The sequence below is a fragment of the Erythrobacter litoralis genome, from assembly GCF_029760855.1.
Lineage (GTDB): Bacteria > Pseudomonadota > Alphaproteobacteria > Sphingomonadales > Sphingomonadaceae > Qipengyuania > Qipengyuania litoralis_A.
The window spans coordinates 1-230,686 of record NZ_SOSI01000001.1 but is presented as its reverse complement, the minus strand read 5'-3'; the positions used below and the strand labels follow the sequence as shown (position 1 = coordinate 230,686).

The following is a 230,686-nucleotide window of genomic DNA, read 5'->3' as shown; positions in this document are numbered from 1 at the left end:
TCCGTCCTGCTCAAGGCCGAAGGACCGGAGGAGGACCAGACGATCGCGGCCGCGGTCGATGCGGCCTACGCCAACGATGCGAGCCTGCGTCGTTTGCGCCACTTTAAGGAATTGCTGTCCGGCAGCCGCCGCCCCCAACCGGGCGATCTGGCGGACCGACTCTCGGCCTGGATCGGGGAAGGCGAGAACGCCTGGCTGTTCGATAACGCGAAGGACGAACTCGATCTGTCGGCCCGCGTCCTCGGGTTCGACATGACCGCGCTGCTCGAGAACCCGAAGCTGCGCACGCCGACCATGATGTATCTCTTCCACCGCATCGAAGAGCGTCTGGACGGCAAGCCGACCATGATCCTGATCGACGAGGGCTGGAAAGCGCTCGACGACGAGATTTTCGCCGCACGCATCCGCGACTGGCTTAAGACCTTGCGCAAACGCAACGCGCTGGTCGGTTTCGCCACCCAGAGCGCGCGCGATGCGCTGGAAAGCCGGATCTCCACTGCGCTTGTCGAGCAGACGGCGACCATGGTGTTCATGCCCAACAGCCGCGCCCGGCCCGAGGATTACTGCGATGGCTTCGGCCTGACCGAACACGAGCTGGCGCTGATCCGCACGCTGCCTGCGCATAGCCGCTGCTTCCTCGTGCGGCAGCCCGATGCGAGCGTCGTCGTACGGCTCGACCTGTCCGGTGCGCCCGAAGTGCTAACGCTGCTCTCCGGCCGCGAGAGCACCGTGCGGCGCCTCGATGTCCTGCGCGAGGCGCTGGGCGATTCGCCGGCCGACTGGTTCCCGACGCTGACGGGCCATGCCTGGCCCGGCGGGGCGAACGACCAGTCGCCCGACGATTACGAATTCGGAATGGCCGCGGAATGAGTGCAACCTGTCAACAGGCCGCCGAGCAGGTCGGTAACGGCGTTGCCGCCGCCCTTCGCGGGGTGGACTGCATCGCAGGCGAAGCGTCCGCCGCCGCATTCGGACGGCTGTTCGCGCCCGGCGGTTCGCTCGGCACGGTTCTGACGCTCGTTCTCACGCTTTATATCGCCATCTTCGGATTCCTGCTGCTGACCGGTCGCACGAATATCGGCGTGCGGGCGCTCGTACCGCGCATGATGACGTTGGGACTCGTGCTGACCTTCGCGACAAGCTGGGTCGCCTATCAGAGCGTGGTGTGGAACCTGGCCGTCGGTACGCCGGACTACCTCGCAGGCGTCCTTACGGGAACGCGCGGCTCGGCAACCGATGTGTTCGCGCAGAAGATCGATGTGGTGTTCACCGCGATCCAGGAAGCGAGCGGCGAGGGGCAGGAGGACATCTCCGCATTCTCCCCCAAGGGGATGATGTGGCTCGGTGCGATGCTATTTATGCTCGGCACGATCGGGCTGTTGGTGACGACGAAGATCGCGCTCGGTGTGCTGATCGCGCTCGGCCCGATCTTCGTGGTGATGGCGCTGTTCAACGGTACGCGCGGCCTTTTCGGTGGCTGGGTCAAGGGCGTCACGATGTGCGCGCTGGCGCCGCTTTTCGCCGTGCTTGGCGGGAGTGTCATGTTGGAACTTGCCGTACCGATCCTGTCGGCTCTCACCGCACAACCGGGCATCGTTCCGGCGCAGGCGGGGATGGCGTTCTTCATGATCGGCGCGGTCCATGTCGCGCTGATGATCCTTGTGCTCAAGGTGGCGGGCACGATGGTGGCGGGCTGGACCGTCTTCGGCCTTGCGCCGTCGAAAGAAGAGAAAGCCGCCGCGGCGATCGCCGCCGCTGCAGGCCAGGCCCCCGCGCCTCCACCGTCGCCCCAGTTGACGCAGGCGCAGGCGGCCACGCAGGCCAGCGCCAATGCCCGGCGGATCGACGTATCGGCCATGCCTGTGGCAATGGCGGCAAACGATGGCGGCATGGATGGATCGGGCGGCGGTTCCGGGTCGCGCACCACCAAGGTATACGCCACCGCTTCAGGCGGCGGTCAGGTCTCGCCGCTTAACGGAACGCCCAGCCGGACGCAGGGGATCGGCAGCCGCTTCAAGGCCGCCCCGCCGCGTTCGCTCAAGAATTCGACGGAGAAAACGGCATGATCCGCGTGTCTGCATCCCTTCTCGCCATAACGCTGGCCGGCATGGCGGCGGCACCGGCCCACGCCGATGCGCGCCTCTCCCAAGTCATGTACGACGAGGCGAAGGTGTTCCGCCTCGATGGCAAGCTCAACGTTCAGGCAAGCATCGTTTTCGGCGACGACGAGGTGATCGAGAACGTCGCCATCGGCAATTCGCAGACTTGGCAGGTCACGCCGAACAAGCGCGCCAATATTCTGTTCGTGAAACCACTCGAAGCGCGGGCAACCACGAATCTCACCGTGGTTACCAGCAAGCGTACCTATCTGTTCGATCTTGTCGCCGGCCCATCGGCCAAACCGCTTTACGTGCTGCGCTTCGACTATCCGCCGGAACCCGAAAAGCCTGCGGACGCACAATTGGCGAGTGCCGATGGCACGGAAGCTGCCGCGCCTAATGCGCCTGCCGATCCGATCGAGACCGTCGATCCCAGCGATCTCAACTTCGCCTGGTCGGCAGAGGGCGATGCGAACCTCTTGCCGCAGCAGACCTTCGATGATGGAAATGCGACCTTCCTGACCTGGTCCGAAGGCACTGCGGTCCCCGCGATCCTCGTCACCAATTCCGAAGGCACCGAAGGTCCGGTGAACTTCACCGTGCGGGACGATGTCATCGTTATCGACGGCGTGCCGCGCATCATCGTCCTGCGTGCTGGCGAAGATAGCGCCACGCTGACCAATACCGGGCCCGTACGCGCGTCCGCATCCTCCCAATCGGGCGCGCCTGCCGCGCTCGCTTCCAGAAAGGCCGACTGATGCGTCTAGCCAACAAGTTTCCGGAAAAGACGCCTTTAAAAGGCCCCGCGAACGACGTCGATCCGCGCGAGGAGACCGATGCCGAGATCATCGATCTTGCGCAGCGCAATGCCTTCCCGGCCGTTGCCCGGCCCGGCGGCGGGAAGTCCGACGCGCTCGGTATGGTGGCCGGTCTCGCGATCATAGCGGGCCTGGGTGCGGTGACCTTGTGGAGCATGAACTCCGCCCGCCTCGATCCTCAGCCCGAAGGCGTGGGAAGCGATCAGGTGGCGCCGCCGCAACAGGCGCAAAACGCGCCCACGCCGGCGCCGTTCGAAGGTGAGCCGGACTATTCCGCCGTTGAGTCGCAGGGGTTCGAGACCTATCCCGATCCCGCGCCCGCCCCGATCATGTCGAACGATCCGATGGCGCAGACCGAACCACGCGCAGAACGCTACAACAGCCCGACGGTTGTGTTCGATGCGGGCACGGCGCGGGACCTCGCCGGAGCGCCGGGCGTGGAAGGTGCAGGAGACGCCGCACAGAACGCGCCGGCTGGACGCGGCGAAGCATCGGACTTCGCCAGTCGCGTCGGCGGGGTGGGCGGGGCGCCCGCTCGCGCAACCGCGATGACCAACCCCTCGACCACGGTTACGCAAGGCACGCTTATACCCGCGATCCTCGAAACCGCGATCGATACCAATGTGCCCGGCTTCGTGCGCGCCGTAGTCAGCCAGGATGTCCGCAGCTTCGATGGAAAGCGCACCTTGGTCCCGCGTTCGAGCCGCCTGATCGGACAATACCAGTCCGGCATGCAGAACGGGCAGCGCCGGGCCTATGTCATCTGGACCCGGCTGATCCGGCCCGACGGTGCCTCGGTCAACCTCGCATCGCCCGCGATCGGGTTCGACGGAACTACTGGTCTGGCTGGCAAGGTTTCCGGCAATGGCTTCTTCAAGCGCTTCGGTTCGGCGATGTTGCTGTCCGTCGTTGGTGGCCTTGGCCAGCTGGCGACTGGCGGTGCGGGCGTGATCCTCGGCGGGGCGGGCAATTCGGCCGCTGCCACCGCGGCGGAACAGGACGGCCAACGTGGACCGACCGTACGGGTGCGGCAGGGCGAACCGATCCGCATCTTCACCGCACGCGATCTCGATTTCTCGACCGTAAGCTGAGCGAGGCGGCCGCTGGAATGAGCGCCGACGTGGCATCTCTCGTCCAGGGCGATATCGACGATGCGCCGCGCGTCGATTTGCCTGGCGAGCGGAGCGTCTATCTCGACGCCTATCTTGAGCCGTTCCGCGAATGGCTCGATCGCGACACGGTGACGGAAATCCTCGTCAACGGTCCGGGCGAGGTCTGGATCGAAGATGCGAGCGCCGGTGGCGGGATGCAGCGCGTGTCGCGACCCGACATTGACGACCGGCTGATCCAGCGATTGGCCGAACAGGTCGCGCGGGTCAGCCATCAGGGCATCAATCGCGAGCATCCGCTGCTCGGCGCGACTTTGCCCGACGGCGCGCGTGTTCAATTCTGCGGCCCGCCTGCCGCGCGCAAGCACTGGGCGATGGCGATCCGCCGCCACCGCCGGCTCGACCTGCCGCTCGATGCCTACGACACCGGTCCGCTCGCCCCGCCGGTGGAAGGGGCGATGCCCGATCCGCAGGCCAATCCGGTCGCGTTCTTGCGCGAGGCGATCAAGCAGCGCCGCACCATCCTCGTTTCCGGCGGCACCAGCACCGGCAAGACGACGTTCCTCAACGCCATGCTCGGCGAAATTCCCAAACAGGAACGGGTCGTGCTGGTCGAGGATACGCCTGAACTGAAGTTCCCGGGTGCGAACGGCGTCGGTCTCGTCGCCGTAAAGGGCGAGCTCGGCGAGGCGAAGGTCACGGCCAACGAGCTGCTTCAGGCTGCTCTTCGCCTCCGCCCCGATCGGATCGTGCTGGGCGAATTGCGCGGTGCGGAAAGTGTCAGCTTCCTGCGCGCAATCAACACCGGCCACCCCGGCAGCTTTTCCACCATCCATGCCAACAGCCTGCGCGGCGCGCTGGAGCAGCTTTCGCTGATGGTTATGCAGACCGGCATCGGGCTGACCCGCTCCGACACCATCGCTTATGCCGCCAGCGTGATCGACGTCATCGTGCAGCTTGCTCGCGATCCGAACGGCAAGCGCGGCATCGCACATATCGCGAAGAGTGCCGACCTGCTCGACCTGTGACGGAAAAGTGTTGTCTCACGGCAACGCAATCAGTCTTAGAATTGCGTTAAATGCGCGAAACGTTGTTGCGCAGCGTCGCTCGCTTGCCACGTTTTAATTTCCTGATACCCTGATCGCGACGGGAGCGCCCTGTAAGAGGCGCCCCTCGATACGAGGAGAGGTTGATGAAGATCAGGGCATTCCTGATGGCGGGCGCGTGCGCCGGAGCCATCGCAACACCGGCATTCGCGCAAGACGTTACCGGCGACAGCAGCGAATCCGGGATTGCGGAAGAAACGACGACGCAGAATTCCATGCCGGTCATCATCGTGACCGCACAGCGCCAGGCGCAAAGCCTGCAGGAAGTGCCGATCGCAGTCAGCGCCTTCGATACCGAAGCCTTGGAGGCGCAGCAGATCGAAAATTCGAGCGATCTTCAGCTGACCCTGCCCAACGTCTCCTTCACCAAGTCGAATTTCACGTCCTCGAGCTTCACCATTCGCGGCGTCGGCGATCTGTGCGTCGGCGTCACCTGCGACAGTGCGACTGGCATTCACGTCAACGGTTCGCCCCTGTTCGGCACGCGCCTGTTCGAAACCGAATTTTTCGACCTCGAACGGATCGAAGTCCTGCGCGGTCCGCAGGGTACACTGTTCGGCCGGAACGCCACTTCGGGAGTGGTCAACGTCGTGACCGCGAAGCCGGACCTCTCCGGCTTCGGCGCGCGTGCGGATTTCGAATACGGCAATTACAATAGCATCCGCGCGAAGGGCATGGTCAACGTACCGGTCGGTGATGCCATCGGCGTGCGGCTTGCCGGGTTCTACCTCAACCGGGACGGGTACACGACCAACCTGTTCGACGATTCCGATATCGACGGCCGCGACATGTATGCCATTCGCGGCTCCGTCCGCTTCGAGCCGACGGACAGCACTGTCATCGACGTAATGGGCTATTACTTCCGCGAGGACGACGATCGTCTGCGCATCCAGAAGCAGCTTTGCCAGCGCGACCCCACGGGCGTGCTGGGATGCCTGAACAATCGGCTCGATTTCGACAGCACCAATGCCAACTCGACCCTCGCAGCCGTGCTTCCGAGCGTCGAATTGTTCCGCATCCAAGGCATCCCCGAAAGCCTCGCACTGGGCAGCGTGTATGGCCAGGACGGATACGCGAACTTCGACGAGCCGAACGACGTTCGCACCGTCAACACCGCGTTCACGCCCGAATACTTCGCCGACGAATTGCAGGTTCAGGCGCATCTCGACCAGAGCTTCGGCGCGATGAACCTGTCCGTCACCGGCATCTATCAGGAAAACAGCGTCGACAGCCGACAGGATTACAATCTCGGCATCCTCGACCGGACAGGCTTTGCGCAAGGTCTGAACACACTTGCGTTCCTTGCAGCGAACGGCATTCCGATCAACGATCCGACCACCGGTGCGGTCGTCGGCTTCGTACCGGGATCGAACGCGTATTTCGCGCCGATCGCTCAGGCCCTGATCCCCAATGGGCCGAACGGCGTGCTTTGTACGTCCGACAATGACGACGGTAATCGTGGCGCATTCGAAGGTAATTCGATCTGCTCCGATGTTCCGCTCGCGTTCGATCGTTCGAACCAGGACCAGAACGCCTGGTCTGCCGAAGCCATCCTTTCGAGCGATTTCGATGGGCCGTTCAATTTCCTGGTGGGCGGCATCTATGCCGAGACCGAAATCATCGACAACAACTACTATGTGAACTCGTTCGGTCTGGATTACGCGGCCGGTATACTCGGCACGTTCTCGGCTTTCGCGAATACGGATGATGACGGCGCACCGGCTCCTTTGCCGCCGTCCTATCTTGCAACCTCGATGTATCGAAATAATTCGGCGAACTACAAGCTGGAGAGCTATGGGCTCTTCGGCGAAGTCTATTTCGACATCAGCGACCGGTTGCAGCTCACCGGCGGCCTACGGTACAATAACGATAGCAAAACGGTGACTGCGCGTACGACCTTCGCCAATTTCCTCAATCCGTTCTCGAACGACGGCGCACCATTCGACTCGCCCTTTGCAGGAACGTTCGATGCGGATCAGAGCACGCCGGGCAACCAACCATTCCAGGTTCGGGATGCCTCGTTCGACGAGTTCACCGGACGCGCGGTGATCGACTTCAGCATCACGCCGGACAACACCATTTATGCGTCCTATTCGCGCGGTTACAAATCGGGTGGCATCAATCCGCCCGTGCCGCCGGAATTCCAGGTTCAGGAGTTCTTCGATTCCGAGATCGTGGATGCATTCGAGATCGGTTCGAAAAACACGTTCGCCAATGGCGCCGCGCAGATCAACCTGACCGGCTTCTATTACAAGTACAACGACCTGCAACTCAGCCGGATCGTCTCGCGAACATCTGTTAACGATACGATCGATGCGAACATCTGGGGGCTCGAACTCGAAACGATCTTGGCACCCAGCCGCAACTGGTTGGTCAATCTCAATGTGAGCTATCTCAACGCGGAGGTTGCCGGCGACCAGTTCTTCTCCAACCCGCGCGATCCCGGCGGTGGCGATCCCAATGCGGTGATCATCAAGGATATCTCCAACGGATCGTTCTGTGCCGTTACCGGTGCGAATGCGAATGGATACGTCGCTGCGATAAACCAGAACCTCGGCCTGCGCGCACCGACGGCCTTCCCGTCCGACAGCGGTATCGCATCGACCGGGGCGTTCAGCATCTGTAGCGCGCTGAATGATTCGACGGCGCTTCCTGTCGATGCCGTAAACTTGCCCGGCGTCACCCTAGGTCAGGCATTCGGCGGCATCGCGGTTCTGAGCCCGGGTGTCGAAGTGAACCTGAAGGGCAACAAGCTGCCCCAGGCTCCGGAATACAAGGCATCCGCCGGCGTCCAGTATACCGCCGATTTCGCCAACGGCATGACCCTCGTGCCTCGCTTCGACGTCGCCTTCACGGGCGAGCAGTTCGGCAATGTGTTCAACGGCCGGGTGAACCGGATCGAGCCGTTCGTGCAGGCGAATGCGCAGATCCAGCTCAATAGTCCGGATGAGCGTTTCTATGTGCGCGGCTTCATTCAGAACATCTTCGATGCGAACTCGATCACCGGCCTTTACGTGACCGACGCCACTTCGGGGAACTTCACGAATATCTTCACGCTCGAACCCCGTCGCTACGGCATCGGCGTTGGCGCTAAGTTTTAAGCTGGTATCTCGGATCGACAGGGAAGGGCGGCCTCGCGGTCGCCCTTTTCCTTTTCAGGACCCCGCTTTGGCGAAGGGGGAGAAATCGGTGTCGGTATCGAAGACGTCCACCCCTTCCGCGCGTTTCAGGCGGTTGACGACGAGATACGTGACCGGCGTCAGAAGAGCTTCCCATGCCGTCTTGATCGCCCATTGCGACAGGACGACCTGCCAGATCAATTCGACCGGCCAGCCCGCCAGGCCCCAGAACGCCAGAGGATAGAAGATGAGGCTGTCGAGCCCTTGTCCGACCACGGTGGATCCGATGGTCCGCGTCCACAGGTGCTTGCCCGCTGTCCATACCTTCATCTTCGCCATAACGAAGCTGTTCGCAAACTCCCCGGCCCAGAACGCCACGATCGACGCCAACACGATTCGCCACGAATTGCCGAAGACGAACTCGTAGGCCTCCTGCCCCGGCCACCCATCCGCAGGCGGAAGCGCAACCACCACCCATGCCATGAACGCCATGAACAGCAGCGCTGCGAACCCGGTCCAGATGACGCGCCGTGTGCGGGCATAGCCGTATACTTCGGTGAGAACGTCGCCGACGATGTAACTGACGGGAAAGAACAGCACCCCCGCGCCAAACGACCAATCGCCGACGAAGGGAAGCGTGACGGCGGCAGGCTTCGCCGCACCGATCAGGTTGCTCAGCAACAGGATGGTGACGAAGGCCGCCATCACCAGATCGTAGAAGCGGAAGCTTTGCGGGGCGGCGGCCTTTTCCATATGCTCCGATTATCCGCGATTGGCGCGGCGGGAAAGCGGCGTTATGGCATTCCCGGCGCGCGCCCGTAGCTCATCTGGATAGAGCGCGAGACTTCTAATCTTGAGGCAGCAGGTTCGAGTCCTGCCGGGCGCGCCATTATCCCTTAACGAATAGGCGTTACTTCCGCACCCACACAATTGCCGAGATAACTGCCAGATAGATTGCTTCGAAAATTTGCAAGGCAGGGTTGCATCCGTGGTTACGGGATGCTCAATGAATGCGGGATCTGATGGCTGCTGGGCGGCCCTCAATTTAGAAACGGGAACTATGCGCCGCTACTTTTGTCTTACCCTCGCTTTGGGGTTGCTTGCATGTGGGGGTGACGAAAGTAATGTCACACCACCTGTCGGAAATGTTGGGAACCCTAATCCGGCACCAGCTCCCTCACCAACGTCCGAGCCTTTGCCGATAGCTGACGGTCCGAATATCGTCTTTATCATCGTCGATGATTTGAACGATTACGTGGAGGGCTTCGGCGGTCACCCACAGGCGTATACGCCGAATATTAAACGCCTTATGCAACGCGGGGTCTCGTTTACGAACGCGCACGCGAATGCCCCACTTTGCTCGCCTTCCCGCGCGAGTTTGCTTTCAGGTTATTTGCCGTCAACCACGGGTAAATATCATAGCACTTTAGATTTCAGACAACATGAGCTGCTTAGTAACGCGAAATTAATGCCGGAGGTATTTCGCGATGCCGGCTACGCAGTATACCTTGGTGGCAAGGTATTTCATGGCACCGAAAACGACCACAGGTTATTTGGAACTAATCAGCGATCGACGCAGCCCAAGTCCCGAGAAGGAGTGGAGGGAGGATATATTGGTCCTCGATCGAGTTTTGGTCCGATACCGTGGGATGGCCAGACGACGTATTACGGTTTTCCCTCGCATTACATTCCTAAAGGTGACCTCGGCAAGCATTGGGAATATGTAGACGACCGCCAAAGAGTTGACCTTCTCCCCGACGGAGAATGGAATTCAAATCCCGACCTTCCCAACGCTATTCAATCTTGGGTTTTCGGCTATGGGAGAATCTCGCAGGCCCCGATATTTCGAGCCGGAATGAATAGCAGTTATCCTGTTGGATATAATTACGCCGGATTTGCCGAATACTTAGGGCAGGGTGAATTTTCTTATCGCAATTCCGAAAATCGCTCACTTATGAGTGACGAGAAGGTCGCAATCTGGGCGAGTGATTTGTTGCGCGGACGTGTTGCGCGTTATGGTCGAGGTCCTTCGACCGCGCCTCTCACCGATCGTTCATTCTTGATGATGCTGGGATTGGTTAAAACGCATGCGCCCTTGTACGTTCCAGACTCCTATTTTGACGAAGTCATTACGGCAAATGGCATCAAGACTATAGACGACGTTTCTTTGCCGCCTTTGTACGAAGGTCAGCTTAAAAACGCGGACATCAAAGATATACCATTATCGGCCCGCTTCGGTGAGGGGTTTCCTCGTTTCAAAACAATAATGGATGGGGGGGCAGAGAATGGGACTATCCCAGACCTGATCAATCCCGGAAGCTTCATTGCAAATAGTCAAGATAGATTGCTAAAGAGTATGATCTTGTCGTATCTTGCGGCGGTTAATCAAGTAGATAGCCAGGTCGGTGTAATTTTGGACGCATTAGATGCTAACCCTGACCTACGGTCAAATACTATCATTGTTTTGACGTCCGACAACGGATGGAGTGCCGGTGAGAAGAATTATTGGGGGAAGAATAATCTATGGAACGAGGCGACCAGAATACCATTAGTCATCGTCCATCCCGATACAGCCTATAATACCTCCCGCGGTTCTTTAAGCGAAGTTCCAGCTTCGCTTGTTGATCTCTATCCCACCCTTTTAGGTATGGCGATCGCTGAATTCGATGAAATGGTGAGCGGCCAAGCGCCGTTCGATGGGCAAAGTTTGATTCCAGCTTTAGTCGATCCTGTGAAGCCGGAGATGATGAGGTGGCCCCTAGCGATCAGCAGCTTATTTTCCAGGGTTGCTGATAAACCCGAACCAGGGAATCCCTCATCTCGCAACCACAGCGTTCGCTCCGCTTCTTGGCGCTATACGCTAACGAGTGAGGGCGAGGAAGAACTTTACAACCAAGACCAAGATCCCAACGAATGGTACAATATCGCGAACGATGTGCGGTATGACGAACGTAAAGCCACCCTTCGCCGCGAACTCGAAAAGCGAGTTCGCATTGCTGACGAATAATCAGCCCCTTCTCACGACCGTGAATTCTTCCTCTGTCACCGGATAACCCAGGTCGTCGGGAATGCGCAGAACCTGAACTCCGGCGACCTCAACGATTTCCGGCGTAATCGTGCGTTGCGGGTGGGCGTCCGCGTGGGCCTTCGCGTCCGCGAAGGAAGCGAACTGCGCCAGTCGTTCAAGATTGCGACGGGTTGGGAAAATCAATTTAATGTCGCCACGATCCGCCCGGTCGAGAGCGTCTTGCGCGGTGATCCAGAAGAGGTTCGTATTTTCCGTTCGATCGACCGCGATCTCGACGTTGCCGGTCCCTAGATCGGCGAGATAGAAGCGGGTGTCGAAAATTCTGTCATGTGCGAGGCCGAGGGGCAGCCAACGTGCGAACGGCGTAAGCGTGTCTGTTTTAAGGGTAAGATCGAACGCTTCGAGGACCGGCTCGAGCGCGCCTTTTTCGAGAAGGAGGCGGCGGGCTTCAGCTGCTGTGTCTGCATCGAGATCGCCAGCTAGCCCGATAGCTAGCCCTGTCTCTTCCAGGGTCTCGCGGATCGCCGCGATGCGATGCGCTTCCTCGTCTGTATCGCCGCCCTCCGCCAACTTACGTGCAAGCGCGTAATCCTCGGGATCGACGCGCCCACCGGGAAAGACGGCCATCCCACCCGCAAAGACCAGTTCGCGCGAACGGGTGACCATGAGGATTTCGGGCGGCCCGTCTGCCGCGCCGGTCCGGAATATGACGACCGTAGCGGCTGGGATAGGCTCGGGTGCATCGCTCATGCCGGCGAACACCCTTCGGCCGCCCCTCTGTCGGAATGTTTTACAAACCCGCGAGATATGGTTTGCGGATTAACCATCGAAACCCGTGCAGAGCCAGTGCGCTGGTGGAATTGGCACGGGTTTCGCATAATATCTCGCGTCCCTGAAGTCTTCGCGATCGCTGCAGCCGTTCCCATCGCAGCGCCGCAAGCAAAAAGGCCCGCCCGGTCGTCCCCCGGGCGGGCCTTTCCTGTTATGAAGAGGGACGCCACTCAGCTATCCGCTTTGGCGACCTGCTTTTCGTCCATCAGCTCTTTCAATTCGCCGGCCTCGAACATCTCCATCATGATGTCGCTACCACCAACGAATTCGCCCTTCACGTAAAGCTGTGGAATGGTCGGCCAGTCGGAATAGCTCTTGATGCCCTGGCGGATTTCCATGTCCTGCAAAACATCGACGCTGTCATACGCGACGCCGCAATGATCGAGGATCGCTACGGCGCGGCTCGAAAAGCCGCATTGCGGGAACAGCGGTGTGCCCTTCATGAAGAGGACGACGTCGCTCTTGCCCACGATGTCGGAGATGCGGTCGTTAACTTCGGCCATGTGTAGCCTGCCTTCCGTGAGAACTGAATTACGGGAAGTCAGTTGGGTGCTTCGGTGGTGAGTTGCAAGGCGTGGAGCTCGCCGCCCATCCGTCCGCCAAGCGCATCGTAAACGAGTTTATGCTGCGCGACGCGTGTCTTGCCTTTGAATTGCGGGGCAACAACCTTCGCCGCGTAATGATCGCCATCGCCCGCGAGATCGCGAATTTCGATCTCGGCGCCGGGCAGCCCTTCGGCGATCAGTCGTTCGATCTCTTCCGCCTTCATCGCCATCGGATCAGCCTTGGTCCGACATGAACTGGCGACGCGCCTCGACCGCGCATTCGTCTAGCTTGGCACGGATGTCGGCTTCGCTGACATCGCAGTCCGCTGCCGTCAGGTCACCGAGAAGCTTGCGGATCACGTCTTCGTCGCCCGCTTCCTCGAAATCCGCCTGTACGACGGCTTTCTTGTACGCGTCGGTTTCCTCGTCGGTGAGGTTCATCAGACCGGCGGCCCACTCGCCCAGCAGGCGATTGCGGCGGGCCGCGATCTTGAACTCGTTCTCGCCGTCGAAAACGAACTTGGCTTCCTCGCCCCGTTCGCGATCCTTGAAGTCCATCGTGGTGTCCTCGCTGAATTGGTTATCGGCGTTCAGCGATAGGGGCGCGCCGCAACGCCCGCAAGCCGCTACATCGTAACGACGAGCTTACCGACGGCCTCGCGATTTTCCAGCTTGGCGATGGCTTCGTGGGCTCGGTCGATCGGATAGGTTTCGCTGATCAGCGGGTTGATCTTGCCCGCCTTCCACAGATCGAACAGCTCCGCGATGTTATCCGCATTGCGCTTGGGTTCGCGCGCGACGAACGCACCCCAGAAAACGCCGCGAATGTCGCAACTCTTGAGCAGCGTGAGATTGAGCGGCATTTTCGGGATGCCGGCGGGAAAACCGATTACGAGGAAGCGGCCTTCCCAGCCGATGGAGCGGAGCGCCGGTTCGGAATATTGGCCGCCCACGATGTCGTAGACGATGTCCGCGCCGTTCGGGCCGACCGCATCCTTGAACTTCTGCGCAAGGTCCTTCGACGCTGCTTTGTCCATATCTTCGCGCGGGTAGATCACCACCTCGTCGGCCCCGGCATCGCGGGCGACTTGTGCCTTTTCCTCGCTGGAGACAGCGGCGACCACGCGGGCGCCATAGGCCTTCGCAAGCTCGACGCAGGACAGGCCGACGCCGCCGGCCGCGCCGAGGATCAGCACGGTCTCGCCGTCCTTGATATCGCCACGATCCTTCAAGCCGTGGATCGTCGTGCCGTAAGTCATCAAAAGGGCGCTTGCCTGTACGAGGTCGATGCCCTCCGGGACTTTGAACATCCGGTTTGCCGCGACCGCGACCTTTTCGCGCAACCCCCCATTGCCTGCGCTGGCAAGGATACGGTCGCCGACCTGCCAGCCCTCGACCCCTTCGCCGATCGCGCTGATCGTGCCGGAAAACTCGCCGCCGGGCGAATAGGGGCGTTCCGGCTTGAACTGGTAAAGATCACGGATCATCAGCGTGTCGGGATAATTGATCGCGCAGGCCGCGACATCGACCACGACTTCGCCATTGCCCGGCGTGGGTTCGGCAACATCTTCGACGACCAGCGTTTCCGGTCCGCCGACTTCCTTGGTCAGCACTGCTTTCACGCTCTCTCTCCTTGCTCGGTGTCAGGTTTACGGGATCAACCAAGGCTTCTGCCGGGCCATCCGCGTTTCGAAATCCGAAATCGCGGTATCGCGCGCCAATGTCAAACCCACTTCGTCCAGACCTTCCAGAAGACAGTGTTTCCGGAAGGCGTCGATTTCGAATACGAAGCGGTCCTGGAACGGGGTGGTCACGGTCTGTGATTCGAGATCGATGGCGATCGGATCGGTCCGCGCAACTTCCAGCAGGCGATCGACCTGCTCCTGCGGCAGTTCCACCGCGAGAATGCCGTTCTTGAATGCATTGCCAGAGAAAATGTCGGAAAAGCTCGGTGCGATCACCGCGCGCAAACCCATGTCGAGCATGGCCCATGCGGCGTGTTCGCGGCTCGATCCGCAGCCGAAATTGTCGCCCGCGATGAGGATTGGCGCGTCGGCGAAATCCTCGACGTCGAACGGATTGCCGGGGGCAGCGCGAATAGTTTCGAAAGCTCCTTTGCCAAGCCCTTCACGCCTGACCGTCTTGAGCCAATGTGCCGGGATAATGACGTCGGTATCGACATTCTTGAGGCCGAGCGGGATGGCCCGACCTTCGATCGTCGATACCTTGTCCATCAATCGGTCTCCGGCTTTTCTTTCGTGTCGTCGAAATGGGGCGCCGTCGAAGCGCGCGGCGGATGCGTATCGTCGGCGTCCCTGTTGCGGCGTTTATTCACATAGAGGAGGGCGGCGGCAATGGCTGCCGAGCCGACCGCGCCGGCAATGGCGGCTGCGGTGCTGGTCTTGTCTTTCATGGTCTCATCCTTCCCGAATTGGCGTTTGGCCAATCAAGCGCTGTCATTCGCCGAGGTTCCGAACATCGGTGAGGTGCCCAACGACTGCGGCCGCCGCGGCCATGGCGGGGCTGACGAGATGGGTGCGGGCGCCGGGGCCTTGGCGCCCGACGAAGTTGCGATTGCTGGTCGAGGCGCATCGTTCGCCCGGCGGCACCTTGTCGGGGTTCATGGCGAGGCAGGCGGAGCAGCCAGGCTCACGCCATTCGAAGCCGGCTTCGGTGAAGATGCGGTCCAGCCCCTCGGCCTCGGCCTGCCGCTTCACTAGGCCGGATCCCGGCACGACGATCGCCCAGCGGACCCCGACCGCCTTTCGGCGACCCTTCAGCACTGCGGCAGCGGAGCGAAGATCCTCGATCCGGCTGTTTGTACAACTGCCGATGAAGACATTCTCGATCGCGACGTCTTGCAGCGCGGTGCCGGGTTCGAGGCCCATGTAGTCAAGGCTCTTGCGGACGGCCTCCTGCTTCGAGGGGTCGGCGAAGCTTTCGGGCAAGGGGACTGCGCCGGTGATCGGCGCGACGTCTTCCGGGCTAGTGCCCCAACTGACCGTGGGCGCAATGTCGGCCGCGTTAATGGTGACCGACTTGTCGAACACAGCCCCTTCGTCGGAATTGAGGGTGCGCCAATATTCGACCGCCGCGTCCCACTCCGCCCCCTTGGGACTCATCGGGCGACCTTTGAGATAGTCGAACACGATATCGTCCGGCGCGATCAGACCTGCGCGCGCGCCGCCCTCTATGCTCATATTGCAGACGGTAAGGCGACCTTCGACGCTCATGCGCTCGAACACCTGCCCACGATACTCGATGACATGGCCGGTGCCGCCTCCGGTGCCGATGACGCCGATGATGTGGAGGATCAAGTCCTTCGGCGTGACGCCGGGCCCCAGTTTGCCCTCGACCCGGACCTCCATCGTCTTCGAAGGGCGCAATTGCAGCGTCTGCGTGGCGAGCACATGCTCGACCTCGCTGGTGCCGATCCCGAAGGCGAGCGCGCCGACGCCGCCATGCGCGGCGGTGTGGCTGTCGCCGCAGACGATGGTGGTGCCGGGAAGCGAGAAGCCCTGTTCCGGGCCGACGACGTGGACGATGCCCTGCTCTGGCGCGACCGCGTCGATATAGCGGATGCCGGCGGCGGGTGCGTTGGCTTCCAGCGCGGCGAGCTGCGCGGCGCTCTGCGGATCGGCGATGGGCACGCGGCTGCCGTCGGGCGCGGTGCGGGCGGTGGTCGGCAGATTGTGATCGGGGACGGCCAGCGTCAGGTCCGGGCGACGGACCTTGCGGCCCGCCAGTCGCAGCGCCTCGAACGCTTGCGGGCTGGTGACCTCGTGGACGAGATGTCGGTCGATATAAAGGAGGCAGGTACCGTCCTCCCGCCGCTCGACCACATGGGCGTCCCAGATCTTTTCGTAGAGTGTGCGCGGTTTGCTGGCCATCGCCAACGGGTGTGCGACAAGGCGGCACGGGATGCAAAAAGGCAAATGCAGAGTCTTGGAAACTTAACCTATTCCGCCTAACTGACACTTATGTCAGCAAATCCTTTCGCCTTCCCGATCAAAGTCGTACCCGGCGATATCGATTTCATGGGCCATGTGAACAATGCGCGCTACCTGAACTGGGTTCAGGATGCCGTGCTCGCCCATTGGAACAAGATCGCCCCGGCCGAAGAAGTGGCGAGCAAGGCTTGGGTCGCCCTCAAGCACGAGATTACCTATCGCAAACCGGCGTTTCTCGATGACGAGGTGATTGCCCGCACCGTTCTGGAAAAGGTGCAAGGCGCACGGGCGTTCTACTCCACCGTCATCAAGCGGGGCGAGGAAGTGCTTGCCGAGGTGCAGAGCGCATGGTGCTGCATCGACGCGGAAACCCTTCGTCCGGCGCGGTTGCGCGAGGAGGTGACGCGGTTCTTCTTTCCCGAATGACCGACCAGCCACGGGACTTGCCCGGATAGGCCAGAGCGCTGTATGATGAGGGCCATGCCCGCAGATCGAACCTCGTTACGCCGCGATGGCGGCACGCTGCGGCAATCGATCGTCGGACTTGGCCTTGCGGCGGCGGTGTTCGCCGGATGGCTCGCAATTCATGTTTACGCGATGTTCGCCTTCGATCTGACATGGCGCAGTTTGCCCATCGCTTTGGTGATGGCCGTGCTCCAATGCTGGCTTTCGGTCGGCCTTTTCATCGTAAGCCACGATGCCATGCACGGATCGCTGGTTCCGCGCGGAGATGCAATCAACGGCGCGGTAGGCGGGGCGCTCCTGTTTCTTTACGCCGGTTTCGGCTGGCACCGGATGAAGCGTGCGCATTTCGCGCACCATAAAGCACCCGGTACGCGCGACGATCCCGATTTCAGCGCCGATCATCCGACTCGTTTCTGGCCATGGTACAAGACGTTTCTCATGCGCTATTTCGGATGGCGCTCGGCTCTGTTCGTCTGCACCGTGGTTGCCGTGTACTGGTTCGCGCTGGGTGTGCCGGTCGAGAAGATCGTCCTGCTATACGGCATGCCGGCCATCGCTTCGTCGATGCAGCTTTTCTATTTCGGGACTTATCGACCGCACCGGCACGATGATGCCGGGTTCGCCGATCGCCACAATGCACGCAGCGAGCGGTTCGGTAGTGTTGTATCGCTCGCCACCTGTTTCCATTTCGGCTATCATTGCGAGCATCATCGCGCACCGAACGTTCCCTGGTGGGGGCTGCCTGAGGCGCGGCGCAAGACCTTACAGACCGAGCATAAAGCATGAGCCTGCCCGCCATCCTCCTGACTGTATTCCTGTCCATCCTGGGCATGGAGCTGTTCGCATGGTGGGCGCACAAATACGTGATGCACGGCTGGGGCTGGGCATGGCACCGCGACCATCACGAACCGCACGATAATGCGCTGGAGAAGAACGACCTCTATGCGGTGACGTTCGGCTCGATCGTGTTCCTCATGTTCGCGGCGGGATATCTTTGGTCCGAACTCCTGTGGTGGGTGGCCTTCGGCATCACGTGCTACGGAGTGATCTACGCCATTATCCATGACGGTCTGGTGCATCAGCGCCTGTTTCGCTGGGTCCCGAAAAAGGGCTACGCCAAGCGGCTGGTGCAGGCGCACAAGCTCCACCATGCGACCGTCGGCAAGGAAGGCGGGGTGAGCTTCGGTTTCGTTTTCGCACGCAGTCCTGCGGCACTGAAAGCCGAGTTGCGCCGCCAGCGCGATGCGGGCGAGGCGGTGGTGCGGGAAAGCGCCGGAGCCTGAGACGTCAGACGCTTAGACGGACTTTTCAGCCAGCCGCTTATATGTAACGGCCGAGATGGCGACGACGGCAATACCTCCCATCTCCAGCAGCGAACCGAACTTCACCAGTTCGAGCCCGCCGCGCAAAAGCTGATCGGTATGATGGAACGACGCGGCGCGCAGCACCACGTAGATTGCGATCGCGACGAAGCCGATCATCGCCAGCCGGACCGGCCAGAGGGCGTTACGCAATTTCCACAAGACCAGCGCCGCGCCCAAAAGGGCGGCAATGCTGAAGATCACCATGAACCATAGCTGGAAGCTGCGTCTTTCGCGGTACCAGCCCTGTTCGCGCGCCAGCGACCGTCCCGTTGCCGTCAGCACGGTCTGAAGGTCGAGCAATTCGTTCAGGCCGAGGAATAGAAGCGCCATGGTCGCTGCGGCCCAGAAGCTGCGTTCCGCTTTCCTGTTCGGATCCGTAGCGCTGTGGAAAGCGCGCCGGCAAAGGAGGGCTGCGATCAGACAGGCGAATATCGCCGACCAATCGCCTGCGCCGAGTTCGGCCCATTGTTTCGAAAGGTAGTCCAACCGGTGCGCGCTATTCGTTGCGCGTCGCGATCCAGCCGCCGGCGACGATCAGGATAGCGATGGAAATATAGTAATACGGCGCTCCGAGCGTGTACCACGTGAACACCGCACCCACCGCCATGGCGAGGATGGCGATTGTCTTCGATTTGCGGCTGATCGCCCGCCGTTCGCGCCAGTCGCGCACTTGCGGCCCCCAGGTCGGGTGGTCGAGGATACGCTGCTCCCATTCGGGATTGCTCCGAGCGAAGAAATATACCGCCAGCAGCAGGAAAGGCACGGTCGGCATGATCGGCAGCACTGCGCCGATCGCGCCCAGCGCCACACACAGCAGGCCGAGGACGCGGTAGAGCGCCCGGGTCATCTCATCCCGCCGCGATCCGCGCCGCGTGTTCTTGCACCAGCGCGATCATATTGGGCACGCCCTGCGTACGGTTGCTGGATAGCTGGTTTTCGAGATCGAAGGGGGCAAGGCGCGCCCTCACATCCATCGCCGCGACTTCGGGTGCCGGTTTGTCCTGCACCGCCGCAATAACGAGGGCGACGATGCCCTTGGTGATCGCGGCGTTGCTGTCGGCGACGAAATGCAGCTTGTCCGCTTCGCCGGTGGGATAGACCCAGACCTGCGCCGAACAACCGCGAACCTGGGTTGCATCGGTCTTGAGGGCAGGGGGCATCGGATCGAGTTCTCGGCCTAGTTCGATCAGCAGGCGGTAGCGTTCGTCGCCTTCGAGAAACTCGTATTCTTCGGCTATGTCATCGAGCGATCTCAAGAAATTCTCCGTTCACCCTGAGCGTAGGGAAGGGGTGCCGCTAACGGGAAAAGCGTGTTGCGGGCAAGCTCATGACGAATGGAGCGCAGAATGGTTCACAAATCCACCCCGCTCGCGATGGCTTCGAGCTTGCGGATGCGCTCCTTCAGGTCGGCGATCTCTATCCGCGCGGCGCCGAGCGGGCTGCCCTCGCGCTGGTGACCGGTCGCGGCATCCATTCGGCCGCGCTGCAATTCGAGCCAGCCCTGCCAGATCCGCAGCAGCGTGACGGCGACGATAACCAGACCGACCAGTGCGGCGGCGGCGATTACGAATGTCGGTTCGAACATATCCTCATGTGCTCCTTGAACCCGGGTTTCAATGGGCGCGCGGTTCGCGCAGGTCTTCGATTTCGGAGGCGAGATCGGCGCCCCGGGACGTGGCGATGCGTTCCAGCACGCGGACCCGGTCTTCCAGTTGCTCGGCTTTCGTTGCGTAGTGGCTGGCCTGCTCCGCTGCCTTGTCGGCCATCAATTCCATCTGCTTTTCGCGATGCTTCAGCACACGGCTCAACATTTCGTTGCCGACGCCCATGACGATGGCGACCAAAGCAACGACGAAGATGAATATCGGTAGATAGTCCCAGTACATCAGCCTTGCTCCTTGTCGGGCCCGGTTTCGTTGCGCAAAGCCTCGATTTCGGCGGCGATGCGGCGGGTCTCGCGGGCGTCGGGCGTGTTGCCGTCGGTCGCGATGCGCTCAAGCACCCTGATGCGTTCGCGCAGTTCCTCTATTTCACGTTGGGCTTCGGCATCGTGCAGATCGCGTGCGGAACGTTCGTCCTGCCAATCGCGCAGGTCTCGATCGTTCCCGCTTCGGTTGCGGCCCATCTGGACGATGCCCCAGACCACGATGGCGACGATCGCTACGAATGCCCAGCTGGTCATGCCCGCTCCTTCTCTCCATCGCGCAGGCGGTCGAATTCGCTGTTCAGATGGTAGCCGCTATCGGTCACGATCCGTTCCACCGTGGCGATACGATCCTTCATCCGGGACAGGTCGGCGCGAAGCTGCGCGTTCTCGTCGCTCAGCCGTTCGAGTTGCTGGCTGTTTTCCTTCGGAAGGGGATGGGCCGGATTGCCCCAGGCGTCGCTGAGCGGATAGCCGTTCTTGATGCGCAGCCATGTCGTGGCGATCCAGCCGATCGTCAGCGCAATTACGACCACGATGATGATCGGCGCGAGTTGGTCGAGATACATCAACCAGTCGGGTCCGCTATCCATATAGGCGACCATATCGTGGTCCATCGGTTCAGGGCCGATCATCGCGCCGTTTCCTTGCGTTCGAAGCTCATGGGCGTTCCATTATCACCACGGGTGACCTCTTTCGCGTCACGCAGGGCTTCGATCTGTGTGGCGACGTCGTATCCTCGATCCGTCACGATACGCTCCAGCACTTCGATCCGGCCTTCCAATTCGGCGATCCGGGTCGCATGGCGTGCGGCTTCTTCCGCACTGTGCGAGGCGGTGGCATTCAGCCGCTTTTCTTCCAGCTTGCGCTGGCTTGCGATCCATACGATCGCCACGACCATAATGAACGGTGCCAGCGGGATCATCAGTGCCAATATGCCTTCCATATCGTATCTCCAGTCCTGATAGTTTACCGTAGCCGTTCGATCTCGGCATTGAGGCGCGGATTGCTGCTGACGTAATAGGTCTCGACGTCGGCCAGGCGGCGGTCGATGTCCTTCATCTTGCTGCGGATTTCACGGGCCGTGCGCTTCGGGTTCTGGCGCACGCCCTGCCAGTATCTCTGCTCTGCGGGCTCGCTGTAGAGATAGGGCGGCTTCTTATTGAGAAGCAGGCCGGCGAGAAAGTAGAACGGGATCACCGCGCCGCCGGTCATGAAGAGGGTCATCAGGAAAGCGAGCCGGATCCAGAGGGCGTCGACCCCTGTATAGTCCGCGATGCCGGAGCACACGCCCATCAGCTTCGCATTTTCCTTGTCGCGATAGAGAGTGGTGCGGGGGCTGTTCATCGTGCGGTTCCTTTCTTCTCCGCGATAAGCTGTTCGAGCTCGCGGAGCTGCTGATTGTCCTGTTCGCTGTCGTGGACGAGGCGGGCGGGTTTGAAATCGGGGTTGTCGGAAGCGACCAAGCGCTCGACCGTGTCCATGCGCTCGTCCAGCCGCTTCGCGAGGTTGTAGAGTTCCTCGAGCAAAACCTCGTCATCGGTGGTGATAGAGGCGGATGTCTTCCACTTCGTGATGTAGTGTAGGATGATCCAGGGAAGCGCGATGAAGATCGCAGCTATGGCAAAAAACTCTTCCATCGATCAGTCCTCCGTCTTGTCGCCGCTCTGGCCGAGCGCGCGTTTCATTTCCGCCAGTTCGTCGTCGATCGCATCGGCGCCTTCCAGCGCGGCGATTTCATCGGAGAGGCTGGGCTTGTTGCCGTCAGAGATGCTGAGCGCATCGGCGCGGCCCTCGGCATAGTCGACCCGGCGTTCGAGCTGGTCGAACCGGGTGAGTGCATCGTCGACCCGCTCTTCGGTCATCAGGCTGCGTAGCTTCACGCGGTTCTCCGCGCTTTCCAGCCTTGCAGCGATTGCGGTCTGTCGGCTGCGGGCTTCGCGCAGGCGGTTCTGCAACTTGTTGATGTCCTGCTCGTAGGCGCGCAGCGCATCGTCGAGCACACCGATCTCTTCCTTCAGCTGTTCGGACATGTCCGCCGCCTTCTTCTTTTCGACCAAGGCGGCGCGGGCGAGGTCTTCGCGATCCTTCGACAGCGCGAGCTGCGCCTTGTCCGCCCAATCGGCCTGCAGCTTGTCAAGCTTGACCGTGTGGCGATGCATCTCCTTCTGGTCGGCGATGGTGCGCGCAGCGCTGGCACGAACCTCGACCAGCGTTTCCTCCATTTCGAGAATGATCATGCGGATCATCTTTTGAGGATCGTCCGCCTTGTCGAGCATGTCGTTGAAATTGGCTGCAATGATGTCGCGGGTGCGGCTGAATATGCCCATGAAGGGTGCTCCGGTTGAAAGAAAATCGTTGATCTTGGCGCTGACCTTTTCGCCGTCGAGCCAATCGGCGGCGCCCGTATCTTCGCGGCGGCGCGGCGACTGGGTCGGCGTCGGCGAGCGGCGGAGGCGTTCGACCTCGTCGTCGATGCGGGTAAGTCTCACGCTCGGTTTGGGTTTGTCGGGCTTGCTCATGCGATTTCCGTAATCTGCAAGGTCGCCAGGCTGGCCGACGGTGCGGTCACCGTAATGTGCGAACTCAGCGCCGCGAAGACGGACATGGCGAAGACGCTGGCCAGCGCGGCCCGGCCGAGCTTGGTTTTGAAAAAGCGTTGATCGTACATGGTTGGCTCCGTTGGTTCGTTCGTAGCATACACTGCAACGGGCGTGCCAAACGACGAAAAGGCCTGCAACTGGGGGATTTTTCGCGCGGCCCGGCGGGCAGCCATCGGTGAACGTTGCCAAGGTATGGTGTAATTCCCTATAGGTTGGGAATGGAGCGGGAAAATCAATTCATCGGTCAATCGGGCGCATTCCTCGACTCGGTCGAGCGTGCCAGTCGGGCGGCCCCCATGCGTCGTCCAGTGCTGGTGATCGGGGAGCGGGGTACCGGCAAGGAATTGATCGCCGAACGTCTCCATCGATTGTCCCCACGCTGGGGCGAACCGCTCGTTACGATGAACTGTGCCGCGTTGCCTGAAACACTGATCGAAGCCGAATTGTTTGGACACGAGGCGGGCGCGTTCACCGGCGCGACCAAAGCGCGAGCCGGCCGGTTCGAGGAAGCCGACAAGGGCACGCTGTTCCTGGACGAACTGGGCACTTTGTCGATGGGGGCGCAGGAGCGGCTGTTGCGGGCGGTCGAATATGGCGAGGTCACCCGTATCGGTTCGAGCCGGCCGATGAAGGTCGATGTCCGCATCGTTGCTGCGACCAACGAGGATCTGCCGCACAAGGCCGAACGTGGCGAATTTCGATCCGACCTGCTCGATCGCCTCAGCTTCGAGGTCATCACCCTGCCGCCCCTGAGGGTGCGCGAAGGGGACATTGCGGTGCTGGCCGATTATTTCGGCCGTCGCATGGGCGCGGAACTCGGCTGGGAGGCGTGGCCGGGCTTCGCCGATCACGTGCACCAGCAACTCGAGGACCACCCGTGGCCCGGAAACGTACGCGAATTGCGCAATGCGGTGGAGCGTGCCGTCTATCGGTGGGACGATTGGGACACGCCGATCGGGCATATCGTCTTCGACCCGTTCGACAGCCCATGGAAGCCCACGCCGCCGCCGTCTAGATCGAAAGGCACGCCGGACGCGAAGGCCGAACCGCAATCTGCCGCCCCGGACTTCGACAGTGTCGACGATCTGCGCGCCGCGGTCGATGCACATGAGCGCTCCATCGTCGAACACGCGCTCGGCAGGAACCGCTGGAACCAGCGACAGACCGCCAAGGCGCTGGGCCTCAGCTACGACCAGCTACGCCATTGCATCAAGAAGCACGGCCTGACCGACGATGATTGAGCCTCTTGCTTTTCGCAGGACTTGCGTTTATCTCGCCATCCATCCCGACATTGTCGTGACTTTGTAGGGCTGGCGCCGCGAGGGGCCGGCACGAAACCTCGTTGTCGCATTCGCGGTGTATACTGGAGAACCAATGGCCGATCTGGCGCGTCTTACCGAAATGATCGAACCCGAAGCGCGCGCGCTTGGTTTCGAGCTGGTGCGCGTAAAGATGATGCCGTCCGAAGCGGGCGATGGCGGGCAGGCGCTGCAGATCATGGCGGAGGACCCGGCAACAGGGCAGCTGGTGATCGAGCAATGCGCAGCGCTCAGCCGCCGCGTGTCGGACCGGATTGACACGCTGGAAGAGCAGGGCGAAACCCTGATCGACGGGGCGTACCACCTCGAAGTGTCCAGCCCCGGTATCGATCGTCCGCTCACCCGCGACAAGGACTTTGCCGACTGGGCGGGTCATGAAGCCAAGATCAGCATGGACAAGGCTTTCCACGGGCAGCGCAACTACAAGGGCGAATTGCTCGGTCTCGAGGGTGGGCAGGTCGTTATCAAGGACGCCAAGGCGGGCGAGGTTTCGCTTCCCCGCGAACACATGCATTCGGCGAAGCTCGTCCTGACCGATGCGCTGATTGCCGCCACCCAGCCGCTCGATACGAGCGGTGCGGATGATGTGCTGGAGGACGACGATAACGATTAGTGTCCGTTCGCACGAACGGATTTATAGGTAGGTTCCTGCATCCATTCGCGATGCTTTAAGAAGAAGGTAGTCAATCGATGGCCAGTGCCATTTCCGCCAACAAGGCCGAACTTCTCGCGATCGCCAATTCGGTCGCATCGGAAAAGATGATCGACAAAGCCATCGTGATCGAAGCGATGGAAGAAGCGATCCAAAAAGCCGCGCGCGCCCGCTACGGTGCCGAGAACGACATTCGCGCCAAGCTCGATCCGCAAAGCGGCGATCTTCGCCTGTGGCGCGTGGTCGAAGTGGTCGAAGAGGTGGAAGACTACTTCAAGCAGGTCGACCTCAAGGCCGCGCAGAAACTGCAGGACGGCGCGAGCGTCGGCGATTTCATCGTCGATCCGCTGCCCCCGGTCGATCTCGGCCGTATCGACGCGCAGAGCGCCAAGCAGGTGATCTTCCAGAAGGTCCGCGATGCTGAGCGCGAGCGGCAATACGAAGAATTCAAGGACCGTGCCGGCGAAGTCATTACCGGCGTCATCAAGTCGGTCGAGTTCGGGCATATTATCGTCAATCTTGGCAGGGCCGAAGGCGTCATCCGCCGCGACCAGCAGATCCCGCGTGAAGCGGCGCGCGTCGGCGAACGCATCCGCGCGCTTATCACCAAGGTGGAGCGCAACAATCGTGGTCAGCAGATTTTCCTTAGCCGCGCCGCGCCCGATTTTATGCGCAAGCTGTTCGCGCAGGAAGTGCCCGAAATCTACGACGGCATCATCGAGATCAAAGCCGCCGCCCGCGATCCGGGCAGCCGTGCCAAGATCGGCGTGATCAGCCACGATTCCAGCATCGACCCGGTCGGCGCCTGCGTCGGCATGAAGGGTAGTCGTGTGCAGGCGGTCGTACAGGAATTGCAGGGCGAGAAGATCGACATCATCCCTTGGAGCGACGACGGGGCAACCTTCATCGTCAACGCGCTCCAGCCCGCCACCGTCAGCCGCGTAGTGCTGGACGAGGATGCGGAGCGGATCGAGGTCGTCGTGCCCGATGATCAGCTGAGCCTCGCGATCGGCCGCCGCGGCCAGAACGTGCGTCTGGCCAGCCAGCTGACCGGCAACCAGATCGACATCATGACCGAGGAAGAGGCGAGCGAGAAGCGCAGCAAGGAATTCGCCGAACGCTCCAAGATGTTCGAGGAAGAGCTCGACGTCGACGAAACGCTCAGCCAGCTGCTGGTCGCCGAGGGTTTTGCCGAGCTGGAAGAAGTCGCTTATGTCGAGCTGGACGAGTTGGCCGGCATCGAAGGGTTCGACGAGGAGCTGGCCGAAGAACTCCAGAGCCGTGCGCAAGAAGCGATCGAGCGCCAGGAAACCGCACACCGCGAGGCCCGCCGCGAACTCGGCGTGGACGACGCGCTCGCCGAAATTCCGCATCTCACCGAAGCCATGCTGGTGACCCTGGGCAAGGCGGGCATCAAGGATCTCGACGATCTCGCCGATCTCGCGACCGACGAACTCATCGCCAAGAAGCGCGAGGCACCGCGTCGCCGGAATACCAATCCCGACGGCCCGCCGATGCGCAGCGATCGCCCGCAGCGCGAAGCCGACAAGGGCGGCGTGCTCGGCGAATACGGCTTGAGCGAAGAGCAGGGCAACGAGATCATCATGGCTGCGCGCGCCCACTGGTTCGAAGACGAAGAGCCGCAGGGCGCTGCGGACGAAGGCACTGCGGTAGAGAACGCCGAGACGGCCGCCGAAGCCGAAGACCAATCGCAGGAGGCCGCCGATGCGGACTCCACCCAATGAGCGTCTGACGTCCGACATCGCTGAAGATGGCAAGGCCCGGAAAGCTTCCGGGCCTGCCAAGTCGCGTCCGGAGCGTAAATGCGTGCTCACCGGGGAGACGCATCCGCGCGGCGCCCTGCTGAGGCTGGTGGCGTCCCCCTCCGGTCTCGTCCTGCCCGACATGCAGGAAAAGGCGCCCGGCCGCGGTGCCTGGGTGTGCTCTTCGCGGGCAGCATTCGAAGAGGCTCGGGCGAACGGCAAGCTGAAGGCGGGGCTTGCCCGCGCGTTCAAGACCGGCGATCTCGAAATTCCCGAAAACCTGCCCGAACGGATCGAGGATGCTCTGACACGCGTCTTTCTCGACCGGTTGGGACTCGAAATGCGCGTCGGTCGTCTTATCTTGGGGACCCAGCGCATTGCCGAGCAGGCGCGCGCCGGGGCGGCGGCGCTGCTGTGTCATGCGAGCGACGCGAGCGAGGACGGACGCAAGAAGCTCGACCAGGCATGGCGCGTGGGGCGCGATGCGGAAGGTTCGGGCGAGCGGGGTATCACGCTTCCACTGGACCGGCACGCCCTGTCTGTGGCATTGGGCCGCGACAATGTCGTCCATCTGGCGCTGGCCGATGATGCTGCGGCCGGGCGGGTGATGAAGCCGCTGGTGCGCCTCATGCATTATACCGGGCACGACCTGCCCGCCGAATATTCCGAAGCGCCCGCCGCGGCGTTTCAGGACGACGAACGATTGAGTGAAAGAGAAACGAGCTAGATGAGCGACGACACGAAGAAACCCACCCGCAAACCGCTCGGCCTCAAGCGGTCGGTCGATAGCGGCGAGGTCAAGCAGACCTTCAGCCACGGCCGTACCAACAAGGTGGCGGTCGAGGTGAAGCGGCGTCGCAAGCTCGTGAAGCCGGGCGAAGCGCCTGCTCCGACACCCGCTCCCGCTCCCGCTCCCGCTCCGGAAGCGGCACCGGCTCCTGCGCCGAAGCCCGCACCTACGCCAACCCCGGTAGCCAAGGCGCCCGCGCCGAAGAAACCCGCGGCCAGCGACGAGACGCCGCAGGAGCGCGTCGCTCGCCTTCAGCGCGAAGCCGAGGAAGAGCGGCTGCGCCTTGCGGAAGAAGCGCGCAAGCGCGACGACCAGGCCGCCAGGCAGGCAGTCGAGGACGAGAAGAAGCGCGCCGAGGAAAACCGCAAGGCCGAAGAGGCTGCGGAAAAGCAGGCCGAGGAAGACAAGCAGCGCGTTGCCGAAGAGGCGGCCGCCCCTCCTGCTACTGAGGAAACATCCGAACCCGCTGCCGACGAACTTGCCGCTGCCGAAGCAGCCGAGACAGCGAGCGAGGCCGCCGCGCCCGCACCACGCCGCTTCACGCCCGTCGCGCGTCCCGAGCCGAAGAAGCCGGAACGCAAGAAAAAGGAAGAGAAGCCCGTCAAGACTGCCGAGAAGCCGGACAAGCGGCGCTCGGGCAAGCTCAGCGTCAACAAGGCGCTCAACGAGGACGAAGGCCGCCGTGCGCGCAGCCTCGCCGCGCTCAAGCGTGCGCGCGAGAAAGAGCGCCGGATGCAGGGCGGCGGTTCGAACAAGCCGCGCGAGAAGCAGGTGCGCGATGTGATCGTGCCCGAAGCGATCACCGTGCAGGAACTTGCCAACCGCATGGCTGAAAAGGGCGCGGACCTGGTGAAGGAGCTGTTCAATCTCGGCATGATGGTCACCGTCAACCAGACGATCGACCAGGATACGGCGGAGCTTCTGGTCGATCAGTTCGGCCACAATATCCAGCGCGTCTCCGAAGCCGATGTCGACATCAGCGCCGAAGAGGACGTTGATCCCGAAGAAACGCTGAAGCCGCGTCCCCCGGTCGTCACGATCATGGGCCATGTCGATCACGGCAAGACCAGCCTGCTCGATGCGCTTCGCGGTGCCAATGTCGTCAAGGGCGAAGCCGGCGGCATCACCCAGCATATCGGCAGCTATCAGGTGAAGACGAAGGGCGGCGACAAGATCACCTTCCTCGATACGCCGGGCCACGCCGCATTTACCGAAATGCGCCAGCGCGGTGCGAACGTCACCGATATCGTCGTGCTGGTCGTGGCGGCCGATGACGGCATCATGCCGCAGACGATCGAGGCCATCAATCACACCAAGGCGGCCGGAGTTCCGATGATCGTCGCCATCAACAAGATGGACAAGGAAGAGGCCAAGCCGGACAATATCCGCAACCGCCTGCTCGAACATGAAGTCATCGTCGAGAAAATGTCGGGCGATGTTCAGGACGTCGAGATCTCTGCCAAAACCAAGGCTGGGCTCGATGAGTTGCTCGAAGCGATTTCGCTTCAGGCCGAGCTGCTCGAACTGAAAGCCAATCCGGACCGGATGGCGGAAGCGACCGTGATCGAAGCGCAGCTCGACAAGGGCCGTGGGCCCGTGGCGACCGTGCTGGTCACGCGCGGCACGCTGAAGCGCGGCGACACCTTCGTGGTCGGCACGCAGAGCGGCCGTGTGCGCGCCGTGGTCGATGACAGCGGCAAGCAAATTAAGGCGGCAGGGCCCTCAATGCCGGTCGAAGTTCTCGGCCTCGGCGGCGTGCCGGGTGCGGGTGATCGCCTGACGGTGGTGGAGAACGAGCAGCGCGCTCGCGAAGTCGCCGAATATCGTCAGGAGAAGGCGACCGAAAAGCGCACCGCGCTTGCGCCGACCAGCTTCGATACGATGTTCAACAACCTCTCGTCCGATCTCGTCGAGTTCCCCGTGCTGGTGAAGGCCGATGTGCAGGGCAGCGTGGAAGCGATCACGACCGCGCTGCACAATCTCGGCAACGATCTCATCAAGGTTCGCGTGCTGCATGCAGGCGTGGGTGCGATCACCGAGAGCGATGTCACGCTGGCGGCGGCATCGAAAGCACCGATCATCGGCTTCAATGTGCGACCGAACGCCAAGGCTCGCGAGCTCGTCAAGCGTGACGGCGTCGAGATGAAGTATTTCGACGTCATCTATCACCTGACCGACGAGATCGCGAAGGAGATGGCGGGCGAGCTTGGTCCGGAGCGGATCGAGAACGTCGTCGGCCGTGCGGCCGTCAAGGAAGTGTTCCGCTCGGGCAAGCGCGACAAGGCGGCTGGTCTGCTGGTCGAGGAAGGCGTCATCCGCAAGGGTCTGCACGCCCGTCTCACCCGCGAGGACGTCATCGTCTCGGCGACGACCATCGCTTCGCTGCGGCGCTTCAAGGACGACGTGGACGAAGTGCGTGCCGGTCTCGAGTGCGGCGTGGTACTGGCGGACACGAACGACATTAAGGCGGGCGACCAGCTCGAAGTGTTCGAAGTGGAGGAGCGCGAGCGGACGTTATGATTATTGCGGGATCAGCAATTTCAGTCATATTCGCTGCGATTGTCCTCGCGGGGATCTACCGGGAAAATCAACGCCAGACGAGAGCGCTTGAACGTATAGTAAAGCACTTCGACGGTCAGGATCCGATCACCTAACATGCAAAAGGCTGCAATCGTTTCAGACTTTATTGGGTAAACCGATGGCGAAGCACGCCTCCACTCCCGAGCAGCAATCGGTGCGCGTCCTCAAGGTGGGCGAGCGGGTTCGGCATATCCTGTCGGAACTGCTCGCGCGCGGGGAAGCGCATGACGAGACGCTGCGGGCGACGAACATCTCGGTAACCGAGGTGCGGATGTCGCCCGATCTGCGCAATGCGAAGGCGTATGTGAAGCCGCTCCTGGGGCGTGAAGAAGCGGAGGTGCTGAAGGCGCTGCGGACCAATACGGCCTTCTTCCAGAAGGAAGTCGCTAAACGGCTCGGCCTGAAGTTCGCGCCGAAGCTGTCGTTCCAGCCGGACGAAAGTTTCGACGAGGCGGAGCGCATCGAAAGCCTGCTTAAAAACCCCAAGGTTGCCCGAGACCTCGGCGACGAGGGCTGATGGCCAAGCTCTATTTCTACTATGCCAGCATGAATGCGGGCAAGAGTTCGAACCTGCTGCAAGCCGCCTTCAATTACGGTGAGCGAGGGATGGATGTCTCTCTCTGGACCGCCGCGATCGACGACCGCCCCGGCTTCGGTGCGATCTCAAGCCGCATCGGCCTGTCGAGCGACGCCCACCGGTTCGATGCGGAGACGGATATCGCCGCGCGGGTTCTGGCCGACCATGCCGGATCCCCGCTCGCTTGCGTCCTCATCGACGAGGCGCAATTCCTCACGCGCAGCCAGGTCTGGCAATTGGCGAAACTGGCCGACGACGATGGTATTCCGGTCCTCTGCTACGGTTTGCGTACCGATTTTCGCGGCGACCTGTTCGAAGGTTCCGCCGCCCTTCTTGGCATCGCGGATGAACTCATCGAACTGAAGGCCGTCTGCGATTGCGGACGCAAGGCAACGATGAACATGCGGATTGACGAGACGGGCAAGGCGGTGCGCGAAGGCGCACAGACCGAAATCGGCGGTAACGATCGCTACGTCGCCATGTGTCGCCGGCATTTCGTCGAGGCGGTAGGCGGCGTGTGATGCATCACACGCGCGCACTCCCTATCTTCGATAGATGATCGAAACCCTCACCCTCGCGGCGATCCTGATCCCGTGCTTGATCGTCGCCATCGTGCTGCACGAGGTGGCGCATGGCTGGATGGCGCTGGCGCTCGGTGATACGACTGCGCGCGATCTCGGACGGCTGACGCTCAATCCGATCAAACATGTCGATCCGGTTGGCACGCTGCTGGTGCCGGGCGCGCTGGCGCTGTTCGGAGGTCCGATCTTCGGCTGGGCCAAGCCGGTACCGGTCAATGCCCAGCGGCTCGATAATCCGCGTTACGGCATGATGGCAGTCGCGGCGGCTGGGCCGGGAACAAACATCCTTCTGGCTTTGGTCGGCGCCGTGTTTATCGGGCTCGCCTTCGGACTATCCGCCCAGACCGCCACGATGCTACCCGAATGGGTAATGACGGCGGGCGGGGCGTTCATCCTGATCAACGTCTTCCTCGCGCTGTTCAACCTGCTGCCAATCCCGCCTTTCGATGGCTCGCATATTGTCGGCGGCCTGTTGCCCCGGCGGTTCGCGAAACACTGGCAGAAGCTTCAGGCGATGGGGATGATCCTGTTCGTCGTGCTGATCGCGGCGACCTGGGCCTTCCCCAATGCCGGCTTCATCGAGAATACGGTGCTTCCGCCAGTCCTGTGGATGCAGGAGCAGTTCTTCGCCATCGCCACTTATATCGGCGATCTGGTGGCAGGATGAGCGATGCGAAGCGGCAACCGCATGGCTGGCTGATCCTCGAAAAGCCACGCGGGCTCGGCTCGACGCAGGCGGTGGGCATGGTCAAGCGCGTGCTGCGACAGGGCGGTTATCCCAAGACCAAGGTCGGCCATGGCGGGACGCTCGATCCGCTGGCTGAAGGGGTGCTGCCGATTGCGCTGGGCGAGGCCACCAAACTTGCCGGGCGGATGCTCGATGCGAGCAAGGTATACGATTTCACCATCCGTTTCGGCGAGGAAACGAGCACGCTCGATACCGAGGGCGAGGTGGTCGCGACCAGCGATGTGCGCCCGAGCGAGACGGATATTGCCCGCAGTCTAGAACTGTTCATGGGCCTGATCGAGCAGATCCCGCCGGCCTATTCCGCGATCAAGATAGATGGCAAACGCGCTTACGACCGGGCGCGGGCGGGGGAAGAGGTCGAAATGAAAACGCGAGCGGTCGAGATTTTTGATCTGGCCGTTCTCCCTCCGACGAGTTCGGACCAAACGGATGACACGACCTTGGACTCCGTCACCCTGCGCGCCCAAGTGTCGAAAGGAACCTATATCCGCTCCCTTACACGGGACATCGCACACGCGGTTGGAACGGTGGGCCACGTCACCTATCTTAAACGTATCAAGGCTGGCCCGTTCCATCAGGATCAGGCGATTTCGCTGGACAAATGCGAGGAAATCGCTAAGGGCGCGCCACTTGAACACCTACTCCTGCCGCTAGAGGCGGGGCTGGACGACATCCCGGCTCTCTCCCTCGATCCCGACAGCGCGCAGGCGGTCCGCCAGGGCCGGGTATTGTCGGATCTGCCCCAAGCAGACGGGCTTCACCTTGCATCCCTGCACGATGTGCCGGTGGCGCTAGTGAACCTGGAAGGCGGGACGGCCAAGGTCGTCCGGGGTTTCAACCTACCGGATGTCGCGGAGTAAATGAATGTCGGTCACCGCCGAACGTAAAGCTGAGATCATCAAGGACAATGCGCAGGCCGATGGCGACACCGGTTCGCCGGAAGTCCAGGTTGCCATTCTGACGGAACGCATCCGCAATCTGACGGAGCATTTCAAAAGCAACCACAAGGACAATCACTCGCGTCGCGGGCTTCTGATGATGGTCAACAAGCGCCGTAACCTGCTCGCCTATTTGAAGAAGATCGATGTCGAGCGGTACAACGCGCTGATCCAGAAGCTGGGTCTTCGCAAATAAGAGTTTCTCGAAGGGGCGGCTCCAAAGGCCGCCCCTTCGTTTATCCGGCCCGTGCGCAATCCGGCGCAACGGGTCCGACGAATGGGGTGCGAACCAGGCCCCGAACCGGACCGGGACGGTATCCCCGGCACAGTAGGCCCCGCAGGAGCAATCAGGCGTTGCGGGTCATAAGGAAAATACATGTTCGACACGAAAACCGTATCGCTGGAGTGGGGCGGAAAGACCCTCACTCTGGAAACCGGCCGCATTGCCCGTCAGGCAGACGGCGCGGTCCTCGCCACCTATGGCGAAACCGTGGTGCTGTGCGCCGTCACCGCCGCGCGCAGTGTGAAGGAAGGGCAGGACTTCTTCCCGCTTACCGTCCACTACCAGGAAAAGTTCTCCGCCGCGGGCCGTATCCCGGGCGGCTTCTTCAAGCGCGAAGGCCGCGCAACGGAGAAGGAAACGCTGACCAGCCGCTTGATCGACCGCCCGGTGCGGCCGCTCTTCCCGGAAGGCTTCTACAACGAAATCAACGTGATTGCGCAGGTCCTGAGCTATGACGGCGAGACCGAGCCCGATATCGTCGCCATGATCGCCGCCTCGGCCGCGCTCACCATCAGCGGCGTGCCCTTCATGGGCCCGATCGGCGCGGCGCGCGTCGGCTTCCGCAATGGCGAATACGAACTCAATCCGTCGCTCTCCAGCGCGCTCGACGAAGAAGGTCGTCTCGACCTTGTCGTTGCCGCGACGCAGGATGCGGTGATGATGGTCGAATCCGAAGCCAAGGAACTGACCGAAGAGGAAATGCTTGGTGCCGTCATGTTCGCGCACGAGGAAAGCCGCAAGGTCATCGGCGCGATCATCGATCTGGCCGAGCAGGCCGCCAAGGATCCGTGGGACCTGCAGCCGGTCGAAGACAAGTCGGCCACTCTGGACGAGCTGCGCGGTATCATCGGTGCCGATCTCGAAGCGGCATACAAGATCACCGACAAGGGTGAGCGTCAGGATGCAGTCAACGCGGCACGTGCCAAGGCGCGCGAGCATTACGAAGGCCTCGATAACAGCGATCCGGCCGAGTATCTCGGCAAGCTGAAGTTGGTGAAGAAGCTCGAAAGCGACATCGTTCGCGGTTCGATCCTGAAGGACGGCACCCGTATCGACGGGCGCAAGGTCGATCAGGTCCGCCCGATCGAAGCGATGGTCGGCCTGCTTCCCCGCACCCACGGTTCGGCCCTGTTCACGCGCGGCGAGACGCAGGCGATCTGCACCACCACGCTAGGCACCAAGGATGCCGAGCAGATGATCGACGGCCTCGAAGGCCTGAGCTATTCGCCCTTCATGCTGCACTATAACTTCCCGCCTTATTCGGTCGGCGAAGTTGGCCGCTTCGGCTTCACCAGCCGCCGCGAGACGGGTCACGGCAAGCTTGCGTGGCGCGCGCTGCATCCGGTGCTGCCGAACCATGAAGACTTCCCGTACACCATCCGTATCCTGTCGGACATCACGGAGAGTAATGGCTCGTCCTCGATGGCGACGGTGTGTGGCGGCTGTCTGTCGATGATGGACGCTGGCGTTCCGATCGAACGTCCGGTTTCGGGCATCGCGATGGGCCTCATCCTCGAAGGCGACGACTTCGCCGTCCTGTCCGATATCCTTGGCGATGAAGATCACCTCGGCGACATGGACTTCAAGGTCGCGGGTTCGGAAAAGGGCATCACCTCGCTTCAGATGGACATCAAGGTTGCCGGCATCACGCAGGAGATCATGAAGACCGCGCTGGAGCAGGCGAAGGCCGGCCGTTCGCACATCCTCGGCGAAATGACCAAGGCGCTCAGCACGGCGCGCTCGGGCGTCTCCAAGCATGCGCCGCGCATCGAGACGATGCAGATCGACAAGTCGAAGATCCGCGACGTAATCGGTACGGGCGGCAAGGTGATCCGCGAGATCGTTGCGGAAACCGGTGCCAAGGTCGACATCGACGACGAGGGCACGATCAAGATTTCGTCGAGCAATGCCGACGAGATCGAGGCGGCGAAGCGCTGGATCGAAGGCATCGTCGAAGAGGCGGAAGTCGGCAAGGTCTATAACGGCAAGGTCGTCAACATCGTCGACTTCGGTGCTTTCGTGAACTTCATGGGTGGCAAGGACGGTCTCGTCCACGTCAGCGAAATGAAGAACGAGCGGGTCGAAAAGCCGACCGACGTCGTGTCCGAAGGACAGGAAGTGAAGGTCAAGGTCCTCGAGATCGACAATCGCGGCAAGGTTCGCCTGTCGATGCGTGTGGTCGATCAGGAAACCGGCGAAGAACTGGAAGACACCCGCCCGCCGCGCGAACCGCGTGGTGACCGTGAAGGCGGCCGAGGTCCACGTGGCGGCGGCGGCGGCGATCGTCGCGGCGGTCGTGGTGGACGCGGCGGACCGCGCCGCGATCGCGGCGACCGGGACGGCGGCAGCCGGAACGAAGGCGAGAGCGGCTCCGGCGAGGCGCACGTGCCGGACTTCCTCAAGGACTGATCCGTTTAGCCAAGAACAGGAAAGGCCGCGGGGAGCGATCCCCGCGGCCTTTTTCATGGCCGATGCCGCGTGAGCCTACGACATTTCGAGGATCGGCTTGAATACCTTTCCGTCGTGCAAATCCTTCACGGCCTCGTTGATCTTGTCGAAGGGATAGCGCTTCACCAGACGGTCGAACGGGAAGAGGCCGCGCTGATGGAGCCGGACCAGTTCGGGAATGAACTGCTTCACCTTCGCGTCTCCTTCCACGCAGCCGACGATCTTGCGGCCGCTCATGATCTGTTCGTTGGCGTCGAACGCATATTCCGTGCCGGAAGGCGGGGCGCCGACCACGACCAGCGTGCCCCTTTTTGCCAGCGCTTCCCATGCCGCGCGTGCCGCCTTGTCGTTGCCGCTACATTCGATGGCGAAATCGACGCCTTCTTCCACGATCTGGCGCACCGCATCGGGAACATCCGTGTCCTTTCCGGCTACGATCGTGTCGGTCGCGCCAATTTCCCTGGCGAGTTCCAGCCGCTCCGCATTCGTATCGACCGCGATGATCGTGCTGCACCCGGCAACTTTCGCGCCCATCACCGCGGACATGCCCACGCTGCCCACTCCGGACACCAGCAGGGTCGACCCGGCTTTCGGCTGCGCGGTCCGCATCACGGCGCCTGCGCCCGTTTGGATTCCGCAGCCGAGCGGACCCAGTAGCGAGATGTCCACATCTGCCTCGATTTTCACGACATTGCGTTCATGCGCGATCGAGTGGGTGGCGAAGCTCGATTGCTGGAAGAATGCCGCATTCGGTCCATCTGCGAATACGGGTTTGTCGCTTCCCTGCCGCTCGTTCATGAAGTTGAGCGCTTCGAAATCGTTGCAATAGGCGGGATCGCCTTCCTGACAGGGGCGGCAGCGGCCGCATGATCCATAGGACAGAACCACCCTGTCGCCTTCGGCAAGGTCCGAAACATGATCGCCGACCTTCACGATCGTACCCGCGCCCTCATGACCCAGAACGACCGGATAGTTGGTGGGCAGATCGCCTGCCTGAACGGCGAGATCGGTGTGGCAGACGCCCGTCGCCACTAGCTTGATGAGAACCTCATGCGGGCCCGGGTCGGCGATTTCGCGATTTTCGATGGTATAATCGCCGCCGGCTTCGGGAATGACGGCGATACGGGCGTCTGTAGGCATGAATGTCTCCGTGGGTCTGCCCGCTATCAACGAACGGAGACCCTTGCGTGTCCCGGGATCCGCGATTGCGCAGTCGCGCGGGGGTGCTAGGCACTAATGATGCTACCACGCGAAACCCTAGCCACCGCCGCCATACCGGGCGGAGATACGCTCACGCTCGTCAGCCACGGGCGCGATTACATCATCATGCTCGGGCGCGACGAGTTGATGGGAACGCGCATGCAGTTCAGCGAAGAGCAACTCGCCGAATTGACGCTGGAGCGGATGAACGCCGACACGCCCCGCATCCTGATCGGCGGATACGGGATGGGCTTCACCTATCGAAAGGCGCTGGAAAAGCTGCCGGAGGGCGGACGCGTGTTTGTCGCCGAAGTGGTGCCGGAAATCCTCGAATGGGCGGAAGGTCCGCTGGCGCATCTCACAGGCGAGACGCTGGCCGATCCGCGCGGCGAGGTTGTTCTCTGCGATGTCGCTGCCTTGATCGACGACGCGATCGACGGGACTTGCGCAAAATGGCATGCGATCCTGCTCGATGTCGATAACGGGCCGGATGGTATCGTGCGCGACGGCAACGAACGGCTCTACTCGCGTACCGGGCTGGCGAAAGCGCGCGATGCACTTTGTTCAGGCGGTATCCTCGCCGTTTGGTCGGCGGCGCCCGATCACAAGTTCAGGACGCGGCTGAAGGATGCGGGCTTCGACGTCGAGGAACGCACCGTGCGTGCGCGGCCCAACAACAAGGGCCCCCGCCACACGATCTGGTTCGCCCGAAAGACCTAGCTCTGGAACATCGGGCCGGCCGGGTTGCCCATGTAATCCCGCTTGCCGAGCGGCACGCCCTTCATGCGCAGGATGCCGTAGAAGGTCGTCGCATGGAATTGCAGGTTCGGCATGTTGAAGCCCAGCAGGAACCGTTCGCCGGGAAGGGTGAAGCGCGTTTCGCCACCGAGGACGAAATCGATCGGTTTTTCGGCAAGTGCCGCAATCTCGTCCGATGTTGCCCTCGCCATTCGTTCGGCCGCCGCGCCGACCATGCTGCGCATCGCACCAAAGTCACCGGGAATGTCGGTGAAGTCCGGCGTGAATGCGCCCCCGGCCAACTGGTCGAGCGCGTAACCCGTGTGCATCCAGCACGCCCGGACATGCCAGGGAAGCGGCCACATATCCTCCGCCAGCTGCGCCTCGTACAGGGCGTCGGCGGAGCAGTTCCCGTCCTGCGCATACTGTTCGGCCTTGTCGATCACGCCCGGCATGGCCTCAAGCAACTGACGGGCGGTCGGGACGAAAGCGGCATAGAGATCGAAGGCCATCGGCAGTTCCTCGGAATGAAAAGGCCCGCCGACAAAGCGAAGGCGGGCCTTTGGAATGATCGGGTAGCGTACTCAGCGAACGCGCGGTCCGCCGAACGGGAGGGGGGGAGGGGGGCGGCGCGCACCGCGGGGCAACTGCGCCTGATAGGCCCGGCCGCAGTGTTCGACGCAATAGGGGAAGCCAGGGTTCACCGCCTCGCCGCAGAAATGAAAATCGGGTTCACCCGGGTGGCCCATCGGCCAACGGCAGACCTTCTCCGATAGATCGAGCAGGCTCGTCTTGTCGGCGATCGCCGGATCGGGCTTCGCCGGCACCAGTCGACGCGGCGGCGCTGGCGGAATGGGCGGCTGCTGATCGCCTGGTCCCTGCCGTAGAAATCCGCCCGGGCCGACCGAGACGATCTTGGGCATATCGCCTTGCTTGTTCGGCATCGGCTGGCTCGGCGAAGCATCTGCCTTGGCCGCGGGCGGTGCGGAAGGTGATGGCGCAGGAGCGGGGGGCGAAGCCGGCTTTGCGGCGACCGGCTTGGGTGCGGCAGGCTTCGGCGCGCTCTTCGGAGCTGCTGGTGCGGGCTTCGGTGCCGGCTTCGCAGCCTTCTTCTCGCCCGCCTTCACGGGCGATGGGCGCGACTTCAGCCCGAGCCGGTGCGCCTTACCGATGACGGCGTTGCGGCTCACACCGCCCAGCTCATCGGCGATCTGGCTGGCAGTAGAACCGCCCTCCCACATCTTCTTCAGCGTTGCGATCCGTTCGTCGGTCCAGCTCATCGTTCGTCCTGCAATTCCTGTATTACCCGTCACCGCGCTTGCCAGCGAGGGGTGCTTGGCCCTAGGCGCGCCGCCATGGCCGATCAAGTCCAACCCGCCGCGCCCACACCCGAACCGAGCGACGGCGCCTTCACGCGAGACGACACCGGAAGAACGCCAAGGTTCCCCCCGCAAGGGCAACCGGTCATCACCGGGATCAATCGCGTCGGGCTATGGAGTTTGTATGTAAAGGAGGTCCGCCGGTTTTTAAAGGTCCAGACGCAGACGATCTGGGCCCCTGCGGTCACGACCCTCCTGTTCCTCGTGATATTCACCGTCGCGTTGGGACGCTCCGACCGCGAAATTCTCGGGGTCAACTTCGCGACCTTCGTTGCGCCCGGCCTGATCGTGATGGGCATGATGCAGAACGCCTTCGCCAATTCGAGCTTCTCCCTGCTCGCAGGCAAGATCCAGGGGACGATCATTGATCTGCTGATGCCGCCCCTCTCGGACGGCGAATTGATGGCGGGCATTACCGCCGCGGCCGTCACGCGGGCCGTCATGGTAGGCTTCGCAGTCGCAATCGCGATGGCGTTCTATCCCGGCGTCGACCTGTCGCTCGCGCATCCGTGGGCGGTCGCCTGGTTCGGCCTGATGGGCGCGATCATGCTATCCCTGATGGGCTTGCTCGCATCGATCTGGGCGGAGAAGTTCGATCATAACGCCGCGATCACCAATTTCGTTATTGCCCCGTTGAGTCTCCTGTCTGGCACGTTCTACGTGATCGACAATCTCGCGCCTCTGTTCCAGGCGATCAGTCGGGTGAACCCGTTTTTCTACGTGATCTCGGGTTTCCGCTTCGGCTTCCTCGGCGAAAGCGACATCGGGAACACCAATCAGGCCGTTATTCACAGTGCGATCGGTTTGGGAATCGCGAATGCCGCTTTCGCCTACCTCGTTTACCGCGTGCTCAAATCAGGCTGGAAAATACGCAGTTGAGCGATCAATGCGTCAGCTTGCGGCGCATCCGGTAGCGACCATTTTCGAACACCTCGAAATAGTCATGCACATCCGGATGCGAAATCGGGCCGGCGCGCGAATCCTCGATCAGGTTCTGCTGGCTGACATAGGCCACGTAATCGTTCTCGTCGCTTTCGGCGAGAAGGTGGTAGAACGGCTGGTCGCGATCGGGCCGGATTTCCTCGGGAATGGAAGAATACCACTCTTCGCTATTGGCGAAGACAGGATCGACATCGAAGATCACGCCGCGAAAATCGAACGCCTTATGCCGTACGATATCGCCGATCGCGAAACGCGTTTCGAGATGGCGCGGGACTTCGATAGTGCGACCGGCCTGGGCGGAAAAATACGTGGTTTTGTCCATGTTCTTCATGAATATGGGATACAAGCCGCATAGCACAAGCGTTCCGTAAAGACTGTCCCCATCCTGCCTGCGCAAAAAAGGTTGGCAAGGCTCCGCGCGTAAGCTAGTCGGCGCGCTCGCTTCGACCGGGGCCCTCGGCCCGACAAGCGCACCCAACATGCGGAGAGGTGGCAGAGAGGTCGAATGCGCCGCACTCGAAATGCGGTGTACTGGCAACAGTACCGTGGGTTCGAATCCCACCCTCTCCGCCAATTGCCCTTTTCAGGGTTTCCAATTCCTTTCGAATATATACTCAAACCGTTGCAAATCTGCGGTTTGCGGCTCCTATTCACTCCAGTTCGATCTACCCCTAGCCAAAAGCATGTCGGGGTATTCTGGGGGTAACGAACCAAACCGCATGGGGGTATTGGATGCTGACGGATAAGGCCGTGCGCGCGGCTGCTTCGCGAGACAAAGCTTACAAATTGACCGACAGCCGCGGACTGCATCTTCATGTATCTGCGAGCGGCCACAAAAGCTGGCGGTACAAACATCGCTTCGAAAGCAAGGAGCGTTTGCTGACCTTGGGCGCATACCCCGAAGTGTCGCTCGCCGATGCTCGCGAGAAACGCGATGAGGCGAAGAAAATCTTGCGGGATGGCCGTGACCCCCGGCACAGCGTCAAGCGTAGTCGTCTCATAGGCCGAAGCGATGCGGTAAAATCGTTCGAGGAGGTGGCCCGCGAGTGGCATGTCCTGCAGGTCGCGCGCTGGAAGCTGGTGCATGCCGGCGATGTCATTACTAGCCTCAAGCGCGACGTCTTTCCGCATCTGGGCACGATGCCGCTGGCCGAGATCGACAAGCCGCTGCTGCTCTCGGTCCTGCGCAAGGTCGAGAAGCGCGGTGCGATCGAGACAGCGCGGCGGATTAAGCAGCGCGTGGCGACGATCTACCGCTACGCCAACGCCGAAGGCGCCGGTCTCGAAAACCCGGCCACCGACATCAACGACGCGCTCTTACCGCTGCCGCCGGCCAGGCGATATCCTGCCCTTATCAATGTCGATGCGATCCGCACGATGATGGGCGATATCGACCGTGCCGGCGCTTCGCCGGTAAACCGCTTCGCTGCGCGCCTGCTGGCGCTCACCGCACAGCGTCCGGGCCGTACTTAGTTAGCGGCAGTCTTTGTTGAGTTCGAGAAAGAGGAAGAATGAAGGCAAAATGCTGGATTTCCATCAGAACTTGGAGCTGATGTAATTTCTCGTCTCTACCGAAAAAATTAAGTCCGACAATTGTTCACGAACTTTCTTCCGATCATCGTTTGTACCTTTTCTCTCTGCGACCCTTAGCAAGCTGTCCCGGAAAGTCCTGATCGGCGACTCCTCATATGCTTCGAAAAGACTCGATCTTTGGTTGCCCAGTAGTTCTCTTTGATTGCTCGCGATCAATCCCAGAATTAAGTAGGACGATAAGAGTGGGTCAGGGCTCGGGTTCGCTAGCGCGATACTCCTAATCCTTTCGTTCCAGTAAGGTCGAAATTGCGATACAGCGTCGCAGCCGTAAGCATCGATAATTACAGATAATTCGAGGGTAGGATATGTGCGACCTCGTGAGAACGCATCAGTAGCATAAGCCGCAGCTTCGCTGCATTTGCCTGAAGCGATAAGAAGTTTTGCTGCAACAGCGTTTGCATAAGGATTCTGTGGTTCTTTACGGAGGATCGTAGAGATCGAGCGCCACGCCTCGTCCGATGGAGCTACTTTCCCCCCGCCAGACAACACCGAACGGGCGCGCGCGAACGCTTGTCGTGCCTGTAAGTAGCTTGTATAGTCGCCTTTCGGGAATTGTTCGATGCAACTTTCCAAAAAGGCCGCTCCATCATCGCCGATAAGACGATTTGCCTCGACAGAAAGAAAGCATTCGAAGCTGTTGCGAGGTTTGTCATCCAACCGTGTAAGAAGATCGTCGGCTAGGTAGCCCACCGGCGAAATCACGCTAAGTATCTGATCCTCTACTATAAGCTTAAATTCTGCAAAATCGGAAACAGGACCAATTCGCCTTTCGAATATCACTTCCTCTGTGTCGGAGATTAACATCAATTGCCCAACCAAACTATCGTTGGATGCAGTCCTCACAGTCAATGTCAGGACGTAATCTGCACTTTTTGGCGATATGGTATTCATTCTGCTAATCATAGATTTTCGGAGCAATGTCTTTACATCGTAAATCAACTCCTTCTCATACGATGCCGGAACAGAACCTTCGCCTACTCCCAGCGCAGATATCGATGCATAGATCGATGGCGGTTCCGCTCCTTTATCTCCAACAGCGTTTTGACGCTCACTCTGATTGGACCGCAGACCGAAGGCAGCCAGCGCTGCTAAAGATGCGGCGCAAAAAATGAGCAAACCGGTTTTCAGGAAGGCAGGGAATGCTTTACCTGTTATGGGTGCCTCCCCGTTAGTTTGGGTGGGTAAAGGGTACCTTCTCTGCGCATTCGTTCGCGATTGTTCGTCGACATCGACAGCTTTTGGTGGAGGGCGCCGGGTCGAAGTCGACGGGTCTTGGGGTTCACCTTTGGTCTTCGGATCGGTTCCCGCTCGAAAGGCGTTGAGGTCAGGGTAAGCCAGAGCCAACTTAGCGAAACGCAATCGATACTCGCCGCTGCGGAAATGAATGCACATCTCGGCTTGCGGCTGATGGACGAGGTAATAGTCTTTAAGTGACTTGCGTAAGCGCGACATAGCTACGCGTACGCTGCTATCTGCCGCGTCGAAATTAGCAGCATCCTTTCCCAAAAATTCCAGCGCAATATCGGTCTGAGAAGGTTCGCCCCTTTGTTTCAGTTCGAAATCGACGAGGTATCTCAGCAAGCCGCTGGAAACACGCGAACGAGAAAATTGAGGTGAATCCAAAACGGAGTTCATCTCTCTTCTAATTGCTTCGTCCCGGTTCATGCCCCGGCTTTCCCCGTTAGAAACGCCCACGAAAGCGTTTCTTTGCCGTTAAATCTCCCCATTCAAGATTGAGGGCCCTAACTAATTTGAACCGAGGATTCAAGCGGTTGCGTCTCCTGTAACGTTACAGATACTGCAAAACTCTGTCGGTGGCACAGTCTTCGTCACACAATGCACTTCATCGACGGCTCCCACCGAGTGGAGCAACTTTTCGCAGATGAGAGGGCAGCATGGATCGACACTATTCCCAGGAGAGGCGACAGCTGGATCGCCTCCATCGTATCTACAAGCCAGCATGTCTTTTGGTCGATGGCCGGGAAAAACCAGCGCTGCTGCGGGATATTTCCAGCTTTGGTGCAGGGCTTGAAACCAATCAGCGTTTTGGGATTGGAGAGGCAATCCAATATCGATGGGCTGATGAGCAATTTCGTATGGGCAAGGTCATTTGGAGCCACTGCAACCGAATTGGAATTGAGAACGTCGATGAACTAAATTCCATTTCTAGTTCGACCAAAACCTATCGATCCGTCCGTTTTAAAGGCGAAGCGCCGGTCAGCGTCTTTGCCGACGGACGGCGCTATGAGGGTGAACTTGTCAATCTCGCCCAGCGTGGTGTCTGCGTTGTTTCGACTGCTAGCCTGCGGCGCGGCGTCCTGGCGACAGTGCAGATCGGCAAGCACTCACTGGAAAGTCTGACTGCGAGATGGAGTTCGGGAAACAAGACCGGTTTCAGTCTGCCAAGATCACTGAAAATCGAAAACATGGCTGCCATTCTGGAGGGTAAGTGAAATGAGACCACTCAACTACGTAGACATACTCTCTATGTCCGCAGCCGAAATTTCGGCGATAGGTTCGGTATGTCGTTCGGACATTGCACGATGCTCCAGTTCCTCAAGAACGTCCGACCAGGCGCATCTTTTGGAATGCGAACGCATACTCGCCATGATTTAATCGACGCAGGCACCGAACAATGTTTGCCCAAATTCAACGTCCTACGCCAGGTTTGCAAGCTGATATGAGTGGCAACACCGGCGGGGATTTCCGTGTGAAAACCGAAGGTCATCGGAATGGCTCATTTTCTGAAAGAGACCTCGGGTTATTTACGTTTCAGCTGACGCCACTTCGGGGTGATACAATAGTCCTCTACCATGATGGCGAGTTTAAGAAGCTTCGAGTGGTGGGCCTCGAACATCACCCGCTCGAAAATCCGGTTGCATATCCTGAAAACGAGAATTGGCGAAAAACTTTTCGTACGACGATACGTACCGAGGAAACTGAATATTAGATTGAGGGAGGCAGTAATGCCAATCTATCCTAAAATTTTCGCTATTGGTCTATTGGTTTCATGCCATAGCATTGAGTTGCGAGCCGAAGATTTGAAACCAATTCAAGCCGCGAACAAACAGTCATCGCAGGCTCTTGCCCCGGTAAATGTGACGCGAAGCCATGAGGTAAATGGGCCGTTCGGTTCTTTTACAATCCCGGGGGCGCGTGTGGTGCATACAGTCGTAATCTCAGTGCGAGGTCCAGAGACTGTTCACGACCTTCGCATATCCAACCCTCTTCCGGCGGGCACCACGTATGTTACCGGGTCCTTAGCGCTGAACGGTGAGCAATTAAGCGATGCAGCGGATGACGATGCCGGAATGGTGGACACGAAGGATATCGAGCTTGCATTAGACAGCGCCCCCGGAGGCTCGGTAAATACTTTTACCTTTCAGGTGACGGTGGACGGCTAATTATACGAACTCGAACTCTCCCAATAGTTTCGAGGTTTAGACAAATTAAAATTTCCATCCACCTCGCACATAGAGGGTGGGTCGCGTCTTCAAATAACTATATAATTGCTCGAATAGCCTGTACCAAAGCCTTTACGAACCACTGGGCGAACGAGCGGCCCTCGGTTTCGATTTGTACAGTGCCCGGAGTGGTCTGGATCTGCCCGCCTTCGCGGCTGAGCTCGCCGCGTTCGGCTATCAGGCGCACCCGGTAATAAGCTTTGCGTGGGGTAAGCGCATCGCCGCTCCGATCAACGGCGATCGGTCCTCCGTTTACCGAGGCAAGAATGGGTTGCTCGAGCCGCTCTATTGCGGCGGATGACGTTTCTACCAGTTTGGCCCGGCGAGCAGGGCCACCTGCATCGGCCGCAACGAACGTACCTAGGGACGCGGGTTCGATCCGCCACATTTCGTCTTCCTCGATATAGGCATGAACATCGTAGTCGGCGGGCGTAACAACTTGTGCGATTACTTCTTCGCCAGAAATCCAGCGTCCGGCATGTATTTCGGGACTCAGGTCCGATACAATTCCTGCAGTCGGTGCGGTGAGAATGAGTCCGCTTGCGCGCCGTTCGAGACCGGCGAGAGCCTCCTTCTCAAGCTGCAGCTCGCGCTCTATAATACCGCGGTTTGATCGATCCCGGGTGTCGGCAGCGCTGCGGCCAAGCTGCATTTCCAGCTGCGCTATACGGACCTTGGCCGATGCGGCTTGCGCGTTCAGTTCGGGAGCCTCGAGTTCGACGATCGGCGCGCCGCGTTCCACGAACTGGCCATTGCCGGCCATCACCCTTACGACGCGGGCCGGTTCTCCCGAAACGATCGGTGATGTCCCGACCGGGGTCAAAACCGCGTAACCCGAAACGTGCCGGTCGAACGGGATGAAAGCCGCAACCAGCAGTGTGCCTCCTATCCAGAGCCATACCTTGCTTCGCTTATCGCGCAGTATCCGGTCGCGGTTTTCGAACCAGACGGACAGTTCGCTGAAGACAGGTCGGCCGATAAATACGATGAGTTCGATGCCCGCGAGAATAAGACCCAGAGGCTGGAAGAAGAGTGTGTGGACGAGAACCGCGATCGCCACGAACAGGAACAGGCGATATGTCCAAGTGGCAAACGCATAGGCGATCATGCCGCGCTGCAAACGCCGCGGAACGTCTTCTGGTGGGCGTTCTCCCAAACGGAAAAGCAGTTCGCGTAGTTTCCACCGGGCCAGTGCAAAGGCCCTCGATTGCAGGTTCGGCACATTCAGCAGGTCGGTCAGCACGTAATAGCCGTCGAACCGCATGAAGGGATTGAGGTTCACAGCAAGACTCATGATCCAGCTCGTCGTTGCCAAAATGAAGGCCACGCTGCGGAGGGTGCCATCGGGAAGGATGACCCACAAAAGTGTGGCGATAGTCGCGACAATGAGTTCGGCGGCGACGCCTGCGCAATCGATGGCAAGCCGCTTCCTGCGGGAGGTTAGTTTCCAAGCCGCGGTGGTGTCAGTGTAGAGAACGGGCATCATCACCAGAAAGCTGACCCCCATCGTCGGGACCCGGCATCCGTAGCGCGTGGCAGTATACGCATGCCCCAGCTCATGCAGGATCTTCACGAAGAACAAGCCGAGCCCGTAAGCGATCAAGCCTTGCCACGTGAAAAAATACAGGAACGATGCGACGAAGGCATCCCATTGGCGGGACACTAGGAAAAGGCCGAAAAGCCCGAGGAATGCGAAGAAGACCAGTACCCGGGGAGACCACAGCGGTGCGACAAAATCAGCTGTCCGGGACAGGAATTTGGCCGGCTTGAACAGAGGGACGCGCAGGAAGAGATAATTGTCCAGCATCCAGCGCCACGCAGCCTTCTGGCCACGCGCGCGTTGCTCCATGAAAGCCGATACGCAATCCTGCCCCGAAGGAGATACCGTCAGGCCATTGGTCGATGCGAACTCCACGACCGAATGAAACGCCTGATCGGTTTCTTCCTTGCTCAAGCCGCGGTCACGCAACGCACCGACGATGTCCGGCAGCCTTCCGGTGGCCCAGAAGGACAGGACAATATATTCGATTTTGCCCAGCTGATAATAAGTATGACGTACGGGATCGAACAGGACCCAACTTGGGGCTCCGCTTACCAGAGGCGCGCCGCGCTCAATCCGTAATTCTTGACGGAGTGCAGGAATGCGCGGCGTCTTCGCGAGCTCTGGCAATTCGATTGGGATTGCTGCAGCGGTCATATGCCCACAAATTGTCGCATGGCGGACATCGGTCGACGCAGGACGGAATAGACCAGCGGCACCCAACGGCCATATACCTTCGCCGTGCCGCGCGATCCGATGCGTGGTTCACCCGATGTAATCGTTGCGTTGAGCGCGAACGCCAGCGTGCCTGCTGGCGTTTGCCGGGCTTGGAAGCTGGCGGTCTGTAGTTCACCATCGATTGCCCAGAGGGGTTGTGAATCCAGCCACATCTTGATGCTGTCCCCCTCGTGGAGCGACATCTGTTCAGCTGCCGGGAGATCGATTCGTATCGTCGTTTGGCCGGGATCGACGACCTGCATGATCGGTTCGCCGACATTGACGGCCCGTCCTTCCCAGTCGCGCCGATCGCTGAAGAGCGCCATCCCATCCACAGGAGCTACGATGCCTGCCTGATCCGCGAGCTGCGAAGCATAGTCGAATTCGGCTTGTGCGACTTCCAGCTCGGCCTGTAAAATCGCCATGTTGGACGTTTCATCCTCGCCGCCGAACGCGGTACTGGTCGACCGTTCGAGGCGCGAGCGTGCGACTTCCAACTGTTCTCTGGCCAGTTCGAGATCGTTCGCGAGACGAACGTCGTCGAACTTGATCAGCAATTGCCCCTTCTTCACTGGCGAGTTGGGCGGAACTTCGATCGATGCAACTCGGCCGTTGAACGGAGCGGCGATAACAAAGGGGCGTTCGGCGACGATCTCGGCAGGCGCCAGGGCGCTCAACCGCACGGGGAAAAGCAGGACAACGGCAAGACCGCCGGCAATCCACCGCTTCTTCCTCGTGTCCAGCTTTGGAAGACTGCGAACGGGCTGGTTCCGTGTCAACGCAAGCCAGCTATGCGAAGCCGTCTCGGCAACGCGGACGAGACGTGCAGCCTCCGCTTCGCGCATGGGCTCTTCACGCGCGATCAAAAGGCCTCCGAAAACCACTTGGTCTCTATCGACCAACGGCTGCCAATGGAGATTCGTGAAGGGATAATCATCAAACGCCTCGTCGGAATGCAGACTTCCTGCCACGAAGCTGCGCGCCTTTTCGGGACCGTGCGCGGCGATGAGATGTTCAACGGATTGCTCCAGGGCATGAACCAGCGGCGCATTGCGGTCGACGTTCGCCATGGACGATGCGCATTCGATCCGCAGCCCTTCTGTAAAGGTCGCACGACGAAGCACGAAGATCTGTTCATAAGGAAGGATCGGGCGTAGCTCGTTTGCCAGGAAGTATTGCAGCTCGTTCACGGAAGATTGCCGCCGCAATTCGGCTTCGAACTGCAACAATGCGGCGAGCCTGGCCGCATCGCCGCCGGCCGGCAGCGGCTTGACGGCCGTGACCCGGCCGCCCTCGCTTACAAGTTCAGGCTGCGTGGTGGCCATGGCCTTACGCTTCGCTTTCCGGTTTCTCGGCGGGCGCCAGTTTCGCAGTCCTCGGTTTCCCATCGGGCTGCGCAAAGGTTGCGGTGCCACTCATTCCGGGCAAGACCATGGCATCGCCGGGATCGATATCTGCCGTGACGCGGATCGTCTTGCTTACCGGGTCGACGGAAGCACCGAGGCGTTTCGCCGTTCCTGTTATTGTTGCTCCGGTCTCGTCGATCAGGAAGTGGAACGTCGCACCAGGTTTCAGCCAGGTGAGCCAGTTGCTCGGAACGATCAGTTCGGCTTCCAGCTGTCCGCCGCTCTGTATGCGCATCAGGGGCTGCCCACTGGCGGCGACTTCGCCCGGATTGGCGACAGCCTCGACCACCGTTCCCGAGAACGGCGCATAGACCGCACAATCGTTCAATTGGGCTGCGATGGCATTGGCTTCGGCCTGTGCGCGCCCCAGATTGGCGTGCGAGACCTGAACCTCGTTCTTGCCGACCGCTTCGTAGGTGTCGAGTTCGACATTGGTTTCATAGGTCTTGCGATATGCGGTGGTCGCCGCGCGCGCGGCGGTCAGCTCGGCCCGGATGGTCGAACAGTCGAATTTCGCGAGTAGGGCGCCACGCCGGAAACTCCGGCCTTCCTCGAACGGCATGGCACTGATTCGTGCGGTGACGCGCGATGCGATGGTGGACTCGTTCGCGGCGGCGACGACCCCGCGCGCTTCCAGCGCAGCGACCGGTTCCGGTGCGTTCGCTTCGGCTACGCGGACTGGTTCGGCCGGGCTATCCACGACCCTTGCGGATTGATTGGTCGACCATTCCGGTTCTGCGGCATTCGCGAACCAGAAGGCTCCGGGAACCACGGCGAGAACGGCGACACCGCCGGCCAGCCAGTATTTGCGATTGGGTTTTGCGTTTTGCATTTCGACCTGCGCTTTCGAAGTTTCTTCGGTCATGGTTCAAGATCCTGAAAGACGGACGGCTTGTTCGCGGTCCTGCCACATTTCCTCGAGCGACGCGCGCAGCGTGCTCACGTCTTCACGTCCGGTCACGTCCGGGCTGAATTCATCGATCCCCATCGAGGCGAAGAGGTTCGCGTAGGCATTCTGGGCCTCGGCATAGGCAATGTCGTATTTGACCTCTGAGACCAGCGTGTTCATTTCCTCACGCAAGAGCGTCTGCCGGCTCATCGCTCCGGCACGGTGCCCCGAACGGATCTGGTTGAGGATCCTGTCCTGTACCTGCATCTGGCGACTAGCGGTCTGCAGTTCCGTGCTGAGGTGCCCGAAGCGTGCGCGGGCCACGTGCACCTGCGTCATTACGGCCATCGTGAGGGCAAGCTCGCGCTGCTCCAGCAAGGCGTCCTGCGCTTCGACTGCTTTTCTTTGGGCTGGCAGGCGGAAAAGGTTGAGCACGTTCCAGCTCGCGCGAGCCCCGTAATTTACCCAGTCGTTGTTGAACAGGAAGTCGTTGGAATCGACATTGACGCCGAGGATGCCCCGGAAGCTGGGGAGGGCGGACAGAAGAGCAACATCGAGTTCGCGCGAGTTTATTCTCTGCCGATAGCTCACTTCGCGAAGTTCCGGACGGTTCAGCAAGGCCGTCATCATCATGTCTTCTCCGGCGTACTTGACTTCGGGCAGTTCCTGCGCGCGATCGGGCAGGACCAGCGAAAACTGCGTGCCGGGTCGCAAGTTCATCAGTGCGGCGAGTTGCGCCTTCGCGACCACCAGTTCGCGCTGCAATTTGCGTATCTGCGACTGGATCTCCAGCAATTCGCGCTGGTAGGTCAGGGCAGTCAGCGGAGCGGACAGGCGGCGCTCGGCCAGGCGTTCCGAATTGTCTAGCGTGGTCGTGACCGAACTTTCGAGTTCCAGCAGCTTGGTCAGTAGGCGTTCGGCACTGACGGCGCGCCAATAAGCCGAGCGGACATCCTCGATAACGCGGTTCGCAACCTTGCGGCGGCGCTCCTGCGCGATCAGGACTTCGTCGGCGCCCTGCTTCGAACGTACGTAGGACAGACCAAAGTCGAGAACGTCCCAGCTCAGGGTAAGGTCCGCCGTAAAAAGGTCGCGCTCTTGCGAGGTCGAAGGCTCAAGCGACTGGCGCCGCGTAATGAGCGAGAGCGAGCTCGCGCCGGCGAAATTGTTCCGTCCGGCATAACCCGCGCTGGCGACAAGCTGCGGCAGCATGTCGTAACGCTGCACATCGAGCTCGCGGTCGCGAAGAGCGATCTCCATCATCTCGACCTTGTAATCGAGATTGTACTTCAGGGCCCGCGCCATGGCTTCGTATAGGTCGATCGGTGCCGTGACCGGCTCCTGGTCGATATCGAGGCGCGTGAAGTTACGCTCGGCCGTCGAATTCAGCTCGGTCGCGGTGAAGGGCTTCGGCACTGTGGTACAGGCCCCCAGGGCCATCGTCGAAACGGCCGCCAATGCAATTTTCCTGATCATGAGTACTCTCTTGATTGTCCCTGTTTCTACTTGAAAGCCGACAGTAGATCGGCAGCTTCGTCGTTCGCATCGCTGTTGAGCTGCGCCATCATTGCATCCAGCGTCACCGCGGTCGCTCTTGCGCTCTCGGTCGGCGTATCGAGCTGTATCTCCCCGGTCGCACCCTGAATCAGGACCGGTATTTCGAGCGCACTGCCTTCCTCATCGATTGCCCTGACGATCAGCCGCAACGTCTGCGTATCCACCGGCCGTTCGGCGATGGCGAGGCCCCTTGCATCCATGCTGATCCAGTCGGGAAGGGGCGAACCGTCGCGTGTGAGCAACTGGAATTCCTGAATGCGCGGCTCGTCTTCCGACCCGATGTCCCGCATTTCGACGTAGATGACATCGTTGCGAACGATAGATTCAATTATGACCCGGTCGCTGCCGGTATCCAGCTGCCGCACCGAGAACCCGGTCAGGGCTTCGGGCATGAAGTCGCCGAAGCGCGGATCGAGCGTGCGATCTATACCGAAGCGCAGGTCGCGGATGTCATCGAGATAGCGCACGACTTCGCCAACAGGATTGTCTCCCTGACCGAAGCTGCTGATCCCGTTGAGCGAGCGCAGGCCGTTGACCATCGACAGGAGCGGACGATCGACGTTCAGCGAAGGGGTTCCACCCAGGCTACGGAACTCGTTCACGGTGTCGAGAATGACCAGTGGTGCCGAAATGAAGCTGCCCGTCCGATCAGGAGCAAAGTCATCTCTGCCCCAATTCAAGAAGCCAACATCTCGGCCCTGTTGCAGGAGGAAGGTCACGTCGGCACCGCTTTCGGCGACCGTAACAAACACGCTCGATTGCACGGTTCCGCCATTACCATCCGAAATAACGTAGGTAATAGTCGCGACGCCATCGAAGCCAGTCGGCGCGACGTAGCGCAGAGTGCCGTCGGGGTTGATGATGACTTCACCCAGATCCGCCTGTGCGGAGATAACCGTCAGGGTATCGCCATCGGCATCGAAGGCGTTTGCGAGAACGTTGATATCAGTGATGGTGCCGCCGATAACGCCGACCGTTTCCGATTGGTCGACCGGCGTTTCGTTCGTGTCTTCGACCGTAACGGTAACCGTCGCGGTCGAAGTGCCGCCGTTCTCATCGGACACTGTATAGGTAATCGTATCGCTTCCGACGAAGTCGGGATTGGGGACATACGTGATCGTGCCGTCGCCATTGATCGTAACGGTCCCGTTCGGCGCTTCCGCTGTCACGACGCTCAGGGGGTCGCCATCCGGGTCTGCGTCGTTTGCGAGGACCGGGATGACGATTTCATTATCCTCGTCCACGACAGCGGTGTCGTTTACGGCGACCGGCAGATCGTTGACGGCATCTACGCTCACCGTGACCGATGCGGTATCGAAACCGCCCATACCGTCGCTCACCTGATAGGTGATTATGTCCGTGCCGTTGAAATTAGGCAGCGGCACATATGTGATCGTGCCGTCGGGATTGATCGTCACTGTACCGTTTGGTGCATTGGCCGATACGATCGAAAGTACGTCGCCGTCCGTATCCGTATCGTTTGCCAGCGGCGCGATGGTGACCGGCATGTCCTCATCCGTAGTCGCCGTATCGTTCGCTGCGACCGGGGGATCGTTGACCGGCCTTACCCCGACCGAAACGGTCGCAGTGGCAGTTCCCCCCTGTCCGTCGTCGATTGAATAGGTAATCGTCGTCGGACCGTTGAAATCGGCATTGGGCGTGAACGTGACGGAGCCGTCCGCATTGACGGTCACAACGCCATCGGGTGAGCTTGCCTGCGTGATCGCGAGGGGATCGCCGTCTACGTCCACATCGTTGTTCAGGACCGGGATGACCACCGATGCGTCTTCATCGACTGTCGCCGTATCCGGCGCAGCGACCGGCGCATCGTTGATCGGCAGAACGGTGACCGTGACGAAGGCCGTATCGGTTCCGCCATTACCGTCGTCGACCGTGTAGCTGATCGTATCGGTGCCGTTGAAATCGGCATTCGGCGTGTAAATCACGCTACCATCTGCAGCGATCGTTACCGTACCATTGGCGGCCGTTACGGCGGTAACTGTAAGATTATCGCCATCCGGGTCGCTATCGTTTGCGAGCAGCGGAATGGTGATCGGCGTGTCTTCGTTCGTCGTTGCCGTATCGTCGGCGGCGACCGGAAGATCGTTCACCGAATTCACTGCGACTGTGACGGAAGCGCTCGCGGTGCCGCCATTCCCATCGCTGATCGTGTAGAAGATCGTGTCGATCCCGTTGAATTCGGCATCCGGCGTATAGGTGATCGTACCGTCGGCCTCGATTACGACGGTTCCGTTTGCGGCGCTTGCCTGCGTTACCGTCAGCGGGTCGCCATCGGCATCGCTGTCGTTGCCGAGGACCGGGATATTGACCGGGGTGTCTTCGGGCGTCGCAACGCTGTCGGACGCAGCGACGGGCGCGGGATTGGTGACCGCCCACGAGAAGGTCGTGGATACCGTGCCGCCGTTCCCGTCGTCGGCGGTGACGGTAACTTCGTAGGTCCCGTCGCCATTCGGGCCGCCCTGAGATGCCGCGGGATCGATGGTGCCGGTAATAGTTCCGTCGCCGTCGATCGTCAGACCGGCGGGCAGGCCCATGGCGTTGAAGGTGAGAGTATCGCCGTCCACATCGTCGAAGGCCGCCGAGACGTCGAGGTTCACTGCTTCCGCATCCTGGCCAGCGCGCGCCGGGATCGGCGACGCCGTTGGCGCATCGTTTTGCGCCGCCACGCCGACGGTCACGATACCGGTCGAAACGCCTCCCTCGCCATCGTCGACCCTATAGGTGACGGTATCAGTGCCGTTGAAGTTGGCATCGGGCGTATAAGTGATCGTCCCGTCGGGATTAATCGTCACCGTGCCGTTCGATGCGCTGGCGGTTGTGATGGTCAGCGTATCGTTGTCTGGATCGATATCGTTACCGAGCACATCGATGACGACGGGTGTGTCTTCATCGGTCGCGGCGGCATCGTCCACCGCTGTCGGTGCCGGATTGATCACCCGCCAAGAGAAGGACGTTGAAACCGCCCCGCCCTGGCCATCGTCGGCAATGACGCTGACCTGATACGCCCCGTCGCCCACAGGACCGCCCTGCGATGCGGAAGGATCGATGGTTCCTGTCACGATACCATCGGCATTGATCGAAAGCCCGGCAGGCAGGCCGATAGCCGTGAAGGTCAGCGTATCGGCATCGACGTCGGCGAAGCCTGCTGAAAGGTCCAGCGTAACTACATCTGCGTCTTCACCGGTCTGTGCCGGGATAGGCTGGGCAGTCGGAGCGTCGTTCTCAGCAGAGACGGTGACCGCGACGTTCGCAGTCGAGGTACCGCCCTGACCGTCCGAGACTTGGTACGTAATGGTGTCGCTACCGTTGAAATCCGTATCGGGCGTATAGGTGAGGCTTCCGTCGGCCTCGATGACGACCGTGCCATTCGGCGCGGAAGCACTGATGACTGTCAGGGTATCGCCATCGGGATCGGTATCGTTGCTCAGCACCGCGATGTTAAGCGGCGTGTCTTCCAGCGTCGATGCGGCGTCGTTGACGGCCGTGGGAGCCGGATTGCCGATCGTCCAGACGAAGGTAACATCGGTGATGCCGCCATTGCCATCATCGGCCGTAATGGTGGTCTGATAGACGCCGCCGTCGATCTGTCCGGCATCGGCGGAGATCGTGCCGGAAACCACCCCGGTCGCCGGGTCTATTGAAAGGCCCGCCGGAAGGTTGCTGGCGCTGAACGTCAACGTATCGCCTTCGGGATCGCTGAACAGTGCACCTGCATCTATTGCGACCGTATCGCCTTCCAGATTGTCGCGATCGGGCAGGACAGCCGCACGCGGCGCATCGTTGACCGGAGCTATCTCGATCGTTGCGATGGCCGTCGCCGGGTCGCCATTGGCGTCCTCGATCGTGTAGGTAACCGTAGCCGTGCCGTTGAAATCGGGGTCGGGCGTAAACGTAATCGTGCCGTCGGCATTGACAATTGCTGTGCCGTTGGTCGCCTGCACATCGATGATGGTGATCGGTCGATCCGGATCGGCATCGGGGTCGATGTCGTTGTCCAGCACGTTCAGCACTTGGGGCGTGTCCTCCGTACCGGTAAAGCTGTCGTCGATAGCGGTCGGAGGCTGGTTGTTTATGGTCCACACGAATGTCGTTTCAGCGAACAGGCCGACCGGGTCGGTCGCCCGAACCGTGACCGTATAGATACCATCGCCGCCCGGGCCGCCCGAAGATGCGGTGGGATTTGTGGTCCCGGTTATCTGTCCGGTTGTGGGATCGATCGACAGTCCATCGGGAAGACCGGTTGCGGTGAAGGTAAGCGGATCGCCTTCCGCATCGCTGAAGGCCGGGGCAAGCGCGACCGAAATCGCCTCATTATTGCCATCGGTCAGATCGGGCAGGCCTGCGGTGACCGGCGCATCGTTGAGCGGATTGACGGTCACCGTAACCGATGAGGTCGCGCTGCCTCCCTCGCCATCGTCGATTGTATAGACAATGGTATCGCTGCCGTTGAAATTCGCATCGGGGGTGTAGGTGATCGTCCCGTCGTCGTTGATTTGAACGATCCCGTTGGCGGCCGACGCGTTGATGACGGTCAGCGTGTCTCCGTCGGGGTCGGCATCGTTTGCCAGGACCACGATATCGACCGGCACGTCCTCGCCGGTGCTCGCCGTATCCTGGACTGCAGCGGGTGCGGGATTGATGACGGTCCACAGGAATATCGAGCTGGCCGTGCCGCCATTACCGTCATCGGCGGTGACGGTAACGGTATAGATGCCGTTGGCCTCCGGCCCCCCTTGCGAGGCCGAAGGATCGATCGTGCCGGTGATTATGCCGGCCGCATCGATGGCGAGGCCGGCGGGAAGGCCCGTTGCGGTGTAAGACAGAATATCGCCATCAACGTCGGCGAAATTGCCCGAAACGTCGAGCGCGACCGTATCAGCGTCGTCATCAGTCCGGTTCGTCAATTGGGGATCGGCGACCGGTGCATCGTTCTGCGGATTTACCGCGACGGTTACGATAGCGGTGTCAGTGCCGCCCTGACCGTCGCTGATCTGATAGAAAATCGTGTCCGTGCCGTTGAAATTCGCATCCGGCGTATAGGTAAGGGTGCCGTTCGCTTCGATAGTTACGGAGCCGTTCGCCGCACTGGCGGACACAATGGAGAGGGCATCTCCATCGGGGTCGGCATCGTTGGCGAGGACGACAATGTTCATAGGCATGTCTTCATCGGTGGCCACATTGTCGTTCGATGCGACCGGGGCGGGGTTGGCGACCGCCCATTCGAAGGTAGACTGCACAGTGCCGCCGTTCCCGTCATCGGCCGTAATCACAACGTCGTAGATGCCGTCGCCCGCCGGGCCGCCCTGTGAAGCGGCGGGATCGATCGTTCCCGAAATTACGCCCGAAGCATCGATGGCAAGCCCCGTGGGAAGGCCGCTTGCGGTGAACGTCAATACATCCCCATCGATGTCGTCGAAATTGGCCGAGACATCGACAGCTACTGTGTCTGCATCCGCGTTCGTCTGGTCGATCAACGCTGGGTCGGCCACTGGTGCATCGTTGACTGGATCGACGGTCACGGTCACCATTGCGGTACTCGTCCCACCCTCTCCGTCACTGATTACGTAGCTGATTGTGTCGGTGCCGTTAAAATCGGCGTCGGGCGTATAGGTGATGGAGCCATCCGCCTCCACGATCACGGTTCCGTTCGCCGCCGTGGCAAAGGATACGACAAGTGCATCCCCGTCCGGATCCGTATCGTTGGCCAGCACAGGGATATTGACGGGCGTATCTTCGGACGTCGTCGCATTGTCGTTGTTCGCGACCGGGACCGTATTCTTAACCGTCCAGGCGAATGTCGTCGACGTGATGCCGCCATTGCCGTCGTCGGCGGTGATGGTGACTTGATACACGCCGTCGCCATCAGGCCCGCCCTGCGACGCATCGCTGGCGATGGTGCCCGTAATGGTTCCGGCGGCATCGATCGCAAGCCCGGCGGGCAGGCCGGTTGCGGTGAAGGTCACCGTATCGCCATCGATATCGCTGAAATTGCCCGATACGTCGAGCGCGACGGGAGTATTGTCATCGTTATTCTGCGGCGCGATCGCGCTCGCCACGGGCGCATCGTTGACTGGATCGACCGTAATGGTCGCGGTGGACGTTGCAAAGCCGCCCCGTCCGTCGCTGACGGTATAGGTAATCGTGTCGGTGCCGTTGAAATCGGGATCGGGCGTGTAAGTGACCGACCCGTCTCCATTTACCGAGATCGTGCCGTTCGGCGCAGTCGCTTCGGTAATCGTCAGCGGGTCGCCATCGACATCGGCATCGTTCGTCAGCAGGGCAACGGTGACCGGCGTATCCTCAACCGTCGTTGCAATGTCCGGATTTGCAACCGGGTCATCGTTGATCGGATTGACCGTGATATTGACGGTTGCGGTCGCAGTTCCGCCATTGCCGTCCGACACTTCATAGGTGATCGTGGTCGTTCCGGTAAAGTCGGCGTTCGCAGCGAAGCGAAGCGTGCCGTCCGGATTGATCGTGACTGTTCCATCGGGCGAGGTTGCGGCGGTGATCGTCAGAGGGTCGCCATCCACGTCGCGGTCGTTGCCGAGCACGCCGATCGTGACAGGGGTATCCTCATCTGTCGTCGCGACGTCGTCGTTGGCGACGGGCGCATCGTTGATCGGATTGACCGTCACCGTCACGGCGGCGGTCGACCGGCCGCCATTGCCGTCGCTGATCGTGTAGGTGATCGCATCCGGGCCGTTGAAATCGGCGTTCGGCGTGTAAGTAAGGGTGCCATCCGGTTGGATCGCGACCGTGCCGTTTTGTGCGGAAGCGGAAATTACCTGTAGCGGATCGCCATCCGGATCGACATCGTTCGGCAATATTGCGATGTCGACGGAGGTATCTTCGTCCGTGGTCGCGGTATCATTGGCCGCAGTCGGGGCAGGGTTCGTTATCGTCCAGAGGAAATCCTGTGATACCGTTCCGCCATTGCCGTCATCGGCCGTGAGGGTGACTGTGTAGATTCCGTTTCCGGCAGGTCCGCCTTGGCTCGCATCGCTTGCAAGTGTTCCCGAAATCAGCCCGGTCGCCGGATCAATCAGCAGCCCCGGCGGCAAGCCGATGGCATTGATTGTCAGATCATCGCCATCGATATCGGCGAAGAAGCTTTCCGTCGTCACCGAGACCGCCTGGCCGTCTTCATAACTTAGGTCGGGGATATCGACGGCAGTCGGCGCGTCGTTCTGTGGGATGACGTTGACGGTCAGCGTAGCGGTGGCCGTGCCGCCCTGACCATCCGAGATCACGTATGTGACGTTTGCTTCGCCGTTGAAATTCGCATCCGGCGTGAACGTTAGCGTTCCGTCCGGATTGACAGCAACCGTGCCGTTATCCGTGCTGGCAGATGTGATTGCGATGGGATCACCATCCGGATCGCTGTCGTTCGAAAGCACCGCGACTGTCACCGGCGTATCTTCCGGAGTGGAAACCGTATCGTCCTGCGCAACCGGCGGAACATTCTGAACCGAATAGGCGAACGTGGCACTTACTTCCGCGCCAGATGGATCCGTTGCGGTCACGGTAACGGTGAACGGGCCGCGCTGGGAACTGTCCGCTGCCAGCGTGCCGGAAATAACGCCGGTATTGGCATCGATGGAGAGTGCCGGCGGCAATCCGTCGGCTCTGAAAGTCAAATCGTCGCCGTCTATATCGGTGAATGCGGAGGCAGTCGGGATACGGACGACCTGGCTATCGCGTCCTCTCTGATCCGGAAGTCCTTCCGTTGTCGGAGCATCGTTGACCGCGGTGACCGTTATATCAACGCTGGCGGAAGACCTGCCCCCTTCGTCATCAACGACGGTATAGACGATCGTGTCTGTACCGTTGAAATTCGAATTCGGCACGTAGGTCAGCGTTCCATCCGCATTGATGGTGATCGTGCCGCTGCCGGCCGCGGCTTCGATGACCCGCAAATCGTCGCCATCGGGATCGACGTCATTGGCGAGGACGGCGTTATTGACCGGTGTATCTTCGGAAGTCGTAGCCGTGTCGTTCGCGGCGATGGGCGCCTGATTGGCGACGGCCCAGCTGAACGATTGCGTTTCCGTTCCACCCCTGCCGTCCGATACCGTGATGGTTATCAAGTATACGCCGTCGCCTGCCGGACCGCCCTGGCTTGCGCTGTTGTCGATAGTGCCGGAAATTATGCCGGACGAAGGATCGATGGTCAGCCCGACCGGCAGACCGGCCGCCGAGAAGGTCAGGGTATCTCCGTCAGGATCGCGGAATGCGTTGTCGACAGGCAGAGAAACCGTTTGACCATCAAGATTCGACTGGTCGCCGACAGTACCACTTTGCACCGGCACGTCGTTCACGTCCGCGATCGACACGGTCACGGTCGCGATTGAAGTGCCGCCATTCCCGTCGGAAATCTCGTAGGTGATCGTGTCCGTGCCGTTGAAATTGAGGTTCGGCGTGTAGGTCAGCGTTCCGTCGGCCTCGATCACCACCGTGCCGTTGGGGGCATTTGCCGAAACCACCGTCAGTGGATCGCCATCGGGATCGTTGTCGTTGGCCAGCACGTCGATATTTACCGGCGTATCTTCCTGCGTGGCGGCGTTGTCGTCCGTCGCAATGGGCGGCGGGTTGGCAATATTGAACGTGATCGTTTCGCTTGCGGCGCCGCCATTCCCGTCCGCCACTGTGATGACCGCAGTGTAGATGCCGTCGTCGGTCTGACTGGCATCGGACGCGATCGTACCGCTTATCAGACCGGTCGCAGGATCAATGACCAACCCGGGCGGGAGGCCCGTTGCGCTGTAGGACAACGCGTCGCCATCGACATCCTGGAATGCATCGGCAACTGAGACGGATACGGTCTCGCCATCCGCTACCTCTTCCGCCGGTATAGGGGCCGATGTGGGTGCATCGTTCACAGGGTTCACGGTGACGGCGACTCGCGCCGTGCTGGTGCCCCCCTCACCATCGCTGATGCTATAGGTGATCGTGGCCGTGCCGTTGAAATTGGCGGGCGGCACGTAATTGATCCGATTGCCGACCAGCGTGGCCTGACCGATCGAAGCTATCGCAGAAACGACATTCAGCGCATCGCCATCGGGATCGGTATCGTTCGGCAGCACGTCGATGAGGACGGGCGTGTCCTCGTTGGTGCTCGCGGTATCGTCGGCCGCTACGGGCGCGGGATTGGTAACGTTCCAGCTGAAGGTCTGTTCGGCCGAAAGGCCTTCGGCGTCAGTCGCAACGACTGTCACCGCATAGACGCCGCCAGTGCCGCCTTGGCTCGCCGAATTGTCGATGGTACCGGTTATCACGCCGGTGGCCGCATCGATGGACAGGCCGGCGGGCATACCGGTTGCACTGTACGACAGAGTTGCGTCGTCGCGATCGGCAAAGCCGCCTGAAACATCGACGTTGACACCAGCCGTCGCATCGGCATCGCTTTGCGAAGGCAGACTGCCAACCGCGACCGGAGCATCGTTTACGGGATCAACGGCAACCGAAACCGTGGCCGTACTCGTGCCGCCTTCACCATCGCTAACGGTATAGGTGATAGTATCGGGTCCATTGAAATCGGCATTGGGCGTATAGGTTATCGTGCCATCGGCATTGATGACCACGCTGCCATTGGCTGCACTTGCCGAAATTACGCTCAGCGTATCGACGTCGGGATCGGCATCGTTCGCAAGCACATCGATAGTGGTCGACACGTCTTCGTTCGTATTGGCGGTATCGTCGGCCGCTACCGGCGCCGGATTGGTGACCGTCCAGCTGAATGTTTGCGACGCAGAAAGCCCGCCCGCGTCTGTCGCCGTGACCGTGACCGAATAGACCCCACCGGCGCCGCCCTGGCTTGCCGAATTGTCGATCGTCCCGGTAATCGCGCCGGTCGACGGATCTATGGAGAGACCCGCGGGAAGGCTGGTTGCGCTGTAAGTCAGCGCGGTATCATCGACATCGTCGAAGCCACCGGCGGTCTGCACGCTGATATCCGCTGCGGCATCGGTATGGACCTGGTTCGGCAAGCTTTGAGTGGCGACGGGGGCGTCGTTCACCGGGGTGACCGTAATGGGAACGATCGCGCTCGAAGTTCCGCCGCGCCCGTCGCTGATTGTATAGGTGATCGTGTCGGTGCCGTTGAAATCCGCGCGCGGCGTATAATTCAGCGTTCCATCGCCGTTGATCGTCACCGTTCCGTTCGTTGCACTCGCACCGATTACGGTCAACGGGTCGCCTTCGGCATCCGTGTCGTTGCCCAGTACGGCGATATTGGCAAGCGGCGTATCTTCGCCTGTGGTCCGTTGCGGATCGTCGACGGCAACCGGCGGATCGTTGACTTCCACCACCGAAATTGTCGACGTCGCGATGTTGGACGAAAACGACGCGTTCGCAAAATTGATATCGATTGACCGATCGGTCTCGATCGGTTGTTCGCCCGCGGTAACGAACGTAATGGCGCGCAAGGCATTCTGATATTGCGCGGCGGTCGATGCGCCGGTCAGCGTCACCTCGTTCGCCGTACGGGTATAGGAAATTCCGCCAGCCAGCGTTCCGGATGCGGCGGCCGATCCCCCGACCAGCAGCGCATCACCCGCTTGTGCATTCGTCAATACAATCCGCGCCGATTGTACGTTGCCTTGCGGGTTGGTGACCGAAACGTCTGTATCGACAATCGAAACGCCCGCGCTGTTCTCTACATACGTGCCGCGATAACCCGAATCGGCAGCGGTGCTGTTGTTAGCGTCGAGATCTAGACGCGGGATCGATACGGTCGTCCCTCCGGCGCCGAGGTCGAAGTCCAGATCGCCGTCGTGCGAGAAAATGGCATTCGCCGAGACTGTCGGCACGAGATTGTAGGTGATCGTCCAACTGCTCGTGTCGAGCCAGTTGAAGCGGGCGGCAGACGGAACTTCACCATTCTCGTTGCTTGTGCCCGAGGCGGTCACCTCGCCTGGAATGGAGGTGTCGAACAAAACCCGCGAGCCATTGGAAGCCTGGAAGGACGAAAGCGTATCGGTATCGACGGTTACGAATTCACGGCTGCGCGGCAGATTACCCACACCATCGATGTCCGCGACCGTATAGCTAATGTCGATTTGCGCCGGTGCGCCCGTGGCGGTGTAGAAAACATCCCACCTGATCTGAACCGTAGCGTTTTCCGTGGCTAAGCCCCCGGCGAACAGCGCGATGGTCGGGTCGTCGCTGACTACGCCGGGCCGTTCGAATCGAATCGTATCGCCGTCGCCCAGCGATACCACCGTGGCGCTGATGCTGATGGACTGTCCGTTTACCGTTCCGACATTCGCCCAGGTCGCTACGCCGCCCGCCGGAACTTCCGGCGAGAAGCGGCCGAACGCCGCGAAGCCAGCGGACCCCTGCGCCAGGATCGCACCGTTTGCATCTCTTACAGTCAGGGAGTCTGCCGGGGCGGAAATCGCTGTGGGAGCCAACAGTCCTTCCCAGCTCTCGGCAACGAGCGAAGCTGTCTCTACCGATCCAAGGCGGTTTTCGAGCACCCAGTCCCCACCGCGCGAAATGGCGCCGGTATCGTCGATCGATGCCGCCATGTCTGCGCCGGTGATGGCAGCCAATTCGTCGAGAAGGATCTGCCCGGCATCCCCCGCGCCGGTGTCGCAGCCATATAGCAGAACGTCCCCACCATCGGTGAGCTTCGAGCCGATCCAGGCGAACGATGATGCAAGTTCTCCGGTCAGCGCGTCGGAATCGACGCGCGTGCTGCCCAGCCAGAACACACCGCGCTCGCCATGGCTGACGATATGGATCGCACCGACGTCCTCCGCTCCGGCCATTGCGGCAAGTACCTGGTCGACACCGTCCTGTGCGGCGTCGATCAGTACGATGGTGCCGCGATCCTCCCAGGTTCCGACCAGTTCCTGATAGTTTTCGATACTCGTATCGATGAAGATGAAGTCGTTTTCGCTTTGGCGTTCCGACAAGGGAGAAGGAAGGGTCTCGCCCAGCAGATCGACAACTTCGCCATCATGCCGGAAAATCTTTGGCAGTTCGTCTCCGCCGGATAGAATTCCGATGCCGGCAGCGTCCAAGGCCAATCTACTCGGACGCAGCGCCAGAGGCAGAAGGTCGGCAGTGCTAGCTGATCGATATGCGTTCCGATCATCGGCATCGGCATCGCCATTCCATGCCAGCTCGCGTAAAGGACTGTCTCCGGATACGTCTGATCGTTCTGCCAGATATGCAATCGTTTCGCCTTGCTGTTCGCCGACATTTTGCCAATCCGCGTTAGCCGATACTTCTCCGGCACTCTCGGCAATCGAAGACGAGGTGGCTTCGAAATCGAGCAGGCCCGGAGCGAAATGAAGGGGGTCATTCCCTATGAGCGAATGAGGCCCAATAACGGCGACGTCCGGAGAAAAACTCTGCGTCAGGGCCTGCGAACCACCAGCATCCGTTGCGAGCGCAGTTACCATGCCCGCCCCGTCAAACATCATGCGCGGCTCAAGGGCCATCAACTGCAACTGATAAAAGCTCTTACCCGGCATATTTTCGCGACCCCCGAAAGGTTCTGATTTCTGGGAGAGCATTGCCTCCGGCAGCGCACCCCACTTCCTTAGTTCCGGGTTAACCTTAACGGGCAGGGCATTACCAAATTGCTAATATCGGCATGAGTACAAACGCGAACATGGCGGAATTCTCACGAATTTCGTCAGTAGATGCGTCGACTATGGCAGCGGCAACAGGCGAGAAGGTCAGGCAAACATGAAATGAAAAAGAGAGTCTTCAAAGCCATATCGATAAGGAGGTGGACCCCTCGGAATCGGGAGACATGTCTAATGCGAAACGGTGACGTGCAAGACTGGGTCCGCCATCCACCAGCTGACAAAGTCGACTTTTGGGCCGATAGCGGAATGACCGCTTCAGAGCGCCTGCCTGCCCGAACCGGACAGACCCGGGCCCCCATTCTTTGTGTTAGAGTGCTGCCGGATAGCCGGCTCGATATATGCAGTTCGAGGAGCGCCAGCAGTGGTAAGGAACCACATTTAGCGCTCCCCAAAGCTCGCTACATTCCAGCGGCCGTCGGCCGGACGATCACCTCGTTGATGTCGACGCCCTCCGGCTGCTCGAGGGCATAGCGGATGGCCCGTGCTATTGCGTCGGGCGTGAGCGATTTTTCCCGCCAACCCTTCAGGGCGGTTGCTATCTGCGGGTCGGTTATGTCGCTGCCCAATTCCGTCGCCACGACACCGGGCGAGATGATCGTTGTGCGGATTTCGTCGTGCTCCTGCCGAAGTCCTTCCGTGATCGCCCACACCGCATACTTCGTTGCACAGTAGACGGCCGCGCTCGGCATCACGAAATGCGCAGCGATGGAGGCGACATTGACCACGTGCCCGGACCCCTGGTCGATGAAGCGCGGCAGGACCGCCGCAATCCCGTTCAGCACGCCGCGAATGTTTACATCGATCATCCGGGACCACTCGTCCTGTTTCAGAGCGGCAAGGGGGGAGAGCGGCATGACGCCGGCGTTGTTGACGAGCACGTCGATGCTCCCGAACCGTTCGTGCGCCGCTGCCACGAACGCCTGAAAATTATCGCCATCCGTCACATCCAGCGATTGCCAGGCCACCGCGTCACCCAATTCGTCGGCTAGAGCTTCCAACCGGTCGGTGCGGCGTGCGCCGATGAACAGCTTCGCGCCGCTTCCAACTAGTTCGCGCACCGTTGCCTCGCCGATCCCGCTGGAAGCTCCGGTGATCAGCACGGTTTTGTCGATTGTCTTTGTCATGGCAGTTCCTTTCGATCTGTCTGGTGGCAAGCCAGATAGATCCGCGCTCGGGCAAGCGTGATCTCGATCCGCTGGAATCCTTGCACGATCCTCCGAACTTTACATCCGGCGGATTGCGAAGGAGCTTCGGGAAATGGCAGGAAGGCGGGATGAGCAAGCATTCCGAACTGGCGTCACACATCGCACGGCACGTCAGCCGCACCGGGATGGTCGACACAGCAATAACGCGACTGTCTCTGTTTCGCGCCGACGAGCCGACACAGCCGCTGCCCGCGGTGTACGAAGCTTCCCTTTGCCTGATCGCCCAAGGGTCGAAGCGTGTATCGCTTGCCGATCAGAGCGTGACATACGATGCGGAGCATTACCTGCTGGTGTCGCTGGACCTGCCGCTGATCGGGCACGTGACGCAGGCGAGGCCCGATGCGCCTTACCTCTGCGCGAAAATCGATATCGACCAATCCGCGCTGGTGGACCTCATTATGGAAGAGGGCGAACGCGCGCCGATGACCGACCTGCCGGCCCTCGCCGTTTACCGAAGCGACGACGATCTGGTGGACGCCGCCTGCCGACTGGTGCGCTTGCTCGATCGACCGGCGGATATTCCTGCTCTGGTCCCGCTGATCGAGCGGGAAATCCTCTACCGCCTGCTGACGGGTCCGCATGGGCCGACCCTTCGCTACATGGCGGTGGCGGACAGCCATCTCAATCAAGTGAGCCGGGCCATACGCACGATCCGGTCCGCGTTCGATCAACGCTTGCGTATTGACGAGATCGCGGCTGCGGCGGGGATGAGCCCTTCTTCATTGCACCAGCACTTCAAGACGGTCACGCGGATGACGCCCCTGGAATACCAGAAGCAACTGCGACTTCAGGAAGCGCGTCGGCTCATGCTGACAGAGGGGTCTACCGCAGGCTCGGCGGGGGTCGCGGTCGGCTACGACAGCCCGTCCCAGTTCAGCCGCGAATACGCCCGCCTGTTTGGCGCCCCGCCGCGACAGGACCTCATGCGCTTGCAGGACAGCGGGAATTTTCTGACGCCACTTTGACATTCAACAGGATGATTGGAGATGGGCCGGTAGCGGACCTTCCGCTTTTGGCGGGGACAATACTGAAGCAGACTGTAGCAACGGGCCAGAAAGTCGCAAACCAGTCCCTTAAGGCGCAGCATCGTCGGTCCACGTGCTTTGGTTCGGAGATAGCACTTGAGGGCACCACTGGCGGGCGAGTAGCCCGCCATGCTTTTTATGCGCCGAAGGCTCCGTCGATGGTGTGCATCGCTCCGGTCACGAAGCTAGCTTCCGGTCCAGCCAACCAGGCGACCATGCCCGCAACCTCCTGAGGCTGCCCATGGCGCTTGATAGCCATAAAGCTATGCATCAGCTCTTTCATCGGCCCGTCGGCGGGGTTGGCGTCGGTATCAATTGGTCCGGGTTGCACGATGTTGATCGTAATGCCACGCGGTCCGAGATCGCGTGCCAGCCCACGAGCAAGGCCCTGTAGAGCCGACTTACTGAGGGCGTAGGACGCCATGCCGGGAAGCGGCATCCGATCACCGTTCACTGAACCGATTATAATGATCCGCCCGCCTTCCGGCATCGATCGTGCTGCTTCCACCGAGGCATGGTAAGGCGCATGAACATTGACCCGAAACAGCCGGTCTATCTCGTCGGGGTCCTGTTCCAGCGCATCACCGAAAATCGCGAACCCAGAATTGACGGCGAGGATATCGAGGGGGCCGGTGTCACGGACGCAGGCGATCACCGCGTCGCGATCTGCGCTGTCAGTTTGGATGGCTATGCTGCCGGTCTCCGCCGCCAGTGTTTCCGCCGCCTCCTGCGAGCCGGAATAGGTAAAGGTCACCTTTGCGCCGTCCCTTGCGAAGCGCCTTACAATTGCTGCCCCGATGCCACGACTACCGCCGAGTACTAGCACGGACTTTCCTTGAAAAACCGCCACGTTGTTCTCCTTGAGATATAATGTAGGGCGCACTACATAAAGTTTCAGACCCCGTCGTCAAGGAGTTATGTAAACGTGACTACAAAAATGGCTCGTCCAAGGGGTCGCCCGCGCCGCTTCGATCTCGACGAGGCAGTAAGAATTGCGCAGGAGCTTTTCCATGCTCACGGCTACGATGCGGTGAGCGTTGGCGACATCACAAAGGCTCTGGGGATCAATCCGCCCAGCTTCTACGCCGCCTTTGGCAGCAAGGCGCAGCTCTACGCCCGCGTGTTGGAACAATATGCCCGGGTGGGCGCAATTCCGCTCGATCGATTGCTGCGACCCGATCGGCCCGTTTGGCAATGCCTACTTGAAAGCCTGGAGGAAGCCGCACGCTTTTACTCTGATAACCCGGACGCGGCGGGTTGCATGGTTGTGGAAGGAACCCGCTGTGGCGATCACGATGCGCGAGAGGTCGCTATCACGTATAATCGCGCTGCTGAGGACGTGATCCGCATGTATATTGCGCAGCGGCATCCCGAAGAAGCCGAAGAGGTAACGGATTTCATCGCAACGGTTATGTTTGGTCTGTCTGCGAAGGCCCGCAATGGACACAGCTCGGACCAACTGATCTCTAGCGCACGAATAGCTGGCGCAGCTGTCAAAGCAATGTTGGAAGGCTAAAGCCTCACAGAAGTTATCTAGCAAGTGGCACTTTTTGGGCCGTAAGGCGACCGTCCCCTTGTAGTGATCGAACGGGCTAAGACAGACGGTTGCTTCGGCTATCCGACGCCGTCATGCGCCGCCTTCGGCGGGTCTGGCGATTACGTCAGCTCCCCCGAACACCATCTGGTTGCGCGCTGCCGGTTGGAAAAATCCATAAAGGAACCTGCCACCTTCACCGCTTGCGGCATCAAGAGCAGCTATCGCTTTCGAAGGTAACGACAGGCTCAGCGCCCCGATATTGTCGGTTACTTGATCGGCGCGGCTCACGCCCATCAGCGTCGACGCGACGCCGGGACGTCCGGCGACCCATGCGAGCGCCACACGCGCAGGGGTCTCGCCCATGTCCGCTGCTACTTCCCTCAGTGCGTCCACAATGCGCCAGTTGCGATCGGTGAACAGTTGGTCGCCAAAGGGATTGTCACCATCGAGGCGCTTGTCGTCATCTGGCCGGTCACCGGTATCGCCTCCGCTATTCGGCACGCCGCCGGTACGCGGGCCGGCCTCGACCGTCGCCCGATCATACTTTCCGGTGAGCAGTCCGTAGGCAAGCGGGCTCCATGGAACGAGGCCCATGCCAAATTCCCGCGCCAAGGGTACGTGCTCGTCCTCCACCCCGCGCTCGACCAAGGAATAGAAATATTGCAGCCCGATTGGGGCAGGCAGGCCATGTGCGCGCGCCAAGGTGGCAAGCTGCGCCACGAACCAGGCCGGGCTGTTCGACAAGCCCCAATAGCGAATCTTTCCCTTGGCGATGAGGCCGGTCATCGTCTGCAACAGTTCGAGGGCGGGGGTGATGCCATCCCAGATGTGGATCCAATAAAGATCGATGTAGTCGGTCTGCATCCGCTTGAGCGAGCGATCGACCGCGGCTTCGAGATGACGTCTGCCCTGACCTCCTTCGTGCGGACCGTTGCCAGTGTTGAAGCCGGACTTAGTGGCCAACACCATCCGCTCTCGCAAAACACCTTCGGCGACAAACTTGCCGACCATCTCCTCCGATGCGCCACCGGAGTAGACATCGGCCGTATCGACAAAATTACCGCCCAGTTCGACATAGCGATCGAAGACCGCTTTGCTTGCAGCCTCGTCCATGCCCCAGCGCGGTGTGCCGAAGGTCATGGTACCGAGCGCGAGGGGGCTAACGAGCAGTCCGGACGATCCGAGCGGGCGAAGGGCGGCGAGGTTCATGCGATGTCTCCAAGATTGTCTTGGGAAAGAGATGGAGCGCATAACCTAGATTGATTAGGGCTCGGAAGTAGGATGGGTTGCTGAAGGATTTTCACGAATGGACCGTGAGGTATGGTCGGGGCTGGCGGTGTTTGCAGAGATCGTTGATGCGGGAAGCTTCGCGGCGGCTGCCAAGCGATCGGGCATATCTCCTTCTGCCTTGAGCCATGCGCTGCGAAATCTCGAAACGCGTCTCGACATCCGTCTGCTCAACCGCACCACCCGTTCGCTCGCCCCGACCGAAGCTGGCCAGGTCCTGCTCACCAAGTTGCAGCCTGCGATGACTTCGGTCGAGGACATCCTCGGAGAATTGGATAGCGTCCGCAGCCGGCCGGTAGGGCGCGTGCGTGTCAATGCCCACAAGCCCGCCGCCGCCTATCTGATCCTGCCGCGACTGCCCAACTTCTCGCGTGACCATCCGGATGTGTCGATCGACCTTACCGTGGACGATGGTCTGGTCGATATTGTCGCCGAGCGCTTCGATTGCGGAGTGCGGCACGACAAGGCGCTGCAGGCCGATATGGTCTCGGTGCGGATCAGTGAGCCGCTCAAGCTCGTATTCGTCGCGTCGCCCGAATACCTCGATCTGAACGGAAACCCGATGAACCCTGAGGATCTCGGGAGCCATCGGTGCATCAGCTTTCGACACGCGACATCAGGCGCGCTGCACCGTTGGGAATTCGAACGCGATGGTGCGCGCTCGGACCGGGCAGTCCCCACCAGCTTCGTCACCAACGATATCGACATCATGCGCGATGCCGCTTTGCGAGGCCTCGGTGTCTGCTGCCTGCTCATGGCACAGGCTGCGGCGCACCTCAGATCCGGCGACCTGGTCGAGATATTGTCCGGATGGGCACCTGCGCTTCCACCATGCCACGTCTATTATCCCAGCAAGCGGCAGCCTACGGCCGCCTTCCAGGCTTTCCTTAAAGCGATGCGGGACTTCTGATCATTTTCGAAGGCCGATAAGCAAGACGATCGACTGTTGCTGGGCCGGTAGCGGACTGGCAGCTTTTAATACACTTGCATTAGCATGCAGACCTTCGACCATGACTGCCTGATATCTCCGCTCAGGTCGTTCCTCGGACCACCAGTTTGGGTTGCATGACGATGCTTTCCGTGGCCTCCCCGGCGATCCGTCTCAGCAGCAAGTCCACCATTGCGTGGGCGCCGTCCGCGATGTCCTGGCGGATCGTAGTAAGTGGTGGTGAGGTCTGGTGAGATATCGGGAGGTCATCGAACCCGATTAGCTTCACCTCGTCAGGCACCCTGCGTTTCAGCTTCTGCAGTTCGCCGAGACACGCCAGCGCAAGCAAATCCGTAGCGGCGAAAAGCCCGTCGCAGGTTCCGCCTGCATCCTGCATCAGACTTGCAATCTCGTCAGTCATGCCCGAAGTCGCCAGGTGAGCGGGAAATTCGCGCAGATCCAGGCCGAATGCATCAGCGACTTGCCTCGCACCTGCGAAGCGGGCAGCGAATTCAGGGGCATTCGTCTCACCGACAAATCCCAGTTTTTTCGCGCCCGACGCGATGAGCCGCTCCGCCGCAAGTTTCCCGCCGAGGTGATTGTCCGAGCCTACGACGCAGTGCCGCTGGCCCTCGCGATGCTGACCCCAGACGACCATTGGCCTGTAGCCGTCGGCAATCTCTTCCAGATGATCGAACTGATCGGACTGGCCCACGACGATGACGCCATCGATCATTCCTGAACCGATGAAGGGGTCCAGCCAGTCTTCATCGCTGGTTGGAACGACCCGCCGCAGCATCAGATCGTAACCCTGTTCCGTCAATTCGTCAGCCAAATGGCCAAGCAGGGTAAGGAAGAAGGTATCGGATACCTGCTGCTTCTGTTCGTGCCCTAACGGAATGATCACCCCGATCACACCAATCTTCTGCCTTCGCAGACGACTAGCCATCTGATTGGGCCTGAAACCATGCTCTCGCGCGAGCGCCTCGATCTTCTCGCGCGTCTTGGCCTTTCGGTGACGAACTGGTTCACTCGATCGGCGACGGGAATGTCGAGATTAACGGGCCGAACGTGGCCGTCAGTCCGTCATCTGCACAAGGTCTGTCGATGGCCCTGCACGAACTCAGCACCAATGCACTCAAATACGGTGCCCTGAGCATGCCGAGTGGAAAGGTGTCGATCGAATGGACCATAATTTCCGAAGGTGACGAACAGCATCTGGAACTTGACTGGGTTTAGTCCGGTGGGCCGACCGTCAAGCCGCCAACGTCCCGCGGTTTCGGCTCCTTTGTGATCGAGCGTATCCTGCGTACCCAACTGCTAGCGAAATCGGAAATACGATACGATCCCGCCGGGCTGGAGGTACATTGCCGTTTTCCCATGTCCCGCATCACCGGGTCTGACAATGTCCTCGCAAAGGCACGCAAGGACGAGTTTCCGATCTCGAAAAATTGCGTGGTGCGAAAGTTCTCGTTCTCGACGACGAATGGTTGGTCGCAGAACAGACGGCTCAGTATCTCAGCGACGCCGGGGTGGACGTTGTCGGTCCATATCATTCCCTCGGCGAAGCCAGAATGCGCGCACAGGAGGATCCTGTCGACCTCGCGGTACTTGATTACAACATCGACGGTTTACCAGTCACTCCCCTGGTCGAGGATTTGCAGAAGCGTGATGTCCCCAAAATCATCGTTTCGGGATACGGATCGCGCCTCGACTTGCCGATAGAGACCCTGGGCGTCGATTTCATGCCGAAGCCAGTGTATGGCGCATCCTTGATCGACAGGGTCGCTCAACGGTTGAGCGTGCGCAGCGAGACCATGCCCTCTGTCAGCGAACCGGCGAAGTGAGTAACCGTCGCGACATCGTCGGGATTGGGGCCAGTGCAGGGGACTGCCCGCCCTCATCGGCCTTTTGAAGAATTTCTCCCCCGCTCAACCAGCCACGCTGTTAATCGTCCTGCATCGATCCGACGAAGCAGGGCACCTTGTCGACATCCTTCGGCACAACACCTCATATCCGGTTCGCGAGCCCACCGTTGGCGAGGAATATCAGCCTGGGCATCTATACGTCGCCCCCAACGACGCGCACCTTATCCTGGGCGAGCGGCATCTGCATCTGCGCCGCGGACCACGTGAGAACAATTTCCGTCCCGCGATCGACCCCCTGTTCCGCTCTCTTGCGGTGTTCGGTGGCGGCCGCGCGACGGGGGGTGATCCTGTCCGGCTACATGGACGATGGTGCATCCGGGGCGCGCGATCGTCTCGGGCGGAGGTCGGATACTCGTGCAGGATCCGCGCCAGGCAACGTCGCCCAGCATGCCCCGCGCCCGCCATCTCGGCCGTCGGCGAACCGGAAATGATCGCCACCGCGGAAGAGCTGGGTGCGAGGTTATCCTTGTTGGTCGCCGAACCGGCCCTGCCAGACCGGCCGGTAGACGAAACGGTCCGGATTGAACTGCTCATCGCCGGAATGGAAAACGCGACCATGGCCACCGAAGAGAGACTGGGCGAACTCGTCCCGTTCAACTGCCCCGACTGCAATGGGGTGCTGTGGGAGATATCGGATGGGCCGATCCGCCGGTTTCGCTGCCACACCGGTCACGCTTACAGCCAGATGGCGCTCGACGAGAAGCAGGAGGAAATGCTCGAGCGAAGCCTGTACAACAGTCTTCGCTCACTGCGGGAAAAGGCTGCCCTGTTGAGGGACATTGCTATTCGCGACGACATCAACCGGTCACGGCTCATGAAGCGCGCGGAGGGCTACGATCAGGATTCAGCTACCGTTGAAGCGCTGATCCTGTCTCGCCGGAAGTCTGCAGCCTGAGCGATCTTCAGCCGTTTGGGTGGCAGTCGGCCATTGTCTGTCCGATCCCTTATGGCAGCTTTCGGTCAAATTTTGTGATCACCTGAATGACCGGAATTAGGGCGCTTTGCCGACCGACAGCTTTCATCAAAAGCAGCCTATCGGATTATGGGCCGATAGCGGACTGTCTCATTTCGGCGGTTTAAGTGCAGAAGGCGGACGCGTTGGTTAAGAGCTTAAGCGGTAGATGGTCTTGTGCGTCTAGCTTGTAGAGCCCAATCAATTCCCGCCAAAATAATTGCTGAGAGCGCTGTGAGAGGAAACGTCAGAGTTCCGAGAAGGATGACCAGCACGCCGACCTTGCCAGCCCGTTTGCTAGCATAAGGCGGGGTTCCTAGCTCGCCTCTTTTGCGACGCATCATCCATGACATGATCGCAGCGATCGTCAGTCCGATCAGCGTCAGGCAGGCGAAGAACATCAGCCACTGGCTGAACCGGCCGTACTCCTTGCCCATATGCAGGCTCACGCCCCATTCGATCGCCTGCGAAGCGTCGCCGTAATCGGAGAAGGAGAAATCATTGACGACTTCGCCGGAGAACTGATTGATCTGAATGACACGAATGCCGGCTGCCTTGTCGGGAATGTTCGTCGCGGCGAAGATTCCGTCGGGCGCGCCGGGAGCATCAATGCGATACCCGTCGGAAATACCTTGCAGTTCCGCTACCCGCGCCGCTTCGGCCAGCCCGATAGAAACTTGCCGAATGTTACCGGCGGATCGAGGCTCCGGCATGCCTCGCACGGTCCATGAGAGTTCCCCCGGATGCTGGTGACTGCCATCGGTCGTCTGAGCGCTCGGCTTCCCGTCGGAGGTGGGCGGCGCGTCCCATATGACCGAAGGGACCCCTTGGCCTATCGCGCGCAGGCTATTGTGTACCCAACTGCCCCAAACACCCGACCACATCAGGCCTGTAATCGCCAGGAATATGCCGAATATAGCGACGCCAGCACCCAGAACGGCGTGAAGATCTCGCCAAAAACGCCGAGACCGTAGGCTTCCGCGGATAGCGAAAAGGCCACCTGCTTCGCGTCTCTGCCACCACAGGTACAGTCCGGTGCTGCACAAAATGACTACCCATCCAGCGACCGCTTCGATCACTCCGTTTGCGATCGGGCCGAACAGCGCTAATCCATGTAGACTTCGCACGAACTGAGCGACCCGCCAATCGCCGTCGAGCATCCCCAGAACTTTACCGGTACCAGGATCGATGAACACTGATGCGCCCGCACCATCCGCACCGGCGACCAAAATTTCGGCCGATCGATCAGCGGCGGACGGCGACAGGAACGCCTTAGCGGGGTGCCCCGAATAGTTTTCTGCCGTTTCGATAAGCTGACCTGTCGGCAGGCGATCGGGTGTGGCAGGGACTTTCAATACCGGACCGTGAAGAGCGAATTCGATTTCGTCTTCGAACAGATAGATGGAACCAGTGATCGCCAACCACAGCAGGAATGGTAGGGTCAACAGACCCGCCAAGAAATGCCATCGCCAGATCGCTTGGTACAACGATCGCCGTGTTGTTCGGGATGATATCATCGCAGTCCGCGAAACCGGAAGTTAAGCTCAGAAACCAGAGGCCGTCGCGCCTACTGACATCTTCCGGACTGCGATGCCATCAGAAGCTGACGCTCAAACTCGTCTCGAACGTGCGCGGCGTCCCCAAGAAAACCTGATCGGGATAGAACGGGTCGCCGTAGGATGCATAACGCTTGTCGGTGAAATTCTTGAGCCGGAACGTCAAACGAACATCGTTCGAAGGCGAGAGCAGGCCTTCGGGCAAGTTCACGAACGCGAACAGATCACCGATCAAGTAGTCTTCCAGTGTGACCGTATCAAGATCCGTGCTGAAGCGATCGCCGACATGGGAGAAGCTCCCCCCGATCTCGATCGGTAGCGCGAGCTCACCGAAGCGGTAGGAGCCGCCCCCGTTCACGATCCAGGTCGGGATGTTCGGAGGCGTATTTCCATCATAGGAAACGCCCCCCTCGGTGACGTAATTATCATACCGTGCGTGGGTGTAAGCCGCGTTCCCCCACAGGTTGAGGCCATCAACCGGACGGAGCGAGGCCGTGAACTCTACTCCGCGGGAGTTGAGTTCGCCCGCGACGTTCAGCCGCTGATTGGCCGCCCCACCATAAACGTTGCTGCGCTGAATGTCGTAAAGTGAAAGCGTCGCCTGCCCGCGACCATTGAGGAAGGTGGCTTTCGCGCCCGCCTCGTAGCTCCGCCCGGTCGATAATTCCATTCGCTGCGTAGGACTCAAGAAGAAATAGCTTCCTACCGCGATGTCGCTGGCGGTGGCGTATTGTCCGTACAGCGTGACCTGCGGAATGATATCGTAGGTAAAGCCGATGCGCCCGGTCACGGGATCCCAGTCCATTTCCAGGGGGAACCCGGTACGAACTTCGCCGGCCGTATCGAACGCGTTCCGCTCAACGTCGAACGCGTTGTAGCGAAGGCCGCCCACGATCGCGAATTCCGGAGTGATTTCCAAACGATCTTCCAGATTGATCGCATAGCTTTCGACGCCTGCAAGCTGGCGCGAAGTGGTCAGCACGCCGTAAGTCCCGCGCTCGGGATCGACCAGTGAGACGCTGTCGCTGGGAAAGTTGGCCGCGCCTGGCCGGGTGAAATCCATATCGTAATACTCGAACGCCACGACCAAGCGATTTTCCATGCCGCCCAGCTGGGTGCGCCAGGCGAGGTCGATATTGTTGCCGATCTGCTCCTGATCGTGACGTACGAAGAAGCGTTCGCGATCGACGAGGTTGGTGTCGGAGTTGAATGAGGTAACCTCGTTGTTCTTCCATTCGCGATTGGCGTCGTAGTAGTAGAACAGGTTGCTGAGGGTTACGTCGGAGCCGAGCTCCCACTCAAAACCTGCGCGCACCCAGGTCTCGTCGAACTTCTTGTAGCCGTCTGCCACGTTGTAGTTCGTGTCAAGCGTGCGGCGGTCGATCGTGACCGCACCCAGATCGGTTCCATTAAAGGACGACACCTGCGTTCCGGAGACGATGTCGGTCGAGTTTTCACCGCTAAAGGCGACGGGCGAAAGCGGCGTGCCCCAGTAAATCTCTCCGTCGAGATCGCGATACTCAGCTGCGACGAAGACCTTGAGCGAAGGCGAAACCCGGTAGTCCAGCCCCCCGGACAGGTGAATATATTCGACCTGGCTGTCTTCGATGAAACTTTGTTCATTGTACCGGCTCAGATCGACGCGGTAGTCGAGCCCGCTATCGCCGATGCTTCCGCCCGAGCCAATCCCCGCGCGGAAAGACCCGCGTTCATCGACACCCAGAAAGACTTCGTTCTTGATCGGGCCGGGACGCGGCGCCTTGGTAACGAAATTGATTGTACCGCCAACCGAACCTTGCCCGGACGAAATAGAAGACGGCCCCTTGAGAAACTCCACTCGGTCAAGATTGAAGGTGCCCAGATTCATGCCTGTAAAATCGGTCGAACCAAGATTGATACCGTTCTGGGTGACGCTCACCTGTGCCATCTGGAATCCGCGCATGGCATACGGGGTATGCGCGCCTGTATCGGCGGAAACCACACCCGAAGCGGTGCGAACCGTATCGACAATCGTGTTGATGCCCTGCTCGCGGATGGTCTCGCTATCGATGACCTCGACGGTCGCGGGCGTTTCGCGCGCAGTCAGATCGAGTCGGCTGCCGATTTCGGCGATCGGGGCAAGGAGCCGCTCCCCGGTAACGACGATCGTCTCACCATCCTCTTCGAGCCGCGCCTCGGCCTGGGCATAGGCTGTTTGCGCGAAACCAAGTGTCGATACGACGACAGCCGTGCGTGCGGCGCACGCCAAAAGGCGAGAATGCGAAGAGAATGATATGTTGAAGGTCCCTGGAACAATGCGCCACGACGCTGGCGGTCGGCAATGGCGGACCCGATAGTCTTACCAAAAAGCATTCGTCAATGGAATAGTATAACACACCATTGACGTCTGACACCGTGCGCTCCATCGGGCGATCTCGATGGAGAATTTCATGATCTCAAATAATGCGGTAATCAGCCTTAGCGAAATGATTGTCGCTTACGACGCGCTTCCCGTGTTGGATGGGCTGACTCTGGGGGTGCCTGCAGGCAGCATCACGGCTTTGCTCGGAGGAAACGGAGCGGGCAAGTCCACGACGCTCGCCACATTACTGGGCTTCGTGCAAGCCCGATCGGGTACGGTATCGGTTTGCGGTATCGACCCCGCGATCGATCCCGATGCTGCGCGGCGCAAGATTGCTTACCTGCCCGAGAACGTTGCCCTCTACGATCATCTGACAGCGCAGGAAAATGCCGAATATCTCCTTGCGCTCTCCGATCAGAAGCCTGACGCTGACGCGATTTCAAGGGCATTTGCTTCTGCAGGACTGCAGGAGGGCGCCTGGAGGCATAGGCTGGGCGCCTTTTCCAAGGGCATGCGTCAGAAGGTCGCGATTGCAGTAGCTCTTTTGAGAGAGGTACCCGTCCTGCTGCTCGACGAACCGACATCGGGTCTCGACCCGGCTGCGACCGCCGATTTCAACGCGCTCCTGTCGCAGGTACGCGACCGTGGCACGGCGGTTTTGATGGTTACGCATGACCTCCTTTCGGCTGCCGATGTGGCGGACCGCATCGTTTTCCTGGAAAGCGGGCAAGTGACCGATGATGTCGCCGCAGATGGCCCCGACCGTTTCGACGTGCGCGCGCTTCACGCGCGATTCCAGTCCGCACGTGGCCCGGTTGCAGCATGAGCGCCGTTCGCCTTATCGCACGCGACGAACTGCGCCTGATGGCCCGCAATCGCGTAGCCGTGATCGCTTTCGTATTGCTGGTCCTTCTCACACTCGTTGCCGTTGCCAGCGCGTGGTCGCACCAGCGCAATATCGCTGAGTTGCGAGAGCGTAACGCGCACGCTGCCGAGAGTGCGTTCGACAGACAACCGGACAGACATCCGCATCGCGTCGTCCATGCTGGTCACTTCATCTTTCGGCCGCTGGGCCCCCTTGCGGCCTTCGATCCCGGCGTCGATGCATTCACCGGCAACAGCATGTTTCTGGAAGGGCACCGCCAAAACACCGCCAATTTCGGCGATGTCCGCCAAAGCTCGCTCTTGGTGCGGTTCGGCCTGCTGACCCCGGCCTTCGTGCTTCAGGTCGTCGCCCCGTTGCTCCTTATCTTTCTGGGCTATGGCGTGCTCGCGCGGGAGAGGGAGCGCGGGACGCTGCGGGTGCTCCTGTTGCAAGGGGCCGGTCGCGGAGAGGTGGTTGGTGGTAAGCTGCTGGCTGTCGGAACGGTGGCAATGCTCGCCGGGCTGCCAGCAATGATCGGTTTCGCGCTAATTGCGGGACAGCCGGGTGCACTTGTTCTGCCGATGCTGACCATCGCGGGGGGATACCTGCTGTATCTTGCCCTGTGGGTGTTGCTGATCGTGCTTGTTTCGGCGCTTGTCCGCCGAAGCCTTGACGCCCTCCTCGCACTTTTGGCCCTGTGGGTCGTGACCGTCGTGTTGCTTCCACGTCTCGCGCCGGACGTTGCTGGCGCGGCGGTACCGCTCGACAACCGCCTGCAAACCGATGTGGCAATCGCACGCGACCTTAGGGCGATGGGCGACAGCCACGATCCAGATGATCCCTATTTCGACGAATTCAAACAGTCCGTTCTCGAACGCTATGACGTGGGGACGGTCGAGGAACTGCCGGTCAATTACCAGGGCTTGCTCGCCATGGAGGGCGAACAGATGACGTCCAAGTTGTTCGACCAATACGCCGACAAAAGCTACAACGCGCAAGAACGACAAAACTGGATGGTCGAGTGGCTCGGCGTCTTGAGCCCGGCAATATCCGTACGGTCCGTCTCGATGGCGGCTGCAGGGACGGATTTTGCAGGCCATCGCCGTTTTCTCGATCAGGCCGAGGCTTACCGTTACGAACTGGTGCAGCAGCTGAACCGGCTCCAGGCCGAAGCGGTAAGCTACGCTGACGATATCGCGGAAGACCCGGGAGCCGATGACCGACGCCGCGTTGCAGCGGCAAACTGGGCAAAGATGCCCGATTTCGGCTTCCGCCCGGCCACAAGCGCCGAACTGGCACGTGCGGCGGTGCCAGGCTTGCTGATGCTGGTTGGCTGGCTCGTTCTGGCGGGGCTAGCTCTTGCCTCGGCGACCCGAAGGCTGGGATGGGCGAAATGAACCTGCTGAAGCACGAATTACGCCTGCTGTTCCGGCAGCGTCTGACGAGTCTGTCGCTCATGCTACTGGCATTGCTGACCGTCACGTCCATCCTTGCCGGAATTGCCGAAGTCGATCGGCAGAGGGCTGATATCGCAGCCATTCCGGCAGCACAGAACGAAGACATTTCCGCAATCGCATCGTGGATCGACGAGGACAAAGATCCTGGCAGTGCCGCCTATTACAGCTTCCACCCCACTTGGGACGAGCCATCTCCGCTTGCCTTCGCGGCGATCGGAATGCGCGATGTCTCACCCTACATCCTGCGGGTCCGCGCGCTCAGCCTCGAAGCGCAGATCTACGATGGCGACACGTTCAATCCGGAACTGGCGCTTCCGGGCCAGTTCGACTTCGCCTTCGTGCTGGTGTTCCTCGCGCCGCTGTTCGTCATCGTTCTGTTCCATGATCTGGTGTCCGGGGAGCGAGAAGCACGCCGCGCGCGTACTTTAGAGGCGTTGCCACGCGGTGGCCGCGCCTTATGGCGGCGGCGTTCCGCGCTGCGCTTCGGGCTGCTGTGGCTCGTTCTGGCGGCGCCGTTCACCACTACCGCGATCATCGAAAACGTGGGCGCCGCGCCGATAGCTCTCATTCTCGTTACCATCGCAGCCTATCTGTTCTTCTGGGTAGGACTGGCCGCGCTTATCGACCGCCTCCGCTGGAGCTCGGTCGCCAATGCCGCGACGCTGTCGGCCGCATGGCTCGTCCTTGTACTCATCGTGCCGACGCTCGCCAATGTGGCGATCAATCGGGCGATTCCGGTCAACCAGGGAACCGAGATCGCGATGGCCAATCAGGAGGTCGTGCACGGCGCGTGGGAAATTCCGCGCGAAGACACGATGGAACGGTTCTACGCCAACCATCCCCGATGGTCTGATTCCGAACCGCTCGGGCCGGATTTCCATTATAAATGGTACTTCGCGTTCCACCAGAACGGTGACGAAGCCGTGGCACCGCAAGCGCGCGCCTATCGTCAAGGGCTGGAAGGCCGTGACGCCCACGCTCGCGCCTTGGGATGGGTTCTGCCCTCCGTCGGCGTACAGGCGCTACTGACCCGTATTGCGGGGACCGATCTGACCGCTCAACTGGCATACCAGGATCGCATCCGCGCCTTTCACGAGCGCCTTCGCAATTTCTATTACGAGTATCTGTTCTACGACCGGCCCTTCGGGAAGGACGACTTCGACCGCGCTCCGCGTTTCGGTTCGTCCTGACGAGAAACGGAAGTTGTGGACCGTCGTCGGCTATTGTTGATCGGCCGTCTCATCCCGGACGAGAGAAGATACGCGGAATGGGGGCGTTTGATCGAAGAGGTCTTCAGATGGGCAATTCCACGCGAGGAGGAAAGGCGAGCGACTGTTTGCCAGTCAGAAAACGAGGTTTTCCGTAAGGCCAAACGCGGTCTTCGACGGTTTCAGCTTACAATCCTTCCCCCTTCGTCCATTCAATATCCGCTAGCTTGTCCATCTTTGCGCATTTCGGTGGCTCCCACGTACGTGCCCGTTGAGGGATCGCGAACGATTGCCTGATAACCGCCGAACGGTATGCCGGTCGTCTCGACTTCGACGCGATGTCCCATTGCGCGCAGCGCCTCGACTGTGATTTCCGGAATACCCGGTTCGACATAGAGGACACCCAGATCGTCGATCTGAGACACATCTGTCTCGCTTCCGGCGAAGGCATCGGTAGGCTGGCGACCGCCATCGTGCATCAACCTTGCCGCGTCGCCCGCTTCCTGCAGATTCATGCCATAGTCGACGAGATTAATCAGGATTTGCACATGGCCCTGCGGCTGCATGCCTCCGCCCATCAGGCCGAAACTAGCGAACGGCTTGCCGTCCTTGCGAATAAAAGCCGGAATAATGGTGTGGAAGGGGCGCTTTCTCGGAGCATAGACATTGGGGTGCACAGGATCGAGGCTGTATAATTCGCCGCGATCTTGGAACATGAAGCCCAGCCCGTCCGCCACAAGGCCGCTGCCCATACCGCGGTAATTGGACTGGATAAGGCTTACCATCATACCGGTTCGATCCGCCACGGTAAGGTACGTCGTGTCGCCCGGCCCTTCCAGTTTCGGAGCACGCAGCGCTCCGGCGCGAAAGGCAGGTGTCGCCTTTTCGGGATCGATCTCGGCAAACCTGGCGCGCCCGTAAGCGTCGCTCAGCAGCCCTTCCGGTGCGGCGGAGAATGCGGGATCGGCGTAAAATCGGGCGACGTCTTCGAATGCGAGGCGTTTGGCTTCGGTAATGTAGTGAATGACTTCGGGGCTGCCTCGCTCCCACTGCGCTAAATCAACGTTTTTAAGGATGTTGATCATTTGCAAGGCGGCAAAGCCTTGGGAATTCGGCGGCAGTTCACACAACTCATAGCCATTACGGTAGGTCACACACGATACGTCGACCCATTCACTTTCATGGGCAGCGAAGTCCTGGATAGTGAACGCACTGCCTTGCCGGCGCAGATAGTCCACCATGATACGTGCCGTTTCTCCTTCGTAGAACTCGTCACGACCGGTTTGGGCAATGCGCTCGAGCGTAGATGCCAGATCCGGATTTCGAAACACTGCTCCGGGCTCCGGTGCGCCGTCCGCGAAATACGTCGCACGAGCATTGCCGAACTCGAACTCGCTGTTTTCGAGGCGCGCCTCGAAAGAACGTAGACTGCGATCGAGATACATTGCGATGACGGGCGCCACCGGATGCCCTTCGCGCGCGTAGCGAATGGTAGGAGCGAGATTGTCTGCCATCGATAATTTACCGAAGCGTTCGTGCATGGCGAACCAGGCATCGACCGTACCGGGGACGGTAATCGGCAAAGGCCCGACTGGGGGTATCGAAGCGGAATTCGGGTGCAGTTTTTCGATCAACTGCTCGAGTGTTTGCCCGGCGGGCGACCGCCCCGAACCGTTCAATCCATAGAGCTTGTCGGTTGCGGGATCGTAGATAATGGCGAACAGATCGCCGCCGATCCCGTTTCCGGTAGGCTCCATCAGTCCGAGTGCGGCGTTCGCTGCGATAGCCGCATCGACAGCGCTACCCCCTGCCTTGAGGATATCGAGCGCAACCTGTGTTGCCAGAGGCTGCGCTGTCGCTGCCATGCCGTGCGGCGCGAGCACGGGGCTACGGCTCCAGCGCGCGCCCACCGGCCGGGCGCCGCCCCCTATCCCCTGTGTAGCTTCGGCACTCGTATCCGCGACGTTCATCGTGGTGTCGTCGGCGAGTGCCGGTCCTACCAGAAGCGCGCCGACCGCTATTGAAACCAATGCCTTCCGCATCTCATTCTTCCCTTCGCCTTATGCCTGAGCAACCTGCTTTGTGATGCATGCATCGATTTTTCCGAGAGGGCAAAAATAAGACGTTGCAATATATGAACAGATGTTTATACATCAACATGTGTTCACGTGTTGGATCGTATCATGACCCCTGACCAAGCTTCCGAATTGGCCGAGACATTTCGCCTGCTGGGCGAGCCTAATCGGTTGCTTCTCGTCACTGAATGTCTCGATGGACCGCGCTCCGTCACGGAGCTGACCGAAGCAATCGGAGCAAGTCAGTCACTGGTTTCGCATCATTTACGGCTTCTGCGAGCGGCCCGATTGCTGCGACAGAGGCGAGATGGGAAGAATGTGTTCTACGACCTGCCCGATTGTCATGTCGCCACGATGCTGACGAACATGATGGAACATATTGATGAATCCGATAATGAAACAGAAGGACTTATAAAATGACAATGACTATTGAGATGGTGAAATGTGCGTGTGCCGACTGCGTCTGTATTGTTGGTACCGATGCGGCAATTCAGGCTGAAGGTCGGATGTTCTGCAGCGACAGTTGCGCCAACCATCACGAAGATTCCGCCGGCTGCGAGCATGGGGGTTGCCCCTGCCACGGCTAATCATTGAGACGGCAGGTGACTTGTCCGCCTGCCGTTTCAAAAATTCATTTCGTTCTTCAGGCGACGCAATAATCACCTTCGCCTTTTTGCCCTGGGCAGCGTCACGAAATTATACTTTAAGTTCTGTTTTAGGATTAGGAAACCGGCGGCTTCATTCTCCACTTTCGGCGACTAACTCCAAGATAAATGGCGGCCGGATCGCCGAAAAGATCGGAAATGATCCTCTAGCTTTTGCTGAGCAACATAAGCCTAAGCCGTTGGCCAAGCGTTCTCGCTTTCAATTCGCTATACAATCTGGACCGCAAAATCGTCACGCGTTGTCTCGAGCCTGTCACGCATATTGGCAAAGCTCGGTTTCCGATTACGGCGATGTAGTCGGCTCGAGGAGATACGATGTGACCATCCGCATAACCCGGCGGGCTGTCTTGGGCGCTAGTGCCGCGTTCGCCGCTACGCCGGCGGTTTTGCGCGCGCAGCAGATATTCAAGGATTATCCGTTCCGCCTCGGCGTCGCCTCAGGCGACCCTTCGCCGGACGGGTTCGTCATTTGGACCCGCCTCGCGCCCGACCCCCTGGATCAGCACGGCGGGATGCCGATGGCACCGATCGAGGTAGAATGGGAAGTCGCGCGCGACGAAAATTTGCGCGACATCGCAGCGAGCGGAACCGCCCTTGCGCGCCCCGAACTGGCGCACAGCGTCCATGTCGAGGTCGCGGGACTCGAACCGGGGCGACCCTATTGGTATCGCTTCAACATTGGTCGCGAACGATCGACGCGGGGCAAGGCACGAACGCTTCCGAGGGTTGGCGCTTCGATCGACCGGGTGCGGTTCGCCGTTGCCGGGTGCCAGCATTACGAGGATGGCTATTTTACGGCCTTCCGCCACCTCGCCGAAGAAGATCCGGAATTCGTCTTCCATTACGGCGATTACATCTACGAATATCGCAGCTCGCCGCTGCGCATCGGATGGGACGGGCGACCACGCACCTTCGTGCGCGCACATGAGGGGCAAGCGCTCTACGATCTCGGTGATTACCGCCAGCGCTACGCGCAGTACAAGATGGACCCGGACCTGCAGATGGCGCATGCTGCCGCGCCCTGGTTCGCCAGTTTCGACGATCACGAGGTGGAGAACAACTGGGTCGGCCTGCAGGATCAGCAGGACACCCCGCCCGAACTCTTCGCGCTGCGCCGCGCCATGGCGCTGCAGGCTTGGTATGAGCATATGCCGGTTCGGCGCAGTTCCCTGCCGGGGCAGAACGGCATCGCCGACTATCGGCGCGCGCGCTTCGGCGGGCTGCTCGACCTGCACGTGCTCGACACGCGCAGCTTTCGCAGCGACCAGCCCTGCGATGATGGGTTCAAGACCGTGTGCGACGGGGTGCGCGATCCGCAGGCCTCCGTGCTGGGCGAGGCGCAGGAGCGCTGGCTGTTCGACAATCTGCAGAATGGCGGCGCGCGCTGGAACGCGATCGCGCAGCAGGTCATGGTCATGCCGCTCGACCGGCGCACGGGCGACGAGCCCGAGGAAATCCGTAACATGGACAGCTGGGGCGCCTACGATGTCCCCCGCGAGCGCCTGTTGCAGCAATTGCGCGGCAAGAACGCGGTCGTCCTGACCGGCGACGAGCACCAGACCTTCGCAGGTGAATTGCGGACCGATGCGGGCGAGGGCGAGGCGGTCGCGGTCGAATTCGTGACCAGCTCGATTTCGTCGGGCGGAGACGGGGCGGATGTGCGGAACGGCGCGGACCGGATCGCGGCGCGCAACCCCTTCCTTAAATTCACAGGCGACCGACGCGGCTACACGCTGTGCGAGGTGACGCCCGAAAATTGGCAAAGCGCGTTCAGGATCGTGCGATCCGTTACGACACCAGATGCACCGATCGATACGCTGGCCACGGCAACCGTGCCCGCTGGCGAGTCTGCTCTTATTGTCGGATAGGATCGGATACGAGGCCTCCTGTCTGGAGGATGACCGAGAAGCGCCAGAGTGTTTGTTAGCGAGCGAAGCGCCGACGCTTCCCTGCGCTTATGAATTTCGCAAAATACATAAAAACCGGTCGAGACGACATCGCGGGTTGTTCATGATATAAAATATCCTTAACGAGTGTCCGATCGTTTTGCTGTGAGCACTAAGCCGCAATTCGAACGCGGCGGCGGTCATCTCGCGCACGAAAAACCTGAGGCTTCACATGTTCAATACCGCCATCCAGACGCTCGACCCTGAAAACGGAGCTGCGACCTTGGGCGACGTCGGGGTGTACCGTCCTTGGGAGGATATCCGATCACATGATTATTATCTTGTGGTCGAAGCGCGGGATCCCGAACCGTTGGCCACCGCCACTGATCTTCTGCTCGATCGGGCACCTTTTTCATGGATCGGCAAGGGCTCGGCTGATGAAGCGCTTGCAGAGCTTCGAAGTCTGCCACCGGCCATCGCGCAGGACATTCGCAGCCTCGCTTCGCGCTTCGCGGACTTGACCGGGTCCGCGTCCATACGCATCCGCCTGGAGCAGATCGTCACGAACTCCTGCCGCAAGGTTCACGTCGATTATACCGATCTACGCCTTATCACAACATATGCTGGACCAGGTACACAGGTCGCAATTGGAAACGATCCGAAGGCGCAATCCTTGTATGATATTCCGACCGGTCACGTCGGACTTTTCAAAGGACGTCGCTACGCAGAGGGGCACGAACCGTGCTATCATCGATCGCCCCCCGTGGGCGATACGGGGGAGAAGCGACTCGTCCTCGTAATCGATACGGCTGTTTTCGCTACCGACGAGAAGTGCATGTAATGAGGGCTCGTAGAGCGTCCTCTTGGCTCGATGGGATCGGAATCGGCATTTCCAGTCTATGTGTCGTGCATTGCCTGCTTCTGCCGCTTGTCATCGCACTATCTCCGGCATGGTCAGCTTGGCTGAATTTGCCTGAAAGCATTCACCTCTGGATATTGATCGTCGCGCTTCCGTTCAGTGGCACGGTCCTCTGGCGAAGCGCCCAGAACTCGGCACGCGGACGCGCGTCCTTCGGCATCGGTATGATGGGACTGATGCTGATGGGCGCTGGCCTTTTTGCCGAACGCGAAATTGTGGAGGTGGCCATTACCATTTCAGGTGCGTCACTTGTTGCAATGGCGCATCTGCGAAATTGGCGCTGTCCCGGACGACGCAATGGTTGAAAGCCCCGTGCGGAAAAACCCGCCACCGCTCGAACTCAATGACGTGACATTCTCCTACGGCAACCGCCCAGTGCTCGATTGCTTGGATCTGGTCGCGGAAAATGGCGAACATCAGTTACTGATCGGGCCATCCGGTTCCGGCAAATCTACCCTCATCAACCTTATTTGCGGCTTTCTGACACCCGATCGCGGCACCATCCGCATTGCCGGCGAACCGATCTCCGAGGGAAGTGAGACCGAGCGCGACGCCATCCGGCGCGCGCATATCAGTGTGGTATTCCAGTCGCTTCGTCTGGTGTCCGCGCTTTCGATAGCGGACAATCTCGCTTTGGCCGCGCGACTTGCCCGGAAGCCTGTCGCCCGGGCCGACATTCATGCGCTTCTCGACGAGCTCGATATCGGCTCGCTCGGAGCGATGAAGCCAAGCGAATTAAGTCAGGGCGAGGCGCAACGTGCCGCCATTGCGCGCGCGCTTATTGTCCGCCCGAATTTGCTGATCGCCGATGAGCCTACGTCGGCTCTGGATGATAAAAACGCCGAGATCGTCGCCAGTTTGTTATTGGATCAGGCCGACCGTCACGGCACGACGCTTCTGCTTGCTACTCACGACGCACGGCTCCGTTCGGCTTTTGATACCGTGGTCGACCTCAACAGCCTGCCCCGTACGGTAACAGCGTGATACGTCTCGTTTTCGCCTATCTCAACGAGCGACGCCTGACGACGGCACTGAATGTCCTGCTGCTCGCGATCGCCGTGGCTATGCTGGTGATGCTCCTGCAATTCGCCCGGCAATCGGAGGCGCGCTTTCTCGACGGTGCGGAGGGGATCGACCTTGTGGTCGGGGCGAAGGGCTCGCCGCTGCAGCTCGTGATGTCGAGCGTCTATCATCTTGATCAACCGACGGGCAACATTCCGCAGGATGCTTTGAACGACCTTCGCGGCAACCCCATGGTTGCGTCGGCCACTCCGCTCGCGCTTGGCGACCAGTTTCGCGGTTTCCGGATCGTCGGCAGCGACTACGGCCTGTTCTCGATCTACCGAGCCGAGCTCGCTGCCGGAAGACGGTTCGATGCGCCGCTAGAGGTCGTGCTTGGCGCAGGTGTAGCCCGTGAGACAGGGGCAACACTGGGGCAGCGGTTCGTGGGCAGTCATGGCCTTTCTGCCGAGGAAGGTGGACAGGGCCATGAGGCCACGCCGTTCACCGTTACAGGGATTCTGGCACCGACTGGAAAGCCGATCGACAGGCTCATCGTGACGAGCATCGAAAGCGTATGGGACGTACACGGTATTTCACACGAGGATGACGCCCGGCTTTCCGTCGAACACGAACACTCCGATCACGACGAGGACCTCCATGGCGAGCACGAGCCGGAAATCACCTCGATCCTCGTAAGTTATCGGAACCCGGCCGCAGCCGTCCGTCTGCCCCCGGCCGTCAATCGTAACACCGCGATGCAAGCCGCATCACCTGCGCGCGAAAGTGTCCGGCTTCTTCAGTTATTCGAACCGGCCATAGAGGCAGTTGGCTTTTTCGCCGCGCTGCTCGCTGCAACAGCGGCATTGGCGATCTTTATCGCTCTGTGGAACGCAATACGTGCGCGGGAGGGCGATCTGGCACTTCTTCGGGTTATGGGGGCAAGCCGCGCGCAGATATTCATGACGGTTCTTCTGGAAGGCACGGTCACAGCCCTGCTTGCGGGTGGACTGGGCGTCGTTCTGGCGCATGGGGCGCTCTCATTGGCAACTCGATCCTTTGCCAGTCTATCGGAAGCCGGGATTGAAGCCTGGCGACTGGGTCTGGATGAGGCTATCATCGTTATCGTAGCCCTATTCCTCGGCGCGGTAGCAGCCGCAATTCCAGCCTTTACGGTCACTCGCAAGAAACTCGCACCAACGCTTAGCCGCAACCGTTAGGTCGAAGGAGCTTCATCGATGAAACGCTGTATCGCTTGCATCGCAATCGCCGCAATGGCCTTGCCAATTGGTCCCGTTTGGTCCGCACAAGCGCAAAAACAGGATGTCTGGCAGCCTGCTGCCACCCCCAAAGGTGGCGTGTCCTGGCGCGTCCTCGAAGCCACAGGCGAAAATGCCAGAACGGGGAGCGATGGCTATATTCGTTCGAAACCTGTCTTTACGCCGCAGGTTCGCGCGCTCGAAGGGAAGCGGATCACTGTCGCCGGCTGGATGGACGCTTTCGAACCCGGACGGCGCCAGACCCATTTTCTGTTAATGGCGTACCCTCCCGGCTGCCCGTTTCATTTCCATGCTGCTCCCAATCAATACATCGAGGTCAAGGCTTCGAGCGCCTTCCCGCTGAATACCAATCGGGTCATAGCCGTTACCGGAACGTTGCGCCTCACCGGCCAGGACGAAAGCGGGATCTTTTATGTTCTGGAGAATGCCCGCCCCAGCTGAAACAAACTCTATCAAGCCGCAGATCGCGGATTGGATAGGATACTCAGGCAACCAATACGCGGCTTCTTTCAGGCCGCTCCTCAACGTATTAAATCACGATTACAAAGACGGATGTGAAAGCCCGGGGGCACGGAAGCGAGCCTCAAAACTCAGACCCAGCGGAAGGCGGATTTATGAAGCGAATGGCCAGTATTGTGAGTTTGGGCGCACTTGCCTTGTCATCCGTAAGCCTTGCTGCGCAGGAACCGCAACCGACGATACAGGCTCCAAAACCACAAGCTGCTTCCGCCGCCGGGACCGTACGCGAGGGTCCCGAAAGGCGCTTCACGGGCGCGGATCTGTTCGATCTTGCAATAGCCTCCGATCCGCAGATCAGCCCCGACGGTTCACAGATCGCCTATGTGCGCCGTTCGAACGACGTGATAAGCGACAGCACGCGCAGCGCGATCTGGCTGGTCGATGCGCGTACGGGCGAAGAGACGCCGCTCGCCGGACAGGATGGAGATGCCTTTTCGCCCCGCTGGTCGCCCTCGGGCGATCGCTTAGCTTATGTCTCGACGAGCGGAGGAAACGCACAGCTCTGGGTGCGTTTCATGGATGCGGGCGAGGCGGTGCGGCTGACCGGGCTGCCGAACAGCCCCTCGAGCATGGCATGGTCGCCCGACGGCCGCTCGATCGCCTACACGATGCTGGTAGAAGACGATGCGCCCAAGCTCGGCTCCGCGCCCGCCAACCGGCCCGAGGGCGCGGAGTGGGCCGACCCGCTCGAAGTCTACGACTTGCTGACCTATCGTGCGGACGGCGCGGGCTATCTGAAGCCGGGCTTCGAAAAGATTTTCGTCATTCCGGCAACCGGCGGGGCGCCGCGCCAGCTCACCTTCGGGCCGAACCATGACGGGGGTCCGCTATCCTGGTCGCCCGATGGCCGAACGATCTATTTCGGCGCGAACCGCAACGAGGATTGGCAGACCGACCCAGTGGAAGGCGAAATTCACGCGCTCGACATTGCGACAGGCAGAATAAGTCAGCTCACCAGTCGGGACGGGCCGGATCACAGTCCGCGCGTTTCACCCGATGGCAGGACAATCGCCTATCTCGGCTTCGACGATGCGCTGCGAGCTTACGAGAACGACGATCTCTATGTCATGGATGCCGATGGCTCGAACCGTCGCCTACTGACCGGAGACTGGGACTTCAGCCCCACGGGCATCGAATGGGATGCCGATGGTCGCGCGATCTATGCTCAATACGATGTCGCAGGCGAAACCCGCGTGGCGCGCATCGCGCTCGATGGATCGGTGCGCGACGTAGTCGCGGGGCTATCCGGCGGCGGTCTCGACCGGCCCTATACCGGCGGCAGTTTCTCCGTATCGCAGGACGATGCGATCGCCTCGACCGGCGGCCCGCCCACACGCCCTGCCGAATTGCGGGTCACCCGCAGCGGCGACACACGCATTCTAACCGATCTGAACCGATCCCTTCGCGAAGTGAAGACGATGGGCGAGGTACGCAAAATCACGACCGCGTCCAGCCATGATGGTATGACGATCGAAGGCTGGCTGACATTGCCGCCGGGCTATGTCGAAGGGCAGCGGGTACCGTTGATCCTCGAAATTCATGGCGGCCCCTTCGCCGCTTACGGTCCGCATTTCGCAACTGACAATCAGCTTTATGCAGCGGCAGGCTATGCCGTGCTTTCGCCCAATCCGCGCGGCTCGACGAGCTATGGCGAAGCTTTCGCGAACGAGATCGATAAAGCCTATCCAGGCAATGATTATATCGATCTCATGAGCATCGTCGACGAAGCGATCGCGCAAGGCATTGCCGATCCAAACGCATTATTCGTCACCGGCGGATCCGGCGGCGGCGCGCTGACCAGCTGGATCGTCGGCAAGACCGATCGTTTCGAGGCGGCCGCTACCCAAAAGCCGGTCATCAATTGGGCAACCCAAGTGCTGACCGCCGACGGCGCGGCATTTTTCGGCACTTATTGGCTGGGCGCGCAGCCTTGGGAGAACCCCGAGCTCTATTGGTCCCGCTCGCCGCTCTCGCTGGTCGGCAACGTCGAAACGCCCACGCTGGTTGTCGTCGGGAGCGAGGATTATCGCACCCCGGTGAGCGAATCCGAGCAGTACTATACCGCATTGCGCCTGCGCGGCGTGCCCACCGCGCTGGTCAAGGTTCCCGGTGCAAGCCACGGCAGCATCGCGGCGCGCCCCTCGCATAGCGCAGCCAAGGCTGCGGCGATCATCGCGTGGTTCGAACGGTACAAGCAGGGATGGCGACGCAGCGACTAGCGTTTAACGGCTAGTACGACGGTTCCTGTCGCCTCATCAATCGTAGACAAAGTTGACGCGACCGATAATTATGCTGATCTGACCGTAGAACGCGCAGCGAAACCATCGAGGCGGAACAGCAGCGACTGGAAGCACGCCCCGACAATTTCGATAGTCGCGCCGACCAGCTCGAGCGAGAGCTAGAACGCGTCGGCCTTTGATCGAGTAAAGCCAGCCCGCGTACTGCAGACCCGGCCGCGCTTATTATCCTTCGACCAGCCCTGCTTTTTGCAAACGGTAAAAGCTCGCATGAAGGCAGAATGATCTTTACCGTCGAATTCTACGGCCTCTACGTCCGCGTAACTGGCTCATCCGTCGCAGCATTCGCATGCTTATACGTATCAATCTCTACGATCCAACCGGAGTGGATACATGAACGAGCGGCAGGTTCTGGAAAATACTGTAAGCACCTCGAATAACGAAAATTGGGTCGCCTAGCCGCCGCCCTTCCAATCATCCTGAACGAACGGCAGCTTTCGGGTCGCAGCGCACGGACCTTGAATGGCCGAGATTAGGGCGCAAAGCTGCTATCGAGCGATGGTGTCTATTGTACGTCAAGCTAATTCGTAGGTAATTGGAATTACCTCCCTGAAGGCGGGGTACTTGTAAGGGTATGGAATACTGATGACCGAAGATCATCAATTAAAATTTAAGAGGTTATGTTCTTAGGTGGATTCCCACCCTCTCCGCCACCCGGTTCATGGGTTTTGCTCTCTTTCTAAGGAGTTTTTTCGGTAGCGGTGCGGAACTCTAGCATCTGGCTTGGCCTACCGTGCTGGAGTATTAGTCGGACCGGATTAGGACCGTAAAAGGTGGACTTTCCAAATAACCAAGTCCTGTAGTCTTGGCGTCACACGTTCTTCTTGCTTTCATTCCAGCAAACTCGGCAAGCGCCTGTGACTAGACCCCAAGCTTAAAGTGCTGCGAACTCCGCCCTTCAATTCCTTATTTCGTAACTCATATCGCCGTTTCCCTTCAGTATCGGAAGGCGATGGAAAGGATTGCTTGGCGTCCTTGGCCGGGCACTCCAAAATGCGGATTGCGAAGCTTGGCGATGTAGCGCTCGTCCCCGATGTTCTTCACATTGAGGCGCAGTCCGACATTTTCGTTGAAGGCATAGGCGGCAAAGGCATCGAACCGGATATAACCATCGGCGCGGATTTTATTGCCTGATACGGCGCGGGTTATCGGATCCCTCGTGATACCGTCGGCGAACCTTTCCGATTGGGCATAGGCTCCGCCGCCAAAGCTGAAGCGATCATCGACATTGACCGATGCGGTCAGCGAAAGATTGTGTTCGGGCGTGTTGGGAAGGGAAAAGTCGGTCTCGGCAATATCGCTATCCAGATAGGTATAGCCGCCGAAGAGTGAGACCGGACCTGCGGTCCCCGTTACACCGACCTCGAACCCGCGAATTCGGGCGTAATCGATGATGGGGCCCGTCAGTTCGCCAAGCGGGTCCGTATCGATGATGTTTCCGCGATCCACCTGGAAAGCGGCCGCCGAAACCTGCATCGCGCCCCCAAAGAGTTCCGCTTTGCCGCCGATTTCGTAATTCTCGGTTTCTTGCGGTGCGTAGGTATCATTGCTGATCGCGATGTTGCCCGATCCGGCGCCGACATCGGTCCCGGGGGGATTTTTCGCATTGGCGTAGGAGGCGTAAAGACTGATCGAAGGAGCGGGCTTAAAAATGAGCCCGGCCTGATAGGTTACGAAGTCGGTTTCGAGTTCTCCACTGAATGGCGTACCGCGCGACGAACCCGAGCCGCTCGCCCGGTAATCGGTATACCGCACACCGGCATTGACGATCAGCTCCGGTATCAATGTGATAGAGTCGAACAGATAGATGCTCAGATCCTCGGCTCGAGCGAGACCGGGAATGCTCGCAGCCGTTATCGCACCCGTCCAGGAATCGGTCGGATCGGGGTTCATTAGGTCGGTACAATTGAACGAGGCGAGTGCCTCGGCCGGACAGTTGCGGTCCCCCGTGTCTACGTTGTAATTGAGATTGTAGGTATCGGCCCAACTGTATTGGACACCGGCGGACAGGCTGTGAAGCACCGAGCCGGTCGCGAACTTGCCGGAGATATTCGCGTTCGCCGCCAAGGTTTCGGTGTTCGAATTACGGCTTTTCGTCGCACGCCAGACCCGTCCGTCTTGCACGTTTCCTGCGCTGTCGTCAGGATTGGTGACGATATAGTTCATATCGGAATCGGAATACCGAAGCAGCGCCGATGCGCTCCACCCGTTCCCCATGTGATGATCGAATTGGAAGGTCGTCGCATCGATGCGCGTATCCTGAAAATCGCGGGCCAGCAGGCCATAGAAATTGTCGTAATCTACATCCGCCGGCCTGCGCTTCCCGTCAGGAAGCTGATCGCGCGAGGTTACCGGGATGCCGTAATCGGGGAGTTGGTCGCTTTCGAAATGGTAGTGCGTCAGGCTCGCCACGGTCGGGCCGCCGACCCCGAGCGCGATGGAGGGCGATACGCCCCAGCGATCGTCGTAGACCGCATCGCGGCCGGGCGTCTCGGAGTCGTGGAACAGACCCACCAAGCGCACGGCCACCGTATCGCCGACCTCCTGGTTCACATCCGCGGTCACACGATACAGGTCCGATGTGCCGATCGTGCCGGTCGCGGAAACGAAGTTGCCCGCGCGCGCCGTCTTGCTGACGATATTGATGCCGCCAGCCGCCGCGCCGCGACCCCCGAAGGCGCCGCTCGGCCCCTTGAAGATCTCGATCCGCTCCACCGCGAAAGTCTCGCGCGTCTGCACCGCGATATCGCGTGCGCCGTCCACGAACACGTCGCCGGTCGCATCGACGCCGCGGATCAGCGGGATGTCGGAGGCCGACGTGCCACCCTCTCCGGCTCCCAGCGTGATGCCGGGCACGGTACGCAGGGCCTCTTCGAACGAATACGACGCAGTTTGCTCCAGCGTTTCCTCGGTGACGACATTTACGATGCGAGGCGTGTCGAGGATCGGCGCGGTGCTTTGTTCGAGCTCCAGTTCGTCCGCGCGCTTCCCGGTCACGATAATGTCCGTCGGTTGCGACGCTGCCGCCCCATCCGTCGCATCTTCCGCAAAAGCGGGGGCGCTGGCGATGAACCCGACGCAGCCGATAGCGAGATACGTGGCCGAGCGCTTCGTCGGGATGGTGGGGGCGGTCGTCATTGCTGGTGTTCCCTGTCCGTTATGTCCGGCGCCTATGGAAAAGCTGGGAAAGGGAGTCAATGAGAATGATAACTATTCTCATTTGCAGTGTAAGGTGGGTGATAGCGCGCCGCGTATCGGGTTAGGCGTCGGCCCAATTACGCATCAGATTATGATAGAGATTGGTCAGTTCGATCACGGCCTCGTCGTGCGGTCCGCGGTCGACCGACAGGATCCGCACGGTTCGGTCTAGTCGATAAAGCTGTTCGCGATGCATCGGATCGCGGACCATGCTCTGCAGCCAGAAAAAGCTCGCGACGCGGGTGCCCCGCGTGACGGGTTCGACCCGGTGAACACTGGAAGCGGGATAGAGCACGAGGTCGCCTGCAGGCAGCTTTACCCGGTGTTCGCCGAACAGGTCTTTCACCACCAGTTCCCCGCCATCATACGTGTCGGGGTCTGTCAGAAACAGCGTTGCGGATAGATCGCTGCGGATGCGGAAATCCGTGCCTTCGATGCGCCGGATGGAATTGTCGACATGATCGCCGAATGCCTCTCCGCCTTCGTAGCGGTTGAAGAGCGGCGGGAAAACCTTGAGCGGTAGCGCCCCTGCGATGAATTCAGGCGCTAGCCCCAGAGCGTCCAGCACCAAGCGGCCCGCTCGATGGGCAACTTCGCTGCCGTGGCGCAACTGGCGGTTGCGCTTGGCCGTTCGGGATTGATGCCCCGATGTCTCGTTCCCGTCGACCCATTCGCCCGCGTCGATCAGGGTGCGCAACTCTGAGACGCTATCCGGCGACAGCACGTTTTCGACCCTGAGCATCATGGACGGTCTCTCATCCTTTCCAAGCCCGCCATGCCGCGCTTTCGGCGGCGCCATCGGGACCGGCGATGCGGGCGGGCAGCTTGTGACGATCCGCGAAGTGGATACCTTCATCCATGCCCATGACGATGAGCGCGGTCGCCAGCGCATCCGCTTGCATGCAGCCGGGATGCAGCACCGTGGAACTGAGCGCATCGTTGGTCGGCGAACCGGTGGCCGGGTCAAGCGTGTGCGACCACGAACGACCCTTCGCTTGGCGCCGCCGCTCCCAATGGCCGGATGTCGCCACGGCCCAACCGGTCAGGCCGATCCGTGTGGCAGGCGCCGCGGAACCTGGCGGCACGGCGAGATCGACCCACCATGGTAGTCCATCGGCGCGCAAACCGATCGCCTTCAATTCCCCGCCGATATCGAGCAAAGCATGTTCAATACCGAGCGCATCGAGGCTTGCGATGGCAAGATCCACGGCAAAGCCCTTGGCGATACCCGACAGATCGAGTTGTAAGCCGCCCGGCTGTAGGATCGATCCCGTTTCGTCGATCACTGTGCGCCTGCGATTGCGACCGACTGTTGACGATTGTGGAAACTGATTCTCAGCGGCGTCGGGACCGAAGCCCCAAGCCTCACTTGCCAATCCCAGCGCAGGATCGAACGCACCGCCACTCGCTTGCTCTATGTCGAACGCGCATTCGAGAACCTGCCGAAATTGCGCACCGATCCGATGCCTGCTTCCCGCCGCGCCCTTGTTGAACCGGGTGATCTGCGAATTGCTCTGCCACTGGCTCATCTGGTCGATCACGCACGCAAAGCACTGCGCAAGCACGGCTTCGACCCGATCCGGTGAGATGGTCCGAGGCGCGACCGCTTCGAGCGTCCAGCCTGTCCCCATCGTCCGCCCCGACAGGGCTATAGGCTGCGCGCCCGCGGGAGCCGGCGCGCGAAATCGCGCATCCGGCGGCAGCAGCAGATCGAACGGATCGTCTGCCTCTTTAAAGGCAACTGCCGCGCTCAAAGCGGCATGAATTCGAGAACGGCCGTGTAGGACAGACGCCGGTTCGGCGGCCCATCCTCATATTCGCCCCGGCCTGCGGATGCCTCGAGATAATAGAGACCCGGTTCCCCCGCATCCAGCGTAATCATGCCGTCTGCATCGGTGGTAAGCGTCTGTATGCCCGGCTCATCGCGATAGCGCGTGCCGCCAGCCACGAATTCGATTTCGATACCCGCGGCAGGTGCGCCGTCCATGAGGAACCGCATTTGCGCCGTCTCACCGGCAATGAGATCGTTGGGATGGGTCACGGGGATCATCTCGAGCCCCACATTGGTCGGGGCGAGGGCGGTTTCGTTCGGCGCGCCCAAGGTCACGAAGGTCTCGGTCCGCGCTACGTTCTCGCTGACCGAGACATTAATTGCGCCTGCGGGTATGCCGCTGGCCATATCCTCGCGGCTGCCGCGCCACCGGCGCCGCTCGCCGTCGAGCTCGTACGATCCGATCATGCCATTGCTGGCAATGGCGATCCGGTAGGTTCCCTGCCGCTCCAGCTTGAGATCGAATACGCTGCGATAGGAACCGGTGCCGATCACATCCGGCTCCACGACCTGCCCGTCCGGCCCGGTCACGACAAGATCGTCGAGGCCGAGGGGGCGATGCTCGAATATGAACAGGCCGTTGGAAGCGGCGGCGTCGACGGTGATCGTCTCTTCCTCGCCCGCCATCACGGTACTGGAAGGGAGCAGCCAGCGGCGATGGGCTTCGGCGGCGGTCGGCAGGAAAGCGGAGAAGCCGAGCGCGAGGCTGGCAGCGAATAGCGAGGGCTTGGCGAACATAAGTCAGTCGATCCTTGCGAGGAAAAAGTCAGGGTTTGATGGAAAGGCGGACGGTGCCGAGTTCTTTCGATCCCCATTTCAATCCCGTCATCGGCTTTGCCGGTGGCCATTGGAACGGGATGCTGATCAATTCACGCCCGCCGACCTCGCGGGCCGCTTCCACCTGAAGAACGTAGGATCCGGCTGCGAGCCGGGGGAGCGGTTGACTGCCTTCGCTGAAGCGCAGCGAATACCGGCCGGGCGGCTGGGTCGGCCCGCTGATACCGTTAGCCGGCATCGTACTGCTACGCCCGGCACGTCGCCACCAGGTCCGCATATCGGGCAACCATTTGCGCGGATCGTCGCCGCGCAGATCGACATCGTACCACACGTCGAGATTTGCGACCGCCTTGCCGTTCGCGTCTTCGAGCCAGACGGCAACGTAAGGATTATGGTATTCGGCCACGCGGAGGCGCGGGATTTCGAGCTGGACCTGCAATTCTCCCGCGGCGGCTGGCGCAGCGATTGCGGCAGCGGTCAGGGGAAGGGTCATTCGGGCGGTAATGCGCATGGACGTTCCTCGTTCGCGGGATCAGTGCATCAGGAAAAGGATGAGAAAGAGCGGGATAACCAACCCGGCACCGACGATCGGCCAGGTCGAGCGCCGCTTGCGGGCGTGGATCTGCAACAGCAGCAAACCGGTGATGCAGAAGACGACGCAGGCGAGGGCGAAGATATCGATGAACCAGGACCATGCGGGGCCTGTATCGCGGCCTTTGTGCAGGTCGTTCAGAAACGCGATCGGTCCTCTATCGATATCCTCGTACAGCGTTTCACCGGTCGTCAGGTCGACAGCGATCCAGCCATCGCCGCCGGCACGCGGCAGGGGCACGTAAAGCTCGGCGTCGGACCATTCCGGTCGCCTGCCGTCTAGTTCGATGTCGAACTCGTTCTCGAGCCATGTTTTGGGGGCATTCTGCAGATCGCTATGCGGCGCGCCGCGCAATTCGCTCAGCAGGGCGGCAGGCAGGGTGGCTTCGCGGGTTTGGGTGTCGGGATCCGCTTCGATGGCACCCGCATGATTGAGCGTGATGCCGGTGATTGCGAAGAGGACCATCCCGACCAGACAGATCGCGCTGCTCATCCAGTGCCACGTATGGAACTGCCGCTTCCAGAAAGGCGATACGGATGCGCGCGTTTTCGTGCCAGTTTGTTTGGGGGACGGAACCACCGAATGCATTAAGAGACCGATCAAAATTACCGGCTTCGGTTAGATGCAAATGAGAATGCGTGTCAATAACAGATCGCCTGAAATCTGGAATCGCACTAAGCCGGTCGCTTCAAATGGCTTAAGAAGGTACAGTCGGTCCCGAACATGGTTCGACTGTAGTGCGATACCGATAGGAAGGACCTTACCTCGGGCTCGACAGGACAATCGAAAGGGCTGGAAAACACTTATGCGCATCACACCCGAAACCTCGACAAGCCAGCGCGTATGGGCAGCTAATCATTTGAATGGGTTGATGAACCTGTTTCTGCCGACGTTTGTCCCCGGGGGAAAGGAATTGGATGAACAGGCGATCCGTGCCGACGTCCAGCATGCGATAGCGCATGGATTTTCCGGAACGATGCCGATGATCAATTGGACGCTGCCCGGTGATCCGAAGTGGAAGGAGTTCTATTGCGTCGTGCTCGACGAAGCGCGGGGGGCCCTGCCAGTCCACGGCATCGTCGCTAGCGGCAGCCTCGAACATGACCTGCGCCAGCTAACCGATCTGGAGGAAATGGGGGTGGACCTCGTCCTTCTCGCTTCGACCTATCCGCGCGACATCGATGCAGCAGGCCTTTACGATCTGATGGCCAAGCGTATCACGGCGACCGAACTGCCGGTCATGCTTTACGCCGCGACCGGACGCAGGGCCTTTCCCCATCTGGGGCCTGCGGGGCAGCCGCTGGACGTGTATGACCGCGTGGCCGATCTGCCCAACGTAGTCGCGATGAAAATCTCGCAGCCCGTTTCGCTAACCTCGACGATGCAACTTGCCCAAAAATTGGGCGATCGCATTTCCATCGGGCCGGTAAACCTCGACTTTCTCCCGGCGCTCGCTCGCCAATTCGCTATTACCTGGAGCGGACAATGGAACTGCGAAGCGGTACAGACGCCCGGTCGCCAACTGGGAAATGAAATGCTCGCAGTATCGGCCACAGGCGATTTCGAAAGGCTCGATGCATTGGCGGTCCAGATCGAACCGGTCCTCTCGCACTTCTTCGCGGTACAGGCGCCCGTAATTCGCAAGGGAGCGCACCCTTGGCAGCACAACCGGTACTATCAATGGTTGGGCGGCGGGAATGGTGGTTTGTTGCCGGCAGATCCTCACGCGCGTGAAGGTGCGATCCCGGTTCTTGACAAAGAAGCACGCGCCGCGATGCGCAACGCGTTCGAAAGAGCCGGACTAAGTCCGACCGACGCCGAAGATGACCAATTCGTAGTCGGACGCGCGGCGTGGGAACGCGGCGTGCGGCCCTGCGATATTGGCGCTACCCCTTATTACTCAATAAATTGACGTTTCAGCCACGCGACTTGCGGGTTCCGTTGATCGAGGGACGTTAGTTCTCGATTGCAACAGCAGCGCATCGGTAGCGAAGTCGGTTGGTTTCGCGCAGTTACATCATAGCGCGAGCGAAACGGCGCCGATGATGCGCGGGGATTTATCGTCGGTGTCGTAACGCGGTCCCGTCAGGGGCAGGGCAATCTCCACATCGAAACCAAGGTCCCGTGTGATTGCCGTGCGTAGGCCTGCTCCGCCGGATGCAAGCGAACCGCCGCCGCGTCCGCCTTCCAGATTGCCGACGGCGCCGGCATCCGCGAAAGCATAGAGCTGAGTGCGCCGTAGCACATCGAACGGCGCGTCCCAGTCGTAGCGTAGCTCTATGGAGCCCATCGCACCGTAATCGCCGGTCCGTTCGCTGAAGTTGTAGCCGCGCAGGAAGCTGTTGCCGCCAAGGCCAATATCCTCGGTAATCAGAAGCGGCGTAGTCGATGCCTGACCGCGCCCGGCAAGGGCGAGACTGAAAGACTGGCTCAGCCCGCGCTCCCACGCGAACCAGCCGGACAGGGTCGTGAAATCCGGCGAGGCATCGTCGCGCGATGCCAGCGGATCGCCCGTTTGCGTCGCATCGAGAATATCGAGACCCTGCGCGAGCGTCAGCCCGCCGCGAAGCGATCCATCGAACATCAAAGCCTGGCTATAGAGCCCCAGGCGCACGGCGGGAATACGGTCGTGACGAGCGCGGACATCGAAGCGATCCTGTCGCAGATCGCGCAGTTCGAATTCTCCATGGGTCCACAACGAAAACGCGCGGGACCGCTTCAGGGGGTGCCGGATCTTTGCCGAAACCCTCATTGATTCTCCGAAAATATCGCGATCCTCGAGATAGGCGCCCGGCCGTGTTTCGGAATAGGAGCCGGACACGGACAGTTCGGTTCCGCCCGGCGATACGACGATCCCGTACCGACCGGCTGCAAAGAGCAATTCCGAGGGTTCCGTCGGCACGGTCGAGAATGTCAGATCGACCTCGTCGAATGGCGATATCAAACCGTTTGCGTCGAGGTCGAGCCTTGCGCGAACGGGTCCAATGGGTTTTGAGCCGTCATTCGTCAGTTCGGCGCGCCCTGAAAAATCGCTGCGGCGCGCTTCGACGATAAGAATGCCGTTGTCGCCTTCCCGCTCGTAGCGCGGGGAGCGCAAGCGCACGCCGGACAAATCGTCGGCGATGAGGATTTGCCGCTCGAGCCTGCTGAGTGTCACAGGATGGCCGTCTTTTAAGGGCGCGAGCTGCGCCACGATCGCGCGGTCCGCATCGCCGGTCACCCGTATCTCGTCGATCACGCCTTCGTCGACCCGGACCCGGAGGTATCCCCCCGAAAGGGATTGCGGCGCGACCGCGGCGCTGGCGAAGATGTATCCGCGCTCGCGGGCGCGGCGGGCGATGCTATCGGTAAGGGCAACAAGATCCATCGCAGTGAGCGAACGGGCGGAATAGTCTTCGATGATATCCGCGAAATCGGCCGGCGTAAGAGCGATGAGGCCATCCAGCACGATGGCGCCGATATCGTACCGCCCCTCATCGACAACGTTTGCCGACTTTTCGACCCGAACGTCGTCGACATAAACTGATTCTTCCAGTTCCTCCGGCGGTGTCTCCGGATCTTCGGCTTGCGTGGGATCGGTCCGGTCGAGCGCGTCCTGCGCTGCCACCGAATAGGGTGCCGCGAGGGCCATTAGGAAAATGCTATTCATTACATGCGACCGCATGACCATACTCCGTCAGTTCGACGCGAGCCTTGAACGACAAACTCTTTATTTTTCATCAATTTCAGTCGGCGTTTACCAACTTTCTGAACCAGTTTGACGCCCGTCCTTCGGTAACACAGTGTTCGAAGGAGAAATTCCGTGCGTTCAACCATTGCCAAACTGACCACGCTTGCAGCCCTGTTCTGCAGCACAAGTGCCCTGGCTCAGAGCGGCCCCTGGCAAGTCAGCGAATTGCAGGGACAGGTGACGATCCAGAACGGGTCCGAACCGGTCGCGGCGCGGCAAGGATACCAGGTTCCGGCAGGGGCGGTGGTGCGGACCGGAAGCAACGGCAGCGCGGTTCTCGTCAGGGGGCGCGAATTCGTTACTATCCGTCGAAACTCGCAAATCCGGATCCCGGCGGCGAACACCGAACGATCAATCATCCAGATCGTCCAGGATTTCGGAAGTGCGCTCTTTAATATCGGCAAACAGCCGGACCCGCATTTCGGCGTAAAGACCGAATACCTCGCCGCCGTCGTGAAGGGCACGACGTTCACCATCACCGTCGCGCCTGAGGGCGCGTCGATGCAGGTGCTCGAAGGTGCGGTCGAGGTTTCGACCGATGACGAAGGCGCGCGCGACCTGGTCTTGCCGGGCTCGGTCGCGATGGTTGCGGCCGATGACCGCTACCGTCTCGTCGTGGAGGGATCGGAGCGCAAGGTACTCGACTCTCCCGCTCGGCCAGCAGACGGGAAGGCTCCGGCCGCCACGGCGCCTTCGGCAGGAAGCACGCCGGTGTCGACGCCGCAGGCCGCAGCGATACCAGGATCGTATGGCACCGAAGCGCAGCCTGCGCAGTTCATCAACGCGGCGTTCGGAAGCTCCGCCGCCGATCTTTCCGAGCTGTCCGGGGGGTTGATTGACGGGGAAACCTTCGAATTCGCCGCGCAGATCGTCGCCGAAACCGCTGCTTTGGCCGGGCGGGGGGGGCAGGACGCTCTCGAAACTGTTCCCGATATCGTCGATGTACCGGAAGATCTTGGCACCGTGCCGCCGGAACAGGAACCTGACCCGCAGCCCGAGCCGGAGGATCCCGATCCTCAGCCGGAGCCGGAAGACCCTGATCCTCAGCCGGAACCGGAGCCCGAACCTGAGCCGGAGCCCGAACCGGAGCCAGAGCCAGAGCCTGAGCCTGAGCCGGAGCCAGAACCTGAGCCCGAACCGGAGCCCGAGCCCGAGCCCGAAGTCGGGGGTGGAATGGACGACGAGGCGGGCGACGACGGGATGGACGACGGAGCCGGCGACGAAGACTTCGACGAAGACGAAGTCGATGAGGGCCGTGACTGCTTCATCGAAATCCTGGGCTACTGCATTGGTGACGGATTTGGCGGCGGCGATGATCGCGACGACGATGATGATCGTGACGACGACGACGAGGACGACGACGATCGGCGCGGCCCCGGAAAAAAGGGGCGCGATGACGATGGTCGCGACGATGACGATGATCGCGATGATGACGACGATGATCGCGATGACGATGACGATGATGACGACGACCGGGGCGGGCGTGGCAAAAAGGGGCGCGGCGATGATGATTGAAGCGCTCGCCGTCTGACTCCGAAACCGTAATGCCGGGCATCCCCTATCGAATGGGTCTTCGGGGCCGCTCGGCGTCGTCCGTCATGCGTTTCGCGGTCGCACTCGCGATCGTCGCGGCTGCTGGCGTTCTCGCGGCCCTCGGGGCGTTTCGTCCGATCGAAAACGGGTTGGAAGAGCTCGGTTTCGCGCTTCGTTCGAAAGAAGCGAGCGGCCAGGTCCATGTGGTCGAGATGGACGCGGCGAGCCTCGCCGCGATCCAGCGGTGGCCGTGGGATCGCTCTTACTATGCGCGCGTGGTCGAACGCCTGGACCGCGCCGGGGCGCGCACGATCGCGTTCGACGTCGATTTTTCCGCCTCGTCCGATCCGGTCGAGGATGCGCGCTTCGCCCGATCGCTCGCAAATGCATCGGCGGATATCGTGCTCCCCGTGTTCGGTCAGCAGGCGAGCGCGGACGATCAGCGTCAACTGGACGCCTTGCCGATCCCCGAACTTCGCGAACATGTCCTTCTGGGTTCGGTCTCGGTCGATCCCGATCCTTCCGGCGTCGTGCGCGATATGCTGATCGGTACGTTCAACTCGAATGCGCCCCGACCGTCACTATCGGCGCAACTGGCGCATCGCTCCGGGTCTGCCGATCAGTCCTTTCCGGTGGATTTTGCGATCGATCCCACCAGCCTTCCGCGTCACAGCTTCATTGCGGTGGAGCGGGGCGAGTTCGACCCCAAAGCATTCGCCGGCAAGGACGTGATCATAGGCGCGACGGCAATCGAAATGGGCGATCGCTACGCCGTGCCGCGATACGGGGTCATACCCGGTGTGATCGTACAGGCACTTGCGGCCGAGACGTTGCGGGGCGGCGTCCCGAACCGGGTCGCATGGCCCGTTCTCCTCTTCCTTGCTTCCGGCCTCGTCTGGTGGGTCCTGGCAGCGCGAAAAGGGATGCAAATCCTTCTTCGTGCAGGCATGTCGTTCGCCCTGCTGACAGGCATCCTGCATTTCGGCACAGTGTTCGCAAATCAGGTCTTCGCGGCCGCGCCTGCAATGATGGCGGTGCTTTTCTCTGCCACCGCACGCTGGATCAAGCTCGTCCATTCGGAATTCGAGAAAACCCGCTTGGTCGACCCGGAAACGGGAATGCCCAATCGCCGCGCTTTCGAGAAAGAAGCTTTGAGCGAACCGAACACCCGCGTCGTCGCCGCCATGATCGACGGATTCGATGCAATCCGCATGGTGGTCGGCGGAGGCGAGATCGGCAACGTCTTCGGCCGCATCGAAGATCGCCTGAGAGTATCGGGATGCAATGCGCAGATCTACCGCGTCGATGATCGCGTGATCGCCTGGACCACGACGCTAGAGCCGTTCGAGGTCGAGGGCCAGCTTCAGGCGCTGGCGGCCATCATGCGGCATCCTCTGGAAGTTGCCGGGCGCCGCATCGACGCGAAGCTCGCTTTCGGGATCGCGGATGCGCTGGCCTTGAGCGATGCGGTCCACGCCGCCAGCCGGGCTTTGCGCAGCGGGGCCTGCTTCACCTACCACGAGCAGGCGCAGAAGGTGGCTCTGAACCAGCAGCTCTCTCTGATGGGCGAACTGGACGAAGGCATCGCGCGCGGCGAGCTCGAAGTGGTCTACCAGCCCAAACTAGACCTGCGAACCGACCGGATCGGCAGCGCCGAGGCACTGATTCGCTGGAACCATCCCACGCATGGCTATCTACGGCCGGATACCTTCATTCCCATGGCGGAACAGGCCAATCGCATCGACGATCTGACGGCCTTCGTGCTGCGGCGGGCGATCCACGATATTGTCGTCTGGCAGGAAGCCGGTCACGCTTTGAAGGTCGCGGTGAACGTTTCGGCAGCCCTGATTTCGTCCCAGACCTTCATAACGCGGCTATCGGACATTCTTCGCGAAGAAGGGGTGCCGCGCGAGCGCCTGACTCTGGAAATTACCGAATCCGCAGAGATCGCGGATTTCAAGACCGCCCGGGCCGGACTGGAAGCCATTCGCGATCTCGGCGTCTCGATCTCGATGGACGATTACGGAACCGGGCAATCGACCCTTTCCTACCTGAAAAGCCTGCCTTTGAGCGAACTCAAGATCGACCGCAGCTTCGTCCAGTACGCCCATCGGGACCATGGCGACGCCCTGCTCGTCAGCTCGACCGTCGAACTGGCGCATCAACTCGGCCTGGAAGTCGTGGCCGAAGGGATCGAAGACGCCGAATGTCTCGAGTTCCTGCGCTCGGTGAACTGCGACTACGCGCAAGGCTATTACATCGCCAAACCGCTAAGTGCGGTCAGCCTGCTGGATATGGTTCGGAATATGAGGCCGAGGGTTTTGGACGAAGCGGCTTAGGCGACGGCATTTGGCCGAATGAGGCGCAGCGATATATCACGTAACGACCGTTCTATGGGGTAAGAAGCGGACGGCGGATGCTTCACTAATTAAATAGAGGAAGCAGTAGCGGTCAGTTCGGTTCTGGTTCGCAAATCGTACACAGCAGGTGTATTGAAGACAGTCACCTAAGCCGAGCAACTCGACCTATTTGCTCTGGCATCCCTTTCATTAAATCATAGAGGTGAATGCCAGAGCCGAGGTGCACCTTAGGATGTCTTCGCTTGGTCGTCCCAGCCGCTTACAATGTGACCACCATGGACCATTCGGCGGGTGTCGCGCGAAGTCAGTGACGCGCTGAACCCCGGCGTCGGCGCGCTTGCCTCGTCAAGCCGCGCAAGCTGATCCCGGCTAAGTTCGAACTCGCTGGCAGCTACGTTGCTTTCGATCTGCGAGATCTTGCTTGCGCCAATCAGCGTAGAGGTGACGCCCGCCTGTGCCAAAGTCCAAGCAAGAGCGACCTGTGCAACCGGACGTTCAACTTCACTGGCGATATTCTGGGCGGTATCGAGAATATCCCAATTACGATCCGTAAACTTGCTGTCACCGAATGGGTTGGCCCCGCTTAGCCTTCCGGTGTTGGACGTATCGTCGCGCTCGTACTTGCCTGTCAGGAAGCCGCCCGCCAGCGGGCTCCAGGGCATGATCCCCATACCCGCGTCACGCGCCGCCGGAAAATGTTCGGCTTCGACATCGCGGGCAACCAAGGAATATTCCAATTGCATCGCTTTTGGGCCGGGAACGCCTCGCTCGGCGGCAATTGCTGCGGCCTTGGCACCGACCCAAGCAGGCATATCGGAGAGACCATAGTACCGAATCTTGCCGGAGCGGACGAGGTCGCCGAGCGTCTGGACGATCTCCTCGACCGGGGTGACGCCGTCCCAGATATGCATCCAGTAGAGGTCGATGTAATCCGTGCCGAGGCGCTTCAGCGACCCTTCCAGCGCACGGTGGATGTTCTTCGCACCGGCCCCGCCCGCGTTCGGATTGCCCGCGCCCGACCGGTTCGCGGCGAGCGGGCTGGCCGATCCGTTGAAGCCGAATTTTGTCGCCAGCACGATCTCGTCGCGCGAGCCTGTGTCCTTGATGAACTTGCCGACCATTTCCTCGCTTTGGCCGCCGGAATAGATGTCTGCCGTGTCGATGAAATTGCCGCCTGCATCGCGATAGGCGTCGAAGATGGCGCGAGACGATGCTTCGTCCGCGCCCCATTCCCCGGTCCCGAAAGTCATGGTGCCGAGAGCGAGCGGGCTGACGACGAGGCCGGAACGGCCGAGCGTGCGAAAATTGGTGAGAGACATGTTTATACCTTTATAATGATCGTTACAGAACTACATGGGTATGGCATGATCACAGTCAACCGAATTTTGTAACGATAATTATGGAACCCATGACCGAAACCAGTGAAGTCAATCGTCGCAAAAGCGGCCGACCCTTATCGTTCGACCGCGACGCCGTTCTCAATAAGGCCATGCTGGCTTTCTGGCGGCACGGTTACGAAACAACCTCGATCAGCGATTTGATCCGGGAAATGGGCATAAAAGCCCCGAGCCTTTATGCAGCGTTCGGCGACAAGAAGAACCTGTTCTTCGAAGCGGTGCGGCTTTACGCTGGCGAGCCGAGCGCGGTTCGGCAGGCTATCGAGGCCGCGCCCAGTTCTTACGATGCAGCACGATCGGTTCTGGCGAACTCTATCGAAACCTTCACAGGCGTAGATACGCCGCCCGGCTGCCTCCTTGCGAGCTCGACGGCCAGCGGTTCCGCAGCGTCAGAAGATGTACGCGCCACCGTTGCGGTCTATCGCCGCGAACTGCGCGATAGCCTTCAGGCCCGGATAGAGCGTGATATCCAAGAGGGTCTCGTGGCGGGCGATGTCGACGCTGTCGCACTGGCGAACCTAGTGGTCGCCTTGCTTCAAGGGCTTTCGGTTATGGCTCGCGACGGTGAGGATCGTGCTTCGCTTACGGATGTCGCCGAAGCCGCTATGAAAGCCTGGCCGGACAACATGAAAGCCATCGGTCATGGAAACTCAGTCCGGACTTAAGATGAAATGGTGGGTTGGGTCAAATGACCGTCCTAAGTCGTGACTGTACAGAACGATTTCGGTATAACGCGCGATAAAGGCGGTGCCAGTCGGAAACGTTCTTCGAAGAAAAGACCTGGTTGGCATGCTCGAGCTGGAGTCTCGTGCCCAAGGCTGCGGTCGCGCGCTTCGTTTCGGAATTGACCAGGGATTTGGCCAATGGGCGGTGGGACGAAAAATACGGTCATTTGCGGACACAGCCATTCTTCGACGGGCCTTTGCGCCTCGTGATAGGGACGACTGATTGAGGCCGGCCGGCTTTCTCTTTCCTACGACTTCACAATCCATCTATGCCGCAACAATGCAGCAAGACACCTCTCCTCTTTTCGATCTGGGGCGCTCCTAATAGCAAGCAAGGGCCTAACCCTTTTCCTTGCATAGATCCTGTTCCATGTGTTCCATCGGGCAGGGCTTACAGGAGGGAAATCCAATTTATGTCCTACACGCAGATCACGCTTGATATTGCCGACGGCATCGCCACGCTGACCCTCAACCGGCCGGAGAAGATGAACGCCTTCACCTCGACCATGATGGCCGAGATGATCGACGCGATCGACGCCACCGATGCGGATGACACCGTCCGGGCCGTTATCATTACCGGTCACGGGGAACGGGCGTTTTGCGCGGGCGCTGACCTGACGCCGGACGGAGAAAGCGGCAATGTATTCGCACGGCACAAGCCGGTGAACGATCTGTCGGACGAGCGGGTGCGCGATGGCGGCGGGCGGCTGGTGCTCCGGCTGTTCAATTCGCAGAAGCCGCTGATCGGCGCGTGCAACGGCGTTGCGGTGGGCGTGGGGGCGACCATGCAGTTGCCGTTCGACATCCGCCTCGCCAGCGACACGGCGCGCTTCGGTTTCGTGTTCGCGCGGCGGGGGATCACGCCCGAGGCCTGCTCCAGCTGGTTCCTGCCGCGCCTCGTCGGTATGCAAACCGCGCTGGAATGGTGCATGACGGGGCGGGTGTTCGGCGCCGAGGAGGCGCGGGACCGGGGGCTGGTGCGCTCGCTTCATCCGCAGGGCGAGCTGATGGATGCGGCGATGGAGCTGGCGCGCGAGATCGCCGAGAACACCTCCGCGGTATCCGTTGCCATAACCCGCGCGATGCTGTGGCGGCTTTCGGCCACCGAGCATCCGATGATGGCGCACAGGGTGGACAGCCGCTCGATCTACCGGCTCGGCAAGAGCGAGGACAGCAAGGAAGGCGTGCGCAGCTTCCTCGAAAAGCGCCCCCCGAACTATCCCGATACGGTGAGCGCGGACATGCCCGATATCTATCCATGGTGGGATGAGCCCGCCTATAAGTAGGTGGTTGCAAACGTAACGGCCTTGCGCGGCGGCGGGGAGCGGGTAAGATCGGGGTATGGCCACTCGCAAACCTTTCGAACGTCTGGCGGACTTCCTGCCGTATCAGCTCTCGATCGCCTCCAATGCGGTCTCGACGCGGATCGCGGACCAGTATCGCAAGCGGTTCGCGCTGAAGACGACCGAATGGCGGGTGATGGCGGTGCTGGGCGACAGCGGACCGATGACCCAGCGCGACCTTTCGCAGGCGACGCTGATGGACAAGGTGCCGGTCAACCGGGCGTGCAGTTCGTTGGAGGATCGGGGGCTGATCGCGCGTAGCCCGAACGAGAAGGATGGCCGCTCGCACCTGCTCGACCTGACGGCGGAGGGCAGGGCGGTCCATGCCGGGATCATGCCGCTGGCGCTGAAGATCGAGGCGGAAATGTTTTCGGTGCTGAGCGCGGAAGAGCGTGCGGCGCTACGCGATATGCTGGCCCGGGTGCGCGAGAATGCGGGCGAGTTCGACGCGGAAAGCCTGGCGGGCGGCTAGGCCGCGCCAGGCTTTCGCGCTTCGGGATAGTCCCAGTGCGGCTCGTCAGCCGATCCCGCCGCTGAAGGCGTCGGAAATCGAACAGGCCGCCGGGCCGAGGATGACGATGAACAGCACCGGCAGGATGAAAAGGATCAGCGGCACCGTCATGATGGCCGGAAGGCGCGCCGCCTTCTCTTCCGCACGCATCATGCGCTCGTTGCGGAATTCGGCGGACAGGACCCGCAGGGCCGAGGCGAGCGGCGTACCGTATCGCTCCGTCTGCACCATGGTGGTGACGACGCCCTTCACCGCTTCGAGATTCACGCGGTAGGCGAGATTGTCGAACGCCTTCTTGCGCTCATTGAGAAAGGACAGCTCGATCGCGGTCAGGGCGAACTCGTCGCCGAGTTCGGGATAGGCGCGGCCCAGTTCCTTGGCGACACGGTTGAAGGCGGCATCGACGGTGAGGCCGGCTTCCGCGCAGATGACGAGGAGGTCGAGGGCATCGGGCAGGCCTTTCCGGATAGCATCGGTCCGCTTGGTCGCCTTGTTCTTGAGCGCGATTTCCGGGCCTTTGTAGCCGATGAACATCATGGCGGCGAGGGCGGCAACGCGCTTCATCTGCCAATCGGGATAGATCTCGACGACCCAAAAAAGGATGAAAGCAAGCAGGCCTAGGACGACCGGCGCAGCCATGCGCACGCCGAGCAGGATGACCGCAACTTCCTTGTTGCGATAACCCGCCCAGGCGAGCTTCTGCTGCATCATCTCGACCTGGCTCTGCTGCAACACCTTCATGTTGCCGAGCGTGTCGCGAACCTTGTCGGCGGTGTCGTTCTTGCGCACCAGGCTTTGACGTTTTTTCGCGCTGGCGGTGACGAGCCCCATCTTGAGCTCCTCGCGCCGCCCTTCGAGCGCTTTCACGCGCTTCGCCATCGGGTCCTTGATGGTGACGGCGGAGTAAATCGCGACGAAGACCGCAAGGGCGGCAATGCCGGCGAGGATCGAGCCGATGAAGATGACGTCGAAGCCGAGCAGGGTCGGACCGGTGGCACTTTCCATGGTGGTATTCCTTCCCCGCCGCTCAGATTTCGAAGCTGACCATCTTGGCCATGATGAAGACGCCGACACCCATCCAGGTGAGCCCGCCGAGGCCCGTCACGATGAGACGGTCGTCTTCGAAAAAACCGCCGACATAGCCCGGATTGATCCACCAGATCATGACGAAGACGATAAAGGGCAAAGCACCGACGATATAGGCCGAGGCTTTCGATTCCGAACTCATCGCCTTGATCTTGAGCTTCATCTGAGCACGCTTGCGCAGCACTTCTGCAAGGTTGGACAATGTTTCGGCCAGATTGCCGCCCGTTTCCCGCTGGATCGCGAGCGTGATGCAGAAAAAATTGAACTCGGCGATGCCCAACCGGTCGGCGGTGACCTGAAGCGACTCTTCCATTGTCCGGCCGATCTTGATCCGCTCGACGATCATCTTGAACTCCTGGCCCACGGGTCCAGGAACTTCCTGCGCGACGACACCGAGGGTCTCGGTCACCGGAAGACCGGAGCGCAAACCGCGAACGAGCAGTTCGATCGCATCGGGAAATTTCGTATTGAACTGATTGGTGCGTTTCTTGATTGCGCGGTTGACGACCAGATGCGGAAGACCCGCACCGACAAAGACGCCAACCGCAAGGGAAAGGGGAAGCGAACCTGTCTTGAGGAACAGAAGCAGAGCGATGACCAGCCCGAGCCCGAGCGACGTGTAGGCATACTGCGAAAGGGTCCAGCCCTTGCCGGTCCGATCCAAGCGAATGGCGAGGGCATCGATCTTGGATCCCGAGCCGGCTGTTACCTGAAGCTTCGGCTTCCGCGCGGCAATGGCCTTCTTGAGCTGCGATTCCACTTTTGCATCAGTGCTCTCGGAGTGACGATAGCGGAGTTGCTGCAGACGGCGCTGGCCTGCCTTCGAAGCGCTGCCGGCAAACACTAGGACATAGCCGATCCCGGCAAGCACGAAGAGCCCCACGGCTAGCAGCATCATCTGGATCATCGGCATGGTTTTACTCCATCATGTCCCGAGGGATTTCGGGCGGCGAACACCCCCTGTCCGCCGCCCTGCGCGTGTCAGTGCGCCTGCTGGGAAGCGGGCGTTTTGTCCTTCTTCGCCAGCAGCGATTTCAGATCGAAAGAACCGAGCAGCGATTTCTTGTCCGAAGACGATTTCGTACCGTCCTCGTCGTTCTCGCTTCCGGCACCGACGATTTGGGCCGCCAATTCCTTGATGCCTGCGGTCGCCTTGCTTCCACCGTTGGCGGCCGCAAAGGTCTGGCCGAGTTTCGCTGCATTCGTGGCAGCCTTCTGATCGTAGGCGATCGTGATATCGATCGAGCGCTCGATCGAAGCCTCGAAATCCGCCTTGCTGATTTCCGAAGCGCCGGGCTGGACCTTGTTGGCTACAACAATCGGTACGGCATGCGCCGCGTTCGTTTTCAGCCACGATAGCGCCCGGATGGTATCGCGCGCCGAGGCGAGCGTCATTTCGGTCACCAGCGTCACGACGTTCACATCCGAAAGAACGTGAGGGAAATTGATCAGCATATTTCGCGGCATGTCGATCAAGGTCATCTCGAATGCGTGGCGGAATTCTTCCTGCAATTGCACGAAGGCGGCACCGTCCGTCATCAATGGCGAATTGATCGGCGCTTCTGCAGAAAGGATGGCCAGATTGTCGTTCGCGCGGATCATCGCCCGTTCGATAAACAGGCCGTCGATGCGGCTGGGATTGTCGATTGCATCGATCAGGCCGCGGCCCGGTTCGAGATCTAGCGTGAGCGCACCCGTGCCGAAATGGACGTCCAGATCGAGCAGCGCAGTCGGCATCTTCTTGTCGTGGCTGAACATCCACGCAAGCGATGTCGCCAATGTCGATGCCCCGACGCCGCCACGCATTCCGACGATAGCGGTTGAGATATGGTGGCGCTGTTGATCGGCTTCACCGGCCCTCGGGGCCATGAACACGGCCTGCGCCTGGTTGAGGGAATCGCGCAGAACGCCGGCCGAAAGCGGCTTGAGCAGGTAATCGTGAATGCCACTCGCAAGAAGATCGCGATACAGGCGGACATCGTTCACCTGACCGATCGCGATAACGACTGTTCCAGGCTCGCAGACCTCGGCCAGAGCGTTGATGTCGTTCAGCGGATCGCCGCTTTCCGAAAGGTCGACCATCAGGATGTTCGGACTGGCCGATACCGATAGCGATTGGACCGCGTTACGCAGGCCGCCCTTATTGCACTTCTCAGGCTGCCAGCCGAGCTCGATGACAACGGGCCGGAGAACATCCAGCGCCGTTTCATCGCAGATATAGGCTGCGAACTGATCGCGATTTCCGGGAATTGCCGATTTAAGAGACGCGCTCATGGCTCAGTTGCCTCCTGTTTGCGTGCTGGTTTCGGGAAGGCCGCCCGCACCGGTCGGCGCTTGGCTGCGATAGGACCGGATCGCCTTCGTCGACGTGGTCACGATCGTCTCGCCGGTGCCCTTCTGCCCTTCGACGAGATCTTCCGGGTTCGCGACCATTGCAGCGAGGTTGCTGTTGTTCGCGCAACCGTAGTTCGGGTTCGTGCCGTTCAGATGGTTGGCTTCCGCAGTATGCGACCAATCGGGACAGTTCGGCACCGATGCAGTCGAACGGGTAAGGACGATGCGAGCCTGTCCGGGCCCTACGAACCCTTCGGTCACTGGGGCTCCTTCAGCCATAAGTATTCCGTAGCGACCAGCCAATGCGGCTACATCTTCCTGAACGGCCGGGTTCTCCACGGCGCTTTCGACGGAAAGGCGGTCGCCATATCTCAGGTCCATGCCTTCGAACCATCCGGTCAGCCGCTGCTGCTCGGCGAAGGGCAGGCCTTCGGACGATGTGGCGACATCGATGGTATAATTCGAGCGTTCGACAACCGGCTGCTTCACGCTGTAGAGCGAGCGGTTTTCCATGTTCATCTTACCGCACGCGCCGAGGGCAAGAGCGAATGTCACAGCGAGCGTTCCTGCGCGCTTACAATTCATGTTCACAAGCATCTCCATGTCCCCTTATTCGAAGCTGAAGCCGGGTGTGGCAGCGGCGGTCTTCTCGTTGCGTCGCGCCTCATCCGGCATTGCGAGACTTCCGGATTGCGGTTCGGAACGGCTCAGATCGGGCGTGGCGCTGCCGCTTTCTTTTACGGTCGGGCCGGGGCGTTTGCCTCCACTTACGCCGTCGGACTCTTGATAGCCGAGAATTCGAGTGCCCTCGGTCGGCTTCAAGTAACCGTCGGTCGGCAGCCGTATCTCGCTAGCGTCCACCGGTTTCACGAGATACGGCGTGACAACGATGACGAGTTCGGTTTCGCCCTTTCGCCAAGTCGTGGACCGGAAAAGGTTGCCGAGGATCGGAATATTTCCGAGACCGGGAGCTTTCTCGATCTGGTTCTGCGCATTGTTCGAAAGTAAGCCGGCGATCATGAAACTCTGGCCGGAACCAAGTTCCACGGTTGTCTCGGCACGGCGGGTTGTCAGTGCGGGTATCTGAAAGCCATCGAAGGTGATGGCACCCTGCGACGATAGTTCTGAAACTTCTGGCCGCACACGGATCGAGATCCGACCGTTCGAAAGGACGATTGGCGAATAAGCCAGGCTGATGCCGAACTTTTTATACTCGATTGTGGTCGTTCCGAGACCCTGGCTTATCGGAATTGGGAATTCGCCGCCGGCTAGAAACTCTGCTGTTTCTCCTGACAGAGCCGTGAGGTTCGGATTTGCAAGCGTCGTCACCAAGCCTTGGGTTTCCGCAAGATCAAGTGCGGCTGCGACATCGAGACCGAGTAGCCGGCCAGCAAAACCAAGGGTTGACCCGATATCCGCGCCATTGATGTTCGTGCCCGGTATCTCTTCGATTTCTCCCGTAATCGGATTGAGGACCCGATCGATCACCTGGCGATCTCCCGACCCTCCCACGCCGAATGTGCGCCCGGGAGTAAAAGTGGTAGGGCCGCGTCCCTGGCCTACACCGAACTTGAAACCGTTGCTCTGATCAAGCGAAGTCAGGTTCACCCCGATCGCCTTGACGACGCTCCGGCTGACTTCGGCGATGCGAACCTGCAGATTGACCTGCAGCGGCGTCGCCATCTTGAGGCGGCTGATGACATTCGTCTCTTCGCCGACGAATGCTTCGACCAAAGTCTGCGCTTCGGCAGCATCTTCCGGCGCGGCGACCGTACCGGTCAGGAGGACCGTATTGGCACCCATCGTCGCGACGTTGATCTTCGCTTCCGGCATTGCGAGATTGAGCATCTGGTCGATGCTGCCGATGTTCGATCCGACCCGTACGTTCGTCGACCAGATGATGTCACCGCGGGCATTGCTGGCATAGACCGTCGTCTCTCCGCCAGCCTTGCCGAACAGGTAGAGCTGGCGCTGCGACTTGATCTGCACGTCGGCGATCTCGTCGTTGGCGATGAAGACGTCGGCCATCGTGCCCGGCACGTTGACGAGTTCGCCGCGGCCGATCGAAAGGACGATCTCCTGGCTTGGGCTGACGGTCGACTGGGCCGTTGCGGGCGCGGTCGCCATGCTGGTCAGCGGCGCCATGGCCAGGCTGGCAAGCAGCAGTTTTGTGTGTACGCGACGGTTCATGGAAATGCCCCCTGAATGGCTTCCTGTGTTTCTGACGATCAGCGAGCGCTGACTGCGACGTTTTCGGTGTCTTTGCCGCGCGTCACCCGGACGCTCGGACCGCTATGGACCGGAGCGGAATTCTGCCGCGGTTCCGCGGGTCCTGAGGCCGGCATCACAGCAGCGGCCGCAGGCTGGGCATTGCCCATCGAGGGCATCGAACTGCGCTGGAAGCGCGAGACATCGCCGCCCGTCACATAGCTGCCGCGGCTGTCGTCCGGGCGGGCCATTGCTTCGCGCAGCAGGCGCTCTTCCTCTTGCGGTGTGGCGTTATCCGGGATGCTGACCGAGCCGGATGCGATGGCGCGTTCAAGCTCGCTGTGGCTATCCGAAATGGCGCGGAGGGTGAGGCTAAGCGTCCCGATTGTCTGGGCGACGGTGATCTTTTCGACGATCGTTGGGGTTGCTTCGAGCGTTACGGTGCTGAACGCCTTGACCTGGGTCACACCCTCTACGGTTTCCTGCTCGGTCGACTGGTCGGTAGCGAGGACGCGCAGATTGCGAATGAAGGTTTCGGACGCCTTGAGATCGGTTCCGTCGTTGCCGGAAACGGTTTGCGTCAGAACGAGGTCTACCCGGTCGCCGGGAAAGACGAAGCCTGCCACGCCGCTTTTCGCGTCGACGGGTACGGTAATCGCACGCATTCCGGGTGTTAGGGCAGCGGCTAGAAATCCGCGATCTCCGGGGCTGACGAGCGAACCTTGGGTCACCGGTTCACCGGCTGTCACCGGGTGACGGACCACCGTTCCGATCAGCTTGCTGATGTCCGCTTCGCCATCGAGGAAGTAGGCATCCTTGACCAGCTCTTCCGGCCAGCGCTGATAACCGATCGCATCTGCCGTGATGATCGTACCCACCGGCAAGGCGCGCTGGGCGACAAGGACTTTCGGGCCCTGCGGTTCTACCTGTGCGGCTGCGGCTTGCGGAGTGGCTGCCCCGGCGAACATGCTCCGGGCGAGCAGGGCCGTTCCGATCGCGACGATCGCGGCACCTACCAGCAGAACCAGCTTCTTCCTGTCCATGGCTATTCTAGCCCCCTTTGATGACCCGCGAGATTCGGATGCGGGTTGCTATGGTTTCACTCGTGTAGAGCGCGATTGGTTAAGATCGGGTATTCAGCCTGCGATGGTGTTGCTCGGCAGGTTAAAAATCGTGCTACCGACGATGATCGAAAGGCCGGCGATCGAGATCGCGAGCCCGTAAGGCACCCGCAACTGCTGTTCGTGGCGCTTGATGATGCGGATCGATGCGAGCGTTACACCGGCTAGGAGCAGGATCGGGGCCATCGCCGCGACGAAAAGCATGCCGATGTCGTCGCCCAGCCCGCCGACAAGGCTCGACGGCAAGGTCAAACGCGGTCCGCCAACTACGCCGCTGGCGAAATTCGCCGCGACGAGCGTAAACGCAATGAGCATTCCCGTGTCACGGATCGGACGAGCGCCGACGACCTTCGAGTTCGCCACTGCCCATGCGCCCATGATCAGTGTGAGGACCCAGCCCAGCATTGCGGTGATGACGACGACGCTGAGAAAATTGCTCGGCGGCATCCACAAGGCGAGGGCGGTGAGAAGCTTGACGTCGCCTCCGCCCATTTGTCGAAGCGCGAAGAATACGCAGCACACCGCGAAGGTGGCGGCGGCTACGGCCAACTGGATCGCGACACCCGGCCAGAGGGACATCTCGCTCGCCCACCAGAACAACGGAGCGCCCGCCGCGATGGCGAGATTGAGTTTGTTGCCGATGGTCCGGCTCTTCAGGTCGGTGGCCGCAGCGACGACCAGCGCGATTGCCAATGCGCCGAGCAGAACGTAGGTGAAAACTTCGTGGTACATGGCATCCCCGCAAGGTCCGAGATCGGCATCCTGCTAGAGAAATATGCTTACCAAACGGTAACCCCGGAACGGCGGCGCACGATAGAGGAGGCGCGTATCCCATCGCAGACGTTCGATGCGCAATCGCAGCCTGACCCGATCGACCGCCGCGCCATACCGGCAGATGCCCGCGAATCCCTCTGGCGCGCGTCCGACGGGCACGAGATCCGACGGATCGATTGGCCGGGGCGGCACGCGTCGCCGCGCGGATCGATCCTGTTCCTTCCGGGACGGGGAGATTTCTATGAGAAATATCTTGAAACTCTGGAGGATTGGCACCGCGCGGGCTGGCGCGTCACGGCGGCGGACTGGCGCGGGCAGGGCGGCTCGGGGCGGCTGGGCGGTCATCCGCATACCGGGCATGTCGAGGATTTTGCTGACTGGGTCGCGGACCTCCAAGTTTTGTGGTCGGTATGGACATCCGGGACGCCAGGCCCCCACGTCCTGCTCGGCCACTCGATGGGTGGGCATCTGGTCATGCGCGCTTTGACCGAAGGCGCAGCTTCCCCCGATGCAGCGGTGCTGGTTGCCCCGATGCTCGGCATGGCGGGGCCGCCACTGCCATTGCCTATCCTGCATGCCGTCGCGAAATTGATGACCCGGATCGGCGATCCGCGTCGGCAGGCGTGGAAATGGAGCGAGAAGCCGGGCGAGGACCTTGCCGGACGGCAGGACCTCCTGACCCACGATATCAACCGCTACCAGGACGAGCTTTGGTGGCGTATTCACCGCCCCGAGGTTCTTATGGGCCCCGCGAGCTGGCGCTGGGTCGAACGCGCCTACGCCTCTACCCGCATCTTGGAAGCAGAAGGTGCGCTGGAACGGGTGACGATTCCTGTCCTGATGATTTCGACCGCGAACGACAAGCTCGTGCGGCACGACGCTGTCTTACGCGCGGTACAACGCTTACCGAATGGAGAACTGCTCGAATTCGACAAAGACGCGCATCACGAACTCCTGCGTGAAGTCGATTCGGTCCGTCACGGCGCGATGGAAGGCATCGCGCATTTCCTCGACTTGCATGCGCCTGCCGAACGATGATCTACGACTTCGCCATCACCGGTGCCGGCATAGCCGGGGCGAGCATCGCCGCAGAACTGGCGGAAGGGGGGGCGCGCGTCGTCGTCCTGGAAGCGGAAGACGCGCCCGGATACCATGCAACGGGCCGCTCGGCCGCGTTTTGGGAGGAATGCTATGGCGGGCCAGAACTCGTTCCGCTCACGCTCGCTTCGGGGCCTTACCTGCGCGATCATGGGTTCCTGACCCAACGCGGTGCCCTGTATATAGGACGGGATGCGGACGAGCCGAAGCTCCATGGGTTTCTGAACCGCTTCGCAGAGACCGGCGCTACGATCGAGAGATTGGAGCGCGGCCCGCTTGAAGCCAAGCTGCCCGGCTTACGCGAAGAATGGACAGGGGCGATCTGGGAACCGGCGTGTGCGGACATTGACGTCGCCGGGTTGCACCAGCACTATCTGTCGCGCGCCAGAAAGGCCGGTGCCAAGATAGTATGCCGGGCACGGTTGCGGCAGGCAAAGCGGCGGGAAGCCGTTTGGAACCTGAGGACAGTAGGTCTCTCATTCGATGCCGCCACGCTCGTCAATTCGGCCGGCGCATGGGCGGATGGCGTCGCGAAGCTGGTTGGGGCCGAACCCTTGAGCATTGCGCCGCTGCGCAGAACGGTCGTCCAATTGCGGCTCGCCGCCCCGCCGCCGCCCGACCTTCCGCTGACGCTCGATATTTCGGGGCGGTTCTATTTCAAGCCGGAGGCGGGAAGGCTTTGGCTCAGTCCGCACGACGAAGAGCCGAGCCAGCCCTGCGATGCTGCGCCCGAAGAACTGGCAGTGGCCGAAGCGATCGCGCGGCTGGAGGAGGTCGTCGATTGGCAGGTCGAGGCGGTCGAACGTAAGTGGGCAGGCCTGCGCAGTTTCGCCCCCGACCGGCTGCCCGTGTACGGCTACGATCCGCAAGTCGAGGGCTTCGCGTGGTTTGCCGGACAAGGCGGGTTCGGCATCCAGACATCGCCTGCCGCCGCGCGGCTTGCCGGTCAATTGCTGTTGAACAATGTCCGCGATGCCATGACCGAGGGCCTCGATGCCTCCCTCTACGCGCCGGACCGCTTTTCCTGATCAGGTCAACGCTTCGGCCGCATCGCTGGCGAGCTTGTCCACCCGTTCGTTTTCCGCATGTCCTGAATGGCCTTTCACCCAGTGCCATTCGATCTCGTGCCGTGAGCTCGCATCGATCAGTTCGTGCCACAATTCGGCGTTGCGCACCGGCTTCTTGCTGGCGTTGATCCAGCCGCGTTTTTTCCAGCCGTGAACCCACTTGGTAATCCCGTCGATCACGTATTTGCTGTCTGTGTAGAGATCGACCCGGCAGGGTTCGATCAGGGCACAGAGGCCGCGGATTGCGGCGGTCAGTTCCATGCGGTTGTTGGTGGTGTCGGGATCGCTTCCCGACATTTCCTTCTCGTGCGGCCCCATGCGCAAGAGGACGCCCCAGCCGCCCGGGCCTGGATTGCCCTTGCAGGCACCGTCGGTAAAAATCTCGACCTGTTTCATGCGAACAGCGCGTTGCCCTGTTTTTCGTAGAAGCGCCAGCGGCGGACGAAATCCATCGGGTCCTTGCGTGTCACCAACGCGCCGGCCGGTGTGTCGAGCCAATCTTCGACACGGCTGGCGACGAAGCGCAGGCAAGCACCTTGAGCCAGAATGCGCATGGCGCTGCGTTCGTCTGCAGAAAGCGTCCGCACGCTTTCGTACCCTTCGATCAGGGCCGCGCCCACGTCCTCATGGTAGGTTTGGCCTGCCTTTCCGAACGACCACGCTGCGTGGGTTACGGCCAGATCGTAGGCCATGAAATCGGTGCAGGAGAAATAGAAGTCGATCAGCCCGCTCACGTCGTTGCCGAGCATCAGGACATTGTCGGGAAACAAGTCCGAATGGATGATCGAGCGCGGTAAATCTTGCGGCCATTGGTTTGCCAGACTTACCGCATTATCGGCGACCTGGGGCAGGTCGGGATCGATCAAGGCCAGCGCGCCACCATCGAAGCTTTGCATCAGCGCGGCGCAGTGGGGCGGTGAAAGATCATTCGGGCGCTCGCTCGCGTAATTGCGGGTTGTCTGGTGAAGCCGGGCGAGGACGCTGCCGGTCGCATAAGCTTGCGCGGACGAGGGTGAGCCCGGCGAGACACCGGGAAGGAATTCGATCAGGGCGACCGCCTTGCCGTCCACCATCCGGAACGCCGCGCTGTCACGGTCGTGAATTGTCCGAGGAACGGGAAGCTTCGCGGCGGAGAGATCGTCGAGCAAACCAAGAAAGAAGGGCAAGTCCGAAAGATCGATCCGGCGCTCGTACATGGTGAGGATGAAGCGCGAACCGTGCGTGCTGCCGCTCGTTTCGATCAACCAATTACTGTTCGAAACGCCCTCCGCGATGCCTTTTGCCGAAACCAGCGTGCCGACATCCCATGCGCCGATCAGCCGAGCGAGGTCTTCGGCACTCAAATCGGTATAGACGGCCACCCTAGTCGGCGAGTTCGCGCGGCAGCTTGAAGACCATTTTCTCTTCGGCGGCGGTAATCGTCCGCTCGCGCACGTCGCGCCATTCGCCCAGCTTGGCGACGACCTCGCGAACCAGCATTTCCGGGGCCGAAGCTCCGGCAGTCAGACCGAGCGTCCCAACACCTTCCAGCCATGCCGGATCGATCTCGCTGGCGCGCTGAATAAGTCGAGCTTCCGTCCCCAGCCGTTCCGCCACTTCGACGAGGCGCAGGGAGTTCGACGAATTGGGCGCACCGATGACCAGCAGGAAGTCCGCACCGCCGGCGATCTGTTTGACCGCTGCCTGCCGGTTGCTGGTGGCATAGCAGATATCTTCCGCCTTCGGGCCGACGATCTGCGGATAGCGCGTCTCCAGCGCCTCCACGATGGCGCGGGTGTCGTCCACCGAGAGCGTGGTCTGCGAGAGATAGGAAAGGTCGTCTTCCTTAGTGAAGGGCAGTTCGGCGACGTCATCCAAGGTCTCGACCAGTGTGATCCGGCCTTCCGGCACCTGGCCCATCGTACCGATCACTTCGGGATGGCCGGCATGACCGATGAACAGGATATGCTGACCCTTCTCGATCTGCCGTTCCGCCTGCCGGTGGACCTTGCTGACCAGCGGGCATGTCGCATCGACATAGACCATGTTCCGCCGTTCGGCCTCTGCCGGAACCGTCTTCGGCACCCCGTGCGCGCTGAATACGACGGGCGCATCTTCGGGAACTTCGTCTAGTTCCTCGACGAAGATCGCCCCCTTCTGCTTCAGGCTGTCCACGACGAACTTATTGTGGACAATTTCATGCCGGACATAGACCGGTGCGCCGTATTTCTCGAGTGCGCGCTCCACGATTTCGATTGCCCGATCGACCCCGGCGCAGAAGCCGCGAGGGGCGGCAATCAGCACTTCAAGCGGAAGGAGCGGTTTGGCGGCGGCGTCTTGAGCGGGAAAGGGGGCGTTCATGCATGCCCCCCTAGCGCTTTGCGGCGCGCCAAGCTAGGGCACGCGCGCCCTTGCCAGGGCCACGCATACGAACTTTCAAGGATAGCCGCCGACATGACCATGCGCTTTCGCCTCCTGACGACCTTGGGAATTGGTCTCGCGCTGGCTGGATGCAGCAGGGAAGGCGAACTGGTGGTGAACCAGGGCGTCGGCATCACGGCGGTACGCACGGCGTGCCCGGCCGTCGGCATTCCGGACTATACCGGCGACATTACGCTGTTCACTTCGCCCACATCGAAGACCCTGGCCGATTTCGACATGACCGCGGCAATCACCAATCTGCGTTCCACCTGCAACGAAAGCGGCGAACGGGTCTATTCCGAAGCGACGTTCGACGTCCTCGCCCGTCGGGCGAACACCAGCGGTGCGCGGACCGTGGAATTGCCGTTCTTCTCGACCGTGCTGCGCGGCGGCGGTTCGGTGGTTACCAAGCGGGTCGGCACGGTCACGGTGAATTTTGCCGACGGGCAGGAGCGCGCGCAGGCGAGCGGCAAGGCCGGTGCGTTCGTGAACCGCGCGGATGCGACGCTGCCGCAGGAAATTCGCCAGCAGATTACCCGCAAGCGCGATCCGGGCGATCCCGATGCCGCGCTCGATCCGTTGGCCGATCCGGAAGTGCGCGCCGCGATCAACCGGGCTACCTTCGAATTGCTGGTCGGTTTCCAGCTTACCGAGGACCAGTTGCGCTACAACGCGACGCGCTGACCTCGGTTAACGCCATCTTGCGATTTCGCGCCATTCGTCTAGGCGCGCCGCGATGGCCGATACACAGACATTGCACGCAGGCTTCGCCGCCAAGATCGATGCCGTTCTCAATGCGCTCGAGATGGAAGGCGACCTGCCGAAGGACACCAACCGTTCCGGCGTGACGGTCGAGCCGCCGCGTGATCCGTCGCATGGCGATCTGGCAACGAACGCTGCGATGGTTTTGGCGAAGCAGGCGAAGACCAATCCGCGAAGTCTCGCGGAAAAGATCGTCGAACACCTAAAGCGCGAGCCCGACATCGTCGAAGCCGGTATTGCGGGCCCGGGCTTCATCAATCTTCGCCTGGCCGACGAAGCATGGCTGCGCGAACTCGATGCGATAGCTTCATTGGGAATGGAATACGGTCGCTCGCAGATGGGTGTGGGCACGACCGTCAATATCGAATACGTTTCCGCCAACCCGACCGGGCCGATGCATATGGGCCATTGCCGCGGCGCGGTGGTCGGCGACGCGCTGGCGGGACTGCTCGAGTTCGTCGGGCACGAGGTCGTGCGCGAATACTACGTCAACGATGCTGGCGGGCAGGTCGATGTCCTCGCGCGTTCCGTACATCATCGCTATCGCGAAGCGCTTGGCGAAGATGTTGGCGACTTGGCCGAAGGCCTCTATCCCGGCGAATACCTCGTGCCGGTCGGCAGGTATTTGGCCCAGGAATATGGTGACCGTTACGCCGCCGCGCCCGAGAGCGAATGGTTGCCCTTGTTCCGCAAACGCGCCGTCGCCGCGATGATGGACATGATCCGCACTGATCTCGCATTACTCGGGATCGAGCACGACGTGTTCGCCTCCGAAGCGGAATTGCAGGCTGCCGGAAAGCCGGAAGAAGCCGAGAAATGGCTGCGCCAGCACGGCTTCGTCTATGACGGGGTGCTGGAAGCACCCAAGGGCAAGGCGCCGCCGGAAGACTGGGAGCCGGTCGAACTACCTCTGTTCCGCTCCACACAGTTCGGCGACGATCAGGATCGTCCGATCAAGAAGTCGAACGGAGCATGGACCTATTTTGGCGCCGATCTCGCCTATCATATGCAGAAGGCGGAGAAGGCCGATGCGTTGATCGATATCTGGGGCGCGGACCATGCCGGCACGGTCAAGCGGATCAAGGCCGCCGTCGCCGCATTGTCGGAAGGGCAGGGCGCGGCGATCCCGTTCGACGTCAAGCTGGTGCAGATGGTCAACTTGCTGCGCGACGGCGAGCCGGTGAAGATGTCCAAGCGCTCCGGCACTTTCGTTACGCTGGCCGAGGTTGTGGAGGAAGTGGGCAAGGACGTGGTTCGCTTCACCATGCTGACTCGCAAGCCCGAAGCGCACATGGAATTTGACTTCGCCAAGGTGGTCGAGGCGAGCCGCGACAATCCGGTTTTCTACCTGCAATACGCCCATGCCCGCATCTGTTCGACGATGCGGAAGGCGGGCGACGTCGCGCCCTCCGCCGAGCATCTCGATCGGCTCGGGGCTGACGAACTTGCGCTGGTGCGGGAAGCGGCGCAATTTCCGCGCGTGGTCGAAGGTGCCGCGAAGGCACGCGAACCGCACCGCATCGCGTTCTTCCTTGGCGATCTTGCCGCTGCCTTCCACAGTTTCTGGAATGCGGGTAACGACGATCCGGCAAAACGGATCATTCAGGATGGCGATGCCGACCTTACCTCGGCGCGCCTGTTCGTAGCGGCGCAAGTCGCGCAGGTGATCCGCAACGGGCTCGGCATCCTGGGTGTCGAAGCAGTGGAGGAGATGTAACGATGGCACGCAGCCCCTATGCCGACGATGCGACGTGGGACGCCCGCGGCGACGGAGACCTGCTCGGCGAGGAGCGTTTGCCTTGGCTCGAATCGGACGACGATCTCGATTACGAACCGGGTTTGCCGACCGGCAGGCTGATCGTCTTAGGCCTGATCGCCCTGGCGGCGCTGGCCATCCTTATTGGCGGCATCTGGTGGCTGTTCGGTCGCAATGCGGGCGAACCGCCGGCGGACGGCAGCATCATTGCCGCCCCGGCAGAGCCTTACAAGGTCCGCCCCGACGATGCGGGCGGCAAGACCTTCGAAGGCACGGGCGATACCAGCTTCGCGGTGGGTGAGGGGCAAACGCGCGAGGGTCGCCTGGCGGAACGCACGCCTACCCCGGTGCCGACACCCACGGCTGCTCCCGCCCCTTCGATCGCCTCGACAATCAGCGACGAACCTACGCCGGCTGCGAAACCGTCGCCCACGCCCACGCCGAGCGTGGAAGCCATTCCTGCCGGCACGGCGGTTCAGGTCGGCGCTTTTCCGCGCCGGGATGTGGCGGAAGAGGCGTGGCAGCGCCTGACGCGGCAGACCGAGGCGCTGTCCGGGGTGCGGCACCGTGTGGTAGAAGCGCGGGTCGATATCGGCCGCGTCTACCGCCTTCAAGCCCTGCCGGGCGACCGTGCCTCGGCCCAGCGCCTGTGCGATGCGCTCAAGTCCGACGGGCTTGCCTGTTTCGTGAAATAGCCGGAAGGCCCGTCCACATCGCCGGGCAGCGGCTCGCTTGCCAGCGCGCGGCAAACCTGCAAATCCGCGACCTATGACGCCTGCAATTTTCGGCATCGCCGGTCCCCGCCTGTCGGATGACGAGCGCGCATTCTTCAAGGATAGCGACCCAGCGGGATACATCCTGTTCGGTCGCAATTGCGAGACCCGTGATCAGCTTCGCGCGTTGACCGATGATCTTCGGACCATCCATGGGCGCGACCAGCTGATAATCTCGATCGACCAGGAAGGCGGCCGCGTCGCCCGGATGAAGCCGCCCGAATGGCGTAAGTATCCCGCCGGCGAGGTATTCGCGAACCTTTACGACGTCGCGCCTGCGACCGCGATCGAGGCGGCACGCGTCAATGCCGTGGCCATGGGCCGGGAACTGGCGGATTGCGGCATATCGGTGAACTTCCACGCCCCGTTCGACGTTCGCCGGCCGGAAACGGTGGATGCCATCGGCGACCGGGCACTAGGCAGCGAGCCGATGCAGGTGGCGGCTCTCGGCCGCGCGGTGTTGCATGGCCTTGGCGAAGCAGGCGTGGTTGGCTGTCTCAAGCATATGCCCGGCCACGGCCGCGCGACATCGGACACCCACTACGACCTGCCGACCGTCACGGCGGACGCGGAGGAACTGGAAAGCGACATTGCCCCGTTCCGTACCTTATCGGCCCATCCGCTCGGCATGAGCGCGCATATCGTGTTCGAGGCATGGGATCCCGACACTCCCGCGACCCTGTCGTCCAGAATCATCTACGATGTGATCCGCGGCGAGATCGGCTTCGACGGATTGTTGCTGACCGACGATATCGACATGCAGGCGCTGAATGGCTCCATACCCGAACGTTCCGAACGCGCGCTGGCTGCGGGATGCGACGTCGTCCTGAATTGCTGGGCCAAGCTGGAAGAGATGCGCGACATCGTCGAACGTTGCCCCGACATGACCGCGAAAGCGCTCGAACGGCTCGATCGCGTGCACGAGGCGATGGGCGAACCGGCGGACGGCATGCCGACCGAAGATCTGCTGGCAAAACGCGACGCCCTGTTGGCGGTCGAACCGGAACGGGCGGGGTGAACCAAAACACCCTCTTCGCCGACTCGCCCGCTGCCGACGAATGGGCCGGCATCGCGGGTGACGCGCGCGACGAGGATGCGCTCTATCTCGAGCTTGATGGATGGGAGGGGCCGCTCGATCTGCTGCTCGATCTCGCGCGGCGGCAGAAGGTCGATCTTCGCGAGATTTCGATCCTCGCCTTGGTTGAGCAATATCTCGATTATATCGACGAGGCCGAAGCGCTGAAGCTCGAACTGGCGGCGGATTACCTCGTGATGGCGGCGTGGTTGGCCTACCTCAAATCGGCGATGCTGCTACCAAAGGAGGAGCAGGAAGACCCCTCGCCCGAAGAACTGGCGCTGAAGCTGCAATTGCGTTTGCAAAGGCTCGGTGCGATGCGCGATGCGGCCGCCCGGCTGATGGGCGGCGACCGGATCGGGCGTGACGTGTTTTTGCGGGGTGCGCCGGAAGGGCTGGAGATCGCCCGTAAGACCCGGTGGCAGTGCGACCAGTATGCGCTGATCGAAGCCTATGGCCGGGTGAAGGCGCGCACCGCGCCTGCGATCCACATGGTGCGCGAACGGCCGGTAATGACTTTGGAATCGGCGCTCGATCGGGTGTCCGCCATGCTCGGCGTGACGCTGGAATGGATCGAATTGCGCGATTTTCTCCCTCCCCATGCCGAACCGCGCCTGCGCAAGTCGGCGCTCGCCTCCAGTTTCGTCGCGGCGCTCGAACTGGCGCGGCGGGGCAAGGCGGAACTGGCGCAGGATGAGGTGTTCGGACCCGTGCGGCTGCGACGTATCGCATGACCGACCTGGCGCGCGCGGTGGAGGCGGCGCTGTTCGCAGCCGAAGAGCCAATGTCGCCCGAAGCGCTTTCGAGCCTGCTCGGCGATGCGGAGGTGGCCGACATCCGCACGGCGTTGCGCGAACTGGCCGCGCATTACGAAGATCGCGGCATCCATCTGGTCGAGCGGGGGAAGCGCTGGCATTTCGAGACCGCGCCGGACCTCGCGCATATCCTGCGAAAGGAGAAGGAGCAGCTTCGCCGCCTAAGCCGCGCGGCCACCGAAGTGCTCGCCATCATCGCCTATCATGAACCGGTCAGCCGCGCGGAAATCGAATCGATCCGCGGCGTACAGACCAGTGGCGGGACGCTCGACGTGCTGATGGAAGCGGGTTGGGTGAAGATCGCCGGCCGCCGTGAAGTGCCCGGCCGCCCGACGATCTACGCGACGACGCCTGATTTTCTCGCTCATTTCGGCCTCGAAAGCCGCCGCGACCTGCCCGGCATCGCCGAACTGCGCGCGACCGGCCTGCTCGATCCGGTAGACGACGCGTACGATGCGCTGATCGGTCCGGAGGAGGAAAGCGAAGACGAATGAACCGGCGCGACTGGCATCATTCATCCCGACCGTCTATATCGCGCGCAAGCAATTCGCATAAAGGTTACGTCCCATGTCCCTCGGTCCCTGGCAGCTCGTCATCATCGCCGTCCTCATTCTCGTTCTGTTCGGACGGGGGCGCATTTCCGAAATGATGGGTGATTTCGGCAAGGGCATCAAAAGCTTCAAGCAGGGCATGAACGAGGACGAGGAGAAGCCCGCCAAACAGATTCAGCACGAGGCGAAGCCGGCGGACGAGAACCTGAAGGAAGATCAGGTCAAGACGCCTACGCAAACCAAGTGATCCGCTGAAGCGGGCGAAAGGCACGGCATGTTCGATATCGGCGCCAGCGAATTGCTGGTGATCGTCGTCGTGGCGATCCTGGTGATCGGCCCGAAGGACATGCCGGCTGCCATGCGTGCTGCCGGACGCTGGATCGGCAAGATGCGCCGCATGTCCAATCACTTCCGTGCCGGGGTCGACGAGATGGTCCGCCAAGCGGAAATGGAGGACATGGAAAAGAAGTGGGCCGACCGGAACGCCGAGATCATGGCGAAATATCCGAAAGGGTCGGACGAGGAAGGCGGCGCCGCGCCGGTCACGCCCGAACAATTGCTCGGCGAGGACATGGAGCCGCTTGCCGCATCGGGTAAGGCGCCGGACGCGGATGCCGCCGCCGAAGCCGCTATCGCCCGCGCCGCGCCGCAAAAAGCGCCCGAGCACGGCGGGTCTCCGGCAGTCGAGGACGAACCCGGCTTACCGCTCGACACGCCGCCCGCCCCGCCGAAGAAGGGTGAGTGAAGCGTGGCGTTCAATCTGAAAGACATCGATGAAAGTCAGGCGCCGCTGCTCGATCACCTGATCGAATTGCGTACGCGGCTGGTGCGCTGCGTCGCGGCGTTGGTGGTGGCCTTCGGCATCTGCCTCTATTTCGCCGACCCGATCCTCGGCTTCCTCGTCCAGCCCCTGAAAGGCGCATTCCCGGACGGAGAAGGGCAGCTCATCTTCACCAAGCTTTACGAAGTGTTCTTCGTCGAGCTGAAGGTGGCACTGTTCGCCGGCTTCTGCCTGAGCTTCCCGATCATCGCCAACCAGCTGTGGGCGTTCATCGCGCCGGGCCTCTATGCGCGCGAAAAGAAGGCGTTCCTGCCATTCATCGTCGCCACGCCGGTACTGTTCCTGATGGGCGCGTCGCTCGCCTATTACGTCGTCATGCCAACGGCCTTTCGCTGGTTTCTCGGGTTCGAGGGACAGGCTGGCGGGCTTGCGATTCAGGCCCTGCCGACAGCGAACGAATATCTCGGTCTGGTCATGCAGTTTATCCTGGCGTTCGGAATGAGCTTCCTGCTGCCGGTCCTGCTGTTGCTGCTACACCGTGCCGGAATCGTAACGCGCGCACAGCTTTCGGGTGCGCGGCGCTACGTCATCGTCGGCGTGGTGGCGGTAGCGGCAATCATCACGCCGCCCGATCCCGGCTCGCAACTGCTGCTGGCCGTGCCGCTTTTGCTGTTGTTCGAAGGCTCTTTGCTGCTGATGCGGTTTTTCGACAGCCGCGATGCAAAAACCCCGGCCGAGAAACCGGAAGCGGATCAGTCCGCTTCGTAAACCTTCTGCCCGCCGACCCATGTCTGCAGCACCTTGGTCGCACGGATCTCTTCCGGCGTGGCGAGCAGCGGGTCGCGGTCGACCAGCACGAAATCGGCTCGTTCGCCTTCGGCGAGCCGTCCGAACCGGCCCTCGGCGAACCCGGCATAGGCGGCGTCGGCAGTGAAAGCGGCAAAGGCTTCCTCGCGGCTTACGCGTTCCTGTGGTAACCATCCGCCGAACGGTTGGCCGTTCGCATCGGTGCGGCTGATCGCTGCGGCGAAGCCGGCGAAGACGTCGGGGGTTTCGACAGGCGCGTCGGACCCGAAGGCAAGCTTCGCGCCCGCTTCATGAATCGAGTTCCACGCATAGGCCCCGGCGAGGCGGGTCGGGTCGAGCCGCGCTTCGGCCATGGTCCGGTCGGACGTCTGGTGGGTCGGCTGCATGCTCGCGATGATGCCGTGCTCGCCGAATTTGGGGATATCGGCCGGGTCCACGATCTGCGCGTGTTCGATGCGCCAGCGCAAATCCTGCGGAAAGCTCTCGGCAATCTCGCCAACGGCATTCAGCGCCTCGGCATTGGCCCGGTCTCCGATGGCGTGGATGGCGGGCTGGAATCCGCCTTGTGCCGCACGTACGAGAATATTGCGGAACTGGGCGGGGGCGAGCAGGGGGAGGCCGGTGTTCTTGGGATCGTCGGCATAGGGTTGCTTGAGCCACGCGCCCCGGCTGCCCAGCGCGCCATCGAGATAGAGTTTCACCCCGTTCATCCGCAGCTTGTCGTCATAGAGCCATGGCGTCGGGCCCGATCCTCCGATCAGCACCATCTGTTCGGGGCCGGCGGCATAGGACATGATCCGCACGTTCAACGTGCCGTTATCGCCCGCGCGGCGAAAGGCCTGCCAGTCCTCGATCGTCGTGCCCATATCCGCGACGGCCGTAATGCCGAAACTGTGCAGCCGGTTCTGCGCTTCTCGCAGTGCGAGGTCGCGTTCGGCCGGGCGGGGCGCGGGGATCGCGTCCTGCATCAGCGCCTCTGCAGCATCGACGAATATGCCCGAAGGCTCCTGCGATCCCGGCAGCCGCTCGACCCGCCCGCCGGCCGGCGATTTGGTCTGTGCGGTAATACCGGCGGCTTGGAGAGCGAGCGTGTTCGCCCACCCGGCATGACCGTCGACCCGTTGAAGATAGACAGGCCGGTCGCCCACCGCGCTATCCAGTTCCGCTGCAGTCGGAAAGCGGCCGAGGCCCCACTTTTCCTGGTTCCATCCGCGTCCGAGAATCCAGGGGCGGCTGTCGTTCTCTACCGCGAAGCTACGGATTTTCGCGAGCGCTTCGTCCAGCGAATTGGTGTCCGAGAGGTCGAGGGTCAGCGCTGCGAGGCCGAGCCCCATGACGTGGACATGCGCGTCAATTAGACCGGGCAGCATGATGCGGCCTTCGCCATCTTCGCGATAATCGGTGCGTGGCCGTTCCTCGCCGCGTTCGAGCACACGCGCGATCTTGCCATCGTCATCGATCACCAGCGCTTCGAACCGCTCGATTTCGCCGTTTTCGCCTACGGTGATGCCCTGCACGTTGTCGACCAGCGTATCCGCGAGTGCGGGCGTCGCCGTCAGGAGAGCGAGAGCGGATATGGCGGCGGTGAGAAGCGGCTTCATGGTATGACGACCCCGTTTGCGAACGATGCTTTGGCGCGGATGCCTAAGCGATAGCTTGGCGCGGTGAAACCCTTTCCGCAATTGCGCGCGTCGCGGGCGTTCCGTAGGGCAGCGGCCATGACCGAGGCCCAAGCCGCAACGCCCGCGCCGACTGCGCGCGACCTCCTGACGCTGGACGACGTGCGCGAAGCCGCCCGCCGGATCGAGGGGGCGGTGGTCAAGACGCCCATGATGCGCTCCATCACCCTGTCTGAAATTACCGGTGCGGACATCTGGCTGAAATTCGAGAACCAGCAATTTACCGCCGCCTACAAGGAACGCGGCGCGCTGAACGCCCTGTTGCAATTGAGCGAAGAGCAGCGCAGCCGCGGGGTGATTGCCGCGTCGGCCGGCAATCATTCGCAGGGGCTGTCCTATCACGGGCGCAGGCTCGGCGTTCCCGTCACGATCGTGATGCCGCAGACCACGCCGAGCGTGAAGGTGATGCAAACCGAAAGCGTCGGCGGTAATGTCGAGCTTTATGGTGAGACGTTCGACGAAGCCTATGCCCATGCCCGCACCCTCGAAGCCGAGCGGGGGCTGACCTTCGTCCATCCGTTCGACGATCCGAAGGTCGCCGCAGGGCAAGGCACCGTCGCGCTCGAGATGCTCGAGCAAAAGGACAATTTCGATTGCCTCGTCGTGCCGATCGGCGGGGGCGGGCTTATGAGCGGAATGGCGACGGTGGCGGACGCGCTGAACCCGAAGATCGAGATGATCGGGGTGCAGGCGCGGCTATATCCCTCGATGTATTCCCACGTCACCGGCGATGCCCAACCTTGCGGCGGCGATACGCTGGCGGAAGGCATCGCGGTAAAGGCGCCGGGCGCATTCACCTCGCAGATCATCGGCGAATTGGTCGACGAGATCCTGCTGGTCGAGGAGGCCTATCTCGAACATTCGGTTTCGCTGCTGCTGCAGATCGAAAAGACGGTGGTCGAAGGGGCCGGCGCGGCGGGTCTGGCGGCAGTGCTGTCGAACCCGGAAAAGTTCGCGGGCAAGACCGTCGGCCTGGTGCTGTGCGGCGGCAACATCGATACGCGGCTCCTCGCCAATGTCTTGCTGCGCGATCTCGCCCGGTCCGGTCGCCTCGCGAGGCTCCGCATCACCTTGCAGGATCGGCCCGGCGCGCTGTTCAAGGTGATGCGCGAATTCGATGCGCATAACGTCAACATCATCGAGATCTATCACCAGCGCATCTTCACCAGCCTTCCCGCCAAGGGTCTCATCACCGAGATCGAATGCGAGGCGCGTGACGGATCGCAGATCGATCGCCTGTCGGACGCCTTGCGGGCAAAGGGCTATCACGTAGAGCTAGCCGAGCTGGACTGACCGTCGGGCGGAGCGAGAATTTTAACGATCCGCGAATTTTCGTGGTTAAGAGCCTTTTAACGGATGGCCCGGTGGGGCATATAAGCGTCGAGAGAACAGCAATTTTTCCGACGTGAAAGGACGCGCGATACCGTGACGGCCCCCATCCGCTTCCCCCGCTTTTTCGTGACCAGCCCTTCGGCCTGCCCCTATCTGCCGGGCAAGTTCGAGCGCAAGGTCTTCACCGAATTGCGGGGCGAGAATGCGGACGAGCTGAACGAGGCACTGGGCCGCATCGGGTTCCGCCGCAGCCAGACAGTCGCCTATCGCCCCTCCTGCCTCGATTGCCAGGCCTGCGTTTCGGTCCGCGTCGTGGCCGACGAATTCAAGCCGTCGAGCAGCCAGAAGCGCACGATCAAAGCCAATCGCGACGTCGAGGTCAGCGAATGCCGCCCCTGGGCGACCGATGAGCAGTACGACTTGCTGCGCCGTTATCTCGCCGCACGGCATCCCGGCGGCGGCATGGCGGAAATGGACGAATCCGATTTTGCGGATATGGTGGAACACACGCCTGTTTCCAGCTACATGGTCGAATATCGGGAGCCCGGCGTGGGGGGCGAACCTGGCAGGCTAATCGGGGCTTGCCTCACCGATATCCAGGGCGACGGGCTGTCGATGATCTACAGCTTCTACGACCCGGACATTGAGGATCGTGGCGGGTTTGGCAATTTTATCATTCTCGAGCACATCCGGCGTGCGGCCGCCCACGGTCTGCCCTATGTGTATCTGGGCTATTGGGTCGATGGCTCGGAGCGGATGCAGTACAAGGTCCGCTTCCGTCCGCTCGACCGGCTTACCCGCAGCGGATGGGAGCGCATGCCCGAGGCCGAGCAGAAGCGCCGGATCGCCGAAGCGACCAAGCCGCGCGTCCGCCATGGTGCGGACAGGCTTCCCGCAAAGGACGGCTCGCGACTGGATTATACGCTGGCCGAATAGGGCATCGGCCCTAGCGCTGTGCGCGGGGCTTCAGATCCTTCTCGGGTCTGCGTCGGATGCAGCGGCGCAGGACCGGCAAACGACGCCGAACCTTGAAGACCTCATTCCCGACAGCGCGGTCGAGAACCCGGAGGATTGGGCGACCGAAACGCTGCCTGCCGTTCCGCTCGATCAGGACGTCATCGAACCGGAACCGGACACGCCGATATCCGAAGTTCCCGGTGCGATCGTCCCATGGCCGACCGATATAGCGATCGAAGGGTTCGAGCCTCTGGAACCGGAAGAAGAGGTCGTATTTGCCGATCTCGAAACCGATGCGCCCGATATCGCTTTCGCCGATGCGGAGATCGAGCGGCTCGGCGACAATCTCGTCCTCGCATTTCCGCAAAAGGAACCGCCCTTCACTGAGCGGGGCGATTTCGTCGATCGGTTCGCGGCACTCTCGACAATCGAGGAGCTGGAAAGCGACGACGAAAGCATCGCGCAGCTCGGCGCTCGCGCCCGGTCCGACGAGGACCTGCTCGCCAATCTCCTGCGCGTATACGGCTATTACGACGGCGAGATCATCCGCTCTGTCGGAGTGGAAGAAAGCCCGACCGAGACATCGGCGGCGACCGATCCGACCGTGCGGTTCGATATCATTCCCGGACCGCGCTATCGCTATGGTGCGATTGATCTCGGCAATCTCGACAGCGCACCCGACTATGCCAGCTTGCGCGAGACATTCGCGATCCAGTCCGGCGACTTCCTTCAGTCCGACGTTCTGGTCCAACAGCAATTCGCGCTGGACGAGGCGCTTGGCGAAACCGGCTATGCCTTTGCCGAAATCGCCGCACCGCGCCTGCTGATCGATCACGCGCGTAGCGAGGGGGATCTCACGCTCACGGTGCAGCCGAACGGGAAATATGTGTTCGGTGAGGTTACGAGTGACGACCCGCAATTTCTTTCCGGCGAGCATCTCGGCTCGATCGCGCGGTTCGAACCCGGCGATATCTACCAGCGCAGTCTCGAACTCGATCTGCGGCGCGCCATCGCGGCCACAAGTCTCGTGTCGTCGATCGAAATCACACCGCGCGAAGTATCAGCGCCGAACGGGGACGAGCCCGGCATCGTTGCGCTCGATGTGGGGCTGACTCCTGCAAAACTGCGCACGATATCGGGCGCCATCGGTTACGGCGCGGAGGAAGGCGTTCGCGTCCAAGCCGCGTGGGAACACCGCAACCTGTTCCCACCGGAAGGGATGCTGCGCGTCCGCGCCATCCTCGGCACGCGCGAACAGTTGGGCGGGGTGACCTTTCGCAAGAACAACTTCACCGGCCGGGACAAGGTCCTCACCCTCGATACCTATGCCCGCGCCGTCGATACCGAAGCCTACGACGCGAACACCGTTGCGGTGCGCGGAACGTTCGAAAAGCTTTCTACCCTCCTGTTCCAGAAACCTTTCAGCTGGGGATTGGGCGCGGAAATCCTTGCCACGGACGAGCGCAACCGGGTGTTCGAGGGCATTCCGCTACCGCGGCAGACCTATTTCATTGGTTCGGTCTTCGCGCGCGGAACTGTCGATACGTCGGACTCGCTGCTCGATCCGACCACCGGCTATCGCCTTACCGGCTTCGTTTCGCCGGAGTTCTCGCAGACGGCGGGCCGCAGTTTTCAGTATGTCCGGCTGCAAGGTGATGCGAGCTATTACCGCCGGGCGAGCGACCGGATCGTATTGGCGGGGCGACTGCGCGCGGCTACTATTCAGGGCGCGGAACTGTTCGGGATCGCGCCTTCCCGCAGGCTCTATGCAGGCGGCGGTTCCTCGGTTCGCGGCTATGGTTACGAGACGGTCGGCCCGCGCGACGAGCTTGGCCAGCCGCTCGGGGGACGCAGTCTCGTCGAAGCTTCGATAGAGGCGCGCATCCAGACCGGACTGTTCGACGATTCACTATCGGTCGTCCCGTTTTTTGATGCCGGCGCCGTATCGATTTCACCGACGCCGGATTTCCGTTTCGTGAAATACGGGGCCGGCGTCGGTATCCGGTACCTTACCAGCTTCGGACCGATCCGTGTCGATGTCGGCACACCGCTCAACCCCGAGCCGACCGATTCGCCAGTCGCCGTTTACGTATCGCTTGGGCAGGCCTTCTGATGGAGGGCGCGGACCTTCCGGCGCAAAACGACACGCCGCGGCGCGAATGGGGCAAGCGCGTCGTTAAATGGGCGTGGGGTCTTGTCGCCGCGGCGGTGCTCTTGGCCATCGGGGCGGTCGCCTTGCTGAATACGCCCCTCGGGGAGCGGTTTCTTGCCAACCTCATTACCGAGCGGACCTTCCCTAACGGCCTTAATGTCCGCATCGGTCGTATCGACGGCAACATCTACGGCGAGGCCGTGTTGCACGATGTCGTGCTTTCCGATCCGCAAGGCCCGTTCGCAACGGTTCCGCGTATTGAGATCGACTGGCATCCCCGCGGTTGGCTTAGCAACCGGTTGGACATCGACAAGCTCGCCCTACGCCGGGCGACGCTTGCACGCCTGCCGAAATTTCTCGCCAGCGAGGAAGACAATCCAATCCTTCCCGGCTTCGATATTTCGGTCGACCGGCTGGAGGTAGAAAATCTGATGCTCGCGCCCGGAATCGCGGGTGACGTAGCGCAGCGGGTCGATCTGCTGGCGAATGTGCAGATCGACGACCGGCGATTGCTTCTAGATGGCCGCGCGATCGTGGGCGAAGAGGACCGGCTCGCCATAATGCTGGACGCCGCGCCCGATCGCGACCGGTTCGCGCTATCACTCGACCTGGCGGCCGCCCGGCAAGGCCCGCTGACGCGTTTGGCAGGGCTTGAAAATCCTTACACGGCGCGCGTTCGCGGTTCGGGATCGTGGCGGGAATGGAACGGGGTGCTGGTTGCGCGATCCGAAGGGCAGCGGGTCGCGGCCCTCCAATTGTCCAACCGGGCAGGCCGCTTCGGCGCGCTGGGAAGGGTCGACCTATCCGATTTCCTGACCGGGCTTGCTGCGCGTGCGCTTGGAGAGGATGTTGCGCTGGATGCAAATGTCCGGATCGACGATCGCACGTTCGACGGCTCTATCGTATTGGGCGGAAGCGGAATCTTCGCGACCGGCGAGGGGTTGATAGACCTTGCCGAAAACCAGTTCGGCGATTTCCGTGTTTCCGGAAGGGTGCGTAATCCCGCCCTGTTGAGCGAGGGGCTTCGGCTCGCCGATACGCGGTTCGAGGCCGTACTCGACGGCGCATTTGCCGACCTTACGCTCCGGCACGACTTGAGGGTCGGGGAACTGCGCACCGGAACGTTTCGCTTCACAGGCCTTCGCCAGAGGGGGACTGCACGGCGCGGTGGGGCGCAGTGGATCATTCCGCTGGACCTTGGGGTACAGCGGGTGACGAGCGGCAATGCGTGGGTCGATCCCCGCCTCGTAAACGGTCGGGGGAGGGGCAATCTCGTCCTGTCCGGAAGCCGCCTGACCGGCGACAATCTTGCGCTTGCATTTCGCGATCTGGGCGCGAACCTCTCGCTGCGCGCCGATCTCGGCGCGGGAACGTACCGCGTGGCCGGCCCGGTGCGGGCGCGAGGCTTGCAGTTCGATAATATAGGTGTCGCTAATGGAACTGCGCGGATCGACCTGTTCCTCGGACGTGCCGGAGCATGGCGCATCGGCGCCGATCTCAATGGCCGGATCGCTCGCGTCACGAATTCGACGCTGGCCGCCCTTGCCGGGCCGAGCATCGCAGTAGGCGGCTCGCTGGCGACCGGTGCAAGTAGGCCTATTGAATTTGGCAATGTCCGGGTCACCGCCGCAAAACTCGCGATGACACTCGACGGGACGGTACGCGATGGCCGCACCGTCCTTGCGGGTAGGGGGAGGCAGTCCCAGTACGGCCCCTTCACCGTTGAGGCCGGCATCGACGACAACGGGCCGACGGCAGCCTTCGTATTCGCCGAACCGGCAAGCGGCCTTTCCGATGTGCGACTTTCCCTTGCGCCCTCGCAGGACGGGTTCGCCATCGATGCGAGCGGAAGCTCGGTGCTCGGCCCGTTCGACGGTGCCTTCGGTCTTACTTCGCGGGCAGGCGGCCCCACCCTTATCGACATCGAGCGGTTGCGCGTCTCGGACACCGAGGTCGACGGCCTCGTCAGCCTCGTCGATGGCGGGATACGCGGTACGCTGTCGCTGACAGGCGGCGGTCTCGACGGAACGATCGGACTGGCTCCGCGCGGCGGAGGGCAAGGCCTGGTCCTCGATCTCACCGCGCGCAATGCGCGGTTCGAAGGCACCGGTGGCCTCGCCATTGCGCAGGGAGAAGTGGATGCGCGCGGCGTGATCGCGGCAGGACGGACGACATTCTCCGGCACGGCGAATGCGCGGGGGCTATCCTACGGCTCGCTCTTCATCGGGCGTCTGGCGGCGCGCGGCGAAGTGACCAACGGCACCGGGCAGGTCGATGCGAACATTTCCGGCTCGCGGGGCAGCCGGTTCGCGCTCAATTTGAACGCGCAGTTCCGCCCCGATCGGATCGGCGTCGCTGCGCGCGGGTCCTTCGCGGGGCGGCGGATCGCTATGCCGCGCCGGGCGATCCTCCAGCGTGTGGGCGATGACGGTTGGCGACTTCAGCCAACACAAATCATGTACGGCGAAGGCGGAGCCTTGCTGACCGGCACGACTTCGAACGGCCAGACCCGTGCGCAAGTGAAGCTGGCCAGCTTGCCGCTTTCCCTAAGCGATGCACTCGTCTCCGATCTCGGCCTCGGGGGCACGATTTCCGGCGTCATCGACTATGCTGATACGGCAACAACCCTGCCGACCGCCGATTTGCGCGTGAAGGTAGACGACCTTACCCGCTCCGGCCTGATCCTGACTTCTCGCCCGGTTGACTTGTCCCTCGTTGCGAGGCTGGAGCCGACGCGGCTGGAAGCGCGTGCGGTGCTGAACAATGCCGATATCCGGCGCGGCCGCATCCAGGCGATCATCACGGGGCTGCCGCCGACCGGCGATTTGACGCAGCGACTGCGACAGGGGAGGCTAGCCGCGCAACTGCGCTACCAGGGAGCGGCGGAAAGCCTGTGGCGGCTCGCGGCTGTCGATGCGATTGATATCACCGGGCCGATCGCCATCGCCGCGAATGCCAGCGGGACGCTGGCCAACCCGGCGGTGCGTGGCAGTCTGTCGAGCGACGATCTGCGCGTTCGCAGCACCCTGTCCGGAACCGACCTGCGCAATGTCGGCGCGCGGGGCCGGTTCGCCGGCTCGCGCTTGCGGCTCGAGCGGTTCCAAGGCGAGACGAGCGGCGGCGGGCGCGTCACCGGTTCGGGGATCGTCGATCTCGCCGGTCTGGGCGAGCGGGTCGAACGACGCTTCACCGAAATTCGCGGCCCAACGCTCGATCTCAAGGCTTCGGCCACGAATGCCCGCCTCGTCAATGCCAACGGCCTCAGCGCAACGGTGACGGGCCCGTTGCGTATCGTGTCGAACGGGCTCGGTGGAACGATCGCCGGGCGAGTGCGGGTGAACCGGGCGAGCTGGACGCTCGGCACGGCGGCGGACGATCTTCGTCTGCCGCAAATCGCGACCCGTGAAATCAACCTTCCTCCCGATCGTGCGCCGGGGACTGCGACGTCGCGGCCATGGCGGTATCTTATCGATGCGCGCGCCAACAATCGCATCGAAGTGGACGGCCTCGGCTTGGACAGCGAATGGGGCGCCAATGTAGTGCTACGCGGCACGACTGCCGAACCGCGTATCGGCGGCACGGCGCAATTGGTGCAGGGCGAGTATACCTTCGCCGGGACGCAATTCGATCTGGTCAGGGGCGAGATCGCCTTCGACGAAACCGCTGCGATCGATCCGCGGCTGGACATCCGGGCGGAGACCGACCGTCAGGGTCTGACCGTCGTCGCTACCGTGACAGGGACTTCGGCCGAACCGGAGATCGTCTTCTCCTCCGAACCCGTATTGCCGGAAGAGGAAATTCTCGCGCGCCTGCTGTTCGGCGGATCAATCACCTCCCTGTCCGCCACGGATGCGCTGCAATTGGGAACGGCGCTCGCCAGCCTGAGGGGCGGGGCGGGGCTCGATCCGATCAATCAGCTGCGCGACGCTATTGGTCTCGACCGGCTGCGGATCGTCGCGGCCGATCCCGTGCTGGATCGCGGAACATCGGTCGCGCTGGGCAAGAATATTGGCCGCCGTATCTATGTTGAGCTGATCACCGACGGGCGAGGCTACAGCGCGACCGAAGTCGAGTTCCGTGTCACCCGCTGGCTATCCCTGCTGGCAAGCGTCTCGACCGTTGGACGTGAAAGCGCAGTTGCAGAGATCAGCCGCGACTACTGACCAGATACGCAGCCGGTTATGAACCTAAAAGGCGAAAGAGGCGCCCGGATTGCTCCGGACGCCTCCCATCGGTGCTTCGATTTTGCGCGCGATCAGGCGCTGTAATAGAGATCGAATTCTGCGGGGCAGGGCGTCGTTTCCACGCGCAGGACCTCTTCCCATTTTAGCTCGCAATACGCGTCGATCTGGTCCTTGGTGAAGACCTCGCCCTTGAGCAGGAATTCGTGATCGGCTTGGAGGGCTTCCAAGGCTTCGCGCAAGGAACCGCAAACCGTCGGCACGTCGGCCAGTTCGGCAGGCGGAAGGTCGTAAAGGTTCTTGTCCATCGCTTCGCCCGGATGAATCTTGTTCTGGATACCATCGAGACCCGCCATGAGCAGTGCCGCATATGCAAGGTAGGGGTTCGCCATCGCATCGGGGAAGCGGAATTCGACGCGCTTTGCCTTGTCGCCCGAGCCATACGGAATGCGGCACGAAGCCGAACGGTTGCGCGCCGAATAGGCGAGCAGCACGGGCGCCTCGAAGCCCGGCACCAGCCGCTTGTAGCTGTTGGTCGTCGGGTTGGTGAAGGCGTTGAGGGCCTTCGCATGCTTGATGACGCCGCCGATGTAATAGAGGCAGTTTTCGCTGAGGCCGCCATACTGGTTGCCAGCGAAGGTCGGCTTCCCGCCATCCCAGATCGACATGTGGGTGTGCATGCCCGAACCGTTATCGTCCTTGATCGGCTTGGGCATGAACGTCGCCGTCTTGCCGTACACATGCGCGACCTGGTGTACGACATACTTGTAAATCTGCATGTTGTCGGCGGTTTCAACGAGCGTACCGAAGGTGAGACCGAGTTCGTGCTGCGCGGCAGCGACTTCATGGTGATGCTTGTCGCAGTTCAGTCCCATTTCGATCATGGTCGAAACCATTTCGCCGCGAATATCGACGGCGCTGTCGACCGGAGCGACCGGGAAGTAGCCACCCTTGGCGCGGGGGCGGTGGGCCATGTTGCCCGCTTCGTATTCCTTGCCGCTATTGGTCGGCAGTTCGATATCGTCGAGTGCGAAGCCGGATGCCGCGTAGCCGTCCTCGAAGCGCACGTCGTCGAACATGAAGAATTCGGCTTCTGGTCCGACATAGATCGTATCGCCAATGCCCGAATTCTTGAGATAGTTCTCGGCGCGTTTGGCGGTCGTGCGCGGATCGCGGGCGTACCACTCGCCGGTCGAGGGTTCGACGATGTCGCAGAAAACAATCAACATCGGCTCGGCACTGAAGGGATCGACATAGACCCGTTCGAGGTCCGGCTTCAGGATCATGTCGCTTTCGTTGATGACCTTCCATCCGGCGATCGAGGAGCCGTCGAACATCAAGCCGTCTTCGAACTCGTCTTCGCCGAGAATCTTGGCGACCATGGTAAGGTGCTGCCATTTGCCCTTCGGATCGGTGAAGCGCAGATCGACCCATTCGATGCCTTCGTCTTCGATGCGTTTGATGATGTCTTTCGCTTCGGCCATTTTTAACTCCGTTGGATTGGATGTCGTTTGAATAAGGGGCGGACGCCTAGATAGCGTCCTCGTCGCGTTCGCCGGTGCGGATGCGCAGGGCGGTTTCGATCGGGGTGACGAAAATCTTGCCGTCGCCGATGCGGCCCGTTTGCGCGGCATTCGCCACCGCTTCGATGGTGCGTTCGGCGAGGGCTTCGGGGACGACCACTTCGAGTTTCACCTTGGGCAGGAAATCGACGACGTATTCGGCACCGCGATAGAGTTCGGTATGGCCTTTCTGGCGACCGAACCCCTTCGCTTCCGTAACGGTGATGCCGGACACGCCGATTTCGTGCAGCGCTTCCTTCACTTCGTCGAGCTTGAAAGGCTTGATGATCGCCTCGATTTTCTTCACGTCTTTGCCCCGGGAGATAGCGAGGGCCGATGCGCCCGTCCTAAAGCGAATGAACCCTTGCGCGCGATGTTCCAAGTTTCGTGCCAAAGCGCGATTGGCGATCTTGCGGCGTTGTTCGGCAACGATGCCGCTTGCTGTGCCCAACCGGTAGGCACGCGGTGCCTCAAATCTAGGCACCGGGGAGGAGAAGCCCTTCGGTTTCCGGCAAGCCGCACATGAGATTGAGCGACTGAATCGCAGCTCCGCTGGCGCCTTTTCCGAGATTGTCGAGCCGCGCGACGAGACGGGCGTTCCAGCCGCCCTCATTCCCGAACACGAACAGGTCCATCGCATCAGAAGCCGGGACATCGCGATCGAGCACGATCTCTGACGGATTGGGCTCAGGCTGAACGGTAACGATATTCGACCCGGCATAAAAGCGCGCCAATTCGCTGCGCAGATCGTCTGAATGGGGGTTCGTTGTCATCGCACCGAGATGCAGCGGCACTTCCACGATCATTCCGCGATAGGCGGGCGCTACGGCAGGCGCGAACAACACCGGACGCGCAAGGCTCGCATGAGCTTTCATTTCCGGCAAATGCTTGTGGGCAAGATCGTAACCGTAGGCGCGAAAGGCGGGAGCACCTTCTGCTTCGTACCGTTCGATGAGAGTTTTGCCGCCGCCGGAATAGCCGCTGACCGCATGGACGGTGAACGGCCAATCGGCGGGCAATAGTCCGGCACGCACGAGCGGTGCGACAAGCGCAAGGAAACCTGTCGGATAGCAGCCGGGATTGCTGATGCGTTCGGCACGGGCGACCGTGTCCCTGCCGACGAGTTCGGGAAAGCCGTATGTCCAGCCCTCGGCAACGCGGTGCGCGCTCGAGGCGTCGATCACGCGCGTGTTCGATCCGCCATCGATCAAGGCGACCGCTTCGCGCGCGGCATCGTCCGGCAGGCACAGGATCGCGAAATCCGCGTCGTTCAAGGCTTCGCGCCGGGCCGACGCGTGCTTGCGGTGCGCATCGTCGAGCGCGACGATCTCGAAGGCGTCGCGACCCGCCAGCCGTTCGGCGATTTCCAGGCCGGTCGTCCCCGCCGCCCCGTCGATGAAAACGCTATGCGGCATTGTCTGACGCGGCGACTTCGGGTGCAAGGCTATCGGTTTTCAGATACCCGCTCGGCCCCTTCGGACCGCACGCGACCCATGCCCAGCTTCCCGCGGTATCGAGAACTTCGACCATCGATCCGGCATCGATCGTTGCGCCGTCCTCCGCATCCTCGCGCATGACCAGTTTCAGCGACACGTCGTTCGCGCCGATCCGGCGGCAGAGCGGAACGACGTAATGCGCCGCAAGGAATCGGCCGGCTAGGGCGATGTGCGCAAGATCGCCGCGCAGGGGCAAGGTTCCGGCCTCGGGCTTTTCGACCGGGCCGGTCAGCCCGATGTTGCCTTCGGGTAACGGATAGCTCGCCTGTTCGCTCACGATGCGCGCATGTGTCCTCAATTGCGGATGCGCGCGCTTACCCGCGCAAGCGCGATCCCGCAAGGCAGGGGCGCGGGACTATGCCGAACCGTAACGTTTCTGCAGCATGTGGAACGCCGCGCGAAGGCCGTAGGCATCGCCGCCCTTGGGTCGTCCCGGCTTGGCGGAGGGCCGCCACGCGTAGGTATCGAAATGGGCCCAATCGATCCCGTCTCCGACGAACTTGTTGAGGAACAGGCCCGCCACACTCGCACCGGCGAAAGAATTGGTATGTGCGTTGTTGGTATCGGCGATGTCGGATGCCAACCATTCGTTGTAGGCGTCAGGAAGAGGTAAGCGCCACGGCTCGTCGTCATGCGCTTTTCCTGCTTCGATAAGCGCGGCGGCGGTTTCGTCCTCGCGCGTCATCAGTGCGGGATAGTCCGGTCCGAGTGCGACGCGCGCCGCCCCGGTGAGCGTCGCGAAGTCGATGATAAGATCCGGGTTTTCCTCGCTCGCGCGGGTCAGTGCATCGCCGAGGATCAGGCGGCCTTCGGCGTCCGTATTGCCGATTTCCACCGTCAGACCCTTGCGGCTGCGCAGCACGTCGCCGGGGCGGAAGCTATCGCCGCTGATCGCGTTTTCTACTGCAGGCACGAGCAGATGCAGGCGCACCGGAAGGCCGGCCTTCATCACCAGTCCGGCGAGCGCGATAGCATGGGCCGCGCCGCCCATGTCCTTCTTCATGATAAGCATCCCGGAAGAACTCTTCACGTCGAGCCCCCCGCTGTCGAAGCAGACACCCTTGCCGACAATTGCGAGCACCGGCGCATCTGCCTTACCCCAGGTAAGTTGCATCAGCCGCGGCGCATGGCGCCGCGCCGCCGCCCGGCCGACGGCATGAACCATCGGATAATCCTGCTCCAGCGCATCCCCGCGGACGACCTTCAGGTCGCCGCCATGTACGCTCGCCAGCTTTTCGACCTGTTCCTCCAGCGCCGCCGGACCCATGTCTTCCGCCGGCGTATTAACGAGATCGCGGATAAGGCAGACCGCGTCGGCTTCGGCGATCGCCGCCTCGATCTTTCCGGCGTTCTTGGTGAGGAGAACGCGCGGACCGGTCGGTTCGTCCGCCTGCTTATAACGGTCGAACACGTATTGTGCGGTCTGCCAGCCATGAAGGGCGGGGCCAGGTTCGCGCTCGGCCAGGCGATAGGTTCCGGCAGGCAGGGTTTCTGCCAGTTTGGCAAGGCACCAGCTCGACAGGCTATCGGGATCGGCGACGCCGCCGACGGCGAACCAATCGTCCTTATCGGGCACGATGGCCGTCTGATAACCGCCGCCCTCGAACTTCTGCGCTTTCAATGCGGCGCGTTGCCCGCCATTGAGGGTTCTCGCGAACGCGTCGAACCCGTCCTTGTTTGTCAGATGGATCGAAATTGCGTCCTGCCCGCGATCGGGCTGGATTAAAGCGGGTTTGTCGGCCATTCATCCTCACTACAGCAGTGCATTTGCAAAGGAATGCCCATGCGAAGTGCCCTGTTCCTGATTTCCCTCGTCCTGTCGACCGCTGGCTGCTCGCAGCCGCAAGAGTTCGACGACAAGATCGGCGCATCCTCCGAGGGCGCGAAGTCCGTTTCGGCGCGCATGGAATCGCCGGATGCCGAGCCTGTTTCTCTGAAGGAGGATGCCGAACGCTACCAGTTCGAATGGTCCTATCCCGCGGCGGCGGCCGCTATTCCTGCTCTTGCCGAGAAACTCGATGCAATGGGTGCCGAGTCGCTGGCTTTGCTGAAGGACGAGGCGAACCGCGATTATGAAACCGCGAAAGGCGAAAGCTGGGAAGCGAGGCCGCATAGCGCACTGACGAAATGGTCGGTGGTCGCGAATCTGCCGGACTATCTCAGCCTTTCGAGCCAGATCGCAACCTATGGAGGCGGCGCGCACGGCAATTACACCAAGACGTCGATGGTCTGGGACAAGAAAGCGGCGCAGGCAGTGGATGGCGTAGAGATGTTCTCTTCACCGGTGGCGCTGGGCCGCGCGCTCGGGTCGACATTATGCGATGCTCTGAATACGCAACGCGAGGCAAGGCGTCCGACGCCCGTCGAACCGGGATCGACGGAATGGCCGAACAACTGCCCGCCGGTCAGCGATGCGACCGTGCTTGTCGGGTCGTCCAACGGCGAGACGTTCGACCGCATCGGTATCTATTTCGGTCCCTACACCGCCGGTCCCTATGCCGAGGGCGATTACGAACTGAATTTCCCTGTTACCGGCGCCGTTCTCGATGCGGTTAAGCCGGAATATGCGAGCGCGTTTTCGATCAAGCGTTGATTACTCGCAATCTTTGCCGTCACGCGCTATCTAGGCGGCATGACAGAATATCAGGTGATCGATAGCGAGCAGACCGTCTACCGCGACGGAACCATCAAGCTCCACGGGCCGGACGGGTTCGAAGGAATGCGCAAGGCGGGACGGCTCGCCGCGCAGATTCTCGACGAATTGACCGGTTTCATCCAGCCCGGCGTCACCACCGGCGAGATCGACGACAAGGTGCGCGAGATGACGCTCGACGGTGGCGCGGTGCCGGCAACGATGGGCTATCGCGGGTACCAGCATAGCTGCTGTACCTCGATCAACCATGTAATCTGTCACGGCATTCCGGGCGACAAGGCTTTGAAGGACGGCGATATCGTCAACGTCGATGTGACCCCGCTGCTCGACGGCTGGCATGGCGATACCAGCCGTATGTACCTGGTCGGCGACGTGGCGTTGAAAGCGCGGCGGCTGGTCGATGTGACCTATGAATGCTTGATGCTCGGCATCGAAGCGGCGGGCCGGCCCGGCGCGAGGTTGGGCGATATCGGCGCGGTGATCGAGGCGCATGCGCGGAAGAACCGGTACGGTGTCGTGCAGGAGTTCTGCGGTCACGGTCTCGGCCGCCTGTTTCACGATGCACCTGAAGTGATCCATACCGGCCGTATGGGCACAGGCCCGTTGCTGAAGCCGGGGATGTTCTTCACCATCGAACCGATGATCAATCTCGGTCGTCCGCATGCCAAGCTGCTCAACGATGGCTGGACCGCGGTAACGCGTGACAAGAGTTTGAGTGCACAGTTCGAACACTCGATCGGCATCAAGGAGGACGGTGGGATCGAGATCTTCACCGAAAGCCCGAAAGGCCTGCACCACCCGCCTTATTGAAGGGCTTCCTCTCCCCCATAGCGCCGATAGCCTAGTATGGTCAGCGCGAAGAGGATCACGCACGAGCCGAGGATGTAGAGCGCGATCCCGGTCCACCCGAACGCGTCGAACACCGCCGTGCCCGCCACACTTCCGATCGCGCCACCGACGAACATCAGCACGATATAGATCGTTGTCAGCCGGGTCCGCAGCTCCGGTTCGAGCGAGAGGAACGTCATGCGGCTGGTCACGTCGATCGCGGGGCCGACGATATTGCCGATCAGGATGGGGATCATCAGCAGCCAAAGATTGTCGCCGAACGGCAGCAGCAGCGATATGCCGAATGTCTGGACCAGCGCGAAGATCATACGCGCCTTGCGCGCCCCGATCCGGTCGGCTAGCCGCCCCCAATAGGGCGTGGTGAAAATGCTGATTGCGGCGAAGCCGGCGAGGTAGCCGACGACATCGGTGCCGTATCCCATTTCCGGCCCGGTCAGATGAAGCGCGAGGCCGAGCCAAAGTGCGATGAACTGGTTGAAGCCGATGCCCTGGATGGCACCGGAAATGATGATCTCGCGGTGCGAGCGCAGCAGCGAACCGAGCGATTTGATCAGCGCGCCGTAGCCGAGGTCGCTCCCCTCCGTGCGGTTCGGATTGCGCTCCATTATGCGGGGGAGGGCGAGGGTGATAGCGATCATCAGCCCGCTGGCGATCCAGTAAACCGTCCTCCAACCGAGATATTCCGCAACGACGCCCGCCCCGACCCGGGCGACAAGTATGCCGAAGATGACGCCTGCCGTCAGGATGGCGGTGACATGGCCGAGCCGTTCGGGCGCGACGCGCTTCGAGGCATAGGCAGGCAGGAGATAAGGCGCGATGGTGAAGAAGCCGAGCAGCGTCGATCCTGCCGTAAACAGAACGAAGGACTGGGCCAGCGTCATCGTCAGCAATCCGCCGCACTGTCCGATCGTGAAAAGGATGGTGAGCGAGCGGTTGGAGTACCGGTCCCCCAGAGGCAGAAGCAGCAGGATGCCGATCGCGAGCGCCAGCTGGTTCAGCGCCGGGACCAGCCCGATCCGCGCGTGGCTGACGCCGAAGTAATCCGCCACTTCCCCGATTATCGGATGAATGTAATAGGCGTTCGCAGTCACCACTGCGGCGGCGACAGCTAGCCAGTATTCCTGTGCGGTCGTCAGGCGGGCGAGGGCCATGTTCGTGGAGAGGGGAGCGGTCATTGTTCTCGTGCTGCGCGAATGGCGCCCCCGGCGGCCAGCGGCGCTACGGCAGCGAGCGCCAGGCTGATGGCGGCGGTAAGCCATAGGCCGCTCGTATCGCTGCGAGCAAGTGCGCCCGCCCCGAAGATGAGGATTGGCACGGCTAGGGGAATGGTCATCAAGCCCGCCAGCGCCGCACCGCCGCGCAGGCTTGCGGTAAGCGCGGCGACGATCAGTCCGACGGCAGCCAGTCCCGGTGTTCCGGCGAGGAGTCCGAGAAGCACAATCGCGGTCGTCTCGCCGGAGAGGCCGAGCAGGGCGGCGGCAGGTAGGGTTGCGAGTAGGAGGAGGGGCGCGAAGGCAAGCCAGTGCGCAAACAGGCGCGAGACCATCGCCCATTCCTCGCTTATTCCGCGCAGGTGAAGCTGATCGAACATGCCGGCCTCCAGGTCGCCGGCCACCAAGCGTTCGAGCGGGAGAATGGCTGCAAGCAGCGCGGCGACCCAGATCACCCCGCCGCCGGTCCGTGCGAGCAGTTCTGGCTCTGGACCAACTGCGAAGGGATAGAGCATGGCGACGGCGAGGAAGAACAGAAGCGGCAATACACCCGCCTCGCCGCGACCGCCGGGAAGGAGGAGGGCAAGATCGCGGTGTAGAAGCATCAGAAACCTGAGCGGATTTTTACCGTTTTCGCGCATCACGAAGCATAATCCGACAGCGAAAGCACCCGCTTGCTTTCAACCGCAAAGGTCTGATGCGACGCGACCACGCAAACCCCGCCGCCCGCGCAATGCTCAGCCGCAAGCCGTTCGACCGTAACCCGCGCCTCGTCGTCCAATCCGTTAAGAGGTTCGTCCAGCAGCCAGACCGCCGCCTTCGTGCCCAGAAGCCGCGCCATGGCTGCGCGCTTTCGTTGTCCGGTACTGAGGTAGCGCACTGGAACATCTAGTAGGTCGGTCAGGGACATCTTCTCGATCGGCATAAAATCCTGTGTACCATCGAGCCCACGCCAGAAATCGAGCGCCTTTCCCAAAGGCAAGGCCTCATCCAATGCCAGCCTCTCGTCCAGCAGCGCGACCCGGCCTTCGCGCGTCGCCTTTCCCGCGAACGGGCGCGACAGGCCGGCAAGAATACGCAGCAAGCTCGATTTGCCGATCCCGTTCGGCCCGGTCACGTGCAACGCCTCTCCTGAAGCGAGATCGAGCGACAGATGGCGGAAGAGCAGGCGCTCTCCGCGGCGACAGGCCAGATCGTTCGCGGTGAGGCGGGCTTGCATGGCGCGCAGCGTTAGGCAAAAGGCGGCGGGGTCACAAGCAACGGTCGCAAGCAAGGGAGAGTCGGGTGCCGGTGGAAGAACTGTCCGAAGAGGAACGCAATAGCTGGCTGCGGGCGCTCCCCGAATGGGCGCTGTCGCGCGAAGGAAAGGCGATCGAGCGCTCTTTCGAATTCACCGACTTCAGCGAAGCGTTCGCCTTCATGACCCGCGTCGCGCTGATCGCCGAGAAGCGCGACCATCACCCGGAATGGTTCAACGTCTACAATCGCGTGGAAATCACTTTGACCACGCATGACGCCGGAGGCCTGTCCCTGCGCGACGTGAAGATGGCCCGCAAGATCGACGCGCTGGTCTAGTCGCCCAGATTGCCCTCGCGCGGTGTCGGGCCGAGGTCGAGCAGCAGGCAGCGATAGTACAGCGCCTCGCGGGCATGCTCGCTGGTGGCAGGCGTCATGCGAATGCTGTTTTCTTGCGTGCATTCGGTATCGAGCAGCGCCTGCTCTTCCGGCGTGCGTTCGACGATGGGCGGTCCGCCGATCAGGGGATAGTTCTTGTACTCCCGGCTCGGCGTTCCGTAAAGCGCGCGAAAGGCATCTAGCGCCATCGGGTGATAGATCGTGCCGTGCGTCTCGCTGTCCGCGCCTTCGACGAAGGTCCATTGCAGACCTTTGGGAGCAGCGTTGCGTAAAGCCGCGATCAGCCGTTCGGTGCCCTCCCGATGCCAAGCGCCTTCAGTGGCGCTGGTAAGGTAAAGACGACGCTCGCCCGTAGGCGCCGCGGCGAAATAGTCCGCCGCCTCTCGGCCGTATTTCATTTGCTCCCACCACATCGACGGCGAGATCGCGATATAGTCGTCGAACAGGGTCGGATCTTCCAGCAGGGTCTCGATCACGAAGAGGCCGGCCAGCGATTCGCCCATCACCGCATCGTGCCCGTCGGTGCGGTACTGCGCTTCGATCATCGACTTGAGTTCCTTGCGCAGAAACCGGCGGTAGTCGGGCGAACCACCCGGCGTCGCTTGCAATGCTTCCTCGTAAGGGGCCGGGTCGACGACGGGCGGCGCGAGTTCGTGTCGGCGATTTACGCTTTGAATGCCGACCAGAATGAACGGCTCGAAGCTGTAATTCATCTCGCGGCTTTGCGCGATGCCTGCGATATGCGCGAAATCCTGCTCCGGCCCGCCGTCGAGCAAGTATACGACGGGAAAACGCCTATCCGGTTCGTTTACATATTCCGCCGGCAGCCGCACGGTGATCTTGCGCTTACCGCCTTCGAGAATATCGCTTTCGATGGTGTAGATCGTGCCGATCGCGAGCGGTTCGCCGCCCTCCATTTGCGCCGTTGCCCCGGTCGAGGCGAACAGCAAAGTAGCGGCGGCGACCAGATATCTCATTTTCACTTCCCCATCGGACGGGCGGAACTGCGCATCTCCTTGCGCAAGCGCCCCGGCAACCAGCGGCTGGCAAAGGCAAGGCGCTTCGCGGATTTTCCTACGGTGGTGTGCAGCTTGTCGCCATGCACCGCGTCCCACGCCGCCTGCGCGACGTCGCCGACCGGGGTGATCTCGAGCCCGGCATCGGTGACGCGCTGACGGATCGCCTCATTGCTTTGCCGGTTGGTCGCATGTTCGAGCAGGGGCGTATCGATGAAGCCGGGCATGAGTGAGCGCACCTTGATCCCGTATTCCGCCCATTCGCCGTCGAGGCTTTCGGTGACGGCGCGCACGCCGAATTTCGTGGCGGAATAGACGCTTGCCCCCGGTGTCCCATAAATGCCCGCCGCGCTCGCCGTGTTGAGCAGGCACGAACCGGGCGCTGTTTCGACGAGGTGAGGGTAAGCCGCCTGCGCGCCGAACAGCACGCCTTTCAGATTGATGTCGAGGCAACGCTCGATCTCTTCCGTCGAATTCTGGATCAGTTCGCCGCCCAGCGGAATGCCCGCATTGTTGACCAGCACGTCGATCCGTCCGCCGGTCGCAATGGCGAACCCGTCGAGCGCTCCATTCCAGGCTTCCCGGTCGCGCACGTCGAACACGTGCGAAAATACGAAACCGTGACCGATCTGGTCCTCGGTCTCGCGAAGTCCGTCCTTGTCGACATCGCCTAGGCCGACGAACCAGCCGCGCTGGCCGAACAGCAGGGCGATGGCCCGGCCGATGCCGGATGCGCCGCCGGTTATGAAGATTGCCTTGCGTTCGGCCATAGCCTGCTCCCTCTCTTAAAGTGCCGGGTTGGCATAGACATGCCAGGTGAAGATCGCCATCGCCCCGCGATGAGGCCGCCACGGTTCGGCGAGCGCGCGGGTCTCTTTCTCGCTCGGGCGTTCGTCCCAACCGAGCATCCTGCCGCATCCGGCCTGTACGGCGAGGTCGCCCGCCGGCCAGATGTCGGGGCGGCCCTCGGCGAACAGGAGGTATATTTCCGCCGACCAGCGGCCTACGCCCTTGATCAGCGTGAGTTCGGCAATGGCTTCCTCGTCGTCCGCCGGCAGGTCGCCGAAATCGACGTCGCCATCTTCGATCAACTGGCACAGGCTGCGAGCATAGCCCTGCTTCTGGCGCGAGAGACCGCAGGCGCGCAAGGTGTCGAAATCGCGAGCGAGGAGGTCGGACGGTGCGAAACCTTCGCCCAGTTCCGCCTCCAGCTTCGCCCACATGGACGCTGCCGCCGCCACACTCACCTGCTGGCCGACGATTGTGCGCAGCATCGTCATGTATCCGGTCGGGCGGATGCGCGGTTCGGGATAGCCGCAGCGTGCCAGCGCTTCCGCCACGCGCGGCTCCATCGCGGCAACGGCGTCGATCCCGGCGTGCAATTGCTCCCTCTTCAGTCCCACGCGCGTACCTTGCCTTACCCCGAGCGATTGAATAGCAGGCGAGGCCATAGGGCCCGCCGTGCGGGCAAGGCAATCCAAGGATACCACTCATGCCCAAGCTGATCGTTACTACCCGCGAAGGCGAAACGTCCGAAGTCGAGGTCGAGAACGGGCTGACCGTGATGGAAGCAATCCGCGACAACGGCTTCGACGAACTATTGGCCTTGTGCGGGGGGTGCTGTTCGTGCGCGACCTGCCACGTGCTTGTCGATCCTGCATTCACCGACAAGCTTCCGAACATGAGCGAGGACGAGGACGACCTTCTGGAATCGAGCGACCACCGCGCCGAAACCTCGCGCCTGTCGTGCCAGATTCCGTTCACCGAGGATCTGTCCGGACTGAAGGTTACTATCGCGCCTGAAGACTGATGTTGGTTGTGCTGGTCAGGGGCGATGCATAGGTGCAGCGCATGACGTCACTTGCTCCGCGCACGCACACGCTCGACCTGATCGGCAACACCCCTCTCGTACGCCTCGCAGGGCCGAGCGAGGAGGCAGGCTGCGACATCTTCGGCAAGTGCGAGTTCGCCAATCCCGGGGCGAGTGTGAAGGATCGCGCCGCGCTGTACATCATTCGCGATGCCGAGGCGCGGGGCGAGTTGAAGTCCGGCGGCACGGTTGTCGAAGGCACGGCTGGCAATACCGGCATCGGCATCGCGCTGGTCGCAAATGCGCTGGGTTATCGCACCATCATCGTGATGCCCGACAACCAGTCGAAGGAAAAGATGGACACGCTGCGCGCGCTGGGCGCGGAGCTGGTGACCGTCCCGCCGACCAAGTTCGCCGATCCCAACCATTTCGTGCACACCTCGCGCCGCCTGGCCGAAGAGACCGAAGGCGCGATCTGGGCCAACCAGTTCGACAACGTCGCCAATCGCAGGGCGCATATCGAGGGCACTGCCAAAGAGCTGTGGGAGCAGCTGGACGGCCGGATCGACGGATTCACCTGCGCAGCCGGTACCGGCGGCACGATCGCGGGCGTCGGAATGGGTCTCAAGGAATTCGATGAAAACGTCGTTATCGCACTGACCGATCCGCACGGCGCCGCGCTCTACGACTATTACGCACATGGCGAACTTCGCAGCGAAGGCTCGTCCGTCGCTGAGGGCATCGGGCAGGGGCGTATCACGGGCAACTTAGAAGGCGCGCCGATCGATACCCAATTCCGTATTTCGGACGAAGAAGGCTTGCATTGGGTCGCCCGATTGCTGCGCGAGGAGGGGCTGTGCCTCGGCCTGTCGAGCGGCATCAATGTTGCCGGAGCCATCGCGCTGGGCAAGCAACTGAAGGCGGAAGGCTGCGAGGCACCACGCGTGGCGACGATCCTGTGCGATACGGGCTTTCGCTATCTCTCCACGCTGTACGATCCAGCCTGGCTCAAAACGAAGGACTTGCCAGTGTTCGACTGGCTCCAAGACGCGCGCTGATGGTCGGCGTCCCCAAATTTCCCGGCATCGGCCGCTCGTATGATATGACCCGGCCAACGGAGGATGGCGAGTTCACCGCCCTGGCGCTTGGCGGCACGCGGTCGCAGAAAGTGCAGCGGCTGCAATTCGGGATCGGTGGCGTGCTGCTGATGGTACTGCTCGTGGGTCTCGCCAGCGTGGTCAAGACGCGCGCGACCGAGGCGGAGGCGAATGCCGTTCCCGAAGCCGTCCCGACCGTGCAGCCCGCGACCGAAACGCCGCAGGCCGATCCACTGGTCGAGGCAGGCGTCGTCCCGGATATGCCAAGCGAGCAACCGACACCCGCACCGTCGCTCTCGCCGGCACCGGTTCCGGAACAAGGGGCCGGAAATGGGCAAGCAGGCGGCAATTAAAGCCGTTATCACCGCGCTCGTTGCGGCGCTTCTTGTGTCCTGCAACGCGATGACCGCATCCGACACCAAGGGCGCGGGTAAGCCCGAACTCGGCCTTTTCACTACGCTCCCGATCTACTGGTCGGAAGCGTCGGACATCACGGCCTTGCTCGCTGCCGACGGCCCGCGTCCGTGGGTCCGCGAAGCGATCGAGCAGAATTTCGTCATTGCGCCGCTGGACGTGTTCGACGCCGAAGCGCTCTCGCACTTGGACAGGATCGTTCTCGCCCAACCGCGGCCGCTCGCCCCCGCGGAAAACGTAGCGCTCGATCAGTGGGTACGGGAGGGCGGGCGGACTCTCATGTTCGCCGATCCGATGCTGCACCAGCATTCGATCTATCCGATCGGCGACAAGAGGCGGCCACAGGACGTCGTCCTGATATCCCCCATCCTCGCCCGCTGGGGCCTCGGCCTGCAATTCGACGAAAGCCAGAGCGAGGATGAGCGCCTTCTGGGCAACGAGGCAGCTCCCGTCCCAGTCACGATGGCGGGCGAACTGATCACCGTCGATGGCGGCTTCGAGAGCGAATGCACGATTACGCAAGACCGGCTGATCGCTCGTTGCAATATCGGGAAGGGCATTGCGGTCATAGTGGCCGACGCCGATCTGCTCGACTCCGAGCGGGATTCTCCGGCTGCCCGCACGGCGCTCGACATGCTGCTGCGCGACGCCTTTCGACAGTGAAATCCCCACCGGGGAAATCACGGGAAGGGGCGGATTCCCGCGAGACAGCTTTATTCAATTTCTACATCATTGGTCGGATTCTCCGCGAAAAACCGCGGGTTTTGCTTTCACAAAGCGTTAACTTTCTCAATCAGCGATCAAACGCGTTTATCGTATAAAAACAAACCATTGCGGCTTATTCCCGCAAAATCCCGTAAAAATCCCTTCCGTCCCCAAGCGGTTTTCGGTAAGGCTTGTCGCATCGGGCAGCAGATGTCTCCGCGCACCTCGGAATCGACGAGGGCGAACCGTTGGCTTGCGGGTTGGCGGACGGAGAAGATGTGTTCGGAGTGGAAGGTGCAACGCGTAGCCGGGGACGGGGCAAGTGCAATTCGGGGGATACAGCGGACAAGCCTATTCGCCGGCCGGCGATAAGGGTCGCTATGTCCTTCCGCCGCTCTTCCGCAAAGCCGTGAAGGAAAGCAGCGACGGGCGCACGCTCTGCTTGATGAAGCACCCTACATGGAATTGTCTCGTCGGCTTCGGCACCAGCCGCAAGGGCGAACTCGACGCGCAGCTCGACCGCGAGGAAGAAACGCATATCCGCCTCGGCAAGGAATTCGACCGCGATACCCGCGCCAGCCAGCTGTTCGGCTTTCAGGAACTGCCGTTCGACGACAGCGGCCGGTTCGTGATGCCGGATCACCTGAAGCTGCTCGGCAAGATCGAGGATGGGCTGTATTTCCAGGGCGGCGGCCGGTTCTTCACCTTGTGGAACCCGGACGAGCTTGCTGAAATGGGCGACGACTGGGCGGGCGCGAAAGCCGCCTGTGCCAGCTTCCTTGCCGACGCAAAGGCGAAGGGCAAATGAGCCCCGCACCGCACATCCCCGTATTGCTCGACGAAGTGATCGACGCGCTGGACCCGCAGCCTGGCGATGTGATCGTCGACGCAACCTTCGGTGCTGGAGGCTATACCCGCGCGCTGCTCGAGCGCGGCGCGACCGTGCACGCCTTCGACCGGGACCCCGATGCGATCGCTTCGGGTCGCAATTGGCGCGAGACGGGGGAAAACCCGCCGCGCCTTGTTCTCCACGCGCATCGTTTCTCCGAAATGCTCGGCGTCATGACGTCGGCCGGAATTGCCCGAGTCGACGGGATCGTAATGGATATCGGCGTGTCTTCCATGCAGCTCGATCAGGCCCATCGCGGGTTCGCCTTCTCGGCCGAGGGGCCGCTCGACATGCGTATGACCCAGGACGGCCAGACCGCGGCGGAATTCCTCAACACCGCCGGCGAAGGCGAGATCGCCGATGTAATCTACCAGTATGGCGAAGAGCGCCAGTCGCGCCGGGTCGCTCGCGCCATCGTCGCGGCGCGTCCGCTTGAGACGACCGGTGAACTGGCACGCGTCGTGCGCAAGGCCTTGGGCTACAAGCCGCACGATAAGAAGGACCCCGCGACGCGGACTTTCCAGGCCATCAGAATCCACGTGAACGGCGAGCTCGACGAACTGTCCCAAGCCCTGTCGGCTGCCGAACACCTGCTGCGCGAAGGGGGCCGCCTCGCGGTGGTCAGCTTCCACAGCCTCGAAGACCGGATCGTGAAGCGCTTCCTGCGCGAACGTTCCTCTACCCCGAACGCATCGCGTCACATCCCCATGGCGGCGACAAACGATCCGGTCTTCATGGGGGTTTCCAAGGCGATCAAGCCGGGCGAGGCCGAGATCGCGCGCAACCCGCGAAGCCGGTCTTCCGTGCTGCGCCACGCCGTACGCACCGCCGCCCCTGCACGGGACGCCGCGTGATGACCGCGAACGCCCGCACGCGCCAGATCGGCTGGATCGTCCTCCTCGCGGTGAGCTTCGCCGCCTTGCTCGCGCTGACCTTCAAGGTGAATGCAGTGAAGGGGCAGGTGCGCCTCGTCGAGCGCCAGATCGTCGCAGCTCAGCAATCGAAGCTGAGGCTGGAAACCGAGTTTCAGACCCGCGCCAGCCAGCAGCAATTGTCCGACTGGAATGCAGTGGAATTCGGATACGACGCGCCGCGCGCCGACCAGTATGTGGAGCATGAGCGCCAGCTCGCCGCTTTGGGCGCGCCGCGCGGCATCGATGCGCCCAAGCCGATCCGTTTCGCAATGGCCCAAGCCGAAAAGGCGGAGGAGCCCAGCGTATTCGACGAATGGTTGGGCGGCGAGGAAAAGGTCGTCGCAGAACGGCCGTCACGGCGCCTGAAATCGTCCGGGGGCACACTGGCGCAACGGCTCGCGCGGCCCAATGCCGCAACCCTTGCAGCGGCAGAGATCGGCCAATGAACGCGATGACGGCGTGGCAGTTCGGCCCGGCGGCGGTCAGTACCGCAGTCGCCGGCGACCGGATCCAGCTTGTCAGTATCCGCCAGGGCGCGGTCGCGCAGGCGCGCTTCCGCATCCTGTGGGTTACGCTGGCCTTCGCCTTCGTCGCCTTCGTGGCGCTGCTCCGGTTGGCCTATCTCGGGACCGGTGGGGAAAGTGCACGTACCACCTCTCTGGAAGAAGCGCTGTTGCCCCCGCGCGGCGAGATTGTCGACCGTAACGGCATGCCGCTCGCCCGCGCTTTCCCCGCCTATGCGCTGTGGTTCAACCCCGAGGCGCTCGGTGAAGACGGCGACTCGCTGGTGGATGAGCCGTCTTCGGTTGCGCAGAAGTTGAAGGTTATCTTTCCCGATCTCGACCAAGCGAAGATTGCCGCGCAGCTTGCTTCGGGCAAGGCGGGCTATATCCGCCGCCGGCTTCTTCCCGAAGAAGCCAACCGGGTGCAGGACATCGGCGAACTCGCACTCGAAATGCCGATGGAGAACGATCGCCACTATCCGCAAGGCAAGATGGCGGCGCACGTCCTCGGTTATGTCGCTGCGGACGGGAACGGCCGCGTCGGCATGGAGCAGGTGCTGAACGAGGCGCTGAGCGATCCGGCCCAGCGGGGCACGCCGCAGCAGCTTTCGATCGACGTACGTGTGCAGGGCGCGCTCGAAGATGAGCTGCGGCGCGGCATGATGCTGAACGATGCGCAGGGCGCAGCGGGCATCGTGCTGGATGTCGATACAGGTGAGGTGCTGGCGCTGGCCAGCTTGCCCGAATTCGATCCGAACAAGATCGACAAGCGCGGACAAGAACTGATGTTCAACCGCGTGACGAACCAGGTGTTCGAACTGGGATCGACCTTCAAGCCGCTGACGGTCGCCGCCGCCATCGATGCGGGGGTAATCCGCGATTTCGGCAAGCGTTGGGATGCGACGCCGGTCAAGGTCGGGCGCTTCACCATTCGCGACAGCCACCCGCTCGGTAGTACGCTCAACGTGCCCCAGACGCTGATACACTCGTCGAATACCGTGTCGGCCCGGATTGCCGACGCGCTGGGGCCTGAGAAAATGCGCCGCACCATGATGGATCTCGGCATGAACGAGCGACCTTATATCGAGCTTCCGGCGAAAGGCTTCCCGATCTGGCCCGGCGAAAAGTGGCCGCGCCTGCGTAACATGACGGTCGGCTTCGGGCATGGCATCGCGGTGACGCCGCTGCACCTCGCCAGCGCCTATGCCGCGATGGTGAATGGCGGCATCTGGCGTCCGGCAACGATGCACAAACTCTCGCCGTCCGAAGTTCCGCAAGGTCGCCGCGTGTTCAAGGCTTCGACCAGCAGCCGGATGCGGCAATTGATGCGCGCGATCTCGCTCTATGGCACGGGCCGTAATGCCGACGCGCCGGGTTACCGGGTCGGCGGCAAGACGGGTTCGGCGGAAAAGCCGGGACAGAACGGCTATCAGCGCAGCGCGCTCATCAGCACTTTCGCCGCGGCCTTTCCGATGGACCGGCCGCGCTACGTGATTATCGCCATGCTGGACGAGCCGCGCGGAACGATCGCCTCCAGTTATCAGCGCACCGCCGCCTGGAACGCGGCGCCCATCGTCGGCCGCCTCGTCCCGCGCATCGGCCCGCTGATCGGCGTGCGCCCGGACGATACGCGGGACATCGACATCTCGTCCATCGCGCCCCTCATCCCGGAGGCGCAGAAGTGAAGCTCGGCAAGCTGTGTGCGGCGGCGGGCATCGCCTGCGAGGATGGCGAGACGAATGTGACGGGCTTCGCGATCGACAACCGCAAGGTTGCGCCCGGCACCGTGTTCGGCGCCTTTCGCGGTGCGCGTGCAAATGGCGAAGACTATATTGTCCCTGCCATCGAGGCGGGCGCGGTGGCGGTGGTCGCGCGGCCCGAAGCGCAGGTAAACGGTGCGGTTCATGTGAAAGCCGACGAACCGCGGCAGGCTTTCGCGCAGCTCGCCGCACAATATTTCACCCCGGTGCCCGAGCACATCGTCGCAGTAACAGGCACCAACGGCAAGACCTCCACAGTGGAGATGACGCGCCAAATCTGGCGCATGGCGGGCGAGCGGGCTGCAAGCATCGGCACGCTCGGGGTAACTACGCCCGACGAGAGCGTTTCGACCGGCCTCACTACGCCCGACATAGTGACGTTTCTTTCGAACCTGAGCGGCCTTGCCCGCGAGGGCGTGACCCACGTGGCTTACGAAGCATCGAGCCACGGCCTCTCGCAGTTTCGCAACGAAGGTATCCCGGTAAAGGCGGCGGCGTTCACCAACTTCAGCCGCGACCACCTCGATTACCATGCCGACATGGAAGACTATTTCGCCGCGAAGATGCGGCTGTTCGACGATGTGGTGTCGGACGGCGCGACGGCGGTGGTGTGGCTCGACGGCAGCGAGTGGAACGCCCGCGTAGTCGAACGCGCGAAGGTGCGGGGTCTGCGGTTGCTGACGGTCGGCCCACAAGGCGAGGCGATCCGGCTGGAAAGCCGTGAAGCGACGCAGTTGGGACAAACGCTTACGGTCGCGCACGAGGGCAACCGCCGCACGATCTCGCTGCCGCTGATCGGGGCGTACCAAATTTCCAATGCGCTGGTTTCCGCCGGACTTGCATTGGCGACCGGCATCGCGGCGGACCACGTATGGGATGCCGTGTCGCGCCTGCAACCGGTTCGCGGCCGGCTCGAGCGCGCCGTCATCGCGCCAAGCGGGGCGCCCGTCTATGTCGACTATGCCCATACCGCCGACGCCCTCTCCGCTGCCATCGAGGCATTGCGGCCCCATGTGGGTGGGCGGCTTATCACCGTATTCGGTGCGGGCGGCGATCGCGATCATGGGAAACGCAAGCCGATGGGCGAAGCGGCGGCTTCTGCGAGCGATCTGGTCATCGTCACCGACGACAATCCGCGCGGCGAGGAACCTGCGGATATCCGTCGCGCCGTGCTTGAAGGCGCGCCGGAGGCAAGAGAGATAGGCGGCCGCCGCGAGGCGATCGAAGCCGCACTGCGCGAAGCGGGCGAGGACGATATCGTCCTCATCGCCGGCAAGGGTCACGAGACGGGCCAGATCATAGGGGCGGGCGACGCGATGCGCGTGCTGCCGTTCGACGACGTACAGGTGGCCCGCGAATGTGCCGCCGCCATCGCTGGAGCACAGGCATGAGCGCTGCAATCCTTCGCCACCCGGCGTATATCGAATGGCCCGCCGATCCGCGCGACCGGCTGCCGCTGACCCTGTGGGACGCGCGCGCCATCGCCGAGGCGACGGGCGGCACGGCCAGCGGCGAGTTCCAGGTCGCCGGTGTCGAGATGGACAGCCGCGACGTGGTGAACGGCGATCTGTTCGTCGCGCTCAAGGGCGAGGCGATGGACGGCCACCGCTTCTTGGACAAAGCGTTCGAGAACGGAGCGAGCGCTGCCTTAGTCGACCGGCCGGTCGATTATCCGCACATCCTGGTCGAAGACACGACCGAGGCGCTTAAGGCGCTGGCCCGTGCTGCGCGGGAGCGGACCGGCGCCCGGATCATCGGCGTCACGGGGTCGGTCGGCAAGACGGGCGTCAAGGAAGCGATCTTCGCCAGCCTCGAACGCGCGAGCCGCGGCGCGGCGCACCGCTCGACCCGCAGCTACAACAATCATGTCGGCGTTCCGCTGAGCCTGGCGCGGATGGGCGCGCGCAGCCGTTTCGCCATCTTCGAAATGGGGATGAACCATGCGGGCGAGATCGCGGAACTGACCGCGCAGGTCCGCCCGCATGTCGCCGTCGTCACCACCATCGCACCCGCGCACATCGAGAACCTCGGCAGCGAAGAGGCTATCGCGGATGCCAAGGCGGAAATCTTCGGCGGGCTTGAGAGGGGCGGCACCGCTGTCATTCCCGCTGACAGCCCGCATTACGAACGCCTCGCCGCCGCCGCGAAAAATGCCGGCGCGAAGATCATGAGCTTCGGCAAGGCCGGCCATGCCGATATACGCCTGCTCGATGCGATCCCGTCGGCCAACGGCGGCAGCCTCGTCACCTGCGAGTTCGACACCGGACGGTTGTGCTACACCGTCGCCGAGCCGGGGGAGCATTGGGTGATCAATTCGCTTGCCGTGATGGCGGCAGTCCGCGCGGCGGGCGGCGACATGGCGGCAGCCGGCTTGGCGCTGGCTGAAATGGGCGGATTGAAGGGCCGCGGCGCGCGACACGGTGTCGATGCGCCGGGCGGCAAGGCGCTGCTGATCGATGAAAGCTACAACGCCAACCCCGCCAGCATGCGCGCCACGCTCGCGCAGTTGGGGCAGACGCCGTCGGGCCGCCGCATCGCGGTGCTCGGCGCGATGAAGGAGTTGGGCGATTTCGGTCCGAATTTTCACGCGGCGCTGGCCGAACCGTTGCTTGCCGCCGACGTCGATTTCGCGCTGCTGGTCGGCGAGGAAATGCGCAGCCTCGCACGCGAGTTGGGGAAACAGGCCGGGCAGACTCTTGGCAAGCCATTCGAGTGGGCCCATTGCGCAAACGCTGACGAGGCGATCGGGTCGCTCGAGGAGTTCGGCATCGTGGCGGGCGATGCGATCCTCGTGAAAGGGTCCAATTCGGTCGGACTCGGCCGTCTCGTGGATCACTTCACCCGCCAAAGCTAGGAGCCGACGAGGCCGATGCTCTATCTCCTCGCCGAGTATTTCAATTTCGAGGGTCTGTTCAACCTCGTGCGCTATCAGACGGCGCGCGCGGGTGCGACCGTGCTCACCGCGCTGCTGATCGGCCTGCTGATCGGCCCGCGTTTTATCGACATGCTGCGCGTGCGGCAGGGCAAGGGGCAGCCAATCCGCGAGGACGGACCGCAGACCCACCTCGCCAAACGCGGCACGCCGACCATGGGCGGCCTGATGATCCTCGTCAGCCTGTTCATCTCGCTGATGCTGTGGATGGACCTTACCAATCCGTTCATCTGGGCCTGCCTCGCGGTGACGGGCGGCTTCGGCCTGATCGGCTTCCTCGACGATTACGACAAGGTCACGAAGAACAGCCATGCCGGCGTATCGGGCAAGGTGCGCTTGCTGATGGAATTCATCGTGGCGGGCATCGCGAGCTACATCGTGGTCAGTCAGATCAACACATTCGTCTACGTCCCGTTCGTAAACAATTTCGGCGTGGAGCTAGGCTGGTTCTACTATGTTTTCGCCGCCGTGGTAATCGTGGGCGCGGGCAATGCGGTGAACCTGACCGACGGGCTGGACGGGCTTGCGACCATGCCGGTCATCATCGCGGCCGGCACCTTCGCGGTGATTGCCTATCTGGTGGGCCGCGTCGACTATTCCGAATATCTGGGCATCCCGCATGTTCCGGGGGCGGGGGAATTGGCGATCTTCTGCGCGGCGATCATGGGGGCGGGGCTCGCGTTTCTGTGGTTCAATGCGCCGCCTGCCGCCGTCTTCATGGGCGATACCGGCAGTCTTGCGCTTGGCGGCGCGCTGGGCGCGATCGCGGTGGCGACGCACCACGAAGTGGTGCTGGCAATCGTGGGCGGGCTGTTCGTGTTCGAGGCGCTCTCTGTCATCATCCAGGTGTTCTGGTTCAAGCGGACGGGCAAGCGCGTGTTCCGTATGGCGCCGATCCACCACCATTTCGAGCAATTGGGCTGGAGCGAGAGCAAGGTCGTGATCCGCTTCTGGATCGTCGCCATCGTGCTGGCGCTGCTCGGCCTCGCGACCCTGAAGCTGCGATGATTACCTCGCCCGCCTTCGCCGGTAAACGCTACGCCGTCCTCGGCCTCGCGCGGTCAGGCAGGGCGACGGTGCGCGCACTGCTGGCGAGCGGGGCGGAAGTGACGGCATGGGACGAACGCGAAGACGTACGGGCCGAGTTTGCGGGGCAGGTCGAGCTGGCCGACCCGGTGGAGGCGGACCTCGCGGGTTTTGCAGGCGTCGTAGTCAGCCCCGGCGTGCCGCTCAACACCCACCCGATTAAACCCCATGCCGAGACATTCGATGTGCCGGTCATCGGCGACATCGAACTGTTCGCGCAGGCGCGGGCAGACCTGCCGCCGCACAAGGTCGTCGGCATAACCGGCACCAATGGCAAGAGCACCACCACCGCGCTCGTCCACCATATCCTCAAGACCACAGGCGTGCCGACCACGATGGGTGGCAACATCGGGCTGCCGATACTCGAGCAGGAGCCTCTGCCTGAAGGTGGTGTCTATGTGCTGGAGCTGTCGAGCTACCAGATCGACCTCACCTATTCGCTCGATTGCGACGCGGCGGTGTTGCTGAATATCACGCCGGATCATCTTGATCGGTACGATGGAGACTTCGAGAAATACAAAGCCTCGAAAATGCGTCTTTTCGAGATGCAGTCGAAAGACCAGTGGCGTTTCGAGCCATTTGATCGCCTTGTAATGACCGATCCATGGGATGTTTGGGGTGTTTTCGATAAGGATGGAATAACGCATCGCGATGCGACCGTCTTGGGATCGCAGGCAGAATGGCCGTGTCTTCAAGGACCACACAACGGCGAGAATGCTCAGATGGCCATAGCCGCCACCGAAGCTGTGGGCCTGTCCGAAGAAGAGATTGCCGCGGGCCTACGATCCTACCCTGGCCTCCCCCACCGCATGGAGCGGGTCGCGGAAATCACCGGCATCGCCTATATCAACGACAGCAAGGGCACCAACACCGCCGCTTCCGCCCCTGCGCTTGAGGCGTTCGATAACATTCACTGGATCGTCGGCGGGCTCGCCAAGGAACCGGGGCTGGGCGAATGCGAGGCTAGGATCGGCCACGTCAAAGCCGCCTATACCATCGGCAAGGCCGGGCCGGACTTCGCCGCGTTGCTCGAACCCCATGTCGCGGTGAAGCAATGCGAAACGCTCGAGCGCGCCGTCGCCTCCGCCGCCGCCAATGCCGCCACAGGCGACACTGTCCTCCTCTCCCCCGCCTGCGCCAGCTTCGACCAGTATCGCGATTTCGAGGCGCGCGGCGAGCATTTCCGCGAACTGGTAGAGGCGCTCGCATGAGCATCACGCAGCCCTTCGTCCCCGGTGCAACCCGCAGGAAACCGGCACATATGCCGCGCGGTCAAATCTCCAAGTGGAGCGAGTTGAAGATCTGGTGGCGCGAGATCGACCGCGTGTTGATCGGCCTCGTCCTCTTGCTTATGACGCTCGGCACGATCGCGGTCGCTGCAGCCAGCCCAGCGGGCGCAGCGCGGCTCTCCACCTCGACCACCACGCTCGACCCCCTCTATTTCTTCTGGCGGCACCTCGCCTGGCAAGCGCTCGGCCTCGCAACTCTGTTCGGCGTCTCCATGCTCTCGCGCACCAATGCGCGGCGTTTCAGCGTGCTGATTGCGGGCGTGATGCTGTTCTTCCTGTTCCTCGTTCCCTTCGTCGGGGTCGAAATCAACGGGGCGCGGCGCTGGATCAGTATCGGCATGCAATTCCAGCCATCGGAATTTCTCAAGCCCGCCTTTGCGGTGGCGATGGCGTGGATCGTTAGCTGGCGGATGCGCGATCCCAACCTGCCCGTCGTCGGCATCGCGACCGGGCTGGCGGGTCTCGTCGCCTTCCTCCTGATGCTGCAGCCCAATCTGGGCGGCACGATCCTGTTCGGCGCGGTATGGTTCGTTCTGGTCCTTCTCTCCGGCACGCCGGTGAAGCGGCTTGGCATGGTCGTCGGCGCCGGCTTGGCGTTGCTGACGGTGACCTATTTCCTGTACGACAATGCCCGCCACCGGATCGACGCGTTCTTCGGCGGCGGCACGGCCTACGACCAGGTCGATCTTGCAAGCCGCACGCTGACTGCCGGGGGCTGGCTCGGCGCGGGCTACGGCCTCGGCCTGCGTAAAATGAGCCTGCCGGAAGCGCAGACGGACTATATCTTCTCGGTCATCGGCGAGGAATTCGGCCTGATCGCCTGCGGGGTGATCGTGCTGATCTACCTCGCCATCGTCGCCCGGGTTCTCACCCGGTTGGTGGACGAGGAGGATTTTTTCGCCCTGCTTGCCGGTACGGGCCTCATCACCCTGCTGGGCGGGCAGGCATTCATCAACATCCTCGTTAACCTGCAACTGTTTCCCTCCAAGGGCATGACCTTGCCGCTGGTGAGCTATGGCGGTTCGTCCACGATCGCGGTGTGCATGCTCGTCGGTTTGATCGTGGCGATCACGCGGCGCAATCCGTTCCTGAAAAGCAGGACCAAGGGGCTTGGCGAATTTCTCTCTTTCGGGCAGGCGGACGCGATGAGCGACCATCCTCGCAAAGCGTCGCGCGAGACCCGGCCATGACTGGGTCGAGCCGCCATTACGTCCTCGCCGCAGGAGGCACAGGGGGGCACATGCTGCCCGCCTTCGCGCTGGCGCATGAACTGGACCGCCGTGGTCACCGCGTCGCCCTGATCACCGATGCGCGCGGGGCGGAGATACCCGGCAAGCCGGATTTCCTGACCGCGCACGTCTTGCCGGCGGGCCGGTTCGGCAAGAACCCCCTCACGTGGCTGAAGGGGATCAGGGCCGTCCTCGAAGGGCGCCGCATGGCGAAGCGCCTGTTCACGGCTTTCGAGCCGAGCGCGGTGGTCGGCTTCGGCGGATATCCATCGCTTCCCGCGATCTTGGCATCGACCTCGAATAAGATACCCACCGTCGTGCACGAGCAGAACGCCGTGCTGGGTCGGGTCAACCGGCTGCTGGCGCGACGGGTGCAGGCCATCGCCACCGCCTATGACGAGGTGCATCGACTAAAGCCGAAATATGCCGGAAAGGTCCATCCTGTCGGCAATCCGGTCCGCGCCGAAGTACTGACCTTGCGCGAGGAGCCTTACCCGGCGTTCGAGGAAGACGGCTTGCTGCGCGTGCTCGTTACCGGCGGCAGCCAGGGCGCGCGGGTGCTATCCGAAGTCGTGCCGGACGGTCTCGCCATGTTGCCGCCCGCCCTACGACAGCGGTTGCAGGTGACACAGCAATGCCGTCCCGAAGACCTCGAAGCCGTCCGCGAACGCTATCGCACGCATGAAATCCCCGCCGAACTCGCAACCTATTTCAAGAATATGGCGGCGCGGCTTGCGGACTCGCACCTGTTCATCGGCCGCGCGGGGGCCTCGACCATTGCCGAACTGACGGCGGTGGGGCGGCCCGCGATCCTTATTCCGCTCCCTATCGCGACAGACGATCACCAAGCGGCCAACGCGCGCGAAATGGTGAAGGCGGGCGGGGCGCGGATGATCCGGCAGGAGCGGTTTCAGGCGAAAGAACTGAGCAAGCAGATCCTTGCCCTTGCCGAAAATCCGGAAGGGCTCGCCAAGGCTGCCCATGCCGCGTGGAATTGCGGCCGGCCCGATGCGGTCGAAGATTTGGCCGATCTCGTCGAAAGTTTCGGCGGAGCGGACATGATGGACGTGATCAAGGTCGGCGCGAACAATGCGCGAGGCGCTTCGCAGGGCGTGCCGGCGGGGCAGGGGGCCCTGCGGCAGGCTCAGGACGGGCGACCATGAAGGGTGTCTCCACCGAAATCGGAACGATTCATTTCGTCGGCATCGGCGGCATAGGCATGTCCGGCATCGCCGAGGTGATGAACAATCTCGGCTACACCGTGCAAGGCAGCGACGTGAACGAGAGCCCGACGGTCGAGCGGCTGCGCGAACACGGCATCGCGGTGAGGATCGGGCACGAGAAGGAGAATGTCGAAGGCGCGGCAGTCGTCGTCACCTCAACCGCCGTCAAACGGACCAATCCCGAAGTCGCTCACGCACTCGAGAACCGCATCCCGGTGGTGCGCCGCGCGGAGATGTTGGCCGAACTGATGCGTCTCAAGTCCACCGTCGCGGTGGCTGGCACGCACGGTAAGACGACCACGACCAGCATGGTCGCCGCGCTGCTGGATGCGGGCGGGGTCGATCCCACGGTCATCAATGGCGGGATCATCGAGCAATACGGTTCCAATGCCCGCCTTGGCGACAGCGATTGGATGGTGGTCGAGGCGGACGAAAGTGACGGTAGCTTCCTGCGGCTGGACGGCACAATTGCGGTCGTCACCAATATCGATCCTGAGCACCTCGACCATTATGGCGATTTTGAGGGCGTCAAATCGGCCTTCGTCGAGTTCATCCATAACGTGCCTTTCTATGGCGCGGCGATCTTGTGCATCGACCATCCCGAAGTACAGGCGGTCATCGGCAAGGTGCGCGACCGGCGGGTGCTGACCTACGGTTTCAGCCTGCAAGCGGACATTTGCGGCGTGAACGTGCAACCGCACGAGGGCGGCAACCGGTTCGACGTAATCGTGCGCCAACGCGGCGAGGAGGACCGGCGGATTGAGAACGTAACGCTTCCCATGCCAGGCCGCCACAATGTGCAGAACGCCCTCGCCGCCATTGCCGTCTCGATCGAGATGGGTTGCCCGGACGAGGTGATCTGCAACGGCTTCTCCAGCTTTTCCGGCGTGCGCCGCCGCTTTACCAAGGTGGGCGAGGCGAACGGGGCAGCAATCATCGACGATTACGGCCACCACCCGGTCGAAATTCGCGCCGTCCTTTCTGCCGCGCGCGAAGCGGCGAAGAACCGCGTGATCGCCGTCGTCCAGCCGCATCGCTACACACGTCTTCGCGATCTCATGGATGAATTCCAGACCTGCCTCAACGAAGCGGATCAGGTGTATGTCACCCCCGTTTATGCGGCGGGGGAGGATCCGATCGACGGAGTGGATTCGAAGGCTCTGGTCGAAGGTTTGAAGGCGCGCGGGCACCGCTCGGCTGCACGGATCGAAGATCGCGAGGAATTGGCGCAGTTACTAGCCGCGGACATCGGCGAGGGTGATTTGGTCGTCTGCCTCGGCGCGGGCGATATCACGAAGTGGGCCGCGGCGCTTCCCGCCGACATCCGGCAGGCGCGGGGCGAGGCGGCATGATGCAGCCGGACGACGAACCTCTGTGGGACACGGGCGAAGCGCCCGATTGCGAGGTGGGCGGATCGATCGAACCGCCCTTCTCGACCGCGGATGTGCGCGGCACGCTGTCGCGGAATGCCCCGCTCGCAAAGCTCGTTTGGTTCAAGACGGGCGGTGCGGCGGACTGGTTGTTCGAGCCTGCCGACATGGACGATCTCAAGCACTTCCTTGCCGGGCTCGACCGGGCTACTCCGGTTATGGCGCTGGGTCTCGGATCGAACCTGATCGTGCGCGATGGCGGCATACCGGGGGTCGTGGTGCGGCTGGGCAAGCCGTTTGCCGATGTGGAAATCTGCGACGGGTACGTAGTCGCGTGCGGCGGCGGCGCGCATGGCATTCTCGTCGCCTCGAAGGCGCGTGACGCAGGGATCGCGGGGCTCGAATTCCTGCGCGGCATCCCCGGTACGGTCGGTGGGTTCGTTCGCATGAACGGCGGCGCCTATGGGCGCGAAGTGTCGGACATCCTGATCGATTGCGATGTCGTCATGCCGAGCGGCGAATGCCACACGCTGCCCGCCGCCGATCTTCAATACACCTATCGCCACTCTGCGCTTCCCGAAGGCGCGGTCGTCGCAGCGGCACGATTTCAGGGGCATCCGGGCGATCCCAACGCTATCGGTGCGACGATGGACGAAATCGCGGATGCCCGCGAACGCTCGCAGCCGCTGCGCACGAAGACCGGCGGTTCGACATTCAAGAACCCCCCGGGCGAGAAAGCGTGGGAACTCGTCGATCGGGCGGGCTGCCGCGGCCTAACGCTGGGCGGCGCGCAGGTGAGCGAAAAACACACCAACTTCCTCATCAATACCGGCGATGCAACCAGCGCCGATATCGAGGAACTGGGCGAAGAGGTGAAGCGGCGGGTTCGCGCGCATTCGGGCGTCGACCTCGAATGGGAAATTCAGCGAGTGGGACGGCCGTGAAACCGACGCCGTACACCGATAAGGTTCGTATATGACTGCCCTCGAAAGTACATTGCACGTCGCCGTTCTCATGGGCGGCTGGGCGAACGAGCGACCGGTCAGTCTAATGTCGGGCGAGGGCGTCGCCAAGGCGCTGGAAGAACGTGGGCACCGTGTCACGCGGATCGATATGGACCGCAATGTCGCCGCCCGCATCGCCGAAGCCGCGCCCGATGTCGTGTTCAACGCGCTGCACGGCGTGCCGGGCGAGGATGGGACGGTGCAGGGCATGCTCGATCTGATGGGCGTGACCTATACTCATTCGGGTCTCGCCACATCGGTCATAGCGATCGACAAACAGCTGACCAAGCAGGCGCTGGTGCCGCATGGCATTCCCATGCCCGGAGGCCGCATCGTCAAGAGCGCCGAACTGCACGAACGCGATCCGCTGCCGCGTCCCTATGTGTTGAAGCCGGTCAACGAAGGTAGTTCGGTCGGCGTCGCCATCGTCACCGAGGAAGGCAATTACGGCAATCCGATCGCGCGCGATGCGAAAGGCCCGTGGCAGGAATTCGCCGAACTGCTCGCCGAACCCTATATCAAGGGTCGTGAGATGACGTCGGCCGTGGTCGACTTTCCCGACGGGCCCCGTGCGCTTGCCGTCACCGAACTGAAGCCGAAAAGCGGCTTTTACGATTTCGACGCAAAATACACCGACGGGATGACGGACCATATCTGCCCCGCCGACATTCCCGAGCCAATTCGCGACCTGTGCCTCGATATTGCGCTGAAGGCGCACAACGTGCTTGGCTGCCGGGGCACTAGCCGTACCGATTTCCGTTGGGACGAGGAACAGGGCGAGGATGGGCTGTTCGTCCTCGAAACCAACACCCAGCCAGGAATGACGCCGCTCAGCCTTGTACCCGAACAGGCACGTCATATCGGCGTCGAATACGGCGAATTGTGCGAGACGATCATCGCCGCCGCGCTGAAGCCGCAAGAGGGGCGCGATGGCTAAGGTCACGCGCAAACCGACAGGAGTGCGCCGTTCGGCGGCGGCGCGGGGGCGCTCGCAAAAAGCGCGCGCGGCGCGGCGACACACCGCGTCCATACTGGACCGGACGATGGCCGCACTGCCCTTTACCGAAGAGCAGTGGCACAAGTTCTTCCTGACGCTGATTATTCTCGTTGGCCTTGCGTTTGCATGGGCCGTCGCAAGTTTCGCAGGCGTACCCGATCTCATGCGCAGCCAGTTGGCCGCATCCGCCTCTCGCGCAGGGTACGAAGTTCGCACCCTGCGCGTCACCGGTGTCGAGCGGATGAACGAGCAGAGCGTGTACGAGCGGTTGCGCGACGATCTGGACCGGCCAATGCCTCTGGTCGATGTCGGCGCCATCCGTGAAAACCTGCTCGATATGCCATGGGTGGAGGATGCGCGCGTGTCCCGCCAACTGCCCGATATGCTGCGCGTCGATATCGTCGAGCGAGTGCCACACGCGGCGCTGCAGAAACCGGACCGGCTGGTTCTGGTCGATGCCCAAGGCAACGAACTCGAGCCGATCACCTCCGAAAAGGCCGAGAAGATGCTGACCGTCTCCGGCCCCGGGGCGCAGCGCCAGGTCGGCGAACTCACCCGCCTGCTCGACAATGCACCGGCACTCAAGCCGCAGATTGCCGGGGCGGAGTGGATCGGCAACCGCCGCTGGAACCTCACCTTCCGCACCGGGCAGATGCTCACTTTGCCAGAAGGGGAGAACGGAGCGAAGGCTTTGGTCAAGTTCGCCGAGATGGACGGGCGCAACCGTTTGATCGGTGGCAAGGCGATCGCAATCGACATGCGCGTACCCGATCGCGCCTATCTACGCTGCGAGGACGGACCGTGTCCACGCGGCCTCTCCACCGCGATGCGGAGCGAATGATGGCGGCACCCCTGCCTCGTATCCAGCGCGTCTATGGCGCGGTAAATATCGGATCGTTCCGCATTTCAGCCATGGTAATGGGGCAAGCGGAAGACGGCCGCATGGTCGTGCTGGGATCGAGCCATCGCAAGAGCGAGGGCATCAAGCGCGGCTACGTCACCGACATGGCGGCGGCAACCCACGCCATCCGGACCGCGGTCGAGAAGGCCGAGGCGAATGCCAATTCTTCGGTTTCCGGAGTCTGGATCGGCTGCGCGGGGGCGGGGCTGTCGAGCCGGATATCGAGCGTGGAGATCGCAATTGGCGGGCGGCGGATCGACGAGGACGATATCGAGCACCTGCTCTATGCCGCGCGCGATCACATCCAGCCCGACGGGAAGATGATCCTTCACGCCCAGCCGGCCCACTATACGCTCGACGGCGCGCACGGCGTTGCCGACCCCACCGGGCTGCATGCCGAAGTGCTGGGCGTCGATATCCACGTGACGCTGGCCGAAGGTGCTCCGGTGCGCAATCTCATCGAAGCGGTGCAGAACGCGCATTTCGAAGTCGAGGGCGTGGTCGCCAGTCCGCTCGCCACAGCCTATGCCTGTCTCACCCGCGAAGAGCGCGAACTGGGCGTCGCGCTGATCGAGATCGGGGCGCAGATTACCAATGTTTCGGTCCATGCAGGCGGCATGCTGCTGGGCCTGCGCGCGGTGCCGGTCGGCTCGAACGACATCACTGATGCCATCGCCTCCTCGCTCGGCATTCGCCGTAGCCAGGCGGAGCGATTGAAATGCGTGTCTGGTTCTGCGCTGTCGTCACCCACCGATCACCGCGAGATGATTTCCGTCGCCGGGCCAGGCGACCGGGAGGACGGACCGCTGGCGCGCGGCGCGGACGAACAGAACCGCATCCCACGCGCCGAACTGGTCGGCATCGTCACCGAACGCTTGGGTGTCATTACGGGTGAAATCGGCAAGGCGTTGAAGAGCCTTGGATTTTCCGGCAAGACCGGCGGGCAGGTTGTTCTGACGGGCGGCGGTGCGGAATTGCACGGCATCGTCGAATTCATGCAGGGCGCGCTTGGCCAGCCGGTGCGCATCGGCAAGCTCGCCGCAATCCAGGGGCTTCCCGAAGCGCATGCGACCCCCGGTTTCGCGACGCTTGCGGGCCTGTGTCTTTATGCGGCGGAAGACCCGGTCGACATTCGTACGGTCGGCCCCCGTTACCAGCCGACGCGGCGCTATTCCGGGATGGGTCTCGTGAACCGTGTCATGCAAGCGGTGAAGGAATATTTTTAAGGGTTGATGCGTATGGCAAACCGCGCATTAGCCATTGTGGATAAGACGTTAACCTTATTATGCGAAGATTCGCATCGTGCCCGTTCCATGCGATAGGATTGCGGGCGACAGTTTCAGATTTGGGGAAAGCTCAATGAGCATCAATATCGGTCCGGCTTCCAGCGACGAACTTCGTCCGAAAATCGTAGTCATCGGCGTCGGCGGCGCGGGCGGAAACGCCATCGCCAACATGATGGAAGCCGAAATCGAGGGCGTCGATTTCATCGTGTCGAACACCGATGCGCAGGCTCTGTCGAGCTCGCCGGCTGAACGCCGCATCCAGCTCGGTCCGGACATCACGGGTGGTCTCGGCGCCGGCGCCCGCCCCGAAGTGGGCAAGGCCGCCGCTGAAGAGACGGTCGAGGATATCGAGGACGCGCTCGAAGGCTGCAACATGTGCTTCATCGCGGCCGGCATGGGCGGCGGCACCGGCACTGGTGCTGCACCCGTAATCGCTGAGGCCGCCCGCAAGAAGGGCGTGCTGACTGTCGGTGTCGTGACCAAGCCGTTCCTGTTCGAAGGCACGCGCCGGATGCGCGCTGCCGAAGCCGGGATCGACGAGCTGCAGAAGCATGTCGATACGCTGATCGTCATTCCCAACCAGAACCTGTTCCTGGTCGCCAAGGCAGAAACGACCTTCAAGGAAGCGTTCATGCTGGCGGACGAGGTGCTGCAGCAGGGCGTTCGCTCGATTACCGATCTCATGGTGATGCCAGGCCTCATCAACCTCGACTTTGCCGACGTTCGCTCTGTCATGAGCGAGATGGGCAAGGCCATGATGGGCACGGGCGAGGGCGAGGGCGACAATCGCGCACTCGAAGCCGCCGAACGCGCCATCGCCAATCCGCTGCTCGACGGGGTCAGCATGGCTGGCGCCAAAGGCGTTATCATCTCGATCATCGGCGGCGAGGACATGAAGCTGCTCGAGGTCGACGAAGCGGCGAACCATATCCGAGAGCTGGTGGATGAAGACGCCAACATCATCTGGGGCAGCGCGTTCAATCCGGATCTCGACGGCAAGATCCGTGTTTCGGTCGTCGCCACCGGGATCGACGAAAGCCAGCGCGCGAATGCGCCGGTCCAGCCGCGCAATTTCTCCATGTCGGAAGCCCGTGCGCCTCAGCGTCCCGTGCTCGACCTCCCCCAGGATAGCGGCGCGGACGAAGAAGAACCCTTCGAGCTCGATTCCGGCATGTCCGCAGAGCCCGAAGCGGAAAGCACTCCGGCCCCGGCAACACGTCCCGAGCGGAGCGTGCGCGAGGATGTCCTGAGCACTCGCGAAACCGATCTCGACGATGATGCTTACGACGATGAAGATGACGTCGACGGCATCGTCGATCCGCTCGCAGGCCTCCGTAACGAGCAGACCGAACGGTTCGACCGTTACGACGATGAGGCCGACGAAAGCGATCTTCCCGCCCCTGCCGATGACAGCCGTTTCACCGGCTCGGAAGATGGCGACGACGGCTGGATCGACGAGGACGACACGGCGGAACGCCCTCCGCTCAACCTGTCCGAACCGCTGCCCGAAGAGGACGGTGACGAAGACGAACTCAAGCTCTCGCCTTCGCAGTTCTCCGACGACAACCCGTTGGCGACGAAGCCGCGCAAGCGTCCGCTGCTCGGCGGCGATGATGAAAACGACGCGCCGGGCGGAAGTTTCTCCGGCGGTGCCAAGCCGGGTGCGGGCAATGCGCCTTCGCAGGGCAGCACGCTGTTCGAACGGATGGCGAACCTGTCTCGCGGCAGCTCCACCACCGGCAAGAAGAACGAGTTCGACGATGAGGACGATGACGATGAGGACGGCGGCGCGCTGAACATTCCCCGCTTCCTCGGTCGGCAGAACAATCAGTAATCCCCACGAAAGGTAGCGCGGCCTATTCTTCGACGAATGGGCCGCGCAATCCAATGATTTCAAAGCGTTTCATTTCCATTATCGCACTCGTTTCCGTCGGAATGTCGGCGGCTCCGTCGCTCGCACAAGAAGTCGTGCAACCGCTTCCCCCACGCGAAGCGCAGCAGTTGAGCGATGCTTTGGGGCGGTTGGCACGGGACGCCGACAATACCGACGCCATGCTCGATGCGGGCGAAGCAGCGCTCGGCTTGGGCGATATCGACGCGGCGATCGGCTTTTTCGGCCGCGCCAAACAAAATTCGCCGAACAATTCGCGAGTGACGCTGGGTCTCGCCCGCGCCTATGTCGCATCGCGGAAGCCGGTGGAGGCGCTGCGGTTCTTCGCCGAAGCCGAACGGGCCGGCGTGGCTCAGGAACGGATGGCGGCGGAGCGTGGGCTTGCTTTCGATCTCATCGGCGACAGTGCGAGTGCACAGTCGCTCTACCGGCTGGCTCTTGCCGGAACGAAGGACGAAGAAGTGGTCCGGCGCCTTGCGCTGAGCCAGGCTATCGGTGGAAACCGCGAAGGGTTCGAAGCGACGCTTCTGCCTCTGCTGGAAAACGGAGACCATGCCGCTTTCCGTACGCGCGCCTTCGGACTGGCGATCCTCGGCGATACGCAGCAGGCGGTGAAGATCGCGCGCGACATGATGCAGCCGAACATGGCCGCGCGGATCGAGCCTTATCTTCGTTACATGACCCGGCTCACGCCCGCGCAGCAGGCGGCGGCCGGAAATCTTGGCGTCTTCCCGAGTTCGGGATCGGTCGGTCGCGATACGCCGACGATCGCGAATGCCAACGTACCGCCTCTGCAAGCGGCTGCGCGGCCGTCGCCGATGACCCAACCGGACCGGCAATTGGCCCCATCCGGTCCGCCGATGGGCACGCCCTCGCCTGCTACGACACCTACGGCCATCGTCGCGGCGGCACCTGCTATGGCTGCTTCGCAAGCCGCGCCCCCCGAACCGACCATCGCGGAACCCGAACCCAGCGTCGCGGAAGCGTTCGCGAACTTCGGCTCGGCATCCGCGCGGCCCCTGCGCAGTGCCGGGGCAGTCGATATAACGAAAATCACCGTTCCGCGCGAAGCCAAGCCGGCCCCGCCGCCGCCTCCCCCGCCAAAAGTCCCCGCCCGGTCATGGGTGCAGGTAGCGACTGGCAAGGATCGCGATGCCCTGAAGTTCGACTGGCGAAGGATTTCGCGCAAAGCCGATGGGGAACTGACCGACCTGGGCCCGTTCGTCACCAAATGGGGCGAGGCCAACCGGCTGCTCGCAGGTCCCTATCCCTCAGCGAAGGCGGCGAAGGAAACGGTGGCGAAACTGAAAGCGATGGGGATCGATTCCTTCACGTTCGACAGCGCCGAGGGTGAGGCGATCGACGCCTTGAAATAGCCGGGCATTCGTCTGAATCCACAAGATGTTAACAGGCTTGTTCGGGCGATCGGCGGTTCTCCCCAGCCGCATCGCCCGGCGCGATTGCAAAGCGCCGCCCTGCGATTCATCACCGGGCCATGGACGATGGGACCTTGCGATGAGATTGGTGCGGAACGCCGAACGGGCAGGCGACGAGGCCGCGCCGCTGGACATGCTGGCGGCGCTGTTCGGCGCTCGGGGCTGGTCATACGAAACGTCGCCGGATGAACTGACCGGTGAAATTCAAGGCAGCTGGGCGACCTATCAGCTGCGTGCGATCTGGCGGGCCGACGATCAGGTTCTCCAGATGATGTGTCTGCCGGATATCCGCATAGGCCCAGAAAAGCGCGCAATGGCGCACGAATTGCTGGCGCTTATCAACGAGCAGACCTGGCTCGGCCATTTCGACATGTGGTCGAACGGAGGCATCCTCCTTTATCGAAACGGCACCATGCTGGGCGAGGACGGGCTGTTGACGCTGGAGCAGGCGCAAGCGCTGGTCGAGATTGCGGTGGAGGAATGCGATCGGTTCTACCCGGCATTCCAGTTCGTCCTTTGGGGCGATAAGGCCCCTGCCGATGCTCTGAAGGCCGCGATGGTGGATGCCGCGGGCGAGGCCTAGCCGCAGCCGGCGCGCTTTGGTAGGCGCTCCGCCATGATAAAATTCGACAACATTCTCTTCATCGGTTGCGGCAACATGGCCGGGGCCATGCTCGACGGGTGGCTGGCGGGCGGCATGCCCGGCTCCGCCTTCACGATCTTCGATCCCGCGCCGCGCGACTATCCGGACGGCGTGACCGCGCTCGACGCGATGCCCACGAGCGGCGACTACGATGCGATCCTGATCGGGGTGAAGCCGCACATGCTGGGCGATATCGCCGAAAGCCTCGGGCCGCTTGCCGGACAGGGGACCGTCATACTCTCGATCCTCGCGGGCGTGGAGCTGGAAACGCTGCGCAAGCGCTTCCCGCAGGCGCAGGGCGTGGTTCGGGTCATGCCAAACCTCGCGGTTGCCCTTGGCAAGTCGCCCGTCGGCCTCGCGCAGGACGGGCTTGACGAGGAAGGCCAAGACAGCCTCGTTCGCTTCTTTGATCCTCTCGGTTTGCCCGAATGGGTGAGCGAAGACGATTTCGACCTCTTCACGGCGCTCGCCGGAAGCGGCCCGGCCTTCGTCTACCGCATGATCGATGCGCTTGCGAAAGGTGCCGAAGAGCTCGGCTTTCCGCACGACAAGGCCGTTCGCACGGCGACGGCCATGGTCGAGGGCGCGGCCGCGCTGGCCTCACATTCGCCAGACAATCCCGGGGCACTGGCCGACAGGGTGGCGAGCCCCGGAGGTACCACGCGTGCCGGTCTCGATGTTCTGGACGACGATCAGGCGGTGTTCAAGCTGATGCAGGCAACGTTGAAGGCGGCGCAGGATCGCAGCGCGGAAATGTCGCGCGAAGCCCGCGGTTGAACGCCGTTTTGTGGTTGATCGCCGTTAACCGGAATGCTTCCGGTTTCTCTTGAATTATGCGGCATAAAACACGATATTGCGTAACGTAAGCGGGCCGATCATCGCGCTCGCATTCTTAGGAGATTTGCCAAGATGGCCGACTGGAACGACACCGACCAGAAGCGGGGGTTCACGACCGTACCGCGCGCTGGCGACGCCGTTGCCCGGCGTGAGACTTTCGACGCTGGGCTGCGCAGTCACATGCTGTCGATCTACAACATGATGGCATCGGGCGTGCTGCTGACCGGCATCGTCGCCCTGCTGTTCGTCAACAGCCCGTTTTTCAACGCCGCTTATCAGGCGGTGCAGACGCCCGCCGGCACGGCCATTCAACCGACCATGCTGGGCTGGATCATTTCGCTCGCGCCGCTCGGCTTTATCCTGGTGATGAGCTTCGGCGGCATCCAGCGGTTCAGCACCGGCGCGCTTCAGGCGATGTTCTGGGGTTTCGCGGTTCTGTTCGGCCTATCGATGTCGACGATCTTCGCTACCTATACCGGTGAATCGATCGCGACGGCCTTCTTCGCGTCGGCTGCGGCCTTCGCCGGTTTGAGCCTTTTCGGCTACACTACGAAGAAGAACCTCTCGGCTTGGGGCAGCTTCCTGCTCATGGGCCTGATCGGCATCATCGTCGCGATGCTGCTGAACACGTTCTTCTTCCAGTCGGGCGCGATGGGTCTCGTAATCAACATCCTCGGCGTGCTGATCTTCGCTGGCTTTACCGCCTACGATACGCAGCGCCTGAAGCATGAATATTCGGTCGTTCGCGGTACGGAGTATGCCGGCAAGGCGGTCGTCATGGGTGCGCTCAGCCTCTATCTCGACTTCATCAACCTGTTCATGTTCCTGCTGCAATTCCTCGGCAACCGCGAATAAGCGCGCACTGTCGAACCAGCCGGGAATACCGGAACATCATGCCCGGAGCGCCATCCAGCGCTTCGGGCATTTTCTTTGCGACTACAACGCGCTAAGGCTCGGCTTCATCTTCCGTCAATCCCGCGTAAAGCATGACGGCATGAAGTCTCGAGGAGGGTCCACGCGTGAGCCGCGTTTCAGCACAAACCGTTCGTATTGCAGGCCTTGCCGCCTGTCTCGCCGCCATCGCCGCATGTTCTGCGCCGCCGCCCCCTCCGCCGCCGCCGCCGCCGCCGCCGCCCCCGCCGCCGGTCGTCATACCGCCCAAGCCGACCCCGCCGATGGGCGCTGTTGCAGCGATGGCCATTCCGCCGATGAGCCCCCTCGGCGTGCGACAGACGGTGAATACGGGACTGACCCCGGCGCAGACGACGTGGAACCTGCGCTCGGCGCTCAACGTGGCCGCGCTCAATTGTCTCGATCCGCAATACACCGGTCTGGTCGACAATTACGGAAACTACCTGACGAACAACGCCAAGCAGCTTTCCGCGACGAACCGCGCCCTGCAGGCTGAGTTCCGCCAGAAATACGGTGCGACGTTCCGCGACGTGCAGGACAGCTACATGACGCAGGTCTACAACTACTACGCCCTGCCACCGGCGAAGGATCTGTTCTGCGACGTTGCCTACCAGATCAGCCTGGAAGCACAGACGATCGTGCCCGAAAATCTGGATACGTTTTCGGCCGCTGCCCTTCCGCGTGTCGAAGCAGCGTTCGAGCAGTTCTTCGCGGCCTACGACCAGTACCGTGTGAACTTGGCGGCGTGGAACTCGGAATACGGCCCACCGCCGGAAGAGACGGTGACCGTCGGATACGATAATCCGCTCGACCCATCGGTTTCATCGATTGGTAACACGGTCGGTACGGACGCCTCGACAACGGCGTCTTCCGCCTCGTCTGAAGCGATCCCTCAGTCGATCCCGACGACGGGTGTGCCCGCATCGGAAGCGCAGGGCTCGTTGGTGCTGCCCGGCGATCCGACGCCTACCGAAACAGTAGTGACGCCGGTGGAGCCGCAATAGTCAGCCGATTGCGTATTCGCTGAAATTGCCGAGGCAGGCGCTCAGCATGGCGTACGCCGCCTCGGCATCGGCGGGTCCTGCGTTTGGCGGGGGCGGCTGCATTTTCTCGTCTGAGGGAAACGTGCCGTAGCCGGCGAACAGGCAGTGCCAGCTCATGGCGGGGTAGGGCGAGGCCGGACCGTAAATCTCCGCCACCGCCTCGGCGATGTCGCGATGCGTGAACCAGGCAGACATCATCGCCTTCAATTCGTCGGACAGCGCGTCGTTCGCGGCTCCTTCGCGCCAGTAGGCCGTGTCGGTTCGGCGGTTCAGGCGGTAATGCGCGGTGATGTAATCGCGAATCCCGTCGTAACGGCGCGCAATGCGCGTATTGAAGGTTTCGCGGTGCGTAGGTTCGAAGCCGGCGGAACCGTAAGCCTGCGCAAATTCGAGCGCGGTGACGATCGCGATATGAAGCGCGGTCGCCTCCAGCGGTTCGATGAACCCCTGCGCAAGCCCGGCAGCGAGGCAGTTCCCGTGCCAAGTTTCGCGGACCCGGCCAACTTTCATCTTCAAATGCCGCGCATCGATCCCGTCGCCCGAAGATCCCAAGCTGCGGCGCAATTCGGCTTCCGCTTCGTCCGATGAGCGGAACCGGGAAGAGTAGACGTAGCCATTGCCGACACGTTCGGTGAGCGGGATCCGCCACCGCCAGCCGGCCTCCATTGCAACGCTATCTGTCTGCGGTTTGGCGGGGCTCACGTGCGCAGTGGGCATGACAACGGCCGCATCGTTGAGAAGGCTATCGGCATAGGAGACAAACGGCACACCGTGCGCCTGCTGCGCGATAAGCGAGACGAAGCCCGAGCAATCGACGAACAGGTCGCCGGCCAAACGTTCGCCGCTCTCGCAGCGAAGCGCCGCGACATCGCCATCCGCACCGAGTTCTACCTCGTCCACGCGCAGATCGCGGTGGACGATGCCCTCTCGCTTGCCCCAATTCCGCAGGAATGCGCCGAGCTTGTACGCATCGAAATGGTAGCCGTAGCTTGGCGGGAAGGGGAAAGTGACGGAGGGGTGCGGGCTTTTTTTGGCTTCGGCCAATCGAGCCGCTAGGAACCAATCGTCGGGATGGGCAGGCACGTCGAAGCCGCGTCGTTTCAGGGCGCAATTGCGGATGAAACCCGGTTCGGTGTGCAAATCCACCGGGCCGGGGAAGGGATGGAAATAGCTTTCGTAGCCTGGGCGTTCACTCCATCCGGCGAAGCGGATGCCGAGCTTGTAGGTCGCGTCGCAGGCTTGCATCCATTCGCGTTCGGCAACGCCGAGGTGGTCGAAGAACGCCTTCAATTGCGGTGTCGACCCTTCGCCGACGCCGATGATGCCGATGTCGGTGCTTTCCACCAGCGTGACCTCCGCCCCGCGCGGTGCCAGTTCGCGGTGAAGAAGGCAGGCGGTAATCCAGCCCGCGCTGCCGCCGCCGAGAACGACGATATGCGGCGGCATGTCTTCGCTCATTCTTTCGCCAGCAGCCAGATGAACACTTGCGGCAAGCGCGCTGCCCACGCATTCTCTTCATGCGCCGCGCCATTGTAAACCTCGCTGCGAAAGTCCCGGCCTTCTCGCCAGCCCTGCGCGCGGAAACGGGCGTCGATCGCCCTCTGGTACGGCGCGTAATAAGCATCGAGCGTTTCGGTGCCGTGGTCCATCCAGACCTTGCGACCATCGGGCTCCCCCAGTCGATCGGCAAACCACATATCCCACAGGGCGATCAGGTCGGAGTTGGCATTTCCCACCGCCTCGGGGTCAGCGGCCGACCAGTGCGACGAAATGCAACCGGCCCGGCCGTAGATGTCGGGGCGTTCCAGGAAGGCGTAGCACGACATCAGACCACCCATGCTCGAACCTATAATCGCGGTGGAATCCCGCCCGGTTTTCGTGCGGTAGGTCGCATCGATCCAAGTGCGCAACGGACCTGCAAGCCAGTCGAGATAGGCGGCACCCAGCGGTGCGTCCTCGATCATCGCGTCCATCGCCGCGCGCGGCGTGCCATAGGCCATTTCATACAGCGATTGCGGCAGGTACTGGCGATAGCGGTCCTCGCCTTGTGCCCAGATGCCCACGATGATATGCGGTTCGACGCCCGCATCCATTGCTTCGAGCATGGCCGCATCTGCCGCCCAAACTTTGTCGAAATTGGAGACGGCGGGATCGAACAAATTATGCCCATCATGCATGTAAAGGACCGGATATCGCTTGCCGGAATCGTCGTACCCCGGGGGCAGCCAGATGGTCAGCCGCTGATCGGGAAGGCCGACTGCCGCCATTTGCTCGATCTCGACGTACCGCGCGGGCGAACCGGGCCCGCCGGTGCCCGGTGTAGCGCATGCGGCGAGCAACATTGCCAGCAGCAGGGCGAGCGTTCTCACCGCGCAGGTTCGAGGCGGATGGCGAGCCCGCCGCCCGGGGCGAGGGTGAAAGTGTGCGCTTCGCCCGCGCGGACAATAAAAGTGTCGTAAGCAATGCGGTGGCGGGCCTCGGTCTCGTAGGTCGCGCCCTCGCCGTCCTTCCAGACGGTAGCGCGGTAGGCCTTACCCGGATCGAGGAAGCCGAAATCGAGCGTCACGTCGCGCTTCGTCGCATCGTTAATGCCGCCTGCATACCAATCTTCGGAATTGCGATCCTTGCGCGCAAAGATAGCATAATCACCCACTTCGCCCGCCACGAGGTGGCTTTCCGCCCAGTCCGCCGGCACGGCCTTGATGAATTCGAGCTCACGCGGATGCTCGGCCAAGCTTTCGATGAAGTCCGCCGCCATCTGGATCGGCGAGTAGATTGCGAGGTACAGGCCAAGCTGCTTCGCCAGTGTCGAGGCCATCGGCACGTCGTTGTCGCCCTTCAGGCTAAGCACGCCGGGTGTGTAATCCATCGGGCCGCTGAGCATGCGCGTGTAAACCAGCGTCGGCTCGTGATCCGGACCGTTCGAGAATGCGCCCCAGGCATTGTATTCCTGCCCCCGCGCCCCTTCGCGTGCGACCCAGTTGGGGTATGTGCGGCGCAGGCCCGTATCCTTGACCGGTTCGTGCGGATTGACGGCGACCCTGTTCTTCGCCGCTTCCTCCACAACGCGCAGGTGATGCTGCACCTGTCGCTGGCCGTCGTGCCATTCCATCACCTGCCCCTCACACGGGGCCGCGATGTCGGCATTGCAGGAGATGATCGAGCCGGCATCGGCGACGTAGCCGGTTTTGACGAGGTCGACGCCGAGGCGGCCGTATAGTGCCATAGCATCGGCCAGCTGCGCTTCGTAATTGGCGATGTTGCCACCGGTTTCGTGGTGGCCGATCAAGCGCACGCCTTTCTCTCGGCCGTAGTCGGTTACAGCCTTCAGATCGAAGTCGGGATAAGCTTCGGTGAAGCTGAAATCGCGCCCATTGCCGAACCACGTGCCGTCCCAGCCATAGTCCCACCCTTCGACCAGCACGCCGCGAAAACCATGCTTTGCGGCGAAGTCCATGTATTGCTTGGTCCGCTCGGTGGTCGCGCCGTGGCGGTCGCCCTGCGCCCAGGTCCAGCGGTTGGAGATCATGCCCCACCAGATGCCGATATACTTGGCGGGCTCGAACCAGCTGACATCACCCAGCTTGTTCGGCTCGTTGAGGTTGAGTTCGAGATCGTTCTCGACCAGTCCGGCGGCGTCGGGCGCGATACGCAGCGTGCGCCATGGCGTGGTAAAGGCGCCGGTGCGAACGACTTTTGCCCCGCGGCTGGAAGGGGCGAGGGTGGAGCGGAAGCGGCGGCCGTCCATGCGTTGCAGCCACATGCCCGAATAGTCGACCAACGCCGCTTCGTGCAGCGACATATGCGTGCCGTCCGCCGTGCGAAAGGTAATCGGAGTATGCGCGACGCTCACCGCCTCGATCGGCGTATTGTGATAGAGATATTCGTAGCGGTTCCAGTCGCCCGCCTGGATCCACCAAGCCTCGCCTTCGGGCGCGATGTTGAACTCGGTCAACTCCTCGGCGATGCGGGTTTCGGGTTTGTCGGCGCGCTCTGGAAATTCGTAGCGGAAGCCGACGCCGTTATCGAACACGCGCATCCGCACGGTGAATTCGCGCGCCATATCGTCCTTTTGGCGAAAGGTCGCGGCGAGTTCGTTGTGGTGGTCGGTGACGTAGCGGCGCTCGCCCCACGGTTGCTCCCACGTCTCCTCCGCGCTGTCGATGGTTTCGGACACGAGTTCGAAATTACGGCGCAGCGGATCCTCGTCCTCGATGTTGAAGCCTAGGCCGGACGGAGCGATTAGTTCGGCACCGTTGCGGGTAACGGACCACAACGGCTTGCCTTCGTTGTCGACATTGAGCGTTGCCGAGATCGTGCCGTCGGGCGAGGTGATCGTCCCGGCGAGCGCCGCGTGCGAACAGGTCAGGGCAAGGACGGCGACGAGATAGCGCATGGTCAGATCTCCAGTATCAGCGCGGCGTATGGGGGGAGGTGTCCGGGCTCGGCCTCGTGAGTACGAAGGAGCGTACTGCCATTCCCGTCGGGGATTTGGATCGGGTCGGGTCCGATGTTGAACAGGCAACGCAGCGTTTGCCCATCGCTTTCCCGCACCATGTCCAGCAGCGCACCATCTGCTCGGCAGGAACGGACCGATCCATGGTGCAACGCCGAGTTGGCCTTTCGCAATTCGAGCACGCGGCGCGTAAAATTGAGCAGCGAATTCTCGTTCGCTTCCTGCCGGTCGACGGCTCGGGCATGGTTCTCCTCGCCAAGGGGCAGCCATGCGTTATCGGATCCGAACCCGCCATCGGGGCTTTGCGTCGTCCACGGCATTGGGGTGCGTGCGCCGTCCCGGCTGAGGGTTAATGGCCAGTTGGCGATGGCTTCGGGATCGTGGAGCTGGTCGAACGGGATATCGACCTGCGTCAGCCCGAGTTCCTCGCCGTAATACAGGATCGCATTTCCGCGCAGGCAGGCAAGCAGCAGTATTTTCATCCGCGCGAAGGCGTCGCGATGTTCGGGTTCGCACCATCGGCTAAGCGCGCGGGGCGCGTCGTGGTTTTCGAAGGCCCAACTCGGCCACCCCATGTCGGCCTCGTCCGGCCATTCGGACAATGCCTTGCAGACCAGTTCGGGCGTCAGTGCATCGGCGTAAAGGAAGGCGAAGCTATAGGCGGAGTTGAGATGCGCCTCGCCGTGGGTGAACAGTTTCATTTCCCGCTCCGCATCGTCACCGCCTACTTCGGCGACGGTGAAGGTGCCGTCGAATGCGTCGGTCAGTGCGCGAATGCGGCGGATGAAGGCAGGAATGTCCGCATGGCTCTGATTGTAGGTCTTAAGCTGAAAATCGAACGGGCGGGTGCGCGGTTTGCCAGTGTCCGGTGCTGGCGGATTATCGCGCAGCTGCGGGTCGTGCATTGCGAAGTTCAGCGCATCGATGCGGAACCCGTCCACACCGCGCTCCAGCCAGAACCGCATGACGCCTAGGATCGCATCCTGCACCTCACGATTATGCAGGTTGAGCTGCGGCTGCGAACTCAGGAAATTGTGCAGGTAATACTGGCCGCGCCGCGCATCCCATGTCCATGCCGGCCCGCCGAAGACGGATTGCCAGTTGGTAGGCGGAGAGCCTTCGGTCTTGGCGTCGGCCCAGACGTACCAATCTGCCTTCTCGTTCGTGGCGGAGCTGCGGCTGGCGGAAAACCACGGATGCTCGTCCGACGTATGGGAATAGACCTGGTCGATCAGCACCTTAAGGCCTAGCCGGTGGGCTTCCGCCGTCAGCGTGTCGAAATCGTCGAGCGTGCCGAAGATCGGATCGACGTCGCAGTAGTCAGCCACGTCGTAACCGAAATCCTTCATCGGGGAGACGAAGAACGGGCTGATCCAGATCGCGTCGACGCCAAGGCTGGCGACGTAAGGCAAGCGCTGTGTGATGCCGGGCAGGTCGCCGATGCCATCGCCGTTGGAATCCATGAAACTGCGCGGATAGATCTGGTAGATCGTCGCACCCTTCCACCACGGCAGATCGCTTTGGGGCTGCGCATCGGCAGTCGGAAGTTCGAACGGACGGTTCATGGCACGGTGCGGCTTACGCGGCAGACGGCCCAGCCAAAGGCGGGAAGGGCGATGGGCGCGCTGCCGGGAGCGGCAACTTCATTGGCGCAGGTACCGGAAAGAGTTTCGAACGCGCGTGCTTGGTAATTTACCACGACATTCGCCGATTTCGGGGCGGCGGCAGTATTGAAGACGAGCAGGATCTCCTCGCCGGTATCCGGGTCGAAGCGACTTGCGGCAAAGATCCCCGCTTCCTGTCCGTAATGGCGAACCACCTGCTTGCCGCGGGTCAGGGCGGGGTGTGTGCGGCGGACTTCGGACAGGTCGGCGATCAGGCGATAGAGCGGGTGGCCGACATCGAAATTCTCGACCGCCGTCGTCGCATCGGTGCCGATGAGGGTGTTGTCGTTATAGCTCGCCGTGCGGCTGGCGAACATATCCTCGCGCGCGGCCTGATCGTTGCCGTCTCCGACGAAGCCTTGCTCCGCCCCGTAATAGATGACCGGCGAACCGCGCAGGGTCAGCAGCATGGCATGGGTGAGCTTGGTTTTCGCTAGCATGGTGCCGCGATCGATATCCTTGTCGTCCCAGCGCAATTGCGTGGTGAAGCGGCCCATGTCGTGATTGCCGAGGAAAGTCGGCATGGCCAGCGCGGCTTCTTCGCCGCCTTCGTAGAGCACGTCGCCGTCAAACAGTTCGTTGAGGATGTAGGTACCCTTGCCTTGGCTGACGACCTCGCGCACCGCGTTCTGGAACGCGAAGTCGAGCACGGCGGGAAAGCCGTCGCGCCGCGTGTATTGCGCGATGTACCCGTTGTCGGAGTCGTCGCGATAGACCTCACCGAAAATGTGAAAGTTCGGAATGTCCCGGGCCTTCGCCGTCTCCAACATGGCAGGCACGAATGCCTGCCAGAACTCTGGGTTTACATGCCGCGCGGTATCGACCCGGTAGCCGTCGATCCCGAAATCGCGAATCCACGCAGCGTAGATGTCGATCATGCCTTTGACGACGGCCGGCTGTTCCGTAAACAGGTCGTCGAGCCCGGCGAAATCGCCGAACCTACTGCTTTCGCCGGTGAAGGTGGAATCGCCCCGATTGTGGTAATGGATCGGGTCATTGAGCCACGCCGGGACTTTCACGTCGCGCTCCGCTTGGGGAACGACGGGCGTATAGGCGTAAGCTGGATCGGTCAGGCCGGCGAAATTCTCTTGCGTACGTACCGTATCGCCCAGAAAACCGTCGTTTATCGGCGATCCGTCCACACCGCCGTTACGGGAATAGGGATAGTCGCCCCGGCTGCGATAAGCATAGTCGGTCGCATCCCCTTCTTCGTAACGGATGACGTCGGCCGTGTGGTTGGTGATGATGTCCATATAGACCTTCATCCCGCGCGCATGAGCCGCTTCGACGAAGGTGCGGAATTCTCCGCGGGTGCCGAAGTGGCTGTCGGGCCGAGTGAAATCGGTTACCCAATAGCCGTGATAGCCTGCGCTCTCGTTTCCGGGCGGGCCCTGCACCGGCTTGTTCTGAAAGATCGGTGCGAACCAGATGGCCGTGACGCCGAGCCCTTCCAGATAATCCAAGCGCTTCGTCAGACCGTTGAGGTCTCCGCCGTGGAAAAAGCCCTTATGGGTGGGGTCGAAGCCGGTTTGAAGCGGACCGCCGGACAGGCCGCCCATATCGTTCGCCGTGTCACCGTTCTCGAACCGGTCGGGGAGCACGAAATAAACGATCTCCTCGCTCGGCGCGCGGCTGCGGAAATCGGGAGCGGTGTCTGCCGATCGGGGCGCGGGGGCCTGCGCGGTCGCACATCCGGCCGTTGCCAGCGCCAGCAGGGGAAGGGCGGTGCGGATCATCGGGCGGTCTCCAGGATTGGATCGAGGCGGACAGCGTTGTCGAAACCATCGACATGACGAAGCAAGCGCCGCCTATGTTCGCACATGGCGATGCTATCGATTGGCGGGGCGGGGTGTCTCACCGAAACACGCCCGCCCGCCTAAGCGCTCAGAACTTGTACGTGAAGCCTGCGAGGAAGCGGCGCCCGTAGATCTGGTAGTCGACTACCTGCAACTGATTGCCGTTCCCGTTGATCGAGGCGAAGGGCTGGTCCGTCAGGTTCTGACCCTGAACGTAGAGCGAGAGGCCTTCGAGCGCGCTGCCATCTTGGAAATCGTACCCGATCTGCGCATCGACGATAGTCTCGTCACGTGCCAGGCGACGGGTGGGCGATCCGCCAAAGCCGGTGAAATCGCCCAGGAAGCTCGACCGGTAACGGACACTTCCGCGCGCATTGAAACCCCATTTTTCGAAATAGGCGGTGCCATTGGCAACCCACTTCGAATAGCCGGGGATCTGGTCGATATTGCCGAAGGCATCTTCGATCTTGGTTTCGGTATAGCCGACACCGCCGGTCACGCCGAAGCCATCGAGCGTTTCCGAGAAGATGTTGAACGGCAACGTGATCGCCGTCTCGATACCGTAGAAATCGCCTCCGCCGGTATTCTGCGGCGCATTTAACAGGCCAATCGGACTAAGTCCGGCTGGTGATCCGGCGGGAAACGGAAATCCGGTGTAATCGAACGTAAAGGGCGCGGAATCGATGTAGCTGACGATATCCTTGTAAAAGGCCTGGATCGCTATAACCCCGCCGTCGCGGCCGAAATACTTTTCCAAGGTCAGGTCGACCGCATTGGCGCGGAACGGACGCAATTCCGGATTGCCGCCACCGCCGCTGATGAAAGGAACTATGCCGGTCGGGCTCTGCGCCTCGTTGGTCTGGTCGAGACCGTAACCCAAAGCAACACGCAGATCGTCCAAGCGAGGACGCTGGATTTCGCGCGCTGCGCTGAAACGAACGACGAAATCCGAATCAAAACGGAGCGAAAGGTTCAAGCTTGGCAGTACATCCCAATAGGATGCGCCCCGGGTTCGCTGGCTTCCGACGCCATCGACAAAGATCAGCCCGCTGGATTTTTGCACCGTGCTGATGGCCTGCACACCGATATTTCCTGTGAGTTCGGCGGCACCGAAATCCTGCATAATGTTCGCCTGTAAATAGGCAGTCATCAGGTCTTCGGAAATCTGATACGCTTTCGCTGGGACGTCCTGCGACGTATTCGGCTGCAGCACGTAGGTGCCGTCGGCAATCAAATCGCGTGCGTCGTAGCTCACGATCGGACCCAGACCGAGGTAATCGAGGTTGGTCGGGCGAAGGAGCGCACTTTCCGGGATCGGCGCTTCGAGCCGGTCACCGGATAGAACGATGAAGGATTCGTCCGGCGTCAGCGACTTATCGCGGTCGGTGTAGTTGAGGCCGAAGATCACCGCGCTCAGGAAGGAGTCGTAAATTTCCTTTTCGATATGGACCCGGTACTGCTTCAGCTCGTCATCAACGATCCGGTCGTTGAAATACCCGGCCTGCCGTGTGTCGCCGCCCCAACCGAGAGGATCGGTGAGGAATATTTGGGTAGGATCGGAATAGTCGAGCGTCGAACTGAAGAACGCTCCGCTCTCGTCCAAAGTGAACGAAATATCGTCCGTCGCGCCATTCTGTGCGCCGTAACCGGTGCCGGCATAGCTTTCGAAGGACAATTCCCGGCGATCCGTGCGCGAATATCCGAAGTCGGCATAGGCGCTCCAGCCGTCGTCACCTTCGTAAAGGACGTTCAGGCCGCCAGAAAAAAGCTGCGCTTCCTTGTTGAACTGATCGTTACGCACCACGCCTTCGACGCTGGGGAAGCGGCCGGCAACGACGGTATCGTTTTCGACGACCGCACTGCTCGGATCGAATGTTGCGTTGGAAAAGCCTGGTTCGATACGCTCGTCGACGTCTGTATCGGGGTCGTCACCACGTACCGCAAAACCGAGGGGCAATTCGACGCCACGCTTGATCTGCTCGTCATCGAAGTCGGAATAGAAACCATCCAGTGTGACAGTCCATTCCGGCGCCGGCTCCCATTGGACAGTCCCGGCCGCACCAAACCGCTTCAATTGCGTGGAAGTGACGTAGCTCTTCGATCCACCGATAAGTTGGGGGCCACCAGTCGGGGCGTTGGTATAGCCCCAAGCGTTGAATTCCTGCACCTGATAGGGTTCGTCGGTGTACGATGCAGCAAGCGAGACGCCGAGTGTGTCGTCGGCGAACTGATCGACATAGGCGGCGTTGAGGCGGTAACCCAATTCTTCCGAACCGGCATTGAGCTTTCCGAGATCGGCGTAGCTGCCGCGCGCGCCGATCGCGAACACCCGCTCGCCTGCTTCCAGCGGACGAATCGTGCGCACGTCGATCGTACCGATAAGCCCTTGGCCGACCAATTCGGCGGTCGGGGTTTTGTATACTACGACCTGGTTGACGACTTCGGCAGGATACTGGTCGAACTCGACGGCACGCGCATCGCCCGTGGATGTCTGCTCGCGGCCATTCAGCAATGTCTGGGAAAAGTCCGGGCCGAGCCCGCGAATAGCGATCACGTTCGAACGACCGTTGGCGCGCTGTGAAGTGACGCCGGGCAAGCGGGCGATCGACTCGCCGATCGAGTTATCGGGCAGCTTGCCGATGTCTTCCGCCGTTACCGATTCGAGGATCTGGTCGGAGTTGCGCTTTTCCGCGACGGCAGTCTCCAGCGAGCGGCGGAACCCGGTGACGATGATGGTATCGCTACTGTCCGGATCGACGGGCTGGCCTTCCGCGCCGTCCTCGTCAACCGGAGTCGGCGGCTGGACGGTTGCTTCCTGCGCGTAGGCAGGTGCCGCTGCGGCCGCCAGAGCGGTTACGACGGCTACGGCGCTGATGCCGCCGGCGAGATGGGTGCGAAATGCCATGTCTGCTCTCTCCCTGTAGATCCCGGCACGAGAAAATGTGTGAAGGGATCGAAATGCGCAGCCCGCTGGAGGGGCCGTTCGATCCACCGAATACTTCCGCCAAAGCCCTTGGCGGAAGATGGCATACGTATACGCCGATGCAGCAATGCCGCGCCGCGTCGCCGGAATGTCACACTGAAATGGCGGCTCCGCGCTGCTTTCATGCATACGATTGCCAGCGACGGTGAGCTTGCTAAGAACTGGGCGAATGACCGGCTCAGCGCCGGCCGCGCAGGAGAGGGCATTGGGCCGCAAGGCAACCGGGAGGCCGACAAGCTTCGACATTGCCTATGCCGCGGGTGTCTCCCAGCCGACCGTCAGCCGCGCCCTTCGCGGTGATCGTTCGGTAAGCGAGCAGACCCGCCTGAGGATCGAACGCATCGCGCGCGATCTGAATTACACGGTCGACAAGAATGCCTCGTCTTTACGGTCGCAGCGTTCAAATACCATCGCCCTGCTGTTCTTCGAAGATCCGACGCCTGACGGCAGCATGATCAATCCATTCTTCCTCTCGATGCTCGGTGCGATCACGCGCGCCTGCGCCGACCGCCGGCTGGACCTCCTGATCTCCTTCCAGCGGATGGAGGACGACTGGCACGTCCAGTACCAGGATAGCCACCGGGCGGACGGACTCATCCTGTTGGGCTATGGCGATTACACCGTCTACCGGACGCGGCTCGATCAGCTGGAAGCGCAAGGTACGCATTTTGCTCGCTGGGGTTCGGTGTCGAGTGATGCGGGCGGCTACACCATCGGGACCGACAATCTACAGGCCGGGCGGCTGGCGGGCGAACATTTGATCGAGCGCGGTTGCCGGAAGATCGCCTTTCTCGGCCACGCGGACGAGCATTACCCCGAATTTCGTGGCCGCTGCGAAGGCTTGCGCAAGGCGATCCGCGAGGCCGGTCTGGACAGCGCCGAATCGCTGCAATTCGATGCCATCACGACCGAGGAAGCAGGGCATGCCGCGGCCGAGGCGCTGATCGCCAGCGGTGAGCCGTTCGACGCCGTCTTCGCCGCGAGCGACCTCATCGCGATCGGCGCGATGCGGTCCCTGATCGAACACGGCGTGCGCGTGCCCGAAGACGTCGCGATTGTGGGATTCGACGATATTCCGGCCGCGTCACTTACCACCCCGCCGCTGACCACTATCATGCAGGATATCAGGGGCGCTGGCGAAGCCCTCGTCGAAACGCTGATCGCGCAGATCGAAGGTGGCAATCCCCCGCCGCGCAAGCTGCCCGGCAAACTCATTGTGCGCGGCAGCAGCGTGCCTGGTTGACCACCGACGTATTCGTATGCGGACTGGCTTCGCACCCGGTTCCGTGCGAGCGCTCGGCAGACAACCGGGCGGGACGACCCGGCGAACCGAGGATGCGAAGGGGCCTTGATGGCGCAGGACATGACGTTGCCGCGTACGACGAAACCGCGCCAAGGCTTTGCCGGGCTGTGGAATATCAGCTTCGGCTTTTTCGGCATCCAGATCGGCTTCGTGCTGCAGAATTCGAATATGAGCCGAATTTTCCAGACCGTCGGCGCTTCGCTCGACGATCTGCCTGCATTGTGGGTCGCGGCGCCGCTCACCGGCCTGTTGGTGCAGCCGATCATCGGACATATGTCCGACCGGACCTGGAACCGCTTCGGCCGCCGCCGTCCCTATTTCATGACCGGCGCGCTGTTAGCCGCCATCAGCCTGATCCTGATGCCGCTGGCTCCCGCCTTCGGTGCGCCGCTGCTGTTTGCCGCAGCGCTGCTGTGGCTGCTCGACGCCAGCCTCAACATCTCGATGGAACCGTTCCGGGCCTTCGTCGGCGATATGCTAGACAAGTCGCAGCATGCGACAGGCTATGCCGTCCAGACAGCCTTCATCGGTGCGGGCGCGGTGGTGGCGGCGATCTTTCCGTACCTGCTTGAGCAGTTCGGCGTTGCCAATGTCGCGGCGGCGGGGCAGATACCCGATACGGTGAAGTGGAGCTTCTGGGCCGGGGCGGTCGCGCTGTTTGTTGCCATCGGATGGACCGTTGTCACCACGCGTGAATTCAGTCCGGAAGAGATGGCGGCGTTCGATGCGGAGCGCGAGGTCGAGCAAGGCGAAAGCGTTCAGGCTCTGGCGGCGAAATCCTATGCGGCGCCCGCGATCTGGATCGCGCTTGGCGTGATCGTGCTGGTCGCGGTCGAACCGCTCGGGCTGGAAAAAGAGATCCTGCTCCTCGGCGCGCTGCTGGTCGGGTACGGAGCGCTCAGCGCCATCGGCATTCGGCTGGCGAAGCAGGGCAAGTCGGCCAACATGCTTTCCACCATCGTGGGCGACTTCTCCGGCATGCCACCCACGATGAAGCGGCTGGCGCTGGTTCAGTTCTTCAGCTGGTCCTCTCTCTTCATCATGTGGATTTATTCCGGACCGATCGTCTCGCAATATTTCTACGGCAGTGCCGATCCGACCACGCCCGCCTATAACGAAGGGGCGAACTGGTGGAACCTCATCTACACGGTGCAGAACGCCGTCGCGGTCGTGGCCGCACTGGTGCTGCTGCCCGCCATGTCGAAGCGCATCGGCAAAGCGAAGACGCACATGACCTGCCTGCTGCTCGGCGCGCTTGGGTTTCTCGGCTATTTCGTGCTGCGCGATCCGAACTTACTGATCATGTGCGAAGTGCTGAAGGGCATCGCTTGGGCCAGCATTCTCGCCATGCCCTATGCCATTCTTGCCAGCAGCCTGCCGCAGGCGAAGCTTGGCATCTATATGGGGCTGTTCAACATCTTCATCGTCGTGCCGCAATTGCTAGTGGCGACGATCATGGGGACGGTGATGAAGCACTTTTTCCCCGATCAGCCGATCTGGACCATGCTGTTCGCCGCGGCAAGCTGGACCCTGGCCGCCTTCGCCATGCTGCGCGTTCAGGTCCCGGGAGAAACGACCGATGCGTAAACTGGCCCTTGCTCTTTCGGGCGCCCTGCTGCTGGCAGGCTGCGCGCAGACGACCGCACAGATGCCGCTCGCCGCTAGTGCATCCCCGTGGACGCCCGACAGCAAGGTGATGATCCGGCATCCCGAATGGTCGCGGAATGCGGTGCTGTACCAGATCAATACGCGCCAATTCACGCGGGAAGGCACCTTTGCGGCTGCGCAGAGAGAACTGCCACGCCTGAAGGCGCTCGGCGTCGATATCCTGTGGCTGATGCCGATCCATCCCATCGGCGAGGAGAACCGTAAGGGCACGCTCGGCAGTCCGTATTCGGTGCAGGACTATTACGAGGTCAACCCCGAATTCGGGACCAAGGCCGACCTCAAGGCTTTCGTCGATGCGGCACACGCGCAGGGCTTTCACGTCATTCTCGACCTCGTCGCGAACCACACGGCGTGGGACAACCAACTGCGAACCGACTATCCCGACTGGTACGAAAAAAGCTGGGACGGCAGCTTTCGCCCGACGCCGTGGTGGGACTGGAGCGACATAATCGACCTCGACTGGTCGCAGCCCGGCGTGCGCGAGCATGTCGGCACGGCGATGGAATACTGGGTGCGCGAATTCGGCATCGATGGCTACCGCGCCGATGTCGCTGGATACGTCCCCCTCGATTTCTGGGAAACCATGCGCGACCGGCTGGGCGCCATCCGGCCGGTCTTCATGCTCGGCGAGGTCCAGCAGAGCGCATGGAACTTCAAGGCGTTCGACGCGACCTATGCCTGGGACTGGCACAACACCTCGAAAAAGGTCGCGCACGGCGAGGGTAATGCGACGAGCTTCTACGGCTATTATGCCGAGAACGAGAGTCTTTGGCCGCGCGAAGCCATGCGCATGACCTATATCGAGAACCACGACAGCAATGCGTGGGAAGGCACGATCTACGAGAATTACGGCGATGCACTCGGTGTCATGACGGCACTGGCCTTCACCGGCGAGGGTGTTCCGTTAGTGCATAACGGCATGGAAGCCTGCAACGCCAAGCGGCTCGAATTTTTCGAGAAAGATACGATCGACTGGAGTCAGAAAAATGGCTGTGATTATGGCCGGCTGCTCGATCGGTTGATCGCCTTCCGCAAGGCAAATCCCGCGCTCGACAACGGCCAATGGGGCGCGGTCATGCAGAAGGTGGAAACCGACAGGCCCGAGCAACTGTTCGCATGGGTTCGGCAGAAAGACGGTAACAAGGTGCTCGGTCTGTTCAACATGAGCGACAGCTCGGTCACCGCACGTTTTGCCGATGGTCTGCCTGCCGGAGACTTTCGCGGCTTCGCAGACGGTCAGCGCAGGATTTTTGCGGCCGGCGATACCGTCGCTCTTCCGGCATGGGGCTTTGCGCTGTATTCGAGCGGAGGCAGATAAACAAGGTTAATCCGGCGAAATGTGTCCCGCCCTTCGACGGCTAGGGACTACCCCGTTGTGCGATGCGGCAATCTTTCCTATCGGCGCGACACACGATGTGCGTTTGCCCGGTCTGTTAAATTTCGGGCAGAAGACGCCGCCTCACGCGATTCGATTGCGCAACCCGAATTCGAGACAATCCTCCCCATGACCCTTACCCACCTGCAGCGGCTCGAAGCCGAAAGCATCCACATCATGCGCGAAGTGGTGTCCGAGGCCGAAAAGCCCGTGATGCTCTATTCGATCGGCAAGGACAGCGCCGTAATGCTGCACCTCGCCAAAAAGGCGTTCTATCCCTCGCCGCCGCCGTTCCCGCTGATGCACGTCGATACGACGTGGAAGTTCAAGGACATGTACGCCTTGCGCGAAAAGAGCGCGGCGGATGCGGGCATGGAATTGCTGGTCCACCGGAACCCCGAAGCGCAGGAGATGGGGATCAACCCCTTCGACCATGGCCCGCTCCACACCGATATGTGGAAGACGCAAGGGTTGAAGCAGGCGCTCGACAAATACGGCTTCGATGCGGCTTTCGGCGGCGCGCGACGCGATGAGGAGAAAAGCCGCGCGAAGGAGCGTATCTTCTCGTTTCGCACGGCCAGCCATGGATGGGACCCGAAAAGCCAGCGCCCGGAGTTGTGGAACCTCTACAACGCCCGCAAGAAGAAGGGCGAGAGTATCCGCGTCTTCCCGCTCTCGAACTGGACCGAGCTCGACATCTGGCAGTACATTCATCTCGAAAATATCGAGATCGTGCCGCTGTATTATTCAGCCCGGCGGCCGACGTTCGAGTATGAAGGCGGGTTGTTCATGGCCGACGATATCGAGCGGCTGGAGAAGGTCATGGGCAAACGGCCCGAGATTACCGAACGCTCGATCCGCTTCCGCACGCTGGGCTGCTTCCCGCTGACCGGCGCCGTTGAAAGCAAGGCGGCGACTTTGCCAGAAATCATTCAGGAGATGCTGCTCACCACAACCAGCGAACGGCAGGGTCGCGTCATCGACAAGGATTCGGGTGACGCATCGATGGAGAAGAAGAAGCAGGAGGGGTATTTTTAATGACCGACCCCGTTTACCAAACCGATGCCCTCATTGCCGAGGACATCGATGCCTATCTCGAAAAGCACCAGCATAAGACCATGCTGCGCTTCATCACCTGCGGCAGCGTGGACGATGGCAAATCGACCCTGATCGGGCGGCTGCTCTACGACTCCAAAATGATCTTCGAGGATCAGCTCGCCGCGCTGGAGAACGACAGCAAGCGGGTCGGCACGCAAGGGCAGGAAATCGACTTCGCGCTGCTGGTCGATGGCCTTGCCGCGGAACGTGAGCAGGGCATCACGATCGACGTCGCCTATCGCTTTTTCTCGACCGAGAACCGCAAGTTCATCGTCGCCGATTGTCCGGGGCACGAGCAATATACGCGCAACATGGTGACCGGTGCCTCGACCGCCGACCTCGCCTGTATCCTGATCGATGCGCGCAAGGGCGTGCTGGTGCAGACCAAGCGGCACAGCTTCCTGTGCCATCAGCTCGGCATCAAAAATCTTGTTCTTGCGGTCAACAAGATGGACCTGATCGACTACGACCAGGCGAAGTACGAGGCGATCCTCGCCGACTATGCCGAGTTTGCGCAGAGCATCGGGATCGAGAGCTTCACCGCCATCCCGATCTCGGGCCTCGCGGGCGACAACATCACCACGAAGTCGGACAATACCGGCTGGTACGATGGCCCTACACTCATGGAGCATCTGGAAGCGGTCGAGGTGGGCAACGATGTCAATCTCGAGCGGTCGTTCACCATGCCCGTGCAGTGGGTGAACCGTCCAAACCTCGATTTCCGCGGCTTTTCCGGCCTTATTGCTACCGGCGAAGTGGCGCCGGGCGACAGCGTGCGCTCGCTTCCTTCGGGCAAGACCAGCACGGTCAAATCGGTTGTCACAATGGACGGCGACCTCGACCGGGCGGGGGCGGGGCAGTCCGTCACCGTAACGCTCGCCGACGAGATCGACTGTTCGCGCGGCGACGTGTTGGCCGCGGCCGACAACCCGCCCGAAGTCGCAGACCAGTTCGAGGCGACCGTCGTGTGGATGGACGAGGAGCTGTTGGTCGTCGGCCGGGGCTATTGGCTGAAGCTCGGCACCCAGACCGTCTCGGTCACCGTCGCCGAGCCGAAATACGAGATCAACGTCAACACCATGCAGCACATGGCGGCCAAGACGCTGCAGCTCAACTCCATCGGCGTCGCGGAACTGACGACCGACCGCCGTATCGTCTTCGCTCCCTATGCCGAAAACCGCGCGCTGGGCGGTTTCATCCTGATCGACAAGATTTCGAACAAAACGGTTGGCGCCGGGATGCTGCATTTCAGCCTCCGGCGTGCGCAGAACGTGCATTGGCAGGCGGTCGACATCAGCCGCGACGATCATGCTTCGATGAAGAACCAGAAGCCGCGCGTGCTGTGGTTCACCGGCCTGTCCGGCTCGGGCAAATCGACTATTGCCAACGAGGTCGAAAAGAAGCTGGCGATCATGAACCGCCATACCTTCCTGCTCGACGGAGACAATGTACGCCACGGTCTGAACAAGGACCTGGGCTTCACCGAGAGCGACCGGATCGAGAATATCCGCCGCATCGGGGAAGTTGCCAAGCTGATGACCGATGCGGGCCTGATCGTACTTACCGCCTTCATCAGCCCGTTCCGCGCCGATCGCAAGCTGGTGCGCGACATGATGGGCGAGGGCGAATTCATCGAAATCCACGTCGATACGCCACTGGAAGTGGCCGAGGCGCGCGACGTGAAGGGCCTTTACAAGAAGGCACGCAGCGGCGAACTGAAGAACTTCACCGGGATAGACAGCCCGTATGAGGAACCTGAAAGCCCCGAAATTCGTGTCAACACGGTGGCGATGAGCCCGGAAGAGGCGGCGGATTACATCATCAAACAAATCCTGCCGCTCAAGTAAGGGCGGCAGGGGGCGCTGACATGCTGTTGTTCAAAGGCAAGGAAGCGCATTCGCGCTCATTCGCGAAGGCAGTCAGCTGGCGCGTCCTCGGCAGTCTCGACACGTTCCTGCTGAGCTGGTTGTTCACCAGCAGCCTCAAAGCGGCCGGCGCAATTGCGACGACCGAAGTGCTGACCAAAATGGTCCTGTATTATCTCCACGAGCGCGCTTGGGCGAATATCTCGTGGGGGTTTGCTTCGAACGAGGAAGAAACGCAGGCGGGCGACCGGCCCGCCTGACGTGAGGCTTTAGTCAGTCGACGAAACCGTCGACCCGTTCGATGACGATCGCGGGGGCCATGCCGCCCGCCGCGCACATCGTGACCAGGCCATAGCGCTTGTTCTGCCGTTCCAGTTCGTCAACCATGGTGCCGATCAGGATTGAACCGGTCGCCCCGATGGGATGACCGAGCGCGATCGAGCCGCCGTTCACGTTGACCTGGCCCCAATCCAGATCGAGATCGCGCACAAATTTCGCAGCGACCACGGCGAAGGCTTCGTTGATTTCGAAAAGGTCGATATCGTCCTTCGACAGGCCGGCCTTTTCCAGCACCTTCTTTGCCGCGGGGACCGGAGCGTTGAGCATCAGGGTCGGATCGTCACCCATATTGGCGGTAGCGACGATACGGGCGCGGGGCTTGAGCCCGTGCCTCTCGGCATAGTCGCGGCTTGTCACAAGAACGGCCGCCGCGCCGTCCACTACGCCCGAGCTGTTGCCGGCATGATGGAAATGCTCGATTTTCAGATCAGGGTATTTCTGGTTCACCAGCCCGCGGAAGGTCGTGCCCTGCTTGTCGAGCGGGACGTCGGCGATCTTGGTGAAAGCAGGTTCCAGTTCCGCGAGCCCCTCGCGCGTGGTCTGCGGACGCGGGAACTCTTCCTTGTCGAGCACGACATTGCCGTCGTCGTCCATCACCGGGATGAGCGAATTGTCGAACCGCCCTTCTTCGATTGCCTTCGCCGCGCGTTGCTGGCTGCGATAGCCGACTTCGTCCAGCTCCTCGCGCGTAAAGCCTTCCTTCGAGGCGATGGCATCGCCGCAAACGCCCTGATGGCTTTGCGGATGGTTCGCCTGTAACCGCTCGTTATACGCACCCATGCGCGGCGGTTTCAAACCCGCCGCCATCTTGTCCTTCGACTGCTGCGCGGTGAGGCTCATCATCTCAGTCCCGCCGGCGACGACGCATTCTTCCATGCCGCTCATCACCTGTGCTGCGGCGAGTGCGACCGAGGTGATTCCCCCGCCGCAAAACCGGTCGAGCGTGGTACCGCTGGAGCGCTCGTCGTAACCGGCATCGAGCGCGGCCATCCGCCCGAGATCGCCCGCTTGCAAACCGTCCTGCGAGCTGACCGACCAGATCACATCGTCCACCGTCGCGGTGTCGAGATCGTTGCGGTCCTTGATCGCCTTGAGGCAGGTGGCGGCGAGATGCTGCGGGTGCATGGCGGCCAGCGCGCCCTTGCCTTGTTTCCCGATCCCGCGCGGGGTGCGAACTGCGTCGATGATATAGGCTTCTGCCACGGCGTACTCTCCTGTCGTTTCGGCTTTTGCCGGTTGACGTTTGCGTAAGCCTGCCGCAGCAAAGGCGCAAGAACAGTTTCATAATGAAATGGGAGATGCGAGCATGAGCGAGGAACTGCTCACCAAAGTCGAGGACGGTGTTCTGATCGTCACGATCAACCGGCCCGATGCGAAGAACGCCATGAACAAGGCGGCGGCGGAAGGCATCGCTGCGGCGATGGACCGGCTCGATAGCGAAGACGATCTGCGGGTCGGCATCCTGACCGGCGCGGGCGGCACGTTCTGCTCTGGCATGGATCTAAAAGGTTTCCTCCGCGGAGAGTCGCCCAGCGTCGAAGGGCGTGGTTTCGGAGGCGTGGTGCAGTCTCCACCGAAGAAGCCGCTGATCGCCGCGGTCGAAGGCTATGCGCTGGCCGGCGGACTCGAACTGATGATCGCCTGCGATCTAGTGGTGGCGAACGCGCAAGCGAAATTCGGCATTCCCGAGGCGAAGCGCGGTCTGGTCGCGGCGGCGGGCGGCGTGATGATGCTGCCAGATCAGATCCCCGAGCGGATTGCGATGGAACTCGCGCTGACCGGTGATTTCATCGACGCGGCGCGGGCTTACGAGCTTGGGCTGATCAACCGGGTGACGGACGGTTCGGCACTCGACGGGGCGAAGGAACTGGCAGCCAAGATCGCCGAGAACGGCCCTTTGGCGGTGCGCGTGTCCAAGCAGATCATGAAAGAATCGCGCGGCTGGTCGATGGACGAGCGCTACGACAAACAGGCGCAGCTGATCGGCCCGGTCTTCGTATCCGAAGATGCACGCGAGGGCGCGGCCGCCTTCGCCGAAAAGCGCAAGCCGAACTGGAAGGGGAAGTAAGATGGCCGTCATCGACGTCAAAGAACCCGAATTCATGGAAGATGAGGAAATCTCGATCTTCGCCGATGCGGTGGGCAAGTTCTACCAGCAGCATGCGCCCGAAAAGCGCGTCCTCAAATGGCGCGACGACGGGCAGGTGGAGCGCGACTTCTGGCGCGAGGCAGGCGAGGCCGGTTTGCTCGGCGCGTCGGTGCCTGAAGAATATGGCGGCCACGGAGGCGATTTCCGGCACGAGATGGTGGTAATTGACCAGCAGGCGCGTCACGGCGTCGAGGGCTTTTCCGCGAGTCTCCACAACACCATCATCCTGCCCTATCTTGTGCGCCACGGCACCGAGGAGCAGAAGAAGAAATACCTGCCCCGCCTCGTATCAGGCGATCTCGTCAGCGCCATCGCCATGACCGAGCCCGGAACCGGCAGCGATCTGCAATCCATCACCACGACCGCCCTGAAGGACGGCAACGGCTATCGCATCAACGGGGCCAAGACCTATATTTCGAATGGTCAGATCGCCGACTTCATCATCGTCGTCGCCAAGACCGACCCGGCAGAACGGGCGAAAGGCATCTCGCTGATGCTGTTGGAGACCGAGGGCGCCGAGGGTTTCCAGCGCGGCAAGAAGCTCGACAAGATCGGGCTTGATGCGCAGGACACTTCAGAGCTGTTCTTCGACGACGTGTTCGTGCCGTCCGACGCTGTGCTCGGCGGCGAGGAAGGCAAAGGCTTCTACCAGTTGATGGGCGAACTGCCGCAGGAACGCCTGATCATTGCCATGCAGTCGATGACCACGATCGAGCGCGCACTCGAAGAAACGGTCAATTTCACCAAGGACCGCAAGGCGTTCGGCAAGACGATCTGGGATTTCCAAAACACCCAGTTCACGCTCGCCGATCTGAAAGCACGCGGAACGGCGGCGCGCATCTTCGTGAACGACTGCATAGCCAAGCACCTGAAGGGTGAGCTCGACGTGCCAACCGCCTGCATGGCGAAATACTGGGTCACCGAATTGCAGGGCGAAGTGGTGGACAAATGCCTGCAGCTGCATGGCGGGGCGGGCTACATCAACGATTATCCCATAGCCCGCATGTATCGCGATAGCCGGATCAGCCGAATTTTCGGCGGCTCGAACGAGATCATGAAAATGGTGATCGCCCGGTCGATGTGAGCGAGAAATGAAAAGGGCATTGCGAAAGCACCCCCGTGCCGCCTTATCGCAGCGCCAGATCAGGCTTCGACAACCTTCTGTTCGATCGCGCCGAAGATGGAATGGCCGCCTTCGTCCTTCATCTCGATCCGGACGGTATCGCCCGGCGCCATGAAGCGCGTTTCGGCATCGCCGTTCGCGATCGTTTCGATCATGCGGATTTCGGCGATGCAACTGTAGCCCGCGCCACCTTCGCTAACCGGCTTGCCCGGATCGCCGTGCGGCCCCTGGTTCGAGACGGTGCCCGAGCCGATAATGGTGCCCGCGCCAAGGCTGCGGGTCTTTGCCGCATGGGCAACGAGATCGGCCAAGCTGAAGGTCGCATCCTGCCCGGCATTGGCGCGGCCGAACGGCTCGCCGTTATAATCGACCATCAGGGGCAGGTGGATCACGCTGTCCCTCCACGCATCGCCCAGCTCATCCGGCGTGACGGCGACGGGTGAAAAGGCGCTGGCGGGTTTCGATTGGAAGAAGCCGAAGCCCTTGCCGAGTTCGCCCGGGATCAGGCCGCGCAAGCTGACGTCGTTCACAAGCATAACGAGCTTGATATGATCTGCTGCTTCCTCGCTCGAGATGCCCATCGGCACGTCGTCGGTGACGACCGCGATTTCGCCTTCCATGTCGCAGCCCCAGCTCGTGTCCTTCAAGGGGATGTCGGCACGCGGGGGAAGGAACCCGTCGCTGCCGCCCTGATACATCAGCGGGTCGTGATAGAAGCTTTCCGGCACCTCGGCCCCGCGCGCCTTCCGCACCAGCTCCACATGGTTGATGTAGGCGCTGCCATCGGCCCATTGGTAGGCGCGGGGAAGGGGTGAATGTGCATCGCGTTCGTGGAACCGCTCGCACGGCACGGCCTCGTGCTGAACGTCGGTGTAGAGCGCTTCCAGCTTGCGCGCGGCATTCGCCCAATCGTCGAGCGCAGCCTGCAGGGTGGGGGCGATATTGTCGGCGGCGCAGTAGCGGGTAAGGTCTTTCGAGACGACCACCAGCTTGCCGTCGCGGGTTCCATCGTTGAGCGTGGCGAGTTTCATGCTGGGGTCCTCTCGGGATTGTCGATCTGGTTATCGGGATGGGCGCGCTGGAACTCAGGCAATGCGAGGCAGGCGGCTTCGATCCGGCGAATGTGAGGAAAACCTTCGAAATCGAAGTCGAACCGCTGCGCGTTGTAGACTTGCGGCAGCAGGCAGACCTCGAACAGGCCGGGTTTGTCGAACAGGAGATCGCCGGTGCCGAGCTGGGCCAACCGTGCCTCCAGCGGGCCGAGCGTACGGGCGAGCCAGTGGCGATACCAGACGCCGATCTCGTCCTGCGATTTACCGTATTCGTCCGAAAGGTATTTCAGCACAGGCAGGTTGAGCGGGGCATGGAGTTCGGTGGCGATCGCATAGGCCAGTTCGCGTGCGAGGTAGCGATCCTCTACATCGTGGGGCAGCAGCGATTTTTCCGGGTGCGCATCGTCCAGCCATTCGAGCTGCGCCATGGACTGTACCCGGTCGCGCCCGTCCGCCTCCAGCAAGGGCACTGAGCCGAACGGATTGCGAGCGGTGAACGCTTGGCCCTTCTGCTCGCCGGTGCGCAGATTCACCGGGATATACTCGTATTCGAGCCCCTTCAGTTCGAGGGCGATGCGCAGACGGTAGCTCGTCGAGCTGCGATAATACCCGTAAAGTTTCATCAAAACGCCGGGATCCCGGTGATCGCGCGGCCCAAGATCAGGGCGTGGACATCGTGCGTGCCTTCATAGGTGTTGACCGTTTCGAGGTTTACCATGTGGCGGATGACCTGATATTCTTCCGATATGCCATTACCGCCATGCATGTCGCGCGCGTGGCGGGCGATATCGAGCGCTTTGCCGACATTGTTGCGCTTGACCATGCTGATCATTTCCGGCGCAAACTTGCCTTCGTCCATCAGACGGCCGACCCGCAGCGAGGCCTGCAGGCCGAAAGCTATGTCGCTCATCATGTCGGCGAGCTTGAGCTGGAATAGCTGTTTACTGGCGAGCGGCACGTCGAACTGTTTGCGGTCGAGCCCGTATTGGCGTGCCGCATGGAAACAAAATTCGGCCGCGCCCATCGCGCCCCAGCTAATTCCGTAACGTGCGCGGTTAAGGCAGCCGAACGGCCCCTTGAGGCCGGCGACGTTGGGCAGCAGCGCATCCGCGCCAACCTTCACCTCATCCATCACGATCATGCCGGTCGTCGAGGCTCGAAGGCTCATTTTCCCGCCGATCTTCGGGGCGGAAAGGCCCTCCATCCCCTTTTCGAGCACGAAGCCGCGGATCGCACCGTCATGCGCTTCGCTCTTCGCCCAGACGACGAATACGTCGGCGAAGGGGGAGTTGGAAATCCAAGTCTTGGACCCGCTGATCGAATAGCCGTCGCCGTTCTTCTTGGCGACCGTCGTCATGCTGCCCGGATCGGAACCGGCATCGGGTTCGGTCAGGCCGAAGCATCCGATAAGTTCGCCGCTGGCAAGCCTTGGAAGGTATTTCTTGCGCTGCTCGTCCGAACCGTAGGCGTCGATCGGATACATGACGAGGCTGGATTGCACGCTCGCCATCGAGCGATAGCCGCTGTCCACCCGCTCGATTTCACGCGCGATCAGGCCGTAGGCGACGTAGCTCGCACCCGCGCCGCCGAATTCTTCCGGGATCGTCGCGCCGAGCAGGCCGGCTTGGCCCATGAGGGGGAAGAGTTCCGGCGCGTCGGTCTCGTTCGCATAGGCTTCGCGGACGCGCGGCTGCAGTTCGTTCTGAGCGAAGGCATGCGCGGTATCGCGGATCATGCGTTCGTCTTCGCTCAATTGTTCGTCGAGCTGGAACGGATCGTCCCACGCGAAAGGCGCCATACCGGCCATATTCTCTCCTCTATATGACTGGCGGAGATGCCAGCCGGTCAGCCGATCCGCAAGGGGTACGCGCCGAAATGGCACAAGCGACGTCGAACTCCGCGCAGCGTGAAGCGACGCATCTCTGAGTTGTGAACAGATCGCTCGTTTTCAACCACGCGAGAAACGTCGGCTTGCGATCCCGCAAATCAAACCGAACTCGTGACCGACCTCTCGCAACTGAGGTTTGCCATTTTGCCTTACCCAATCAGCGATCGAGCGCTGCCTGCATTGTCTGGATGACCTCGGCTGGCGGGCAGGGTTTCGCCAAGGCCTTCGCCGAAGGGAACTTCCGGTGTACTTCAGCGGGGGTCAATTGGCCGGAATGAAAGATAACCGGGACATTCTCAGCCATCATCTGCTCGGCGAGCGGATAGACCACACCGTCGCCCAATTGCACGTCGAGGATCGCGAGATCGGGTTTGTGCTTCTGGAAGGAGAGGGCGGCGGAGGCTATTTCATCGAACGGTCCTTCAACAATATAGCCCGCTTCTTCCACCGTGTCGCACAAGTCCACGCCGACAATCAGTTCATCTTCGGCTACGAGCACGCGCAAGGGAGTTTCCATCACCAAATCTCCACCTAGTTCCCGACCCGAACCGATGGAGTTTATGGTTTATCCAATGTTAGTCAATCCAAACGGCCGAATTTATCCTGATAGGCACCCGTCTCGCCGCTGGTAAGCAATCTCGCCTGTTCGACCCAGGCATCCCGGCGAATGCGACCTTGGAAACGGCCAAGTTCAGGATCGATGCGGTCGATGTCCACATCGTCCCACTCGGCGATCTGCGCAATCGACGTAATACCGAGTTCGTTGAGCCGAAGCGCGAGCTTCGGGCCGACACCCTTCAGGCGGGTCAATTCGTTCGCGTCGTCCGACGGCACGCCGCTGCTGACAGTCTCGGTCGTCGTCGTGGCAGTCCGCTCGGTCTCGGCCGGCGTATCGGCCTCCTTCGCGTGCGTATATTCCGCCTCGTCGGCCGCCGCGGCGACGGCTGCCCCCGTACCGCCGAGGCCGGTCGGTGCGGCGACGGGAACGATGGTTTCGGGTTCGGCAGCCGCGTTCGGCGCCGGATCGCGAGTTGCGGCGGGGGCACTGTCGATCAGCGCGCGATTGCGTTCGGCCCGGTCCGCACCGTCGTCGAGGACGTCCCTGCTGGTGCCGGTGACGTTGGTCTTGCGGCTGGCATGAAAGACGTACCACGCGACAATGAGGCCAATTATCAGCGCGACGACCAGCCAGATCCAGTATTCGGCAACAAGGGTGTTCATTGTTCATCCTCTTCGGAAATTTCGGTGCTCGGGGCGCGGCCCCAGATCGACCAGCCGATTAGCAGGCCGACGGCGTAGGCGACGAGCATCATCGCGACCACTTCGAACCAGATCGGCATCTCAGCGCGCCCCTGGTGTATCGACAGGGTGGGGGGTTAGCGGTTCGGTGCGGACCACGGAGAATTCGATACGTCGATTGGCCGGATCGGAGGCGGCAAGGCCTTCCACCGGATCGTCCGAACCCATCCCACGAGCGCGGAGGCCATCGCGCGGGATGCCGCGCCGGACCAGTTCCTCACGCACCGCCCGCGCACGCTCCAGGCTCAATTCCAAATTACCCACCGGTGTCCCGCTATCGTCGGTATGGCCGGTGATCGCGATGATGGAGCCTAGACAGGGGCGCAGCGCATCGGCCACTTCGCCAATGAGAACCTGGCTTGCCGGTACGAGTTCGCTGCTCGCTTCTTCGAACCGGATGGAACGAACCCGCAGCAGGCCTTCCACATCCTCCTGGCAATGCAGCGGTTCGTAGACCGGTTGGTCATTCGCGGCGCTTGCCACCCCGTCGATCCAGTTCACCCCGCCGACGCCCGGGATAGCGGCGACCGCTTGGGCGGCCTGCAGGCGTATCCCTTCGTTCAGGCCTTCGCCGCCGGTCAGGATCGGATGGCGGGTCGGCGAGCCGAACCGGTTGGTGAACCGCGCCTCGACCGGAGCGGCGCCGGCCGCGTCGAGCGCGGCGCGGCTTTGCGCGTGCAAGCTCCCCGCAATTCGCGTGCCGCTGGGCTGGGCGAGGAAATATCCACCCATCACGACGAGACCGGCGCCCAGAAAGATGGCGATGGAGGAGCGGATTAGCATGGGAGCGCTTTTATCTAGCGCGCCTCGTCATGCAAGGGCGGCGGGGCACTGCCCGCTTTGGGCCGCCGGGCGAACAGCACGCGATCCTCCGGCCCGAAGCCGCGCTTCCAGATGACGAAGCCGTACACTGCAAGTATTGCGGGAACCCCGATTGCAAGTTCCGCCCATTCAGGCAGGAAAGTCGCCAGCCATCCGACGAAGATCGCCGGGGCGGCGGCGTAAACCAGCGCCCAACGAAAGTTGTTGATCGGATGGCCGAGGATGCGCGAAAGCAGCACGGCCTTGACGAGACTGGCAGTGCCGAGCGCGATCATCAGTGCAATGGCCGCCGCCGCCGCCTTGAACGGCTCGCCATAGCTCGTTTTGTCGAGCGCCAGTATGAAGCCTACGGTCAGCGCCGCCTGGAAAGCGATGGTAGCGATGGAAATCCACAGATTGCGGACCCGTGCGACGTAGATCAGGACCGCCTCCGACACCACCGCCGTCGCTGCAACGACCTCCGCCGCGAGCAGGAAGGCAAGCGCGCCAGTGCCGCCGACGAATTCCGGGCCGACCAGCCCCATCACCGCCTCACCCGGCACGCCCAGCGCCAGCGCGATACCAGCCTGCATGGCGATGATCCAGAATCCGACCTGGCAGACCTGTTTGGCGATCGCCTGATAGTTCTTCGTCCGCAAATTCTTGGTGATGACCGGGCCGAGGATGGGTTCGAAGCTGGTCTTCAGCTTCTGCGGCAGACTCGCGACCTGTTGCGCGATGTAATAGACGCCGACCGCGGTGGGCGCAGCGAACAGTCCGAGTATGAAAATGTCGATCCGCCGCGTGCCCCATTCGATCGCATCCGCCGTGGCGAGTGGCAAGGCGCGGGTTGTCATGCGGGTCATCCGCGCCAGTTGCGGACGCCATTCGCGCGGCGCGCCGTAGGAGCGAAAGAACGACCAAAGACCGGTCGCGAGGCCGGCGTAGATCGATACGAGATACGCCATTTCCAGCCCGCTGTCGGGAATGACGAACCACAGCGCGCCCGCCATGATCGATATCGTCCACGGCTCCACCACCGCGCGTGCCCGAACCGTGGTCGCGATGTCGTAGCGATAGGCCTGCGCCGCCAGCACGATCTCGGTCAGCGCATAGCCGGGAATGGCGAGGACGATGAACTGGTCGATCCGATTGTAGTCGCCGCTTGGAAACAGGGGCGCGGGGACGAACCAGAAGAACAGTGCGGCTAGCCCACTGAAGAGCAGCGCCAGCAACATGCCGTCGTAGACCAGATTGGTCGGGTTCGCCGTGTCTTCCTCGGCGGAAAGGCGCTGCGCAAGCCCGCGCTTCTCGCCCATTGCGCAGACCAGCGCGACGAGTTCGACCACTACCAGCGCGGAAGCGAAAGTGCCCAGGGCCTCGCTGCCGTAAAGCCGCCCGGCGATGAACAGGAAGGGCAGCCGCGCGAGGAGGCGAAGGACGAAGCCGAAAAAGTTCTGCCGTCCCCCTTTCGCAAGGGCGGAGAGGTCTTCGTCGTTACTGTCGGCTGTCACCCCGAGGCCCCCTGCTCGGCGCGCAGGGGACGCGAGAGAAGGGCCTGGACGGTATCGCGCGGACCGGCCCCGTCGAGCAGGCCGTTGACCGCCTCGACGATCGGCATGGCGATGCCGTGATCACTCGCCAGCTTTTGGAGCACGGGGGCGGTAAAGGCGCCTTCGGCCACGGTCCGGCGGTCCGCCATCAATTCGGCCGCGCTCTTGCCTTCGCCCAGCGCCTTGCCGAGCGAGAAATTGCGGCTCGAGGTCGAGGAACAGGTTAGCACGAGATCGCCGAGGCCGCACAACCCGGCAAGTGTCTCCGCCCGCGCACCCAGTGTCTCGCCGAAGCGCAGCATCTCGGCATAGCCGCGCGCGATGAGGGCGGCACGGGCGTTCTGGCCAAGGTCCAGCCCGTCGACCACGCCGCAGGCGATTGCGAGCACATTCTTGACGGCCCCGCCGATCTCCGCGCCGGTCACGTCGTCGCTGTAATAGGGGCGGAAGGTGGGCCGGGCGATGACAGGGGACAGCGCGCCCCATTGCGCTTCACCGGCGGAGCAGGCGAGGGTGACGGCGGTGGGTAGTCCGGCGGCGACCTCATGCGCGAAGGTCGGGCCGGAAAGCACGGCGATGTCGCTGCCCGGGGCAGCCTCCCGCGCGACGTCGTTCATCAAGCGGCCCGATCCCGCCTCGATGCCCTTGGAGCACAGGACGAGATGCGCGGGATGCCGCGGCATCGCCTTGAGCACGTGGCCGGTATGCTGCGCCGGCGTAACGACGAGCAGCACCTCGACCGATCCGATGCGCGCCGGATCGCCCGTCGCCTCGATCTGCGGCGAGAGGAACGCGCCGGAGAGGAATTGCGAATTGGTATGCTTCGCGTTGATTTCTTCGACCACGTCGCTTTCGCGCGCCCAAAGCAGCACGTCACGCCCGTCGCTTCCGAGCACCTGCGCCAACGCAGTCCCCCACGCGCCTGCGCCGAGGACGCCGACCCGGCTCACGCCTTCACCCCGGCACCGCGCACGGCTTCGGCGTCCGGGTCGAGTGGCCAGCGGGGCCGCGCGGCGAGATCGAGCGGGGCGGGCGCAAAATCGGGTGAGGTAAGCCGTTCGATCCCGGCCCATGCGATCATCGCGGCGTTGTCGGTGCACAGCGCCGGGGGCGGGGCGGTGAAGGCCATGCCGCGTTCGCTGGCGAATGCTTCCAATGCCGTGCGCACCGATGCGTTCGCCGCGACGCCGCCGGCGACCACAAGCGTCGGCAGATCGTCCATCCTTGTGAGAGAAACGCGCAACCGATCGAGCAGGCAATCGATTGCCGCCTGCTGAAAACTTGCCGTAATGTCCGCTACGCCATGTTCACCACTTTCCCATGCGCGCAAGACTGCGCTCTTGAGGCCGGCGAAACTGAAATGCGGCTCGTGGCTTTTCAGCATCGGGCGAGGAAGGAGCACGGCGTTTGCATCGCCGTCCTTCGCTAGTCGCTCGACCGCCGGACCACCTGGAAAGCCGAGGCCGAGAATTTTCGCGGTCTTGTCGAACGCCTCACCGAGCGCATCGTCGATAGTGGTGGCGAGGCGGCGATACTGCCCGACCCCGTCCACTCGCAAGATCTGGCAATGTCCGCCGGAGACGAGCAGCAGGGCATAGGGAAATTGAAGCGATCGATCTGCCAATCGGGGGCTTAAAGCATGCCCTTCGAGATGGTTGATCGCAATCAGCGGCACGTCGCTCGCCATCGCGAGCGCCTTTGCCGTGACCAGCCCGACCATGACTCCGCCGATCAGGCCGGGCCCCGCCGTCGCGGCAATCGCGTCGCAATCGTTGAGAGCGATATTGGCATCCGCCAGTACCGTTTCGATCATCGGGGCGAGCCGTTCGGCATGGGCGCGCGCGGCGATTTCCGGCACCACACCGCCATAGGGCGCATGCGCCTCGTCCTGCGAGGCGATGCGCTGTGCCACGATTCCCCCGTCGCCATCGACCAGCGCGGCGGCGGTTTCGTCGCAGGAAGATTCTATGCCGAGAACCAGTGTCATTGCCGCTTTCCCTTAACGACCCGCGCCGTTAGGGCAAGCATACCTCATGCCCGCTTCCCCTCTTCTAAGGCTCGGAACCCGGCGTTCCCCGCTCGCCATGGCGCAGGCGGAGGAGACGCGCGCGCGGTTGTGCGCAGCGCTCGGCTGCGCGGAAGCGGAGATCGAACTGGTCCCGGTGATCGCCAGCGGCGACAAGATACAGGACCGCCCCCTCGCCGATATCGGCGGCAAGGCCCTGTGGACCCGCGAACTCGACGCTTGGCTCGCCGAGGGTCGCATCGATGCCTCGGTGCATTCAATGAAGGATGTGGAGACCGTGCGCCCCGATAGCCTCGCCATCGCCGCGATCCTGCCGCGCGCGGACAAGGCGGACATGTTGATCGGCGCGACCTCCATCGCCAGCATTCCGTCCGGCGCACGGATCGGCACGAGTGCCCCGCGCCGGGCCGCGCAGCTGCTCCACGCCCGGCCCGATCTCGAAGTCGTCGGCATTCGTGGCAATGTCGCGACAAGGCTTGCAAAGTTGCAAGCGGGCGAAGCGGACGCGACCTTCCTTGCTGCTGCGGGGCTGAACCGGCTGGGCGAGGCGGGCATCGGCACGCGGCTCGACCCCGCCGATTGGCTGCCCGCCCCGGCACAGGCGGCCATCGGCATCGAATGCCGCACCGACGATGATCGTACGCGGGAATTGCTGGCGCAGATCGATCACGCCTCCAGCCATCTCGAGGTCATGGCCGAGCGGCATCTGCTCGAAGGGTTGGGCGGTTCGTGCCACAGCCCGATCGCCGCGCTGACGATCGCGGAGGGCGGGGAACACACCATCGAGGCAGCGATTTACAGCCCGGACGGCGCGAACCGTATTGCTGGCCGCGCCCGCTTCGAAGTTGGCGACTTCACCCCGATCGCCAATCTGGCAAAACGATTGCTCGACGATGCGCCCGACCATGTGCGTGTCCATTTCGGAGGCCTTCATGGCTGAAACGCTTTTCGTATTCCGTCCCGAACCGGGCCTTCGGGTAACGCTGGAAACTGCGGGCTCGATGGATATCGACGCGGTCGGATGTCCGCTTTTCTCGGTCGAGCCGGTCCAATGGGACCTGCCGGCCGTCTCACGCTTCGACCGTTTGCTGGCGGGCAGTGCGAATGCTTTCCGGCACGCCGGCGAGAAGCTCGACAAGCTGGCCAGGCTTCCGGTCCTCGCGGTGGGCGAAGCGACGATGGAAGAGGCCAAGGATCGCGGCTTCATGGTCGCGCGCACCGGCACCGGCGGGTTGCAGAACCTCCTCGACGGCATGAAGGGCAAGCAGCGCCAATTGCTGCGCCTGGCGGGCGAGGCGCATGTCGAACTCGATCCGCCCGAAGGCATCGAGATCGAGACGGTAGTGGTCTACAAGACCATTCCGCGCGACATCACGGACGAGGTTGCCGTGAAGCTGCGAGCAGGCGGCGTTGCCCTGTTGCATTCGGGCGAGGCGGCGAAGCGGCTTGCCTCCGAATGCGAGCGACTGGAGATTTCGAAATCCCTCGTCGTCATCGCCGCACTCGCACCCCGGATCGCCGAAGCGGCGGGGGACGGCTGGCGTGACGTCCAGGTCGCGCCACATCCGATCGACGGCGAATTGCTGGAATTGGCCGAGGAGTTGTGCCAACGGTCCTGAAGGGGTCGTGCCGACGCCATCGCGGCGTTGCAGCATCTGGAGTTACATGGACGATACCTTTCGTACCCGGTCGCAGCCATCGAAGGCGCGGCCCATTGTTATTACCGCGCTGGCCTCGTTTCTCTTCGGGGGAGCGCTGGTCGGCTATTTCGTGTGGCAGAATGGACCGGGGGCACTTCAGGAACCGGCTGTGCAGGAACAGGGCTTGCAGCCAGAAGAAGTGGCCGGACTGCGGCCTCCGAGCCCGACGCCGAGCGCAACCGCCAGCGAAGCGGCCGATGCCGTGGAGCAGATCACCCAGCAACAGGGCGGGATCGACCAGCGGCTTGCGGCGGCCGAACAGCGTCTCGCGCGGCTCGACCTTCAGGCGCAGGCGGCGGCGGGCAATGCCGCACGCGCCGAGGGCCTGTTGATAGCCTTTGCCACGCGCCGCGCGATCGAGAAGAAGGCGGAACTCGGCTATCTGGCGGACCAGCTGCGCTTGCGCTTTGGCGACGCCTTGCCGAATGCAGTGAATACGGTCGTCACATTTTCTCGCGATCCTGTCACCCTGTCCGACCTCACAGCGCAGCTCGAAGGATTGGCACCTGAGCTCGAGGAAAACGCGCAGGGTTCGGGCTTTTCGCGTTTCTCCGAGCAGCTCGGGCGGTTGTTCACCATCCGCCGGGAAACGACGCCGTCGCCCCAACCGGAAATGCGTCTCGAACGTGCGAGGACGTTCTTGCAGAGCGGGCGCGTGGAAGCGGCGATCGCGGAGGTGCGCAACCTGCCCGGTGCGCAAAACGCGCAAGGCTGGCTCACCGATGCCGAACGCTATGCCAGCGCGCGCCGGGCACTGGACCTGATCGAGACGTCGGCGGTTCTCGAACCGCAGCGGCTGCGCGATGGGGCAGGCAATCGCATTTCGCAGCCTAGCCCCGCCGAAGCGGAGTAGGCTTCAAGCCTTGAGCAATTCGGGCGTGTCGCCGGTAATGCCGCGCGCTTCGTCCATGAACAGCTTCTTCAGCATACCCGACTGCTGAACGCCAGCCATGCCGAGCCGCCGCGCCGCACTCGCCGCCTTGCCGGGAATGCCGAACAGGCGGGTGAGGCTGTCGGTCGCGGTCATCACCATCGCCGCGTCGAGCGCGCGCCATTTCTCATATTTCGCCAGCACTTGTGCATCGCCGAGGTCTAGGCCGAGCCGCCGCGCTTCCAGCAGCACCTCGACCAGCGCGCCGACATCGCGGAGCCCCAGATTGAGGCCCTGTCCCGCAATTGGGTGCATCCCGTGCGCGCTATCGCCCACCAGCGCCATCCGCTGCCCGACGATCCGTGCGGTATGTTGGAAGGCGAGGGGGTAGGACGAACGCACGCTGTTAAGCGTGACGGTGCCGAGAATATCGCCCATCCGTTTCTGAACTTCTGCCGTAAAGGCGCGATCGCCCATCTTGAGCGAACCGGCGGCATCCTTCTCGTCCACCGTCCACACGAGCGCGCTGCGATGCGTGCCGTCGTCCTTGTCAAGCAGTGGAAGGAGGGCGAACGGGCCATCGGGATAGAAGATTTCCCACGCGATGTTGTCGTGCCGCTTCGTATGGTCGAGCCCGGCAATGATGGCGCGGTGGCTGTAATCCCACCTGGCCATCGCCAACCCGGCTTCCTCGCGCGTCGGCGAACCGCGACCTTCCGCACCCACAAGCAAATCGGCCGTGAGCACGGTGCCGTCTTCCAGCGTGGCGGTAGCGACGAACTCGCCCGCATCGCGATCCTTCACGATAACGGGCGCATGAAGGGTTATGGCGTCTTCCGCCTGCACCGCCTCGTAAAGCGCCGTGCGCAGCTGGCGATTGGCGAACATCCTGCCGAGCGAGCCTTCGTGGATGTCGGGTCGGAAATCGATTCGACCCGGCTTCATCTGATCGACCACCGCGATGGAATCGATATGGCAACCGAACGGCTCCAGCGTGTCGGCAAGGCCGATATTGCGGAACAGCCGCCAGCTTGCGGTGGATATGGCGGAGGCGCGCCCGTCGAAGCCTGCCTCCAGCATGGATTTCGGGTCAGCCCGGTCAACGAGGTGGCTGGTCAACCCCTTGCGCGCGGCGGCGAGCGCCAGCGTCATGCCCACCAGCCCCCCGCCCAGAATGAGGAGGTCGCGTCTGTCGGTTCGGGCTGGGTCGGTCATCGGTCACTCGTTGCGGCGGCGGCGGGAGAACCCTAGATGGCAAGCCGTGACCAAGGCAACAACCATGCGGGCGGCATTTGCGGCGCTCATCGCGTTGCTGTGCGCAGTTTCGGCGGCGTGGTCCCCGGTGTTGGCGCAGCCTGTCCGCTATGGCGACGAAAATATCGCGGTGCGCGCCTTTCTCGATCCCGATCCGGCAAGGCCGAACGAGGCGACGCTTGCGCTGCACTTCACACCGCGCAGTTCGGAATGGCACGGCTACTGGTCGAACCCCGGCGATGCGGGGCAGGGGATGACGCTGTCGCTCGACCTGCCGGACGGCTGGACGATGGGCGAGCCGCTATATCCGGTGCCGCAAACGCTGGAGATCGCGGGACTGATGAACCACGTCTACAAGGGCGAGTACACCGTACTCGTGCCCTTAATACGAAGCGCCGGTTTGCCGGAACTCGAACGGGTTTCGGGCAGGATCGAATACCTCGCCTGCACCGACACGATTTGCGTGCCGCAGGATGCCGTTATCTCATCCACCGTCGGCGGCGATTTCGCCGCTTGGCGCGCCGCTATCGCCCCGCCGCTCGATCGCGTAGCGTCGTACGAGGTTTCGGGGGAAACCCTGCGGATTGGCCTTCCTCTTCCCGCGAGCCTCGATTTGGCCGCGCCGCATCTGTTCGTCGGAAACCTCGACTATTCTACAGGTATAAGGCCGGCTTACGCTGACAAGCAGACCTTCCGCCGCGCAGGCAACCTGCTGATTGCCGAAGTTTCGTTGCGTGAGGCGTCGCAAGCCAGCCTTCCGCCCGTGATCTCGGGCATTCTGGCATTCGGCAGCGCTGGCGAGGGCATACGCTTCAAAGCGCGCCCCGGCCCGGTTCCGCTGGAGGGGGCAGAGCCGTTAGCAGGTGCCGCCGCCACTCCGCCGCTCGCCATTCTGCTGCTGGCGGCGCTGGCCGGCGGGTTGATCCTCAATATCATGCCCTGCGTGTTTCCCATTCTCAGCCTGAAGGCGATGACGCTGGTGAAGGCGGGCAGCAGCGAGCGCGCCGCACGGTCCGATGCGCTGGCCTATACGGCGGGCGTGGTGCTCGCTTGCGCTGGGATGGGTGTGGTGATACTTACCTTACGCGCAGGGGGCGAACAGATCGGCTGGGCCTTCCAGTTGCAGGAGCCGGTGGTACTCGCGGTATTGTTCCTGCTTGCCTGCGCCATCACCGCCAATTTCCTCGGGCTGTTCGAGATACCCGGCATGGCGATTGCGGGCGGAGGGGGGAGCCGAAGCGGTTCTTTCGCGACCGGCCTACTTGCCGCCTTTGTAGCGACGCCGTGCACGGGGCCGTTCATGGCGCTGGCATTGGGGGCGGCACTGGTGTTGAGCCCGCTGGAGGGGTTCGCTATCTTTACGATGCTTGGCGTCGGCCTGGCGCTACCCTTCTTGGCTATCGGTTTTGTCCCGGCTCTGCGACGGCGGTTACCAAGACCCGGGCCGTGGATGGCGACCTTCCGACGATGGATGGCCCTGCCGATGGGGCTCACCGCGCTGGCGCTCGGCTGGCTGGTGTGGCGGATCGGTGGAGGCGTATTCTCGGCCGTAACGCTTGTACTGGCCGTAGTGGTGGTCATGGCGCTGATCTATACCGGACGCCAGCAGGCGGGTGGGAAAAGTACCAACTTCGTGTGGTCGGCACTCGTGCCTTTGGTGCTCGTAATGATGATCTTTGTGCTGCCGAAGGCGGTTTCCGATCAAGCCTCCCAATCGGGCTCCGACTTGGTTGGCAGCGAGCCCTTCAGCGAGACCGCCTTGGCCAAGGCGCGCGCCGATGGCCGCCCGGTGTTCCTCTATTTCACCGCCGACTGGTGCCTCAGCTGCAAGGTCAACGAAAGCGTCGCAATCGAACGCGAGGCGACCCGCGATGCTTTCGAGCAGGCGGGCGTAGTCACCTTGCGCGGAGACTGGACGCGGCGCGATGCCGAAATCGCCGACTTTCTCGCACAGCATGGGGCGGCGGGCGTGCCGTTCTATATGTGGTTCGAACCCGGGGAGCGCGGCGAACAGTTGCCGCAGGTCCTCACGCCGGATCTTCTGGCCGAGAAGGTGAAAAGCTCGTCGTAGCCGCGCAGCGATCGACGAACTGCGCGGGCAGGGTGCTCGCATTCAGGATTAGCGAGCCTGCTCCCGGTATCGTCGCCTCGACCCGACCCCGCCCGGTCAAAACTTCGAGACGTTGGTCGTTCGCAGGAAGCGAGCCTTGCCACAGCCAAGCCTCGCCGCGGGGCGTCGCATCCACGAACAGGCGCTCGACGTGGCCGTTGCCGATCAGGGCCAGGATCGCCTTCGCCTCGGGATCTGCCGGCGCATAGCGAGCGAATACGATTTGCCCTGCATCGCAAGTCAAACCCATCAGCGGCCGCTCTCCGGGTTTACCGTACAGAATGCGGTTCTCGACCGTCGGACTGTCTGCCCAGACCGCGCCTTCAGCGTTCGGCGACGGCAGCGGCTCGGACGCGAATTGCGTCTCGCGCGCCACTGGCACACGCGTACTGTAATCGTCGGAAGCGGGCGGTTTGCAGGCGGCAAGTATCCACACGCCGGCAATCGCAAGATATCGAAGCATCGGGCCCGCTAACGCCGCCAGGCGCGCAAAAGCAAGAGAGCCATTCGCGCGACTACGGCTTGCCGCCCATCCGCTTGTAGCGCGTCTTGCCGTAGCGGGTCTTGCGCGTGCCCGGCTTGCCTTCGTTGGACCGGCCGACGAGCGGCGCTTTCTTCGCTTCGTCCGGCACGCCGAGTTCGTCGTTCTCAAGGCGGCGAATTTCATCGCGCAAGCGACCGGCTTCTTCGAATTCCAGATCGGCAGCGGCCTTGCGCATGCGTTTTTCGAGGTCCTCGATATAGCTTCGCAGGTTGTGGCCCACGAGGTTGTTGCGCTCTTCGTCGCCCGTATCGACCGTGACCCCGTCGCCCGCCGCGCTGTGTGCGACGATGTCGGCGATCTGACGGCGGATGGTCTGCGGCGTGATGCCATGTTCCTCGTTATATTCGCGCTGCTTCTCGCGCCGGCGGTCGGTTTCCGCCATCGCGCGTTCCATGCTGCCGGTGATGCGATCGGCGTACAGAATTACGCGGCCTTCCACGTTCCGGGCTGCGCGGCCGATGGTCTGGATCAAAGAGGTCTCGCTTCGCAGGAAGCCTTCCTTGTCGGCGTCGAGGATCGCCACCAATCCACATTCGGGGATGTCGAGCCCTTCGCGAAGCAGGTTGATGCCGATCAACACGTCATACACGCCGAGGCGCAGATCACGTATCAGCTCGATACGCTCAAGCGTCTCGACATCGGAGTGCATGTAGCGGACCTTGATGCCCGCCTCGTGCATGAATTCTGTGAGGTCTTCCGCCATCCGCTTAGTCAGTGTGGTGACGAGGGTGCGATAGCCCTTAGCCGTGGTCTTTCGGCATTCCTCGATGCAGTCCTGCACTTGGTCCTCGACCGGTTTGATCTCGACCGGCGGATCGATCAGCCCGGTGGGGCGGATGACCTGCTCTGCGAAGACGCCGCCGGTCTGCTCCAGTTCCCAACCACCGGGAGTCGCCGAAACGCAGAAGGTCTGCGGACGCATCGCGTCCCATTCGTTGAAGCGCAGCGGGCGATTGTCGATGCAGGACGGCAGGCGGAAGCCGTATTCGGCCAGCGTGATCTTGCGCCGGTGGTCGCCTTTCGCCATCGCGCCGATCTGCGGCACGGTCTGGTGGCTTTCATCGACGAACAGCAGTGCGTTCTCAGGCAGGTATTCGAACAAGGTGGGCGGCGGTTCGCCGGGCAGGCGACCGGTAAGGAAGCGGCTGTAATTCTCGATGCCCGCGCACGAACCGGTGGCAGCAATCATTTCAAGATCGAAATTGGTGCGCTGTTCCAGCCGCTGGGCTTCCAACAAGCGGCCTTCCTCGTGCAGTTCCTTGAGCCGTTCTTCCAGCTCGAACTTGATGGCCTGCGTCGCCTGCTTCATCGTCGGGCCGGGGGTGACGTAGTGACTGTTGGCGAACACGCGCACCTTCGGCAGCGTCTCGCCTTTCTTGCCGGTCAGGGGATCGAACTCGCTGATCTCTTCGATCTCGTCACCGAAGAAGCTGATGCGCCACGCGGTGTCTTCGAGGTGGCTGGGGAAGATTTCCAGATTGTCGCCGCGCACCCGGAAATTGCCGCGCGCAAACGCGGCATCGTTGCGCTTGTATTGCAGGGCGACGAGCTTTCGGATGAGCTCGCGCTGGTCGACCGTTTCGTCCTTCTTGATATCGAAGATCATGGCCGAATACGTCTCGACCGAGCCGATGCCGTAAAGGCAGGATACCGAAGCGACGATGATCACGTCGTCGCGTTCGAGCAGGGCGCGGGTGGCCGAGTGGCGCATCCGGTCGATCGCCTCGTTCACCGAGCTTTCCTTCTCGATATAGGTGTCGGACCGGGGAACGTAGGCTTCGGGCTGGTAATAGTCGTAATAGCTGACGAAATACTCGACCGCGTTCTCCGGGAAGAAGCTCTTGAATTCGCCGTAAAGCTGGGCGGCCAGGATTTTGTTCGGGGCAAGGATCAGAGCGGGGCGCTGCATCGCGTCGATCACCTTGGCCATAGTGAATGTCTTGCCCGAACCGGTTACGCCCAACAGCACCTGCGTCTGTTCGTTCGCCTCCGCCGACTGCACAAGCTCCTCGATCGCGGTCGGCTGATCGCCCGAGGGCGTGTATTCGGAAACGAGCTTGAACTTCTTGCCGCCCATCGACTTTTCGGGCCGCGCTGGTTTGTGTGGAACAAATTCGCCGGTGGTATCGGGCTCTTCTAAACCGCGGCGGATGACAAGACCGGTTTCGCTCATGCCGGCACATATGGGCAGCGGGCGCGGCGGGCGCAACGGCGGTATGCAGGCGCGCAGCGGGCTGCTACCCGATCCGAAACGGGATTGAGGAGAATAGGGATGCGTTCGGTAATCTTGCTTGGAAGCGCGCTGGCGCTTTCTGCGTGCGGCGATCAGGGGCCGAGCGACGAAATCGTCGCAGAGTCGACCGAAGCGGGTAATGATACTGGCGCGCTGACAAGCTCTTCCGACGGTGCAATCGGCGGCTCCGCGTCGGACGGTGCTCCCATCGGTATGGAAGAGGCGGCCCGTCGGGCTGAAGGGATCGTGAAACCGCAGCCGGGCCAGTACCGCGCAACGGTGCAAGTGCTCGACATCTCGCTTCCCGGTGCGCCGCCGCAGGTCATGCAACAGATGGAGCAGATGCGGAAAGCTGGTGCGCAGACCCGCGAATATTGCCTGACGCCGGAACAGGCGAACAAGGGCTTCGAAGAGATGATCAAGCAGGCCAATTCCGACGATGCCTGCACCTTTTCCAAATTCGAGGCGGAGGGAGGCAAGATCGATGCGGTGATGAATTGCTCTCGACCCGGGCAAGGGTCAGGGCGAATGGTAATGCAAGGTACTGGCTCGCGCACCTCGTCTAATATGACGATGACGATGAATATCGAAGCGCCGGGCGGCAACCAAATGACCATGAAAATGCGGTCCCAGCAGGAGCGTATCGGCGACTGCTGACCGGATCGCTCCATTTCGGGTCGCAGTTCGCAGCTTTGAAACCCGAGCGCGGGGAACGCGTTGATACGAAGCAATGCTCTCTTTCTCCCCACAAATCCCATTTGCTGCTCGCCGCGAGGAACTTGCCCGGCGTTGGTCCCTGGCGTCCGAGCCTTGCGATGACGGCTCCTGCGGCCCGCCACTCAGATTGCTGCTGGCCGAATTCGGCTGGCCTTTGCTTCCCGTCGAGCGGATGTTTTCCAAATCCGCCGAGATCGAGACAGCCGCCATCCCGAAGACGGTAATGCTCCTGCCCGGGTTCGGCGCGCATCCGGTGCGGATGCGATGGATGGCGCGCGAACTTGAGAAAGCCGGCCATACCGTCAAGAGATGGGGCCAAGGCTATAATCTGGGCGCGACCGAAGATCGGTTTCGCAAGGTCGAGGAGCGACTAATCGCGCTTGCCGATCGGGTCGAGGAGCCGATCGTTCTCGTCGGTTGGAGCCTCGGCGGGGTCATGGCGCGTGAACTCGCCAAGGCCCATCCGAATATTGTTGGTAAGGTCGTGACGCTGGGCTCGCCGTTTTCCGGCAATCCGCGCGCAAATAATGGCTGGCGCGCTTATCAGGCGATCGCCGGCCACCGAGTGGACGAGCCGGAATTCGAGGCAAACCCCAGCGAAAAGCCGCCGGTCGAAACGGTCGCTTTGTGGAGCCCGCGCGACGGCATTGTTCATCCGCGCAGTGCCTGCGGCCGGCCCGGCGAACGCGATCGCGCTGTTGCCTTGCGCTGCACACATATGGGTTTCGTCCTTACCCGCGAGGCCGTGACGGCGGTTCTTTCGGAACTGGATGCGGACTGAACCTTTGTTTGTGTGAACGAGGCGAAAGGCCATCCGGCTTTGTACAACCGCTTTCACGGCATTCAGGGGAAACATGAGCGGCAGGGCCGATTTTTTCGACGAAATGCACGGTTCGGGCGGAAGCGTTCGCCCCGCTTACGCGGATTACTGCAAATGGTTCGACGATCAGAAGGACGAGGTCCTTTCGCGTAAGCATGCCGAAGCGGAAACGAATTTCCGCAAGACCGGCATTACCTTCAATGTATATGGCGAGGACGAGGCGGAAGAACGGCTGATCCCGTTCGACATGGTGCCGCGCATCATCACTGCGGGCGAATGGCGCCGCCTGACGCGCGGTATCGAACAGCGGGTTTCGGCGCTTAACGCCTTCATGCACGATCTCTATCATCGGCAGGAAATCGTGCGTGCCGGGCGCCTTCCCGAACGGTTGCTGCGCGACAACGATGCCTGGCTCGCCAACATGGTCGGCTTCACGCCGCCGGGCGGCGTCTATACCCATATCGTCGGTATCGATCTCGTGCGTACCGGGCCTGACGACTTCTACGTGCTGGAAGACAATGCGCGCACGCCGTCGGGTGTCAGTTACATGCTCGAAAACCGCGAGAGCATGATGGCGATGTTCCCCGAACTGTTCATGCGGGTGCCGGTCGAATCCGTGAGTGATTATCCGCGCCGGCTGGCCGCGAGCCTTGCCGCCTGCGCGCCGAATTGCGCGGAGGGGCGGCCGCGGGTCGCGGTGCTTACGCCGGGCATCTATAACTCAGCTTATTTCGAACACGCCTTCCTCGCCGACCAGATGGGTGCGGAACTGGTAGAAGGTAGCGACCTGCGTGTTGTGGACGGCCGGGTCGCCATGCGGACAACACGCGGATACGAGCCGGTCGACGTCATTTACCGCCGGGTGGATGACGAATTTCTCGATCCGCTGACTTTCAACCCCGATAGTGTTCTAGGCGTGCCCGGAATCATGGACGTGTATCGCGCGGGCGGGATAACCATCGCCAACGCGCCCGGCACCGGGGTGTGCGACGACAAGGCGATCTATTCCTTCATGCCGGAGATCGTCGAGTTCTACACCGGCGAGAAACCGCTCCTGCCGAATGTCGAAACGTGGCGCTGCGCAGACGACGACAGCCGCAAATACGTGCTCGACAATCTCGAGGAGCTCGTGGTCAAGGAGGTGCACGGATCGGGCGGTTACGGAATGCTGGTGGGTCCAGCTTCGACCAAGGCAAAGATCGAGGAGTTCCGCACCAAGATCAAGGAACGTCCAGAAAATTACATCGCCCAGCCGACACTTTCGCTCTCCACCTGCCCTATCTTCACCGATAGCGGTCTCGCGCCGCGCCACGTCGACCTGCGGCCGTTCGTCCTGGTATCGCCGGAAAAAATCGACATCACGCCGGGCGGACTAACCCGCGTTGCGCTGGAGGAAGGCTCGTTAGTCGTGAATTCCAGCCAGGGCGGCGGGACCAAAGATACGTGGGTGCTGAAGGACTGATATGCTCGGACGTACAGCCAACGGCCTTTTCTGGATGTTCCGCTACCTTGAGCGGGCCGAGAACTTCGCGCGCCTGCTCGATGCGGGTCTTCGCCTTGCCTTGACCCGCGACCTGACGACGGCGGAGGAGGAATGGCGCTCGGTCATCGAGACCGCAGGCCAGCGACAGTCCTATGAAGCAAAGCACGCGACCTACACTGGTATGCAGGTGTGGAACTTCATGCTGCGCGACAAGGAGAACCCGTCCTCCATCCTCTTCATGTTCGGACAGGTGCGACAGAATGCACGTCTTGCCCGCAATGCGATTAGCAGCGAATTATGGGAGGCGATCAACACCAACTGGCTGGAGATCGACGAACAGCTGAAAGAGCCTGTCGCCGAAAACCGCGTGCTGGAGACGGTCGCGACGATCCGAAGGGCCGGCACCTTGGCGCATGGCGCCATGGCAGGATCGATGATCCGCGAAGAGCCCTATCATTTCGGGCGGTGCGGAACTTTCATCGAACGCGCGGATTCAATCGCGCGTATCCTCGACATGAAATATTACCTGCTGCTTCCGTCGCTCTCCTATGTAGGGTCGAGCCTCGATACGGGGCAATGGGACCAGGTTCTGCGCTCAGTGTCAGGTGACCGCGCCTATCGCTGGATCAACGCGGCACGGATCGATGCGCGGCGCATCTGCGAATTCCTAATCCTGGATGACCGCTTTCCCCGCAGCCTCGCCTATTGCTACACCCTATTACGCGAAAATCTCGCCGCCCTCGCGCAGCTTCACGGCGCAGAAGGTGAGAGTAACGCCTTGATGCGTTCCGCCGACCAGCGGCTTGCCGACCTCACGATCGACGACATCTTCGATCAGGGGCTGCATGAATTCCTGATTGAATTTACCGGGAAGAATGCCGCCATCGCCTCCGCCATTTCCGACGATTACCGGTTTCTCGCCTGATGCGCCTCTCGATCCGCCATACCACCCGCTACCGTTTCGAAACGCCGGTCGTCCACGCGCTGCAACGATTGCGGCTGGTGCCGAAGGAAACGCAGGGTCAGCGCATTCTCGACTGGTCGATGGACTACGAGAACGCGCACGAGGAGCTGCAATACGAGGATCAGCATCACAACCGCACCACGCTCGTCGCGGTCGAGCCGGGGACGCAGCAGGTCGTCATCACCTGCAAAGGTGCGGTGGAAACCAGCGACCATTCCGGCGTGATCGGACAGCATGCGGGGCACTTGCCGTTGTGGAGCTTTCGCACGCAGACCGCCCTGACCCGTCCGGGCGAACGCATCCGCGCGTTGGTCGACGAACTGGATCCGAACGAGGATCGGCTCGGCACCCTTCATCACCTTTCGAAAACGATTCTTGAGCGGGTTGAATACCGCACCGGAAGCACGACGGTTGCGACTCGCGGCGAGGAGGCGATGCGGGACGGTGCCGGCGTATGTCAGGATCATTCGCATATTTTCATAGGGGCCGCCCGGCTTATGGGTATTCCGGCACGCTATGTGAGCGGCTACCTGATGATGAACGACCGTGTCGAACAGGAAGCGACCCACGCATGGGCCGAAGCGTTCGTCCATGGTTTGGGTTGGGTCGGGTTCGACATTTCGAACGGCATCAGCCCCGATATGCGCTATGTCCGGGTTGCCACCGGTCGGGACTATCGCGACGCTGCACCGGTGACAGGGATTAGCTTCGGCACGACAACCACTGTCCTTGACGTCGAGGTCGCCGTCGAACAGCAGCAGGTCCAGCAGTAAGCCGACCGGAAAGCTTCACATGACATATTGCGTAGGAATGATGCTCGACAAAGGGCTCGTCCTGATGAGCGATACCCGAACCAATTCGGGCGTCGACAACATCTCGGTGTTTCGGAAGATGTTCACGTGGGACGTTCCGGGCGAACGTATCCTGACCCTGATGACCGCCGGCAATTTGGCGACGACCCAGGGGGTGATTAGCCAGCTCGAAGAACGCATGAAGGAACCGGACGAGCGCGACAACGCACTGCTGAAAGCACCGACCATGTTTCAGGTGGCGACTCAGATCGGGCGCTTGCTGCGCACCACCATTGCCCAGCGGCAGGAGGCGAACGGCCAGCGCGGGCAGGGGCGGTTTACCGCCTCGATTATCGTCGCAGGACAGATCAAGGGCATGGAGCCGCGCCTGTTTATGATTTATCCGGAAGGAAATTTCATCGAAGCCAGCAGCGACACTCCCTTTTTTCAAATCGGAGAGACGAAATACGGCAGGCCCATCATCATCCGCGGATACGACCGGACGATGAGCTTGGAAGACGCCGTAAAATTACTCATGGTAAGCTTCGATTCTACGCTGAAGGCAAATTTATCTGTGGGTCTGCCTCTCGATCTGCAGGTTATCAAACGCGATACCTTCGAAGCGAGCCACGAAGAACGTATCAGCGCAGACGATCCCTATTTTCAGGCGATCTCGTCGAGTTGGGGCGATGCACTGAAACACGCGTTTCATTCGCTTCCGGATTACAGCTTTTATCGGAACGAAGACGAAGGGTAATTTAAAGGCAACCTCCACTTAAGGTATGCTAGTTTTCCCGGTGGGAGGAGACATTGCGTAGGTGATACTACGTATTCTGACCATCCGAAGAACTACTGTATAACCTATGACATGGAACAGGTGGAAACAGTTCACGTTTTGGACCGCGCTTCGGACGTAAGGGCGTCTCTCGCGAGAGCAGTCTATGGAGCAGGTTTTCATTGCGAGATATATTCGACGATCGATGAGTTAATCGCCGCCAGCCCTGTAGAAGGTATCGCTCTCAGCCGCGATGAAGCTAGCAATTATCCTATCGGATCCGTTCTCGCTGCTTTTACGGAAAATGACATTTACATCCCCGTGATCGCGATGGCCGAGCAACCGACGACTGCGCAAGTGGTTTCCGGAGTTCGAAGCGGGGCGATCGATTATCTCACGATGCCGATCGATCCGGTCCATCTGGAGGAAACTCTCGCAAGGATAATGGATGAGGCGCTCGCATTTGCGGATTATCGGCGACGGGTCCTGGAAGCACGAAGCCGCATCTCGTCACTGTCGAAACGAGAGCAGGAGGTTCTCGACTGGCTCGTTCGCGGTCGCAGCAGTAAGGTGATCGCCCACGAATTGGCGATCAGTCCCCGAACCGTCGAGGCACATCGGGCGAGCATGATGACCAAACTGTGTGTTACGAACACAGCCGAGGCGATCCGTTTGAAGATGGAAGCCGAGCAAAGTCAGCATATTAATGCGGTCCACTAACTGCTTACTCTTGTTCTTTGAAACTGGCGGATCGGATCCTGTTAAGAATATTAAACAATTCCTTAACGTCATTCTGGGTAACCGCCCGAATTGTGGTTAATAGCAATGTCTGCTGAAAAAGCGGCATGGACCATTTCGAAAACATTGTTCACATGGTGGACGGTTTTAGCGGGCAAACGTCAGCGATTGCCGAGAAACTCGGTCAGTTGGGGTACCGCGTAAACTTTTTCATCAATAGGACCGACTTTCTCCGTCGTCCGCCTGCTACCGGTATCCTGATCGTCGCCGACGAGGTTGAAGACCAGAATGCGGCAACATTCCTCGCTGTCCTCGAAACAGCCGAGATCTGGCTTCCCGCGATCGCCATAGCGGAGTCCCCCAGGCCGGATGCCGTCGTCGCGACGATCAAGGCCGGCGCACTCGACTATCTCTCTGCCGATTGCGCGGAAGGCGACCTAAAGCAAGCGATCGATCGCATTGCATCGGAGGCTGGAGAACAACTGGAGGCGCGCCATCGGATGCAGACTGCACGTCGTCGATTGAATAGCCTGACATCAAGAGAGCGACAGGTCCTCGATCTGGTGGCTCGGGGTTTCAGCAACAAGATGATCGCTCGGGATCTCGATATCAGTCCCCGGACAGTCGAGATCCATCGAGCGAACATGATGGCAAAGATCGGTGCGCGCCATGCGGCCGAAGCGGTCAAGATTTTGGTTGAAGCGTCCGGTGACCCCATTCAAGCCTTGGCCGCCTGAACCACATCAGCGGCAGAAGCTTCCATCTCCCGCCTCAAGATGAAGGTGATCCTGATGGGCGGCGTTGTAATCCGGGCCTAACACCGTGCCAAACCTCTTGCAGGCGCTACGATGCACGACGCGCAGGAATTCGCGCTCGTCGCTCGCGCCGGTCCATCCGGCCTTGACGGATATTCGTCGGCCATTTCCCAGCACGAACCCACCGATATCAACCGCCTCTGCCCGCGCATGGGCGGAGCGACGCGTGCTGCCCGCAATGTTGCGACATGAATAGCTGCCCATCGTTTCGATCCGCGCAATTGGGCTGCCCAGGATTTGTCTTGCCGCCCGGTCAACGGCGAACCGCGCCCATCCGGCCAATGCGTTGGCGGCAGGGCAGGCGAGGGGGCCGAGATTGGTCACGGCGAATTGACCGGTATCGCTTCCCACCCGGTCGAGCTGCACGCTGTTCAATACGCTGCAGCCGCCGCCGTAATCGCGATCGGGCAGCGAGGTGAAACGCGCATTGGTCCGCCCCAGTTCGGCAAGGCATTGCTGACCCAACGGCGATGCCGTTTGCGACTGCGAAGGACGGCCGACATCGGCGGGGTGGGCCGCCGAACGATCCGAGGCCGCGATGCCGCACCCGGCGAGTGACAGCATCGCCAGCAAAATGAGTAAGGGGCGGGCAGATCGAAAGGCCATAGCGTATCTTATCGGTGTTCCCGATTTACGAAAGCCTGACATTTCCGGTCAGGATGGAATGGCTGCTTCGCGCGTGGAAGTCGCCTTGCTGACCAGCCATGTCGCCAGCCATGCGGCGATGAAGCCGGGGACGATCTCGTACAATCCGCCATCGAAGCCGGGTAGTTGCGCGTTCCAGCCCAGTGCGATCCATGCCGCTACCACGCCCGCGCCCGTTACCAGGCCGGCCACCGCGCCCGCGCCGGTCATCCGCTTCCACGTCAGCGACAGGAGGATGAGCGGCCCGAACGCCGCGCCGAATCCGGCCCAGGCGTTGGAGACGAGACCCAGCACTTCGCTTTCCGGATCGCTCGCGATGATTATCGCGGCAAGGGCCACCAGTGCGACGCAGACTCGCCCGATGTTTACGCTTTCCCGCTCGCCGGCGTTCTTGCGAAAGAAGAGTTTATAGAAATCCTCGGTCAGCGAGCTCGACGCGACCAGCAATTGCGAACTGATGGTCGACATGATCGCAGCGAGCAGTGCCGCCAGCAGAAAGCCGGTGATGAGAGGATGGAACAGCAGATTGGCGAGAACGATGAAGATCGTCTCCGGATCGTCCACCACCATCCCGTTGCGATCTACGAAGGCGCGCCCTGCGATGCCGATGCCGATCGAGCCCAGCAGGGCCACGCCCATCCACGTCATCCCGATATTGCGGGCGACCTTCACGCGTTCCACCGTATCGATCGCCATGAAGCGCACGATGATGTGCCGCTGCCCGAAATAACCAAGGCCCCAGGTTACCGCGCTAATGTAGCCAAGCGCGGTCAATCCTTGCGTCAGGCTGAGGAAGCCGGGGACTTGGACGTCGGTCAACGAACCGCCCGCACTGCCGCCTTCGCCGAACATCACGACCAGCGGCATCACGATCAGCGCCGTCACCATGATCAGGCCCTGCACGAAATCGGTCAGGCTGACGGCAAGAAAGCCACCAACCATCGTATAGGCAAGCACGACGAGACAAGTGACCCAGATGCCGAGCATGTAATCGCTCATACCCATATCGGGGAATAGCCCCGCGAAACTCGTTTCGAACAGCTTGCCACCGCCGACGAGGCCCGCCGCGGTATAAACCGCGAAGAAGACCACCACGATCAGCGCAGAGATCACACGCAACGCCACCGCCTTTTCGGGAAAGCGATTGGCAAGGAATTCGGGAATTGTCAGCGCATTGCCTAGTTCCTCGGTCTGCTTGCGCAGGCGGGGGGCGACGAGGATCCAGTTCGCGAAAGCGCCGACGAACAGGCCGATGCCGATCCATGCCTCGACCAGACCGGCGGCATAGAGCGCGCCGGGCAGGCCCAGCAGCAACCAGCCGCTCATGTCGCTCGCCCCGGCGGACAGGGCGGCCACGGCAGGGTGCAGGTTGCGCCCGGCGAGGAGATAGCCCTCGCTGGTATCGGTCGAGCGCTTCCACGCCCACAGCCCGATGGCAATCATGAGGATGAAATACAAAGCGAGGGAAATGAGTGTTCCGGTCTGCATGATGGGTCACGTAACAAAGGAAATCGGGAATGACCACTAGGCGGGGGTGGCGCTACGCGGGACCGAACGGGTAAGCATTTCGCAATGCCGGCGATCGAACCCATTACCGCCTTGATGGCGCTCGCCTTTTGCGCCGTGCATTTGTTCGTCGCGAAGCTGCGCTTTCTCGACACGGAGCCGCGCAGCAGGTGGCTGAGTTTCGCGGGTGGAGTAGCGGTCGCCTATGTGTTCCTCCATATTCTACCGGAACTCGGCGCCCATGGAACTACGTTCGAGCGGGCCTTGGGCATTGCGCGCGGTGCGGCGGAGGCCTGGGTCTATACGCTGGCGCTAGCAGGGCTTGCCTTGTTCTACGGCGTAGAGCGGGCGGTGGTGACATCGCGCGGCGGGCGGGAACGAGGCGACGGTCGGCGTCCGGGAAGCGGGGTGTTCTGGCTTCATATTGCAGCAAATTGCCTGCTGATCTTCATCATCAGCTACCTGCTCAATCACCGCGAAGATGCGACGGTAGGCGGTCTGGTTTTATTCTTCGTCGCCTTGCTGCTGCACTTCGTTACTGCCGACTTCGCCAGCCGTGCGGATCATCCGGAAATTTACGACAGCGCGGGGCGCTGGGCGCTGGTCGCCGCGACGCTGGGAGGTTGGATCACCGGCCTGTTCGTCGAACTGCCGCAGATCGTCATCGGATGCCTGTTCGCTTTCGTCGGCGGGGCGATGGTGCTCGTCATCCTGAAGGAAGAGCTGCCGGAAGAACGCGAAAGTCGCTTCCTTCCCTTCCTTCTCGGCGCGACAATCTATGCGGCTCTGGTGATCGGCGAGTTCTACGTGATCGAATAAACGGCCGGACCTTCGGGCGGGTGATCGGGTTGGGTGGATGACCCCTCCCACTTTTTCGAAGGATTAGCCAATGGACCGTTTCTCCAATTCGACCGTCATCGTCACCGGTTCCTCGTCCGGGATCGGCGCGGCAACGGCCCACCGGTTCGTGCGCGAAGGCGCGAACGTCGTGCTCAATTCGCGAACGCGCGAAGATCTCGAAAAGGTTGCCGCCGATATGGACGAAGAGCGCACACTGATTGTCGATGGCGATGTCGGCAAGAAAGGCTTTGCCAAGACGCTCGTCGAAAAAACGCTCGATCGCTTCGGCGGGCTCGATGTGCTGGTGAACAATGCGGGCGTGGCCACCGCGGGAATGCTCGCCGAGGCGGAGGATGACGATATCGAAAGCCTTATCGACATCAATGTGAAGGGTCTGCTCTATCTCTGCCGCGCGGCGATACCCGCTTTATCCGAAAGCACGGCGAAGGGCGGCGGCGCGATCATCAATACATCCAGCGTATCCGGGACCGGCGGGGACTGGACGATGCCGATCTACAATGCGTCCAAAGGCGCCATCACCAACCTTACGCGCGGGCTGGCGTTGCAGCTCGGCCCGAAGGGTGTTCGGGTCAACGCGGTTTGCCCGTCGCTGACGAAGACGGGAATGAGCGAAGGCATTCGCGACGACGAGAGGCTGATGGACGCTTTCCTCCAGCGCATTCCTCTCGGCCGGGTGGGCGAGCCGGAAGACGTAGCAGACGTCATCGCCTTCCTCGCATCCGAAGATGCGCGCTTCGTCACCGGGGCGAACCTGCCCGTCGACGGCGGGGTAAGCGCGTCGAACGGGCAGCCGAATTTCATGGCCTTGAAGAATTAAGCAAGGGCGATGCCGCGCGGGAACTCAGCCCTGCGCGGAACGCTTCGCCCGCTTGCGCTCGTGCGGATCGAGGATCGCTTTGCGCAAACGGATGCTCTCGGGCGTCACTTCAACCATCTCGTCGTCGTCGATATAGGCGATCGCCTGTTCCAGCGTCATCACGCGTGGCGGGGTGAGCCGGATCGCATCGTCCTTCCCCGTTGAGCGGAAGTTTGTGAGCTGCTTCGACTTCATCGGATTGACTTCGAGATCGTCGGGCTTGGCATTCTCGCCGATCACCATGCCTTCGTAGATTTTCGCGCCGCCGCCGATGAACAACTCTCCGCGATCTTCCAGCGCGTTGAGCGCATAGGGCACGGCCTCGCCCGGCACCATCGAGATCAGCACGCCGTTCTGGCGTCCTTCGATGGGCCCGCGATGCGTGTCGTACTTTTCGAACAGGCGGTTCATGATGCCCGTGCCGCGCGTGTCCGAAAGAAATTCGCCGTGATAGCCGATGAGGCCGCGCGACGGGGCGGAGAAGGTGATGCGGGTCTTGCCGCTGCCGGACGGGCGCATCTCGGTCAGCTCGGCCTTGCGGCGCTGCATCTTTTCCACAACCGTGCCCGAATATTCGTCGTCCACGTCGATCACGACGGTCTCGAACGGCTCCATACGCTGGCCGTTCTCTTCGCGGAACAGCACGCGGGGGCGGGAAATGCCGAGTTCGAAGCCTTCGCGGCGCATCGTCTCGATCAACACGCCAAGTTGCAATTCGCCGCGGCCCGCGACTTCGAAGGCGTCCTTGTCCTCGGCCTCGGTGATGCGGATAGCAACATTGGTTTCCGCCTCGCGGTAGAGCCGGTCGCGGATCATGCGGCTAGTCACCTTGCTGCCCTCGCGCCCGGCAAGCGGGCTGTCGTTGACGGCGAAGCGCATGGCCAGCGTGGGCGGATCGATCGGCTGTGCCTGGATCGGCTCGCTGATCGAAGGATCGGCGATGGTGTTGGAGACGGTCGCCTTTTCGAGGCCCGCCAGCGCGATGATGTCGCCCGCCTGCGCGCTGTCCACGGGGACACGCTCCAGCCCATCGAAGCTCAGGAGCTTGGTCGCGCGGCCTGTTTCGATGACGTTGCCGTCAGCATCCAGCGCATGGATCGGGTCGTTCAGCTTGATCGTGCCGGACTGCACCCGGCCGGTCAGCACACGACCCATGAAATTGTCGCGGTCGAGCAAGGTGGCGAGGAAGCTGAATGGCCCGCTGGTGTCGAGCCCCGGCGGGGGCACATGATCGACGATCAGCTGGAACAGAGGATTGAGGTCGCCGCTACGTGCATTTTCGTCCTCGCTCGCATAACCGTCGCGGCCCGAAGCCCAGAGCGAGGGGAATTCAAGCTGCTCGTCGTTCGCATCGAGATTGGCAAAAAGGTCGAACACTTCGTCGAGTACTTCCTGCGGCCGCGCATCGCTACGGTCAATCTTGTTGACGACCACGATAGGACGCAAGCCCAGCGCCAGCGCCTTGCCGGTGACGAACTTGGTCTGCGGCATCGGCCCTTCGGCACTGTCGACCAGCAGGATGACGCCATCGACCATGCTGAGGATGCGCTCCACCTCTGCGCCGAAATCAGCGTGACCGGGCGTATCGACGATATTGATGCGCGTGCCGTTCCATTCGACGCTGGTGCACTTGGCGAGAATGGTTATCCCACGCTCTTTTTCGAGATCGTTCGAATCCATCGCCCGTTCCTCAACGCGCTGGTTCTCGCGGAAGGTGCCGGACTGGCGGAAGAGCTGATCGACGAGAGTGGTCTTGCCGTGGTCGACGTGGGCGATGATCGCCACGTTGCGCAGGTCGCGGGACATAATAGTGCTTTCGATTGGTAAAGTGGGGGCAGGGCTGCAAAGCGCCCACCCAATTCGTGCGCGCCCCTAGCGGAAGAGGACGCCCGCGGCAAGGTGGTTGGGAAGAGCAAGCATGTCATGCGCATCCGACCGGCATTCGCGCACGATTGTATATATTTTCACCTATACCCCGATACAAACGTCTGCGAATGCGAAGGGGGAATGCAAATGAATGGATGACTCTGCCATACAAGCGCTATGCCGAATTTTCGGGGCGGTCGCGTCGCAAGGAATACTGGATGTTCGCCCTGCTAATGGTCATCGTCTACACAGTGTTATTCTTCGTCGCTGGCGGTGCGGCCTTGTTCGATGAAACGGGCGGCGGTGTGGGCATAGGGATGATCCTCATCGCCATTTTTGCGCTCGTATCGTTTATCCCAGGGTTAGCTGTCCAGGTTCGTCGGTTCCACGATCAAGGGCGTTCGGGGTGGTTCGTGCTGCTAAACCTCGTCCCGTATATCGGTCCGCTTGCGATATTTGTCTTCATGTGTCTCGACGGTACGCCAGGGCCGAACGGATATGGCCCGGATCCCAAAGGCCGAGACAGTCTCGACCGACCCGATGCCTCAGGCGGGGTCAGCTACCGCTAAAGCGCCCGCAATGCCTGGGCCGGTTTCGCTCGCAATAGCGGGAGCGAGCCGCCCAGCGCGAAGGCGAATACCACAACGAGGCCGGCGCCAAGCACGGCGAAGACATCGCCCCAGTCGGGCAGCCAGTCGAATTCGAACAGTTGGGTGACGATCAGCCATGCGGTCAGGCTGCCGAGGCCGAGCGCGACCACGGCAAGTGCCGCGGCGAGCAGGGCGTATTCGATCAGCTGCATCGTCAGGATCTGCCGCCGGTCCGCGCCCAGCACACGCAGGATTACCGTGTCGTAGGTCCGCGCGGCACGCGCTGAGGCGATTGCGCCGAGAAGAACGGCGAGACCTGCCAGCACGGCGACGCACGCCGCCGCCAGCGTGGCAAGGCCGACCTGTTCGAGGATCGTACGCGCCTGCTCCAGCACGCCGCCCACTTCGATAACGGAGGCGGAGGGGAAAGCCCGCACCATGTCCTGCAGCAGCGGTCCGGTCGGCGTTCCGCCTGTCAACTCGATCGTTGCGGCGAGGTTGTGCGGCGTGTCGGCAAGCACATTGGGGCTGAGCACAAAGACATAATTGAAGCCGAGGCTTTCCCAGTCGATTTGCCGTAGATTGGCGATCCGAGCCGTGCGTTCGACGCCGAGCACGCCGAAGGTAAGATAATCGCCGATCTCGAGGCCGGCGGCTTCGGCGAATTCGGCATCCACCGACACCAGCGGTTCGCCCTGCCACATCGGGCCCCACCATTCGCCTTCGGTCAGGCTGTTGCCTTGGGGAAGCTGGTCAGAATAGGTAAGGCCGCGCTCGCCGCGCAGGGCCCACGCGCCGTCGGGGATGTCGTCGAGATCGGCAGTGCGGGTCATGTCGCCCTGCGGACCGAAAGCGAGGACCGATCCGCGCAGGGCCGGGACCATGCGGATCGTTGCCTGCGGGTCTTCGGCGCGGACGATATCGCGGAACTGCGCCTCGCCGTCGCGCGGAATGTCGAGCACGAAATAGTCCGGCGCCTGATCGGGAACACGGCTCTCGATATTTCCGTCGATCGCGCTCTGCACGGCGGCGAGCAAAACGAAGGCAGAGAGGCCGAAGCCCAAGGCCGTCACGAGCGCGCCGGTGTTCGAGCCGGGCCGATGAAGGTTGGCAAGTGCGGTCCGCACAACCGGGCTCGCGGGGCGGGGCAGGCGGGCCGCGGGCCGCGTTGATGCCCCACCCCCGGGCCA

The 230,686-nt window shown here is 61.8% G+C and carries 208 protein-coding genes, 2 tRNA genes and 1 pseudogene (1 of these 211 cut by a window edge); 119 read left to right on the top strand and 92 right to left on the bottom strand.

The window, feature by feature from the left end; genetic code table 11:
* The 6 genes from E3U23_RS01045 to E3U23_RS01020 all read left to right on the top strand — a co-directional run.
* Nucleotides 1-870: the 3' portion of a VirB4 family type IV secretion/conjugal transfer ATPase gene (locus E3U23_RS01045; RefSeq protein ID WP_279349316.1), read on the top strand. It extends 1,560 nt beyond the left edge of the window; the window shows 870 of its 2,430 coding nt (coding positions 1,561-2,430); its start codon lies beyond the left edge, outside the window; its stop codon occupies nt 868-870.
* Nucleotides 867-2,066 (top strand): type IV secretion system protein, encoded by a 1,200-nt coding sequence (locus E3U23_RS01040; protein ID WP_279349315.1) that lies wholly within the window; start codon nt 867-869, stop codon nt 2,064-2,066. Before E3U23_RS01045 ends, E3U23_RS01040 begins: the two co-directional genes overlap by 4 nt.
* Nucleotides 2,063-2,857 carry a TrbG/VirB9 family P-type conjugative transfer protein gene (locus E3U23_RS01035; RefSeq protein ID WP_279349314.1) on the top strand — a complete coding sequence of 265 codons (795 nt, stop codon included), beginning with the start codon at nt 2,063-2,065 and terminating at the stop codon, nt 2,855-2,857. The genes E3U23_RS01040 and E3U23_RS01035 overlap by 4 nt, the downstream gene beginning before the upstream one ends.
* The gene (locus E3U23_RS01030) at nt 2,857-4,008 is read left to right on the top strand and encodes a TrbI/VirB10 family protein (RefSeq protein WP_279349313.1); all 1,152 of its coding nucleotides are present in this window, start codon (nt 2,857-2,859) and stop codon (nt 4,006-4,008) included. The genes E3U23_RS01035 and E3U23_RS01030 overlap by 1 nt, the downstream gene beginning before the upstream one ends.
* 17 nt (nt 4,009-4,025) lie before the next feature.
* Entirely contained in the window at nt 4,026-5,054 is a 1,029-nt protein-coding gene (virB11, locus tag E3U23_RS01025; protein ID WP_279349312.1) for a P-type DNA transfer ATPase VirB11, read from the top strand.
* A 164-nt stretch (nt 5,055-5,218) separates the two neighbouring features.
* On the top strand, nt 5,219-8,233 hold the full coding sequence (locus E3U23_RS01020; RefSeq protein WP_279349311.1) for a TonB-dependent receptor: 3,015 nt from the start codon (nt 5,219-5,221) through the stop codon (nt 8,231-8,233).
* 54 nt (nt 8,234-8,287) lie between these two features.
* Here E3U23_RS01020 and E3U23_RS01015 read toward each other — a convergent pair whose 3' ends face one another.
* Nucleotides 8,288-9,004 (bottom strand): queuosine precursor transporter, encoded by a 717-nt coding sequence (locus tag E3U23_RS01015; protein WP_279349310.1) that lies wholly within the window; start codon nt 9,002-9,004, stop codon nt 8,288-8,290.
* 59 nt (nt 9,005-9,063) lie between these two features.
* Here E3U23_RS01015 and E3U23_RS01010 point away from each other — a divergent pair.
* Together E3U23_RS01010 and E3U23_RS01005 are read left to right on the top strand one after the other, a co-directional pair.
* A tRNA-Arg gene (locus tag E3U23_RS01010) sits at nt 9,064-9,140 on the top strand.
* Nucleotides 9,141-9,257: 117 nt separating this feature from the next.
* Complete coding sequence (locus E3U23_RS01005; RefSeq protein WP_279349309.1) at nt 9,258-11,258, top strand: sulfatase-like hydrolase/transferase; 2,001 nt, start codon at nt 9,258-9,260, stop codon at nt 11,256-11,258.
* On the opposite strand, the gene E3U23_RS01000 is transcribed toward E3U23_RS01005, so the two are convergent.
* From E3U23_RS01000 to leuC, 8 genes are all read right to left on the bottom strand, one after another.
* Nucleotides 11,259-12,029, bottom strand: a complete 771-nt coding sequence (locus E3U23_RS01000) for an NUDIX hydrolase (RefSeq protein WP_279349308.1) — start codon at nt 12,027-12,029, stop codon at nt 11,259-11,261.
* Nucleotides 12,030-12,280: 251 nt separating this feature from the next.
* Complete coding sequence (grxD, locus tag E3U23_RS00995) at nt 12,281-12,613, bottom strand: Grx4 family monothiol glutaredoxin (protein WP_279349307.1); 333 nt, start codon at nt 12,611-12,613, stop codon at nt 12,281-12,283.
* 38 nt (nt 12,614-12,651) lie between these two features.
* A complete protein-coding gene (locus E3U23_RS00990) occupies nt 12,652-12,885 on the bottom strand; it encodes a BolA family protein (RefSeq protein ID WP_279349305.1) in 234 nt (77 codons plus the stop codon).
* 4 nt (nt 12,886-12,889) lie between these two features.
* Nucleotides 12,890-13,213, bottom strand: coding sequence for a DUF1476 domain-containing protein (locus E3U23_RS00985; RefSeq protein WP_279349303.1), 324 nt, complete (start codon nt 13,211-13,213; stop codon nt 12,890-12,892).
* 68 nt (nt 13,214-13,281) lie between these two features.
* Complete coding sequence (locus E3U23_RS00980; protein WP_279349302.1) at nt 13,282-14,277, bottom strand: NADPH:quinone oxidoreductase family protein; 996 nt, start codon at nt 14,275-14,277, stop codon at nt 13,282-13,284.
* Nucleotides 14,278-14,304: 27 nt separating this feature from the next.
* Entirely contained in the window at nt 14,305-14,889 is a 585-nt protein-coding gene (gene leuD, locus E3U23_RS00975; RefSeq protein ID WP_279349301.1) for a 3-isopropylmalate dehydratase small subunit, read from the bottom strand.
* Complete coding sequence (locus E3U23_RS00970) at nt 14,889-15,068, bottom strand: hypothetical protein (RefSeq protein ID WP_279349300.1); 180 nt, start codon at nt 15,066-15,068, stop codon at nt 14,889-14,891. The genes leuD and E3U23_RS00970 overlap by 1 nt, the downstream gene beginning before the upstream one ends.
* A gap of 43 nt (nt 15,069-15,111) precedes the next feature.
* The gene (gene leuC / locus E3U23_RS00965) at nt 15,112-16,545 is read right to left on the bottom strand and encodes a 3-isopropylmalate dehydratase large subunit (protein ID WP_279349298.1); all 1,434 of its coding nucleotides are present in this window, start codon (nt 16,543-16,545) and stop codon (nt 15,112-15,114) included.
* A gap of 90 nt (nt 16,546-16,635) precedes the next feature.
* Here leuC and E3U23_RS00960 point away from each other — a divergent pair, with 90 nt between their 5' ends.
* The 3 genes from E3U23_RS00960 to E3U23_RS00950 are packed head-to-tail and all read left to right on the top strand — an operon-like array spanning nt 16,636 to nt 18,353.
* The gene (locus tag E3U23_RS00960; protein ID WP_279349297.1) at nt 16,636-17,031 is read left to right on the top strand and encodes an acyl-CoA thioesterase; all 396 of its coding nucleotides are present in this window, start codon (nt 16,636-16,638) and stop codon (nt 17,029-17,031) included.
* Nucleotides 17,032-17,085: 54 nt separating this feature from the next.
* Nucleotides 17,086-17,856, top strand: a complete 771-nt coding sequence (locus tag E3U23_RS00955; protein WP_279349296.1) for a fatty acid desaturase — start codon at nt 17,086-17,088, stop codon at nt 17,854-17,856.
* A complete protein-coding gene (locus E3U23_RS00950; RefSeq protein ID WP_279349295.1) occupies nt 17,853-18,353 on the top strand; it encodes a sterol desaturase family protein in 501 nt (166 codons plus the stop codon). The genes E3U23_RS00955 and E3U23_RS00950 overlap by 4 nt, the downstream gene beginning before the upstream one ends.
* Before the next feature lie 12 nt (nt 18,354-18,365).
* Here E3U23_RS00950 and E3U23_RS00945 read toward each other — a convergent pair whose 3' ends face one another.
* The 12 genes from E3U23_RS00945 to E3U23_RS00890 form a co-directional block, all read right to left on the bottom strand.
* Entirely contained in the window at nt 18,366-18,764 is a 399-nt protein-coding gene (locus E3U23_RS00945; protein WP_279349294.1) for a hypothetical protein, read from the bottom strand.
* A 166-nt stretch (nt 18,765-18,930) separates the two neighbouring features.
* Nucleotides 18,931-19,281: a YbaN family protein gene (locus tag E3U23_RS00940; RefSeq protein ID WP_279349293.1), complete on the bottom strand. Its 351-nt coding sequence runs from the start codon at nt 19,279-19,281 to the stop codon at nt 18,931-18,933.
* A 1-nt stretch (nt 19,282) separates the two neighbouring features.
* The gene (locus tag E3U23_RS00935) at nt 19,283-19,690 is read right to left on the bottom strand and encodes a SufE family protein (protein WP_279349292.1); all 408 of its coding nucleotides are present in this window, start codon (nt 19,688-19,690) and stop codon (nt 19,283-19,285) included.
* Nucleotides 19,691-19,785: 95 nt separating this feature from the next.
* Nucleotides 19,786-20,019, bottom strand: a complete 234-nt coding sequence (locus E3U23_RS00930) for a hypothetical protein (protein WP_279349291.1) — start codon at nt 20,017-20,019, stop codon at nt 19,786-19,788.
* 28 nt (nt 20,020-20,047) lie between these two features.
* Entirely contained in the window at nt 20,048-20,320 is a 273-nt protein-coding gene (locus tag E3U23_RS00925; RefSeq protein ID WP_279349290.1) for a hypothetical protein, read from the bottom strand.
* Nucleotides 20,320-20,616, bottom strand: a complete 297-nt coding sequence (locus tag E3U23_RS00920; protein ID WP_279349289.1) for a hypothetical protein — start codon at nt 20,614-20,616, stop codon at nt 20,320-20,322. Before E3U23_RS00920 ends, E3U23_RS00925 begins: the two co-directional genes overlap by 1 nt.
* The gene (locus E3U23_RS00915) at nt 20,613-20,993 is read right to left on the bottom strand and encodes a hypothetical protein (RefSeq protein WP_279349288.1); all 381 of its coding nucleotides are present in this window, start codon (nt 20,991-20,993) and stop codon (nt 20,613-20,615) included. Before E3U23_RS00915 ends, E3U23_RS00920 begins: the two co-directional genes overlap by 4 nt.
* Nucleotides 20,990-21,304: a hypothetical protein gene (locus E3U23_RS00910; RefSeq protein WP_279349287.1), complete on the bottom strand. Its 315-nt coding sequence runs from the start codon at nt 21,302-21,304 to the stop codon at nt 20,990-20,992. Before E3U23_RS00910 ends, E3U23_RS00915 begins: the two co-directional genes overlap by 4 nt.
* Before the next feature lie 23 nt (nt 21,305-21,327).
* Complete coding sequence (pspC, locus tag E3U23_RS00905) at nt 21,328-21,705, bottom strand: envelope stress response membrane protein PspC (protein WP_279349286.1); 378 nt, start codon at nt 21,703-21,705, stop codon at nt 21,328-21,330.
* Entirely contained in the window at nt 21,702-21,998 is a 297-nt protein-coding gene (gene pspB, locus E3U23_RS00900; RefSeq protein WP_279349285.1) for an envelope stress response membrane protein PspB, read from the bottom strand. Before pspB ends, pspC begins: the two co-directional genes overlap by 4 nt.
* A 3-nt stretch (nt 21,999-22,001) precedes the next feature.
* A complete protein-coding gene (gene pspA / locus E3U23_RS00895; RefSeq protein ID WP_279349284.1) occupies nt 22,002-22,880 on the bottom strand; it encodes a phage shock protein PspA in 879 nt (292 codons plus the stop codon).
* The gene (locus E3U23_RS00890) at nt 22,877-23,029 is read right to left on the bottom strand and encodes a hypothetical protein (protein ID WP_279349283.1); all 153 of its coding nucleotides are present in this window, start codon (nt 23,027-23,029) and stop codon (nt 22,877-22,879) included. The genes pspA and E3U23_RS00890 overlap by 4 nt, the downstream gene beginning before the upstream one ends.
* 150 nt (nt 23,030-23,179) lie before the next feature.
* Between E3U23_RS00890 and pspF the strand changes: the two genes are divergently transcribed.
* From pspF to pnp, 11 genes are all read left to right on the top strand, one after another.
* The gene (gene pspF, locus E3U23_RS00885) at nt 23,180-24,202 is read left to right on the top strand and encodes a phage shock protein operon transcriptional activator (protein ID WP_279349282.1); all 1,023 of its coding nucleotides are present in this window, start codon (nt 23,180-23,182) and stop codon (nt 24,200-24,202) included.
* 133 nt (nt 24,203-24,335) lie between these two features.
* Complete coding sequence (gene rimP, locus E3U23_RS00880) at nt 24,336-24,893, top strand: ribosome maturation protein RimP (RefSeq protein WP_279349281.1); 558 nt, start codon at nt 24,336-24,338, stop codon at nt 24,891-24,893.
* Between the two features lie 77 nt (nt 24,894-24,970).
* Nucleotides 24,971-26,677, top strand: coding sequence for a transcription termination factor NusA (gene nusA, locus E3U23_RS00875; RefSeq protein ID WP_279349280.1), 1,707 nt, complete (start codon nt 24,971-24,973; stop codon nt 26,675-26,677).
* On the top strand, nt 26,658-27,422 hold the full coding sequence (locus E3U23_RS00870; RefSeq protein ID WP_279349279.1) for a DUF448 domain-containing protein: 765 nt from the start codon (nt 26,658-26,660) through the stop codon (nt 27,420-27,422). The genes nusA and E3U23_RS00870 overlap by 20 nt, the downstream gene beginning before the upstream one ends.
* The gene (infB, locus tag E3U23_RS00865; protein WP_279349278.1) at nt 27,423-30,005 is read left to right on the top strand and encodes a translation initiation factor IF-2; all 2,583 of its coding nucleotides are present in this window, start codon (nt 27,423-27,425) and stop codon (nt 30,003-30,005) included. It abuts the gene before it with no gap.
* Between the two features lie 178 nt (nt 30,006-30,183).
* Nucleotides 30,184-30,582: a 30S ribosome-binding factor RbfA gene (gene rbfA / locus E3U23_RS00860; RefSeq protein WP_279349277.1), complete on the top strand. Its 399-nt coding sequence runs from the start codon at nt 30,184-30,186 to the stop codon at nt 30,580-30,582.
* On the top strand, nt 30,582-31,163 hold the full coding sequence (locus E3U23_RS00855) for a thymidine kinase (RefSeq protein WP_279349276.1): 582 nt from the start codon (nt 30,582-30,584) through the stop codon (nt 31,161-31,163). The genes rbfA and E3U23_RS00855 overlap by 1 nt, the downstream gene beginning before the upstream one ends.
* A gap of 34 nt (nt 31,164-31,197) precedes the next feature.
* Entirely contained in the window at nt 31,198-31,890 is a 693-nt protein-coding gene (locus tag E3U23_RS00850; protein ID WP_279349275.1) for a site-2 protease family protein, read from the top strand.
* A complete protein-coding gene (truB, locus tag E3U23_RS00845; RefSeq protein ID WP_279349274.1) occupies nt 31,887-32,831 on the top strand; it encodes a tRNA pseudouridine(55) synthase TruB in 945 nt (314 codons plus the stop codon). The genes E3U23_RS00850 and truB overlap by 4 nt, the downstream gene beginning before the upstream one ends.
* A 4-nt stretch (nt 32,832-32,835) precedes the next feature.
* Nucleotides 32,836-33,105 carry a 30S ribosomal protein S15 gene (gene rpsO / locus E3U23_RS00840; protein WP_279349273.1) on the top strand — a complete coding sequence of 90 codons (270 nt, stop codon included), beginning with the start codon at nt 32,836-32,838 and terminating at the stop codon, nt 33,103-33,105.
* Nucleotides 33,106-33,285: 180 nt separating this feature from the next.
* Nucleotides 33,286-35,601, top strand: a complete 2,316-nt coding sequence (gene pnp, locus E3U23_RS00835; protein WP_279349272.1) for a polyribonucleotide nucleotidyltransferase — start codon at nt 33,286-33,288, stop codon at nt 35,599-35,601.
* 75 nt (nt 35,602-35,676) lie between these two features.
* On the opposite strand, the gene E3U23_RS00830 is transcribed toward pnp, so the two are convergent.
* Nucleotides 35,677-36,780 (bottom strand): NAD(P)-dependent alcohol dehydrogenase, encoded by a 1,104-nt coding sequence (locus E3U23_RS00830; protein WP_279349271.1) that lies wholly within the window; start codon nt 36,778-36,780, stop codon nt 35,677-35,679.
* A gap of 99 nt (nt 36,781-36,879) precedes the next feature.
* Here E3U23_RS00830 and E3U23_RS00825 point away from each other — a divergent pair, with 99 nt between their 5' ends.
* The gene (locus E3U23_RS00825) at nt 36,880-37,560 is read left to right on the top strand and encodes a spermidine synthase (protein WP_279349270.1); all 681 of its coding nucleotides are present in this window, start codon (nt 36,880-36,882) and stop codon (nt 37,558-37,560) included.
* Here the strand turns inward: E3U23_RS00825 and E3U23_RS00820 are convergent.
* Complete coding sequence (locus E3U23_RS00820; protein ID WP_279349269.1) at nt 37,557-38,090, bottom strand: DUF1993 domain-containing protein; 534 nt, start codon at nt 38,088-38,090, stop codon at nt 37,557-37,559. The two genes, E3U23_RS00825 and E3U23_RS00820, sit on opposite strands and share 4 nt — an antisense overlap.
* Before the next feature lie 72 nt (nt 38,091-38,162).
* Entirely contained in the window at nt 38,163-38,858 is a 696-nt protein-coding gene (locus E3U23_RS00815) for a GcrA family cell cycle regulator (RefSeq protein ID WP_279349268.1), read from the bottom strand.
* A 75-nt stretch (nt 38,859-38,933) separates the two neighbouring features.
* Between E3U23_RS00815 and E3U23_RS00810 the strand changes: the two genes are divergently transcribed.
* Nucleotides 38,934-39,836 (top strand): ABC transporter permease, encoded by a 903-nt coding sequence (locus tag E3U23_RS00810; protein ID WP_279349267.1) that lies wholly within the window; start codon nt 38,934-38,936, stop codon nt 39,834-39,836.
* Nucleotides 39,837-39,840: 4 nt separating this feature from the next.
* Here E3U23_RS00810 and hspQ read toward each other — a convergent pair whose 3' ends face one another.
* A complete protein-coding gene (gene hspQ / locus E3U23_RS00805) occupies nt 39,841-40,221 on the bottom strand; it encodes a heat shock protein HspQ (protein WP_279349266.1) in 381 nt (126 codons plus the stop codon).
* Nucleotides 40,222-40,382: 161 nt separating this feature from the next.
* Between hspQ and E3U23_RS00800 the strand changes: the two genes are divergently transcribed.
* Nucleotides 40,383-40,472: transfer RNA gene (locus E3U23_RS00800), tRNA-Ser, on the top strand.
* A 159-nt stretch (nt 40,473-40,631) separates the two neighbouring features.
* Entirely contained in the window at nt 40,632-41,372 is a 741-nt protein-coding gene (locus E3U23_RS00795; protein WP_279349265.1) for a tyrosine-type recombinase/integrase, read from the top strand.
* 63 nt (nt 41,373-41,435) lie between these two features.
* Here the strand turns inward: E3U23_RS00795 and E3U23_RS00790 are convergent, their stop codons facing one another.
* Complete coding sequence (locus E3U23_RS00790) at nt 41,436-43,157, bottom strand: hypothetical protein (protein ID WP_279349264.1); 1,722 nt, start codon at nt 43,155-43,157, stop codon at nt 41,436-41,438.
* A 230-nt stretch (nt 43,158-43,387) separates the two neighbouring features.
* Between E3U23_RS00790 and E3U23_RS00785 the strand changes: the two genes are divergently transcribed.
* The 3 genes from E3U23_RS00785 to E3U23_RS00775 all read left to right on the top strand — a co-directional run bounded on the left by E3U23_RS00785 (nt 43,388) and on the right by E3U23_RS00775 (nt 44,896).
* A complete protein-coding gene (locus E3U23_RS00785) occupies nt 43,388-43,945 on the top strand; it encodes a hypothetical protein (RefSeq protein ID WP_279349263.1) in 558 nt (185 codons plus the stop codon).
* Between the two features lie 182 nt (nt 43,946-44,127).
* Complete coding sequence (locus E3U23_RS00780; protein ID WP_279349262.1) at nt 44,128-44,442, top strand: hypothetical protein; 315 nt, start codon at nt 44,128-44,130, stop codon at nt 44,440-44,442.
* Between the two features lie 16 nt (nt 44,443-44,458).
* A complete protein-coding gene (locus E3U23_RS00775; protein WP_279349261.1) occupies nt 44,459-44,896 on the top strand; it encodes a hypothetical protein in 438 nt (145 codons plus the stop codon).
* A gap of 97 nt (nt 44,897-44,993) precedes the next feature.
* Here E3U23_RS00775 and E3U23_RS00770 read toward each other — a convergent pair whose 3' ends face one another.
* The 6 genes from E3U23_RS00770 to E3U23_RS00745 all read right to left on the bottom strand — a co-directional run bounded on the left by E3U23_RS00770 (nt 44,994) and on the right by E3U23_RS00745 (nt 64,815).
* A complete protein-coding gene (locus tag E3U23_RS00770; protein WP_279349260.1) occupies nt 44,994-47,153 on the bottom strand; it encodes an HlyD family efflux transporter periplasmic adaptor subunit in 2,160 nt (719 codons plus the stop codon).
* Complete coding sequence (locus tag E3U23_RS00765; RefSeq protein ID WP_279349259.1) at nt 47,150-48,538, bottom strand: efflux RND transporter periplasmic adaptor subunit; 1,389 nt, start codon at nt 48,536-48,538, stop codon at nt 47,150-47,152. Before E3U23_RS00765 ends, E3U23_RS00770 begins: the two co-directional genes overlap by 4 nt.
* Before the next feature lie 4 nt (nt 48,539-48,542).
* Nucleotides 48,543-49,484 (bottom strand): efflux RND transporter periplasmic adaptor subunit, encoded by a 942-nt coding sequence (locus E3U23_RS00760; protein WP_279349258.1) that lies wholly within the window; start codon nt 49,482-49,484, stop codon nt 48,543-48,545.
* A gap of 3 nt (nt 49,485-49,487) precedes the next feature.
* Entirely contained in the window at nt 49,488-50,984 is a 1,497-nt protein-coding gene (locus tag E3U23_RS00755) for a TolC family protein (RefSeq protein WP_279349257.1), read from the bottom strand.
* Between the two features lie 26 nt (nt 50,985-51,010).
* Nucleotides 51,011-63,520 carry an Ig-like domain-containing protein gene (locus tag E3U23_RS00750; protein ID WP_279349256.1) on the bottom strand — a complete coding sequence of 4,170 codons (12,510 nt, stop codon included), beginning with the start codon at nt 63,518-63,520 and terminating at the stop codon, nt 51,011-51,013.
* A 569-nt stretch (nt 63,521-64,089) separates the two neighbouring features.
* On the bottom strand, nt 64,090-64,815 hold the full coding sequence (locus tag E3U23_RS00745; RefSeq protein ID WP_279349255.1) for an SDR family oxidoreductase: 726 nt from the start codon (nt 64,813-64,815) through the stop codon (nt 64,090-64,092).
* 149 nt (nt 64,816-64,964) lie between these two features.
* On the opposite strand from E3U23_RS00745, the gene E3U23_RS00740 reads away from it, so the two are divergent.
* Nucleotides 64,965-65,861 carry an AraC family transcriptional regulator gene (locus tag E3U23_RS00740; protein WP_279349678.1) on the top strand — a complete coding sequence of 299 codons (897 nt, stop codon included), beginning with the start codon at nt 64,965-64,967 and terminating at the stop codon, nt 65,859-65,861.
* A gap of 196 nt (nt 65,862-66,057) precedes the next feature.
* Here the strand turns inward: E3U23_RS00740 and bdcA are convergent, their stop codons facing one another.
* On the bottom strand, nt 66,058-66,771 hold the full coding sequence (gene bdcA, locus E3U23_RS00735) for an SDR family oxidoreductase (protein WP_279349254.1): 714 nt from the start codon (nt 66,769-66,771) through the stop codon (nt 66,058-66,060).
* Between the two features lie 87 nt (nt 66,772-66,858).
* On the opposite strand from bdcA, the gene E3U23_RS00730 reads away from it, so the two are divergent.
* Nucleotides 66,859-67,437, top strand: a complete 579-nt coding sequence (locus tag E3U23_RS00730) for a TetR/AcrR family transcriptional regulator (RefSeq protein WP_279349677.1) — start codon at nt 66,859-66,861, stop codon at nt 67,435-67,437.
* Nucleotides 67,438-67,548: 111 nt separating this feature from the next.
* On the opposite strand, the gene E3U23_RS00725 is transcribed toward E3U23_RS00730, so the two are convergent.
* Nucleotides 67,549-68,667 (bottom strand): aldo/keto reductase, encoded by a 1,119-nt coding sequence (locus E3U23_RS00725; RefSeq protein ID WP_279349253.1) that lies wholly within the window; start codon nt 68,665-68,667, stop codon nt 67,549-67,551.
* 97 nt (nt 68,668-68,764) lie between these two features.
* On the opposite strand from E3U23_RS00725, the gene E3U23_RS00720 reads away from it, so the two are divergent.
* Complete coding sequence (locus tag E3U23_RS00720; RefSeq protein ID WP_279349252.1) at nt 68,765-69,655, top strand: LysR family transcriptional regulator; 891 nt, start codon at nt 68,765-68,767, stop codon at nt 69,653-69,655.
* 121 nt (nt 69,656-69,776) lie between these two features.
* Here E3U23_RS00720 and E3U23_RS00715 read toward each other — a convergent pair whose 3' ends face one another.
* Nucleotides 69,777-70,622 (bottom strand): substrate-binding domain-containing protein, encoded by an 846-nt coding sequence (locus tag E3U23_RS00715; RefSeq protein ID WP_279349251.1) that lies wholly within the window; start codon nt 70,620-70,622, stop codon nt 69,777-69,779.
* A gap of 502 nt (nt 70,623-71,124) precedes the next feature.
* Here E3U23_RS00715 and E3U23_RS00710 point away from each other — a divergent pair.
* From E3U23_RS00710 to E3U23_RS00705, 3 genes and pseudogenes are all read left to right on the top strand, one after another.
* Nucleotides 71,125-71,520: a response regulator gene (locus tag E3U23_RS00710; protein ID WP_279349250.1), complete on the top strand. Its 396-nt coding sequence runs from the start codon at nt 71,125-71,127 to the stop codon at nt 71,518-71,520.
* A gap of 64 nt (nt 71,521-71,584) precedes the next feature.
* Nucleotides 71,585-71,818, top strand: a pseudogene (locus E3U23_RS14320) (chemotaxis protein CheB); the annotation flags it as partial.
* A gap of 210 nt (nt 71,819-72,028) precedes the next feature.
* The gene (locus E3U23_RS00705; protein ID WP_279349249.1) at nt 72,029-72,496 is read left to right on the top strand and encodes a hypothetical protein; all 468 of its coding nucleotides are present in this window, start codon (nt 72,029-72,031) and stop codon (nt 72,494-72,496) included.
* Between the two features lie 215 nt (nt 72,497-72,711).
* Here E3U23_RS00705 and E3U23_RS00700 read toward each other — a convergent pair whose 3' ends face one another.
* Nucleotides 72,712-74,070, bottom strand: coding sequence for a PepSY-associated TM helix domain-containing protein (locus E3U23_RS00700; protein WP_279349248.1), 1,359 nt, complete (start codon nt 74,068-74,070; stop codon nt 72,712-72,714).
* A 79-nt stretch (nt 74,071-74,149) separates the two neighbouring features.
* Complete coding sequence (locus tag E3U23_RS00695; RefSeq protein ID WP_279349247.1) at nt 74,150-76,357, bottom strand: TonB-dependent receptor; 2,208 nt, start codon at nt 76,355-76,357, stop codon at nt 74,150-74,152.
* A gap of 181 nt (nt 76,358-76,538) precedes the next feature.
* Between E3U23_RS00695 and E3U23_RS00690 the strand changes: the two genes are divergently transcribed.
* Genes E3U23_RS00690 through E3U23_RS00680 form a run of 3 tightly spaced genes read left to right on the top strand, consistent with a single transcriptional unit; the run spans nt 76,539 to nt 79,962 of the window.
* Entirely contained in the window at nt 76,539-77,276 is a 738-nt protein-coding gene (locus E3U23_RS00690; RefSeq protein WP_279349246.1) for an ABC transporter ATP-binding protein, read from the top strand.
* A complete protein-coding gene (locus E3U23_RS00685; protein WP_279349245.1) occupies nt 77,273-78,712 on the top strand; it encodes an ABC transporter permease in 1,440 nt (479 codons plus the stop codon). Before E3U23_RS00690 ends, E3U23_RS00685 begins: the two co-directional genes overlap by 4 nt.
* The gene (locus E3U23_RS00680; protein ID WP_279349244.1) at nt 78,709-79,962 is read left to right on the top strand and encodes a DUF3526 domain-containing protein; all 1,254 of its coding nucleotides are present in this window, start codon (nt 78,709-78,711) and stop codon (nt 79,960-79,962) included. The genes E3U23_RS00685 and E3U23_RS00680 overlap by 4 nt, the downstream gene beginning before the upstream one ends.
* Before the next feature lie 230 nt (nt 79,963-80,192).
* Here the strand turns inward: E3U23_RS00680 and E3U23_RS00675 are convergent, their stop codons facing one another.
* Entirely contained in the window at nt 80,193-82,022 is a 1,830-nt protein-coding gene (locus E3U23_RS00675) for a gamma-glutamyltransferase family protein (protein WP_279349243.1), read from the bottom strand.
* Nucleotides 82,023-82,163: 141 nt separating this feature from the next.
* Here E3U23_RS00675 and E3U23_RS00670 point away from each other — a divergent pair, with 141 nt between their 5' ends.
* The 9 genes from E3U23_RS00670 (at nt 82,164) to E3U23_RS00635 (ending at nt 90,542) form a co-directional block, all read left to right on the top strand.
* Nucleotides 82,164-82,475, top strand: a complete 312-nt coding sequence (locus E3U23_RS00670; protein ID WP_279349242.1) for an ArsR/SmtB family transcription factor — start codon at nt 82,164-82,166, stop codon at nt 82,473-82,475.
* Entirely contained in the window at nt 82,472-82,642 is a 171-nt protein-coding gene (locus E3U23_RS00665) for a metallothionein (protein WP_347710001.1), read from the top strand. The genes E3U23_RS00670 and E3U23_RS00665 overlap by 4 nt, the downstream gene beginning before the upstream one ends.
* 395 nt (nt 82,643-83,037) lie before the next feature.
* A complete protein-coding gene (locus tag E3U23_RS00660) occupies nt 83,038-84,588 on the top strand; it encodes an alkaline phosphatase D family protein (protein ID WP_279349241.1) in 1,551 nt (516 codons plus the stop codon).
* Nucleotides 84,589-84,838: 250 nt separating this feature from the next.
* The gene (locus tag E3U23_RS00655) at nt 84,839-85,447 is read left to right on the top strand and encodes a DUF1826 domain-containing protein (RefSeq protein WP_279349240.1); all 609 of its coding nucleotides are present in this window, start codon (nt 84,839-84,841) and stop codon (nt 85,445-85,447) included.
* On the top strand, nt 85,447-85,830 hold the full coding sequence (locus E3U23_RS14315) for a MerC domain-containing protein (RefSeq protein WP_431732645.1): 384 nt from the start codon (nt 85,447-85,449) through the stop codon (nt 85,828-85,830). Before E3U23_RS00655 ends, E3U23_RS14315 begins: the two co-directional genes overlap by 1 nt.
* Nucleotides 85,724-86,509 (top strand): ABC transporter ATP-binding protein, encoded by a 786-nt coding sequence (locus E3U23_RS00650; RefSeq protein ID WP_279349239.1) that lies wholly within the window; start codon nt 85,724-85,726, stop codon nt 86,507-86,509. Before E3U23_RS14315 ends, E3U23_RS00650 begins: the two co-directional genes overlap by 107 nt.
* Nucleotides 86,506-87,744 (top strand): ABC transporter permease, encoded by a 1,239-nt coding sequence (locus E3U23_RS00645; protein WP_279349238.1) that lies wholly within the window; start codon nt 86,506-86,508, stop codon nt 87,742-87,744. The genes E3U23_RS00650 and E3U23_RS00645 overlap by 4 nt, the downstream gene beginning before the upstream one ends.
* An 18-nt stretch (nt 87,745-87,762) precedes the next feature.
* Nucleotides 87,763-88,245, top strand: a complete 483-nt coding sequence (locus E3U23_RS00640) for a DUF3299 domain-containing protein (protein ID WP_279349237.1) — start codon at nt 87,763-87,765, stop codon at nt 88,243-88,245.
* Between the two features lie 173 nt (nt 88,246-88,418).
* A complete protein-coding gene (locus E3U23_RS00635) occupies nt 88,419-90,542 on the top strand; it encodes a S9 family peptidase (RefSeq protein ID WP_279349236.1) in 2,124 nt (707 codons plus the stop codon).
* Nucleotides 90,543-91,556: 1,014 nt separating this feature from the next.
* Here the strand turns inward: E3U23_RS00635 and E3U23_RS00630 are convergent.
* From E3U23_RS00630 to E3U23_RS00605, 6 genes are all read right to left on the bottom strand, one after another.
* On the bottom strand, nt 91,557-93,758 hold the full coding sequence (locus E3U23_RS00630) for a TonB-dependent receptor (RefSeq protein WP_279349235.1): 2,202 nt from the start codon (nt 93,756-93,758) through the stop codon (nt 91,557-91,559).
* Nucleotides 93,759-93,879: 121 nt separating this feature from the next.
* Nucleotides 93,880-94,563, bottom strand: a complete 684-nt coding sequence (locus E3U23_RS00625) for a Fe2+-dependent dioxygenase (protein WP_279349234.1) — start codon at nt 94,561-94,563, stop codon at nt 93,880-93,882.
* A 10-nt stretch (nt 94,564-94,573) separates the two neighbouring features.
* Nucleotides 94,574-95,572, bottom strand: a complete 999-nt coding sequence (locus E3U23_RS00620) for an FAD:protein FMN transferase (protein ID WP_279349233.1) — start codon at nt 95,570-95,572, stop codon at nt 94,574-94,576.
* Nucleotides 95,569-96,387: a DUF4198 domain-containing protein gene (locus tag E3U23_RS00615; RefSeq protein ID WP_279349232.1), complete on the bottom strand. Its 819-nt coding sequence runs from the start codon at nt 96,385-96,387 to the stop codon at nt 95,569-95,571. The genes E3U23_RS00620 and E3U23_RS00615 overlap by 4 nt, the downstream gene beginning before the upstream one ends.
* Before the next feature lie 28 nt (nt 96,388-96,415).
* The gene (locus E3U23_RS00610) at nt 96,416-96,937 is read right to left on the bottom strand and encodes a DUF2271 domain-containing protein (RefSeq protein WP_279349231.1); all 522 of its coding nucleotides are present in this window, start codon (nt 96,935-96,937) and stop codon (nt 96,416-96,418) included.
* A 21-nt stretch (nt 96,938-96,958) separates the two neighbouring features.
* On the bottom strand, nt 96,959-97,606 hold the full coding sequence (locus E3U23_RS00605; RefSeq protein ID WP_279349230.1) for a PepSY-associated TM helix domain-containing protein: 648 nt from the start codon (nt 97,604-97,606) through the stop codon (nt 96,959-96,961).
* 34 nt (nt 97,607-97,640) lie between these two features.
* Between E3U23_RS00605 and E3U23_RS00600 the strand changes: the two genes are divergently transcribed.
* Complete coding sequence (locus E3U23_RS00600) at nt 97,641-98,930, top strand: dihydrodipicolinate synthase family protein (protein WP_347710000.1); 1,290 nt, start codon at nt 97,641-97,643, stop codon at nt 98,928-98,930.
* A gap of 105 nt (nt 98,931-99,035) precedes the next feature.
* Here E3U23_RS00600 and E3U23_RS00595 read toward each other — a convergent pair whose 3' ends face one another.
* On the bottom strand, nt 99,036-100,667 hold the full coding sequence (locus E3U23_RS00595) for a ShlB/FhaC/HecB family hemolysin secretion/activation protein (RefSeq protein WP_279349229.1): 1,632 nt from the start codon (nt 100,665-100,667) through the stop codon (nt 99,036-99,038).
* 153 nt (nt 100,668-100,820) lie between these two features.
* Between E3U23_RS00595 and E3U23_RS00590 the strand changes: the two genes are divergently transcribed.
* On the top strand, nt 100,821-102,263 hold the full coding sequence (locus tag E3U23_RS00590; protein WP_279349228.1) for a FecR family protein: 1,443 nt from the start codon (nt 100,821-100,823) through the stop codon (nt 102,261-102,263).
* Nucleotides 102,264-102,346: 83 nt separating this feature from the next.
* The gene (locus tag E3U23_RS00585) at nt 102,347-104,620 is read left to right on the top strand and encodes a putative bifunctional diguanylate cyclase/phosphodiesterase (RefSeq protein ID WP_279349227.1); all 2,274 of its coding nucleotides are present in this window, start codon (nt 102,347-102,349) and stop codon (nt 104,618-104,620) included.
* Nucleotides 104,621-104,868: 248 nt separating this feature from the next.
* On the opposite strand, the gene E3U23_RS00580 is transcribed toward E3U23_RS00585, so the two are convergent.
* A complete protein-coding gene (locus tag E3U23_RS00580; RefSeq protein ID WP_279349226.1) occupies nt 104,869-105,960 on the bottom strand; it encodes an aldo/keto reductase in 1,092 nt (363 codons plus the stop codon).
* Between the two features lie 89 nt (nt 105,961-106,049).
* Between E3U23_RS00580 and E3U23_RS00575 the strand changes: the two genes are divergently transcribed.
* The 3 genes from E3U23_RS00575 (at nt 106,050) to E3U23_RS00565 (ending at nt 108,578) form a co-directional block, all read left to right on the top strand.
* Nucleotides 106,050-106,703 carry a TetR/AcrR family transcriptional regulator gene (locus E3U23_RS00575; RefSeq protein ID WP_279349225.1) on the top strand — a complete coding sequence of 218 codons (654 nt, stop codon included), beginning with the start codon at nt 106,050-106,052 and terminating at the stop codon, nt 106,701-106,703.
* A gap of 473 nt (nt 106,704-107,176) precedes the next feature.
* The gene (locus E3U23_RS00570) at nt 107,177-108,049 is read left to right on the top strand and encodes a crotonase/enoyl-CoA hydratase family protein (RefSeq protein WP_279349224.1); all 873 of its coding nucleotides are present in this window, start codon (nt 107,177-107,179) and stop codon (nt 108,047-108,049) included.
* 55 nt (nt 108,050-108,104) lie between these two features.
* Complete coding sequence (locus tag E3U23_RS00565) at nt 108,105-108,578, top strand: MarR family winged helix-turn-helix transcriptional regulator (RefSeq protein WP_279349223.1); 474 nt, start codon at nt 108,105-108,107, stop codon at nt 108,576-108,578.
* 45 nt (nt 108,579-108,623) lie between these two features.
* On the opposite strand, the gene E3U23_RS00560 is transcribed toward E3U23_RS00565, so the two are convergent.
* The 7 genes from E3U23_RS00560 to E3U23_RS00530 all read right to left on the bottom strand — a co-directional run bounded on the left by E3U23_RS00560 (nt 108,624) and on the right by E3U23_RS00530 (nt 116,098).
* Nucleotides 108,624-109,622: a type II secretion system F family protein gene (locus tag E3U23_RS00560; protein WP_279349222.1), complete on the bottom strand. Its 999-nt coding sequence runs from the start codon at nt 109,620-109,622 to the stop codon at nt 108,624-108,626.
* A 22-nt stretch (nt 109,623-109,644) separates the two neighbouring features.
* The gene (locus E3U23_RS00555; protein ID WP_279349221.1) at nt 109,645-110,616 is read right to left on the bottom strand and encodes a type II secretion system F family protein; all 972 of its coding nucleotides are present in this window, start codon (nt 110,614-110,616) and stop codon (nt 109,645-109,647) included.
* A gap of 68 nt (nt 110,617-110,684) precedes the next feature.
* A complete protein-coding gene (locus tag E3U23_RS00550; RefSeq protein WP_279349220.1) occupies nt 110,685-111,977 on the bottom strand; it encodes a pilus assembly protein CpaE in 1,293 nt (430 codons plus the stop codon).
* Nucleotides 111,978-111,980: 3 nt separating this feature from the next.
* Nucleotides 111,981-112,592, bottom strand: a complete 612-nt coding sequence (locus E3U23_RS00545) for a CpaD family pilus assembly protein (protein ID WP_347709999.1) — start codon at nt 112,590-112,592, stop codon at nt 111,981-111,983.
* Between the two features lie 54 nt (nt 112,593-112,646).
* On the bottom strand, nt 112,647-114,227 hold the full coding sequence (locus tag E3U23_RS00540) for a type II and III secretion system protein family protein (RefSeq protein WP_279349218.1): 1,581 nt from the start codon (nt 114,225-114,227) through the stop codon (nt 112,647-112,649).
* A 38-nt stretch (nt 114,228-114,265) separates the two neighbouring features.
* On the bottom strand, nt 114,266-115,288 hold the full coding sequence (cpaB, locus tag E3U23_RS00535; protein WP_279349217.1) for a Flp pilus assembly protein CpaB: 1,023 nt from the start codon (nt 115,286-115,288) through the stop codon (nt 114,266-114,268).
* A gap of 93 nt (nt 115,289-115,381) precedes the next feature.
* Nucleotides 115,382-116,098, bottom strand: coding sequence for an A24 family peptidase (locus E3U23_RS00530; RefSeq protein WP_279349216.1), 717 nt, complete (start codon nt 116,096-116,098; stop codon nt 115,382-115,384).
* Between the two features lie 96 nt (nt 116,099-116,194).
* Between E3U23_RS00530 and E3U23_RS00525 the strand changes: the two genes are divergently transcribed.
* Both E3U23_RS00525 and E3U23_RS00520 read left to right on the top strand, forming a co-directional pair.
* Nucleotides 116,195-117,178 (top strand): alpha/beta hydrolase, encoded by a 984-nt coding sequence (locus E3U23_RS00525; protein ID WP_279349674.1) that lies wholly within the window; start codon nt 116,195-116,197, stop codon nt 117,176-117,178.
* A complete protein-coding gene (locus E3U23_RS00520) occupies nt 117,175-118,266 on the top strand; it encodes an NAD(P)/FAD-dependent oxidoreductase (protein ID WP_279349215.1) in 1,092 nt (363 codons plus the stop codon). Before E3U23_RS00525 ends, E3U23_RS00520 begins: the two co-directional genes overlap by 4 nt.
* Here E3U23_RS00520 and rnhA read toward each other — a convergent pair whose 3' ends face one another.
* Genes rnhA through ispH form a run of 3 tightly spaced genes read right to left on the bottom strand, consistent with a single transcriptional unit; the run spans nt 118,267 to nt 120,645 of the window.
* Nucleotides 118,267-118,701, bottom strand: a complete 435-nt coding sequence (gene rnhA / locus E3U23_RS00515; RefSeq protein ID WP_279349214.1) for a ribonuclease HI — start codon at nt 118,699-118,701, stop codon at nt 118,267-118,269. It lies immediately after the preceding gene.
* The gene (locus E3U23_RS00510) at nt 118,698-119,666 is read right to left on the bottom strand and encodes a homoserine kinase (RefSeq protein ID WP_279349213.1); all 969 of its coding nucleotides are present in this window, start codon (nt 119,664-119,666) and stop codon (nt 118,698-118,700) included. The genes rnhA and E3U23_RS00510 overlap by 4 nt, the downstream gene beginning before the upstream one ends.
* Nucleotide 119,667: 1 nt before the next feature.
* Nucleotides 119,668-120,645: a 4-hydroxy-3-methylbut-2-enyl diphosphate reductase gene (ispH, locus tag E3U23_RS00505; protein ID WP_279349212.1), complete on the bottom strand. Its 978-nt coding sequence runs from the start codon at nt 120,643-120,645 to the stop codon at nt 119,668-119,670.
* Between the two features lie 93 nt (nt 120,646-120,738).
* Between ispH and E3U23_RS00500 the strand changes: the two genes are divergently transcribed.
* From E3U23_RS00500 to tatC, 9 genes are all read left to right on the top strand, one after another.
* Nucleotides 120,739-121,389, top strand: a complete 651-nt coding sequence (locus tag E3U23_RS00500; protein WP_279349211.1) for a hypothetical protein — start codon at nt 120,739-120,741, stop codon at nt 121,387-121,389.
* 52 nt (nt 121,390-121,441) lie between these two features.
* Complete coding sequence (gene argS / locus E3U23_RS00495) at nt 121,442-123,184, top strand: arginine--tRNA ligase (RefSeq protein WP_279349210.1); 1,743 nt, start codon at nt 121,442-121,444, stop codon at nt 123,182-123,184.
* 2 nt (nt 123,185-123,186) lie between these two features.
* Nucleotides 123,187-123,918: an SPOR domain-containing protein gene (locus E3U23_RS00490; protein ID WP_279349209.1), complete on the top strand. Its 732-nt coding sequence runs from the start codon at nt 123,187-123,189 to the stop codon at nt 123,916-123,918.
* A gap of 73 nt (nt 123,919-123,991) precedes the next feature.
* The gene (gene nagZ, locus E3U23_RS00485) at nt 123,992-125,014 is read left to right on the top strand and encodes a beta-N-acetylhexosaminidase (protein ID WP_279349208.1); all 1,023 of its coding nucleotides are present in this window, start codon (nt 123,992-123,994) and stop codon (nt 125,012-125,014) included.
* The gene (locus E3U23_RS00480) at nt 125,011-125,805 is read left to right on the top strand and encodes a segregation and condensation protein A (RefSeq protein ID WP_431732644.1); all 795 of its coding nucleotides are present in this window, start codon (nt 125,011-125,013) and stop codon (nt 125,803-125,805) included. The genes nagZ and E3U23_RS00480 overlap by 4 nt, the downstream gene beginning before the upstream one ends.
* The gene (gene scpB, locus E3U23_RS00475; protein ID WP_279349207.1) at nt 125,802-126,380 is read left to right on the top strand and encodes an SMC-Scp complex subunit ScpB; all 579 of its coding nucleotides are present in this window, start codon (nt 125,802-125,804) and stop codon (nt 126,378-126,380) included. The genes E3U23_RS00480 and scpB overlap by 4 nt, the downstream gene beginning before the upstream one ends.
* 73 nt (nt 126,381-126,453) lie before the next feature.
* On the top strand, nt 126,454-126,684 hold the full coding sequence (gene tatA, locus E3U23_RS00470) for a twin-arginine translocase TatA/TatE family subunit (protein WP_279349206.1): 231 nt from the start codon (nt 126,454-126,456) through the stop codon (nt 126,682-126,684).
* A gap of 27 nt (nt 126,685-126,711) precedes the next feature.
* Nucleotides 126,712-127,182 carry a Sec-independent protein translocase protein TatB gene (gene tatB, locus E3U23_RS00465; protein ID WP_279349205.1) on the top strand — a complete coding sequence of 157 codons (471 nt, stop codon included), beginning with the start codon at nt 126,712-126,714 and terminating at the stop codon, nt 127,180-127,182.
* Between the two features lie 3 nt (nt 127,183-127,185).
* Nucleotides 127,186-127,986: a twin-arginine translocase subunit TatC gene (tatC, locus tag E3U23_RS00460; protein WP_279349204.1), complete on the top strand. Its 801-nt coding sequence runs from the start codon at nt 127,186-127,188 to the stop codon at nt 127,984-127,986.
* Here tatC and E3U23_RS00455 read toward each other — a convergent pair.
* Complete coding sequence (locus E3U23_RS00455; RefSeq protein ID WP_279349203.1) at nt 127,971-129,626, bottom strand: amidohydrolase; 1,656 nt, start codon at nt 129,624-129,626, stop codon at nt 127,971-127,973. The two genes, tatC and E3U23_RS00455, sit on opposite strands and share 16 nt — an antisense overlap.
* Before the next feature lie 117 nt (nt 129,627-129,743).
* Between E3U23_RS00455 and E3U23_RS00450 the strand changes: the two genes are divergently transcribed.
* The 4 genes from E3U23_RS00450 to E3U23_RS00435 all read left to right on the top strand — a co-directional run bounded on the left by E3U23_RS00450 (nt 129,744) and on the right by E3U23_RS00435 (nt 138,308).
* Nucleotides 129,744-130,997: a threonine ammonia-lyase gene (locus tag E3U23_RS00450; RefSeq protein ID WP_279349202.1), complete on the top strand. Its 1,254-nt coding sequence runs from the start codon at nt 129,744-129,746 to the stop codon at nt 130,995-130,997.
* A 132-nt stretch (nt 130,998-131,129) separates the two neighbouring features.
* Entirely contained in the window at nt 131,130-131,972 is an 843-nt protein-coding gene (locus tag E3U23_RS00445; RefSeq protein WP_279349201.1) for an arginyltransferase, read from the top strand.
* A complete protein-coding gene (locus E3U23_RS00440) occupies nt 131,911-134,106 on the top strand; it encodes an autotransporter assembly complex protein TamA (RefSeq protein WP_279349200.1) in 2,196 nt (731 codons plus the stop codon). The genes E3U23_RS00445 and E3U23_RS00440 overlap by 62 nt, the downstream gene beginning before the upstream one ends.
* Nucleotides 134,106-138,308: a translocation/assembly module TamB domain-containing protein gene (locus E3U23_RS00435; protein WP_279349199.1), complete on the top strand. Its 4,203-nt coding sequence runs from the start codon at nt 134,106-134,108 to the stop codon at nt 138,306-138,308. Before E3U23_RS00440 ends, E3U23_RS00435 begins: the two co-directional genes overlap by 1 nt.
* A gap of 92 nt (nt 138,309-138,400) precedes the next feature.
* On the opposite strand, the gene glnA is transcribed toward E3U23_RS00435, so the two are convergent.
* The 5 genes from glnA to E3U23_RS00410 all read right to left on the bottom strand — a co-directional run bounded on the left by glnA (nt 138,401) and on the right by E3U23_RS00410 (nt 143,128).
* Nucleotides 138,401-139,810: a type I glutamate--ammonia ligase gene (glnA, locus tag E3U23_RS00430; RefSeq protein ID WP_279349198.1), complete on the bottom strand. Its 1,410-nt coding sequence runs from the start codon at nt 139,808-139,810 to the stop codon at nt 138,401-138,403.
* Between the two features lie 46 nt (nt 139,811-139,856).
* The gene (locus E3U23_RS00425) at nt 139,857-140,195 is read right to left on the bottom strand and encodes a P-II family nitrogen regulator (RefSeq protein WP_279349197.1); all 339 of its coding nucleotides are present in this window, start codon (nt 140,193-140,195) and stop codon (nt 139,857-139,859) included.
* Nucleotides 140,196-140,364: 169 nt separating this feature from the next.
* Complete coding sequence (argC, locus tag E3U23_RS00420; protein WP_279349196.1) at nt 140,365-141,303, bottom strand: N-acetyl-gamma-glutamyl-phosphate reductase; 939 nt, start codon at nt 141,301-141,303, stop codon at nt 140,365-140,367.
* Nucleotides 141,293-141,682, bottom strand: coding sequence for a hypothetical protein (locus E3U23_RS00415; RefSeq protein WP_279349195.1), 390 nt, complete (start codon nt 141,680-141,682; stop codon nt 141,293-141,295). The genes argC and E3U23_RS00415 overlap by 11 nt, the downstream gene beginning before the upstream one ends.
* 57 nt (nt 141,683-141,739) lie before the next feature.
* Nucleotides 141,740-143,128: a leucyl aminopeptidase family protein gene (locus E3U23_RS00410; RefSeq protein ID WP_279349194.1), complete on the bottom strand. Its 1,389-nt coding sequence runs from the start codon at nt 143,126-143,128 to the stop codon at nt 141,740-141,742.
* 39 nt (nt 143,129-143,167) lie between these two features.
* On the opposite strand from E3U23_RS00410, the gene E3U23_RS00405 reads away from it, so the two are divergent.
* Together E3U23_RS00405 and map are read left to right on the top strand one after the other, a co-directional pair.
* A complete protein-coding gene (locus tag E3U23_RS00405) occupies nt 143,168-143,977 on the top strand; it encodes a PdaC/SigV domain-containing protein (RefSeq protein WP_279349193.1) in 810 nt (269 codons plus the stop codon).
* A gap of 39 nt (nt 143,978-144,016) precedes the next feature.
* The gene (gene map, locus E3U23_RS00400; protein ID WP_279349191.1) at nt 144,017-144,847 is read left to right on the top strand and encodes a type I methionyl aminopeptidase; all 831 of its coding nucleotides are present in this window, start codon (nt 144,017-144,019) and stop codon (nt 144,845-144,847) included.
* Here the strand turns inward: map and E3U23_RS00395 are convergent.
* From E3U23_RS00395 to ccmA, 3 genes are read right to left on the bottom strand one after another with little or no spacing between them, the layout of a single operon-like run.
* Nucleotides 144,841-146,061 (bottom strand): MFS transporter, encoded by a 1,221-nt coding sequence (locus E3U23_RS00395; protein ID WP_279349190.1) that lies wholly within the window; start codon nt 146,059-146,061, stop codon nt 144,841-144,843. The two genes, map and E3U23_RS00395, sit on opposite strands and share 7 nt — an antisense overlap.
* On the bottom strand, nt 146,058-146,702 hold the full coding sequence (locus E3U23_RS00390; RefSeq protein WP_279349189.1) for a heme exporter protein CcmB: 645 nt from the start codon (nt 146,700-146,702) through the stop codon (nt 146,058-146,060). Before E3U23_RS00390 ends, E3U23_RS00395 begins: the two co-directional genes overlap by 4 nt.
* A gap of 35 nt (nt 146,703-146,737) precedes the next feature.
* A complete protein-coding gene (gene ccmA / locus E3U23_RS00385; protein WP_279349188.1) occupies nt 146,738-147,316 on the bottom strand; it encodes a heme ABC exporter ATP-binding protein CcmA in 579 nt (192 codons plus the stop codon).
* Between the two features lie 65 nt (nt 147,317-147,381).
* On the opposite strand from ccmA, the gene E3U23_RS00380 reads away from it, so the two are divergent.
* Nucleotides 147,382-147,672: a 4a-hydroxytetrahydrobiopterin dehydratase gene (locus E3U23_RS00380; RefSeq protein ID WP_279349187.1), complete on the top strand. Its 291-nt coding sequence runs from the start codon at nt 147,382-147,384 to the stop codon at nt 147,670-147,672.
* Here E3U23_RS00380 and E3U23_RS00375 read toward each other — a convergent pair.
* Genes E3U23_RS00375 through E3U23_RS00365 form a run of 3 tightly spaced genes read right to left on the bottom strand, consistent with a single transcriptional unit; the run spans nt 147,669 to nt 150,100 of the window.
* On the bottom strand, nt 147,669-148,709 hold the full coding sequence (locus tag E3U23_RS00375; RefSeq protein ID WP_279349186.1) for an alpha/beta hydrolase: 1,041 nt from the start codon (nt 148,707-148,709) through the stop codon (nt 147,669-147,671). The genes E3U23_RS00380 and E3U23_RS00375 overlap by 4 nt on opposite strands.
* 2 nt (nt 148,710-148,711) lie before the next feature.
* Nucleotides 148,712-149,518 carry an SDR family oxidoreductase gene (locus E3U23_RS00370; RefSeq protein ID WP_279349185.1) on the bottom strand — a complete coding sequence of 269 codons (807 nt, stop codon included), beginning with the start codon at nt 149,516-149,518 and terminating at the stop codon, nt 148,712-148,714.
* A 15-nt stretch (nt 149,519-149,533) separates the two neighbouring features.
* Nucleotides 149,534-150,100: a DNA-3-methyladenine glycosylase family protein gene (locus tag E3U23_RS00365; RefSeq protein ID WP_431732652.1), complete on the bottom strand. Its 567-nt coding sequence runs from the start codon at nt 150,098-150,100 to the stop codon at nt 149,534-149,536.
* A gap of 140 nt (nt 150,101-150,240) precedes the next feature.
* On the opposite strand from E3U23_RS00365, the gene E3U23_RS00360 reads away from it, so the two are divergent.
* The 25 genes from E3U23_RS00360 to E3U23_RS00240 all read left to right on the top strand — a co-directional run bounded on the left by E3U23_RS00360 (nt 150,241) and on the right by E3U23_RS00240 (nt 176,880).
* On the top strand, nt 150,241-150,558 hold the full coding sequence (locus E3U23_RS00360) for a 2Fe-2S iron-sulfur cluster-binding protein (protein WP_279349183.1): 318 nt from the start codon (nt 150,241-150,243) through the stop codon (nt 150,556-150,558).
* A 41-nt stretch (nt 150,559-150,599) separates the two neighbouring features.
* Nucleotides 150,600-151,616: a cysteine synthase A gene (locus E3U23_RS00355; RefSeq protein ID WP_279349182.1), complete on the top strand. Its 1,017-nt coding sequence runs from the start codon at nt 150,600-150,602 to the stop codon at nt 151,614-151,616.
* On the top strand, nt 151,616-152,008 hold the full coding sequence (locus E3U23_RS00350; protein ID WP_279349181.1) for a hypothetical protein: 393 nt from the start codon (nt 151,616-151,618) through the stop codon (nt 152,006-152,008). The genes E3U23_RS00355 and E3U23_RS00350 overlap by 1 nt, the downstream gene beginning before the upstream one ends.
* Entirely contained in the window at nt 151,986-152,732 is a 747-nt protein-coding gene (locus E3U23_RS00345) for a Gldg family protein (protein ID WP_279349180.1), read from the top strand. Before E3U23_RS00350 ends, E3U23_RS00345 begins: the two co-directional genes overlap by 23 nt.
* A gap of 364 nt (nt 152,733-153,096) precedes the next feature.
* Nucleotides 153,097-153,582: a division/cell wall cluster transcriptional repressor MraZ gene (locus tag E3U23_RS00340; RefSeq protein WP_279349179.1), complete on the top strand. Its 486-nt coding sequence runs from the start codon at nt 153,097-153,099 to the stop codon at nt 153,580-153,582.
* Nucleotides 153,579-154,517: a 16S rRNA (cytosine(1402)-N(4))-methyltransferase RsmH gene (gene rsmH, locus E3U23_RS00335; RefSeq protein ID WP_279349178.1), complete on the top strand. Its 939-nt coding sequence runs from the start codon at nt 153,579-153,581 to the stop codon at nt 154,515-154,517. The genes E3U23_RS00340 and rsmH overlap by 4 nt, the downstream gene beginning before the upstream one ends.
* Nucleotides 154,517-155,023: a hypothetical protein gene (locus tag E3U23_RS00330; RefSeq protein WP_279349177.1), complete on the top strand. Its 507-nt coding sequence runs from the start codon at nt 154,517-154,519 to the stop codon at nt 155,021-155,023. Before rsmH ends, E3U23_RS00330 begins: the two co-directional genes overlap by 1 nt.
* Nucleotides 155,024-155,028: 5 nt before the next feature.
* Entirely contained in the window at nt 155,029-156,765 is a 1,737-nt protein-coding gene (locus tag E3U23_RS00325; RefSeq protein WP_431732651.1) for a peptidoglycan D,D-transpeptidase FtsI family protein, read from the top strand.
* Nucleotides 156,762-158,231, top strand: a complete 1,470-nt coding sequence (locus E3U23_RS00320) for a UDP-N-acetylmuramoyl-L-alanyl-D-glutamate--2,6-diaminopimelate ligase (protein WP_279349175.1) — start codon at nt 156,762-156,764, stop codon at nt 158,229-158,231. Before E3U23_RS00325 ends, E3U23_RS00320 begins: the two co-directional genes overlap by 4 nt.
* Entirely contained in the window at nt 158,228-159,694 is a 1,467-nt protein-coding gene (locus E3U23_RS00315; protein ID WP_279349174.1) for a UDP-N-acetylmuramoyl-tripeptide--D-alanyl-D-alanine ligase, read from the top strand. The genes E3U23_RS00320 and E3U23_RS00315 overlap by 4 nt, the downstream gene beginning before the upstream one ends.
* A 15-nt stretch (nt 159,695-159,709) precedes the next feature.
* Nucleotides 159,710-160,780, top strand: a complete 1,071-nt coding sequence (mraY, locus tag E3U23_RS00310) for a phospho-N-acetylmuramoyl-pentapeptide-transferase (RefSeq protein ID WP_279349173.1) — start codon at nt 159,710-159,712, stop codon at nt 160,778-160,780.
* Nucleotides 160,777-162,069: a UDP-N-acetylmuramoyl-L-alanine--D-glutamate ligase gene (gene murD / locus E3U23_RS00305; RefSeq protein ID WP_279349172.1), complete on the top strand. Its 1,293-nt coding sequence runs from the start codon at nt 160,777-160,779 to the stop codon at nt 162,067-162,069. The genes mraY and murD overlap by 4 nt, the downstream gene beginning before the upstream one ends.
* Complete coding sequence (locus E3U23_RS00300) at nt 162,066-163,337, top strand: FtsW/RodA/SpoVE family cell cycle protein (protein WP_279349171.1); 1,272 nt, start codon at nt 162,066-162,068, stop codon at nt 163,335-163,337. The genes murD and E3U23_RS00300 overlap by 4 nt, the downstream gene beginning before the upstream one ends.
* A complete protein-coding gene (gene murG / locus E3U23_RS00295; RefSeq protein ID WP_279349170.1) occupies nt 163,334-164,539 on the top strand; it encodes an undecaprenyldiphospho-muramoylpentapeptide beta-N-acetylglucosaminyltransferase in 1,206 nt (401 codons plus the stop codon). Before E3U23_RS00300 ends, murG begins: the two co-directional genes overlap by 4 nt.
* Nucleotides 164,536-165,951: a UDP-N-acetylmuramate--L-alanine ligase gene (murC, locus tag E3U23_RS00290; protein ID WP_279349169.1), complete on the top strand. Its 1,416-nt coding sequence runs from the start codon at nt 164,536-164,538 to the stop codon at nt 165,949-165,951. The genes murG and murC overlap by 4 nt, the downstream gene beginning before the upstream one ends.
* Nucleotides 165,948-166,913: a UDP-N-acetylmuramate dehydrogenase gene (gene murB, locus E3U23_RS00285; protein ID WP_279349168.1), complete on the top strand. Its 966-nt coding sequence runs from the start codon at nt 165,948-165,950 to the stop codon at nt 166,911-166,913. Before murC ends, murB begins: the two co-directional genes overlap by 4 nt.
* Nucleotides 166,914-166,944: 31 nt before the next feature.
* The gene (locus E3U23_RS00280; RefSeq protein WP_279349167.1) at nt 166,945-167,910 is read left to right on the top strand and encodes a D-alanine--D-alanine ligase; all 966 of its coding nucleotides are present in this window, start codon (nt 166,945-166,947) and stop codon (nt 167,908-167,910) included.
* Nucleotides 167,903-168,811 (top strand): cell division protein FtsQ/DivIB, encoded by a 909-nt coding sequence (locus tag E3U23_RS00275; RefSeq protein ID WP_279349166.1) that lies wholly within the window; start codon nt 167,903-167,905, stop codon nt 168,809-168,811. Before E3U23_RS00280 ends, E3U23_RS00275 begins: the two co-directional genes overlap by 8 nt.
* A complete protein-coding gene (ftsA, locus tag E3U23_RS00270) occupies nt 168,811-170,097 on the top strand; it encodes a cell division protein FtsA (RefSeq protein WP_279349672.1) in 1,287 nt (428 codons plus the stop codon). Before E3U23_RS00275 ends, ftsA begins: the two co-directional genes overlap by 1 nt.
* Before the next feature lie 133 nt (nt 170,098-170,230).
* Entirely contained in the window at nt 170,231-171,991 is a 1,761-nt protein-coding gene (gene ftsZ / locus E3U23_RS00265) for a cell division protein FtsZ (RefSeq protein WP_279349165.1), read from the top strand.
* Nucleotides 171,992-172,125: 134 nt separating this feature from the next.
* On the top strand, nt 172,126-173,424 hold the full coding sequence (locus tag E3U23_RS00260; RefSeq protein WP_279349164.1) for an SPOR domain-containing protein: 1,299 nt from the start codon (nt 172,126-172,128) through the stop codon (nt 173,422-173,424).
* Between the two features lie 139 nt (nt 173,425-173,563).
* Nucleotides 173,564-174,067 (top strand): YbjN domain-containing protein, encoded by a 504-nt coding sequence (locus tag E3U23_RS00255; RefSeq protein ID WP_279349163.1) that lies wholly within the window; start codon nt 173,564-173,566, stop codon nt 174,065-174,067.
* 33 nt (nt 174,068-174,100) lie between these two features.
* Nucleotides 174,101-174,904, top strand: coding sequence for a pyrroline-5-carboxylate reductase family protein (locus E3U23_RS00250; protein ID WP_279349162.1), 804 nt, complete (start codon nt 174,101-174,103; stop codon nt 174,902-174,904).
* Between the two features lie 132 nt (nt 174,905-175,036).
* The gene (locus tag E3U23_RS00245) at nt 175,037-175,819 is read left to right on the top strand and encodes a Bax inhibitor-1/YccA family protein (protein ID WP_279349161.1); all 783 of its coding nucleotides are present in this window, start codon (nt 175,037-175,039) and stop codon (nt 175,817-175,819) included.
* A gap of 164 nt (nt 175,820-175,983) precedes the next feature.
* Nucleotides 175,984-176,880 carry a hypothetical protein gene (locus tag E3U23_RS00240; RefSeq protein WP_279349160.1) on the top strand — a complete coding sequence of 299 codons (897 nt, stop codon included), beginning with the start codon at nt 175,984-175,986 and terminating at the stop codon, nt 176,878-176,880.
* On the opposite strand, the gene E3U23_RS00235 is transcribed toward E3U23_RS00240, so the two are convergent.
* The 6 genes from E3U23_RS00235 to E3U23_RS00210 form a co-directional block, all read right to left on the bottom strand.
* Nucleotides 176,881-178,377 (bottom strand): tryptophan halogenase family protein, encoded by a 1,497-nt coding sequence (locus E3U23_RS00235; protein ID WP_279349159.1) that lies wholly within the window; start codon nt 178,375-178,377, stop codon nt 176,881-176,883.
* Nucleotides 178,374-179,288 (bottom strand): alpha/beta hydrolase, encoded by a 915-nt coding sequence (locus tag E3U23_RS00230; protein WP_279349158.1) that lies wholly within the window; start codon nt 179,286-179,288, stop codon nt 178,374-178,376. Before E3U23_RS00230 ends, E3U23_RS00235 begins: the two co-directional genes overlap by 4 nt.
* Nucleotides 179,285-181,315, bottom strand: coding sequence for a glycoside hydrolase family 97 protein (locus tag E3U23_RS00225; protein ID WP_279349157.1), 2,031 nt, complete (start codon nt 181,313-181,315; stop codon nt 179,285-179,287). Before E3U23_RS00225 ends, E3U23_RS00230 begins: the two co-directional genes overlap by 4 nt.
* 2 nt (nt 181,316-181,317) lie before the next feature.
* On the bottom strand, nt 181,318-182,940 hold the full coding sequence (locus tag E3U23_RS00220; protein ID WP_279349156.1) for an alpha-amylase family glycosyl hydrolase: 1,623 nt from the start codon (nt 182,938-182,940) through the stop codon (nt 181,318-181,320).
* Complete coding sequence (locus E3U23_RS00215; protein ID WP_279349155.1) at nt 182,937-184,775, bottom strand: alpha-amylase family glycosyl hydrolase; 1,839 nt, start codon at nt 184,773-184,775, stop codon at nt 182,937-182,939. The genes E3U23_RS00220 and E3U23_RS00215 overlap by 4 nt, the downstream gene beginning before the upstream one ends.
* Nucleotides 184,776-184,923: 148 nt before the next feature.
* Entirely contained in the window at nt 184,924-187,740 is a 2,817-nt protein-coding gene (locus tag E3U23_RS00210) for a TonB-dependent receptor (protein ID WP_279349154.1), read from the bottom strand.
* A gap of 283 nt (nt 187,741-188,023) precedes the next feature.
* Between E3U23_RS00210 and E3U23_RS00205 the strand changes: the two genes are divergently transcribed.
* From E3U23_RS00205 to E3U23_RS00180, 6 genes are all read left to right on the top strand, one after another.
* Complete coding sequence (locus tag E3U23_RS00205; protein ID WP_279349671.1) at nt 188,024-189,061, top strand: LacI family DNA-binding transcriptional regulator; 1,038 nt, start codon at nt 188,024-188,026, stop codon at nt 189,059-189,061.
* A gap of 108 nt (nt 189,062-189,169) precedes the next feature.
* A complete protein-coding gene (locus tag E3U23_RS00200; protein ID WP_279349153.1) occupies nt 189,170-190,708 on the top strand; it encodes an MFS transporter in 1,539 nt (512 codons plus the stop codon).
* Entirely contained in the window at nt 190,701-192,107 is a 1,407-nt protein-coding gene (locus E3U23_RS00195) for an alpha-amylase family glycosyl hydrolase (protein ID WP_279349152.1), read from the top strand. Before E3U23_RS00200 ends, E3U23_RS00195 begins: the two co-directional genes overlap by 8 nt.
* Nucleotides 192,108-192,293: 186 nt before the next feature.
* Nucleotides 192,294-193,202: a sulfate adenylyltransferase subunit CysD gene (gene cysD / locus E3U23_RS00190; RefSeq protein ID WP_279349151.1), complete on the top strand. Its 909-nt coding sequence runs from the start codon at nt 192,294-192,296 to the stop codon at nt 193,200-193,202.
* Nucleotides 193,202-195,109, top strand: a complete 1,908-nt coding sequence (cysN, locus tag E3U23_RS00185) for a sulfate adenylyltransferase subunit CysN (RefSeq protein WP_279349150.1) — start codon at nt 193,202-193,204, stop codon at nt 195,107-195,109. Before cysD ends, cysN begins: the two co-directional genes overlap by 1 nt.
* Nucleotides 195,110-195,129: 20 nt before the next feature.
* On the top strand, nt 195,130-195,387 hold the full coding sequence (locus E3U23_RS00180; protein ID WP_279349149.1) for a DUF2061 domain-containing protein: 258 nt from the start codon (nt 195,130-195,132) through the stop codon (nt 195,385-195,387).
* Nucleotides 195,388-195,400: 13 nt separating this feature from the next.
* On the opposite strand, the gene E3U23_RS00175 is transcribed toward E3U23_RS00180, so the two are convergent.
* Entirely contained in the window at nt 195,401-196,669 is a 1,269-nt protein-coding gene (locus E3U23_RS00175; protein WP_279349148.1) for an acetyl-CoA C-acetyltransferase, read from the bottom strand.
* Nucleotides 196,670-196,772: 103 nt separating this feature from the next.
* On the opposite strand from E3U23_RS00175, the gene E3U23_RS00170 reads away from it, so the two are divergent.
* Together E3U23_RS00170 and E3U23_RS00165 are read left to right on the top strand one after the other, a co-directional pair.
* Complete coding sequence (locus tag E3U23_RS00170) at nt 196,773-197,534, top strand: crotonase/enoyl-CoA hydratase family protein (protein ID WP_279349147.1); 762 nt, start codon at nt 196,773-196,775, stop codon at nt 197,532-197,534.
* 1 nt (nt 197,535) lies between these two features.
* Complete coding sequence (locus E3U23_RS00165; protein WP_279349146.1) at nt 197,536-198,699, top strand: acyl-CoA dehydrogenase family protein; 1,164 nt, start codon at nt 197,536-197,538, stop codon at nt 198,697-198,699.
* A 59-nt stretch (nt 198,700-198,758) separates the two neighbouring features.
* On the opposite strand, the gene E3U23_RS00160 is transcribed toward E3U23_RS00165, so the two are convergent.
* The 10 genes from E3U23_RS00160 to tsaD all read right to left on the bottom strand — a co-directional run bounded on the left by E3U23_RS00160 (nt 198,759) and on the right by tsaD (nt 207,318).
* The gene (locus tag E3U23_RS00160) at nt 198,759-199,769 is read right to left on the bottom strand and encodes a fumarylacetoacetate hydrolase family protein (RefSeq protein ID WP_279349145.1); all 1,011 of its coding nucleotides are present in this window, start codon (nt 199,767-199,769) and stop codon (nt 198,759-198,761) included.
* Entirely contained in the window at nt 199,766-200,413 is a 648-nt protein-coding gene (maiA, locus tag E3U23_RS00155; protein ID WP_279349144.1) for a maleylacetoacetate isomerase, read from the bottom strand. The genes E3U23_RS00160 and maiA overlap by 4 nt, the downstream gene beginning before the upstream one ends.
* Complete coding sequence (locus E3U23_RS00150; protein WP_431732649.1) at nt 200,413-201,588, bottom strand: acyl-CoA dehydrogenase; 1,176 nt, start codon at nt 201,586-201,588, stop codon at nt 200,413-200,415. The genes maiA and E3U23_RS00150 overlap by 1 nt, the downstream gene beginning before the upstream one ends.
* A 247-nt stretch (nt 201,589-201,835) precedes the next feature.
* The gene (locus E3U23_RS00145) at nt 201,836-202,195 is read right to left on the bottom strand and encodes a response regulator (RefSeq protein ID WP_279349142.1); all 360 of its coding nucleotides are present in this window, start codon (nt 202,193-202,195) and stop codon (nt 201,836-201,838) included.
* A 62-nt stretch (nt 202,196-202,257) separates the two neighbouring features.
* The gene (locus E3U23_RS00140) at nt 202,258-202,899 is read right to left on the bottom strand and encodes a helix-hairpin-helix domain-containing protein (protein ID WP_279349140.1); all 642 of its coding nucleotides are present in this window, start codon (nt 202,897-202,899) and stop codon (nt 202,258-202,260) included.
* Entirely contained in the window at nt 202,896-203,018 is a 123-nt protein-coding gene (locus E3U23_RS00135; RefSeq protein ID WP_279349139.1) for a hypothetical protein, read from the bottom strand. Before E3U23_RS00135 ends, E3U23_RS00140 begins: the two co-directional genes overlap by 4 nt.
* Nucleotide 203,019: 1 nt before the next feature.
* The gene (locus E3U23_RS00130) at nt 203,020-203,760 is read right to left on the bottom strand and encodes an OmpA family protein (RefSeq protein ID WP_279349138.1); all 741 of its coding nucleotides are present in this window, start codon (nt 203,758-203,760) and stop codon (nt 203,020-203,022) included.
* 14 nt (nt 203,761-203,774) lie between these two features.
* Complete coding sequence (locus E3U23_RS00125; protein ID WP_279349137.1) at nt 203,775-205,292, bottom strand: lipopolysaccharide biosynthesis protein; 1,518 nt, start codon at nt 205,290-205,292, stop codon at nt 203,775-203,777.
* Nucleotides 205,289-206,281 (bottom strand): NAD(P)H-dependent glycerol-3-phosphate dehydrogenase, encoded by a 993-nt coding sequence (locus E3U23_RS00120; RefSeq protein WP_279349136.1) that lies wholly within the window; start codon nt 206,279-206,281, stop codon nt 205,289-205,291. Before E3U23_RS00120 ends, E3U23_RS00125 begins: the two co-directional genes overlap by 4 nt.
* Complete coding sequence (gene tsaD, locus E3U23_RS00115) at nt 206,278-207,318, bottom strand: tRNA (adenosine(37)-N6)-threonylcarbamoyltransferase complex transferase subunit TsaD (RefSeq protein WP_279349135.1); 1,041 nt, start codon at nt 207,316-207,318, stop codon at nt 206,278-206,280. Before tsaD ends, E3U23_RS00120 begins: the two co-directional genes overlap by 4 nt.
* Before the next feature lie 46 nt (nt 207,319-207,364).
* On the opposite strand from tsaD, the gene hemC reads away from it, so the two are divergent.
* From hemC to E3U23_RS00100, 3 genes are read left to right on the top strand one after another with little or no spacing between them, the layout of a single operon-like run.
* Entirely contained in the window at nt 207,365-208,297 is a 933-nt protein-coding gene (hemC, locus tag E3U23_RS00110; RefSeq protein WP_279349134.1) for a hydroxymethylbilane synthase, read from the top strand.
* Nucleotides 208,290-208,976, top strand: coding sequence for a uroporphyrinogen-III synthase (locus E3U23_RS00105; RefSeq protein ID WP_279349133.1), 687 nt, complete (start codon nt 208,290-208,292; stop codon nt 208,974-208,976). Before hemC ends, E3U23_RS00105 begins: the two co-directional genes overlap by 8 nt.
* 46 nt (nt 208,977-209,022) lie before the next feature.
* The gene (locus E3U23_RS00100) at nt 209,023-209,910 is read left to right on the top strand and encodes a hypothetical protein (RefSeq protein ID WP_279349132.1); all 888 of its coding nucleotides are present in this window, start codon (nt 209,023-209,025) and stop codon (nt 209,908-209,910) included.
* A 3-nt stretch (nt 209,911-209,913) separates the two neighbouring features.
* Here the strand turns inward: E3U23_RS00100 and E3U23_RS00095 are convergent, their stop codons facing one another.
* On the bottom strand, nt 209,914-211,143 hold the full coding sequence (locus E3U23_RS00095) for an FAD-dependent monooxygenase (protein WP_279349131.1): 1,230 nt from the start codon (nt 211,141-211,143) through the stop codon (nt 209,914-209,916).
* A gap of 46 nt (nt 211,144-211,189) precedes the next feature.
* Between E3U23_RS00095 and E3U23_RS00090 the strand changes: the two genes are divergently transcribed.
* The gene (locus E3U23_RS00090; protein ID WP_279349130.1) at nt 211,190-213,253 is read left to right on the top strand and encodes a protein-disulfide reductase DsbD family protein; all 2,064 of its coding nucleotides are present in this window, start codon (nt 211,190-211,192) and stop codon (nt 213,251-213,253) included.
* Here E3U23_RS00090 and E3U23_RS00085 read toward each other — a convergent pair.
* Together E3U23_RS00085 and uvrB are read right to left on the bottom strand one after the other, a co-directional pair.
* Nucleotides 213,210-213,755, bottom strand: coding sequence for a hypothetical protein (locus tag E3U23_RS00085; RefSeq protein WP_279349129.1), 546 nt, complete (start codon nt 213,753-213,755; stop codon nt 213,210-213,212). The two genes, E3U23_RS00090 and E3U23_RS00085, sit on opposite strands and share 44 nt — an antisense overlap.
* A gap of 52 nt (nt 213,756-213,807) precedes the next feature.
* On the bottom strand, nt 213,808-216,009 hold the full coding sequence (gene uvrB / locus E3U23_RS00080; protein ID WP_279349128.1) for an excinuclease ABC subunit UvrB: 2,202 nt from the start codon (nt 216,007-216,009) through the stop codon (nt 213,808-213,810).
* A 99-nt stretch (nt 216,010-216,108) separates the two neighbouring features.
* Here uvrB and E3U23_RS00075 point away from each other — a divergent pair, with 99 nt between their 5' ends.
* The 8 genes from E3U23_RS00075 to E3U23_RS00040 all read left to right on the top strand — a co-directional run bounded on the left by E3U23_RS00075 (nt 216,109) and on the right by E3U23_RS00040 (nt 223,094).
* Nucleotides 216,109-216,726: a DUF3617 domain-containing protein gene (locus E3U23_RS00075; protein ID WP_279349127.1), complete on the top strand. Its 618-nt coding sequence runs from the start codon at nt 216,109-216,111 to the stop codon at nt 216,724-216,726.
* Nucleotides 216,727-216,913: 187 nt separating this feature from the next.
* Complete coding sequence (locus E3U23_RS00070) at nt 216,914-217,567, top strand: esterase/lipase family protein (RefSeq protein WP_279349126.1); 654 nt, start codon at nt 216,914-216,916, stop codon at nt 217,565-217,567.
* Nucleotides 217,568-217,640: 73 nt separating this feature from the next.
* On the top strand, nt 217,641-219,068 hold the full coding sequence (locus tag E3U23_RS00065) for a circularly permuted type 2 ATP-grasp protein (protein WP_279349125.1): 1,428 nt from the start codon (nt 217,641-217,643) through the stop codon (nt 219,066-219,068).
* Nucleotide 219,069: 1 nt separating this feature from the next.
* Nucleotides 219,070-220,014 (top strand): alpha-E domain-containing protein, encoded by a 945-nt coding sequence (locus tag E3U23_RS00060; RefSeq protein WP_279349124.1) that lies wholly within the window; start codon nt 219,070-219,072, stop codon nt 220,012-220,014.
* Nucleotides 220,014-220,826, top strand: a complete 813-nt coding sequence (locus E3U23_RS00055; protein WP_279349123.1) for a transglutaminase family protein — start codon at nt 220,014-220,016, stop codon at nt 220,824-220,826. Before E3U23_RS00060 ends, E3U23_RS00055 begins: the two co-directional genes overlap by 1 nt.
* Before the next feature lie 19 nt (nt 220,827-220,845).
* Nucleotides 220,846-221,601 carry a proteasome-type protease gene (locus E3U23_RS00050; protein ID WP_279349122.1) on the top strand — a complete coding sequence of 252 codons (756 nt, stop codon included), beginning with the start codon at nt 220,846-220,848 and terminating at the stop codon, nt 221,599-221,601.
* A gap of 348 nt (nt 221,602-221,949) precedes the next feature.
* A complete protein-coding gene (locus E3U23_RS00045; RefSeq protein WP_279349121.1) occupies nt 221,950-222,339 on the top strand; it encodes a response regulator transcription factor in 390 nt (129 codons plus the stop codon).
* A 125-nt stretch (nt 222,340-222,464) separates the two neighbouring features.
* A complete protein-coding gene (locus E3U23_RS00040) occupies nt 222,465-223,094 on the top strand; it encodes a response regulator transcription factor (RefSeq protein ID WP_279349120.1) in 630 nt (209 codons plus the stop codon).
* A 6-nt stretch (nt 223,095-223,100) separates the two neighbouring features.
* On the opposite strand, the gene E3U23_RS00035 is transcribed toward E3U23_RS00040, so the two are convergent.
* On the bottom strand, nt 223,101-223,736 hold the full coding sequence (locus tag E3U23_RS00035) for an extensin family protein (RefSeq protein WP_279349119.1): 636 nt from the start codon (nt 223,734-223,736) through the stop codon (nt 223,101-223,103).
* 90 nt (nt 223,737-223,826) lie between these two features.
* Nucleotides 223,827-225,305: a sodium/proline symporter PutP gene (gene putP, locus E3U23_RS00030; RefSeq protein ID WP_279349118.1), complete on the bottom strand. Its 1,479-nt coding sequence runs from the start codon at nt 225,303-225,305 to the stop codon at nt 223,827-223,829.
* An 84-nt stretch (nt 225,306-225,389) separates the two neighbouring features.
* Between putP and E3U23_RS00025 the strand changes: the two genes are divergently transcribed.
* On the top strand, nt 225,390-226,142 hold the full coding sequence (locus E3U23_RS00025; RefSeq protein ID WP_279349117.1) for a hypothetical protein: 753 nt from the start codon (nt 225,390-225,392) through the stop codon (nt 226,140-226,142).
* Between the two features lie 70 nt (nt 226,143-226,212).
* The gene (locus tag E3U23_RS00020; RefSeq protein WP_279349116.1) at nt 226,213-227,001 is read left to right on the top strand and encodes an SDR family NAD(P)-dependent oxidoreductase; all 789 of its coding nucleotides are present in this window, start codon (nt 226,213-226,215) and stop codon (nt 226,999-227,001) included.
* A gap of 24 nt (nt 227,002-227,025) precedes the next feature.
* Here E3U23_RS00020 and typA read toward each other — a convergent pair whose 3' ends face one another.
* Nucleotides 227,026-228,846, bottom strand: coding sequence for a translational GTPase TypA (gene typA, locus E3U23_RS00015; RefSeq protein ID WP_279349115.1), 1,821 nt, complete (start codon nt 228,844-228,846; stop codon nt 227,026-227,028).
* 215 nt (nt 228,847-229,061) lie between these two features.
* Between typA and E3U23_RS00010 the strand changes: the two genes are divergently transcribed.
* Nucleotides 229,062-229,475, top strand: coding sequence for a DUF805 domain-containing protein (locus E3U23_RS00010; protein ID WP_279349114.1), 414 nt, complete (start codon nt 229,062-229,064; stop codon nt 229,473-229,475).
* On the opposite strand, the gene E3U23_RS00005 is transcribed toward E3U23_RS00010, so the two are convergent.
* Nucleotides 229,472-230,686 (bottom strand): ABC transporter permease (locus E3U23_RS00005; protein WP_279349113.1); only part of this gene is annotated, 1,215 nt, incomplete at its 5' end. The two genes, E3U23_RS00010 and E3U23_RS00005, sit on opposite strands and share 4 nt — an antisense overlap.

Bases quoted from the DNA above. Each gene is read 5' to 3' on its own strand.
- E3U23_RS01040 (WP_279349315.1), top strand. From the start codon at position 867: ATGAGTGCAACCTGTCAACAGGCCGCCGAGCAGGTCGGTAACGGCGTT.
- E3U23_RS01035 (WP_279349314.1), top strand. From the start codon at position 2,063: ATGATCCGCGTGTCTGCATCCCTTCTCGCCATAACGCTGGCCGGCATG.
- E3U23_RS01030 (WP_279349313.1), top strand. From the start codon at position 2,857: ATGCGTCTAGCCAACAAGTTTCCGGAAAAGACGCCTTTAAAAGGCCCC.
- virB11 (WP_279349312.1), top strand. From the start codon at position 4,026: ATGAGCGCCGACGTGGCATCTCTCGTCCAGGGCGATATCGACGATGCG.
- E3U23_RS01020 (WP_279349311.1), top strand. From the start codon at position 5,219: ATGAAGATCAGGGCATTCCTGATGGCGGGCGCGTGCGCCGGAGCCATC.
- E3U23_RS01015 (WP_279349310.1), bottom strand. From the start codon at position 9,004: ATGGAAAAGGCCGCCGCCCCGCAAAGCTTCCGCTTCTACGATCTGGTG.
- E3U23_RS01005 (WP_279349309.1), top strand. From the start codon at position 9,258: ATGAATGCGGGATCTGATGGCTGCTGGGCGGCCCTCAATTTAGAAACG.
- E3U23_RS01000 (WP_279349308.1), bottom strand. From the start codon at position 12,029: ATGAGCGATGCACCCGAGCCTATCCCAGCCGCTACGGTCGTCATATTC.
- grxD (WP_279349307.1), bottom strand. From the start codon at position 12,613: ATGGCCGAAGTTAACGACCGCATCTCCGACATCGTGGGCAAGAGCGAC.
- E3U23_RS00990 (WP_279349305.1), bottom strand. From the start codon at position 12,885: ATGGCGATGAAGGCGGAAGAGATCGAACGACTGATCGCCGAAGGGCTG.
- E3U23_RS00985 (WP_279349303.1), bottom strand. From the start codon at position 13,213: ATGGACTTCAAGGATCGCGAACGGGGCGAGGAAGCCAAGTTCGTTTTC.
- leuD (WP_279349301.1), bottom strand. From the start codon at position 14,889: ATGGACAAGGTATCGACGATCGAAGGTCGGGCCATCCCGCTCGGCCTC.
- E3U23_RS00970 (WP_279349300.1), bottom strand. From the start codon at position 15,068: ATGAAAGACAAGACCAGCACCGCAGCCGCCATTGCCGGCGCGGTCGGC.
- leuC (WP_279349298.1), bottom strand. From the start codon at position 16,545: ATGGCCAGCAAACCGCGCACACTCTACGAAAAGATCTGGGACGCCCAT.
- E3U23_RS00960 (WP_279349297.1), top strand. From the start codon at position 16,636: ATGTCAGCAAATCCTTTCGCCTTCCCGATCAAAGTCGTACCCGGCGAT.
- E3U23_RS00955 (WP_279349296.1), top strand. From the start codon at position 17,086: ATGCCCGCAGATCGAACCTCGTTACGCCGCGATGGCGGCACGCTGCGG.
- E3U23_RS00950 (WP_279349295.1), top strand. From the start codon at position 17,853: ATGAGCCTGCCCGCCATCCTCCTGACTGTATTCCTGTCCATCCTGGGC.
- E3U23_RS00945 (WP_279349294.1), bottom strand. From the start codon at position 18,764: ATGGCGCTTCTATTCCTCGGCCTGAACGAATTGCTCGACCTTCAGACC.
- E3U23_RS00940 (WP_279349293.1), bottom strand. From the start codon at position 19,281: ATGACCCGGGCGCTCTACCGCGTCCTCGGCCTGCTGTGTGTGGCGCTG.
- E3U23_RS00930 (WP_279349291.1), bottom strand. From the start codon at position 20,019: ATGTTCGAACCGACATTCGTAATCGCCGCCGCCGCACTGGTCGGTCTG.
- E3U23_RS00925 (WP_279349290.1), bottom strand. From the start codon at position 20,320: ATGTACTGGGACTATCTACCGATATTCATCTTCGTCGTTGCTTTGGTC.
- E3U23_RS00920 (WP_279349289.1), bottom strand. From the start codon at position 20,616: ATGACCAGCTGGGCATTCGTAGCGATCGTCGCCATCGTGGTCTGGGGC.
- E3U23_RS00915 (WP_279349288.1), bottom strand. From the start codon at position 20,993: ATGATCGGCCCTGAACCGATGGACCACGATATGGTCGCCTATATGGAT.
- E3U23_RS00910 (WP_279349287.1), bottom strand. From the start codon at position 21,304: ATGGAAGGCATATTGGCACTGATGATCCCGCTGGCACCGTTCATTATG.
- pspC (WP_279349286.1), bottom strand. From the start codon at position 21,705: ATGAACAGCCCCCGCACCACTCTCTATCGCGACAAGGAAAATGCGAAG.
- pspB (WP_279349285.1), bottom strand. From the start codon at position 21,998: ATGGAAGAGTTTTTTGCCATAGCTGCGATCTTCATCGCGCTTCCCTGG.
- pspA (WP_279349284.1), bottom strand. From the start codon at position 22,880: ATGAGCAAGCCCGACAAACCCAAACCGAGCGTGAGACTTACCCGCATC.
- E3U23_RS00890 (WP_279349283.1), bottom strand. From the start codon at position 23,029: ATGTACGATCAACGCTTTTTCAAAACCAAGCTCGGCCGGGCCGCGCTG.
- pspF (WP_279349282.1), top strand. From the start codon at position 23,180: ATGGAGCGGGAAAATCAATTCATCGGTCAATCGGGCGCATTCCTCGAC.
- rimP (WP_279349281.1), top strand. From the start codon at position 24,336: ATGGCCGATCTGGCGCGTCTTACCGAAATGATCGAACCCGAAGCGCGC.
- nusA (WP_279349280.1), top strand. From the start codon at position 24,971: ATGGCCAGTGCCATTTCCGCCAACAAGGCCGAACTTCTCGCGATCGCC.
- E3U23_RS00870 (WP_279349279.1), top strand. From the start codon at position 26,658: ATGCGGACTCCACCCAATGAGCGTCTGACGTCCGACATCGCTGAAGAT.
- infB (WP_279349278.1), top strand. From the start codon at position 27,423: ATGAGCGACGACACGAAGAAACCCACCCGCAAACCGCTCGGCCTCAAG.
- rbfA (WP_279349277.1), top strand. From the start codon at position 30,184: ATGGCGAAGCACGCCTCCACTCCCGAGCAGCAATCGGTGCGCGTCCTC.
- E3U23_RS00855 (WP_279349276.1), top strand. From the start codon at position 30,582: ATGGCCAAGCTCTATTTCTACTATGCCAGCATGAATGCGGGCAAGAGT.
- E3U23_RS00850 (WP_279349275.1), top strand. From the start codon at position 31,198: ATGATCGAAACCCTCACCCTCGCGGCGATCCTGATCCCGTGCTTGATC.
- truB (WP_279349274.1), top strand. From the start codon at position 31,887: ATGAGCGATGCGAAGCGGCAACCGCATGGCTGGCTGATCCTCGAAAAG.
- rpsO (WP_279349273.1), top strand. From the start codon at position 32,836: ATGTCGGTCACCGCCGAACGTAAAGCTGAGATCATCAAGGACAATGCG.
- pnp (WP_279349272.1), top strand. From the start codon at position 33,286: ATGTTCGACACGAAAACCGTATCGCTGGAGTGGGGCGGAAAGACCCTC.
- E3U23_RS00830 (WP_279349271.1), bottom strand. From the start codon at position 36,780: ATGCCTACAGACGCCCGTATCGCCGTCATTCCCGAAGCCGGCGGCGAT.
- E3U23_RS00825 (WP_279349270.1), top strand. From the start codon at position 36,880: ATGCTACCACGCGAAACCCTAGCCACCGCCGCCATACCGGGCGGAGAT.
- E3U23_RS00820 (WP_279349269.1), bottom strand. From the start codon at position 38,090: ATGGCCTTCGATCTCTATGCCGCTTTCGTCCCGACCGCCCGTCAGTTG.
- E3U23_RS00815 (WP_279349268.1), bottom strand. From the start codon at position 38,858: ATGAGCTGGACCGACGAACGGATCGCAACGCTGAAGAAGATGTGGGAG.
- E3U23_RS00810 (WP_279349267.1), top strand. From the start codon at position 38,934: ATGGCCGATCAAGTCCAACCCGCCGCGCCCACACCCGAACCGAGCGAC.
- hspQ (WP_279349266.1), bottom strand. From the start codon at position 40,221: ATGGACAAAACCACGTATTTTTCCGCCCAGGCCGGTCGCACTATCGAA.
- E3U23_RS00795 (WP_279349265.1), top strand. From the start codon at position 40,632: ATGCTGACGGATAAGGCCGTGCGCGCGGCTGCTTCGCGAGACAAAGCT.
- E3U23_RS00790 (WP_279349264.1), bottom strand. From the start codon at position 43,157: ATGAACCGGGACGAAGCAATTAGAAGAGAGATGAACTCCGTTTTGGAT.
- E3U23_RS00785 (WP_279349263.1), top strand. From the start codon at position 43,388: ATGGATCGACACTATTCCCAGGAGAGGCGACAGCTGGATCGCCTCCAT.
- E3U23_RS00780 (WP_279349262.1), top strand. From the start codon at position 44,128: ATGTTTGCCCAAATTCAACGTCCTACGCCAGGTTTGCAAGCTGATATG.
- E3U23_RS00775 (WP_279349261.1), top strand. From the start codon at position 44,459: ATGCCAATCTATCCTAAAATTTTCGCTATTGGTCTATTGGTTTCATGC.
- E3U23_RS00770 (WP_279349260.1), bottom strand. From the start codon at position 47,153: ATGACCGCTGCAGCAATCCCAATCGAATTGCCAGAGCTCGCGAAGACG.
- E3U23_RS00765 (WP_279349259.1), bottom strand. From the start codon at position 48,538: ATGGCCACCACGCAGCCTGAACTTGTAAGCGAGGGCGGCCGGGTCACG.
- E3U23_RS00760 (WP_279349258.1), bottom strand. From the start codon at position 49,484: ATGACCGAAGAAACTTCGAAAGCGCAGGTCGAAATGCAAAACGCAAAA.
- E3U23_RS00755 (WP_279349257.1), bottom strand. From the start codon at position 50,984: ATGATCAGGAAAATTGCATTGGCGGCCGTTTCGACGATGGCCCTGGGG.
- E3U23_RS00750 (WP_279349256.1), bottom strand. From the start codon at position 63,520: ATGATGTTTGACGGGGCGGGCATGGTAACTGCGCTCGCAACGGATGCT.
- E3U23_RS00745 (WP_279349255.1), bottom strand. From the start codon at position 64,815: ATGACAAAGACAATCGACAAAACCGTGCTGATCACCGGAGCTTCCAGC.
- E3U23_RS00740 (WP_279349678.1), top strand. From the start codon at position 64,965: ATGAGCAAGCATTCCGAACTGGCGTCACACATCGCACGGCACGTCAGC.
- E3U23_RS00730 (WP_279349677.1), top strand. From the start codon at position 66,859: ATGGCTCGTCCAAGGGGTCGCCCGCGCCGCTTCGATCTCGACGAGGCA.
- E3U23_RS00725 (WP_279349253.1), bottom strand. From the start codon at position 68,667: ATGAACCTCGCCGCCCTTCGCCCGCTCGGATCGTCCGGACTGCTCGTT.
- E3U23_RS00720 (WP_279349252.1), top strand. From the start codon at position 68,765: ATGGACCGTGAGGTATGGTCGGGGCTGGCGGTGTTTGCAGAGATCGTT.
- E3U23_RS00715 (WP_279349251.1), bottom strand. From the start codon at position 70,622: ATGGCTAGTCGTCTGCGAAGGCAGAAGATTGGTGTGATCGGGGTGATC.
- E3U23_RS00705 (WP_279349249.1), top strand. From the start codon at position 72,029: ATGATCGCCACCGCGGAAGAGCTGGGTGCGAGGTTATCCTTGTTGGTC.
- E3U23_RS00700 (WP_279349248.1), bottom strand. From the start codon at position 74,070: ATGATATCATCCCGAACAACACGGCGATCGTTGTACCAAGCGATCTGG.
- E3U23_RS00690 (WP_279349246.1), top strand. From the start codon at position 76,539: ATGATCTCAAATAATGCGGTAATCAGCCTTAGCGAAATGATTGTCGCT.
- E3U23_RS00685 (WP_279349245.1), top strand. From the start codon at position 77,273: ATGAGCGCCGTTCGCCTTATCGCACGCGACGAACTGCGCCTGATGGCC.
- E3U23_RS00680 (WP_279349244.1), top strand. From the start codon at position 78,709: ATGAACCTGCTGAAGCACGAATTACGCCTGCTGTTCCGGCAGCGTCTG.
- E3U23_RS00675 (WP_279349243.1), bottom strand. From the start codon at position 82,022: ATGCGGAAGGCATTGGTTTCAATAGCGGTCGGCGCGCTTCTGGTAGGA.
- E3U23_RS00670 (WP_279349242.1), top strand. From the start codon at position 82,164: ATGACCCCTGACCAAGCTTCCGAATTGGCCGAGACATTTCGCCTGCTG.
- E3U23_RS00665 (WP_347710001.1), top strand. From the start codon at position 82,472: ATGACAATGACTATTGAGATGGTGAAATGTGCGTGTGCCGACTGCGTC.
- E3U23_RS00655 (WP_279349240.1), top strand. From the start codon at position 84,839: ATGTTCAATACCGCCATCCAGACGCTCGACCCTGAAAACGGAGCTGCG.
- E3U23_RS14315 (WP_431732645.1), top strand. From the start codon at position 85,447: ATGAGGGCTCGTAGAGCGTCCTCTTGGCTCGATGGGATCGGAATCGGC.
- E3U23_RS00640 (WP_279349237.1), top strand. From the start codon at position 87,763: ATGAAACGCTGTATCGCTTGCATCGCAATCGCCGCAATGGCCTTGCCA.
- E3U23_RS00635 (WP_279349236.1), top strand. From the start codon at position 88,419: ATGAAGCGAATGGCCAGTATTGTGAGTTTGGGCGCACTTGCCTTGTCA.
- E3U23_RS00630 (WP_279349235.1), bottom strand. From the start codon at position 93,758: ATGACGACCGCCCCCACCATCCCGACGAAGCGCTCGGCCACGTATCTC.
- E3U23_RS00625 (WP_279349234.1), bottom strand. From the start codon at position 94,563: ATGATGCTCAGGGTCGAAAACGTGCTGTCGCCGGATAGCGTCTCAGAG.
- E3U23_RS00615 (WP_279349232.1), bottom strand. From the start codon at position 96,387: ATGTTCGCCAAGCCCTCGCTATTCGCTGCCAGCCTCGCGCTCGGCTTC.
- E3U23_RS00610 (WP_279349231.1), bottom strand. From the start codon at position 96,937: ATGCGCATTACCGCCCGAATGACCCTTCCCCTGACCGCTGCCGCAATC.
- E3U23_RS00605 (WP_279349230.1), bottom strand. From the start codon at position 97,606: ATGCATTCGGTGGTTCCGTCCCCCAAACAAACTGGCACGAAAACGCGC.
- E3U23_RS00600 (WP_347710000.1), top strand. From the start codon at position 97,641: ATGCAAATGAGAATGCGTGTCAATAACAGATCGCCTGAAATCTGGAAT.
- E3U23_RS00595 (WP_279349229.1), bottom strand. From the start codon at position 100,667: ATGAATAGCATTTTCCTAATGGCCCTCGCGGCACCCTATTCGGTGGCA.
- E3U23_RS00585 (WP_279349227.1), top strand. From the start codon at position 102,347: ATGCGTTTCGCGGTCGCACTCGCGATCGTCGCGGCTGCTGGCGTTCTC.
- E3U23_RS00580 (WP_279349226.1), bottom strand. From the start codon at position 105,960: ATGTCTCTCACCAATTTTCGCACGCTCGGCCGTTCCGGCCTCGTCGTC.
- E3U23_RS00575 (WP_279349225.1), top strand. From the start codon at position 106,050: ATGACCGAAACCAGTGAAGTCAATCGTCGCAAAAGCGGCCGACCCTTA.
- E3U23_RS00570 (WP_279349224.1), top strand. From the start codon at position 107,177: ATGTCCTACACGCAGATCACGCTTGATATTGCCGACGGCATCGCCACG.
- E3U23_RS00565 (WP_279349223.1), top strand. From the start codon at position 108,105: ATGGCCACTCGCAAACCTTTCGAACGTCTGGCGGACTTCCTGCCGTAT.
- E3U23_RS00560 (WP_279349222.1), bottom strand. From the start codon at position 109,622: ATGGAAAGTGCCACCGGTCCGACCCTGCTCGGCTTCGACGTCATCTTC.
- E3U23_RS00555 (WP_279349221.1), bottom strand. From the start codon at position 110,616: ATGCCGATGATCCAGATGATGCTGCTAGCCGTGGGGCTCTTCGTGCTT.
- E3U23_RS00550 (WP_279349220.1), bottom strand. From the start codon at position 111,977: ATGAGCGCGTCTCTTAAATCGGCAATTCCCGGAAATCGCGATCAGTTC.
- E3U23_RS00540 (WP_279349218.1), bottom strand. From the start codon at position 114,227: ATGAACCGTCGCGTACACACAAAACTGCTGCTTGCCAGCCTGGCCATG.
- cpaB (WP_279349217.1), bottom strand. From the start codon at position 115,288: ATGGACAGGAAGAAGCTGGTTCTGCTGGTAGGTGCCGCGATCGTCGCG.
- E3U23_RS00530 (WP_279349216.1), bottom strand. From the start codon at position 116,098: ATGTACCACGAAGTTTTCACCTACGTTCTGCTCGGCGCATTGGCAATC.
- E3U23_RS00520 (WP_279349215.1), top strand. From the start codon at position 117,175: ATGATCTACGACTTCGCCATCACCGGTGCCGGCATAGCCGGGGCGAGC.
- rnhA (WP_279349214.1), bottom strand. From the start codon at position 118,701: ATGAAACAGGTCGAGATTTTTACCGACGGTGCCTGCAAGGGCAATCCA.
- ispH (WP_279349212.1), bottom strand. From the start codon at position 120,645: ATGAACGCCCCCTTTCCCGCTCAAGACGCCGCCGCCAAACCGCTCCTT.
- E3U23_RS00500 (WP_279349211.1), top strand. From the start codon at position 120,739: ATGACCATGCGCTTTCGCCTCCTGACGACCTTGGGAATTGGTCTCGCG.
- argS (WP_279349210.1), top strand. From the start codon at position 121,442: ATGGCCGATACACAGACATTGCACGCAGGCTTCGCCGCCAAGATCGAT.
- E3U23_RS00490 (WP_279349209.1), top strand. From the start codon at position 123,187: ATGGCACGCAGCCCCTATGCCGACGATGCGACGTGGGACGCCCGCGGC.
- nagZ (WP_279349208.1), top strand. From the start codon at position 123,992: ATGACGCCTGCAATTTTCGGCATCGCCGGTCCCCGCCTGTCGGATGAC.
- scpB (WP_279349207.1), top strand. From the start codon at position 125,802: ATGACCGACCTGGCGCGCGCGGTGGAGGCGGCGCTGTTCGCAGCCGAA.
- tatA (WP_279349206.1), top strand. From the start codon at position 126,454: ATGTCCCTCGGTCCCTGGCAGCTCGTCATCATCGCCGTCCTCATTCTC.
- tatB (WP_279349205.1), top strand. From the start codon at position 126,712: ATGTTCGATATCGGCGCCAGCGAATTGCTGGTGATCGTCGTCGTGGCG.
- E3U23_RS00455 (WP_279349203.1), bottom strand. From the start codon at position 129,626: ATGAAGCCGCTTCTCACCGCCGCCATATCCGCTCTCGCTCTCCTGACG.
- E3U23_RS00450 (WP_279349202.1), top strand. From the start codon at position 129,744: ATGACCGAGGCCCAAGCCGCAACGCCCGCGCCGACTGCGCGCGACCTC.
- E3U23_RS00440 (WP_279349200.1), top strand. From the start codon at position 131,911: ATGGTGCGGACAGGCTTCCCGCAAAGGACGGCTCGCGACTGGATTATA.
- E3U23_RS00435 (WP_279349199.1), top strand. From the start codon at position 134,106: ATGGAGGGCGCGGACCTTCCGGCGCAAAACGACACGCCGCGGCGCGAA.
- glnA (WP_279349198.1), bottom strand. From the start codon at position 139,810: ATGGCCGAAGCGAAAGACATCATCAAACGCATCGAAGACGAAGGCATC.
- argC (WP_279349196.1), bottom strand. From the start codon at position 141,303: ATGCCGCATAGCGTTTTCATCGACGGGGCGGCGGGGACGACCGGCCTG.
- E3U23_RS00410 (WP_279349194.1), bottom strand. From the start codon at position 143,128: ATGGCCGACAAACCCGCTTTAATCCAGCCCGATCGCGGGCAGGACGCA.
- E3U23_RS00405 (WP_279349193.1), top strand. From the start codon at position 143,168: ATGCGAAGTGCCCTGTTCCTGATTTCCCTCGTCCTGTCGACCGCTGGC.
- map (WP_279349191.1), top strand. From the start codon at position 144,017: ATGACAGAATATCAGGTGATCGATAGCGAGCAGACCGTCTACCGCGAC.
- E3U23_RS00395 (WP_279349190.1), bottom strand. From the start codon at position 146,061: ATGACCGCTCCCCTCTCCACGAACATGGCCCTCGCCCGCCTGACGACC.
- E3U23_RS00390 (WP_279349189.1), bottom strand. From the start codon at position 146,702: ATGCTTCTACACCGCGATCTTGCCCTCCTCCTTCCCGGCGGTCGCGGC.
- ccmA (WP_279349188.1), bottom strand. From the start codon at position 147,316: ATGCAAGCCCGCCTCACCGCGAACGATCTGGCCTGTCGCCGCGGAGAG.
- E3U23_RS00375 (WP_279349186.1), bottom strand. From the start codon at position 148,709: ATGAGATATCTGGTCGCCGCCGCTACTTTGCTGTTCGCCTCGACCGGG.
- E3U23_RS00370 (WP_279349185.1), bottom strand. From the start codon at position 149,518: ATGGCCGAACGCAAGGCAATCTTCATAACCGGCGGCGCATCCGGCATC.
- E3U23_RS00365 (WP_431732652.1), bottom strand. From the start codon at position 150,100: ATGGAGCCGCGCGTGGCGGAAGCGCTGGCACGCTGCGGCTATCCCGAA.
- E3U23_RS00360 (WP_279349183.1), top strand. From the start codon at position 150,241: ATGCCCAAGCTGATCGTTACTACCCGCGAAGGCGAAACGTCCGAAGTC.
- E3U23_RS00355 (WP_279349182.1), top strand. From the start codon at position 150,600: ATGACGTCACTTGCTCCGCGCACGCACACGCTCGACCTGATCGGCAAC.
- E3U23_RS00350 (WP_279349181.1), top strand. From the start codon at position 151,616: ATGGTCGGCGTCCCCAAATTTCCCGGCATCGGCCGCTCGTATGATATG.
- E3U23_RS00345 (WP_279349180.1), top strand. From the start codon at position 151,986: ATGGGCAAGCAGGCGGCAATTAAAGCCGTTATCACCGCGCTCGTTGCG.
- rsmH (WP_279349178.1), top strand. From the start codon at position 153,579: ATGAGCCCCGCACCGCACATCCCCGTATTGCTCGACGAAGTGATCGAC.
- E3U23_RS00330 (WP_279349177.1), top strand. From the start codon at position 154,517: ATGACCGCGAACGCCCGCACGCGCCAGATCGGCTGGATCGTCCTCCTC.
- E3U23_RS00325 (WP_431732651.1), top strand. From the start codon at position 155,029: ATGACGGCGTGGCAGTTCGGCCCGGCGGCGGTCAGTACCGCAGTCGCC.
- E3U23_RS00315 (WP_279349174.1), top strand. From the start codon at position 158,228: ATGAGCGCTGCAATCCTTCGCCACCCGGCGTATATCGAATGGCCCGCC.
- mraY (WP_279349173.1), top strand. From the start codon at position 159,710: ATGCTCTATCTCCTCGCCGAGTATTTCAATTTCGAGGGTCTGTTCAAC.
- murD (WP_279349172.1), top strand. From the start codon at position 160,777: ATGATTACCTCGCCCGCCTTCGCCGGTAAACGCTACGCCGTCCTCGGC.
- E3U23_RS00300 (WP_279349171.1), top strand. From the start codon at position 162,066: ATGAGCATCACGCAGCCCTTCGTCCCCGGTGCAACCCGCAGGAAACCG.
- murG (WP_279349170.1), top strand. From the start codon at position 163,334: ATGACTGGGTCGAGCCGCCATTACGTCCTCGCCGCAGGAGGCACAGGG.
- murC (WP_279349169.1), top strand. From the start codon at position 164,536: ATGAAGGGTGTCTCCACCGAAATCGGAACGATTCATTTCGTCGGCATC.
- murB (WP_279349168.1), top strand. From the start codon at position 165,948: ATGATGCAGCCGGACGACGAACCTCTGTGGGACACGGGCGAAGCGCCC.
- E3U23_RS00280 (WP_279349167.1), top strand. From the start codon at position 166,945: ATGACTGCCCTCGAAAGTACATTGCACGTCGCCGTTCTCATGGGCGGC.
- E3U23_RS00275 (WP_279349166.1), top strand. From the start codon at position 167,903: ATGGCTAAGGTCACGCGCAAACCGACAGGAGTGCGCCGTTCGGCGGCG.
- ftsA (WP_279349672.1), top strand. From the start codon at position 168,811: ATGGCGGCACCCCTGCCTCGTATCCAGCGCGTCTATGGCGCGGTAAAT.
- ftsZ (WP_279349165.1), top strand. From the start codon at position 170,231: ATGAGCATCAATATCGGTCCGGCTTCCAGCGACGAACTTCGTCCGAAA.
- E3U23_RS00255 (WP_279349163.1), top strand. From the start codon at position 173,564: ATGAGATTGGTGCGGAACGCCGAACGGGCAGGCGACGAGGCCGCGCCG.
- E3U23_RS00250 (WP_279349162.1), top strand. From the start codon at position 174,101: ATGATAAAATTCGACAACATTCTCTTCATCGGTTGCGGCAACATGGCC.
- E3U23_RS00245 (WP_279349161.1), top strand. From the start codon at position 175,037: ATGGCCGACTGGAACGACACCGACCAGAAGCGGGGGTTCACGACCGTA.
- E3U23_RS00235 (WP_279349159.1), bottom strand. From the start codon at position 178,377: ATGAGCGAAGACATGCCGCCGCATATCGTCGTTCTCGGCGGCGGCAGC.
- E3U23_RS00225 (WP_279349157.1), bottom strand. From the start codon at position 181,315: ATGCGCTATCTCGTCGCCGTCCTTGCCCTGACCTGTTCGCACGCGGCG.
- E3U23_RS00220 (WP_279349156.1), bottom strand. From the start codon at position 182,940: ATGAACCGTCCGTTCGAACTTCCGACTGCCGATGCGCAGCCCCAAAGC.
- E3U23_RS00215 (WP_279349155.1), bottom strand. From the start codon at position 184,775: ATGATCCGCACCGCCCTTCCCCTGCTGGCGCTGGCAACGGCCGGATGT.
- E3U23_RS00210 (WP_279349154.1), bottom strand. From the start codon at position 187,740: ATGGCATTTCGCACCCATCTCGCCGGCGGCATCAGCGCCGTAGCCGTC.
- E3U23_RS00200 (WP_279349153.1), top strand. From the start codon at position 189,170: ATGGCGCAGGACATGACGTTGCCGCGTACGACGAAACCGCGCCAAGGC.
- E3U23_RS00195 (WP_279349152.1), top strand. From the start codon at position 190,701: ATGCGTAAACTGGCCCTTGCTCTTTCGGGCGCCCTGCTGCTGGCAGGC.
- cysD (WP_279349151.1), top strand. From the start codon at position 192,294: ATGACCCTTACCCACCTGCAGCGGCTCGAAGCCGAAAGCATCCACATC.
- cysN (WP_279349150.1), top strand. From the start codon at position 193,202: ATGACCGACCCCGTTTACCAAACCGATGCCCTCATTGCCGAGGACATC.
- E3U23_RS00180 (WP_279349149.1), top strand. From the start codon at position 195,130: ATGCTGTTGTTCAAAGGCAAGGAAGCGCATTCGCGCTCATTCGCGAAG.
- E3U23_RS00170 (WP_279349147.1), top strand. From the start codon at position 196,773: ATGAGCGAGGAACTGCTCACCAAAGTCGAGGACGGTGTTCTGATCGTC.
- E3U23_RS00165 (WP_279349146.1), top strand. From the start codon at position 197,536: ATGGCCGTCATCGACGTCAAAGAACCCGAATTCATGGAAGATGAGGAA.
- E3U23_RS00160 (WP_279349145.1), bottom strand. From the start codon at position 199,769: ATGAAACTCGCCACGCTCAACGATGGAACCCGCGACGGCAAGCTGGTG.
- maiA (WP_279349144.1), bottom strand. From the start codon at position 200,413: ATGAAACTTTACGGGTATTATCGCAGCTCGACGAGCTACCGTCTGCGC.
- E3U23_RS00150 (WP_431732649.1), bottom strand. From the start codon at position 201,588: ATGGCGCCTTTCGCGTGGGACGATCCGTTCCAGCTCGACGAACAATTG.
- E3U23_RS00145 (WP_279349142.1), bottom strand. From the start codon at position 202,195: ATGGAAACTCCCTTGCGCGTGCTCGTAGCCGAAGATGAACTGATTGTC.
- E3U23_RS00140 (WP_279349140.1), bottom strand. From the start codon at position 202,899: ATGAACACCCTTGTTGCCGAATACTGGATCTGGCTGGTCGTCGCGCTG.
- E3U23_RS00135 (WP_279349139.1), bottom strand. From the start codon at position 203,018: ATGCCGATCTGGTTCGAAGTGGTCGCGATGATGCTCGTCGCCTACGCC.
- E3U23_RS00130 (WP_279349138.1), bottom strand. From the start codon at position 203,760: ATGCTAATCCGCTCCTCCATCGCCATCTTTCTGGGCGCCGGTCTCGTC.
- tsaD (WP_279349135.1), bottom strand. From the start codon at position 207,318: ATGACACTGGTTCTCGGCATAGAATCTTCCTGCGACGAAACCGCCGCC.
- hemC (WP_279349134.1), top strand. From the start codon at position 207,365: ATGCCCGCTTCCCCTCTTCTAAGGCTCGGAACCCGGCGTTCCCCGCTC.
- E3U23_RS00105 (WP_279349133.1), top strand. From the start codon at position 208,290: ATGGCTGAAACGCTTTTCGTATTCCGTCCCGAACCGGGCCTTCGGGTA.
- E3U23_RS00100 (WP_279349132.1), top strand. From the start codon at position 209,023: ATGGACGATACCTTTCGTACCCGGTCGCAGCCATCGAAGGCGCGGCCC.
- E3U23_RS00095 (WP_279349131.1), bottom strand. From the start codon at position 211,143: ATGACCGACCCAGCCCGAACCGACAGACGCGACCTCCTCATTCTGGGC.
- E3U23_RS00085 (WP_279349129.1), bottom strand. From the start codon at position 213,755: ATGCTTCGATATCTTGCGATTGCCGGCGTGTGGATACTTGCCGCCTGC.
- uvrB (WP_279349128.1), bottom strand. From the start codon at position 216,009: ATGAGCGAAACCGGTCTTGTCATCCGCCGCGGTTTAGAAGAGCCCGAT.
- E3U23_RS00075 (WP_279349127.1), top strand. From the start codon at position 216,109: ATGCGTTCGGTAATCTTGCTTGGAAGCGCGCTGGCGCTTTCTGCGTGC.
- E3U23_RS00065 (WP_279349125.1), top strand. From the start codon at position 217,641: ATGAGCGGCAGGGCCGATTTTTTCGACGAAATGCACGGTTCGGGCGGA.
- E3U23_RS00060 (WP_279349124.1), top strand. From the start codon at position 219,070: ATGCTCGGACGTACAGCCAACGGCCTTTTCTGGATGTTCCGCTACCTT.
- E3U23_RS00055 (WP_279349123.1), top strand. From the start codon at position 220,014: ATGCGCCTCTCGATCCGCCATACCACCCGCTACCGTTTCGAAACGCCG.
- E3U23_RS00050 (WP_279349122.1), top strand. From the start codon at position 220,846: ATGACATATTGCGTAGGAATGATGCTCGACAAAGGGCTCGTCCTGATG.
- E3U23_RS00045 (WP_279349121.1), top strand. From the start codon at position 221,950: ATGGCCGAGCAACCGACGACTGCGCAAGTGGTTTCCGGAGTTCGAAGC.
- E3U23_RS00040 (WP_279349120.1), top strand. From the start codon at position 222,465: ATGGACCATTTCGAAAACATTGTTCACATGGTGGACGGTTTTAGCGGG.
- E3U23_RS00035 (WP_279349119.1), bottom strand. From the start codon at position 223,736: ATGCTGTCACTCGCCGGGTGCGGCATCGCGGCCTCGGATCGTTCGGCG.
- putP (WP_279349118.1), bottom strand. From the start codon at position 225,305: ATGCAGACCGGAACACTCATTTCCCTCGCTTTGTATTTCATCCTCATG.
- E3U23_RS00025 (WP_279349117.1), top strand. From the start codon at position 225,390: ATGCCGGCGATCGAACCCATTACCGCCTTGATGGCGCTCGCCTTTTGC.
- E3U23_RS00020 (WP_279349116.1), top strand. From the start codon at position 226,213: ATGGACCGTTTCTCCAATTCGACCGTCATCGTCACCGGTTCCTCGTCC.
- typA (WP_279349115.1), bottom strand. From the start codon at position 228,846: ATGTCCCGCGACCTGCGCAACGTGGCGATCATCGCCCACGTCGACCAC.
- E3U23_RS00010 (WP_279349114.1), top strand. From the start codon at position 229,062: ATGACTCTGCCATACAAGCGCTATGCCGAATTTTCGGGGCGGTCGCGT.